201 protein-coding genes, 1 tRNA gene, 2 pseudogenes and 2 riboswitches (1 of these 206 only partly in view) are annotated in these 229,872 nt (G+C 73.0%); of the genes and pseudogenes, 83 read left to right on the top strand and 121 right to left on the bottom strand.

The genetic code is table 11. The annotated features are described in order from the left end of the window. Positions 1–191, bottom strand: the 5' end (the start) of a protein-coding gene (locus ACFZA0_RS04680; RefSeq protein WP_391011154.1) for a cytosine permease. Its footprint begins 1,282 nt before the window's first position; the window shows 191 of its 1,473 coding nt (coding positions 1–191); it begins with the start codon at positions 189–191; the stop codon falls past the left edge of the window. Between the two features lie 159 nt (positions 192–350). Here ACFZA0_RS04680 and ACFZA0_RS04675 point away from each other — a divergent pair, with 159 nt between their 5' ends. Beyond that, complete coding sequence (locus tag ACFZA0_RS04675) at positions 351–1,061, top strand: FCD domain-containing protein (RefSeq protein ID WP_391011151.1); 711 nt, start codon at positions 351–353, stop codon at positions 1,059–1,061. A gap of 44 nt (positions 1,062–1,105) precedes the next feature. Here the strand turns inward: ACFZA0_RS04675 and ACFZA0_RS04670 are convergent, their stop codons facing one another. From ACFZA0_RS04670 to ACFZA0_RS04660, 3 genes are all read right to left on the bottom strand, one after another. Continuing rightward, positions 1,106–1,858: a uracil-DNA glycosylase family protein gene (locus ACFZA0_RS04670; protein WP_391011148.1), complete on the bottom strand. Its 753-nt coding sequence runs from the start codon at positions 1,856–1,858 to the stop codon at positions 1,106–1,108. 69 nt (positions 1,859–1,927) lie between these two features. Next, complete coding sequence (locus ACFZA0_RS04665; RefSeq protein ID WP_391011145.1) at positions 1,928–3,463, bottom strand: YfcC family protein; 1,536 nt, start codon at positions 3,461–3,463, stop codon at positions 1,928–1,930. Then, entirely contained in the window at positions 3,460–4,812 is a 1,353-nt protein-coding gene (locus tag ACFZA0_RS04660; protein ID WP_391011143.1) for a M20/M25/M40 family metallo-hydrolase, read from the bottom strand. Before ACFZA0_RS04660 ends, ACFZA0_RS04665 begins: the two co-directional genes overlap by 4 nt. A gap of 147 nt (positions 4,813–4,959) precedes the next feature. Here ACFZA0_RS04660 and ACFZA0_RS04655 point away from each other — a divergent pair, with 147 nt between their 5' ends. Beyond that, complete coding sequence (locus ACFZA0_RS04655) at positions 4,960–5,556, top strand: S4 domain-containing protein (protein ID WP_391011140.1); 597 nt, start codon at positions 4,960–4,962, stop codon at positions 5,554–5,556. A 118-nt stretch (positions 5,557–5,674) separates the two neighbouring features. Further along, positions 5,675–5,941: a DUF6343 family protein gene (locus tag ACFZA0_RS04650; RefSeq protein ID WP_391011137.1), complete on the top strand. Its 267-nt coding sequence runs from the start codon at positions 5,675–5,677 to the stop codon at positions 5,939–5,941. 32 nt (positions 5,942–5,973) lie between these two features. Here the strand turns inward: ACFZA0_RS04650 and ACFZA0_RS04645 are convergent, their stop codons facing one another. From ACFZA0_RS04645 to rpsA, 5 genes are all read right to left on the bottom strand, one after another. Next, the gene (locus ACFZA0_RS04645) at positions 5,974–6,357 is read right to left on the bottom strand and encodes a tetratricopeptide repeat protein (RefSeq protein ID WP_391011134.1); all 384 of its coding nucleotides are present in this window, start codon (positions 6,355–6,357) and stop codon (positions 5,974–5,976) included. Positions 6,358–6,407: 50 nt separating this feature from the next. Next, a complete protein-coding gene (gene coaE, locus ACFZA0_RS04640; protein ID WP_391011131.1) occupies positions 6,408–7,046 on the bottom strand; it encodes a dephospho-CoA kinase in 639 nt (212 codons plus the stop codon). A gap of 132 nt (positions 7,047–7,178) precedes the next feature. Continuing rightward, on the bottom strand, positions 7,179–8,117 hold the full coding sequence (locus ACFZA0_RS04635; RefSeq protein ID WP_391011128.1) for a PAC2 family protein: 939 nt from the start codon (positions 8,115–8,117) through the stop codon (positions 7,179–7,181). A gap of 234 nt (positions 8,118–8,351) precedes the next feature. Next, positions 8,352–9,959 carry an FAD-dependent oxidoreductase gene (locus tag ACFZA0_RS04630; protein ID WP_391011125.1) on the bottom strand — a complete coding sequence of 536 codons (1,608 nt, stop codon included), beginning with the start codon at positions 9,957–9,959 and terminating at the stop codon, positions 8,352–8,354. A gap of 210 nt (positions 9,960–10,169) precedes the next feature. After that, entirely contained in the window at positions 10,170–11,678 is a 1,509-nt protein-coding gene (rpsA, locus tag ACFZA0_RS04625) for a 30S ribosomal protein S1 (protein WP_391011122.1), read from the bottom strand. A gap of 387 nt (positions 11,679–12,065) precedes the next feature. On the opposite strand from rpsA, the gene ACFZA0_RS04620 reads away from it, so the two are divergent. Both ACFZA0_RS04620 and hrpB read left to right on the top strand, forming a co-directional pair. After that, positions 12,066–12,923, top strand: a complete 858-nt coding sequence (locus ACFZA0_RS04620; RefSeq protein ID WP_391011838.1) for a methyltransferase domain-containing protein — start codon at positions 12,066–12,068, stop codon at positions 12,921–12,923. A 116-nt stretch (positions 12,924–13,039) separates the two neighbouring features. After that, positions 13,040–15,589 (top strand): ATP-dependent helicase HrpB, encoded by a 2,550-nt coding sequence (gene hrpB, locus ACFZA0_RS04615; RefSeq protein ID WP_391011119.1) that lies wholly within the window; start codon positions 13,040–13,042, stop codon positions 15,587–15,589. A gap of 190 nt (positions 15,590–15,779) precedes the next feature. Here hrpB and ACFZA0_RS04610 read toward each other — a convergent pair whose 3' ends face one another. After that, positions 15,780–17,537: a lytic murein transglycosylase gene (locus ACFZA0_RS04610; protein ID WP_391011117.1), complete on the bottom strand. Its 1,758-nt coding sequence runs from the start codon at positions 17,535–17,537 to the stop codon at positions 15,780–15,782. 345 nt (positions 17,538–17,882) lie between these two features. On the opposite strand from ACFZA0_RS04610, the gene ACFZA0_RS04605 reads away from it, so the two are divergent. Then, on the top strand, positions 17,883–18,764 hold the full coding sequence (locus ACFZA0_RS04605) for a DUF4184 family protein (protein ID WP_391011115.1): 882 nt from the start codon (positions 17,883–17,885) through the stop codon (positions 18,762–18,764). A 747-nt stretch (positions 18,765–19,511) separates the two neighbouring features. On the opposite strand, the gene ACFZA0_RS04600 is transcribed toward ACFZA0_RS04605, so the two are convergent. Together ACFZA0_RS04600 and polA are read right to left on the bottom strand one after the other, a co-directional pair. Continuing rightward, positions 19,512–20,012, bottom strand: a complete 501-nt coding sequence (locus ACFZA0_RS04600; RefSeq protein ID WP_391011112.1) for a hypothetical protein — start codon at positions 20,010–20,012, stop codon at positions 19,512–19,514. 618 nt (positions 20,013–20,630) lie between these two features. Further along, positions 20,631–23,357, bottom strand: a complete 2,727-nt coding sequence (gene polA, locus ACFZA0_RS04595) for a DNA polymerase I (RefSeq protein ID WP_391011109.1) — start codon at positions 23,355–23,357, stop codon at positions 20,631–20,633. 239 nt (positions 23,358–23,596) lie between these two features. On the opposite strand from polA, the gene ACFZA0_RS04590 reads away from it, so the two are divergent. From ACFZA0_RS04590 to ACFZA0_RS04555, 8 genes are all read left to right on the top strand, one after another. After that, positions 23,597–25,876, top strand: a complete 2,280-nt coding sequence (locus tag ACFZA0_RS04590; protein ID WP_391011106.1) for an FdhF/YdeP family oxidoreductase — start codon at positions 23,597–23,599, stop codon at positions 25,874–25,876. Between the two features lie 73 nt (positions 25,877–25,949). Further along, the gene (locus ACFZA0_RS04585; protein ID WP_391011103.1) at positions 25,950–26,453 is read left to right on the top strand and encodes a hotdog fold thioesterase; all 504 of its coding nucleotides are present in this window, start codon (positions 25,950–25,952) and stop codon (positions 26,451–26,453) included. 234 nt (positions 26,454–26,687) lie between these two features. Beyond that, complete coding sequence (locus ACFZA0_RS04580) at positions 26,688–27,371, top strand: hypothetical protein (protein ID WP_391011100.1); 684 nt, start codon at positions 26,688–26,690, stop codon at positions 27,369–27,371. 296 nt (positions 27,372–27,667) lie between these two features. Then, positions 27,668–28,873 (top strand): ABC transporter substrate-binding protein, encoded by a 1,206-nt coding sequence (locus tag ACFZA0_RS04575; protein ID WP_391011835.1) that lies wholly within the window; start codon positions 27,668–27,670, stop codon positions 28,871–28,873. Between the two features lie 142 nt (positions 28,874–29,015). Next, positions 29,016–29,945 carry a branched-chain amino acid ABC transporter permease gene (locus tag ACFZA0_RS04570; RefSeq protein ID WP_391011097.1) on the top strand — a complete coding sequence of 310 codons (930 nt, stop codon included), beginning with the start codon at positions 29,016–29,018 and terminating at the stop codon, positions 29,943–29,945. Positions 29,946–29,949: 4 nt separating this feature from the next. Then, entirely contained in the window at positions 29,950–31,749 is a 1,800-nt protein-coding gene (locus ACFZA0_RS04565; protein ID WP_391011093.1) for a branched-chain amino acid ABC transporter permease, read from the top strand. Positions 31,750–31,754: 5 nt separating this feature from the next. Continuing rightward, positions 31,755–32,789: an ATP-binding cassette domain-containing protein gene (locus ACFZA0_RS04560; RefSeq protein ID WP_391011090.1), complete on the top strand. Its 1,035-nt coding sequence runs from the start codon at positions 31,755–31,757 to the stop codon at positions 32,787–32,789. Continuing rightward, positions 32,786–33,502 (top strand): ATP-binding cassette domain-containing protein, encoded by a 717-nt coding sequence (locus tag ACFZA0_RS04555; RefSeq protein ID WP_391011087.1) that lies wholly within the window; start codon positions 32,786–32,788, stop codon positions 33,500–33,502. Before ACFZA0_RS04560 ends, ACFZA0_RS04555 begins: the two co-directional genes overlap by 4 nt. An 82-nt stretch (positions 33,503–33,584) precedes the next feature. Here the strand turns inward: ACFZA0_RS04555 and ACFZA0_RS04550 are convergent, their stop codons facing one another. Further along, entirely contained in the window at positions 33,585–34,250 is a 666-nt protein-coding gene (locus tag ACFZA0_RS04550) for a response regulator (RefSeq protein WP_391011084.1), read from the bottom strand. Between the two features lie 95 nt (positions 34,251–34,345). Here ACFZA0_RS04550 and ACFZA0_RS04545 point away from each other — a divergent pair. Together ACFZA0_RS04545 and ACFZA0_RS04540 are read left to right on the top strand one after the other, a co-directional pair. Next, a tRNA-Leu gene (locus ACFZA0_RS04545) sits at positions 34,346–34,428 on the top strand. An 83-nt stretch (positions 34,429–34,511) separates the two neighbouring features. After that, a complete protein-coding gene (locus tag ACFZA0_RS04540) occupies positions 34,512–35,294 on the top strand; it encodes a helix-turn-helix domain-containing protein (RefSeq protein ID WP_391011081.1) in 783 nt (260 codons plus the stop codon). Positions 35,295–35,420: 126 nt separating this feature from the next. Here the strand turns inward: ACFZA0_RS04540 and pyk are convergent, their stop codons facing one another. The 7 genes from pyk to ACFZA0_RS04505 form a co-directional block, all read right to left on the bottom strand. Then, positions 35,421–36,857 carry a pyruvate kinase gene (gene pyk / locus ACFZA0_RS04535; protein WP_391011078.1) on the bottom strand — a complete coding sequence of 479 codons (1,437 nt, stop codon included), beginning with the start codon at positions 36,855–36,857 and terminating at the stop codon, positions 35,421–35,423. Positions 36,858–37,079: 222 nt separating this feature from the next. Then, positions 37,080–37,799 (bottom strand): SIMPL domain-containing protein, encoded by a 720-nt coding sequence (locus ACFZA0_RS04530; protein ID WP_391011075.1) that lies wholly within the window; start codon positions 37,797–37,799, stop codon positions 37,080–37,082. A 118-nt stretch (positions 37,800–37,917) separates the two neighbouring features. Beyond that, on the bottom strand, positions 37,918–39,345 hold the full coding sequence (locus ACFZA0_RS04525; RefSeq protein ID WP_391011073.1) for a SidA/IucD/PvdA family monooxygenase: 1,428 nt from the start codon (positions 39,343–39,345) through the stop codon (positions 37,918–37,920). Further along, positions 39,342–40,718: a pyridoxal-dependent decarboxylase gene (locus ACFZA0_RS04520; protein ID WP_391011070.1), complete on the bottom strand. Its 1,377-nt coding sequence runs from the start codon at positions 40,716–40,718 to the stop codon at positions 39,342–39,344. The genes ACFZA0_RS04525 and ACFZA0_RS04520 overlap by 4 nt, the downstream gene beginning before the upstream one ends. A 198-nt stretch (positions 40,719–40,916) precedes the next feature. After that, complete coding sequence (gene pepN, locus ACFZA0_RS04515) at positions 40,917–43,412, bottom strand: aminopeptidase N (protein ID WP_391011068.1); 2,496 nt, start codon at positions 43,410–43,412, stop codon at positions 40,917–40,919. A 52-nt stretch (positions 43,413–43,464) separates the two neighbouring features. Further along, positions 43,465–44,088, bottom strand: coding sequence for a response regulator (locus tag ACFZA0_RS04510; protein ID WP_391011065.1), 624 nt, complete (start codon positions 44,086–44,088; stop codon positions 43,465–43,467). Positions 44,089–44,237: 149 nt separating this feature from the next. Then, positions 44,238–44,582: a chorismate mutase gene (locus tag ACFZA0_RS04505; RefSeq protein ID WP_391011063.1), complete on the bottom strand. Its 345-nt coding sequence runs from the start codon at positions 44,580–44,582 to the stop codon at positions 44,238–44,240. A gap of 154 nt (positions 44,583–44,736) precedes the next feature. On the opposite strand from ACFZA0_RS04505, the gene ACFZA0_RS04500 reads away from it, so the two are divergent. Further along, the gene (locus ACFZA0_RS04500) at positions 44,737–45,678 is read left to right on the top strand and encodes a hypothetical protein (protein ID WP_391011061.1); all 942 of its coding nucleotides are present in this window, start codon (positions 44,737–44,739) and stop codon (positions 45,676–45,678) included. Positions 45,679–45,729: 51 nt separating this feature from the next. Here the strand turns inward: ACFZA0_RS04500 and ACFZA0_RS04495 are convergent, their stop codons facing one another. Beyond that, positions 45,730–47,427: a cytochrome b N-terminal domain-containing protein gene (locus tag ACFZA0_RS04495; protein ID WP_391011059.1), complete on the bottom strand. Its 1,698-nt coding sequence runs from the start codon at positions 47,425–47,427 to the stop codon at positions 45,730–45,732. A gap of 213 nt (positions 47,428–47,640) precedes the next feature. On the opposite strand from ACFZA0_RS04495, the gene ACFZA0_RS04490 reads away from it, so the two are divergent. Beyond that, complete coding sequence (locus tag ACFZA0_RS04490; RefSeq protein ID WP_391011057.1) at positions 47,641–48,540, top strand: chitosanase; 900 nt, start codon at positions 47,641–47,643, stop codon at positions 48,538–48,540. Between the two features lie 157 nt (positions 48,541–48,697). On the opposite strand, the gene ACFZA0_RS04485 is transcribed toward ACFZA0_RS04490, so the two are convergent. The 3 genes from ACFZA0_RS04485 to ACFZA0_RS04475 form a co-directional block, all read right to left on the bottom strand. Next, entirely contained in the window at positions 48,698–50,158 is a 1,461-nt protein-coding gene (locus ACFZA0_RS04485; RefSeq protein WP_391011054.1) for a glutamate synthase small subunit, read from the bottom strand. Next, entirely contained in the window at positions 50,151–54,746 is a 4,596-nt protein-coding gene (gene gltB / locus ACFZA0_RS04480) for a glutamate synthase large subunit (protein WP_391011051.1), read from the bottom strand. The genes ACFZA0_RS04485 and gltB overlap by 8 nt, the downstream gene beginning before the upstream one ends. A gap of 403 nt (positions 54,747–55,149) precedes the next feature. Then, complete coding sequence (locus tag ACFZA0_RS04475) at positions 55,150–55,881, bottom strand: VIT1/CCC1 transporter family protein (RefSeq protein ID WP_391011048.1); 732 nt, start codon at positions 55,879–55,881, stop codon at positions 55,150–55,152. A 342-nt stretch (positions 55,882–56,223) separates the two neighbouring features. Between ACFZA0_RS04475 and ACFZA0_RS04470 the strand changes: the two are divergent. From ACFZA0_RS04470 to ACFZA0_RS04445, 6 genes and pseudogenes are all read left to right on the top strand, one after another. Next, positions 56,224–57,211 (top strand): annotated as a pseudogene (locus ACFZA0_RS04470) (ADP-ribosylglycohydrolase family protein); the annotation flags it as partial. A gap of 691 nt (positions 57,212–57,902) precedes the next feature. Further along, complete coding sequence (locus tag ACFZA0_RS04465) at positions 57,903–59,018, top strand: ADP-ribosylglycohydrolase family protein (RefSeq protein ID WP_391011046.1); 1,116 nt, start codon at positions 57,903–57,905, stop codon at positions 59,016–59,018. An 8-nt stretch (positions 59,019–59,026) separates the two neighbouring features. After that, positions 59,027–60,328: an ADP-ribosylglycohydrolase family protein gene (locus ACFZA0_RS04460; RefSeq protein WP_391011043.1), complete on the top strand. Its 1,302-nt coding sequence runs from the start codon at positions 59,027–59,029 to the stop codon at positions 60,326–60,328. After that, complete coding sequence (locus tag ACFZA0_RS04455; RefSeq protein WP_391011041.1) at positions 60,316–61,692, top strand: ADP-ribosylglycohydrolase family protein; 1,377 nt, start codon at positions 60,316–60,318, stop codon at positions 61,690–61,692. The genes ACFZA0_RS04460 and ACFZA0_RS04455 overlap by 13 nt, the downstream gene beginning before the upstream one ends. A 223-nt stretch (positions 61,693–61,915) precedes the next feature. After that, entirely contained in the window at positions 61,916–63,151 is a 1,236-nt protein-coding gene (locus ACFZA0_RS04450) for a CoA transferase (RefSeq protein ID WP_391011038.1), read from the top strand. Continuing rightward, positions 63,148–63,981, top strand: a complete 834-nt coding sequence (locus tag ACFZA0_RS04445; RefSeq protein WP_391011035.1) for an aldolase/citrate lyase family protein — start codon at positions 63,148–63,150, stop codon at positions 63,979–63,981. Before ACFZA0_RS04450 ends, ACFZA0_RS04445 begins: the two co-directional genes overlap by 4 nt. 91 nt (positions 63,982–64,072) lie before the next feature. Here the strand turns inward: ACFZA0_RS04445 and lgt are convergent, their stop codons facing one another. The 11 genes from lgt to hisI form a co-directional block, all read right to left on the bottom strand. Then, on the bottom strand, positions 64,073–65,188 hold the full coding sequence (gene lgt / locus ACFZA0_RS04440) for a prolipoprotein diacylglyceryl transferase (RefSeq protein ID WP_391011032.1): 1,116 nt from the start codon (positions 65,186–65,188) through the stop codon (positions 64,073–64,075). Between the two features lie 131 nt (positions 65,189–65,319). Then, positions 65,320–66,093: a thioredoxin domain-containing protein gene (locus ACFZA0_RS04435; protein WP_391011029.1), complete on the bottom strand. Its 774-nt coding sequence runs from the start codon at positions 66,091–66,093 to the stop codon at positions 65,320–65,322. Between the two features lie 121 nt (positions 66,094–66,214). Beyond that, entirely contained in the window at positions 66,215–67,030 is an 816-nt protein-coding gene (gene trpA, locus ACFZA0_RS04430; RefSeq protein ID WP_391011026.1) for a tryptophan synthase subunit alpha, read from the bottom strand. Continuing rightward, on the bottom strand, positions 67,027–68,313 hold the full coding sequence (trpB, locus tag ACFZA0_RS04425) for a tryptophan synthase subunit beta (RefSeq protein WP_391011024.1): 1,287 nt from the start codon (positions 68,311–68,313) through the stop codon (positions 67,027–67,029). The genes trpA and trpB overlap by 4 nt, the downstream gene beginning before the upstream one ends. Positions 68,314–68,436: 123 nt before the next feature. Further along, positions 68,437–68,646, bottom strand: a complete 210-nt coding sequence (gene trpM, locus ACFZA0_RS04420; RefSeq protein WP_391011021.1) for a tryptophan biosynthesis modulator TrpM — start codon at positions 68,644–68,646, stop codon at positions 68,437–68,439. 121 nt (positions 68,647–68,767) lie between these two features. After that, positions 68,768–69,577, bottom strand: coding sequence for an indole-3-glycerol phosphate synthase TrpC (trpC, locus tag ACFZA0_RS04415; protein WP_391011018.1), 810 nt, complete (start codon positions 69,575–69,577; stop codon positions 68,768–68,770). 189 nt (positions 69,578–69,766) lie between these two features. Beyond that, a complete protein-coding gene (locus ACFZA0_RS04410) occupies positions 69,767–70,234 on the bottom strand; it encodes a DUF2752 domain-containing protein (RefSeq protein WP_391011015.1) in 468 nt (155 codons plus the stop codon). A gap of 203 nt (positions 70,235–70,437) precedes the next feature. After that, entirely contained in the window at positions 70,438–70,689 is a 252-nt protein-coding gene (locus ACFZA0_RS04405; protein ID WP_391011012.1) for an HGxxPAAW family protein, read from the bottom strand. Between the two features lie 212 nt (positions 70,690–70,901). Continuing rightward, on the bottom strand, positions 70,902–71,531 hold the full coding sequence (locus tag ACFZA0_RS04400; protein ID WP_391011009.1) for a TIGR02234 family membrane protein: 630 nt from the start codon (positions 71,529–71,531) through the stop codon (positions 70,902–70,904). Between the two features lie 68 nt (positions 71,532–71,599). Next, positions 71,600–73,078 carry an anthranilate synthase component I gene (locus tag ACFZA0_RS04395; protein WP_391011006.1) on the bottom strand — a complete coding sequence of 493 codons (1,479 nt, stop codon included), beginning with the start codon at positions 73,076–73,078 and terminating at the stop codon, positions 71,600–71,602. 11 nt (positions 73,079–73,089) lie between these two features. Continuing rightward, entirely contained in the window at positions 73,090–73,521 is a 432-nt protein-coding gene (gene hisI / locus ACFZA0_RS04390) for a phosphoribosyl-AMP cyclohydrolase (RefSeq protein WP_391011003.1), read from the bottom strand. Between the two features lie 545 nt (positions 73,522–74,066). Between hisI and ACFZA0_RS04385 the strand changes: the two genes are divergently transcribed. Beyond that, positions 74,067–74,702, top strand: a complete 636-nt coding sequence (locus ACFZA0_RS04385; RefSeq protein WP_391011000.1) for a TIGR03085 family metal-binding protein — start codon at positions 74,067–74,069, stop codon at positions 74,700–74,702. 21 nt (positions 74,703–74,723) lie between these two features. Here ACFZA0_RS04385 and ACFZA0_RS04380 read toward each other — a convergent pair whose 3' ends face one another. The 10 genes from ACFZA0_RS04380 to hisD all read right to left on the bottom strand — a co-directional run bounded on the left by ACFZA0_RS04380 (position 74,724) and on the right by hisD (position 82,436). Further along, entirely contained in the window at positions 74,724–75,980 is a 1,257-nt protein-coding gene (locus ACFZA0_RS04380) for an MFS transporter (protein ID WP_391010997.1), read from the bottom strand. A gap of 13 nt (positions 75,981–75,993) precedes the next feature. Next, positions 75,994–76,584, bottom strand: coding sequence for a helix-turn-helix domain-containing protein (locus ACFZA0_RS04375; protein ID WP_391010994.1), 591 nt, complete (start codon positions 76,582–76,584; stop codon positions 75,994–75,996). Between the two features lie 140 nt (positions 76,585–76,724). Continuing rightward, positions 76,725–77,480, bottom strand: coding sequence for an imidazole glycerol phosphate synthase subunit HisF (hisF, locus tag ACFZA0_RS04370; RefSeq protein WP_391010991.1), 756 nt, complete (start codon positions 77,478–77,480; stop codon positions 76,725–76,727). Next, positions 77,477–77,881 carry a Rid family hydrolase gene (locus tag ACFZA0_RS04365; protein ID WP_391010988.1) on the bottom strand — a complete coding sequence of 135 codons (405 nt, stop codon included), beginning with the start codon at positions 77,879–77,881 and terminating at the stop codon, positions 77,477–77,479. Before ACFZA0_RS04365 ends, hisF begins: the two co-directional genes overlap by 4 nt. Then, positions 77,878–78,603: a bifunctional 1-(5-phosphoribosyl)-5-((5-phosphoribosylamino)methylideneamino)imidazole-4-carboxamide isomerase/phosphoribosylanthranilate isomerase PriA gene (gene priA / locus ACFZA0_RS04360; protein WP_391010985.1), complete on the bottom strand. Its 726-nt coding sequence runs from the start codon at positions 78,601–78,603 to the stop codon at positions 77,878–77,880. The genes ACFZA0_RS04365 and priA overlap by 4 nt, the downstream gene beginning before the upstream one ends. A 3-nt stretch (positions 78,604–78,606) precedes the next feature. Further along, on the bottom strand, positions 78,607–79,257 hold the full coding sequence (gene hisH / locus ACFZA0_RS04355) for an imidazole glycerol phosphate synthase subunit HisH (protein ID WP_391010982.1): 651 nt from the start codon (positions 79,255–79,257) through the stop codon (positions 78,607–78,609). Next, positions 79,248–79,412 (bottom strand): hypothetical protein, encoded by a 165-nt coding sequence (locus ACFZA0_RS04350; protein ID WP_391010979.1) that lies wholly within the window; start codon positions 79,410–79,412, stop codon positions 79,248–79,250. The genes hisH and ACFZA0_RS04350 overlap by 10 nt, the downstream gene beginning before the upstream one ends. Continuing rightward, positions 79,409–80,011 carry an imidazoleglycerol-phosphate dehydratase HisB gene (gene hisB / locus ACFZA0_RS04345; RefSeq protein WP_391010976.1) on the bottom strand — a complete coding sequence of 201 codons (603 nt, stop codon included), beginning with the start codon at positions 80,009–80,011 and terminating at the stop codon, positions 79,409–79,411. Before hisB ends, ACFZA0_RS04350 begins: the two co-directional genes overlap by 4 nt. Then, on the bottom strand, positions 80,008–81,114 hold the full coding sequence (locus ACFZA0_RS04340) for a histidinol-phosphate transaminase (protein WP_391010973.1): 1,107 nt from the start codon (positions 81,112–81,114) through the stop codon (positions 80,008–80,010). The genes hisB and ACFZA0_RS04340 overlap by 4 nt, the downstream gene beginning before the upstream one ends. Beyond that, positions 81,111–82,436 (bottom strand): histidinol dehydrogenase, encoded by a 1,326-nt coding sequence (hisD, locus tag ACFZA0_RS04335; RefSeq protein WP_391010970.1) that lies wholly within the window; start codon positions 82,434–82,436, stop codon positions 81,111–81,113. The genes ACFZA0_RS04340 and hisD overlap by 4 nt, the downstream gene beginning before the upstream one ends. A gap of 339 nt (positions 82,437–82,775) precedes the next feature. Here hisD and ACFZA0_RS04330 point away from each other — a divergent pair, with 339 nt between their 5' ends. From ACFZA0_RS04330 to ybaK, 3 genes are all read left to right on the top strand, one after another. Beyond that, positions 82,776–83,807, top strand: a complete 1,032-nt coding sequence (locus ACFZA0_RS04330) for a hypothetical protein (RefSeq protein WP_391010967.1) — start codon at positions 82,776–82,778, stop codon at positions 83,805–83,807. Between the two features lie 128 nt (positions 83,808–83,935). Beyond that, positions 83,936–84,676 (top strand): LON peptidase substrate-binding domain-containing protein, encoded by a 741-nt coding sequence (locus ACFZA0_RS04325; RefSeq protein ID WP_391010964.1) that lies wholly within the window; start codon positions 83,936–83,938, stop codon positions 84,674–84,676. 78 nt (positions 84,677–84,754) lie between these two features. Beyond that, positions 84,755–85,255 (top strand): Cys-tRNA(Pro) deacylase, encoded by a 501-nt coding sequence (gene ybaK / locus ACFZA0_RS04320; RefSeq protein ID WP_391010961.1) that lies wholly within the window; start codon positions 84,755–84,757, stop codon positions 85,253–85,255. A gap of 244 nt (positions 85,256–85,499) precedes the next feature. Here ybaK and ACFZA0_RS04315 read toward each other — a convergent pair whose 3' ends face one another. The 4 genes from ACFZA0_RS04315 to ACFZA0_RS04300 all read right to left on the bottom strand — a co-directional run bounded on the left by ACFZA0_RS04315 (position 85,500) and on the right by ACFZA0_RS04300 (position 89,620). Continuing rightward, positions 85,500–86,162: an AAA family ATPase gene (locus tag ACFZA0_RS04315; RefSeq protein WP_391010958.1), complete on the bottom strand. Its 663-nt coding sequence runs from the start codon at positions 86,160–86,162 to the stop codon at positions 85,500–85,502. A 34-nt stretch (positions 86,163–86,196) separates the two neighbouring features. Then, a complete protein-coding gene (locus ACFZA0_RS04310; RefSeq protein ID WP_391010955.1) occupies positions 86,197–87,018 on the bottom strand; it encodes an ABC transporter permease in 822 nt (273 codons plus the stop codon). Between the two features lie 174 nt (positions 87,019–87,192). Beyond that, complete coding sequence (locus ACFZA0_RS04305) at positions 87,193–88,164, bottom strand: ATP-binding cassette domain-containing protein (protein WP_391011831.1); 972 nt, start codon at positions 88,162–88,164, stop codon at positions 87,193–87,195. A 223-nt stretch (positions 88,165–88,387) separates the two neighbouring features. Then, positions 88,388–89,620 carry an NYN domain-containing protein gene (locus ACFZA0_RS04300; RefSeq protein WP_391010952.1) on the bottom strand — a complete coding sequence of 411 codons (1,233 nt, stop codon included), beginning with the start codon at positions 89,618–89,620 and terminating at the stop codon, positions 88,388–88,390. 150 nt (positions 89,621–89,770) lie between these two features. On the opposite strand from ACFZA0_RS04300, the gene ACFZA0_RS04295 reads away from it, so the two are divergent. Further along, positions 89,771–90,004: a hypothetical protein gene (locus tag ACFZA0_RS04295; protein ID WP_391010949.1), complete on the top strand. Its 234-nt coding sequence runs from the start codon at positions 89,771–89,773 to the stop codon at positions 90,002–90,004. A gap of 89 nt (positions 90,005–90,093) precedes the next feature. Here the strand turns inward: ACFZA0_RS04295 and dnaE are convergent, their stop codons facing one another. Further along, entirely contained in the window at positions 90,094–93,633 is a 3,540-nt protein-coding gene (gene dnaE, locus ACFZA0_RS04290) for a DNA polymerase III subunit alpha (RefSeq protein ID WP_391010946.1), read from the bottom strand. 294 nt (positions 93,634–93,927) lie between these two features. Here dnaE and ACFZA0_RS04285 point away from each other — a divergent pair, with 294 nt between their 5' ends. The 4 genes from ACFZA0_RS04285 to ACFZA0_RS04270 all read left to right on the top strand — a co-directional run bounded on the left by ACFZA0_RS04285 (position 93,928) and on the right by ACFZA0_RS04270 (position 98,805). After that, complete coding sequence (locus ACFZA0_RS04285) at positions 93,928–95,253, top strand: DUF2252 family protein (protein WP_391010943.1); 1,326 nt, start codon at positions 93,928–93,930, stop codon at positions 95,251–95,253. A 77-nt stretch (positions 95,254–95,330) separates the two neighbouring features. After that, positions 95,331–96,032, top strand: coding sequence for a hypothetical protein (locus ACFZA0_RS04280; RefSeq protein ID WP_391010941.1), 702 nt, complete (start codon positions 95,331–95,333; stop codon positions 96,030–96,032). 148 nt (positions 96,033–96,180) lie between these two features. Next, positions 96,181–96,996, top strand: a complete 816-nt coding sequence (locus ACFZA0_RS04275) for a thioredoxin domain-containing protein (protein ID WP_391010938.1) — start codon at positions 96,181–96,183, stop codon at positions 96,994–96,996. Positions 96,997–97,104: 108 nt separating this feature from the next. Next, a complete protein-coding gene (locus ACFZA0_RS04270) occupies positions 97,105–98,805 on the top strand; it encodes an alkaline phosphatase D family protein (protein ID WP_391010935.1) in 1,701 nt (566 codons plus the stop codon). Between the two features lie 23 nt (positions 98,806–98,828). Here the strand turns inward: ACFZA0_RS04270 and ACFZA0_RS04265 are convergent, their stop codons facing one another. Then, a complete protein-coding gene (locus tag ACFZA0_RS04265) occupies positions 98,829–99,413 on the bottom strand; it encodes a dienelactone hydrolase family protein (RefSeq protein ID WP_391010933.1) in 585 nt (194 codons plus the stop codon). A 127-nt stretch (positions 99,414–99,540) separates the two neighbouring features. Between ACFZA0_RS04265 and ACFZA0_RS04260 the strand changes: the two are divergent. Then, positions 99,541–100,608 (top strand): annotated as a pseudogene (locus ACFZA0_RS04260) (mechanosensitive ion channel family protein); the annotation flags it as partial. A gap of 310 nt (positions 100,609–100,918) precedes the next feature. Here ACFZA0_RS04260 and ACFZA0_RS04255 read toward each other — a convergent pair. From ACFZA0_RS04255 to ACFZA0_RS04230, 6 genes are all read right to left on the bottom strand, one after another. Then, a complete protein-coding gene (locus ACFZA0_RS04255) occupies positions 100,919–101,659 on the bottom strand; it encodes an SDR family oxidoreductase (RefSeq protein ID WP_391010930.1) in 741 nt (246 codons plus the stop codon). An 87-nt stretch (positions 101,660–101,746) separates the two neighbouring features. Beyond that, positions 101,747–103,333 carry a Na+/H+ antiporter gene (locus ACFZA0_RS04250; protein WP_391010927.1) on the bottom strand — a complete coding sequence of 529 codons (1,587 nt, stop codon included), beginning with the start codon at positions 103,331–103,333 and terminating at the stop codon, positions 101,747–101,749. A 523-nt stretch (positions 103,334–103,856) separates the two neighbouring features. After that, on the bottom strand, positions 103,857–104,366 hold the full coding sequence (locus ACFZA0_RS04245; protein ID WP_391010924.1) for a GNAT family N-acetyltransferase: 510 nt from the start codon (positions 104,364–104,366) through the stop codon (positions 103,857–103,859). Next, a complete protein-coding gene (locus ACFZA0_RS04240) occupies positions 104,363–105,331 on the bottom strand; it encodes an RluA family pseudouridine synthase (protein ID WP_391010921.1) in 969 nt (322 codons plus the stop codon). The genes ACFZA0_RS04245 and ACFZA0_RS04240 overlap by 4 nt, the downstream gene beginning before the upstream one ends. 91 nt (positions 105,332–105,422) lie before the next feature. Next, a complete protein-coding gene (lspA, locus tag ACFZA0_RS04235) occupies positions 105,423–106,100 on the bottom strand; it encodes a signal peptidase II (protein WP_391010918.1) in 678 nt (225 codons plus the stop codon). Positions 106,101–106,242: 142 nt separating this feature from the next. After that, positions 106,243–107,046 carry a TraR/DksA C4-type zinc finger protein gene (locus ACFZA0_RS04230; RefSeq protein WP_391010915.1) on the bottom strand — a complete coding sequence of 268 codons (804 nt, stop codon included), beginning with the start codon at positions 107,044–107,046 and terminating at the stop codon, positions 106,243–106,245. Between the two features lie 599 nt (positions 107,047–107,645). Between ACFZA0_RS04230 and ileS the strand changes: the two genes are divergently transcribed. Beyond that, positions 107,646–110,783 carry an isoleucine--tRNA ligase gene (gene ileS / locus ACFZA0_RS04225; protein ID WP_391010912.1) on the top strand — a complete coding sequence of 1,046 codons (3,138 nt, stop codon included), beginning with the start codon at positions 107,646–107,648 and terminating at the stop codon, positions 110,781–110,783. Positions 110,784–111,212: 429 nt separating this feature from the next. Here the strand turns inward: ileS and ACFZA0_RS04220 are convergent, their stop codons facing one another. From ACFZA0_RS04220 to rsmH, 16 genes are all read right to left on the bottom strand, one after another. Further along, positions 111,213–112,454: a DivIVA domain-containing protein gene (locus tag ACFZA0_RS04220; protein ID WP_391010909.1), complete on the bottom strand. Its 1,242-nt coding sequence runs from the start codon at positions 112,452–112,454 to the stop codon at positions 111,213–111,215. Positions 112,455–112,507: 53 nt separating this feature from the next. Then, positions 112,508–112,792: a YggT family protein gene (locus ACFZA0_RS04215; protein WP_391010907.1), complete on the bottom strand. Its 285-nt coding sequence runs from the start codon at positions 112,790–112,792 to the stop codon at positions 112,508–112,510. 49 nt (positions 112,793–112,841) lie between these two features. Continuing rightward, positions 112,842–113,483 (bottom strand): cell division protein SepF, encoded by a 642-nt coding sequence (locus tag ACFZA0_RS04210; protein WP_391010904.1) that lies wholly within the window; start codon positions 113,481–113,483, stop codon positions 112,842–112,844. A 130-nt stretch (positions 113,484–113,613) separates the two neighbouring features. Further along, complete coding sequence (locus tag ACFZA0_RS04205; RefSeq protein WP_391010901.1) at positions 113,614–114,333, bottom strand: YggS family pyridoxal phosphate-dependent enzyme; 720 nt, start codon at positions 114,331–114,333, stop codon at positions 113,614–113,616. A 6-nt stretch (positions 114,334–114,339) separates the two neighbouring features. Beyond that, positions 114,340–115,077 (bottom strand): peptidoglycan editing factor PgeF, encoded by a 738-nt coding sequence (gene pgeF, locus ACFZA0_RS04200; RefSeq protein WP_391010898.1) that lies wholly within the window; start codon positions 115,075–115,077, stop codon positions 114,340–114,342. After that, positions 115,074–116,267: a cell division protein FtsZ gene (ftsZ, locus tag ACFZA0_RS04195; RefSeq protein ID WP_391010895.1), complete on the bottom strand. Its 1,194-nt coding sequence runs from the start codon at positions 116,265–116,267 to the stop codon at positions 115,074–115,076. The genes pgeF and ftsZ overlap by 4 nt, the downstream gene beginning before the upstream one ends. Positions 116,268–116,544: 277 nt before the next feature. Then, entirely contained in the window at positions 116,545–117,351 is an 807-nt protein-coding gene (locus ACFZA0_RS04190) for an FtsQ-type POTRA domain-containing protein (protein ID WP_391010892.1), read from the bottom strand. A gap of 22 nt (positions 117,352–117,373) precedes the next feature. After that, positions 117,374–118,474 (bottom strand): undecaprenyldiphospho-muramoylpentapeptide beta-N-acetylglucosaminyltransferase, encoded by a 1,101-nt coding sequence (murG, locus tag ACFZA0_RS04185; RefSeq protein WP_391010889.1) that lies wholly within the window; start codon positions 118,472–118,474, stop codon positions 117,374–117,376. A gap of 6 nt (positions 118,475–118,480) precedes the next feature. Continuing rightward, complete coding sequence (gene ftsW, locus ACFZA0_RS04180; RefSeq protein ID WP_391010886.1) at positions 118,481–119,845, bottom strand: putative lipid II flippase FtsW; 1,365 nt, start codon at positions 119,843–119,845, stop codon at positions 118,481–118,483. A gap of 72 nt (positions 119,846–119,917) precedes the next feature. Then, positions 119,918–121,360: a UDP-N-acetylmuramoyl-L-alanine--D-glutamate ligase gene (gene murD / locus ACFZA0_RS04175; protein ID WP_391010883.1), complete on the bottom strand. Its 1,443-nt coding sequence runs from the start codon at positions 121,358–121,360 to the stop codon at positions 119,918–119,920. Then, the gene (gene mraY, locus ACFZA0_RS04170; protein WP_391011828.1) at positions 121,342–122,412 is read right to left on the bottom strand and encodes a phospho-N-acetylmuramoyl-pentapeptide-transferase; all 1,071 of its coding nucleotides are present in this window, start codon (positions 122,410–122,412) and stop codon (positions 121,342–121,344) included. Before mraY ends, murD begins: the two co-directional genes overlap by 19 nt. Further along, the gene (murF, locus tag ACFZA0_RS04165) at positions 122,412–123,827 is read right to left on the bottom strand and encodes a UDP-N-acetylmuramoyl-tripeptide--D-alanyl-D-alanine ligase (RefSeq protein WP_391010880.1); all 1,416 of its coding nucleotides are present in this window, start codon (positions 123,825–123,827) and stop codon (positions 122,412–122,414) included. The genes mraY and murF overlap by 1 nt, the downstream gene beginning before the upstream one ends. A gap of 4 nt (positions 123,828–123,831) precedes the next feature. Further along, entirely contained in the window at positions 123,832–125,352 is a 1,521-nt protein-coding gene (locus ACFZA0_RS04160) for a UDP-N-acetylmuramoyl-L-alanyl-D-glutamate--2,6-diaminopimelate ligase (protein ID WP_391010878.1), read from the bottom strand. A gap of 222 nt (positions 125,353–125,574) precedes the next feature. Beyond that, positions 125,575–127,527, bottom strand: a complete 1,953-nt coding sequence (locus ACFZA0_RS04155; RefSeq protein ID WP_391010876.1) for a penicillin-binding transpeptidase domain-containing protein — start codon at positions 127,525–127,527, stop codon at positions 125,575–125,577. Positions 127,528–127,532: 5 nt separating this feature from the next. Beyond that, positions 127,533–128,039, bottom strand: a complete 507-nt coding sequence (locus ACFZA0_RS04150) for a hypothetical protein (protein ID WP_391010873.1) — start codon at positions 128,037–128,039, stop codon at positions 127,533–127,535. Positions 128,040–128,123: 84 nt separating this feature from the next. Then, positions 128,124–129,128: a 16S rRNA (cytosine(1402)-N(4))-methyltransferase RsmH gene (gene rsmH / locus ACFZA0_RS04145; protein WP_391010870.1), complete on the bottom strand. Its 1,005-nt coding sequence runs from the start codon at positions 129,126–129,128 to the stop codon at positions 128,124–128,126. Between the two features lie 441 nt (positions 129,129–129,569). Here rsmH and ACFZA0_RS04140 point away from each other — a divergent pair, with 441 nt between their 5' ends. The 4 genes from ACFZA0_RS04140 (at position 129,570) to ACFZA0_RS04125 (ending at position 135,244) form a co-directional block, all read left to right on the top strand. Next, positions 129,570–130,118, top strand: coding sequence for a carbonic anhydrase (locus ACFZA0_RS04140; RefSeq protein ID WP_391010867.1), 549 nt, complete (start codon positions 129,570–129,572; stop codon positions 130,116–130,118). A gap of 226 nt (positions 130,119–130,344) precedes the next feature. After that, entirely contained in the window at positions 130,345–131,406 is a 1,062-nt protein-coding gene (locus tag ACFZA0_RS04135; RefSeq protein ID WP_391010864.1) for an AAA family ATPase, read from the top strand. Continuing rightward, on the top strand, positions 131,406–132,770 hold the full coding sequence (locus ACFZA0_RS04130) for a DUF58 domain-containing protein (protein WP_391010861.1): 1,365 nt from the start codon (positions 131,406–131,408) through the stop codon (positions 132,768–132,770). Before ACFZA0_RS04135 ends, ACFZA0_RS04130 begins: the two co-directional genes overlap by 1 nt. Continuing rightward, positions 132,767–135,244, top strand: coding sequence for a transglutaminaseTgpA domain-containing protein (locus ACFZA0_RS04125; RefSeq protein ID WP_391010858.1), 2,478 nt, complete (start codon positions 132,767–132,769; stop codon positions 135,242–135,244). Before ACFZA0_RS04130 ends, ACFZA0_RS04125 begins: the two co-directional genes overlap by 4 nt. A 562-nt stretch (positions 135,245–135,806) precedes the next feature. Here ACFZA0_RS04125 and ACFZA0_RS04120 read toward each other — a convergent pair. From ACFZA0_RS04120 to ACFZA0_RS04110, 3 genes are all read right to left on the bottom strand, one after another. Beyond that, positions 135,807–136,199, bottom strand: coding sequence for a DUF3040 domain-containing protein (locus tag ACFZA0_RS04120; RefSeq protein WP_391010855.1), 393 nt, complete (start codon positions 136,197–136,199; stop codon positions 135,807–135,809). Between the two features lie 275 nt (positions 136,200–136,474). Then, positions 136,475–137,245: a methyltransferase gene (locus ACFZA0_RS04115; protein ID WP_391010852.1), complete on the bottom strand. Its 771-nt coding sequence runs from the start codon at positions 137,243–137,245 to the stop codon at positions 136,475–136,477. 406 nt (positions 137,246–137,651) lie between these two features. Further along, positions 137,652–138,221 (bottom strand): SAV_6107 family HEPN domain-containing protein, encoded by a 570-nt coding sequence (locus ACFZA0_RS04110; protein WP_391010849.1) that lies wholly within the window; start codon positions 138,219–138,221, stop codon positions 137,652–137,654. A 152-nt stretch (positions 138,222–138,373) separates the two neighbouring features. On the opposite strand from ACFZA0_RS04110, the gene ACFZA0_RS04105 reads away from it, so the two are divergent. The 5 genes from ACFZA0_RS04105 to ACFZA0_RS04085 all read left to right on the top strand — a co-directional run bounded on the left by ACFZA0_RS04105 (position 138,374) and on the right by ACFZA0_RS04085 (position 144,490). Then, positions 138,374–139,240, top strand: a complete 867-nt coding sequence (locus ACFZA0_RS04105) for an ATP-binding cassette domain-containing protein (RefSeq protein WP_391010846.1) — start codon at positions 138,374–138,376, stop codon at positions 139,238–139,240. Next, a complete protein-coding gene (locus ACFZA0_RS04100; protein ID WP_391010843.1) occupies positions 139,212–141,350 on the top strand; it encodes a YhgE/Pip family protein in 2,139 nt (712 codons plus the stop codon). The genes ACFZA0_RS04105 and ACFZA0_RS04100 overlap by 29 nt, the downstream gene beginning before the upstream one ends. Positions 141,351–141,384: 34 nt before the next feature. Further along, complete coding sequence (locus tag ACFZA0_RS04095; RefSeq protein ID WP_391010840.1) at positions 141,385–142,014, top strand: TetR family transcriptional regulator; 630 nt, start codon at positions 141,385–141,387, stop codon at positions 142,012–142,014. 270 nt (positions 142,015–142,284) lie between these two features. Beyond that, complete coding sequence (locus ACFZA0_RS04090) at positions 142,285–142,908, top strand: DUF4126 family protein (protein WP_391010837.1); 624 nt, start codon at positions 142,285–142,287, stop codon at positions 142,906–142,908. A 70-nt stretch (positions 142,909–142,978) separates the two neighbouring features. Then, a complete protein-coding gene (locus ACFZA0_RS04085; RefSeq protein ID WP_391010834.1) occupies positions 142,979–144,490 on the top strand; it encodes an FAD-dependent oxidoreductase in 1,512 nt (503 codons plus the stop codon). Positions 144,491–144,575: 85 nt separating this feature from the next. Here the strand turns inward: ACFZA0_RS04085 and ACFZA0_RS04080 are convergent, their stop codons facing one another. The 5 genes from ACFZA0_RS04080 to ACFZA0_RS04060 all read right to left on the bottom strand — a co-directional run bounded on the left by ACFZA0_RS04080 (position 144,576) and on the right by ACFZA0_RS04060 (position 149,203). After that, positions 144,576–145,586, bottom strand: a complete 1,011-nt coding sequence (locus ACFZA0_RS04080; RefSeq protein WP_391010831.1) for a hypothetical protein — start codon at positions 145,584–145,586, stop codon at positions 144,576–144,578. Positions 145,587–145,642: 56 nt separating this feature from the next. Then, positions 145,643–146,575 carry a methylenetetrahydrofolate reductase [NAD(P)H] gene (gene metF / locus ACFZA0_RS04075; RefSeq protein ID WP_391010828.1) on the bottom strand — a complete coding sequence of 311 codons (933 nt, stop codon included), beginning with the start codon at positions 146,573–146,575 and terminating at the stop codon, positions 145,643–145,645. Between the two features lie 110 nt (positions 146,576–146,685). After that, the gene (thiE, locus tag ACFZA0_RS04070; RefSeq protein ID WP_391010825.1) at positions 146,686–147,342 is read right to left on the bottom strand and encodes a thiamine phosphate synthase; all 657 of its coding nucleotides are present in this window, start codon (positions 147,340–147,342) and stop codon (positions 146,686–146,688) included. Positions 147,343–147,472: 130 nt separating this feature from the next. Beyond that, the gene (locus ACFZA0_RS04065; protein WP_391010822.1) at positions 147,473–147,838 is read right to left on the bottom strand and encodes an Rv2175c family DNA-binding protein; all 366 of its coding nucleotides are present in this window, start codon (positions 147,836–147,838) and stop codon (positions 147,473–147,475) included. A gap of 123 nt (positions 147,839–147,961) precedes the next feature. After that, entirely contained in the window at positions 147,962–149,203 is a 1,242-nt protein-coding gene (locus tag ACFZA0_RS04060) for an FAD-dependent oxidoreductase (RefSeq protein ID WP_391010819.1), read from the bottom strand. Positions 149,204–149,531: 328 nt separating this feature from the next. Then, positions 149,532–149,643, top strand: a riboswitch (TPP riboswitch). On the opposite strand from ACFZA0_RS04060, the gene thiO reads away from it, so the two are divergent. The 5 genes from thiO to ACFZA0_RS04035 all read left to right on the top strand — a co-directional run bounded on the left by thiO (position 149,641) and on the right by ACFZA0_RS04035 (position 154,815). Further along, positions 149,641–150,831 (top strand): glycine oxidase ThiO, encoded by a 1,191-nt coding sequence (thiO, locus tag ACFZA0_RS04055; RefSeq protein ID WP_391010816.1) that lies wholly within the window; start codon positions 149,641–149,643, stop codon positions 150,829–150,831. It overlaps the preceding riboswitch by 3 nt. Continuing rightward, the gene (gene thiS / locus ACFZA0_RS04050) at positions 150,828–151,028 is read left to right on the top strand and encodes a sulfur carrier protein ThiS (RefSeq protein ID WP_391010813.1); all 201 of its coding nucleotides are present in this window, start codon (positions 150,828–150,830) and stop codon (positions 151,026–151,028) included. The genes thiO and thiS overlap by 4 nt, the downstream gene beginning before the upstream one ends. A gap of 2 nt (positions 151,029–151,030) precedes the next feature. After that, positions 151,031–151,825 (top strand): thiazole synthase, encoded by a 795-nt coding sequence (locus tag ACFZA0_RS04045; protein WP_391010810.1) that lies wholly within the window; start codon positions 151,031–151,033, stop codon positions 151,823–151,825. 139 nt (positions 151,826–151,964) lie between these two features. Continuing rightward, a complete protein-coding gene (pknB, locus tag ACFZA0_RS04040; protein WP_391010807.1) occupies positions 151,965–153,887 on the top strand; it encodes a Stk1 family PASTA domain-containing Ser/Thr kinase in 1,923 nt (640 codons plus the stop codon). A gap of 34 nt (positions 153,888–153,921) precedes the next feature. After that, a complete protein-coding gene (locus ACFZA0_RS04035; protein WP_391010804.1) occupies positions 153,922–154,815 on the top strand; it encodes a deoxyribonuclease IV in 894 nt (297 codons plus the stop codon). Between the two features lie 21 nt (positions 154,816–154,836). On the opposite strand, the gene ACFZA0_RS04030 is transcribed toward ACFZA0_RS04035, so the two are convergent. Then, positions 154,837–155,469: a molybdopterin-dependent oxidoreductase gene (locus tag ACFZA0_RS04030; RefSeq protein ID WP_391010801.1), complete on the bottom strand. Its 633-nt coding sequence runs from the start codon at positions 155,467–155,469 to the stop codon at positions 154,837–154,839. A gap of 197 nt (positions 155,470–155,666) precedes the next feature. Between ACFZA0_RS04030 and bfr the strand changes: the two genes are divergently transcribed. Continuing rightward, a complete protein-coding gene (gene bfr, locus ACFZA0_RS04025; RefSeq protein ID WP_391010798.1) occupies positions 155,667–156,176 on the top strand; it encodes a bacterioferritin in 510 nt (169 codons plus the stop codon). A 29-nt stretch (positions 156,177–156,205) separates the two neighbouring features. On the opposite strand, the gene ACFZA0_RS04020 is transcribed toward bfr, so the two are convergent. After that, complete coding sequence (locus ACFZA0_RS04020; protein WP_391010795.1) at positions 156,206–156,511, bottom strand: (2Fe-2S)-binding protein; 306 nt, start codon at positions 156,509–156,511, stop codon at positions 156,206–156,208. A gap of 175 nt (positions 156,512–156,686) precedes the next feature. Beyond that, on the bottom strand, positions 156,687–158,039 hold the full coding sequence (locus ACFZA0_RS04015; protein ID WP_391010792.1) for a class II 3-deoxy-7-phosphoheptulonate synthase: 1,353 nt from the start codon (positions 158,037–158,039) through the stop codon (positions 156,687–156,689). A 106-nt stretch (positions 158,040–158,145) separates the two neighbouring features. On the opposite strand from ACFZA0_RS04015, the gene ACFZA0_RS04010 reads away from it, so the two are divergent. Next, the gene (locus ACFZA0_RS04010; protein ID WP_359709449.1) at positions 158,146–158,202 is read left to right on the top strand and encodes a trp operon leader peptide; all 57 of its coding nucleotides are present in this window, start codon (positions 158,146–158,148) and stop codon (positions 158,200–158,202) included. A gap of 146 nt (positions 158,203–158,348) precedes the next feature. After that, positions 158,349–160,283, top strand: a complete 1,935-nt coding sequence (locus ACFZA0_RS04005; protein ID WP_391011824.1) for a chorismate-binding protein — start codon at positions 158,349–158,351, stop codon at positions 160,281–160,283. Here ACFZA0_RS04005 and ACFZA0_RS04000 read toward each other — a convergent pair. The 5 genes from ACFZA0_RS04000 to ACFZA0_RS03980 form a co-directional block, all read right to left on the bottom strand. Beyond that, complete coding sequence (locus ACFZA0_RS04000) at positions 160,232–161,230, bottom strand: NAD(P)-dependent oxidoreductase (protein ID WP_391010789.1); 999 nt, start codon at positions 161,228–161,230, stop codon at positions 160,232–160,234. The genes ACFZA0_RS04005 and ACFZA0_RS04000 overlap by 52 nt on opposite strands. Before the next feature lie 118 nt (positions 161,231–161,348). Further along, a complete protein-coding gene (locus ACFZA0_RS03995) occupies positions 161,349–162,377 on the bottom strand; it encodes an ATP-dependent 6-phosphofructokinase (RefSeq protein ID WP_391010786.1) in 1,029 nt (342 codons plus the stop codon). Between the two features lie 146 nt (positions 162,378–162,523). Continuing rightward, on the bottom strand, positions 162,524–163,171 hold the full coding sequence (locus ACFZA0_RS03990; RefSeq protein ID WP_391011821.1) for a response regulator: 648 nt from the start codon (positions 163,169–163,171) through the stop codon (positions 162,524–162,526). A gap of 83 nt (positions 163,172–163,254) precedes the next feature. Further along, on the bottom strand, positions 163,255–164,475 hold the full coding sequence (gene macS / locus ACFZA0_RS03985; RefSeq protein WP_391010783.1) for a MacS family sensor histidine kinase: 1,221 nt from the start codon (positions 164,473–164,475) through the stop codon (positions 163,255–163,257). Positions 164,476–164,679: 204 nt separating this feature from the next. Further along, entirely contained in the window at positions 164,680–165,441 is a 762-nt protein-coding gene (locus ACFZA0_RS03980; RefSeq protein WP_391010780.1) for a 1-acyl-sn-glycerol-3-phosphate acyltransferase, read from the bottom strand. Between the two features lie 183 nt (positions 165,442–165,624). Between ACFZA0_RS03980 and ACFZA0_RS03975 the strand changes: the two genes are divergently transcribed. Both ACFZA0_RS03975 and ACFZA0_RS03970 read left to right on the top strand, forming a co-directional pair. Further along, positions 165,625–166,404, top strand: a complete 780-nt coding sequence (locus ACFZA0_RS03975) for an alpha/beta fold hydrolase (RefSeq protein WP_391010777.1) — start codon at positions 165,625–165,627, stop codon at positions 166,402–166,404. Further along, on the top strand, positions 166,397–166,993 hold the full coding sequence (locus ACFZA0_RS03970) for a hypothetical protein (RefSeq protein WP_391010774.1): 597 nt from the start codon (positions 166,397–166,399) through the stop codon (positions 166,991–166,993). The genes ACFZA0_RS03975 and ACFZA0_RS03970 overlap by 8 nt, the downstream gene beginning before the upstream one ends. 51 nt (positions 166,994–167,044) lie before the next feature. Here the strand turns inward: ACFZA0_RS03970 and ACFZA0_RS03965 are convergent, their stop codons facing one another. The 6 genes from ACFZA0_RS03965 to ACFZA0_RS03940 form a co-directional block, all read right to left on the bottom strand. Further along, positions 167,045–167,803: an endonuclease/exonuclease/phosphatase family protein gene (locus ACFZA0_RS03965; protein WP_391010771.1), complete on the bottom strand. Its 759-nt coding sequence runs from the start codon at positions 167,801–167,803 to the stop codon at positions 167,045–167,047. A gap of 169 nt (positions 167,804–167,972) precedes the next feature. Beyond that, a complete protein-coding gene (locus tag ACFZA0_RS03960; protein WP_391010768.1) occupies positions 167,973–168,926 on the bottom strand; it encodes an ROK family glucokinase in 954 nt (317 codons plus the stop codon). A gap of 54 nt (positions 168,927–168,980) precedes the next feature. Continuing rightward, the gene (locus ACFZA0_RS03955) at positions 168,981–169,493 is read right to left on the bottom strand and encodes a DUF5304 family protein (protein WP_391010765.1); all 513 of its coding nucleotides are present in this window, start codon (positions 169,491–169,493) and stop codon (positions 168,981–168,983) included. A gap of 75 nt (positions 169,494–169,568) precedes the next feature. Continuing rightward, complete coding sequence (locus tag ACFZA0_RS03950) at positions 169,569–170,744, bottom strand: ArsA-related P-loop ATPase (RefSeq protein WP_391010762.1); 1,176 nt, start codon at positions 170,742–170,744, stop codon at positions 169,569–169,571. A gap of 109 nt (positions 170,745–170,853) precedes the next feature. Beyond that, complete coding sequence (locus ACFZA0_RS03945) at positions 170,854–171,336, bottom strand: SRPBCC family protein (RefSeq protein ID WP_391010760.1); 483 nt, start codon at positions 171,334–171,336, stop codon at positions 170,854–170,856. Between the two features lie 103 nt (positions 171,337–171,439). After that, on the bottom strand, positions 171,440–172,240 hold the full coding sequence (locus ACFZA0_RS03940) for a metallophosphoesterase (protein ID WP_391010757.1): 801 nt from the start codon (positions 172,238–172,240) through the stop codon (positions 171,440–171,442). Between the two features lie 301 nt (positions 172,241–172,541). Here ACFZA0_RS03940 and ACFZA0_RS03935 point away from each other — a divergent pair, with 301 nt between their 5' ends. Continuing rightward, positions 172,542–174,338 (top strand): AMP-binding protein, encoded by a 1,797-nt coding sequence (locus ACFZA0_RS03935; protein WP_391010754.1) that lies wholly within the window; start codon positions 172,542–172,544, stop codon positions 174,336–174,338. 93 nt (positions 174,339–174,431) lie between these two features. On the opposite strand, the gene ACFZA0_RS03930 is transcribed toward ACFZA0_RS03935, so the two are convergent. Beyond that, positions 174,432–175,574, bottom strand: coding sequence for a glycosyltransferase (locus ACFZA0_RS03930; RefSeq protein WP_391010752.1), 1,143 nt, complete (start codon positions 175,572–175,574; stop codon positions 174,432–174,434). Between the two features lie 125 nt (positions 175,575–175,699). Between ACFZA0_RS03930 and ACFZA0_RS03925 the strand changes: the two genes are divergently transcribed. Further along, positions 175,700–176,956 (top strand): glycosyltransferase 87 family protein, encoded by a 1,257-nt coding sequence (locus ACFZA0_RS03925; RefSeq protein WP_391010749.1) that lies wholly within the window; start codon positions 175,700–175,702, stop codon positions 176,954–176,956. Between the two features lie 33 nt (positions 176,957–176,989). On the opposite strand, the gene ACFZA0_RS03920 is transcribed toward ACFZA0_RS03925, so the two are convergent. The 5 genes from ACFZA0_RS03920 to ACFZA0_RS03900 all read right to left on the bottom strand — a co-directional run bounded on the left by ACFZA0_RS03920 (position 176,990) and on the right by ACFZA0_RS03900 (position 182,491). Further along, positions 176,990–178,183, bottom strand: a complete 1,194-nt coding sequence (locus tag ACFZA0_RS03920) for a hypothetical protein (protein ID WP_391010746.1) — start codon at positions 178,181–178,183, stop codon at positions 176,990–176,992. 84 nt (positions 178,184–178,267) lie between these two features. Next, positions 178,268–179,293 (bottom strand): NlpC/P60 family protein, encoded by a 1,026-nt coding sequence (locus tag ACFZA0_RS03915; RefSeq protein ID WP_391010743.1) that lies wholly within the window; start codon positions 179,291–179,293, stop codon positions 178,268–178,270. A 239-nt stretch (positions 179,294–179,532) separates the two neighbouring features. Beyond that, on the bottom strand, positions 179,533–180,567 hold the full coding sequence (locus tag ACFZA0_RS03910; protein ID WP_391010740.1) for an NlpC/P60 family protein: 1,035 nt from the start codon (positions 180,565–180,567) through the stop codon (positions 179,533–179,535). 302 nt (positions 180,568–180,869) lie between these two features. Next, complete coding sequence (locus ACFZA0_RS03905; protein ID WP_391010737.1) at positions 180,870–182,219, bottom strand: NYN domain-containing protein; 1,350 nt, start codon at positions 182,217–182,219, stop codon at positions 180,870–180,872. Positions 182,220–182,251: 32 nt separating this feature from the next. After that, complete coding sequence (locus tag ACFZA0_RS03900; RefSeq protein WP_391010734.1) at positions 182,252–182,491, bottom strand: hypothetical protein; 240 nt, start codon at positions 182,489–182,491, stop codon at positions 182,252–182,254. A gap of 156 nt (positions 182,492–182,647) precedes the next feature. Here ACFZA0_RS03900 and ACFZA0_RS03895 point away from each other — a divergent pair, with 156 nt between their 5' ends. Beyond that, positions 182,648–183,409: a rhomboid family intramembrane serine protease gene (locus ACFZA0_RS03895; protein WP_391010731.1), complete on the top strand. Its 762-nt coding sequence runs from the start codon at positions 182,648–182,650 to the stop codon at positions 183,407–183,409. Beyond that, positions 183,406–183,687, top strand: coding sequence for an Lrp/AsnC ligand binding domain-containing protein (locus ACFZA0_RS03890; protein WP_391010728.1), 282 nt, complete (start codon positions 183,406–183,408; stop codon positions 183,685–183,687). The genes ACFZA0_RS03895 and ACFZA0_RS03890 overlap by 4 nt, the downstream gene beginning before the upstream one ends. 103 nt (positions 183,688–183,790) lie before the next feature. Here the strand turns inward: ACFZA0_RS03890 and ACFZA0_RS03885 are convergent, their stop codons facing one another. From ACFZA0_RS03885 to ACFZA0_RS03860, 6 genes are all read right to left on the bottom strand, one after another. Further along, positions 183,791–185,239 (bottom strand): aminotransferase class V-fold PLP-dependent enzyme, encoded by a 1,449-nt coding sequence (locus ACFZA0_RS03885; RefSeq protein WP_391010725.1) that lies wholly within the window; start codon positions 185,237–185,239, stop codon positions 183,791–183,793. 191 nt (positions 185,240–185,430) lie between these two features. After that, a riboswitch (SAM riboswitch) is annotated at positions 185,431–185,547 on the bottom strand. Between the two features lie 133 nt (positions 185,548–185,680). Then, positions 185,681–186,745 carry an anthranilate phosphoribosyltransferase gene (trpD, locus tag ACFZA0_RS03880; RefSeq protein WP_391010722.1) on the bottom strand — a complete coding sequence of 355 codons (1,065 nt, stop codon included), beginning with the start codon at positions 186,743–186,745 and terminating at the stop codon, positions 185,681–185,683. A gap of 168 nt (positions 186,746–186,913) precedes the next feature. After that, positions 186,914–188,551: a cytochrome b N-terminal domain-containing protein gene (locus ACFZA0_RS03875; RefSeq protein WP_391010719.1), complete on the bottom strand. Its 1,638-nt coding sequence runs from the start codon at positions 188,549–188,551 to the stop codon at positions 186,914–186,916. Beyond that, positions 188,548–189,621 (bottom strand): Rieske 2Fe-2S domain-containing protein, encoded by a 1,074-nt coding sequence (locus ACFZA0_RS03870; protein ID WP_391010716.1) that lies wholly within the window; start codon positions 189,619–189,621, stop codon positions 188,548–188,550. Before ACFZA0_RS03870 ends, ACFZA0_RS03875 begins: the two co-directional genes overlap by 4 nt. Next, positions 189,618–190,427 carry a c-type cytochrome gene (locus ACFZA0_RS03865; protein WP_391010713.1) on the bottom strand — a complete coding sequence of 270 codons (810 nt, stop codon included), beginning with the start codon at positions 190,425–190,427 and terminating at the stop codon, positions 189,618–189,620. Before ACFZA0_RS03865 ends, ACFZA0_RS03870 begins: the two co-directional genes overlap by 4 nt. 124 nt (positions 190,428–190,551) lie before the next feature. Then, complete coding sequence (locus ACFZA0_RS03860; RefSeq protein ID WP_391010711.1) at positions 190,552–191,172, bottom strand: cytochrome c oxidase subunit 3; 621 nt, start codon at positions 191,170–191,172, stop codon at positions 190,552–190,554. A 193-nt stretch (positions 191,173–191,365) separates the two neighbouring features. Between ACFZA0_RS03860 and ACFZA0_RS03855 the strand changes: the two genes are divergently transcribed. Next, entirely contained in the window at positions 191,366–191,767 is a 402-nt protein-coding gene (locus tag ACFZA0_RS03855; RefSeq protein WP_391010708.1) for a hypothetical protein, read from the top strand. A 188-nt stretch (positions 191,768–191,955) separates the two neighbouring features. On the opposite strand, the gene ACFZA0_RS03850 is transcribed toward ACFZA0_RS03855, so the two are convergent. The 4 genes from ACFZA0_RS03850 to coxB all read right to left on the bottom strand — a co-directional run bounded on the left by ACFZA0_RS03850 (position 191,956) and on the right by coxB (position 196,457). Beyond that, positions 191,956–193,206: an Ig-like domain-containing protein gene (locus tag ACFZA0_RS03850; protein ID WP_391010705.1), complete on the bottom strand. Its 1,251-nt coding sequence runs from the start codon at positions 193,204–193,206 to the stop codon at positions 191,956–191,958. Positions 193,207–193,336: 130 nt separating this feature from the next. Beyond that, a complete protein-coding gene (locus ACFZA0_RS03845; RefSeq protein ID WP_391010703.1) occupies positions 193,337–193,735 on the bottom strand; it encodes a cytochrome c oxidase subunit 4 in 399 nt (132 codons plus the stop codon). Further along, complete coding sequence (ctaD, locus tag ACFZA0_RS03840) at positions 193,732–195,468, bottom strand: cytochrome c oxidase subunit I (protein WP_391010700.1); 1,737 nt, start codon at positions 195,466–195,468, stop codon at positions 193,732–193,734. Before ctaD ends, ACFZA0_RS03845 begins: the two co-directional genes overlap by 4 nt. Then, a complete protein-coding gene (coxB, locus tag ACFZA0_RS03835; RefSeq protein WP_391010697.1) occupies positions 195,465–196,457 on the bottom strand; it encodes a cytochrome c oxidase subunit II in 993 nt (330 codons plus the stop codon). The genes ctaD and coxB overlap by 4 nt, the downstream gene beginning before the upstream one ends. A 273-nt stretch (positions 196,458–196,730) precedes the next feature. On the opposite strand from coxB, the gene ACFZA0_RS03830 reads away from it, so the two are divergent. After that, complete coding sequence (locus tag ACFZA0_RS03830) at positions 196,731–198,191, top strand: aminotransferase class V-fold PLP-dependent enzyme (RefSeq protein WP_391010694.1); 1,461 nt, start codon at positions 196,731–196,733, stop codon at positions 198,189–198,191. Positions 198,192–198,271: 80 nt separating this feature from the next. Here ACFZA0_RS03830 and ACFZA0_RS03825 read toward each other — a convergent pair whose 3' ends face one another. Further along, the gene (locus tag ACFZA0_RS03825) at positions 198,272–199,246 is read right to left on the bottom strand and encodes a PfkB family carbohydrate kinase (protein ID WP_391010691.1); all 975 of its coding nucleotides are present in this window, start codon (positions 199,244–199,246) and stop codon (positions 198,272–198,274) included. 146 nt (positions 199,247–199,392) lie between these two features. Between ACFZA0_RS03825 and ACFZA0_RS03820 the strand changes: the two genes are divergently transcribed. The 3 genes from ACFZA0_RS03820 (at position 199,393) to ACFZA0_RS03810 (ending at position 201,997) form a co-directional block, all read left to right on the top strand. Further along, on the top strand, positions 199,393–199,623 hold the full coding sequence (locus ACFZA0_RS03820; protein ID WP_391010688.1) for a hypothetical protein: 231 nt from the start codon (positions 199,393–199,395) through the stop codon (positions 199,621–199,623). Between the two features lie 68 nt (positions 199,624–199,691). Continuing rightward, complete coding sequence (locus ACFZA0_RS03815) at positions 199,692–200,069, top strand: VOC family protein (RefSeq protein WP_391010685.1); 378 nt, start codon at positions 199,692–199,694, stop codon at positions 200,067–200,069. 224 nt (positions 200,070–200,293) lie between these two features. Further along, on the top strand, positions 200,294–201,997 hold the full coding sequence (locus ACFZA0_RS03810; protein ID WP_391010682.1) for a hypothetical protein: 1,704 nt from the start codon (positions 200,294–200,296) through the stop codon (positions 201,995–201,997). A gap of 143 nt (positions 201,998–202,140) precedes the next feature. Here the strand turns inward: ACFZA0_RS03810 and ACFZA0_RS03805 are convergent, their stop codons facing one another. Continuing rightward, a complete protein-coding gene (locus tag ACFZA0_RS03805) occupies positions 202,141–202,497 on the bottom strand; it encodes an iron-sulfur cluster assembly accessory protein (protein ID WP_391010679.1) in 357 nt (118 codons plus the stop codon). Between the two features lie 313 nt (positions 202,498–202,810). On the opposite strand from ACFZA0_RS03805, the gene nadA reads away from it, so the two are divergent. Both nadA and ACFZA0_RS03795 read left to right on the top strand, forming a co-directional pair. Continuing rightward, entirely contained in the window at positions 202,811–203,995 is a 1,185-nt protein-coding gene (gene nadA / locus ACFZA0_RS03800; protein ID WP_391010676.1) for a quinolinate synthase NadA, read from the top strand. 120 nt (positions 203,996–204,115) lie between these two features. Next, a complete protein-coding gene (locus ACFZA0_RS03795; protein ID WP_391010673.1) occupies positions 204,116–204,619 on the top strand; it encodes a DUF1203 domain-containing protein in 504 nt (167 codons plus the stop codon). A 21-nt stretch (positions 204,620–204,640) separates the two neighbouring features. Here the strand turns inward: ACFZA0_RS03795 and ACFZA0_RS03790 are convergent, their stop codons facing one another. Continuing rightward, a complete protein-coding gene (locus ACFZA0_RS03790; protein ID WP_391010670.1) occupies positions 204,641–205,096 on the bottom strand; it encodes a hypothetical protein in 456 nt (151 codons plus the stop codon). Between the two features lie 395 nt (positions 205,097–205,491). On the opposite strand from ACFZA0_RS03790, the gene ACFZA0_RS03785 reads away from it, so the two are divergent. From ACFZA0_RS03785 to ACFZA0_RS03770, 4 genes are all read left to right on the top strand, one after another. Next, positions 205,492–206,100: a hypothetical protein gene (locus ACFZA0_RS03785; protein WP_391010668.1), complete on the top strand. Its 609-nt coding sequence runs from the start codon at positions 205,492–205,494 to the stop codon at positions 206,098–206,100. Next, entirely contained in the window at positions 206,093–206,803 is a 711-nt protein-coding gene (locus tag ACFZA0_RS03780; protein ID WP_391010665.1) for a hypothetical protein, read from the top strand. The genes ACFZA0_RS03785 and ACFZA0_RS03780 overlap by 8 nt, the downstream gene beginning before the upstream one ends. 309 nt (positions 206,804–207,112) lie before the next feature. Beyond that, a complete protein-coding gene (locus ACFZA0_RS03775) occupies positions 207,113–207,406 on the top strand; it encodes a hypothetical protein (protein WP_391010662.1) in 294 nt (97 codons plus the stop codon). A gap of 73 nt (positions 207,407–207,479) precedes the next feature. Beyond that, entirely contained in the window at positions 207,480–207,911 is a 432-nt protein-coding gene (locus tag ACFZA0_RS03770; RefSeq protein WP_391010659.1) for a GNAT family N-acetyltransferase, read from the top strand. A gap of 57 nt (positions 207,912–207,968) precedes the next feature. Here ACFZA0_RS03770 and ACFZA0_RS03765 read toward each other — a convergent pair whose 3' ends face one another. Then, on the bottom strand, positions 207,969–208,172 hold the full coding sequence (locus ACFZA0_RS03765) for a hypothetical protein (protein ID WP_391010656.1): 204 nt from the start codon (positions 208,170–208,172) through the stop codon (positions 207,969–207,971). Between the two features lie 307 nt (positions 208,173–208,479). Here ACFZA0_RS03765 and ACFZA0_RS03760 point away from each other — a divergent pair, with 307 nt between their 5' ends. Genes ACFZA0_RS03760 through ACFZA0_RS03750 form a run of 3 tightly spaced genes read left to right on the top strand, consistent with a single transcriptional unit; the run spans position 208,480 to position 209,700 of the window. Then, on the top strand, positions 208,480–209,325 hold the full coding sequence (locus ACFZA0_RS03760; RefSeq protein ID WP_391010653.1) for a Scr1 family TA system antitoxin-like transcriptional regulator: 846 nt from the start codon (positions 208,480–208,482) through the stop codon (positions 209,323–209,325). Continuing rightward, complete coding sequence (locus ACFZA0_RS03755) at positions 209,304–209,501, top strand: DUF397 domain-containing protein (protein ID WP_391010650.1); 198 nt, start codon at positions 209,304–209,306, stop codon at positions 209,499–209,501. The genes ACFZA0_RS03760 and ACFZA0_RS03755 overlap by 22 nt, the downstream gene beginning before the upstream one ends. Before the next feature lie 16 nt (positions 209,502–209,517). Next, the gene (locus ACFZA0_RS03750) at positions 209,518–209,700 is read left to right on the top strand and encodes a DUF397 domain-containing protein (RefSeq protein ID WP_391010647.1); all 183 of its coding nucleotides are present in this window, start codon (positions 209,518–209,520) and stop codon (positions 209,698–209,700) included. A 60-nt stretch (positions 209,701–209,760) separates the two neighbouring features. On the opposite strand, the gene ACFZA0_RS03745 is transcribed toward ACFZA0_RS03750, so the two are convergent. Next, positions 209,761–210,039: a hypothetical protein gene (locus ACFZA0_RS03745; protein WP_391010644.1), complete on the bottom strand. Its 279-nt coding sequence runs from the start codon at positions 210,037–210,039 to the stop codon at positions 209,761–209,763. Between the two features lie 22 nt (positions 210,040–210,061). After that, positions 210,062–210,865: a PspA/IM30 family protein gene (locus ACFZA0_RS03740; RefSeq protein WP_391010641.1), complete on the bottom strand. Its 804-nt coding sequence runs from the start codon at positions 210,863–210,865 to the stop codon at positions 210,062–210,064. Positions 210,866–211,188: 323 nt separating this feature from the next. Here ACFZA0_RS03740 and ACFZA0_RS03735 point away from each other — a divergent pair, with 323 nt between their 5' ends. From ACFZA0_RS03735 to ACFZA0_RS03725, 3 genes are all read left to right on the top strand, one after another. Further along, a complete protein-coding gene (locus tag ACFZA0_RS03735) occupies positions 211,189–211,818 on the top strand; it encodes a DUF3043 domain-containing protein (RefSeq protein WP_391010638.1) in 630 nt (209 codons plus the stop codon). A 77-nt stretch (positions 211,819–211,895) separates the two neighbouring features. Further along, positions 211,896–212,600, top strand: a complete 705-nt coding sequence (locus ACFZA0_RS03730) for a methyltransferase domain-containing protein (protein ID WP_391011818.1) — start codon at positions 211,896–211,898, stop codon at positions 212,598–212,600. Positions 212,601–213,151: 551 nt separating this feature from the next. Beyond that, positions 213,152–214,270: a trypsin-like peptidase domain-containing protein gene (locus ACFZA0_RS03725; RefSeq protein ID WP_391010635.1), complete on the top strand. Its 1,119-nt coding sequence runs from the start codon at positions 213,152–213,154 to the stop codon at positions 214,268–214,270. Positions 214,271–214,366: 96 nt separating this feature from the next. On the opposite strand, the gene ACFZA0_RS03720 is transcribed toward ACFZA0_RS03725, so the two are convergent. Further along, positions 214,367–214,621, bottom strand: a complete 255-nt coding sequence (locus ACFZA0_RS03720) for a hypothetical protein (RefSeq protein WP_391010632.1) — start codon at positions 214,619–214,621, stop codon at positions 214,367–214,369. A 181-nt stretch (positions 214,622–214,802) separates the two neighbouring features. Between ACFZA0_RS03720 and ACFZA0_RS03715 the strand changes: the two genes are divergently transcribed. Further along, complete coding sequence (locus ACFZA0_RS03715) at positions 214,803–216,014, top strand: bifunctional adenosylcobinamide kinase/adenosylcobinamide-phosphate guanylyltransferase (RefSeq protein WP_391010629.1); 1,212 nt, start codon at positions 214,803–214,805, stop codon at positions 216,012–216,014. Positions 216,015–216,285: 271 nt separating this feature from the next. Here the strand turns inward: ACFZA0_RS03715 and ACFZA0_RS03710 are convergent, their stop codons facing one another. After that, on the bottom strand, positions 216,286–217,449 hold the full coding sequence (locus tag ACFZA0_RS03710) for a methyltransferase domain-containing protein (protein ID WP_391011816.1): 1,164 nt from the start codon (positions 217,447–217,449) through the stop codon (positions 216,286–216,288). A 230-nt stretch (positions 217,450–217,679) separates the two neighbouring features. On the opposite strand from ACFZA0_RS03710, the gene cobT reads away from it, so the two are divergent. Together cobT and ACFZA0_RS03700 are read left to right on the top strand one after the other, a co-directional pair. Continuing rightward, on the top strand, positions 217,680–218,894 hold the full coding sequence (gene cobT / locus ACFZA0_RS03705; protein WP_391010626.1) for a nicotinate-nucleotide--dimethylbenzimidazole phosphoribosyltransferase: 1,215 nt from the start codon (positions 217,680–217,682) through the stop codon (positions 218,892–218,894). A gap of 71 nt (positions 218,895–218,965) precedes the next feature. After that, on the top strand, positions 218,966–220,861 hold the full coding sequence (locus ACFZA0_RS03700) for a phosphatidylglycerol lysyltransferase domain-containing protein (RefSeq protein ID WP_391010623.1): 1,896 nt from the start codon (positions 218,966–218,968) through the stop codon (positions 220,859–220,861). Between the two features lie 16 nt (positions 220,862–220,877). Here the strand turns inward: ACFZA0_RS03700 and ACFZA0_RS03695 are convergent, their stop codons facing one another. Then, complete coding sequence (locus tag ACFZA0_RS03695) at positions 220,878–221,642, bottom strand: hypothetical protein (RefSeq protein WP_391010620.1); 765 nt, start codon at positions 221,640–221,642, stop codon at positions 220,878–220,880. 73 nt (positions 221,643–221,715) lie between these two features. On the opposite strand from ACFZA0_RS03695, the gene ACFZA0_RS03690 reads away from it, so the two are divergent. Next, positions 221,716–222,504: an adenosylcobinamide-GDP ribazoletransferase gene (locus tag ACFZA0_RS03690; RefSeq protein WP_391010617.1), complete on the top strand. Its 789-nt coding sequence runs from the start codon at positions 221,716–221,718 to the stop codon at positions 222,502–222,504. A 43-nt stretch (positions 222,505–222,547) separates the two neighbouring features. On the opposite strand, the gene ACFZA0_RS03685 is transcribed toward ACFZA0_RS03690, so the two are convergent. Next, positions 222,548–223,333, bottom strand: coding sequence for an endo alpha-1,4 polygalactosaminidase (locus ACFZA0_RS03685; RefSeq protein WP_391010614.1), 786 nt, complete (start codon positions 223,331–223,333; stop codon positions 222,548–222,550). A 418-nt stretch (positions 223,334–223,751) separates the two neighbouring features. On the opposite strand from ACFZA0_RS03685, the gene ACFZA0_RS03680 reads away from it, so the two are divergent. From ACFZA0_RS03680 to ACFZA0_RS03665, 4 genes are all read left to right on the top strand, one after another. After that, positions 223,752–225,278 (top strand): leucyl aminopeptidase, encoded by a 1,527-nt coding sequence (locus ACFZA0_RS03680; RefSeq protein WP_391010611.1) that lies wholly within the window; start codon positions 223,752–223,754, stop codon positions 225,276–225,278. A gap of 403 nt (positions 225,279–225,681) precedes the next feature. Continuing rightward, complete coding sequence (gene lpdA, locus ACFZA0_RS03675) at positions 225,682–227,070, top strand: dihydrolipoyl dehydrogenase (RefSeq protein ID WP_391010608.1); 1,389 nt, start codon at positions 225,682–225,684, stop codon at positions 227,068–227,070. Positions 227,071–227,132: 62 nt separating this feature from the next. Beyond that, the gene (gene sucB / locus ACFZA0_RS03670; protein WP_391010605.1) at positions 227,133–228,914 is read left to right on the top strand and encodes a 2-oxoglutarate dehydrogenase, E2 component, dihydrolipoamide succinyltransferase; all 1,782 of its coding nucleotides are present in this window, start codon (positions 227,133–227,135) and stop codon (positions 228,912–228,914) included. A 266-nt stretch (positions 228,915–229,180) separates the two neighbouring features. Continuing rightward, the gene (locus ACFZA0_RS03665; protein WP_391010602.1) at positions 229,181–229,804 is read left to right on the top strand and encodes an FCD domain-containing protein; all 624 of its coding nucleotides are present in this window, start codon (positions 229,181–229,183) and stop codon (positions 229,802–229,804) included. The last annotated feature ends 68 nt before the right edge of the window (positions 229,805–229,872 follow it).

Here is a 229,872-nt window from a genome sequence, read left to right as displayed (position 1 = left end):
ATGCCAAGGAACAACAGCCCTGCGGCGAAGGTGTAGTTGCCGAGGTTGTGGACGTCGGACATCCACATGGCGAAGAGGTCGAAGACCTTCCAGTTGCGCTTGTCCGCCGGTGCGAGGTCGTCGTTGGTGAGCCGGGGATCGGGGGTGAACTCTGCGGTGCCCGCGGTTTCGGCGCGGTCGGCGAGGGACACGAGGCCTCCCTGGACGAGGGGTTGAGGAGGAGCGAGGGGTGTTTGCCGAGCCGTTTGGTATACCAAACAGCCGTCATGGTCCTCCCGTCAATCGCCCCGACGGATGTCACCGCCGTTAACGCTCCGTAAATCACCGCCGGAGTCGGCGAAGATGGGCGCATGGCGAAGATCGAACCCGACGGCCCCCGCGAGCGGCCCGCGATCCGCGAGCCGCTCGGCGCGGTGCGTGAACGCGTTCTGGCGACCCTGCGCCAGGACGTCATCGCGGGCCGGCTGCGGCCGGGCGACCGACTGGTCGAGCGCGAACTCGCCGACCGCTTCGGGGTGTCGAGGGTGCCGGTGCGGGAGGCGATCCGGGCCCTGGTCGCCGAGGGGTTCGTCCTCTTCGAGACTCCGCGCCGCACCGTCGTGCGCCGCCTGACCCCGGCCGACGTGCGTGAACTCTTCGAACTGCGCGAGGCGTTGGAGGTCTACGCGACGGGGCTCGCGGCGGCGCGCGCGACCCCGCGGGCGCTGGCGGAACTGCGCGACCTGCTGGAGCAGTCGGCACGGGCCACGGAGGCGGACGACCCCGAGGCCATCACCGACGTCAACACCCGCTTCCACGACCGCGTCCTCGCCATGGCCGGCAACGGTCTGCTCGCCTCGGTCATGGAACCCGTCGACGGGCGGCTGCGCTGGCTCACCCGGCAGAACACCGAGTGGCCCCAACTCCTCTCAGAACACCGGGAGTTGTACGAGGCCATCGCCTCCGGCGACGCGGACCGCGCCCGCGCCCACGCCCTGGGCCACGTGCAGGCCAACTACCGTTCCACGGTGCGGCACTTGTTCGGGGAGGCGGCGGAGGACCTCGCGGAACCGCAGGCGTGACCGTACGGCGGAACGCCGTCCCGGGGCCCGACGCGCGGGCGCCCTCAGCCCGCGTGCGGCAGCCCCGCCGTCTCCGCCGCCGTCCGCAGTACGTCGCGCAGCATCCGCGGGGTGAGCAGCCCCGTGAACGTGTTGCGCTGGCTCACGTGGAAGCAGCCGAGGACGGTGACGTCGCCGAGGACGACCCGCGCGCCGTGCCCGAACGCCGGGCGGGGGCGGGGCACCGGCAGACCGGCCGCCGCGAAGGCCAGCATCGCGGCCTGCCAGCCGAACCCGCCGAGCACCACCACCGCCCTCAACGTCGGCCGCAGCAGCTCCAGTTCGCGTACCAGCCAGGTCCGGCAGGTGTCCCGTTCCGCGGGGGTGGGCCTGTTGGCGGGCGGGGCGCAGTGCACCGGTGAGGTGATGCGCACGCCGTACAGTTCGAGCCCGTCGTCGGCGGACACGGCGGTCGGCCGCGACGCGAGCCCCACGTCGTGCAGCGCCCGGTAGAGGACGTCGCCGGAGCGGTCGCCGGTGAACATGCGGCCGGTGCGGTTCGCCCCGTGGGCGGCCGGCGCGAGCCCGACGATCAGCAGCCGGGCGTCCGCCGGGCCGAACCCGGGGACCGGGCGGCCCCAGTACGTCTGGTCGGCGAAGGCCGCGCGTTTGGTGCGGGCGACCTCCTCCCGCCAGGCGACCAGCCGCGGACAGGCCCGGCAGTCGGCGATCCGCGCGTCGAGGGAGGCCAGGGAGTCCGACGGGGCGAGGTCCCCGGGACCGCCGGGGCCGCCGGGGCTCCCTCCGTTCACGTCCATCACTCCACCGTAGATCGCGGGACGGGCGTCCCGGACGGCCGGGCCCTGCCCGGCCGTCCGGGCGGGCCGCTACGTGAGCGCCGCCCCCAGCGCCACGAACCCGCAGATCAGCACGAACAGGATCGCCAGCAGCGGCCACACGAACCGCAGGTACTTGTCGTAGCCCACCTTCGCCAACGCGACACCGCCGATGGTGACCGCCGTCGTCGGCACCCAGAGGTTCATCCACCCGCTCGCCGCCTGCCACGCCGTGACGACGACCGCGCGCGAGACGCCCGCGAAGTCGGCGAGCGGGGCGAGGATCGGCATGGCGAGGGTGGCGTGGCCCGAGGTCGACGGGATCAGGAAGGCGAGCGGCAGGTTCACCACGAAGACGATGACCGCGAAGGCGCTGGACGAGGTGTCCTTCACCACGCCCTCGATGGCGTGCAGCACGGTGTCGGTGATCATCGAGTTGTTCATGATGACGGTGACACCGCGGGCGAGCACGATGACGAGCGCCGGCGAGATGAAGTCCGCCGCCCCCTGCACGATCGTCGCGCTGGTCTTCTGCTCCCCCATCCGCGCCACGAACCCCACCAGCACCGCCGCGCACAGGAACAGGGCGGCCAGCTGCGGGAAGGACCAGTCGGGTTCGAAGCCGTACGGGGTGGCCTCCGCGTCGCCGGTGAGGGCGCTGGACCACGGCACCACCGAGAAGATCATGAAGGCGAAGACGAGGGTCATGGTGACCAGGACCGCCTTGTGCGTCCCGGTCAGCACGGGGACCTCTCCCCCGCCCACGGTGGCGTGGTCGTGGTCGCCGGGCAGGAACCCGGTGACGGAACGGGCGGGGTCGCGGCGCACCCGGCGGGCGTACCGGACGACGTAGACGACGGTGACCGCCGTCAGCACCACCCACATCACGGACCGCAGCGCGATGCCGTCGCCGAGCGAGATGTCCGCGGCGGAGGACGCCACTCCGGTCGCGAAGGGGTTGACCGTCGAGCACAGCACGCCGACGCCCGCGCCGAGGATGATCGTGCCGACGGCCACCATCCGGTCGTAGCCGAGGGCGAGCATCAGCGGCACGATCAGCCCGTAGAAGCCCAGGGTCTCCTCCGCGAAGCCCTCCACGGTGCCCAGCACCGAGAAGACGACCATCACGCCGGTGATGAGCAGCCAGCCGCGGTCGCGCAGCCGGTGCGCGAGCCGGGCGATGCCGCGGTCCAGGGCGCCGGTCGCGAACACCACCGTGATGAACGCGCCGATCGCCAGCACGAAGAGGAACACGCCCGCGCTGCCGTACAGTTCGCCGGCCAGGTCGGGGCCGACCTTGCCGGTGTCCTGGTCCTGGATGCCGTAGAGGCCGTTGACCGGGGACAGGAAGAGGTCGTCGAGCCGGTCGACGAAGCTCTCGCCGGAGTCGACCCGGTGGTACGTGCCCTGCCTGGGCGCCCCGGCCTGGTCCCGGTCGTACACTCCCGCCGGCACGAAGAAGGCGACCACCCACACCGCGATCGTGACGATCGCCAGCACGGTGAGCGCACTGGGGAACGTGAACTTCCGTCCGCCCGGCGGCTGTTCGGAGCCGGTGTCCGGCCCGGCGTCGACGTCCGTGCTCATGCGGCGTCCCCCGCGCGGAAGGCGGCGGCGTAGTTCTCGACAAAGGCGCACATCGCCACGACGGTGCCGCGCAGTTCGGAGAACAGGACGCGTTCGTTCGGGGCGTGCAGGTTGCACATGCTGTCCTGGGCGCCGAACAGCAGCACCTCGGCGTCCGGAGCGGCTCGTGCCAGGCCGTTGACCAGGGGGATCGAGCCGCCCGTCGCCACGTAGGACGCCTCGCCGCCCCACGCCCGCGCCAGGGCGTCGCGCGCGGCCCGGTAGGCGGGTCCGCCGGTGGCCGCCTCGTAGCCGGGTCCGGTGTCGCCCGGGGTGACGGTGAGCGGGACGCCGAACGGCCTGAGCGCGCGCAGGTGGTCGACGAGTCGGCCCTGCGCCTCGTGCGGGTCCTGGAGCGGGTGGAAGCGGAGGTTGAGCTTGGCGCGGGCGTACGGCACGACCGCGGACGCGGCGTGGTCGACGCCCGGGGCGTCGACGCCGACGACGGTGATCGCGGGCCCGCTCCACAGGCGTTCGCCCAGGCTGCCGCTGCCGGTCAGCGGAACTCCCCCGACGACACCGGCCAGTTCACGGAACTCGTCCTCGGTGTACGTCGCCCCCGCCCACTCCTCGCGCCGCAGGCCGTCCACCGCCACGTCGCCGTGCACGTCGTGCAGGGTGGAGAGGGCGGTGAGGAGCGTGAGCAGCGCGTCGGGGGCGGCGCCGCCGAACTCGCCGCTGTGGCGCGGCTCCCGGAGGGTACGGACCTCCACGACGACCTCGGCCGCACCGCGCAGCCCGGTGGTGAGGGTCGGGGTGCCGGGGCGCAGGTTGCCGAGGTCGGCGACCACCATCGCGTCGCACGCGAACCGCTCGGGGTCGGTCGGCGGATACGTGTCGAAGGCGCTGCCGTACTCCTCCTGACCCTCGAACACGATCTTCACGCCGACGGGCGGCCGTCCCCCGTACGCGCGCAGCATGCCCAGGTGGGCGATGACGTTCGACTTGTCGTCCGCGATGCCGCGCGCCCGCAGTCCGCCCTCGACGGGGGTCGGTTCGAAGGGCGGGGACAGCCAGAGCCGCTCGTCGCCGGGCGGCTGGACGTCGTAGTGCGAGTAGAGCAGGACGGTGGGCGCGTCCGGGGTGGGCGGCGGGATCTCGGCGAAGATCACGGGGGCGGTGTCGGGCAGGTCGATGCGCTCGATCCGTTCGACGCCCGCGTCCCGCAGCAGCCCGGTCAGCAGGTCGTGGGCGGCGTGCACGGGTTCGGCGGGAAAGCCCGGGAACGCCACGGAGGGGATCGCCGCCAGGCGTTCCAGGTCGGCCACCAGTCCGTCCATCAGCCCGTCGACCACGGCTGCCAGCTCCACGTCGCCTCCTCGTCCTCGCGTGCTTCCGCCCCGGACAACACCCTCGGTGGCGCCCGCCCCGGTCGCACCCGGGGTGGGCCATGGGGGTGCGGGGCGGGGCGGAAAACCCGTCCGGGGAACGGGTCGGGTGGGACTAAGGTCGAGGGCATGGCTTCGCAGCGCATGAGCCGTGCGAGCGGCACGGAGGGTACGGACGGCACGGACCGCACAGACGGTACGGACCGCACCGAGGGTGCGGACGGCGCTCCCGGCGCCGAGCCGCGGCCCGACGCGGGCGGCGGCAGCGGCCCGGACCCCGACTCCGCCGCGGTGGCCGCCGCCGAGAAGGCGGGCCCGGCCGGCGGCGAGAGCGTGCGCGTGGACAGCTGGATCTGGTCGGTCCGGCTGGCGAAGACCCGTTCGTCGGGTGCCACCGCCTGCCGCGGCGGTCACGTCCGCGTCAACGGCGAGCGCGTGAAGCCCGCCCATGCCCTGCGGGTGGGAGACGAGGTGCGGCTGCGCCAGGAGAACCGCGAACGGGTCGTCGTCGTGAAGCGGCTGATCCGCAAGCGGGTCGGCGCCCCGGTCGCCGTGCAGTGCTACGTCGACAACTCGCCGCCGCCCCCGCCCAGGCAGGCCGTGGCACCGGCGGGCATCCGCGACCGCGGCGCGGGCCGCCCCACCAAGCGGGACCGCCGTGACATGGAGCGGCTGCGCGGGGACGCGGACCGCGCACGCCTCGGGGATTCCTTCCGCGAGGAGTGACCGGCCCGGCCCGGCCACCGGTCGCCGGGCCTCCGCCCGACCCCGCTGCGGGCGTACCGTGAAGTGAGGAGCGGCCCGGCGAGAACGGCCGCGACGGACACCGAGGCGGGTGACCGCGATGCGTTCGGGCAACGAACCGACAACCGCCCGCAGCGCCCTGCGCGCCAGGCTCTGGCTGAGTGTGTGGGGCCTGGCCTGGGCGACGCTGGGGACGGTGGCCTTCGCCCTGCTGGGCCGGACCGGATGGGCGGCGGTGTGCGGGGTGCTGTGGCTGATCGTCGTGACGGACCTGGTGGTGGTGCTGCGGCATCTGCGCCAGGGCGCGCACTTCCAGCCGGGCCGCGACGTCCCGCCGTACCGGCCGGTGGACCACCACCGGCGGTGAGGCGCCCCGGCGCGGGGCGCCGGGCGGGCCCCTCAGGTGTCGAAGCGGGCGGCCTTCAGGAACTCCGGGTTCGGGTCGAGGGCCGCGGCCAGCCGGAAGTGCCGCGTGGCATGCTCGGGGCGGCCCTGGCGCTCGTAGGTGCGGGCGAGCGCGAAGTGCGCGAACGCGTTGTCCGGCTCGCGCTCCAGCACGATCGTGAACTCCAGCTCCGCGGGCCGCAGTTGGGCCGCGGCGAAGAACGCGCGGGCCCGCAGCAGACGGGCCGCCGTGTTCTCGGGGTGGGCCGCGACGACAGGGTCGAGGAGCTTCACCGCGCCACGCGGGTCCCGGGCCGCGAGCAGTTGCTCGGCGGCGCGGAAGTCGATGACATGCGTCTCCGGAGTACGTCCGGTGGGCGAACCGCTGGTCTCGGGCACGGCTGAGTCCTTCCCTTGCTGCCCACGTTCAACGCCCGTGGCGCGAAAGGCTATTCCCCGCCGGGGCGGGCCGCGTCCGGTCGGCCGGTCACGGCCGCCGCCCTGCGCGTCAGTTCGGCCCACACCTCGTCCACACGGCGGCGCAGCACGTCGAGGGGCACGTCGTTGTCGACGACGATGTCGGCGATCCGCAGCCGGTCCTCGCGGCCGGCCTGGGCGGCCATGCGGGCGCGGGCGTCGTCCTCGGTCATGCCGCGCAGCCGCACCAGGCGGTCGAGCTGCGTCTCGGGGCTCACGTCGACCACGACCACGAGGTCGTAGAGCTTGGCGAGGGAGTTCTCGGTGAGGAGCGGCACGTCGTGCACCACGACGGCGTCGTCCGCCGCGGCCTCCTCCAGCGCGCGGGAGCGGGCTCCCACCAGCGGGTGGACGATGCCGTTGAGGACGGCGAGGCGCTCCGGGTCGGCGAAGACGACCGAGCCGAGCCGGGGCCGGTCCAGGCTGCCGTCCGCGGCCAGCACCTCGGTGCCGAAGGCCGCCGTGATCGCGGCGAGCCCGTCGGTGCCCGGTTCGACCACTTCGCGAGCGATGCGGTCGGCGTCCACGAGGACCGCGCCGTGCTCGACGAGCAGCCGCGACACCTCGCTCTTGCCGGCGCCGATCCCGCCGGTCAGGCCCACGGACAGCATGACCGTGCCTCCACCCTCATCGGGCCCCCGTAGCGGGGGCGCACGCCGACTGCGATACGGCCGCCCGCCACCCGCCACCTCGCCCCACGGGGGCGGTGGCCTGCGGAACCGGCCGTCGGGCAGCGTACCGGATCAGCCGTCGCCCTCCCGCTCGGCGAGGAACCGCTCGAATTCGAGGCCGATCTCGTCCGCGGAGGGGATCTCGACGGGCTCCGCCATCATGTTGCCCCGGGTCTCGGCGCCCGCGGCGGCGTCGTACTGGTGCTCCAGGCCCTCGACGAGTTCGGTCAGTTCCTCCTCGCCCTCGTCGATCTGCCGGTCGATCTCGGTCTGCGTGCGGTGCGCCTCGGTGCGCAGGGCGTGCGCGACGGACGGCAGGACCAGCCCGGTCGCGGCGGTCACCGCCTCCAGAGCGGTCAGCGCGGCGTCGGGGTAGGCGGAGCGCGCGATGTAGTGCGGCACGTGCGCGGCGACGCCGAGGACGTCGTGGCCGGACTCCATCAGGCGGTACTCGACGAGCGCCTCGGCACTGCCGGGCACCTGCGCCTCCTCGAAGGGGCTGCGGTGGCCGGGCACCAGCTCGGTGCGGTTGCCGTGCGGGGTGAGGCCGACGGGGCGGGTGTGCGGGACGCCCATGGGGATGCCGTGGAAGTTGACCGACAGGCGCACGCCGAGCCGCTCCACCACCTGGCGGACGGCGGCGGCGAAGCGCTCCCACTCGACGTCGGGCTCGGGGCCGGACAGCAGCAGGAAGGGCGCGCCGGTGGCGTCCTGGACGAGCCGCACGTCGAGCGTGGGCTCCTCGTAGTCGGTCCAGCGGTCCCGCTTGAACGTCAGCAGCGGCCGGCGCGCGCGGTAGTCCACGAGCCGGTCGTGGTCGAACCTCGCCACGACCTGGTGGGGCAGCGAGTCGAGCACTCCCTCGACGATCTGGTCGCCGGTCTCGCCCGCGTCGATGTAGCCGTCGAAGTGGTAGAGCATGACAAGGCCGGCCGACTCCTGGGCGAGCGCCATGTCGACGACAGCCAGACCCTTCGGCTCCCATGCGTACAAACCCTGCGGATCAAGCACTGTGCCGCTCCTCCTCGTGTTCCTAGAGGACAACGTGGGACGGCGCACGAGCATTCCCGACGCGCGCCCCTGCCGACCGCTCCTACCGCCTTTTCCTGCCCTTCCTGTGCCCAGTCCCGGTGGAGTCCTACCGTGCCGGGCCACATCCCTCACATCCGTGACCCGCGGCTCGACCGGCCGTGCGCGCGCGGGATGCCGGCGTCCCCACGCGCGCACGACCGGCCGGCGGGACCCCTAGGCCGCCATCACGCGCGCGTGCAGGTCGGTGACCGTCTTGCGCGCGGAGCTGATCGCGCCGTGCTGCCAGGCGTCCATGTAACTGATCCAGTCGCCGGCGAAGAAGACCCGGCCCGTGGGCTGGACCAGCGGCTTGTAGCGGACGTCGTCGGGGCCGCCGGGGGTGCTGTGCCAGGCCGCCTCCAGGTGCGGGGTCTGGCGCCAGTGGTGGGAGAACGAGGAGTCCAGCTCGGTGCGGTACTTGTCGCCGTAGATCTTCACGCCCTGCGCCACCGCGCGCTCCTCGCGCAGCTTGGGGGTGAGCGCCCCGTAGGTGTCGGCCTTGGTACCGGTGTTGTAGTAGCCGATCATCAGGCCGCGTTCGCCGTGGAAGCCGTACGACGGGTGCCAGATGTGGGTGAGGTCGAGGTCGGTCTCGGTGATGCCGCCGTAGATCTTGTGGTCGGTCTCCCACCAGCGCGACCTGTACTCCAGGCCGATCTTGCCGGCCGACGAGGGGGTGATGGCCTCCAGGGCGCTCTGCACGCCCGTGCCGAGGTTGTGCGGGACCTTGGCGAGGATGTTGGGCGGCAGGGCGGCGACGCAGTAGTCGGCGTCGATGACCTGGCTGCGTCCGCCCTGGGTGTAGGCGACCCGGACGCCGTTGCCGCGGTCGGTGATCTTCGTGACGGCGGCGCCGGTCCTGATGCGGTGCGCGCCGACGGCGCGGGTGAAGGCCTTGGGTATCTGGTCCATGCCGCCGACGGGCTGGAACATCAGCATCGCCTGGTCGAACTCGAACTCGAAGGAGAAGTAGCGGCCGACCTGCGTGGCGAAGAGGTCGGAGGCGCTGGGCACCGCGTCGCGCAGCGTGCCCGGGGTGCCGGCCGCCGCGGGCCAGGTGGTGTACCCGCCGTTGGCGCCGCCGGTGTACGACAGGTCCTTGCCGAGCTGGCCGTAGCTCTTGAGGAAGGTGACGAGCAACTCGCGGTCGGCGGCGCTCAGTTCGGCGTCCAGGGCGCCCGAGTCGCTCGCCTTGGCGAGGAGTTCGGAGACGTAGCCGTAGTAGTCGGCCTTGGCGGCGCGGTAGCGCATCGGCTTCGTCATGCCGGCGCTCTCGTTGTAGAGGTACGCGTCGGCGTTGACGTTGGTGAACACCTCGATGGGGACGCCGAGTTCGCGGCAGTAGTCGAGGGTGACCATCCACTGGGCGAGGCGTCCGGGCCCCGCGTTCATGTACTGACCCTTGGTGAAGCGCGCGGTCTGCCTGTTGCCGTTCAGGTCCGTGGTGGTGTCGCCGCCGCGGACGGTGAAGTTGCGTCCGCCGGTGCGGTCCCGGGCCTCCAGGATCGTACAGTCGTAGCCCGCCTTGCCCAGTTCGTACGCGGTGGTCAGCCCGGCGATGCCGCCGCCCACGATGACGACCTTGGCGGCGCTGCGACCCGTCAGGTGGAAGTCGCTCGCGCTGAGCGCCTTGAACGGCTGCTCCCGCTGTGCGGCCTCGGCGGTGGGCGCCAGGCCCATCGCCCCCATGGTCGCGAACATGACCCCCGCGCCGCTGGTGAGACCGACGTTGCGGAGGAAGGACCGGCGGCTCGAACCAGATCCGGACTGCAGCTCTGTCATAGGTGGAGCTCCCTCTTTCGATCTTGATCGACGCGGGAAGCGTGCCAACCGACGGTTACAGCTGTCACCCAGCTTGTGTATCGTGCACATTTCTCTGCCCGAATCCCCGGCACCGGATTCCGGACACACCGAGGGCCCGCATCCGAATCGGATGCGGGCCCTCGGGTTACCGCTCAGGCGTCAGTGAACCGACGCTCCCTGGAGGGGAGTTCAGCTCTGGCCGCCGGCCAGCTTCTCGCGGAGCGCGGCAAGAGCCTCGTCCGACGCGAGGGCGCCGGAGTTGTCCGCACCCTCGGAGGAGTAGGACGAACCGCCACCGCCACCGCTGGAGGACACCGCGGCGGCAGCCACGTCGCCACCCTCGGCGGCCGCGGCAGCGTCCGCCTCGCGCGACTTGATGACCTGCTGCTGGTGCTGCTCGAAGCGGGTCTGGGCCTCGGCGTACTGACCCTCCCACGCCTCGCGCTGGGTCTCGTAGCCCTCGAGCCAGTCGTTGGTCTCGGGGTCGAAGCCCTCGGGGTAGATGTAGTTGCCCTGGTCGTCGTACGACGCGGCCATGCCGTACAGGGTCGGGTCGAACTCGACGGCCGACGGGTCGGAGCCGAAGGCCTCGTTGGCCTGCTTCAGCGAGAGGCTGATGCGACGGCGCTCGAGGTCGATGTCGATGACCTTGACGAAGATCTCGTCGTTGACCTGGACGACCTGCTCCGGGATCTCCACGTGGCGCTCGGCCAGCTCGGAGATGTGGACCAGGCCCTCGATGCCCTCGTCCACGCGGACGAACGCACCGAACGGAACCAGCTTCGTGACCTTGCCGGGCACGACCTGACCGATCTGGTGCGTGCGGGCGAACTGCTGCCACGGGTCTTCCTGCGTCGCCTTCAGCGACAGGGAGACACGCTCGCGGTCCATGTCCACGTCGAGAACCTCGACGGTGACCTCCTGGCCGACCTCGACAACCTCGGAGGGGTGGTCGATGTGCTTCCAGGACAGCTCGGAGACGTGCACCAGACCGTCGACGCCACCCAGGTCCACGAAGGCACCGAAGTTGACGATCGAGGAGACGACGCCGGAACGGACCTGACCCTTCTGGAGGGTCGTGAGGAACGTCTGGCGGACCTCGGACTGGGTCTGCTCCAGCCAGGCACGGCGGGACAGGACCACGTTGTTGCGGTTCTTGTCCAGCTCGATGATCTTGGCCTCGAGCTCCTTGCCCACGTAGGGCTGGAGGTCGCGGACACGGCGCATCTCGACGAGGGAGGCCGGCAGGAAGCCACGGAGGCCGATGTCGAGGATGAGTCCACCCTTGACGACCTCGATGACGGTACCGGTGACGATGCCGTCCTCTTCCTTGATCTTCTCGATGGTGCCCCAGGCGCGCTCGTACTGGGCGCGCTTCTTCGAGAGGATCAGGCGGCCTTCCTTGTCCTCCTTCTGGAGAACAAGGGCTTCGATCTCGTCACCGACGGCGACGACCTCGTTGGGGTCGACGTCGTGCTTGATCGAGAGCTCGCGGCTCGGGATGACACCTTCGGTCTTGTAACCGATGTCGAGCAGGACCTCGTCCCGGTCGACCTTCACGATGACGCCGTCGACGATGTCGCCGTCGTTGAAGTACTTGATCGTCTCGTCGATCGCGGCGAGGAAGGCTTCCTCGTTACCGATGTCGTTGACCGCAACCTGCGGGGTGGTGGCGGTGGTCTCGGTGCTGCTCGTCATGTGGGAAAGGGCTCCGGTACGGACAGAGAGTCGTAGGTACTGCTTGCGCCGGGAGCCCGTTTCGCTCTGCAGAAGACCGGACAGCCAAGGAAGCACCACACACAAGGGACACCAAGTGCCCGGTGGCGCCTCGAGAACCGAGGGGACATACATACAGATGCGAGCGCGACCTGCTACGTCTGAGGTGCGCAGGCCCGCAGCGCAACTTGTAGCATACGGGGGCAGCCGGACAGGGTCAATGCGCGAAGGCGCACACCCGGGGCGGATCGCCGCATACCCGGCACAAGACGTGTCCCCGCGGGCGCGCAGGCCCGTGGAACCCCTTCCGTGACACAGCCCGGAGGGTCCGCACCGCGAAGGTGACGGAAGAGTACGACGAGGGAGCCGATCATCCAAGAGTCCGAGACCGTCGAGGATTCCGTTCCGTCCGCAGCGTCCGGGGAGACCGAACCGGAGGCCACCCGCCGTACGGCCGGTGTCACGGAGAGTTCCCGGGCCAACCGGGGCTGGTGGGACCGCAACGCGGACGAGTACCAGAACGAGCACGGCACGTTCCTCGGGGACGACCGCTTCGTGTGGGGCCCCGAGGGCCTCGACGAGGTGGAGGCCGAACTGCTCGGCCCGCCCGAGGAACTGGCCGGCCGCCGCGTCCTGGAGATCGGCGCGGGCGCGGCCCAGTGCTCACGCTGGCTGGCCGCCCAGGGCGCCCGCCCGGTCGCCCTCGACCTGTCCCACCGCCAGCTCCAGCACGCCCTGCGGATCGGCGCCCCCTTCCCCCTCGTGCAGGCCGACGCGGGCGTACTGCCGTTCGCGGACGGCTCGTTCGACCTGGCCTGCTCGGCGTACGGCGCGATGCCGTTCGTCGCGGACCCGGTGCTCGTGCTGAGCGAGGTGCGCCGGGTGCTGCGGCCGGGCGGCCGCTTCGTGTTCTCGGTGACCCACCCGGTGCGCTGGGCCTTCCCCGACGAGCCGGGCCCCGAGGGCCTGACCGTCTCGGCCTCCTACTTCGACCGCACCCCCTACGTCGAGCAGGACGACGAGGGCCGCGCGGTCTACGTCGAGCACCACCGCACGATCGGCGACCGGGTCCGGGACGTCGTGGCCGCCGGGCTGCGCCTGGTGGACCTCGTCGAGCCGGAGTGGCCGGCCTGGAACACCTCGGAGTGGGGCGGCTGGTCGCCGCTGCGCGGCAACCTCATCCCGGGCTCGGCGATCCTCGTGTGCGAGCGGGACCCCCGGGACTGAGTGGTCCCGCACGCACCCCGGCGCCCTCCACGCACGCGTGGAGGGCGCCCTCGCGTTCCGGGCAGGGCCTCCTCCCGCCGGGCGTGCGGCACCCGCGCGCGTACGACACTGGGGGCGTGATCCGTTACGACGCCGTGGACCGGCTGCCCGTGCGCAGTGCCCTGCCCGCCCTGGACGACGCCCTCGCCGGGCACGGCACCGCCGTCCTGGTCGCGCCGCCCGGCACCGGCAAGACCACGCTGGTGCCGCTGCGGCTGGCGGGACTGCTGGACGAGGGCCCCGCACGGCGGGTGGTGGTCGCCGAGCCGCGGCGGATCGCGGCCCGTGCTGCCGCCCGGCGGATGGCGTGGCTGCTGGGCGAGAGGACGGGCGACAGCGTCGGCTACACCGTGCGCGGCGAACGCGTCGTCGGGCGGCACACGCGCGTGGAGGTCGTCACGACCGGCGTGCTCCTCCAACGGCTGCAACGCGACCAGGAGTTGGCGGGCGTCGACGTGGTGATCCTCGACGAGTGCCACGAGCGGCACCTGGACGCGGACACGACGGCCGCGTTCCTGTGGGACGTGCGCCAGACGCTGCGCCCCGACCTGCGGCTGGTCGCCGCGTCCGCGACCACCGACGCGACGGGCTGGGCCGCGCTCCTCGGCGGGGCGCCGGTCGTCGAGGCCGCCGGGACCGCCCACCCGGTCGAGGTCGTGTGGGCTCCCCCGGCCCGGCCGGTGCGCCCGCCGCAGGGCATGCGGGTCGATCCCGCGCTCCTCGCGCACGTGGCGTCCGTGGTGCGCAGGGCGCTCGCCGAGCGGGACGGCGACGTGCTGTGCTTCCTGCCCGGTGTCGGCGAGATCGCGCGCGTGGCCGGGCAGTTGGGGGCGCCCGGCGGGGTGGACGTGCTCCAGGTGCACGGGCGGGCCCCGGCCGCCGTCCAGGACGCCGTGCTCACGCCGGGAGAGCGGCGCCGCGTGGTGCTGGCCACCTCCGTCGCGGAGTCGTCGCTGACCGTGCCGGGCGTGCGGGTCGTCGTGGACGCCGGTCTCGCACGGCAGCCGCGCGTCGACCACGCGCGCGGCCTGAGCGCCCTGACCACCGTGCGGGCCTCGCAGGCGTCGGGGCGCCAGCGCGCGGGACGGGCCGGGCGCGAGGCGCCGGGCACCGTCTACCGGTGCTGGACGGAGGCCGAGGACGTCCGGCTGCCGCGCTTCCCCGCGCCGGAGATCAAGGTGGCCGACCTGACGGCGTTCGCCCTGCAGACCGCGTGCTGGGGCGACCCGGACGCCACCGGGCTCGCCCTGCTCGACCCGCCGCCGGCCGGGGCGATGGCCGCCGCCCGTTCCGTCCTCACGGCGGTCGGGGCGGTCGACGGCGACGGGCGGGCCACCGCGCGCGGGGTGCGCATGTCCCGGCTCGGCGTGCACCCGCGGCTGGGCCGGGCCCTGCTGGACGCGGCCCCGTCGGTGGGCGCGGAACGGGCCGCCGAGGCGGTCGCGCTGATCGGCGAGGAGACACCGCGGGAGTACGGGGACGACCTGGCGGCGGCACTGCGCACGGCCCGGCGCGGCGGTGACGCGTACGCGGCGCGCTGGCGCACCGAGGCACGGCGGCTGCGGTCGGCTCTCACCGAGCGGGACGAGGCGGCCGGCGGCACCGGGCAGCGGGCGCGGGCGGGCGGCGGTGCGCCGGACGGCGGGGTGCGCGGGGACGACCTGCTCGTGGGGCTCGTCGCCGCCCTCGCGTTCCCCGAGCGCACGGCCCGCGCCGACGGCGGCTCGTACCTGATGGTGTCCGGCACCCGCGCCGAGGTTCCGGACGGGTCGCCGCTGCGGGGTTCGCCGTGGATCGCCGTCGCGGTCGCCGACCGGCCCGTCGGCGGCGGGCACGCGCGCGTACGGCTCGGTGCCGTGATCGACGAGGGCGTCGCCCGGCGCGCGGCCGGGTCGCTGCACGACGAGCGGGACGAGGTGCACTGGGCGGACGGGGACGTGGTGGCCCGCCGGGTCGAACGCCTCGGCGCGGTCGAGCTGTCCGTGCGCACGCCCGCGCGCACCGCCTCGGCGGACGTGCGGGCCGCGCTGCTGGAGGGCCTCGCCAAGGAGGGGTTCGGGCTGCTGCGGTGGTCGCCGGAGGCGAAGGCGCTGCGGCAGCGGCTCGCGTTCCTGCGGCAGCGGCTCGGGGAGCCGTGGCCGGACGTGGCCGACGACGCGCTGTACGCGCGCGTGGACGAGTGGCTGGAACCGGAGCTGGGGCGGGCCCGGCGCCGGGCCGACCTCGGCCGCATCCACGCCGGCCAGGCGCTCGGCAGGCTGCTGCCGTGGACGACGGGCGAGGCGGCCCGGCTCGACGAACTCGCCCCGGAGCGGATCGCCGTGCCCAGCGGCTCCCGGGTCCGGATCGACTACACCGACCCCGCGCAGCCCGTGCTGGCGGTCAAGCTCCAGGAGATGTTCGGGCTGCGGCAGACGCCGTCGGTGGCCGGAGTCCCGCTCCTGGTCCACCTGTTGTCACCGGCAGGGCGTCCCGCCGCCGTCACGGCCGACCTCGCGTCGTTCTGGCGGGACGGCTACCGCGGCGTCCGCGCCGAGCTGCGCGGCCGCTACCCGAAGCACCCGTGGCCCGAGGACCCGGCGACGGCACGGCCGACGCGGCACACGAAGGCACGGTCGGAGCGGTGAGGGGCGCGGGGGCGGGGCGGCCCTCCTGGATCGGGTGCGTCCGGCGCCGGGCAGGTGAGCCGGCGCCAACTCGTACGGCGGGGAGCCGAGTCGATGCCGCAGGACGCAGAGGGCGACCGGCCGGGGCACCCCGTGTGCGGGGGCCCCGGCCGGTCGCCGCGGTGCTCGGTGCCCGATGCCGGGCTCCGGATCAGCTCGCGTCCGTCGTCGGACTCGGCTCCGGGGACGGGCTGTCGGTGGACGTGCCGTCCGACGGGGCCGCCGTCACGGTCAGTTCGACCGTCAGGGTCGCGCCGCCGGTCGTCGTGACGCGCAGCAGGTAGGTGCCGGCGTTGCCGTCCGCGTAGAGCTGCGGCAGCTTGAGCAGGCCGTCGGCGTCCGTGGTCAGGTCCGTCAGGGTGCGCACGGCGTTGCCGTCGGCGTCCTTGAAGTAGGGGCCCTTGTCGTTGACGGTCGCGTCGTCCGCCGACGTGATCAGGGTGGCGGTCGCGGCGACCTTGTCCGCGACGGCGTCCTTGTACGTGGCCTTGAGGGTGACCGCGTCGGCGAACTCGCCGTCGGCCACGCAGGTCAGCGCGGTGTCCGTCGTGCGGGCCAGCGTGTCGGCGGCCCGTGCGGTGACGGTGGCCGTCCAGCTCGGCGCGTCCACCGTGCGGCCCACCAGGGCGGCCTTGACGGTGAAGTCGCCGGTGGTCTCGCCGGCCTGGAGCGCGGGTGCGACGGCGGTGCCGGTGCTGTCCGTGACGACGGTGGCGACGGTCTCGCCGCCGGTGAACGTCGCGTCGGTGTCCCCGCTGATGGTGAAGCGGACCCGGACCTTGGCGACCGCCTTGTCCGCGGAGGTCTCGGCACGGGCGGCGATCTTCCGCGTGAACGCGTCGCCCGCCGTCGCGGTGAGCGTCCCCGCGTCGGCGTCGACCAGGCGCGCGACCGTCTCGGTCGCGGTGGGCGGCGTCGTGGCGGGCGGGGTGGTCGGGGGCGGCGTCGTCGCGCCCCCGGACGGCGGCGTCGTCGGCGGCGACGGCTCGGAGGTGGCGGGCGGCGTGGTCGCCGGGGGGCTCTTGACCGGCGGCTTCTCCGGCTCCGCGGGAGTGGTCGGGTCGCCGCTGCGGTGGACGGGCAGCGTGCCGGTGCCGTTCGGGATCGAGTGGGTGCCCTTGCGGTAGTACTCGAACCACGACATGACCGTGTTCAGGTACGCGGTCGAGTTGTTGTAGCTGAGGACCGCGCTGTCGACGTCGGCCTGCGTGGACAGGTCCCAGCCGTTGCGGCACAGGTAGTGGCCCGCGGCGAGCGCGGCGTCGTAGACGTTGTTGGGGTCCTTGACGCCGTCGCCGTTGCCGTCGCGGCCGGCCCAGGCCCACGTCGACGGGATGAACTGCATCGGCCCGACGGCGTGGTCGTAGGCGCTGTCGCCGTCGTAGACGCCGTTGTCGGTGTCGGAGATCTTCGCGTAGGCCCCGCCGGAGAGTTCCGGGCCGACGATCTTCTTGGTGGTGGTGCCGTCGGCGTCCACCTGTCCGCCCCACGCCTGTCCGGACTCCACCTTGCCGATGGCGGCGAGGAGTTGCCAGGGCAGGTTGCAGCCGGGCTTGGACGCCTGGAGTTCGGCGGCGGCCTTGCGGTAGGCGTCGAGCACGGTCGCCGGTATGCCGGACTCGGCGTCGCCCGTGGCGGGCCCGGTGGTGGCGCTCGGAGAGGCGGAGGGGTTGGGGCTGTCCAGCGGCGGGAGGTCGGTGTAGTAGCCCTGGTCGCCGGCCGAACCGCCGTCCGCGCTGCCCGTGCCCGTGCCGGCGTCCGCGGACGGGGCACCGCTGGTGGTCTGTCTGCCCTGCGAGTCCGCCGTCACCCCCGGAGCCTGCGACGCGGACAGTGCCGCGACCACCGCCGCGGCGACGGTCGCGGTCGCCGCCCCCTTGTACAGCCGCCTGCCGAACTGCGCCGCCATAGAGCGAATCCCTCCTGTGGACGCCGTCGCGCCCCTCTCCGTCTGCCGCACGTGCACTGTGGTGCCGCCGCCCCCCGGGCGGGGCTTCCGCCGGCGCTTCGAGGACTTCCGTCCCCGTGCCCCGGCCGCGTGTTCGACGCGGAGGCCCGGCACGGCGACCCAGGTGACCCTACGACAACTTTCTTTGCGGGGGCACCCGTTCGTGCCCGGTTTTCACCGGTTGGCCACGCCTGGTTGTCCCGTGCGTCGCCCGGGTCCCCGGGCGGTCCTCCGCGCCGCTCGCGATACTGGCCACGGGTGGCGGAGGTCACCGCGGGACGCCGACAGCACGTACGGGGAGCTCAGTTGCCGTTCACCTTGAGTCACGCGGCCGCCGTGCTGCCCGCGTTGCGGGCCGACGGGACGGGGCGGGGACGGCTCGTCCCCGCGGTCCTCGTCGCGGGGTCGTTCGCACCGGACACGACCTACTACGCGGCGGGCGTCGTGCCCGGCGCGATGCGCTTCGGCCGCGTCACGCACTCGTTCCCGGGGGTGTTCACGGTGGACGTGCTCACCGCGTGGGCCCTGGTGGGGCTGTGGCTGGTGCTGCGGGAACCGCTGGTGGCGCTGCTGCCGTCGGCCGCCCGGCCGCGGGCGGCGGAGGTCCTGGGGTGCGGCCGCCCCCGGACGCCCCTCTCCGCGCGGACGGTGGCGTGGTGGTACGCGTCGGCGGCACTCGGCTCGCTGACCCACGTGGTGTGGGACGCGTTCACGCATCCGGGGCGCTGGGGCACGCGCCTCGTCCCGCGCCTGGCCGCACCGTTGGCCGGCGTGCCGCTCTACAGGCTTGTCCAGTACGGGAGTTCGGCGCTGGCGGCGGTGCTGATCGTCCTGTTCGCCGCGCGGGCGCTGCGGCGGGCGGCGCCGCGGGGCGCGGTTCCCGGTCCGTCCGCACGACGTCGCGGGTACGCCGTCGCCGTGATCGCCGGGTGCGTGACGGCGGGGGCGGCGGAGCGCGCGGTGCGGTGGCGGCACGGCGCCCCGGACGCACCGCTGTGGCAGTTCGTCCCGACGCTGTGCTTCGGCGCGGGCGCCGGCCTGCTTGCGGGACTGCTGCTGTACGCGGCGGCGACGAGACTCCGGGGCCGCTCCGCGGGGGCGCCCGCGGCGGGCGCGGACGGCGACGCTCCGGGGCGACGGGACGGGGTGGGGGCGGCTGCCCGAGGGGACGGACCGGCGCCGGGATGACGCGGGCGGCGGCACGGAGACGGGGCCGGTTCCCGGGGCGGCCGCGGCGGGGGAACCGGACGGGCACGCCTCGGCGAGGGCTCACCCGGGGGCGTCGCCGCGTGCGGCGGTCGACGCGTGCGGTGGCGGGTCGGTCCGGCGGGGTGTCGCCGCGTGCGGCGGTCGGCGCGTGCGGTGGCGGGTCGGCCCGGCGGCGGGGCGGCCGCGGCGGGGGAACCGGGCGGGCACGCCTCGGCGAGGGCTCGCCCGGGGGCGTCGCCGCGCGCGGCGGCCGACGCGGGCGGTGCCGGGTCGGTCCGGCGGGGTGTCGCCGCGTGCGGCGCCTGGGCGGTCCGGCGGCGGGCGGGATCCGTCGGGAGCGTCCAGCGCCGGCAGACGGAAGCGGACGAGCGCGGACGAGCGCACTCTGCGGCGGCGCGCCACCGCCCTGGAATCCCGTGGGCGCCGAAGTCCCGCCCCGCGCAAGTCCCGCCCCGCGCGACGCGGGCGGGCATGAGCGATCCCGCTCCCGTTTCGGCCGAAATGCCGTACCCGGCACCCGAATTGCGGGCGCACCGGTGCCGGTGCACCGACGTCGTATGCGGCGGCGGGAGCGGGGCTGCCGCGCCTCGCCGTGGCGGTTCGTTCCGTGCGAGGTGGTGGAGGAGGGTCCGGCCGGGGGCCCGGTGGGTCGCTGGGCGCGACGGCCGAAGTGCCGCGCGCGGCAACGGTGTTGGCCCCGCAGGACGGCAGTGCGCCGCGGGTTGGTCAGGCCGCCGCGTCGGGCCGCCGCGGCCACTCCGGCGGTCCCGGGCGGCCGGGCTCCGGGCCGGGCGGAAGGCAACCGGGCAGCCGGGCGGGCCCCACCGAGAACCCCGTGTCGCCCGGAAAACCGGCGCCGTCCCGCCCGGCCGGCGCACGGACGGGCGGCGCCTCGGCCGTGAAGACGGTGACGGTGTGCCGGGGGCGGGGGCGTGGCAGCCGGTCGAGCACGAGGGCGAGGTAGCCGCAGGCCAGGTCGGCCCACTGCCGCCACCGGGCCAGGTCGTCGGGCGGCGGCGCGACCGGGTCCCGGCGGCGCAGGCGGCCGCCGAAGGTCGTCATGCCGTGGCGCAGGGCGGCCACCATGTCGGCGGGCTTGCGGGCGGTGCTCGCGTCGTCGGCGACGACCCGGACCGGCGGGGGCGGCATCAGGCGCAGCACACCGGCGTCCCGCCGGGTCCGCGTCAGTGCCTGGGCCGCCCTGCGGTGGAGCATGCGTATACCCATGCCCGCATCCTCGCGGCCGGTACGGCGGGCGGCGCGACCGTGGGGGCCACGCGAGTGACGGCCCCCACGGGCAACGGGACGGCAGCGCGGCCCACGCCTCGACGACGCCGGGGCGTCCCCGAAACCGCCTCTCGGACCCGCCGCGCACCCTCGCGGAGACCCCACGCCGACCACGCGGCACCGCCATCGCCCGGTACACCGGACCCCGGCAACGCGAGACCGAGGGCAGCAGGCCCGGCCGGTACGGCGGGCGGCGCGACCGTGGGGGCCACGCGAGTAACGACCCCCGCCGGCAACGGAACGGCAGCGCGGCCCACGCCTCGACGACGCCGGGGTGTCCCCGAAACCGCCCCTCGGACCCGCCGCGCACCCTCGCGGAGACCCCACGCCGACCACGCGGCACCGCCATCGCCCGGGACACCGGACCCCGGCGCGATGGGACGCCGGGGGCAACAGGCCCGCACCCGCTCAGGCCACCCGAGCCGCAGGCCACCCGACCGAACGCGCGTCGCCCGGCGTCGGAGACACCGCGCCCGGGGCGTCCCGCAGGCACAGCACCGGCGGCGCGGGGCACGCCCGGCCGGGGCCCGCCCCGGCGCGCCCCGCGCCCGCCTCCGGTCAGTGCGCCGCCGACTCCCAGTCCTGGCCCACGCCGACCGACACGTCCAGCGGGGCCCGCAGGGTGACCGCTCCCGCCATCTCGCGGCGCACGATCTCCTCCGTGGCCTTCCGCTCGCCCGGGGCGATCTCCAGGACGATTTCGTCATGGACCTGGAGCAGCATCCGGGAGGTGAGGTCCGCCTCGCGCAGGGCCTTGTCGACGTTCAGCATCGCGATCTTGACGATGTCGGCCGCGGTGCCCTGGATCGGGGCGTTCAGGGCCATCCGCTCGGCCGTCTCGCGGCGCTGGCGGTTGTCGCTGTTGAGGTCGGGCAGGTAGCGGCGGCGGCCGAAGAGGGTCTCGGTGTAGCCCGTCGCGCGGGCCTCCTCGACCACGCGGCGCAGGTAGTCCCGTACCCCGCCGAAGCGCTCGAAGTAGGTGTCCATCAGGGCGCGGGCCTCGCCCGCCTCGATGTTCAACTGCTGGGAGAGCCCGAACGCGGAGAGCCCGTACGCCAGGCCGTACGACATGGCCTTGATCTTGCGGCGCATCTCCGCGTCGACGCCGGAGCGCTCGACGGAGAAGACCTGCGAGGCGACCGTGGTGTGCAGGTCCTCGCCGGAGGTGAACGCCTCGATGAGGCCCGCGTCCTCCGACAGGTGCGCCATGACGCGCAGTTCGATCTGGCTGTAGTCCGCGGTGAGCAGCGACTCGTACCCCTCGCCGACGACGAAGCCGCGGCGGATCGCGCGGCCCTCGTCGGTGCGGACCGGGATGTTCTGGAGGTTCGGGTCGGTCGACGAGAGGCGGCCGGTGGCGGCGACCGTCTGGTTGTACGTGGTGTGGATGCGGCCGTCCGCCGCGATCGACTTGATCAGGCCCTCGACGGTGACGCGGAGCTTGGCCTGCTCGCGGTGCCGGAGCATGATCACCGGGAGTTCGTTGTCGGTCTGCGCGGCCAGCCAGGCGAGCGCGTCGGCGTCCGTCGTGTAGCCGGTCTTGGTGCGCTTCGTCTTCGGGAGGGCCAGCTCGTTGAAGAGGACCTCCTGGAGCTGCTTGGGCGAGCCGAGGTTGAACTCGTGGCCCGCGGCGGCGTGCGCCTCCTTCACGGCCTGCTGCACGGCGCCCGCGAACATCTGCTCCATGGCCTCCAGGTGCGCCCGGTCGGCGGCGATGCCGTACCGCTCCAGGCGGGCGAGGAGGGCGGAGGTGGGCAGTTCCATGTCGCGCAGCAGTTCGGCGGAGCCGGACTCGGCGAGCCGGCTCTCGAACGCCTCGCCGAGGTCGAGGATCGCGCGGGCCTGCACCATCAGCGCCTCGGCCTCCGCGCCGTCGTCCGCGCCGAACGCGAGCTGCCCGTCGGCCGCGGCGGCAGGCGCCAGCTCCCGTCCCAGGTACTCCAGGGACAGCGCGTCCAGGTCGAAGGAGCGGCGGCCCGGCTTGACCAGGTAGGCGGCGAGCGCGGTGTCCATGCCGACGCCGGCGAGGCTCCAGCCGTGCTCGGCGAAGACGCGCATGGCAGCCTTCGCGTTGTGCAGGACCTTGGGGCGGCTCTCGTCGGCGAGCCAGGCGGCGAACGCGTTCTCGTCGGCCTGGTCGAGCTGGGAGGGGTCGAACCAGGCGGCCGCTCCCCCGTCCGCGGCGAGCGCGACCTCGGCGACCGTGCCGGTGCCCAGTGCCCAGCTCGCGACGGTGGCGACGCCCAGGGTGCGCGTGCCGTGCTCGGCGAGCCAGGGCGCGACCTCGCCGGTGCCGAGGACCGAGCCGTCCAGCTCCACCCCGGCGGTCGCGGCGGGCGACGCCGGGGTCTCGTCCTGGCCGCCGGGGTCGACGGCGAGCAGCCGCTCGCGCAGCGACGGGTTGCGGATCTCCAGGGTGTCCAGCAGGGCGGCGAGGGCCGTGCGGTCGTACGGGGCGCGCTCCAGGTCGGTGACCGCGCGGGGCAGCTCGACGTCCTTGACCATCTCGGTGAGGCGGCGGTTGAGCTTGACGGCCTCCAGGTGGTCGCGGAGGTTCTGCCCGGCCTTGCCCTTGACCTCGTCGACGCGCTCCACCAGGTCCGCGAACGAACCGAACTGGTTGATCCACTTCGCGGCGGTCTTCTCGCCGACGCCGGGGATGCCGGGCAGGTTGTCCGACGGGTCGCCGCGCAGCGCCGCGAAGTCGGGGTACTGCGCGGGCGTCAGCCCGTACTTCTCGAAAACCTTCTCCGGGGTGAACCGGGTCAGCTCCGAGACGCCCTTCGTCGGGTACAGCACCGTCGTGTGCTCGGAGACGAGCTGGAAGGAGTCGCGGTCGCCGGTGACGATCAGCACCTCGAAGCCCTCGGCCTCCGCCTGCGTGGCGAGGGTGGCGATGATGTCGTCCGCCTCGAAGCCGTCGACCGCGAAGCGGGAGGCGTTCATCGTGTCGAGGAGCTCGCCGATCAGCTCGACCTGGCCCTTGAACTCGTCCGGGGTCTTGGACCGGTTGGCCTTGTACTCGGTGAACTCCTCGGAGCGCCACGTCTTGCGGGAGACGTCGAAGGCGACCGCGAAGTGCGTGGGCGACTCGTCGCGCAGCGTGTTGGCCAGCATCGACGCGAACCCGTAGATCGCGTTGGTGGGCTGGCCCGTCGCGGTCGTGAAGTTCTCCGCGGGCAGCGCGAAGAACGCGCGGTACGCCAGCGAGTGCCCGTCCATGAGCATCAGCCGCGGGCGGTCGCCGGGGGTTTTGTCGGTCTTCTTCGCTGCTGTTTCTGCCACGCCCCCGATCCTGCCACGCCCCACCGACAGCGCGGCTCGCGCTCGGCCGGACCCGTCCCGTTCCGGACGCCGCGCACCGCTCCCCCGCGCGGGCCCGCCGGACACGCCACCGGCCGCCCGCGCAAGCGCCGCACCGCAACCAATGCTGTCGCGCCGGGCACGGCCGCCCGTACGCACGTTCCGCCGCGCGTGCGAGTATCGAGGGGTAGTTCACACATGTATGCGAAGGAGCGTGCGCGATGGCCACGAAGCCACCGAAGGCAGACCCGGTCCAGGACGCGCCGCAGGTCACCGCGCCGAAGCACTACGCGGCGGGCATGCCGGCCATCAAGCACTCCCTCCAGATGGCACAGCAGCAGATGGGCGTGCGGCGCACGGCGCTGACGCTGCTGCGCGTCAACCAGAAGGAGGGCTTCGACTGCCCAGGCTGCGCCTGGCCGGAGCCGGACCACCGGCACGCGGCGGAGTTCTGCGAGAACGGCGCGAAGGCGGTCGCCGAGGAGGCGACCCTGCGCCGGGTTACCCCCGCCTTCTTCGCCGAGCACCCGGTGAGCGACCTCTTCGGCCGCAGCGGCTACTGGCTCGGCCAGCAGGGCCGCCTGACCCACCCCATGTACCTGCCGGAGGGCGCCGACCACTACGAACCGGTCTCCTGGGAGCGGGCGTTCGACATCATCGGCGAGGAGGTCACCGCCCTCGCCTCCCCCGACGAGGCGCTCTTCTACACCTCCGGCCGCACCAGCAACGAGGCGGCGTTCCTCTACCAGTTGTTCGCCCGCGAGCTGGGCACCAACAACCTCCCCGACTGCTCCAACATGTGCCACGAGTCGTCCGGTTCGGCCCTCGTGGAGACGATAGGCATCGGCAAGGGCAGCGTCCTGCTGGAGGACCTCTACAAGGCCGACCTGATCGTGGTCGCCGGCCAGAACCCGGGCACCAACCACCCGCGCATGCTCTCCGCGCTGGAGAAGGCCAAGTCCAACGGCGCGAAGATCATCAGCGTCAACCCGCTGCCCGAGGCGGGACTCGAGCGCTTCAAGAACCCGCAGACCCCGAAGGGCATGACCACCGGCGCCGCCCTGACCGACCTGTTCCTGCAGATCCGGCTCGGCGGCGACCAGGCCCTGTTCCGGCTCCTCAACAAGCTGATCCTCCAGACCGAGGGCGCCGTCGACGAGGCGTTCGTGCGCGAACACACCCACGGCTTCGAGGAGTTCGAGAAGGCCGCGCTCGCCGCCGACTGGGACGAGACGCTCGCCGCAACCGGCCTCGCCCGCGAGGAGATCGAGCAGGCGCTCGCGATGGCGCTCGCCTCCGAACGCACCATCGTCTGCTGGGCGATGGGCCTCACCCAGCACAAGCACTCCGTGCCGACGATCCGCGAGGTCGTCAACTTCCTCCTGCTGCGCGGCAACATCGGCCGCCCCGGCGCCGGCGTGTGCCCGGTGCGCGGCCACTCCAACGTCCAGGGCGACCGCACCATGGGCGTCTTCGAACGGCCCGCGCAGTCCCTTCTCGACGCCATAGAGAAGGAGTTCGGCTTCACCCCGCCGCAGGAGCACGGCTACGACGTGGTCCGCGCCATCGAGGCGCTGCGCGACGGCGACGCCAAGGTGTTCTTCGCGATGGGCGGCAACTTCGTCGCCGCCTCCCCCGACACCGACGTCACCGAGGCGGCCATGCGGCGCGCCCGGCTGACCGTCCACGTCTCCACCAAGCTCAACCGCTCGCACGTCGTCACCGGCGCGCGCGCCCTGATCCTGCCGACGCTGGGCCGCACCGAACGCGATCTCCAGGCGTCCGGCGAGCAGTTCGTGACCGTGGAGGACTCCATGGGCATGGTGCACGCCTCCCGCGGCCGCCTGGAGCCGGCCGGCGAGAACCTGCTGTCCGAGACCGCGATCGTGTGCCGGCTGGCCCGGCGCGTCCTCGGCGACGCCAGCGTCGTGCCGTGGGAGGACTTCGAGAAGGACTACTCCGCCGTCCGCGACCGCATCGCCCGCGTCATCCCCGGCTTCGAGAACTTCAACGAACGGGTCGCGGACCCCGCCGGGTTCGCCCTGCCGCACGCCCCGCGCGACGAGCGGCGCTTCCCGACGGCCACCGGCAAGGCCAACTTCACCGCCGCGCCCGTGGAGTTCCCGCACCTGCCCGAGGGCCGGCTGCTGCTCCAGACGATGCGCTCGCACGACCAGTACAACACCACCATCTACGGCCTCGACGACCGCTACCGCGGCATCAGGAACGGGCGCCGCGTGGTGCTCGTCAGCAAGGAGGACGCCGACCGGCTCGGCGTCGCGGACGGCTCGTACGTGGACCTGGTGAGCGAGTGGAAGGACGGGGTCGAGCGGCGGGCGCCGCGCTTCCGCGTCGTGCACTACCCGACCGCCCGGGGCTGCGCCGCCGCGTACTACCCGGAGACGAACGTACTGATCCCGCTGGACGCCACGGCCGACGTCAGCAACACCCCGGCCAGCAAGTCCGTCGTGGTGCGTCTGGAACAATCGGCGACCGACTGAGCGTTTGCTCAGCCGACACCGCGCCGGGGCGGCAGGCCCGTCCCGGCGGGACCACGACGAACGGAGCCGGGCCATGGGCGAGCAGCAGCAACCGACGTTCCCGCAGGAGGTCGTCGACGAGTACGCCGCACTCGGCGTGGACCTGCCCGCCCTGTTCTCCGCGGGCCACCTCGGCACGCGGATGGGTGTGCGGATCACCGAGGCGTCCGCGGACCGCGTCGTCGGCACGATGCCCGTCGAGGGCAACACCCAGCCGTACGGGCTGCTGCACGGCGGCGCCTCCGCCGTCCTCGCGGAGACGCTGGGCTCGGTCGGCGCGATGCTGCACGGCGGCGCCGCCAAGATCGCGGTGGGCGTCGACCTCAACTGCACGCACCACCGCGGCGCCCGCTCGGGCCTGGTCACCGGCGTGGCCACCCCGGTGCACCGCGGCCGGACCACGACGACGTACGAGATCGTCATCAGCGACGAGGCCGGCAGGCGGGTGTGCAGCGCCCGGCTGACCTGCCTGCTGCGCGACGCGCGCCCGCAGGACGCGGACCTCGCGCGCGACGCCGCGGTCGCCAACGGCGGCTGACCCCGGCCCCGTTCACGCCGAAGGGCCCGCCGACACCACCGGCACCGCCGGACGTCCGCGGGCCCTCCGCCCCTCAACTCCGGCCGCCCGGCGGAAACTGACGCACCGCCACATACCCGTCCGTACGCAACCGCCGCCCCGCCACCCTCTCCCGCACGCCGCCCCGGCCCGCGCCCGCCACTGCCTTCCGTACGGACGCACCCTCACCTACGGTTTCGGCATGAGGCTGTGGCGATGAGCGGTATCGGACCGGTCGAACCCGTCAACTCCCCTGAACGGACGCCGGGTTGGCCGGACGACGCGCGGGACTCGCGCGAGCCGTACGACCCGTACGGCCCGGACGGCGCGCCCGACCCGTACGACCGGGAGCCGCGGCGGCTCGAAGAGCGGTGGCACGACCTCCCGGCCGGGATCCGCCGGACCGTCCTGGCCGCGGTGGCCGCACTGGTCGGCCTCGGGGTCCTGCTCACGGCCCACCTCTTCCCCACCACGTCCTCCGACCACGGGCAGCCGCACCCGGCGCCGCTCCCCGCGAGCGTCACCTCCCTGCACTACGCGGGCCTCACCGCCCCGGCACGGCCGGGGGTCTTCACCGCGCGGTTCCGCTTCACCGTGTCCGTCGAGCGCGGCAGCGCCGTGAGCGTGCAGGTCGTCGGGGCCGCCTCCGACGGGCTGACGGCGCGCATCGAGCCGCGGCTCCAGGTCGCCGTGCCAGCCGGGTCGTCGCGGGACATCACCGTCGACATCGCCGTCGCCGACTGCGCCGCCCTGCGCCGCCACCCGGACCCGACTTCCCTCGACGTAACGCTGCGTAACACGCACGCAATGCAGGCGCACAGCTTTCTCTTCGGTGGCACCTATGCGAGGGACCTCTCCGCACTGGTGCGCGGAGCCTGTGGGCCGACCTCCGCGCGCTGAGCACCACTTGAGCTTTATTTGAGGTAACTCCCAAGTGGCAAGGGGCAATCGTTAAATGTAAGTGACACCAATATTTTGCCAAACCGGCAGAGAACTCCCGTAGTTCAAGTCCTATGAGCGGTACGTCATAACAAGAGAGTCACAAGCCAGCCCACCGATGTACCACGTCAGCACACCGGGCTTAGAGTCACGGCCAGTCACCGCTCCAACGGGAGTTCGGTACCGGCGCGTTCCCGTCCGCCCTCAACAGGGGCGAACTGCGCCAGCGGAAAGGACTGATTGTGCGACAGCGTTCTCTGGTGATCCTTACCTCCGTCCTCACCACCGGAGCCCTGACCCTCACCGCCTGCGGCTCCCGCGACGACGACAGCAAGGGCGGCGACTCGAAGACGACCGTCGTCATCGGCGTCGACGCGCCCCTGACCGGTCAGAACTCCGCCACCGGCCTCGGCATCCAGTACGGCGTCCAGATCGCCGTCGACGACGCCAACAAGAAGAACCTGGTCCCCGGCGTCACGTTCAAGGTCAAGGCGCTCGACGACAAGGCCGTGCCCGCCACCGGCCAGCAGAACGCCACGGCGCTCGTCGCCGACGACTCCGTCCTCGGCGTGGTCGGCCCGCTCAACTCCGGTGTGGCCACGCAGATGCAGCAGGTCTTCGACACCGCCCACCTCGTCGAGATCTCGCCGTCCAACACCGCGCCCGAGCTCACCCAGGGCAAGAACTGGCAGACCTCGAAGTCGCGCCCGTACAAGTCCTACTTCCGCACCGCCACCACCGACGCCCTCCAGGGCGGCTTCGCCGCGGACTACGCGTACAACACGCTGAAGAAGAAGAAGGTCTTCGTCGTCGACGACAAGCAGACCTACGGCGCCGGCCTCGCCAAGCTCTTCTCCGCCAGCTACACCAAGTCCGGCGGCAAGATCGTGGGCACCGACCACGTCAACACCGGCGACAAGGACTTCTCCACCCTCGTCACCAAGATCAAGAACTCCGGCGCCGAACTCCTCTACTACGGCGGCCAGTACGACGAGGCCCAGATCCTCTCCAAGCAGCTCAAGGACGCCGGAGCCAAGATCCCGCTGTTCGGCGGCGACGGCATCTTCTCCGACACCTACATCCAGACCGCCGGCAAGGACTCCGAGGGCGACCTCGCCACCTCCGTCGGCGTCCCCGTCGACACCCTGCCCGCCGCCAAGGCCTTCATCTCCACCTACAAGGCCAAGAAGTACCCCGGCGACTACGGCACCTACGGCGGCTACTCCTACGACGCCGCCACCGCCATCATCAAGGCCATCGGCGAGGTCGTGAAGGACGGCGACGTCCCCGACGACGCCCGCCAGCAGATCGTCAACAAGGTCCAGGGCGTCAAGTTCGACGGCATCGCCGGACCCGTCGCCTTCGACGAGTACGGCGACACCACCAACAAGCAGCTCACCGTCTACCAGGTCACCGCCGGCAAGTGGAAGGCCGTCAAGAGCGGCACCTACGACGCCGGCTGACCGCACCGCACTACCCCGGGCCGCGCGGCAGACCACCCGTCACCGCGCGGCCCGTGCCATACCCCCACCCGCCCGGACCCGCCACCCGCCCGGCCGGGCACCCCCTCCCCGCCCCACCCGACCTGAACACGGAGGCCGCGCGGTGAACACACTGCCGCAGCAGCTGGCCAACGGGCTGTTCCTCGGCTCGATGTACGGGCTGATCGCCATCGGCTACACGATGGTGTACGGCATCGTCCAGCTCATCAACTTCGCCCACGGCGAGATCTTCATGACCGGCGGCTTCGGCGCGCTCACGGTCTACGCCTGGCTGCCCAGCGGCACCAGCATGTGGATCGCGCTCCCCCTCATCCTCGCCGGCGGCGCGATCGTCTCCGTGCTCGTCGCGGTGGGAGCCGAACGCTTCGCCTACCGACCACTGCGCGGCGCGCCACGCCTGGCACCGCTCATCACCGCCATCGGCCTCTCCCTCGCCCTCCAGCAGGCCGTCTTCAACTGGTACCCCGACGCCAAGGTCGACCGGGTCTTCCCCCAACTCCCCTTCGGGCCCTACCACCTGGGCTCCGTCCGCATCCAGAGCGGTGACATCTTCCTCGTCGTCGCCGCCGTCGTGTGCATGACGGCCCTCGCACTCTTCGTCCGCACCTCCCGCACCGGCCGCGCCATGCAGGCCACCGCCCAGGACCCGGACACCGCCCAGCTCATGGGCATCGACACCAACCGCATCATCGTCGTCGCCTTCGCCATCGGCGGCCTCTTCGCCGCCGTCGCCGGCGTCGCCTACGGCCTCAAGTACGGCTCCGTCAAATACGACATGGGCTTCCAGGCCGGCCTCAAGGCGTTCACCGCGGCCGTCCTCGGCGGCATCGGCAACATCTACGGCGCCATGCTCGGCGGCGTCGTCCTCGGCATCGCCGAAGCCATGGCCACCGCCTACATCGCCGACATCCCCGGCATGCAGCAACTCGGCGGCCAGGGCTGGGCGTCCGTCTGGGCCTTCGTCCTGCTGATCCTCGTCCTCCTGCTACGACCACAGGGGCTACTCGGCGAACGCGTAGCGGACAGGGCGTGACGCCATGACCACCAACACCTTCCAGGCCCCCGAGCCAGTCGACGACGCCGGCCCGGACCGCGGCCTCGTGCCCCTGCCCGAGTCCGCCGGCCGCGCCCTCGTCCTCGTGGGCGCCCTCGGCACCCTCGTCTCCGCGTTCATGTCCTGGACCTGGACCAGCGAGTTCCCCGGCGACCTCACCGTCTACGGCTACCCCGCCGGCCTCCAGATCCTCGCCATCGTCGCCGCCCTGCTCACCCTGCTCTTCGGCGTCGCCCGCTACCCCGTCCGCGCCCTGCGCGGCCTCAACCCCAACGGCTCACCGGCACCCCTCGCGCTCGCCGCGTTCTCCGCCTTCGCCGTCTGCTGGTTCGCCGCCGGAGCGATCACCGTCGACCTCGGCGGCATCGTCAACCTCGACCCCGGCGCCTACGTCGCCGTCGTCGCCAGCGCCCTCGCCCTCGTCGGCAGCCTCAGCGCCCCCGCCCCCGAGGCCGCCCCCGGCATCCTGCCCTACGTCGTCAAGACCGATCAGCCGCACACCCCGCCGCCCGCCGCGGCCTGGGTCCAGCGCCTCGTCATCACCGCCGGCACCGCCGTCGCCCTGATCACGTTCACCTACGGCATCGGCATCGACAGCGACGACAGCGAGACGTTCATCGGCTACGTGCTGCTGCTCGTCTTCGCCTTCCTCGCCCTCAACCGCTCCGGGCTGATGGACCGCTACACCGCCATCAGCAGCCGCCACAAGGGCTTCGCCGTCGCCCTCGCCTTCCTCGCGGCCGTGATCTTCCCGTTCACCCAGAGCAACGACCACAACGCCAACATCGGCGTCAACATCCTCACCTTCGGCACCGTCGCCCTCGGCCTGAACATCGTCGTCGGCCTCACCGGCCTCCTCGACCTCGGCTACGTCGCCTTCCTCGGCGTCGGCTCGTACACCGCCGCCCTCGTCTCCGGCAGCGAGTACAGCCGCTTCAGCGGCACCGAATTCCCCTTCTGGGCCGCCGCCCTCACCGGCATGGCCGTCACCCTCGTCTTCGGCGTCCTCATCGGCGCCCCCACCCTGCGGCTGCGCGGCGACTACCTCGCCATCGTCACCCTCGGCTTCGGAGAGATCTTCCGCATCGCCGTCAACAACCTCGACGGCAGCTCCGGACCCAACATCACCAACGGGCCCAACGGCATCAGCCGCATCCCCGACCTCGAAATCCTCGGCTTCAACCTCGGCAACGCCCACACCATCGGCGGATTCACCCTGGGGCGCTTCGCCAACTACTTCTTCCTGATGCTCATCGTGACGGCCATCGTCGTCACCGTCTTCACCCGCGCCGCCGACAGCCGCATCGGCCGCTCCTGGATCGCCATCCGCGAGGACGAGACCGCCGCCACCGCCATGGGCATCAACGGCTTCCGCGTCAAACTCGTCGCCTTCGCCCTCGGCGCCTCCCTCGCCGGCCTCGCCGGCACCGTCGGCGCCCACGTCTCCTACAGCGTCAACCCCGCGCCCTACCAGTTCGCCGGAGCGGCCCCGCCCAACAGCGCCTTCCTGCTCGCCGCCGTCGTCCTCGGCGGCATGGGCACCGTCAACGGCCCGCTCCTCGGCGCCGCGCTGCTCTACCTCATCCCCGAAAAGCTCGGCTTCCTCCAGAACTACGAGCTCTTCGCCTTCGGCATCGCCCTCATCCTGCTCATGCGGTTCCGCCCCGAGGGCATCATCGCCAACCGCCGCCGCCAGCTCGAATTCCACGAGACCGGCCAGCTCGACGTACCCCAACAGACCACCCTGACCGACGAACCGGCCGTCACCAAGGCGGGGGCGTAAGCACCATGACCACACCAGTACTCGAAGCCCGCGACGTCACCATGCGCTTCGGCGGACTCACCGCCGTCCGCTCCGTCGACTTCACCGTCAACGAAGGCGAGATCGTCGGTCTCATCGGCCCCAACGGCGCCGGCAAGACCACCTTCTTCAACTGCCTCACCGGCCTCTACGTCCCCACCGAGGGCAAGGTCACCTACAAGGGCACCGTCCTGCCGCCCAAGCCCCACCTCGTCACCAAGGCAGGCATCGCCCGCACCTTCCAGAACATCCGCCTCTTCGCCAACATGACCGTCCTGGAGAACGTCCTCGTCGGCCGCCACACCCGCACCAAGGAAGGCCTCTGGTCCGCCCTGCTGCGCGGCCCCGGCTTCAAGAAGGCCGAGCGGGCCAGCGAAGAACGCGCCATGGAACTCCTGGAGTTCATCGGCCTCGCCCACAAGCGCGACCACCTCGCCCGCAACCTCCCCTACGGCGAACAGCGCAAGCTGGAGATCGCCCGAGCCATGGCGAGCGAACCCGGCCTGCTGCTCCTCGACGAGCCCACCGCCGGCATGAACCCGCAGGAGACCCGCGCCACCGAGGAACTCGTCTTCGCGATCCGCGACCGCGGGATCTCCGTCCTCCTCATCGAGCACGACATGCGGTTCGTCTTCAACCTCTCCGACCGCGTCGCCGTCCTCGTCCAGGGCGAGAAGCTCGTCGAGGGCACCTCCGAGGTCGTCCAGGCGGACGAACGCGTCATCGCCGCGTACCTGGGCGAGCCGTTCGAGGCGGACACGGAGAAGCCGGCCGCGGAGAAGCCGGCCCCGGAAGCCACACCCACCGTCCCGGCCCCCGCCGCACCCGCCGACGACACCCCCGCCGACGGGACCCCGGCGGACGCCGCCCCGGCGACGGCACCGGAACCCACCGCCGGCACCGACACCGCCTCCACCACCGGCACGGACGCCGACGCCGCGACCGAGGCGGACGCGGACGACAACGCGGCGGCCGACGCCGACGCACAGAGCACCCCCCGCACCAAGGGAGAAACCCCGTGACCGCACTGCTGGAGGTCGAGGACCTCAGGGTCTCCTACGGCAAGATCGAAGCCGTCAAGGGCATCTCCTTCACCGTCGAGGCCGGCCAGGTCGTCACCCTCATCGGCACCAACGGCGCCGGCAAGACCACCACCCTGCGCACCCTCTCCGGCCTCCTCAAGCCCAGCGCCGGACGCATCCTCTTCGACGGCAAGCCCCTCACCGGCGTGCCCGCCCACAAGATCGTCTCCCTCGGGCTCGCCCACTCCCCCGAGGGCCGGCACATCTTCCCGCGCCTGACCATCGCCGAGAACCTCCACCTCGGCGCCTTCCTCCGCAAGGACAAGGCAGGCATAGAGAAGGACATCCAGCGCGCCTACGACCTCTTCCCCATCCTCGGGGAACGCCGCAAGCAGGCCGCCGGCACCCTCTCCGGCGGCGAACAGCAGATGCTCGCCATGGGCCGCGCCCTCATGTCCCAGCCCAAACTGCTCATGCTCGACGAACCCTCCATGGGCCTCTCGCCGATCATGATGCAGAAGATCATGGCCACGATCGTCGAGCTCAAGGCCGAGGGCACCACCATCCTGCTCGTCGAGCAGAACGCCCAGGCCGCCCTCTCCCTCGCCGACCGCGGCCACGTCATGGAGGTCGGCAGCGTCGTCCTCTCCGGCACCGGCCAGGACCTCCTGCACGACGAGTCCGTCCGCAAGGCGTACCTCGGCGAGGACTGAACCGGACACACCGACGGGCGTGGCCCGCACCCCCGACGGGGGTGCGGGCCACGCCCGTTGCCACCGCTCGCGCGGCGGGACCTCAGTCCTTGTCGGCCTTCGGCCCCTTCTTCTCCGCGTTGTCCTCGATGACCGCCTCGGCGACCTGCTGCATCGACATCCGGCGGTCCATCGACGTCTTCTGGATCCAGCGGAACGCGGCCGGCTCGGTGAGGCCGTACTCCGTCTGAAGGATCGACTTCGCGCGGTCCACCAGCTTGCGCGTCTCCAGCCGCTGGCTGAGGTCCGCGACCTCCTTCTCCAGCTCCCGCAGCTCCGTGAAGCGCGACACCGCCATCTCGATGGCCGGCACGACGTCACTCTTGCTGAACGGCTTCACCAGGTACGCCATGGCACCCGCGTCCCGGGCGCGCTCGACCAGCTCGCGCTGCGAGAACGCGGTGAGCATCAGGACGGGCGCGATGGACTCCTCGGCGATCTTCTCCGCCGCGGAGATGCCGTCGAGCTTGGGCATCTTCACGTCGAGGATGACGAGGTCGGGGCGGTGCTCGCGGGCGAGCTCGACGGCCTGCTCGCCGTCACCGGCCTCACCGACGACGGTGTAGCCCTCCTCCTCCAGCATCTCCTTGAGGTCGAGCCGGATCAGCGCCTCGTCCTCGGCGATGACGACACGAGTCGTGAGGGGAGGCACGTGCGCCTTGTCGTCGTCGGGCGCGTCTACGGGCTGGGGCGACTCGGGGGCGGTCACGGGGGGCTCCTTGTTCAGGGCAGGTGCGCTGCTGACAAGAGCCTACCTAGCTGCGGCGCAGTGCGTTGAGCCGGTACACTCCTCTCGGTCGACCGGCCGGGTTGGCGGAATGGCAGACGCTGATGTCTCAAACACATCTGTCCGAAAGGACGTGCGGGTTCGAATCCCGCACCCGGCACATTTTCACCACGGAGGTTCACTTACGAGTGAACCTCCGTTTTCCGTTGCGTGTCGCCGCCCTCACTCACGCAGCGTGTCCGTATGAGCGATCACGGCACACCCGTACGACAGAGGGCCCTCACCCTGCTCCGTGACGGCATCCGCAACGCCGACGTGGCCCGGCTCCTCTCGGTCCCGGTCGGCACCGTCGGGTACTGGAAGCACACGGACCGGGCTGCCAGGGGCGAGTGCCCCGGCCGGCACGGGCCGCCCTGCCCCCGTTGCGACGGACGGCCGCTGGACGAGGCCGCCTACTCCTACCTCCTCGGCCTCTACCTGGGTGACGGCCATGTCGTCGAAGGCCGGCGGGCCGCCGTGCTGTCCGTCACCTGTTGCGAGACCTGGCCCGGCCTGCGGGAGGAGTGTGCCGCCGCGATGCGCGCCGTTTTCCCCGCCAACCGCGTGTGGGAGCACCGCAGGACCGGCTGCAGGGACGTACGGGTCTGCTCGCGGCACGTGCTCTGTCTCTTCCCGCAGCACGGTGCGGGCCGGAAGCACGAGCGCCGGATCGAACTGGCAGGCTGGCAGAGGGAGATCACTGCCGCCAGGCCCTGGGAATTTCTGCGCGGGCTGATCCACTCGGACGGCTGCCGCATCACCAACTGGACGACGAGAACCGTCGCCGGAGAGCGGAAGCGCTACGAGTACCCGCGGTATCTCTTCACGAATGTCTCGGACGACATCCGGCAGCTCTACACGGACACGCTGGACGCGCTCGACATCCGGTGGACGCACTGCACCCGGCACGGCAGCCCCTACAACATCTCCGTCGCCCGACGTGCCTGCACCGCCCTCATGGACGCCCACATCGGCCCCAAGTACTGAGCCCCTCAAGTGCCGCGTCCCGCAGGCCCGTTGGCTTGCCCCGGGTGTGCGCGAGGCCCCCTCGGCGGTGCTGAGGGGGCCTCGCGGGTCTCGGTGCGCCGGGACCTGTCGTTTTCGGGCGGGCGGCTACTTCGGGCTGTCGTCCTCGCCCACGTGGTGGACGCGGACCAGGTTGGTGGAGCCGGCGACGCCGGGCGGGGAGCCGGCCGTGATGACGACGACGTCGCCCTTGCGGCACAGGCCGTGTTCCAGCATGAGTTCGTCGACCTGGTCGACCATCGCGTCCGTGGAGTCGACGTGCGGGCCGAGGAGGGTCTCGACGCCCCAGGTGAGGTTGAGCTGGGAGCGGGTGGCCGGGTCGGGGGTGAAGGCCACGAGCGGGATCGGCGAGCGGTAGCGGGACAGCCGGCGGACCGTGTCGCCGGACTGGGTGAAGGCGACGAGGTACTTGGCGTCGAGGAAGTCGCCGATCTCGGCGGCTGCGCGGGCGACGGCGCCGCCCTGGGTGCGGGGCTTGTTGTGGTCGGACAGCGGCGGCAGGCCCAGGGCGAGGATGTCCTCCTCGGCGGCCTCGACGATGCGGGACATGGTGCGCACGGTCTCGACGGGGTACTTGCCGACGCTGGTCTCGCCGGAGAGCATCACGGCGTCGGTGCCGTCGATGACGGCGTTGGCGACGTCGGACGCCTCCGCCCTGGTGGGGCGGGAGTTGTCGATCATCGAGTCGAGCATCTGGGTGGCGACGATGACCGGCTTGGCGTTGCGCCGGGCGAGTTTCACGGCGCGCTTCTGGACGATCGGGACCTGCTCCAGGGGCATTTCGACGCCGAGGTCGCCGCGGGCGACCATGATGCCGTCGAAGGCGGCGACGATGTCGTCGAGGTTGTCGACGGCCTGGGGCTTCTCGATCTTGGCGATGACGGGGAGCCTGGTGTGCTCCTCGTCCATGATGCGGTGGACCTCGTCGATGTCGCGTCCGCTGCGGACGAAGGAGAGGGCGACGACGTCGAAGCCGGTGCGCAGGGCCCAGCGGAGGTCGGCCTCGTCCTTGTCGGAGAGGGCGGGGACGGACACGGCGACGCCGGGGAGGTTGAGTCCCTTGTGGTCGGAGACCATGCCGCCCTCGACGACGGTGGTGTGGACGCGGGGGCCGTCGACGGAGGTGACTTCGAGGCAGACCTTGCCGTCGTCGACGAGGACGCGTTCGCCGGGGGTGACGTCGGCGGCGAGGCCCTTGTAGGTGGTGCCGCAGGTGTGGCGGTCGCCGTCGGTGCCGTCCTCGACGGTGATGGTGAAGGAATCGCCGCGTTCAAGGAGTACGGGGCCTTCGCGGAAGCTGCCGAGGCGGATCTTCGGGCCTTGAAGGTCGGCGAGGATGCCGATGCTGCGGCCGGTCTCTTCGGCGGCCTTCCGCACCCGGTGGTAGCGCTCCTCGTGTTCGGCGTAGCTGCCGTGGCTGAGGTTGAATCGGGCTACGTCCATTCCGGCGTCGACCAGTGCTTTGATCTGGTCGTACGAGTCGGTGGCGGGGCCCAGGGTACAGACGATTTTCGCTCGGCGCATAAGTCGAGCGTATGCCTTACCGGCGGGTAGCGAATTGGTCGTGCATGACTACTCAACGACCTTTGCGTGAAGGGCTATTGACAAGTGTTGAATTGTGCGGAGGGCCGCTCCGATGAGCGTTCGGCAAGGGGCGCGGGCTTTCCGCGGTCCGATTGCATCGGATTGTTCCGGTGGGTGAATTGATTCGGCCTGGTATTCGAGGAACGGAACGTGTTCACGCGTTCACAGAGCCGGCGGCAGCATGGTGAAACGGGCGTCGACCCGGGCGGAGACGTGCTGGCGCTGGGGTTCGAGGTCGAGGGCCGGGGCGGTGTCGTCGCCGGGGGCCGCTCCGGGCGCGGCGGCGGCGCGCATGCGGCCGGGCGGCGGGAGGTGCGGCTGCGGGGTGTCGGCGCCGGTGTCGGAGAGTTCGACGAGGGCGGCGAGGGTGGTGCCGAGGGCCTCGGCGTATTCGCGGGCGCGCTGGACGGCTTCGCGGACCGCTTGGCCGCGTGCCCTGCGGTGGGCGGGCGAGTCGGGGGTGAGGGCCCACCAGGGGCCGCTGACGCGGGTGAGTTCGAGGTCGGCGAGGCGGGTGGTGAGTTCGCCGAGGGCGGTGAAGTCGGTGAGTTCGGCGGTGAGGTGGACGCCGCCGGTGTAGGTGCGGACGCGTTCGCCCCGGCCGTGGCGGGCGAGTTCGGGGGTGATGGAGAACGCGCCGGTCTCCAGGCGGTGGACGGCGTCGCCGTAGGACCTGACGAGGTCGAGGGCGGCGTTGTTGCGGCGGGTGAGGTCTTGGAGTGCCGAACGCCGGTCCTTTCCGCGGGCGTTGACGGTGATGCCGATGCGGGCGATCTCGGGGTCGACTTCGAGGCGGGCCTCGCCGGTGACGGAGACGCGGGGTGCGTCGGGGGTGCCGTGGGGGGCGAAGTAGCGGTCGCTGTCCGTGGGTTGGGTCGTCATGCGGGCCACTGTGCCACTCGGTGGCGGGGCGGTGGTCGTCGTACGGGGTGTCCGTGCGGGGCCACCGCCTGCGTGGGGGCCGGTCGGCCGGTTGGACCGCGCTTGTCGGGGCGGGTGTTCAGCGGCTGTCGGCGAGCGGGGTGAGTGTGCGGGGGCGCCGGGCGGAGGGGACCGTGGGGCGGGCTTCGAGGCCGAAGGTGGTGAAGGCGGTGCGTTCGGGCAGCGGGTAGGGCTGTTCGCCGGTGACGGTGTTGAGGATGCCGGCGCTGCGCCAGGCGGCGAGGCCGAGGTCGGGGGCGCCGACGCCGTGGGTGTGCCGTTCGGCGTTCTGCACGTAGACGTTGGCGCCGGTGGCGGTGACGGAGGGGTCGAGGACGAGGCGGTGGCGGTCGTCGACGCGGGGGCGTTCGCTGTTGTCGCGGCGCAGGTAGGGGTCGAGGCCGGCGAGGAGGGTGTCGAGGGGGCGTTCGCGGTAGCCGGTGGCGAGGACGACGGCGCCGGTGGTGAGGCGGCTGCGGGTGCCCTGCTGGGTGTGTTCGAGGTGGAGTTCGACCTTGGTGGTGGCGACGCGGCCGGCGGTGCGGACGCGGACGCCGGGGGTGAGGACGGTGTCGGGCCAGCCGCCGTGCAGGGTGCGGCGGTAGAGCTCGTCGTGGATGGCGGCGAGGGTGTCGGCGTCGATGCCCTTGTGGAGCTGCCACTGGGAGTCGGCGAGCTTGTCGCGGACGGGTTCGGCGAGGGCGTGGAAGTAGCGGGTGTAGTCGGGGGTGAAGTGCTCCAGGCCGAGTTTGGAGTACTCCATGGGCGCGAAGGCCTCGGTGCGGCCGATCCAGTGGAGTCGCTCCTGGCCGGCGGGGCGGTTGCGGAGCAGGTCGAGGAAGACCTCGGCGCCGGACTGGCCGGATCCGACGACGGTGATGTGTTCGGCGGCGAGGAGGGCGGCGCGGTGGTCGAGGTAGTCGGCGGCGTGCACGACGGGGGCGCCGGGGGCGGCGACGAGGGGTTTGAGGGGTTCGGGGACGTGGGGTTCGGTGCCGATGCCGAGGACGATGTTGCGGGTGTGGGCGCGGCCGAGGGCGTCGGCCTCGCCGTCGGCGTCGAGTTGGGTGAAGTCGACCTCGAACAGGGCGCGTTCGGGGTTCCAGCGGACGGCGTCGACGTGGTGTCCGAAGTGGAGGGCGGGCAGGTTCTCGCTGACCCAGCGGCAGTAGGCGTCGTACTCGGCGCGCTGGATGTGGAAGCGCTCGGCGAAGTAGAAGGGGAAGAGGCGTTCGCGGGCCTTGAGGTAGTTGAGGAAGGACCAGGGGCTGGCGGGGTCGGCGAGGGTCACCAGGTCGGCGAGGAAGGGGACTTGGACGGTGGCGCCGTCGAGGAGGAGGCCGGGGTGCCAGTCGAAGCCGGGTCTGCGGTCGTAGAAGACGGCGTCGAGGCCGGTGAGGGGCTGGGCGAGGGCGGCGAGGGAGAGGTTGAACGGTCCGATGCCGATGCCGACCAGGTCGCGGGGTGGTTCGGGTTCGCCGTGCGGGGGGTTGGGGGTCGGGGTCATCGGGGGGTGTTTCCTTCCGCGAGGTGCAGCAGCCCGGCCAGGTCGTCGGGCCGGGTGTGGGGGTTGAGGAGGGTGGCCTTGAGCCAGAGGCGGCCGTCGGCGCGGGCGCGGCCGAGGACGCCGCGGCCCTGGTCGAGGAGGTCGCGGCGCAGGGCGGCGACGGTGTCGTCGGTGGCGCCGGCGGGCCGGAGGAGGACGGTGCTGACGACGGGGCGGGCGTGGAGTTCCAGGCCGGGGTGGGCGTCGACGAGGTCGGCGAGGTGCTGTGCGAGGTCGCAGACCCGGTCGACGAGGGCGCCGATGCCGCTGCGGCCGAGGGTGGCGAGGGTGACGGCGATCTTGAGGACGTCGGGGCGGCGGGTGGTGCGCGGGGAGCGGCCGAGGAGGTCGGGGAGTCCGGCGTCGGTGTCGTCGTCGGCGTTGAGGTAGTCGGTGTGCTGGGCGAGCGGGGCGAGGTCGGCGGGGTCGCGCACGGCGAGGAGTCCGGCGGCGACGGGCTGCCAGCCGAGTTTGTGCAGGTCGACGGTGATGGTGTCGGCGGCGTCGAGGCCGGTGAGGGTGGCGCGGCGGCGGTCGCTGAACACGAGGGGTCCGGCGTAGGCGGCGTCGACGTGCAGGCGGGCCCGGTGGGTGGCGCAGCGGGCGGCGACGGCGGGCAGCGGGTCGACGAGTCCGGCGTCGGTGGTGCCCGCGGTGGCGGCGACGAGGAGGGGGCCGTGGCCGGTGGCGGTGAGCCGGGTGAGGGTGTCGTCGAGGTCGGCGGGGTCGAGGACGCCGGTGGGGGTGGGGACGACGACGGGGCGGGGCAGGCCGAGGAGCCAGGCGGCGCGGGGCAGGGAGTGGTGGGCGTTGGCGCCGTGGACGAGGCGGAGGGGGCCGCGGGCGGCCGTGGCCTCGCGGGCGAGGAGCAGGGCGAGTTGGTTGGACTCGGTGCCGCCGGTGGTGACGAGGGCGTCGGCGGCGCCGAAGGCGTGGGCGAGCGCGTGGGTGACGAGGTCTTCGAGGGCGGAGGCGGCGGGTGCCTGGTCCCAGGAGTCGAGGGAGGGGTTGAGGACGCTCGCGGCGAGGTCGGCGGCGGCCGCGACGGCGAGCGGGGGGCAGTGCAGGTGGGCGGCGCACAGCGGGTCGGCGGGGTCGGCGGCGCCTTCGGCGAGGGTGTGCACGAGGGTGCGCAGGGCGTCGGGGTCGCCGTGTTCGGGCAGGACGTCGCCGGCGGCGGCGCGGACGCGGGCGGTGACGGCGGCGGGTCCGCCGGCGGGCAGCGGGCCGCCGCGGGCGCGGCGGCCGGTGTCGAGGGCGTCGAGGACGGTGGCGAGCAACGGCCGCAGTGCGTCCGGGCCTTGGGGGCCCGATGCGAGGGGCGGCAGGCTCATGGGGTTCTCCGGGGCGGGCGTGGTGCGCTGGGGTTCCAGCTTGTACGCCCGGGGTCCGGTGCGTCCGGGAAGCCCAACGATCGGAACCCGAATGGGGGTACTCCCGTGCGGGCGGCGGTGTGGGGCGGACGCGGGCGCGCCCGGTCCGCGGACCGGGCGCGCCTGGTGAACTGCCGTTGCCGGCGGGGGTTTTCGGGCTCAGCCTTCGCGGACGCGCAGGGCGCGGGCGAGGTCGTCGAGCTGGTCGGCGACCCGGCGGCGCAGGGCGGGCAGGAGGTGGTCGTCGGCGAGGCAGTCCTCGCCGAGGCGGCGGGTGTCGGCGTCGACGGAGTACGCGGGGAAGGCGTACCGGCCGGCGGCGTCGGCGATGGCGGGGCCGCGGCGGTCGGCGAGGGCGACGACGTCGGCGAAGTAGCGGGGGACGTAACTGGCGACGAGTTCGGCCTGTTCGGGCTGCCAGAAGCCCTGGGCGGTGGCGGTGAACAGGTAGTTGGAGAGGCTGTCGTCCTCGAAGAGGGACTGCCAGGCGGCGTGCTTGGCGTCGGGGTCGGGCAGGGCGGCGCGGCAGCGGGCGGCGCCTTCCTGGCCGGTGGCGCTGGGGTCGCGTTCGAGTTCGGCGGCGATGGTGTCCTCGTCGACGGCGCCGAGGACGGCGAGGCGGCCGAGGACGCGCCAGCGCAGTTCGGGGTCGAGTTCGGGGCCGCCGGGCACGGTGCCGTCGGTGAGCCAGCCGGCGATGGTCTCGGGCTGGGTGGCGACGGAGACGAGGTGGCGTACGGCGATGAGGCGCAGGCCGGGGTCGGTGCCGTCCTCGGTGCGGCGGACGAGGTCGCGGCACAGGTGGCCGAGGGTGGTGAGGGCGGCGGGGCGTGCCTCGGGGGCGAGGTAGCGGTCGGCGGCCTGGGTGCGGGCGAAGGTGAGGACGGCGTCGACGAGGGCGAGGTCGGTCTCGTGCGGGAGGTGGGTGCGGGCGGCCTCCAGGTAGGCGGAGGCGGGCAGTTCGCCGTCGCGGACGGCGTCGCGGAGGGCGTTCCAGACGACGGCGCGGGTGAGGGGGTCGGGCAGTCCGGACAGTGCGGTGCGCACGGTCTCGGCGGACTCGTCGTCGAAGCGGACCTTGGCGTAGGTGAGGTCGCCGTCGTTGAGGAGGACGAGGGCGGGGCGTCGGCCGAGGGTGTGGGGTTCGGTCTGGGGGACGTCGAGTTCGAGGCGTTCGCGCGGGGTGAGGACGCCGGGGTCGACGAGGTCCTGGTCGTAGAGGCCGACGGTGACGCGGTGGGGGCGGCTGCCGTCGCGGTCGACGGTGAGGGTGGTGGTGCCGTCGGTGGTGTCGAGGCGGGGGGTGAGGGTGTCGACGCCGGTGGTGCGCAGCCAGGAGTCGGCCCAGGCGTGGACGTCGCGTTCGGTGGCGGCGGCGAGGGAGTCGATGAAGTCGGCGAGGGTGGCGTTGGAGAACTTGTGCCGGGCGAAGTGGATGTTGATGCCGGCGAGGAAGTCCTTCTCGCCGAGCCAGGCGACGAGTTGGCGCAGCGCGGAGGCGCCCTTGGCGTAGGAGATGCCGTCGAAGTTGAGCATCGCGGAGGCGGTGTCGGGGACGGCCTCGGGGTCGGGGGCGACGGGGTGGGTGGAGGGCCGCTGGTCGGCGTCGTAGCCCCAGGGCTTGCGGGCGACGCCGAAGTCGGTCCAGGTGTCGGTGAAGCGGGTGGCTTCGGTGAGGGTCTGGTAGCCCATGTACTCGGCGAAGGACTCGTTGAGCCAGATGTCGTCCCACCAGCGCAGGGTGACGAGGTCGCCGAACCACATGTGGGCCATTTCGTGGGCGACGACCATGGCGCGGGTCTGGCGTTCGGTGTCGGTGACGGCGGAGCGGTAGACGAACTCGTCGCGGAAGGTGACGAGTCCGGGGTTCTCCATGGCGCCGGCGTTGAACTCGGGGACGAATGCCTGGTCGTAGGAGTCGTAGGGGTAGGGCTCCTCGAACTTCTCGTGGTAGCGGTCGTAGACCTGCTTGGTGATGTCGAGGAGTTCGTCGGCGTCGGCGTCGAGGTGGGGGGCGAGCGAGCGGCGGCAGTGCAGGCCGAAGGGCAGGCCGCGGTGTTCGGTGCGCACGGAGTGCCAGGGGCCGGCGGCGACGGCGACGAGGTAGGTGGAGATGAGGGGGGTGGCGGCGGCCTGCCAGCGGCCGTCGCCGAGGTGTTCGGTGATGCCGTTGGCGAGGACGGTCCAGCCGTCGGGGGCGGTGACGGCGAGTTCGAAGACGGCCTTGAGGTCGGGCTGGTCGAAGGCGGCGAAGACGCGCTGGACGTCCTCCATGAAGAGCTGGGTGTAGACGTAGGTCTCGCCGTCGGCGGGGTCGGTGAAGCGGTGCATGCCCTCGCCGGTGCGGGAGTACCGCATGGAGGCGTCGACGCGCAGTTCGTGCTCGCCGGCGGTGAGGGCGGTCAGGGGCAGCCGGTTCTCGTGCAGGGTGGTGATGTCGAGGGGCTGCCCGTCGAGGGTGGCGGAGCGCAGTTCGGCGGGCTTCATCTCGACGAACGTGTCCGCGTCCGCACGCGCGGTGAACCGGACGACGGTGCGGGAGTCGAAGGTGTCGTCCCCGGTCGTCAGGTCGAGGTCGATGGCGTAGTGGTGGACGTCGAGGAGCTGGGCGCGGGTCTGCGCTTCGGTGCGCGTGAGTACGGACATGCGTGCCATGCTGCCCGATGCCGCTCGCGGGGCACAGCCCGGTACGGGTTCGGGTGGCCGGTCACGGCTGTTTCGTGTCCTGGGTGCGCTGTCCCGTGTCGTGGGTCCGCTGGGTGCGCTCGGGGCGAGGGGGCCGGGCGGTGTCGTGGCGGGGGTCGCGCGCCGGGTCCCGCTGGGGGTCCCGTTGGGGTGGGACGCGGGCGTCGGGGCGGTGCGGGCCGGGTGGTTCGCCGGGCGGCGGGGGTGTGCCCGCGGCGAGGAGGGCGCGCAGTTCGCGGACCTCGCGTTCGGCGGCGAGGCAGCGCTGGTGGATGTCGAAGAGGTGGCGGACCTTGGTGCGCAGGGCCCACGGTTCGACGGGTTTCAGCAGGAGGTCGGCGACGCCGAGGTCGTAGGCGGCGGCGGTGAGTTCCTGGTCGGCGCCGAAGCCGGTGAGCAGGACGACCGGTATGTGCCGGGTCTGTTCGAGGCGGCCGAGGTAGCGGACGACGTCGAGGCCGCCGGTGCCGGGCATGCGGACGTCGAGGAGGAGGAGTCCCACACCGCCGCGCAGTACCTGCTTGAGGGCGTCGTCGCCGTTGGTGGCGCGGACGATGTCGCGGCCCAGGGGTGCGAGCGCGTTCTCCAGGGCGTAGAGCGTGTCCTCGTGGTCGTCGACGACGAGGATCTTGGCATCCGACGGCATGTCTGATGTCCCTCCCGCGTGGAGGGTCCAGCTTACGTCGGGTTTCCTGACACCGGGTGCCCGCCGGGTGACACGGAGTGCGCGTCCCGGTGCGGCGGGGCGGGTGCCGTACCGGGCGCGCCGCGCGGCGGGCGCGGTGTCCGCCGAGGTCAGTGAGCGGTGGGGGCGGTGCCGTTGCCGGTGTCCTCGGCGATGCGCTCGTGGTGGCGGATTACCTCGCCGATGATGAAATTCAGGAACTTTTCAGCGAATGCCGGATCGAGTTTGGCGTTCTCGGCGAGTGCGCGCAGGCGTTCGATCTGGCGGGCCTCGCGGTCCGGGTCGGCGGGCGGCAGGTGGTGGGCGGCCTTGAGGTGGCCGACCTGCTGGGTGCACTTGAAGCGTTCGGCGAGCATGTGCACGACGGCCGCGTCGATGTTGTCGATGCTGTCGCGGAGCCGCGCGAGTTCCTGGCGGGCGGCGGCGTCACCGGTTGCGGTGTTGCTGGTGGTCATGGTCGACCACCCTACGTGGGGTGCGGCAGGGGTGCCGGGGGCGGATCACCAGGCGGACCGGGGCGCGTGCGGCGGGGGCGGTCGCGGGGGCGCCCCGTTCGCCCAACGCTTCTACCCTGGTGGGGAGTTGCAGGTTCTGGGGGGGGTGGTGGGCGTGGCGGACGACGGGCCTGTCGTGCACGGGTTCCCGCATCTGGAGACGGTGCGGGCGTCGATCACGGCGCTGTACCGGCGGCTGTCGTACGACACCGTGCACGCCTTCGACGCGAGTGTCGCCCCGGCGGACGTGGCGTTCGCCGACGGGGACGATCTGCATCTGGGGGCGCAGCGGGTGGCGCGGGAGCTGGTGCGGCACTACCGGCTGCCGGAGGCGCGGATGATCGTGGGGTTCCGCGAGATGCGGCACGCGGCGGGTGTCGAACTCGCCGCGGGGCCGGAGTACTTCGTCGAGCTGAACGACCGTTTCCGTACGCACCGGCGGGACATCGGGGCGGCGCTCGCGCACGAGGTGATGCACGTGTACCTGCACCGCCTCGACCTGTCGTTCCCCGGGACGCACGACAACGAGATCCTCACCGACACGGCGGCGGCGTACCTGGGGGCGGGCTGGCTGCTGCTGGACGCGTTCCGGCAGGACGGGGTGTCGTCGCAGAAGCTGGGTTACCTGACGCCGGAGGAGTTCGGGTACGTACTGGCCAAACGGGCGCGGGTGTTCGGGGAGGACCCGTCGGTGTGGTTCACCAGTGCGCAGGCGTACGAGGCGTACGTGGCGGGCAGTGCGCGGGCGCGCCGCGACGAGGAGCAGCCGCCGCTGACGGGAGCGGGCCGGCCGGGCCGGCGCCGGTACGCCCGGGACCGGGGCCGGGCGCGGGCCGGCGGTGGCGGCGGCGGCGGCGGCGGCGGCGGCGGGGCCAACAGCCGGTCGGACGAGGTGCGTTACTCGTTCTCGGCGTCCGACGGGGGCGTGGCGGGCGGGGCGGGGCTGCGGGTGGCGTTCCCGTGCCCGACGTGTCATCAGCGGATCAGGGTGCCGGTGCGCGGGCGGGTGCGGGCGCGGTGCGGGCTGTGCCGCACGGTGCTGGAGTGCGACACGTGAACGGGCCGCGTTCCGGGGCGTGTTGGGCGCCCCGGGCGGCGGCCCGCGCGGTCAGTGGTGGTCGCCGGAGGTGAGTTCGCGGTACTCCTGCGGGGTGGGCTTGGGGACGGCCGCCCCGGGGCCGCCGAGGCTGCGGGAGAGCCGGGCGCGCAGCCGCTGGCCGGGGGTGACGCGCCGCCGTACGCCGTTGTCGTCGACGAGCGGGCCGATCTCGTAGGGGGGCGGCTGTTCGTGCTGGGTGAGGGTGAACAGGGCGCCCTGGGACAGGGGTTCGTGGACCTCGGTGTACTCGCCGTGCGGCATCAGCTTGATCACGCCGGTCTCGCGGCCGTGCAACACCTTGTCGCGGTCGCGGAGTTGGAGTCCGAGGCAGATGCGCCGGGTGACGACGTAGGCGAGGACGGGGACGACGAAGAAACCGATCCGTACGCACCAGGTGATCAGGTTGATGGACAGGTGCAGGTGCGTGGCGACGATGTCGTTGCCGCCGCCGATGAGCAGGACCCCGTAGAGGCTGAGCCAGGCGACGCCGAGGCCGGTGCGGGCGGGGGCGTTGCGGGGGCGGTCGAGGATGTGGTGCTCGCGCTTGTCGCCGGTGATCCACGCCTCGACGAAGGGGTAGACGCCGAGGGCGAGCAGGATCAGCGGGAACAGCAGGAACGGGATGAGCACGCCGAGGACCAGGGTGTGGCCGAAGGCGTTGATCTCCCATCCCGGCATCACGCGGATCAGCCCCTCGGAGAAGCCGAGGTACCAGTCGGGCTGCGCGCCGGTGGTGACGAGGTCGGGCCGGTAGGGGCCGAACGCCCACACGGGGTTGACGCTGGCGATGCCGCCGAGGAGGGCGAGGACGCCGAAGACGAGGAAGAAGAAGCCGCCGGCCTTGGCCATGTAGACGGGCAGGAACGGCATGCCGACCACGGACTTCTCGTCGCGGCCGGGGCCGGGGTACTGGGTGTGCTTGTGGTAGAAGACCAGGATCAGGTGGGCGACGACGAGGCCCAGCATGATCCCGGGCAGCAGCAGGACGTGCACGGGGAACAGCCGGGAGATGATGTCGTGCCCCGGGAACTCGCCGCCGAACAGGAAGAACGACAGGTACGTGCCGATGACCGGGATCGACAGGATCGCGCCGTCGGCGAAGCGGATGCCGGTGCCGGACAGCAGGTCGTCGGGGAGCGAGTAGCCGGTCAGTCCGGTCAGCAGGCCGAGCATGAGCAGGGTCCAGCCGAAGAACCAGTTGACCTCGCGGGGCTTGCGGAAGGCGCCGGTGAAGAAGACGCGCATCATGTGCACGAGCATCCCGGCGAGGAAGACCAGCGCGGCCCAGTGGTGGATCTGCCGGATGAGCAGGCCGCCGCGCACGTCGAAGCTGATGTGCAGGGTGGACTCGTACGCCTTGGTCATGATGACGCCGTTGAGCGGCCCGTACGAGCCGTGGTAGGCGACCTCGGCGCCGCTGGGTTCGAAGAAGAGGGTGAGGTAGACGCCGGTGAGGATCAGGATGATGAAGCTGTACAGGCAGATCTCGCCCAGCATGAAGGACCAGTGGTCCGGGAACACCTTGCGCATGTTGGCCTTGGCGAGGGCGTAGAGGCCGACCCTTCCGTCGGCCCAGTCCGCCAGCCGTTCGCCCTTGCCGGGTTCGGGTCCGCGTTCACGCGTGTCGCTGGGCCCCCGCCCGCGGTCGGGCCCGCGCTCCGAAACCGCCTTGCCGTCAACGCTGCTGACCGTTCGTGCGTCGTCCATGCGCCGCCTCCCCGTTCGATCGTTCCAGGGTGGCACGGGGGCCGGGGCAAGCCAACGGCGGGGTGCGGGTGGAACGCCCAACTCCCCTTGTGTGCGCGCCTGTTGGGGCTGCTGTGACTGCCGGGACCTCGTGCCGACCTCCGGCCCCTCCCCTGTCCGCGCCGCCGGCCGGGAGGGGGCCGGGCCGGCCCCGTGCGCCGTAACCTGTGTGCCATGAAGCGATCCGGTTGCCTCGCCTTCGCGGCTGTTCCCGTACTCGTCACGGCCGCGGTCTACCTCCTCACGCCCGCGCACTCCGACGAGGCCGCCGCCTCGCAGGGCACGTACCAGGCGCCCCGGTCGGGAGAGGACGCGAAGGCGCGGGCCGAGCGGTCGGAGGACGACGAGGTGATCGCGGACCTGCCCGCCGGGCTGGCGGCGCCGAGGAAGAAGGACCTCGCGCAGCAGATCGTGGCGAGCGCCGAGAACTCCACGCTGGACTGGCGCAGCGCCTACGGCTACATCGAGGACATCGGGGACGGGCAGGGCTACACGGCCGGCATCATCGGCTTCTGCACCGGCACGCACGACCTGCTGACCCTGGTGCAGCGGTACACCGACGAGCACCCCGCCAACGGTCTCGCCCGCTATCTGCCGGCGCTGCGCGAGGTCGACGGCACGGACTCCCACGCGGGCCTTGACCCGCACTTCACCGGCGCGTGGAAGGCGGAGGCGAAGGTCCCGGCGTTCCGCACGGCCCAGGACAAGGAGCGGGACCGCGTCTACTTCGACCCGGCGGTGCGCCTGGCGAAGCTGGACGGCCTGGGCACGCTGGGCCAGTTCATCTACTACGACGCGATGGTCTTCCACGGCCCCGGCACCGACCCGAACGGCTTCTACGGCCTGCGCGAGAAGGCGCTGAAGGAGGCGAACTCCCCTTCCCAGGGCGGCAAGGAGAAGCAGTTCCTTGACGTCTTCCTCGACGTCCGCCGCAATGCGATGCGCGCGAAGAACCCGCACATCGACACGTCCCGCATCGACACGGCCCAGCGGCAGTTCCTGTACGACGGCAACCTGGACCTGCGGACACCGCTGGTGTGGAAGGTGTACGGGGAGACGTACAAGGTGGCGTGACGCCGCCCCCCGCCGCCGCCGCGTCGCCGCCCGGCCGCGCACACGACAGCGCCCGCCCGTGTCCGGTCGGGGACTGGGGCAGGCGCCGTCTCGTGTTCCGTACGCCGTTGTACGGGACAGTCGTGGGGGCGGCCGATTGGAGGCCGCCCGGGGTGGGTCAGACCATCAGGGAGCGGTCCGTCGGGCGGATCGGGGCGGGCAGGGTGCTGGCGCCCGCGAGGAAGCGGTCGACGCCGCGGGCGGCCGAGCGGCCCTCCGCGATGGCCCACACGATGAGGGACTGGCCGCGGCCGGCGTCACCGGCGACGTACACGCCGGGGACGTTGGTCTGGAAGTCGGCGTCGCGGGTGATGTTGCCGCGCTCGTCGAGGTCCAGGCCGAACTGCTCGACGAGGCCGTTCTCCTTGTCGGGGCCGACGAAGCCCATGGCCAGGGTGACGAGCTGGGCGGGGATGCTGCGCTCGGTGCCCGGCTTCGGGGTCAGGCGGCCCTCGACGAACTCGACCTCGACGAGGTGCAGCGACTGGACGTTGCCCTCCTCGTCGCCCTCGAAGTGGGTGGTGTTGACGGAGTAGACCCGCTCGCCGCCCTCCTCGTGCGCGGAGGTGACCTTGTAGAGCATGGGGAAGGTCGGCCAGGGCTGGTTGTCGTTCCGCTCCTCGCCGGGGCGGGGCATGATCTCCAGCTGGGTGACGGACGCGGCGCCCTGGCGGTGGGCGGTGCCCACGCAGTCGGCGCCGGTGTCGCCGCCGCCGATGACGACGACGTGCTTGCCCTCGGCGGAGATCGGGGAGGTGACGAAGTCGCCCTCCTGGACCTTGTTCGACAGGGGCAGGTACTCCATCGCCTGGTAGACGCCCTTGAGTTCACGGCCGGGGACCGGCAGGTCGCGGGCGGTGGTGGAGCCGGCGGCGATGACCACGGCGTCGTAGCGCTTGCGCAGGTCGGTCGCCTTGATGTCGCGGCCGACCTCGACGCCGGTACGGAAGCGGGTGCCCTCGGCGCGCATCTGCTCTATGCGCCGGTTGATGTGCCGCTTCTCCATCTTGAACTCGGGGATGCCGTAGCGCAGCAGGCCGCCGATGCGGTCGGCGCGCTCGTACACGGCGACGGTGTGGCCGGCCCGGGTGAGCTGCTGGGCGGCGGCGAGTCCGGCGGGGCCGGAGCCGACGACGGCGACGGTCTTGCCGGAGAGGCGCTCGGGCACCTGCGGGGCGACGTCACCGGTCTCCCACGCCTTGTCGATGATGGAGACCTCGACGTTCTTGATGGTGACGGGCGCCTGGTTGATGCCGAGGACGCACGCCGACTCGCACGGGGCGGGGCACAGCCGGCCGGTGAACTCCGGGAAGTTGTTCGTGGCGTGCAGCCGCTCGGAGGCGGCGGCCCAGTCCTGGCGGTAGGCGTAGTCGTTCCACTCGGGGATCAGGTTTCCGAGCGGACAGCCGTTGTGGCAGAACGGGATGCCGCAGTCCATGCAGCGGCTGGCCTGCTTGCTGATGATGGGCAGCAGCGAGCCGGGAACGTAGACCTCGTTCCAGTCGCGGACGCGCTCGGGGACCGGGCGGGTCGTGGCGACCTCGCGCTCGTGGGTGAGAAAGCCCTTGGGATCAGCCATTGGTCGCCGCCTCCATCATCTTCTCGGTGATCTCGGCCTCGGTGAGGCCGGCCCGCTCGGCGGCGTCCTTGGCGGCGAGCACTGCCTTGTACGTACTGGGGATGATCTTCGTGAAGCGCTCGACGGCGGTGTCCCACTCGGCGAGCAGCTTGCCCGCGACCGTGGAGCCCGTCTCCTCCTGGTGGCGGCGCACGACGTCGTGCAGCCACTGCCGGTCGGTGTCGTCGAGGGGCTGGATCGCGGTGAGGTTGCCGGGGTTGACGTTGTCGCGGTCGAGGTCGACGACGTAGGCGACGCCGCCGGACATGCCGGCCGCGAAGTTGCGTCCGGTCTCGCCGAGGACGACCGCCTGGCCGCCGGTCATGTACTCGCAGCCGTGGTCGCCGACGCCCTCGGAGACGACGAGCGCGCCGGAGTTGCGCACGCAGAACCGTTCGCCGGTGCGTCCGCGCAGGAACAGTTCGCCGCCGGTGGCGCCGTAGGCGATGGTGTTGCCCGCGATGGTGGAGTACTCGGCGAGGTGGTCGGCGCCCCGGTCGGGACGGACGACGACCCGGCCGCCGGACAGGCCCTTGCCGACGTAGTCGTTGGCGTCGCCCTCCAGGCGCAGCGTGATGCCGCTGGGCAGGAAGGCGCCGAAGGACTGGCCGGCGGACCCGGTGAAGGTGATGTCGATGGTGCCCTCGGGCAGGCCCGCGCCGCCGAACCGCTTGGTGACCTCGTGGCCGAGCATGGTGCCGACCGTGCGGTTGATGTTGCGGATGGCGATCTGGGCGCGCACCGGCTGGGCGTCGGTGGCGCTGGACGCGGCGAGGGCGTCGGCGGCGAGCTTGATCAGCTCGTTGTCGAGTGCCTTCTCCAGGCCGTGGTCCTGCTCGGTGGTGCGGTGCAGGGCGGCGCCGTCGGGCAGGGCGGGGACGTGGAACAGGGGTTCCAGGTCGAGGCCCTGGGCCTTCCAGTGGGTGACCGCGCGGGTCACGTCGAGGGTCTCGGCGTGGCCGACGGCCTCCTCGATGCTGCGGAAGCCCAGTTCGGCGAGGATCTCGCGGACCTCTTCGGCGATGAACTTGAAGAAGTTGACGACGTACTCGGCCTTGCCGGCGAAGCGTTCGCGCAGCACCGGGTTCTGGGTGGCGATGCCGACGGGGCAGGTGTCGAGGTGGCAGACGCGCATCATGACGCAGCCGGAGACGACGAGCGGCGCGGTCGCGAAACCGAACTCCTCGGCGCCCAGCAGCGCGGCGATGACGACGTCGCGGCCGGTCTTGAGCTGGCCGTCGGTCTGCACGACGATGCGGTCGCGCAGCCCGTTGAGCAGCAGCGTCTGCTGGGTCTCGGCGAGGCCGAGCTCCCAGGGGCCGCCCGCGTGCTTCAGCGAGGTCAGCGGGGAGGCGCCGGTGCCGCCGTCGTGGCCGGAGATGAGGACGACGTCGGCGTGCGCCTTGGACACACCGGCGGCGACGGTGCCGACGCCGACCTCGGAGACCAGCTTGACGTGAATGCGCGCCCTGGGGTTGGCGTTCTTCAGGTCGTGGATGAGCTGGGCGAGGTCCTCGATGGAGTAGATGTCGTGGTGCGGGGGCGGGGAGATGAGCCCCACGCCGGGGGTGGAGTGCCGCGTCTTGGCGACCCACGGGTAGACCTTGTGGCCGGGCAGCTGGCCGCCCTCGCCGGGCTTGGCGCCCTGGGCCATCTTGATCTGGATGTCGTCGGCGTTGACGAGGTACTCGCTGGTGACGCCGAAGCGGCCGGAGGCGACCTGCTTGATGCTGGAGCGCCGCGCCGGGTCGTACAGGCGGTCGGCGTCCTCGCCGCCCTCGCCGGTGTTCGACTTGCCGCCGAGCTGGTTCATGGCGATGGCGAGGGTCTCGTGCGCCTCCTTGGAGATGGAGCCGTACGACATGGCGCCGGTGGAGAAGCGCTTGACGATCTCGCTGACCGGCTCGACCTCGTCGATGTCGATCGCGGGGCGGTCCGACGTGAAGTCGAACAGGCCGCGCAGCGTCATCAGGCGCTCGGACTGCTCGTTCACGCGGCCCGTGTACTTCTTGAAGATGTCGTAGCGGGCGGCGCGGGTGGAGTGCTGGAGGCGGAAGACCGTCTCCGGGTCGAACAGGTGCGGCTCGCCCTCGCGGCGCCACTGGTACTCGCCGCCGATCTCCAGGGCGCGGTGCGCCGGGGCGATGCCGGTGGCGGGGTACGCCTTGGCGTGCCGGGCGGCGACCTCCTTGGCGATGACGTCGAGGCCGACGCCGCCGATCTTGGTGGCGGTGCCGTTGAAGTACTTCTCCACGAAGGCGGTGTCGAGGCCGACGGCCTCGAAGACCTGGGCGCCGCGGTAGGAGGCGACGGTGGAGATGCCCATCTTGGACATGACCTTGAGGACGCCCTTGCCGAGGGCGTAGATCAGGTTGCGGATGGCCTGTTCGGGCTCCATGCCCGGCAGGAAGGTGCCCGCGTGGACGAGGTCCTCGACGGACTCCATCGCGAGGTACGGGTTGACGGCGGCGGCGCCGAACCCGATGAGCAGGGCGACGTGGTGGACCTCGCGGACGTCGCCGGCCTCGACCAGCAGGCCCACCTGGGTGCGCTGCTTGGTGCGGATGAGGTGGTGGTGGACGGCCGCGGTGAGCAGCAGCGACGGGATCGGCGCGTGCTCGGCGTCGGAGTGCCGGTCGGACAGGACGATGAGGCGGGCGCCGTTCTCTATGGCGGCGTCGGCCTCGGAGCAGATCTCGTCGATGCGGGCGGCCAGGGACTCGCCGCCGCCGCCGACCCGGTAGAGACCGGAGAGGGTGGCGGCCTTGAAGCCCGGCATGTCGCCGTCGGCGTTGATGTGGATGAGCTTGGCGAGCTCGTCGTTGTCGATGACCGGGAAGGGCAGCACGACGCTGCGACAGGAGGCCGCCGACGGGTCGAGGAGGTTGCCCTGGGGGCCCAGCGCGGAGCGCAGGGAGGTGACCAGTTCCTCGCGGATCGCGTCCAGCGGCGGGTTGGTGACCTGGGCGAAGAGCTGGGTGAAGTAGTCGAACAGCAGCCGCGGGCGCTGCGAGAGCGCGGCGATGGGCGAGTCGGTGCCCATGGAGCCGATGGGCTCGGCGGCGGCCTTCGCCATCGGCGCGAGCAGGACGCGCAGTTCCTCCTCGGTGTAGCCGAAGGTCTGCTGGCGGCGGGTGACCGAGGCGTGGGTGTGGGCGATGTGCTCGCGCTCGGGCAGGTCGCCCAGCTCGATCTCGCCGGCCTCCAGCCACTCCTGGTACGGGTTCTCGGCGGCGAGCGCGGCCTTGACCTCGTCGTCCTCGATGATGCGGTGCTCGGCGGTGTCCACGAGGAACATGCGGCCGGGCTGGAGGCGGCCCTTGCGGACGACCTTCGCGGGGTCGATGTCGAGGACGCCGACCTCGGAGCCGAGGACGACGAGGCCCTCGTCGGTGACCCAGTAGCGGCCGGGGCGCAGGCCGTTGCGGTCGAGGACCGCGCCGACCTGGGTGCCGTCGGTGAAGGTGACGCAGGCGGGGCCGTCCCAGGGCTCCATCTGCGTGGAGTGGAACTGGTAGAACGCGCGGCGGGCCGGGTCCATGGAGGCGTGGTTCTCCCAGGCCTCCGGGATCATCATCAGCACGGAGTGCGGCAGGGAGCGTCCGCCGAGGTGGAGCAGTTCCAGGACCTCGTCGAAGGACGCGGAGTCGGAGGCGTCCGGGGTGCAGACGGGGAAGATCCGCTCCAGCTTGTCCTGCGGGCCGAGCAGGTCGGAGTAGAGCTGCGACTCGCGGGCACGCATCCAGTTGCGGTTGCCCTTGACGGTGTTGATCTCACCGTTGTGGGCGACGAACCGGTAGGGGTGGGCGAGCGGCCAGCTCGGGAAGGTGTTGGTGGAGAACCGGGAGTGCACGAGCGCGATCGCGGAGGCGAAACGGCGGTCGGACAGGTCCGGGAAGAAGGGTTCGAGCTGGCCGGTGGTCAGCATGCCCTTGTAGACGATCGTGCGCGCGGACAGCGACGGGAAGTACACGCCGGCCTCGCGCTCGGCGCGCTTGCGCAGCATGAAGGCGCGGCGGTCGAGGTCGATGCCGGTGGACACGCCGTCGGTGACGAAGATCTGCCGGAAGACGGGCATCGTCGAGCGGGCGGTGGCGCCGAGCAGCTCGGGGGCGACGGGGACGTCGCGCCAGCCGAGGACGGTCAGGCCCTGGTCCGCGGCGATCGTCTCGATGCGCGAGACGGCGCCGTCGGTGTCGTCCTCGGGGAGGAAGGCGATGCCGACCGCGTAGCCGCCGGCCGCGGGGAGGTCGAATCCGGCCACCTCGCGGAAGAAGCCGTCGGGGACCTGGGAGAGGATGCCCGCGCCGTCGCCGGAGTCGGGCTCGGAGCCGGTGGCGCCGCGGTGTTCCAGGTTGCGCAGCACGGTGAGTGCCTGCTGGACCAGCGCGTGGCGCGCCTCGCCGGTGAGGGTGGCGACGAAGCCGACGCCGCAGGCGTCGTGCTCGTTGCGGGGGTCGTACATACCCTGCGCAGCAGGGCGAGCATCCATGAAGGACCAGTTTCGGCCGTTCGTGGAGTGCTGGGACGGCTGGCGCGGCGTACGCATCGGCTCTCCCGTCGTCGTCAGGTGGCTGGGGGACCCTCCCGGGCTCGGAAGGGCTCCGGGGGGTGCGGTTGCCGAGGGACGACGCTGGCCCTCATGCGAAGGTGCAAAATTTCGTGCAGGTTACATGATGGGACGATTCTCAGGAAGTGAAAATTGCGTTCCATCATGCGGACACCGCGGGGTTGCTGAGGGTGGCGCGTTCGGCGGTGGTGCGTCAAGGGGGGCGCAAGCGGACAGATCGTTGTCCGCCGGCCCGGGGGCGGGGGGAAGCGTCGCCTTTCACCCCCGCGGAGTGCCGTGGGCATCATTGCCCACAGTGCTTACGGGTCATGCCCGCTGGTTAAGCGTTCGAAACCAGCGGGTAACGGCTACTTATGCAGACCCCTGCATAAGTGCTCGGCGGCTATCCTACGGCCGTCCCGAACAGAACGCCGAGGACGTACGTCACACCCGCCGCGGCACCGCCCAGCGCGAGCTGCCGCAGCCCGCTGAACCACCAGCTCCGCGCGGTCACCCTGGCCACCACCGCACCGCAGCCGAACAGTCCGACGAGGGCGAGCAGCAGGGCCGGCCACAGCACGGACGCGCCGAGCAGGTAGGGCAGCAGCGGAAGCAGCGCGCCGAGGGCGAACGACCCGAACGACGACACCGCCGCGACCAGGGGCGACGGCAGGTCGCCGGGGTCGACGCCCAGTTCCTCGCGGGCGTGTATCTCCAGCGCCACCTCGGGGTCCCGGGAGAGCTGGGCGGCGACCTCGCGGGCGAGCGGGGCGTCGACGCCGCGGGCCTCGTAGAGCGCGGCGAGCTCGGCCTCCTCGTCCAGCGGGTGCTTGCGCAGCTCCCGGCGCTCCACCTCCAGCTCGGCCTCGACGAGTTCGCGCTGCGAGGCGACGGAGGTGTACTCGCCCGCCGCCATGGAGAACGCGCCCGCGGCCAGGCCCGCGAGCCCGGTGAGGATGATGCCGGAGCGGCCGACCGAGCCGCCGGCGACGCCGGTCATCAGGGCCAGGTTGGACACCAGGCCGTCCATGGCGCCGAACACGGCGGGGCGCAGCCAGCCCCCGGTGACGTCGCGGTGGGTGTGGTTGTCGCGGTGCGCCTCGTGGAGCGCCGCCTCGGTCTCGATGATCGCCATGCTGTCGCTTCCCCGAATTCTTAGCGTGCGGAACGGGTGCGCGCGCAGCACGCGACCGGCCGCCGGTTCCGTCCCGGAACCCCTTGTCTGGACTGGTTCTATTCTTCGACAACAAACAAGATACGTCCGCTCATTCCGCTCCGCCAGCAAGGAAAGGCTCCGCTAACCTGCACGTTTACCGGCTACCGCTCATACGAGTGCAGCCCCGCACGGATGTCGACCGGGTGACTCTGCGGCGCGGCGGGCTGCGCCGGGCGCCGTACCGGGGACAGTTCCGCAAAGGGTTTCGCGGCTCGCGGGGTTTCTGGCCCGGGGCCTCGCTCCCCGAGAGGAGAACGGCGTATGGCACCGACCGTCCGCATCCCCCGCACCCCGCCCGCCGGGAACACCGCCGACCTGCGCGAACGGGCCCGCGGCGCCCTGCTCGGCCTCGCCGTCGGCGACGCGCTCGGGGCGCCCGCGGAGAACATGAAGCCGTCCGAGATCCGCGCCCGCTGGGGCCGCATCACCGGGTACGTCGTCGAGCACCCGGCCGGCACGGACGACACCGAGTACGCCATCTTCTCGGGGCTCCTCCTCGCCCGGCACGGCTCCGCGCTCACCCCCGCCCACGTCGAGGCGGCCTGGCACGAGTGGATCGCCGACCGCGACGAGGGCCCCTTCCGCGGTGCCGGGTTCAGCGAGCGGGGCACCCTGGAGAACCTGCGCCGCGGTCTCGCCGCCCCCATCTCCGCCCAGCACCGGCACGCCTGGAGCGACGGCCTCGCGATGCGGGCCGCGCCGTTCGGCGTGTTCGCGGCGGGCCGGCCGGCGGAGGCGGCACGGCTGGTGGCCGTCGACGGCTCGGTCAGCCACGAGGGCGAGGGCATCTGGGGCGGCCAGGCGGTCGCCGCCGGGGTCGCCGCCGCGATGGCCGGAGCGCCCCCGATCGCGGTCGTGGCCGCCGCGCTCGCCGTCGTCCCCGACGACTCGTGGACGGCACGCTCGCTGCGCCGCGCGGTGGCCGCCGCCCATCGCGGCGAACGCGCGGTCCGCTCCGCGGTGGTCGTCGGCGGCTACCCCTGGACCGACCTCGCCCCTGAGGCCGTCGCCCTCGCCTTCGGCGCGTACGCGGCGGCCGAGGGCGACTTCGAGGGCGCCGTCCTGACCGCCGTGAACATGGGCCGCGACGCCGACACCACGGCGGCCGTCGCGGGCGCGCTCGCCGGGGCGACCCGGGGCGAGGCAGCCGTCCCCGAGGCATGGGCGGCGGCGATCGGCCCGGCCCGCGGCAGCTGCCTGCCGGCCATGGCGGGACATCACGTACTGGACGTGGCGGATCTGCTCGTCGCCAACTCGGCAGGTCGGGGACGGGAGTTGGAGGCGGCGGACATCACCGCCGGGGCGGACCCGGCGGCGGTGACGTGCCCGGCGCCGGGTGCCGCTACGGCTGCCGTCGCCGGCGGGGTACGGCAGCACGAGTGGCCACTGCCCGGACCGGGGGCGCCGGGCGCACCCGGCGGACCCGCGCTGCTGGAGCAGGCCGCCGCCGCAGCCACGGCTGACGACACGCTCGCCGCGACAACCGGGCCGACGGACGGGCCACACGGGCGGCAGACGCAGGCCGGGCCGGGGACACAGGCCGGACCGGGGGTGCCGGGCGCACTCGGCGGACCCACGCTCCCCGAACCGGCCGCCGCCGCAGCCACGGCTCCCGTCACGCTCGCCGCGACCACCAAGCCGGCGGACGGGCCGGGCGCTCCACCCCAGACGCAGGGCGCACCGGGCAGACCGGGAACGCAAGGCCCACCGCAACCGGCCGGTCCGGCCGGACCGGTCGGGCCGGGGACACGGGCCGCACCCGGCGCACAGGGGGTCCCGGGCGGACCCCTCACGCCGGGCGCACCCGGCGGACCCGGGCAGCCCGGCGGACCCGGGCTGCCCGCCACCGCCGCCGCGCCCGCCGCCATCGCCGCGCCCGCCGCCGTCGTCGCGCGCGCCCTCGCCGCCCGGTCGGGGCGTGGCGACGAGGAGGTGCAGGGATGACGCGCCGTGTCGAGGGGCTGCTGCTCGGGCTGGCCGCCGGGGACGCCGCCGGGTGGCCGGCCGCACGGCACCGGGCCGCGCGGATGCCCGAGTGGACCCGGCGCCTCACGCGCGAGCTGGACACCTTCGCGGAGCAGAACGCGACGACCACCCTGCCCGTGCCGATCGCCCTCAACCAGCCCCCCGAGCCGCTGCGCCTGGGGCCCTCCGACGACGCCGAGTGGGCCGTGTTCGCCGCCGAGGCCGTGCTGCGCGCCGGGGACGACGGTGTGCTCGGCGACCTGAGCCGGGCCCGCCGCACCCGGGCCGCCATCGACCTGACCTGGAACGCCGTCGCGAGCGAGGTGGCCGCCGCGACCGAGCGTGCCCCCGAGGTCGAGTCGGCGGTGCTGCCGCTGCGCGCCCGTATCTCCGTGCGGGCCGGGCTCGGCAACCTCGCCGCCGGTCTGCGTCCGCCCGCCACCGGCCACGACAACCCCCACCACTTCGACGACGCCGCCTGCGTACGGGCCTGCGTGCTCGCCGTCGCCCACCCGGGCGACCCGCACGGCGCCGCCGCGCTCGCCGAGTTCGACGCGCGCTACACCCAGGACGGCGACGGCGTGCACGGCGCCCGCGCGATGGCCGCGGCCCTCGCCCTCGCGCTGGCCGGCGACGACGTCACCGCGTGCGTCGCCGCCGCGCTCGCCGAGCTGCCCGAGGGCACCGAGATCGGACGCAACGCGCGCGAGGCGCTGCGTCTCGCGCGGGACACCGACAGTGCGTTCGCCCTCGTGCCGCTCCTCGAACACCGCATCGTCGACCACGTCTACAGCTACGGGATCGCCGCCGCCGAGACCGTGCCCGTCGCCCTCGCGCTGGCCACCGCCGCCGGCGGCCGCATCGCCGAGGCGGTGCCCGCCGCCGCCTGCCTGTCCCGGGTCGCCGACTCCGCGCCCGCGCTCGCCGGGGCGCTGACCGGCGCGCTCGGCGGCGGCGACGCGATCCCCGCGACCTGGCGCGACGCCTGCCGCACCCTGTCCGGCTGCGCCCTGCCCCGGCTCACCGGCACCGACCTCGTGGAACTCGCCGAACTCCTGGAAGCGGTGCAACCGGCCCTGCCGGGAGGATGATTCGGGGCATGACGCCCGAAGGAGCAGAAACAGCGACAATCACGGAGACGGCGGGGGCCGCGCGGACCGGGACCACCGGGTCCGCGGCGGTCCCGACCCTGGACGAGCGGTTCACCGGCGCCCTGGTGGGGGCGGCGGTCGGGGACGCGCTCGGAGGACCCGTCGAGGGCTACTCCCCCGAGCAGATCCTCGAACGGCACGGCGGCCGGGTGCACGGTGTGGTCGGCCCGTGGAGCGGCGACGACTGGCGCACCGCCCGCCCGCTCGCCCCGTACCACAAGGGCGACGGGCACGTCACCGACGACACCCTCATGACGCACGCGCTGGTCCGCGTGTACACGAAGGTGCGGGACCACCTCGACGCGTACGCCGTGGCCGGGCACCTGGTGCCGGACATGATGACCGAGACCCGCTGGATCCCCGAACTGGAGGCGGAGGCACTGCCGTTGCAGCGTGTCTTCCTCGCCGAGAAGTGGCTCGTGGCCAGGCTGCACTACGGTCACGTCGATCCGCGCGAGGCCGGCGCCGGCAACATCGTCAACTGCGGTGCGGCGATGTACATGGCCCCCGTGGGACTGGTCAACGCGGCCGATCCGCAGGGCGCCTACGCCGAGGCGCTGGACGTGGCCGGTGCCCACCAGTCGTCCTACGGGCGGGAGGCGGCCGGGGTGTTCGCGGCGGCCGTGGCGGCCGCGTGCGTGCCGGGTGCCACCCCGGAGTCGGTGGTGGCGGCGTGCCTCGCGCTCGCCAAGGACGGCACGCGTTCCGCGATCGAGGGGGTCTGCGAAGTCGCGTCCTCCCACACGGAGTTCGAGTCCGCGCTGAAGCCGCTGCGCGAGGCCGTCGCACCGTACGACACCGTGGGGCCCGACTACCGGTCCCCCTCGCTCGGCGCCCGCCGTCCGTCCCGGCTGCATTCCATCGAGGAACTCCCGGTCGCCCTGGGCATGCTGGTGGTCGCGGGCGGCGACTTCCGGCAGGCGGTGCTGGGTTCGGTGAACTACGGCCGGGACTGCGACTCGATCGCGACGATGGCCGGGGCCCTGGCCGGCGCGCTCGGCTCCCCCGTCCCCGCCGCGTGGGAGCGGACGGTGTCCGACGCCAGCCGTCTCGACCTGCGCCGGCCGGCGGTGGCGCTGGCCTCCGTCGCCCGCGAGGTCCACGAGCGGGACGTGCGCCGACGCCGTGCGCACGAGGCCGCGTTCACGGCACTCGGGGGTGCGGCGCCCGCCGCCGGCGCTCCGCGCGCGAGGGTCGTCGTCACGGGCGGCGCCGAACCCTCCGCCGGGGGTGCCGGATGCTCCGTCTGACCTGGGCGCAGCCGGAGGACCTGGTCGGCCACGAGCTGCGGGAGGCCCGGCACGACGGCCGGGACGCGGCCGCCGTCGCGGAGATCGCCGCGCACTGGCGGGCGGTCGGCGGCAGCGAGGCACCGCCCCGCGCGGGGGCCTCCCCGGATCCGGCACCCGACCACCTGCGCACCCTGGCCGGCGAACTGCTCGACCAACTGGCCCTGCTGCCCAACCGGTTGGAGGCGGACGAGCCGACCGACCTGGCCGCGGTCAGGGCCCTGTGCCCCGACTGGCCGGGGCCGTCCGGCCCCCGGGACGCCGGGGCCGGACTCGCGGACCGGCTGGAGGCCGCCTGGCTGGGGCGGGCGGCGGGCTGCCTGCTGGGCAAGCCGGTGGAGAAGCTGCCCCTCGACGGCATCCGCGCGCTGGCCCGCGCCACCGGCAACTGGCCGCTGAACACCTGGTTCACGGCACGCGGCGTACCGCCGGAGCTGCTGGCCGCGCATCCGTGGAACCGGCGCTCGGCGAGCACCTCGCTGGCGGAGAACATCGACGGCATGCCCGAGGACGACGACCTCAACTACCCGTTGTTGAACCTGCTGTTGGTGCGGCGGCACGGCAAGTCGTTCGGCACGGACGACGTGGCGCGCCTCTGGCTGGACGAGCTTCCGGCCGGGCGCGTGTTCACCGCCGAACGGGTCGCCTACCGCAACCTGCTCGCCGGGCTCGAACCCCCGGAGACCGCCCGCCGGCACAACCCGTTCCGGGAGTGGATCGGCGCCCTGATCCGGGCCGACGTGCACGGCTGGACCCATCCCGGCGACCCGGGCGGCGCCGCCGAACGGGCCCACCGCGACGCCGCGCTCACGCACACCGCGAACGGTGTGTACGCGGCGATGTTCGCGGCGGCGGTCATCGCGTGCGCGGCGGGCGGGGCCCCGGACGCGCACGTGTGCCTGCGCGCCGGACTCGCCGTCGTACCGCCCCGCTCCCGGCTGGCGGCGGCGGTCGCACAAGGCATTCAACTGGCTTCGCGCACACGGGACTTCGACGCCGTGGTGGACGCGCTGCACCGCGAGTACGCGGGTTACCACTGGGTGCACGCCGTGCCCAACACCGCGCTGATCGCCGCCGCGCTCACCCACGCCGACGGCGACTTCACCGGTTCCGTGTGCCGGGCCGTGTCCGGCGGCTGGGACACCGACTCCAACGGCGCCACCGCCGGCAGCGTGGCCGGTCTGCTCGCGGGGTCGCCCGCCGCCCTGCCCGACCGCTGGACGGCGCCGCTGAAGAACCGGCTGTCGACCTCGGTCGCGGGGTTCGACGGCGTCGGCTTCGACACCCTGGCCCACCTCACCCACCTGGAGGCATGCCGCCCATGACCGACATCGCCGTGCCCGGCGGCACGACCACGGACCTCCTCGGCCGCCCGGCCGCCGGACAGCAACAGGACGGCGGGGGGCCGGAGTTCGGGCCTCGCCGGCCCGGCGCGCGCCGGGCCGGGGGTGGTCCGCGCGCCGTACCGCCGGGCCTCCGCCGTCGCGCCCGCCCTCGCGCGGGGACCGCGGCGGCCGGCCCGTCCGCCGCCACCGCAGGGCGGGCCGCATGACCGCCCCCGGTGCCGCCCCGGCCGGAGGGCCGTCCTCCCCCGGTGCCGCCCCGCCGCTGACCGGACTGCGCGTCCTCGACCTCGCCACGCTCTTCGCCGGGCCTCTCGCCGCCACCCTGCTGGGCGACTTCGGCGCGGAGGTCGTCAAGGTCGAGCACCCGTCCAGGCCCGACCCGTCCCGCGGGCACGGTCCGTCGAAGGACGGCGTGGGCCTGTGGTGGAAGCTGCTGGGCCGCAACAAGCGCGCCATCACCCTCGACCTGTCGAAGCCCGGGGGCCGCGCGACCCTGCTGCGGCTGGCCGCGGACGCCGACGTCGTCGTGGAGAACTTCCGGCCGGGCACCCTGGAGAAATGGGACCTGGGCTGGCCCGAACTGTCCGCCGCCAACCCGAGGTTGGTGCTCGCCCGGGTCACCGGCTTCGGCCAGTTCGGCCCCTACGCGCGCCGCCCCGGGTTCGGCACCCTCGCCGAGGCCATGAGCGGTTTCGCCGCGATCACCGGGGAGCCCGACGGCCCGCCGACGCTGCCGCCGTTCGGCCTCGCGGACTCCATCGCGGGGCTGGCCACGGCGTACGCGGTGATGACGGCGCTCGCCGCGCGGGAGCACACCGGCGCGGGACAGGTCGTCGACATGGCGATCATCGAACCGATCCTGACGGTGCTGGGCCCGCAGCCCGTCTGGTACGACCAGCTCGGCCATGTCCAGCAACGCACCGGCAACCGCTCGCAGAACAACGCGCCGCGCAACACCTACCGTACGGCGGACGGGAGTTGGGTCGCCGTGTCCACGTCGGCGCAGTCGGTCGCCGAGCGGGTGATGCGGCTGGTGGGACGGCCGGAGCTGATCGCGGAGCCGTGGTTCGCGACGGGCGCGGACCGGGCCCGGCACGCGGACGTGCTGGACGCGGCGGTCGGCGACTGGATCGCGGCACGCGGGCGGGACGAGGTGATCGCCGCGTTCGAGAAGGCGGAGGCCGCGATCGCCCCCGTGCAGGACGTGCGGGACGTGATGGAGGACCCGCAGTACGCGGCGCTGGGCACGCTGGCCACCGTCGACGACCCCGAACTGGGGCTGCTGCGCATGCAGAACGTCATGTTCCGGCTCTCCGCGACGCCGGGCGCGATCCGCTGGGCGGGCCGCCCGCACGGCGCCGACACCGACGCCGTGCTCGGTGAACTGGGCCTGACCGAAGCCGAGTTGGCGGCCCTGCGCGCGGAGGGCGCCCTGTGACGGCCGCTCCCCCGCTCACCTGGCTGTACGTGCCCGGTGACCGGCCCGAGGTGGTCGCCAAGGCGCTGTCCGCCGGGGCGGACGTCGTGCTGGTCGACCTGGAGGACGCGGTCGCGCCCGGCCGCAAGGAGTACGCCCGCGCGGCCACCGCCGAGCTGCTCGCCGAGCGGCCGCCGGTCCCGGTGCACGTCCGGGTGAACGCCCTCGACGGCCCGTTCGCGGGTGCCGACCTCGACGCGCTCGCCGCCCGGCCGGGGCTCGCCGGGCTGCGGCTGCCGAAGGTGACGTCGGCCGCGTGTGTGGTGCGGGTCGCGGAACGGGCGGCGCCCGCGGAGGGCGGGGCCGTCCCGCTGTACGCGCTCCTGGAGTCCGCGCTCGGCGTCGAGCGGGCGTACGCGGTGGCGTCGTCGCACGCCTCGCTGCGCGGGATCGCGCTCGGGGAGGCGGACCTGCGGGCCGACCTCGGGGTGCGGGACGACGCGGGCCTGGACTGGTCCCGCTCGCGGGTGGTCGTGGCCGCGCGGGCGGCCGGCCTCGACCCGCCGCCGCAGTCGGTGCACCCCGACGTACGGGACCTGGCGGGACTCGCGGCGTCCTGCGCGCACGGCCGCGCGCTGGGCTTCTGGGGGCGGACCGCGATCCATCCCCGGCAGCTCCCGGTGATCGAACGGGCGTATCTGCCGACGGCGCGGGAGGTCGAGCAGGCCGAGGAGGTACTCGCCGCCGCGGACACCGACCGGGGCGCGCTGGCCCTGGCGGACGGCCGGTTCGTGGACGAGGCGGTGGTCGCCGCGGCCCGCCGCACCCTGTCCCGGACCCGGCGCGGCTGACCCGGGCCACCGGACGGGACGGGCGACGGCAGACGGAAGGGGCACCCGGATCTCTCCGGGTGCCCCTTCCGCCGTACCTTCGCGCGCGACGTCAGCCCTTCTTGGCCGACTCCGCGGTGCCCTTGGCCCCGACGCCGGTCCCGGCGTCGTCGGGCGCGGGGTCGTTGTCGGTCCCGGACGCGGGCTCGGCGTCGGGCGCGGTGCTCACGCTGTCCGCGGGTGCCGCGGGTGCGTCGTCCGCCGCGTCGGCGCCCTTCGCGTCCCCGGGCCCGGCCTCCGCGCCGTCGCCGGTGCCTGCGGCCGTCTTCTCCGTACCGGCGGCGTCCGTCGTGCCCTCGCCGTCCGCCGCGTCCGCCGTGTCCGTCGCGGCGGCGGTGCCGTCGGCCGTCGCCGCGGCCGGCTCCACCACGGTCTCGCGGCCGGGCCGCTTCTTCGCGGAGAGCACCATGTACACGACCGCCAGCACGAACACGATCATGGCGGTCCAGTCGTTCAGCCGGAGCCCCAGGATGTGGTGCGCGTCGTCGACCCGCATGTACTCGATCCAGCCGCGGCCCACGCAGTACGAGGCGACGTACAGCGCGAACGCCCGGCCGTGGCCCAGCTTGAACCGGCGGTCCGCCCAGATCACCAGGAAGCCCACGCCGATGCACCACAGCGACTCGTACAGGAACGTCGGGTGGTAGTAGCCCGGCACACGGCCGTCCGCCGAGGACGTGATGTGCAGGGCCCACGGCACGTGGGTCTCACGTCCGTACAGCTCCTGGTTGAACCAGTTGCCCCAGCGGCCCAGCGCCTGCGCGAAGGCGATGCCGGGCGCGATGGCGTCGGCGTAGGCCGGCAGCGGGATGCCCCGGCGGCGGCAGCCGATCCACGCGCCGAGCGCGCCGAGCGTGATGGCGCCCCAGATGCCGAGACCGCCCTCCCACACCTTGAACGCGTTCACCCAGTCACGGCCGTCGCCGAAGTACAGCTCGTAGTCCGTGATCACGTGGTAGAGGCGCCCGCCGACCAGGCCGAACGGGACCGCCCAGATCGCGATGTCCGCGACCGTGTGCTGTTGTCCCCCGCGGGCGAGCCAGCGCCTGTTGCCGACCCAGACGGCAAGGAAGACGCCGAGAATGATGCAGAACGCGTAGCCGCGCAGCGGAATGGGGCCGAGGTAGAGCACTCCGCGCGACGGGCTGGGAATGTAGGCAAGTTCCATGGCAGGGTCGACGCTACCGTGCCGCGCCCGAACCGGGGCGGGCGGCCCGGCTACGGGTCCATAACGGGCGGCCCCCGCGACCGCCCGCTGTCACGGGGTCGCGGGGGCCGCCCGAGGACGGGGTGGGGCGCCTACTTGTCGGCGGCCTCGACCATCTGCTTCAGCTTGGCCGGGGTCAGCGACTGGTCCCCGTAGATGCTCTTGCCGTTGAGCAGGACGGTCGGGGTGCCGGAGAAGCCGCCCTTCTGGAACGCCTCGTTCGACTTGACCACCCAACTGTCGTGGGTGCCGTCGTTCACGCAGGTGCGGAACGCCGGGGTGTCGAGGCCGTCGACCTTCCCGGCCAGCTCGACGAGCTTCTTGTCGGAGGCGTAGGCGTCGTCGGTCTCCTCGGGCTGGTTCTCGTAGAGGACGTCGTGGTAGGCGCGGAACTTCCCGGCGTCCTGCGCGCAGGCCGCCGCGTTCGCCGCGTGCCGGGAGCCGCTGCCGCCGAGGTTGCCGTCGATGATCGTCGCCAGGTGGTACTGGACCTTGAGCTGTCCGGCGTCGACCAGCTGGTTGATCGCGGGGCGGTACGTCGTCTCGAAGGCCTTGCAGGCCGGGCAGCGGAAGTCCTCCCAGACCGTGAGCGTGGACTTGGCGCTCTCCTTGCCGACCGGGATGGCGAGGCTGTCCTGCCCGTTGGCGCCCGAGGGCGCCGCGACCGGGCCGGAGCTGTCGCCGCCGCTGTCCTTGCCGGCGTTCGCGGCGACGACGCCGACCACCGCCGCGAGTCCCAGCACGACGACGACGCTCGCGCCGATGATCAGCGTGCGCCGCCGCTTGGCCGCGGCCTTCTGCTTGTCGCGCTCGTCCGCCAGCCGCTCGCGGGCGGTGCGCTTTCCGTCACGGTTCTTCTCGCTCACACCCGCAGAACGACCCGGGGCGGCCGACTGCGCCTCCCCGGCGCCAGGTCCACCCGTACGAGCGACGGACGGTCACGTTCCGCGAACGGCCGCCCGGTGGGCGGCCGTTCGCGGCTGCTCGCTACGCCCGGCCGCGCACGCCCCGGGCCAGCGCGCCCGCGAGGGTGCGGACGCCCTCGACGCCGGCGGCGTGGTCGGGGGCGTCGAGCATGGCCTTGACGAACGCCGAGCCGACGATGACACCGTCGGCGAAGCCGGCCACCTCCGCGGCCTGGGCCGGGTTGGAGACGCCGAGTCCGACGCAGACGGGCAGGTCGGTGGTGGCGCGGGTGCGCTCCACCAGCGTCTCGGCCTGCGCGCCGACCGAGGCGCGGGTGCCGGTGACACCCATCAGGGACGCCGCGTAGACGAAGCCGCTGCCCGCCGCGGTGATCTCGGCGAGGCGGGCGTCCTTGCTGCTGGGCGCCACGACGAACACGGTCGCGAGCCCGTGCTTCTCGGCGTGCTCGCGCCAGAGCGCAGACTCCTGCACCGGCAGGTCGGGCAGGATGCACCCGGCGCCACCCGCCTCGGCCAGCTCGGCGGTGAACCGCTCGACGCCGTAGCGGTCGATCGGGTTCCAGTACGTCATGACGAGGACGGGCTTGCCGCTCGCCTCGAACCCCTCGCGGACGGTGCGCAGGACGTCGGCGATACGGACGCCGCCGCGCAGGGCGATGTCGTCGGCGGTCTGGATGACGGGGCCGTCGAGCACCGGGTCGCTGTGCGGCAGGCCCACCTCGACGACGTCGGCGCCGCCGTCGAACACGGCCTTGACCGCGTCGATGCCGCCGTCGACGGTCGGGAAGCCGGCGGGCAGGTACGCGACGAGCGCGGCCCGGCCCTCCGCCTTCGCGGCGGCCAGGGTGTCCTCCAACAGCCGGATGTTGCCGCTCACTTGGCGTCCCCCTCGATCTCCGCGGTGCCCGCGCCGGCGTCGGCGTCGACGGTGGCGTCGGTGTCGTACAGCCCGAAGTACCGGGCGGCGGTGTCCATGTCCTTGTCGCCGCGGCCGGAGAGGTTGACCACGATCAGGCCCTCCGGGCCCAGTTCGCGGCCGACCTCCAGGGCGCCGGCCAGCGCGTGCGCGCTCTCGATGGCCGGGATGATGCCCTCGGTGCGCGACAGCAGCCGCAGTGCCTGCATCGCGTCGTCGTCGGTGACCGCGCGGTACTCGCCGCGGCCGGTGTCCTTGAGGTGGGCGTGCTCGGGTCCGATGCCGGGGTAGTCCAGGCCGGCCGAGATCGAGTACGGCTCGGTGATCTGGCCCTCGTCGTCCTGGAGGACGTAGGAGCGCGACCCGTGCAGGATGCCGGGCTCGCCCGCGGTCAGGGTCGCCGCGTGCTCGCCGCTGGCCAGGCCGTGGCCGGCCGGCTCGCAGCCGACGAGGCGCACGGAGGCGTCCGGGATGAACGCGTGGAACAGGCCGATGGCGTTGGAGCCGCCGCCGACGCAGGCGACGGCCGCGTCGGGCAGCCGTCCGGCGACGTCGAGGATCTGCCGGCGGGCCTCGACGCCGATGACGCGGTGGAAGTCGCGGACCATGGCGGGGAAGGGGTGCGGTCCCGCCACCGTGCCGAACAGGTAGTGCGTGCGGTCGACGTTGGCGACCCAGTCGCGGAACGCCTCGTTGATGGCGTCCTTGAGGGTGCGGCTGCCGGACTTCACGGCGACGACCTCGGCGCCGAGCATCCGCATGCGGGCGACGTTGAGCGCCTGGCGCTCGGTGTCGATCTCGCCCATGTAGACGGTGCATTCGAGGCCGAACAGCGCGCAGGCGGTGGCCGTGGCGACGCCGTGCTGGCCCGCGCCGGTCTCGGCGATGACGCGGGTCTTGCCCATGCGCCGGGTGAGCAGCGCCTGGCCGAGCACGTTGTTGATCTTGTGGGAGCCGGTGTGGTTGAGGTCCTCGCGCTTGAGGAAGACGCGGGCGCCGCCCGCGTGCTCGGCGAACCGGCGCACCTCGGTCAGGGCGCTGGGCCGGCCGGTGTAGTGGACGAGCAGGTCGTCGAGTTCGCGCGCGAACGCGGGGTCGGCCTTCGCCTTGTCGTACTCGACGGCGACCTCGTCCACGGCGGCGACGAGCGCCTCCGGGATGAACTTGCCGCCGTAGGCGCCAAAGTAGCCCTCGGCGGTGGGGACCAGACCGTCGGGGTCGGGGATGAAGTATTCGCTGGGCATGCGTGTGCACCTCGTGGGGCCGGGGCCCCGTGCTGGGTCGGGAGGTCTTCCGGACGGGTCGCGTCGTCGCGTACGCGCGTGCCGTGCCCGCGGACCCGCCCCCGGCCTTGCGGCGCGGGTCGGTCAGGTCCGGTGCGCGGGCGGGCGGTGCGCGTCCGCCCGGGGCCATCGCATGCCGTTGACCTGGCCGGGTTCGTCACCGATGACGTAGCGCACGCGCCGTCCGTGCACCCGGCGCGCGGGCGCCCGGCAGCCGCGCGGCCGGCAGCCGCGCGCGAGGCGGGCGTACGGGTCGCGGAGGGCGGGGGCGGCCGGGGCCGTGGCGGGCGTCATCGCGGGAGACTCTACCGGCGTGCGGGGCGCGCCGGTCAGGGTGTGCGGCCCGCACGCGCGCGTACCGTCCGGGCACGGGCCCGGACGGTACGCGGCGGTGACGGCGGGGCGCACGGCGCGGTCAGCTCCGGCCGTGCCGCAGCGCCGGGTGGGCGCCCGCGGCGACCAGGTCGGAGACCGCGGTGCGGGGGTCGCGGCCGGTGACGAGGGACTCGCCGACGAGAACGGCGTCGGCGCCCGCGTTGGCGTACGCGATCAGGTCGTGCGGGCCGCGCACGCCGGACTCGGCGACGCGGACGATGCCCTCGGGGATCTCCGGGACGACGCGGTCGAAGGTGCCGCGGTCGACCTTGAGGTCCTTGAGGTTGCGGGCGTTGACGCCGATGACCTTGGCGCCCGCCTCCACGGCCCGCTCCACCTCGTCCTCGTCGTGCACCTCGACGAGCGGGGTGAGCCCGATGGACTCGGCGCGCTCGATCAGGGACTCCAGGGCGGGCTGGTCCAGGGCGGCGACGATCAGCAGGGCGAGGTCCGCGCCGTACGCGCGTGCCTCCCAGAGCTGGTACGAGGTGACGATGAAGTCCTTGCGCAGGACCGGGATGTCCACCCGGGCGCGGACGGCCTCCAGGTCGGCGAGCGAACCGCCGAAGCGGCGCTGCTCGGTCAGCACGGAGATGACGGCGGCGCCGCCCGCCTCGTAGTCGGCGGCGAGGGCGGCGGGGTCGGCGATCGCGGCGAGCGCGCCCTTGGACGGGCTGGAGCGCTTGACCTCGCAGATCACCTTGACGTCCTCGCCGCGCAGCGCGGCGAGCCCGTCCTTCGGCGAGGGGGCCTTGGCGGCGCGCTCCTTGAGTTCGTCGAGGCTGACGCGCGCCTGCCGCTCCGCGAGGTCGGCACGGACTCCGTCGATGATCTCGTCGAGCACACTCACGCGAGCGGCCCCCTTTCGGGCGGTGGGCTTGTGGTGCGGTCCGCCGCGGCGTCCTCGCTGCGGCGGCCCTGCTGGGGACACCGGGGCGCCGGGCAGACGTAACCGGTGGTCACTGCGATGGTATCCGCCCCCGGGCGAACCCCTCGCATCCGCCCCGCGAGGTCCCAATAACTGGACAGGACGAGTTGATCAAGGGTGGAGCCAGCCACCGAACGGCAGGTTCCGGACAACGGTGAAGACCAGCAGCAGGGCGCCCAGGCTCCACAGGGCGGCGCGGCCGGGCGGTGCGAGCGGCGGACGGCCACGGACGGCGCGCACCACCCAGAGCGTCCACACGACGGCGAGCGCGAGGAAACCGGCCACGGCTAGCGCGTTGTCCCGGAGGGCGGCGGCGAGGTCGCCGTGCACGAGGGCGTGGGCGCACCGCAGGCCGCCGCAGCCGGGGCAGTACAGGCCGGTGAAGCGCAGCAGGGGGCACACCGGATAGTGGCCGGGGGTGTTGGGGTCGACGGCGCCGACGTACGCGAAGGCGGCGGCCACGGCGGCGAGGAGGCCGGCCGGGACGGCGAGGCGTCCGAGGGCGCTCGCGGGCTGCTGCCCGGCCGGGGGCTGCCGGTACTGCGGAACGGGGCGGCTGTCGGCGTTCACGCCTCGCATTGTGCCCCGCACGGGCCGTACGCGCGCGTGCGGGCCGGCCGCGAGCAGGGAATCGACTGTGGCACCGCGCCCCGGGCCGTACGCGCGCGTGCGGGCCGGCCGCCGTGCCGCCCGGTACGCGCGTGAGGGGCGCCCCCGGTCAGGAAACGGGTCCTGGATCCGGGTCGCCCCCGCGTGCGCCCGCCGTCCGGCGGGCGGGTGGATCAGCTCTCGGCGCCGGCCGGTTCGCGCTTGCCCGCGACTTGGTGCGCGGGGTGCGTGACCGCGGACTGGCCCATGCCCATGGCGCGCATGATGCCGCCGACCGCCGCGCCGATGAGGATGATCGCCATACCGGCCCAGAAGCCCGCCGGCTCCGCCATCACCATGAAGGCTCCCGCGACGCAGAAACCGACGAAGGCGATGATGACACCGGTCCAGGCGGCCGGGGTGTGACCGTGGCTGCTGCCCGACATGACTGTTGCTCCTCGTTGCTGTGTACGTGTGTTGCTCTGTACGGGTGTTGCTTGGTGGCTCGCGTTCCATTGTCACGCACCCGCCGCCCGGAGCGGAGCGGGGGTGGGTGATGAACCGAGTCTGATGCGCCACATCGGGACGGAGGTCCCGGGGACGAGGTCCCGGGCACCGGCCGCGCGAGGGGGCCGAAGGTCCCGCGGGGCGGGTCCGGCTACGCGCCCGTGGGGTCCTCGCCGCGGTCGAGGGCCTTCCAGATGTCCTCGGGGCGGTCGGGGTCGACGGGCCGCCGGGCACGCGGGCGCGGTGCGCCGTCCCGCTCGTAGCGGCCGGACATCGCGGGCCAGCGGCGGCCGTAGCGCAGGGCGAGCAGACCGGCCACGAGGATCAGGGCGCCGCCCACGGCGGCGACGTACGGCCAGGCCGTGTGGCTGAGCGCGTGCGCGGCGGCGGCGGTGTCGCCGGATGCCTGCGCGGCCTGCTCGTCGAGCGCGGAACTGTCGGAGGCGCCGAGCAGCGCCGCGGCGACCGTGCCGGCGCCGGAGAGCGCGAGGAGCCCGGCGACCAGGAAGCGGCCGGCCCGGCGCACGGCGAACACGGCGACGAGCGCGGCGAGGCCCACTATGGCGAGCGCGGCCGGCACGCCGGTGACGTCGCTGCCCTTGACGGTGAGCGGGAAGTCGCCGCCCGCCACCGTCGCGGTCCCCTCCGCCCAGCGTTGCCGGGTGGCCAGCAGCGCCACGGCCGCGCCGAGCGCGCCGCAGGACAGGGCCAGGGCGAGGCTGCGGCGGCCGGCCCGGACGGGTGCGGCGGCTTCGGAACGGGGGTGCGGTACGGCTGTCACCACTCCACTATCGCCTGAACCCCCCGGGTCGTGTCACCCGGGGGGCTCGTGCGGACGCGCGGCATGCCTCACACGAGGCGGTTCGCGGTGTGCACGGCACGCAGCACGGCGGCCGCCTTGTTGCGGCACTCGGTGTCCTCCGCGACCGGGTCCGAGTCCGCGACCACACCGGCGCCCGCCTGGACGTACGCGGTGCCGTCGCGCAGCAGGGCGGTGCGGATGGCGATGGCGGTGTCGGAGTCGCCCGCGAAGTCGAGGTAGCCGACGCAGCCGCCGTACAGACCGCGGCGGGAGGGCTCCAGCTCGTCGATGATCTGCATCGCGCGGGGCTTCGGGGCGCCGGACAGGGTGCCCGCGGGGAAGCAGGCGGTGAGCACGTCGAAGGCGGTGCGGCCCTCGGCGACCGTGCCGGTGACCGTCGACACGATGTGCATCACGTGCGAGTACCGCTCCACCGACATGAAGTCGACGACCTCGACGGAACCCGGCGCGCAGACCCGGCCCAGGTCGTTGCGGCCCAGGTCGACGAGCATCAGGTGCTCGGCGCGCTCCTTGGGGTCCGCGAGGAGTTCGTCCGCGAGCGCCTGGTCCTCCTGCGGGGTGGCGCCGCGGTGCCGGGTGCCGGCGATGGGGTGCAGCAGCGCCCGGCCGTCCTCGACCTTGACGAGCGCCTCCGGCGACGAGCCGACGACGTCGAACCCGTCGAACCGGAAGAGGTACATGTACGGCGACGGGTTCGTGGCCCGCAGCACCCGGTACACGTCCAGGGCGGACGCCGTGCACGGCGTCTCGAACCGCTGCGAGGGCACCACCTGGAACGCCTCCCCCGCCCTGATGCGCTCCTTGACGTCCTCGACCGCCTTCTGGAAGTCCGGGCCGCCCCACTGGGCCGTGTACGCGGGCAGCTCCGACGGGGGCAGCACGGCGGGCGGCTGCGCCACCGCGCGCGACAGGTCCGCCTCCATCGCGTCGAGCCTCGCCACGGCGTCCGCCCAGGCCTCGTCGACACCGGTGTCGAGGTCGTTGTGGTTGATCGCGTTGGCGATCAGCAGGACCTTGCCCTCCCAGTGGTCCATCACGGCGAGGTCGCTGGTGAGCAGCATCGTCAGCTCCGGCAGCCGCAGCTCGTCGCGTCCGCCGGGGCCGATCTTCTCCAGGCGCCGCACGATGTCGTAGCCGAGGTAGCCGACCATGCCGCCGGTGAAGGGCGGCAGGCCCTCCTCCTGCGGGGTGTGCAGCGCCTGGAGCGTGGCACGCAGCGCGACCAGCGGGTCGCCGTCGACGGGGACGCCGACCGGCGGGGAGCCGAGCCAGTGCGCCCGGCCGTCGCGCTCGGTGAGGGTGGCTGCGCTGCGGACGCCCACGAAGGAGTAGCGCGACCAGCGGAACGCACCGTTCTCCGCGGACTCCAGCAGGAAGGTGCCGGGGCGCTCCGCGGCGAGCTTGCGGTAGAGCGCGACCGGGGTGTCGCCGTCGGCGAGCAGTTCGCGGGTGACGGGGATGACGCGGCGGCCTGCGGCCAGTGTCCGGAACGTTGCGAGGTCCATGGCCGCCGACCTTACTGACCGGAGGGGGCCGCGCCGGAATCGGCCGCGGGGAGGAGCACGTCCGCGTCGAAGCACGTGCGGTCGCCCGTGTGGCAGGCGGCGCCCACCTGGTCGACCCGCACGAGCAGCGTGTCGCCGTCGCAGTCGAGCGCCACGGACTTGACGTGCTGCACGTGGCCCGAGGTGTCGCCCTTGACCCAGTACTCGCGGCGGCTGCGCGACCAGTAGGTGCAGCGGCCGGTGGTGAGGGTGCGGTGCAGGGCCTCGTCGTCCATCCAGCCGAGCATCAGCACCTCGCCGGTGTCGTACTGCTGGGCGATGGCGGGGACGAGGCCGTCGGCGCTGCGCTTGAGGCGCGCGGCGAGGGCGGGGTCCAGGGCCGTGGTTGCGGCGGGGGTGGGGGTGGGGGTGGGGGTGGTTGCCGGGCGGGGCGTGCTGGTCATGGGGTCCATTGTGCCGGGCGGCTGCCGCCGGGGCGGAGCGCGTCCACGAGGTGGGCGGGGGGGCGGGGGTGCGTTGGGGGCGGTGCGTGGCGGCGGGGTGTGCTGGGGCGGTGCGGGGGGCCGTTGGCGGTGCGGGGGCGGCGGGGGTGCGTCGCCTGCGGAAGGTGCGTTCGAGGGGGGACGGTGCGTTGGGGGGCGGGGCCGCGCCGGGGGTGTACGTCCTCGGACCGGTGCGGCTCGGCAGTGCCTTGCATCTTGACGGGGGCGGACGCACCGGCCGCTCCGGGCGCACACCCCCGGCACGTCCCCTCCTCGCCGTTTCCGGCTTTCCCCCGGCGCGGGCTCAGTCGCTTTCCACGTCCTCCGTCCTCCCCGGCGCGGGCTCAGTCCCCTTGCGGCCTCCTCCGTTCTCCCCGGGCCCAGTCCCCTTTCTGCGTCCTCCCCGGCGCGGCGGCTCTCGGCCGTTCTGGCGGGAATTCGGCGTCGTCGGGCTTCTGTGTCCTTCGTCGGTGGGCGGGAACCGCGGGCGGTCGTAGGGTGGCCGTATGTCGACCCATGCCAAGCGTGAACGACTTCTGCTCGCCGACCTGTTGGAGACCCAGGGTCCCGACGCCCCCACCTTGTGCGAGGGCTGGCGGACCCGTGATCTCGCGGCCCATGTCGTGGTCCGCGAGCGCCGCCCCGACGCCGCGGGCGGCATCCTCGTCAAGCAGCTCTCCTCCCGGCTCGACCGGGTGATGGCGGAGTTCGCCGCCAAGCCGTACGAGGAGCTGGTGCAGCTCGTCCGTACGGGGCCGCCCCGGTTCTCGCCGTTCAACCTGAAGCAGGTGGACGAGGCCGCCAACACCGTCGAGTTCTACGTGCACACGGAGGACGTGCGCCGGGCCGCTCCCGACTGGACGGCGCGCGAGCTGGACCCCGTGTTCCAGGACGTGCTGTGGTCGCGGCTGGAGCGGACCGCCCGCCTGACCGGCCGCAGCGCGCCGACGGGGCTGGTGCTGCGGCGTCCGGACGGCCGTACCGCCGTCGCGCACCGGGGTGTCCCGGTGGTCACCGTGACCGGGGAGCCCTCGGAGCTGCTGCTGTTCGCCTACGGGCGGCAGGCGGCGGCCAAGGTGGGTGTGGAGGGCGACGAGGACGCCATCCTGAAGCTCACCGGCTCGAAGCAGCTCGGACTGTGAACCCGCGTCGAACTGCCTTGCCTATGCGGGCAGTTCGGCGCGGCGCAGGGCAGGCACGCACAGGGCGAGGACACCGCCCGCCCCGCAGACCGCGGCGCTGACGACGAAGACGGGCCCGGCGCCCCACAGTCCGATGGCGGCGGCCGACAGCGGCATGCCGAGCGGCGCGATGCCGAGGCTGACGAGGCTCGCGACGGACGTCACGCGGCCCAGGTAGGCGGGGTCGGCGTGGGTCTGGAGCAGGGCGCCGCACAGGGCGCCACTGAGGCCGGCGAACAGTCCCACCAGCAGGGCGGTGCCGACGGCCGCGGGCAGTGCCGGGACGAAGGCGAGGGCGCCGATCGCGACGGATCCGGCGAGGATCGCGTACGCGGCGAGGTGCCCCGCGTGCGGGAGCCGGCCGCGTGCGGCCAGCAGGAACGACGCGCCGCCCGAGCCGACGCCGAACCCGGCGAGCACCAGGCCCATGCCCGAGGCGCCCCAGCCGCGCTGGTCGGCGAGCAGGGTGAGGCCCACGTTGAGCGGGCCGACGAAGCCGAGGTCGCCGAGGGCTATCGCCAGCACCAGCGGGGCGAGCACCGGGTGGTGGCGGATGTAGCGCAGACCGGCGGCCAGGTCGCGCCGGGCGGTACCGGCCGGGCGGGCGTCGCCCGCGGGGAGGTCGCGCAGGCGGACGCCGATCAGCAGCGGCACGGAGACGGCGATGAGGAGCCCGGCGATCCCGAAGGCGGCGGCTGCCCCGCCGAGGGCGACACCGAGTCCGCCGAGCGGGGCGCCCGTCACGCTCGCGAAGCGGATCGCGAGGCCGCGCATGCCCTGGACCCGGGCGAGCTGGGACCTGTCCGCCAGGCGGGCCGGCAGGGCGCCGACGGCGGGCAGGAAGACCGCGTCGACGGTGCCGAAGACGACCGCGAGGGCGGCCAGCAGCCACAGCCCGGGGCTCGCGAGCAGCAGCAGCGCGGCCACGGCGAGCACGGCGGCGCAGCGCACGGTGTCGCTGCCGATGACGACCCTGCGCGGTCCGAGCCGGTCGGCGAGCACTCCCCCGCCGAGCATCAGAACGGCGCGCGGCACGGCGCTGACGGCCATCACCGCACCGGCCTGCGCCGGCGACCCGGCCTGGACGGCGGCCCAGGACAGGGCGATGTAGTAGACGCTGTCGCCGACCATGGAGGACGTGTAGGCGCTCAGCCAGCGCAGGACGTTCGGGTCGCGGTGCGCGGGGCGTCCCGGGGCGGGCGCGGTGCGGGCGGGGCGCGCTTCGGTCGTGGCGGTCACGGTGGCGTCCTCCTCAGACACGGAACGGGAATCCTGTGACGTGCAGTGCGACGTGCTCGCGCCCCTCGGTGTCACCGGCGGCCTCGGCCGTCCGGCCCAGCTCGTCGTACTTGCGGGCGAGAGCCAGCAACTCCTCTTGCAGTGCGCCGAGTTCGCCGGCATTGAGGCGCAGCCACGACTCGCTGTCGCAGACGGCCGCGTTCCACGCGTCGCCCCAGGCGGACCTGCTGTCGAGGTAGCGGCGGTAGAGCTCGCCGCGCTGCTCCTGGAAGAGGCGGACGGCGGCGGTGTGCGCGGCGGCCTTCTCGGGGGCGTCGCGGAAGTCGGCGTTCTTGATGCTGACGCCGTCGTAGGCGGGCTGCCACCAGCGTTCGCGGCCGTCCCCGCTGCGCGGCTCGGCCGCCTCGATCAGGCCGTGGTCGGCGAGCTTGCGCAGGTGGTAGCTGACCAGCGAGACCGCCTCGTCGACCTGCTCGGCCAGCTGGGAGGCGGTCGCCACGTCGGCCAGGCACAGGGCCCGGTAGAGGTCCGCGCGCAGCGGGTGGGCGAGCGCCTTCAGCGTGCCGACGTCGCCGATCCGGTGGTTCTCCTTCTTGCTTGCCATGAGGAGGAATCTAGATGCGCAAGAAATGTTGCGCAATATGTTTTGCGCAATTTTCCTTGCGCGTTTTGGTGCGCGCACACGACAGGACGCCCCGGTCCCCGAGCGATTCGCTCGGGGACCGGGGCGTCCGTCGTGTGCGGTCAGCGCACCGGGTTGCCCGCCTCGCGCAGCGTCTGCTTGACCTCGCCGATGCGCAGGTCGCCGAAGTGGAAGACCGACGCCGCCAGGACCGCGTCCGCGCCCGCCTCCACGGCCGGCGGGAAGTCGGTCAGGCGGCCCGCGCCGCCCGACGCGATGACCGGGACCGTGACGTGCTTGCGGACGGCGGCGATCATCTCCAGGTCGTAGCCGTCCTTCGTGCCGTCCGCGTCCATCGAGTTGAGCAGGATCTCGCCCGCCCCCAACTCCGCGGCGCGATGGGCCCATTCGACCGCGTCGATGCCGGTGCCGCGGCGTCCGCCGTGCGTGGTGACCTCGAAGGAACCGGTCTCGGTGCGGCGCGCGTCCACGGAGAGCACCAGGACCTGGCGGCCGAAGCGCTCGGCGATCTCGCGGATCAGCTCGGGGCGCGCGATGGCCGCCGTGTTGACGCCGACCTTGTCCGCGCCCGCCCGCAGCAGCTTGTCGACGTCCTCGGCGGCGCGGACGCCGCCGCCCACGGTCAGCGGGATGAAGACCTGCTCGGCGGTGCGGCGCACCACGTCGTACGTCGTCTCCCGGTTGCCCGACGAGGCGGTGATGTCGAGGAAGGTCAGCTCGTCGGCGCCCTCGGCGTCGTAGACCTTGGCCATCTCGACGGGGTCGCCCGCGTCGCGCAGGTTCTGGAAGTTGACGCCCTTGACCACACGGCCGGCGTCCACGTCCAGGCAGGGGATGACTCGGACCGCCAGGGTCATGAATCCACGGCTCCTCTGAATGCTTCCAGTTCGACGCTGACCAGGATGCGGGAGTCGACGAAGCCGTCCACGATCAGCAGGGTCGCGGCCGGGCGGGCCGCGTCGAAGATCTCCTTGTGGGCCCGCCCCACCTCGTCGACGTCGCGCGCGTGCGTCAGGTACATCCTGGTCAGGATCACGGACTCGGCACCGAGCCCGAACTCGCCTATCGCCTCGATGGCCGCCTTGAACGCGGCCTTCGCCTGCTCGTAGGGGTCGCCCTCCCCGTAGAGCACGCTGTCCTTGAAGGCCGTCGTGCACGCGACGACGACGCGGTCGCCCGCCGCCACGGCCCGTGCGAACCCGAAGTCGTCCTCCCAGGGACTGGTGCTCTGCACACGCCGTACGGCTTGGGTTGTCATGACGACACAGCCTCCAGGGCCTCTTCCAGGGTGAACGCCTTCGCGTACAGGGCCTTCCCGACGATCGACCCCTCGACACCGAGCGGGACGAGGGAGGCGATGGCCCGCAGGTCGTCGAGGGAGGAAACCCCGCCCGAGGCGACGACGGGGCGGTCGGTGGCCGCGCACACGTTCTTCAGCAGCTCCAGGTTCGGGCCCTGGAGCGTGCCGTCCTTGGCGATGTCGGTGACGACGTAGCGGGAGCAGCCCTCCTTGTTCAGGCGCTCCAGCGTCTCGTAGAGGTCGCCGCCGTCGCGGGTCCAGCCGCGGCCGCGCAGGGTGGTGCCCCGCACGTCGAGGCCCACCGCGATGCGGTCGCCGTGCTCGCCGATGACCTTGGCGACCCACTCGGGGCTCTCCAGGGCGGCGGTGCCGAGGTTGACGCGGGTGCAGCCGGTGGCGAGCGCGGCGGCGAGGGTGTCGTCGTCGCGGATGCCGCCGGACAGCTCGACCTTGATGTCCATGGCGCCGGCCACCTCGGCGATCAGCGCGCGGTTGTCGCCGGTGCCGAACGCGGCGTCCAGGTCGACCAGGTGCAGCCACTCGGCGCCCGAGCGCTGCCAGGCGAGGGCGGCTTCGAGGGGCGAACCGTAGGAGGTCTCGGTCCCGGACTCGCCGTGCACGAGACGCACGGCCTGGCCGTCACGGACGTCGACGGCGGGGAGGAGTTCGAGCTTGGCCATGGTCTACAGGGTTCCGATCCAGTTGGTGAGGAGCTGGGCGCCGGCGTCGCCGGACTTCTCGGGGTGGAACTGGGTCGCCCACAGGGCACCGTTCTCGACGGCGGCGACGAACCGCTCGCCGTGCGTCGACCAGGTCACCTTCGGGGCGCGCAGGAGCGGGTTGTGCAGTTCGAGGTTCCACTCGTGCACGGCGTAGGAGTGCACGAAGTAGAAGCGGGCGTCGGCGTCGAGGCCCGCGAAGAGCTGGGAGTCCTCGGGGGCGTCCACGGTGTTCCAGCCCATGTGGGGCACCACGTCGGCCTTGAGCGGGCCGACCGTGCCGGGCCATTCGTCGAGGCCCGGGGTCTCCTCGCCGTGTTCGATGCCGCGCTCGAACAGGATCTGCATGCCGACGCAGATGCCCATCACCGGGCGTCCGCCGGCCAGGCGGCGCCCCACGATCCAGTCGCCGCGCGCCTCCTTGAGGCCCTTCATGCAGGCGGCGAAGGCACCGACACCGGGCACGAGCAGGCCGTCGGCGTTCATGGCGGTGTCGTAGTCACGGGTGATCTCGACGTCGGCGCCCGCGTGGGCGAGGGCGCGCTCGGCGCTGCGGACGTTGCCGAAGCCGTAGTCGAAGACGACGACCTTCTTCGCGCCGGAGGTCAACTCCACACCCCCAGCCGCATGACGCCCGCGACGAGGCACAGGCCCGCGCCGAGGGACAGCAGCACGATGAGCTGGCGCGGCATCTGCTGCTTGGCGAAGGAGATGATCCCGCCGACGAGGAAGAGGCCGACGAGGATGAGGACGGTGGACGTGCCGGTCACAGCGCACCCTTCGTGGAGGGGAGGATGCCGGCCGCGCGCGGGTCGTGCTCGCTGGCGTAGCGCAGCGCGCGGGCGAGGGCCTTGAACTGGCACTCGACGATGTGGTGGGCGTTGCGCCCGTAGGGCACGTGCACGTGGAGCGCGATCTGCGCCTGCGCGACGAAGGACTCCAGGATGTGCCGGGTCATGGTGGTGTCGTACTCGCCGATCATCGGCGCCATGTTCTCGGGCTCGGTGTGCACCAGGTAGGGGCGGCCGGAGAGGTCGACGGTGACCTGGGCGAGCGACTCGTCCAACGGGACGGTGCAGTTGCCGAAGCGGTAGATGCCCACCTTGTCGCCGAGCGCCTGCTTGAAGGCGGCGCCGAGCGCGAGGGCGGTGTCCTCGATGGTGTGGTGGGAGTCGATGTGCAGGTCACCCTCGGTCTTCACGGTCAGGTCGAACAGACCGTGCCGGCCGAGCTGGTCGAGCATGTGGTCCCAGAAGCCGACGCCGGTGGAGATGTCGGTGCGCCCGGTTCCGTCGAGGTCGATCTCGACGAGTACCGAGGTCTCCTTGGTGGTGCGTTCGATTCTTGCGCGGCGGCCCTGGCCAGTCATGCGCTCTGCTCCTTCTTCAGGTCACGTACCGCGTCGAGGAACGCGTCGTTCTCGGCGGGGGTGCCGGCGGAGACCCGCAGCCACCCCGGCACTCCGTTGTCCCGGACCAGGACGCCCCGGTCGAGGATCTTCCGCCATGCCTCGTGGGCGTCCGCGAAGCGCCCGAACTGCACGAAGTTGGCGTCGGACGGGGTGACTTCGTATCCCGCGCCCTTCAACTCCTCGACGATGCGGTCCCGTTCGGCCTTGAGCTGCTCGACGTACCCGAGGAGGGTGTCGGTGTGCTCCAGGGCGGCGAGCGCGGTGGCCTGCGTGACGGCGGACAAGTGGTAGGGCAGGCGCACCAGTTGGACGGCGTCGACGACCGCGGGGGCGGCGGCCAGGTAGCCCAGGCGCAGTCCGGCCGCGCCGAACGCCTTCGACATGGTGCGCGAGACGACCAGGTTCGGGCGGCCCTCGATCAGCGGGAGCAGCGAGGCTCCGTGGCTGAACTCGATGTAGGCCTCGTCCACGACCACCATCGACGGCTTCGCGGCCTGGGCGGCCTCGTACAGCGCGAGCACGGCGTCGGCCTCGACGGCGGTGCCGGTGGGGTTGTTGGGGCTGGTGACGAAGACGACGTCCGGGCGGTGCAGCGCGATCGCCTTCTCGGCCGCGGCGACGTCGATGGTGAAGTCCTGGTTGCGCGGCCCGGAGATCCAGCCGGTGCCGGTGCCGCGGGCGATGAGCCCGTGCATCGAGTACGACGGCTCGAAGCCGATCGCGGTGCGGCCGGGCCCGCCGAAGGTCTGGAGCAGCTGCTGGATGACCTCGTTGGAGCCGTTGGCCGCCCAGACGTTGGCGGTGCCGACGCGGTGGCCGCCGGTGCGGGTGAGGTAGTCGGCGAGTCCGGTGCGCAGCTCCACCGCGTCCCGGTCGGGGTAGCGGTTGAGGCCGCGGGCCGCCTCGCGCACCCGCTCGGCGATGCGCTCGACGAGCGCGTCGGGCAGCGGGTACGGGTTCTCGTTGGTGTTCAGCCGGACGGGGACGTCCAACTGGGGTGCGCCGTAAGGGGACTTGCCGCGAAGCTCGTCCCGTACGGGAAGATCGTCGATGCCGCTCACTTGCTCTCCGGTACCTTCCAGCCGAACCGTGCCTTGACCGCCGCGCCGTGCGCGGGCAGGTCCTCCGCCTCCGCGAGGGTCACCACGTGGTGGGCGACGTCGGCGAGGGCGTCGCGCGAGTAGTCGACCACGTGGATGCCGCGCAGGAACGACTGCACGGACAGGCCCGAGGAGTGGCAGGCGCAGCCGCCGGTGGGCAGCACGTGGTTGGAACCGGCCGCGTAGTCGCCGAGGGAGACCGGCGCGTACGGGCCGACGAAGACGGCGCCGGCGTTGCGGACCCGGTCGGCGATCCGGGCGGCGTCCGCGGTCTGGATCTCCAGGTGCTCGGCGCCGTACGCGTCGACGACCTTCAGGCCGTCCTCGACGCTGTCCACGAGGACGATCGCGGACTGCCGGCCGGCGAGCGCGGGGCGGATGCGGTCCTCGACGTGCTTGGTCGCGGCGACCTGCGGCTCCAGTTCCTTCGCCACGGCGTCGGCCAGGTGGACGGAGTCGGTGACGAGCACGGCGGCGGCCAGCGGGTCGTGCTCGGCCTGGCTGATCAGGTCGGCGGCGACGTGCACCGGGTCGGCGGTGTCGTCGGCGAGGACGGCGATCTCGGTGGGGCCGGCCTCCGCGTCGATGCCGATGAGGCCGGTGAAGTACCGCTTGGCGGCGGCGACCCAGATGTTGCCGGGGCCGGTGACCATGGCGGCGGGCGGGCAGGACTCGGTGCCGTACGCGAACATCGCCACGGCGGTCGCGCCGCCGGCCGCGTACACCTCGTCGATGCCGAGCAGTGCGCACGCGGCGAGGATCGTGGGGTGCGGCAGGCCGCCGAACTCGACCTGGGCCGGGGAGGCGAGGGCGATCGAGGGGACGCCGGCCTCCTGCGCGGGGACCACGTTCATGATCACGGAGGACGGGTAGACCGAGCGGCCGCCGGGCGCGTACAGGCCGACGCGGTCGACCGGCACCCACTTCTCGGTGACCGTGCCGCCGGGCACGACCTGCGTGGTGTGCGTGGTGCGGCGCTGGGCGCGGTGCACGAGGCGGGCGCGGCGGATCGACTCCTCCAGGGCGGCGCGGACCGCCGGGTCGAGCCCCCCGAGCGCCTCGGTGAGCGCCTCGGCGGGCACCTTGACGGAGGTCAGGCGCACGCCGTCGAACTTCTCGGCGAAGTCGACCAGTGCCGCGTCGCCCCGATGGTGCACGTCCTCGCAGATCGGACGCACCTTGTCGAGGGCGGCCTGCACGTCGAAGTCGGCTCGGGGCAGCAGCGCGCGCAGGGCGGCACCCTCGGGGAGGGCGTCGCCGCGCAGATCGATTCGGGAGATCACGGTCTCAATTCTCGCAGACCCGCCGGGACCGCCGTCCGCGCGTATCAATGGCTGATACAGAATCCGGGCCGGATCCGGGTCCGGCCCGGGGTCGGACGCGGCCCGGATCCGGGCCGCCGGAGGAGTAGCCGCACGGGGCGCGTCCGCGGGGCCGCCCGCCGGGCCCGGCGCATTACCCGCCCGCGCCCGCGACCTGGCGTTTCCACAGAACACCCACAGCGTCCCCACATTTGTTGAACAGTAAAGTTTGCCGTGGCTTGACCGGTGCCCGTACAACTTTCCCGGGTTACCCGAACGTGCTGGCACCCCCGCTCCCCCGGCCCTTCAATGAACCCCACCATGGCACTGCTCAGCGGCCTCGCCCGTGCACCGCGACGGCGGAGGAACACCTCTCCCGGGTCCGCCCCGCACGCGTCCGGGCTGCCCGCCGACGACGACGTCCTGCTCGACGTCCCCGAGGAACCCCTGGGCCCGGCCCTGGTCGCCGCCGCGCGGGGCGAGCACGGACCCGCGGCGGACCTGCTGGCGGACACCCGCGCGCGTGCCGCGTGGGACGAGCGCGACCGGTACACGCGGCGGCTCGCCGCGTTCGCCGGCCCGCGCCCCGCATGGTTCGAGCGCTGGCTCGCCGCCGCCCCGGCCGACCCGGACGCGCTGCTCGTCGCCGCCCAGCTCGCCGTGGACCGGGCCGGCCGCTCACCGGCGCGTGCCGAGGCGCTGCGCGCGGTCGGGCCGCCCGTCGGGGCGGCGGCGGCCGGGGGCGACGCGCGCGACCCGGTGCCGTGGCGGATCGCGCTGGACCACGCGGGCGGGACGGACGCGCCGCCGGAACGGTTCGCGCGGCTGTGGGAGCAGGCGGTGCGCCGCGCCCAGCACCACTACGGCTGCCACGTGGCCGCCCTCGGGTACCTGTCGGCCGCCTGCCGCGCGGCCGGGTCCGGGTCCGGCACCTGCGCGTGCCTCGACTTCGCGGAGCCAGCGGCCCAGGACGCCCCCGCCGACTCGCTGCTCCAGGCGCTCCCGCTGCACGCCGCCCTCGGCCGCCTGGCCGGCGGGAACCCGTACGGGCCCGGGGAGCGGCCCGGCCCGCAGGCAGGGGCGGGACCGGGGCCGGGCGCCCGGCTGGACGCGGCGGCGGACCGGGCGATCGCGCTCTCGGCCCGGTTCGCGCCGGGCGACCCCTGGCCGGCCCCGGTGCGCAACCAGCTCGCGTACGTCCTCGTCCGGCTCGGGCGGCGTGCCGACGCGCTGGAGCAGTTCCGGCTGATCGGGCCGCACGCCACCTCCGCGCCGTGGGACCTCGCGACGGACGACCCGCTGGGGCACTTCCTGCGGGTACGTCACGATGTGGGCGGCCCGGAGCAGGTCTGACGGAGCACGGCGGGACGGCCCGCGGGGGCCGTGCGGCCGGGCCCCGCGGGCGCGGCGGGACCGTCCGGGCGCGGCCGCGGCGGGAGCGCAGACCGTGCCCGCCCCCAGGGCCATTAGGCTTTCGCGTCGTGACCACCGTCCGGCTTCCGCTCTTCCCGCTGAACTCGGTGCTGTTCCCGGGACTCGTTCTTCCGCTGAACGTCTTCGAGGAGCGCTACCGCGCGATGATGCGCGCCCTCATGAAGACCCCCGAGGACGAACCGCGCCGCTTCGCCGTCGTGGCGATCCGCGACGGCCGCGAGGTCGCCCCGACCGCGTCCGGCATGCCGGACGGGTCGGCACCGCCCGACCTCGGCCCCACCGCCGGCTTCGGCCCCGACCCCGCCAAGGTGCTGCACGGCGTGGGCTGCGTGGCCGACGCCGCCACGATCCGGGAGCGGCCCGACGGCACCTTCGAGGTGCTGGCGACGGGCACGACCCGGGTGCGGCTGCTGTCCGTGGACACCTCCGGCCCTTACCTGACCGCCGAGTTCGAGGAACTGACCGAGGAACTCGGCGAGGAGGCGGGCGCGTTGGCCGAGGGCGTGCTGCGCGCCTTCCGCCGCTACCAGAAGCGGCTGGCCGGCGCGCGCGAGCGGTCGCTGACCACCGGGGCCGAGCTGCCGGACGAACCGGCCGTCGTCTCCTACCTGGTGGCCGCCGCGATGATGCTCGACGTCCCGGCCAAGCAACGCCTGCTCCAGGCACCGGACATCGCCTCGCGGCTGCGTGACGAACTGGGCCTGCTGCGCGCGGAGACCGCGATCATCCGCAGCCTGCCGTCCCTGCCCGCGGCGGAACTCACGCGCGGCCCGACAAGCCTCAACTAGCCACCCCGGGGCGCCGGTCGACGGTGCCGCGCCCCGACTCCCCATCCCCCGAGGGAAGAACGGGAAGAGCGCGCCCCCATGGTGAAGAAGTCCAAGAAGCAGCAGCCCGGCGGCACGCCCGCGACGGTGGCCCTGACGGCCGCGGGAGTGCCGTTCACGGTGCACGCGTACGAGCACGACCCGGCGCACCCCTCGTACGGGGAGGAGGCGGCCGAGGCGATGGGCGTCTCCCCGGAGCGGGTCTTCAAGACGCTGGTGGCGGACGTCGACGGGAGCCTCACGGTCGCCGTGGTCCCGGTGGCGGGGTCGCTGGACCTGAAGGCGCTGGCCTCGGCGGTCGGCGGCAAGCGCGCGGCCATGGCGGACCCGGCGCTCGCCGAACGCACCACGGGTTACGTCCGCGGCGGCATCTCCCCGCTGGGCCAGCGCAAGCGGCTGCCGACGGTGCTGGACGACTCGGCCTCGGCGCACGCCACGGTCTGCGTCTCGGCGGGGCGGCGCGGCCTGGAGGTCGAGCTGTCCCCCGCCGACCTCGCCCGCCTGACGGACGCGGTCGTGGCGCCGGTGGGCCGGGCGTAGACGGAACCCGTACGCGGGCCCTCTCGACGCGGTGCGCGTTCTCCGTTAAGCACGGAGGGCATGGCGAAGAGGACGCGCAAGCGGAAGTGGCGCACCAGGAAGGGCCGGGCGAACCACGGGAGGCGCCCCGCGTAGGCACGCGGGTCCGCGGCGCACGGACCGGGCCCGTCGCGTCGGCGCCCCCGGAACACGGCTCGGCGGCGCACCCGGGCCCCGGCGGGCGGACGGTGGCGCGGCCGGCGTCCTACTCCGCCGTCGGCAGCGTCAGCGGTTCGTCGGGGTGGAAGGGCTCCGGGTCGCGGGGCCCGAACAGTGCCGTCAGGCCGAGGTGCACCACCAGCGCGGCGATCGGCCACGCGAGCAGGGCACCCTTCGCGCCGAGCTTGAGCGGGGCGGAGAACGTCACGTTCTTGCCGACGTCCTTGGCGTGCGCGACGACGTCCGAGGTGGGGCCGAGCCACACCCCGAGCCGCCAGGCCACGACCGAGGCGAGCAGACCGCCCACGGTGAGCGCCACCACCAGCGGCACTCCCCCGCGCCTGCGCAGCAGGAACACGGCCGCCGCGGTCACCGCCCCGAAGGCCAGGGCGAGCAGAGTGAACGTTCCGTCGACGCCGACGGCCTGCTCGCCCTCGGAGTCCTTGAGGTAGACGACCCAGCTTCCCTCGGTGACGTCGCCGACCAGCGGCACGTGCGGGGCGAGCCACCACCACAGCAGGCCCAGCAGGACGCCGCAGACCGTGAGTCCGAGGGCGATCAGGACGGCGTCCCGGATCTCGGTCCTCAGCCCGGGGCCGTCCTGTTCGTGGCCGGCCGACCCGGCGCCGGAACCGGCGTGGGCCTGCCCGGTCCGGTCCTGGGAGGGCTGGTGGTGCGGCGGTGGCGGCGGAGTCAGCGGTGCGGTCACCCTGACATCGTGCCAGGCGCGTCTGTGCGGCGCGTCACCGGACAGCCGCCCGACGGTACGCCCACGTCGCGACGGCGAGCGAGACGACCCCGACGCCCGCGCACACGGCGAGGTCGCCGAGGACGAAAGCCCAGTCCGGGTGGGGTCCGAAGGTCCGCGCGAGGGCCTCTACGCCGTACGTGGACGGCAGCAGGTCGCGGGCCAGGCGCACCACCTCGGGCAGCCGGTCGGGCGGCAGCACGCCCAGGAGCAGGGCGCCGGACATGCCGAGCTGGCCAAGCAGGGTGGCCAGTTCGGGCCGGGGCGCGAGCAGCCCGAGGGCCGCCCCGAGTCCGGCCAGGGCGGCACCCGCGAGCGGGATCACCGCCACCAGCACCCACAGGTGGGCCATCGGCAGCCCGAACAGCACGCACCCGAACACCGCGGTCACCACGGTCCCGGGCACGGTGAACGAGGCGTACGCGCCCGCGGCGCCCAGGACGACGGCGGCGGGCGGCACGGGCAGCGTGGCGTAGTGGTCGAGGCCGCCGCTGGCGCGGAGCTGGCCGAAGTACTGGGCGAGCAGGTTCAGCGCGACGAACGCGACGACCAGGACGGCCGAGCCGGCCACCACGGACCGGGCCTCCTCGCCGCCGTCGACGACCCCGCGCATCAGGACCATGATCCCGACCGACTGGAACGTCGCGACGAACAGCAGCGGGATCCGGGCCACCCGGGCGCGCGAGAGCTGCGCCCGGTACACGGCGGCGAGGCAGGGCCACAGCCGGGCGCGCGGCCCGAGCTCGGCCTCCTCGCGGACGCCGCGCCCGGCCACGGCCCCGACGCCGGGCAGAACATCGACGGGTACGGCACTCACCTCGGGCTGCTCCTCATCCCTGACGGCTGACTGCGGTTCCGGGGCGCGGCCCCGGAGGTGTGGTCCCCGGGGACCTGTCGCACGGCGTCGGGCACTCCCGCGCCCGGACTCCGGCGCGGGCTCCCGTACGGACCATACGGACACGGCGGCTCCCGCGCTCACACCCGCCCGCGGTCACGCCTTCACCAGTCCCCGGGTGTCGCCGCCGAGCGCCAGGTACACGTCCTCCAGGCTCGGCGTCGCGAGGGTGAAGTCGTCGAGCGCGGCGAAGGCGGCGCCGCCGGTGACGGTGGCGACGGCCGCGCGGGCCTCGTCCGGGGCGAGCCGCAGCGTCCAGCGGCGCCCCGACTCCACGGCGCGGTCGCGCAGCGCGGCGACCGCGGGGACCTCCAGCGGGGCCCGCTCGCGCCACACCAGTTCCACGCGCACCTCGCCGGCGACGCTCTCCTTGAGGCCGGCGGGGGTGTCGCAGGCGATGACCCGGCCCCGGTCCAGGACGGCGACCCGGTCGAGGACGGTCTCCGCCTCGATGACGTTGTGGGTGACCAGCAGCACCGTCGTACCGCTCTCGGCGCGGCGCCGGTTCACGGCGGCCCACACGGCGCGGCGGGCGACGGGGTCCATGCCGGTGGTCGGCTCGTCCAGGACCAGCAGCGGGCGTTCGCCGACGAGGGCGGCCGCGAAGCAGGCGAGGCGGCGCTGGCCGCCGGAGAGCTTCTTCAGCGGGCGTCCGGCGAGCGCGGTGAGGCCCAGTTCGTCGAGGACGGCGTCCCGTTCGGCGCGGGCCTGCCGCAGTTCGAGGCCGCGCAGCCGGCCGGTGGTCTCCGCGGCGAGGGAGACGGTCAGCTCGTCGAGGGCGGTGGACTCCTGGCCCAGGTAGCCGAGGATGCGCGCGGCGCGCTCCGGGTGGCGCACGATGTCGTGGCCCAGGATCTCGACGGTGCCCCGGTCGGGCCGCATCAGCCCGGTGAGCTGGCGCACCAGCGTGGACTTGCCGGCCCCGTTGGGTCCGAGGAGGCCGAAGATCTCGCCGCGCCGGATGTCGAGGGTCACCTCGTCGGTGGCCCGGATCTCGGGGGCGGCGGGCACGCCGCGGCGGGCGCGGACGGCGGGATACGTCTTGGTCAGTCCGCGCACCGCGCACACGACAGCGTCCCCGTGTCGAAGTGCCTGTGCCGTGCGCGTACTCACAAGGGACGAGAGTACGTGGTCCGCGGGCGCCGCCCGTTCCCGGGGCGGCCCGGGGGCACGAACCCGCCACGCCCGACAAAGCTCCCGTCACGGGTCGCACAGGGGACGGCACACGGACGGTCAGGAACCGGCAAAGGGGGCCGGGGGCGGGTGGGCGGGAGGCCGGGCGCCTTCCGGGTCACTCGGCGGCGGGGGCGTGTTCCGGGGGCGCGGGGACGTCGACCACCCGCCAGAAACCGGCCCGGATGGCGTAACGGTCGTGCTCGTCGATCTGGTCGTCCTTGTGCGCGAGGAGGCCGAACCGGGCCGCGTAGCGCAGCAGCTCGCCGTCGACGCGGTGCGGGATGCGCGGGTACATCGTGGACAGCTTCTGGAGGTGGACCTGGTCGCCGAGGCGTTCCACCCAGCGCCGGGCGAAGACCTGTCCGACCTCGTAGGGGTCGCCGCCGACCGTGGTGATGTCCTCCTCGCGGTCGGCCCAGCGCTGCTCGGCGGTGGTCAGCTGCGCGAGGGTGGGCAGCGACGCGGCCTCGGGCGGTTCGAAGGACGACCCCGGGCGCTCGACCCACCCTTTGTCGGAGGACCAGCGCAGGGTCGCGTTGGCCGGGGCCTGGGCGGGCGCGGCGGCGGGGGCGGCGGTGCCGGGGGCGCGCAGCGCGGCCAGGTCCTTGGGCGTGGGCACGCCCTTGGTGGCCTGGACCCGTTCCTCCGCGGTGTCGCGGGAGACGGGCGCGGTGTGTTCCGCGCGCTCGGCGCGGCGGTCGCCGCCGCCCGCGAGGCCGGACGACTCGGGCAGCGGCGCGGAGAGGATCGCGGCGATCTCGGGGCGCGGCACGGGCTGCGGGGCGCAGATCCCGCCGACCTCCTTGGCGCGGACGGCCTGGGTGATCCACGCGCGGTCCAGGACGCGGCGTTCGTCGGCCTCGGCGACGAGGTCCTCGGACTGGTTGTAGTCGCCGTCGGCGGCCTGCACGGCCCAGAGGTGGACGGCGACCCCGTGTTCCTTGGCGGCCATCATGCCGGGCAGCAGGTCGCCGTCGCCGGTGACGAGGACGACGTCGGAACAGGCGCGGTTGCGGGCCAGTTCGGTCAGTTCGGCGTGCATCGCGGCGTCCACGCCCTTCTGGGCCCAGCGGCCGTCGCTGCGGGTCAGCGCGCCGAGCCGGACGGTGACGCGGGGCATCACGCGCAGCCTGCGGTGCTCGGGCTGCGGGACGCGGTCGGGGGCGCCGTCGAACCAGTAGATGCGCAGCAGGGGCCGCTCGGTGTCGGCCTCGGCGCGCTCGCGCAGCCCCTGGACGAGGGCGGTGTGGTCGACGGTGATGCGGGACCGCGAGGGTTCCCCGGCGAGGAGGCTCGCGGCGGCCCCCAGCAGATACCCGGCATCCACCAGGACGATGCAGCGGTCCACGCGGTCCACCCTCTTTCCGGGAGGTTTGCTTCGGGCTTGCTTCGAGTCTGCCCGACGGCGCCGGGGTTAACGGCTCGAACTCGATCTTCGGCGTGGCGTTTCGCACGCTCGTGTGCCGACATGCCCTGTCACAGACGGTGATTGTCCAAAATGCGACTCATCTCAGCCTATGTGAATCTGGTCGCGGCCCTGGCCCCTAATCCCCGCTGGAGGCAGATCCCCATGGCCAAGAACAAGAACAACCGTGATCGCAAGCAGCAGTCGGAGCGCGCGCAGCAGTCCGCGGAGCAGTCGGCCGTCGAGTCGCGCGTCAAGTCGGCCGTGGAGGCGTCGCCTTCGGACGTGGCCCGCAAGCACCGGGAGCGTCGTTTCGGCCACAACTGACAACGGCCCAAAGGCCGTTGAAGCCGGACACACGGCAACGAGGGGCGTACCCGGTGCGGGTGCGCCCCTCGTCGTGCGGGATCCGGCGTTCAGCCGGCCAGGCAGGCCGGGCCGAGCAGTACCTTCAGGTCGCCGAACAGCGCCGGGTCGGGCTTCACCCGGTGCCGGTCCAGGCGCAGGACCGTGGTCTTGGTGGGCCCCTGGAGCTTGATGCGGACCTCGCTGTCGCCGCGGTGGTGGGTGAGGATCTCGCCGAGGCGGCTGACCATCGGCGGGGTGACCCGGGTCGCCGGGATGGTGAGGATCACCGGTGCGTTGGTGCCCGCGTTGGACAGGTCGGGCACCTGGAGCTCCATGGCGACCAGGCGCGGCACGTCCTCGCGCTTGTCGAGGCGCCCCTTGACGAACACCACGGCGTCCTCGACGAGTTGGGTCGAGACGAGCTGGTAGGTCGCCGGGAAGAACATGCACTCGATGGAGCCGGCGAGGTCCTCGACGGTGGCGATCGCCCAGGCGTTGCCCTGCTTGGTCATCTTGCGCTGGAGGCCGGAGATGATGCCGCCGATGGTGACGACCGCGCCGTCCGAGTGCTCGCCGCCGGTGAGTTGGGAGATGCCGGCGTCGGCCTTGTCGGAGAGGACGTGCTCAAGTCCGAACAGGGGGTGGTCGGAGACGTAGAGGCCGAGCATCTCCCGTTCCTGCGCGAGGAGATACGTCTTGTCCCACTCGTCGGTGGTGAACTCGACGTCGAGGCCGAAGCCCGGTTCGTCCGCGCCCTCGTCGCCCATGCCGCCGAAGAGGTCGAACTGCCCCTCGGCCTCCTTGCGCTTGACCTGGACCACGTTGTCGATCATCGGCTCGTACTGCGCGGTGAGGCCCTTGCGGGTGTGCCCCATCTCGTCGAACGCGCCCGCCTTGATGAGGGACTCGGTGGTCCGCTTGTTGCAGACGACCGCCTCGACCTTGTCGAGGTAGTCGGGGAAGGAGACGTACTTCCCCTTGGCCTTGCGGCTGCGGATGATCGCCTCGACCACGTTGGTGCCGACGTTGCGGACCGCGGAGAGGCCGAAGAGGATCACGTCGTCGCCCTGGGCGGCGAAGTTGGACATGGACTCGTTGACGTTGGGCGGCAGCACCTTGATGCCCATGCGGCGGCACTCGTTGAGGTAGACGGCCGACTTGTCCTTGTCGTCCTTGACCGAGGTGAGCAGCGCCGCCATGTACTCGGCCGGGTAGTTGGCCTTGAGGTACGCGGTCCAGTAGGTGACCAGGCCGTACGCGGAGGAGTGCGCCTTGTTGAACGCGTAGCCGGCGAAGGGGACCAGGACGTCCCACAGGGCCTGGATCGCCTCGTCCGAGTAGCCGTTCTTGCGGGCGCCGGCCTGGAAGATGCCGAAGTTCTTGGCCAGTTCGTCGGGCTTCTTCTTGCCCATCACGCGGCGCAGGATGTCGGCCTCGCCGAGCGAGTACCCGGCGACGATCTGGGCGGCCTTCTGCACCTGCTCCTGGTACACGATGAGGCCGTAGGTGAGGCCCAGCGTCTCCTTCAGGGGCTCTTCGAGCTCCGGGTGGATCGGCGTGATCTCCTGGCGGGCGTTCTTGCGCTCCGCGTAGTTGGTGTGGGAGTTCATGCCCATCGGGCCCGGACGGTACAGGGCCGAGACGGCGGAGATGTCCTCGAAGTTGTCGGGCTGCATCTGGCGCAGCAGCGAACGCATCGGGCCGCCGTCGAACTGGAAGACGCCGAGCGTGTCGCCGCGGCACAGCATCTCGTAGGTCTTCGGGTCGTCGAGCGGGACCGACAGCAGCTCCAGTTTGACGCCCTTGTTGGCCTCCACCATCTTGACGGCGTCGTCCATGATCGTCAGGTTGCGCAGGCCCAGGAAGTCCATCTTCAGCAGGCCGAGCGACTCGCACTGCGGGTAGTCCCACTGCGTGATGGTGACGCCGTCGGAGTGCCGCACCCAGATCGGCGCGTGGTCGACGATCGGCTCGCTGGACATGATCACGCCGGCCGCGTGGACGCCCATCTGCCGGACCAGGCCCTCGACGCCCTTGGCGGTGTCGATGACCTTCTTCACGTCCGGTTCGTTCTCGTACATCCCGCGGATCTCGCCGGCCTCGCTGTAGCGGGGGTGCGCGGGGTCGGTAATGCCGGAGAGGTCGATGCCCTTGCCGAGGACGTCGGCGGGCATGGCCTTGGTGAGCCGGTCGCCCATCGCGTACGGGTAGCCCAGTACGCGCGCGGAGTCCTTGATGGCGTTCTTCGCCTTGATCTTGCCGTAGGTGCCGATCATGGCGACCTTGTCGGCGCCGTACTTCTCGGTCACGTACCGGATGACCTCGACGCGTCGGCGTTCGTCGAAGTCGATGTCGACGTCGGGCATGGAGACGCGCTCGGGGTTGAGGAACCGCTCGAAGATCAGGCCGTGCTCGATCGGGTCGAGGTCGGTGATGCCCATGGCGTACGCGACGATCGAGCCGGCCGCGGAACCTCGGCCGGGGCCGACCGCGATGCCGTTCTTCTTGGCCCACATGATGAAGTCGGCGACGACGAGGAAGTACCCCGGGAACCCCATCTGGATGATGACGTCCATCTCGTACTCGGCCTGCTTCTGCCGGTCGTCGGGGACGCCGCCCGGGTAGCGGCGGTCCATGCCGACCCGGACCTCCTCCTGGAACCAGGTGACCTCGGTGAAGCCCTCCGGGATGTCGAACTTCGGCATCAGGTCGCGCTTCTCGAACATCCCGGCGGTGTCGATCTGTTCGGCCACCAGGAGCGTGTTGGCGCAGCCCTGCTGCCAGGCGTCCGAGGAGTCGACGGCGTACATCTCGTCCGTGGACTTGAGGTAGTAGCCGGTGCCGTCGAAGCGGAAGCGGTCCGGGTCGGAGAGGTTCTTGCCGGTCTGGATGCACAGCAGCGCGTCGTGCGCGGTCGCCTCGTGCGCGTACGTGTAGTGCGAGTCGTTGGTGACCAGCGGCGGGATGCCGAGCTTCTTGCCGATCTCCAGCAGGCCGTCGCGGACCCGGTGTTCGATGTCGATGCCGTGGTCCATCAGTTCCAGGAAGTACCGGTCCTTGCCGAAGATGTCCTGGTACTCGGCGGCGGACTTCAGCGCCTCGTCGAACTGGCCGAGCCGGAGCCGGGTCTGGAGCTCGCCCGAGGGGCAGCCGGTGGAGGCGATGAGCCCCTCCGACCACTTGGAGATCGTCTCCTTGTCCATGCGCGGCCACTTCTGGAGCCAGCCCTCGGCGTACGCGTCCGAGGACAGCTTGAAGAGGTTGTGCAGTCCGGTGCTGTTCGCCGCCCAGATCGTCTTGTGCGTGTAACCGCCCGAACCGGACACGTCGTCGCGCTTCTGGTGCGGCTGGCCCCACTGGATCTTGCGCTTGTTGCGCCGCGACTCGGGCGCCACGTACGCCTCGATGCCGATGATCGGGGTGACGCCCGCCTTCTGCGCGGTGTGGAAGAAGTCGTACGCCCCGTGCAGGTTGCCGTGGTCGGACATCGCGATGTGCGTCATGCCCATCTCGTTGCACGCGTTGAACATGTCCTTCAGCCGCGCGGCACCGTCCAGCAGGGAGTACTGGGTGTGGACGTGCAGGTGCGTGAACGGCGGCTTCGACACGGCTGGGGCCTCCGGGGCGGGACGGGAGCGGGGTCAGCTCGGAAGTCTATGCCTCGCCACCGTCACCGCGCGGGCTCCCCCGCGAGACCCGGCGAGGTTCCCCGGCGGCTCGCGCGACGGCACTCCAACGGCTTGTCCGCGCGCGTTCGCCCGCGCGGGACGGGCACTCCCGCGTAGGTTCGTCCGTTGGAAAAAGTGGCGCGGGCGGCGCGCCGCCGGCTCCCGGCCGGCCCCGCCCCGGCAGTAACTTCCGTCACGTTCGTCCCGCACCACCGCACCAGGAGGCACCCAGCGATGTCGGTCCCGCAGCTCAGCGCCGAGCAACGCGGCGAGGAGATCCTCGCCGTCTTCGACACCGCCTTCGGCGAGCTCCTGGCCGCCGATCCGGCCGCGTTCCGGGTCAAGTTCCGCAAGATGGCCGCCTCGGCGTTCGCCTTCTACCGCGGCACGGCGGCGCTCTTCTACCACGACGTCGACCCGGAGAAGCGCGGCGGCCCGTTCCTGGACGAGCGCACCTCGCGGGTGTGGATCCACGGCGACCTGCACGCGGAGAACTTCGGCACCTACATGGACTCCAACGGGCGCCTGGTCTTCAACGTCAACGACTTCGACGAGGCGTACGTCGGCCCCTTCACCTGGGACCTCAAGCGCTTCGCCGCGTCCGTCGCGCTCCTCGGGTACGCGAAGGCGCTGAGCGACGGGCAGATCGGCGACCTGGTCACGGTGTACGCCACGGCCTACCGCGAGCGGATCCACGCGCTGGCCACCGGCGCCAAGAGCGACGAGGTACCGCCCTTCACCCTGGACACCGCGCAGGGGCCGCTGCTCGGCGCGCTGCGCGTGGCCCGTTCGCTGACCCGTTTCGAACTGCTCGACTCGATGACGGAGATCCGCGACTTCGAGCGCCGCTTCGCGCCCGGCGGCGGCTCGGTCGAGCTGGACGCCGCCACCCGCTACAAGGTGCTCGCCGCCTTCGACGGGTACCTGGAGACGCTGCCGGAGTCGTCGCTCGCCCGCCCGGACTCCTACCGGGTCAAGGACGTCGTCGGCCGCCGCGGCATCGGCATCGGCTCGGCGGGCCTGCCCTCGTACAACATCCTCCTGGAGGGCAACAGCGACGCCCTGGAGAACGACGTGGTGATCTACGTCAAGCAGGCGCAGACCCCGGCCGTCTCGCGGCACGTCACGGACGCGGCGGTCCGCGGCTACTTCGAGCACGAGGGCCACCGCACGGTCATCTCGCAGCGCGCCCTCCAGGCGCACGCGGACCCGTGGCTGGGCTGGACCGAGCTGAGCGGCGCCGGACAGCTCGTCGCGGAGGTGTCGCCGTACGCGGTGGACCTCGACTGGAGCGACATCGACGACCCGGAGGAGATCTCCGCCGTCGTCGCCGACCTGGGCCGCGCCACGGCCGCCATGCACGCGGCGGCGGACGACCAGTCCGGCGAGTCCCTGGTGCCGTTCTCCACCGAGCGGGCCATCGACGCGGCGATCGCCGCCGACGAGGAGGGTTTCGCCCCCCTGCTCGTCGATTTCGCCCACTCCTACGGGGCCCGCGCCCGTGCCGATCACCAGGTGTTCGTGGATCTCTTCCGCAACGGTCGGATTCCGGGGCTGTAACCCTTGTCTCTCTCAGCACACTTTCAGTGACCCTTTAGGGGTTGCTTACCGGGGGGCGTGACAGACTCTCCTCCGCTATGGACATATCCGGGACCCAGCTCAGAGCCGTGCGCGCGGCGCTGTTCACGGCTTTCGTCGTGACGCTCAGCTCCGCGTCGCACGTGCTGCTGTCCCGGGCCCCCCTGCCGTCGGCCACGGTGGCCGCGACCGCCGCCGCCGTGTTCGCCGTCGCCTACGCGCTGGCCGGCCGCGAGCGGGGCTTCCGCCGCATCGCCGGGCTGCTGATCCCGCTGGAGCTGGCCGCCGACACCGTCTTCACCAGCGGCCAGCACTTCTGCTACGGCAGGTCCGGCGGCCCCGTGACGGGCGCGCTGCGCTCGGTCGGCTTCGACCTGCTGTGCGGCGGCTCCACCGACGTCGGCATGCCACTGACCCGGGTCACCGACACGGTCACCGGCGCGGGCACCGGCCGGCTGCCCGCCCTGCTCGCCGACGCGAGCCCGGCCACCGCCTGGCTGCTGCTCGGCGCGCACGTGGGCGTGGGCCTGCTGGCCGCCGCCTGGCTGCACCGCGGGGAGCGCGCCCTGGAGCAACTGCTGCGCGCGGTCGCCGCCACGACGTTCCGCCCGCTGCTGCTCGCCGCCGCCGCCTTCGGCGCGCGGCTCGCCCCGGTGCGCCGCATGCCGCGCCCGGCGGCACGGTCCCTCACCCCTCGCGCCCGGCTGCTGGTGCACTCCCTGGGACGGCGCGGACCGCCGTGCTCGCCGGTTCTCGGCTGAGGATTCGCACACCCCGGAGACCTCGCGGGCCGGCGACTCCACGACACCCGTCGCCCCGCCGCGAACTCCGCGCGACACCACGAGCACCACCCGTCCCCACCCGTATCCCGCGCACCGGACGTGCGCGTCCCACAGGGAGACCTCCACCATGAGCAAGCGGAACAACCAGGCCTCGAAGACCGCCGCCCGCGAGCGGCTGCGCCTGGAGCGCGAGCGGCAGGCCAAGCGGGCCAAGGCCAAGCGGCAGGCCATCGTCGCCTCGTCGGTCGTCGCGGCACTGGTCGTCGCGGCCGGCATCGGCTACTTCATCGTGCAGGCCAACAAGCCCGACCGCTGGGAGTCCGTGAAGGGCGACAAGATCGTCGCCCCGGCCAACACCTCGGGCACCAACGGCACGGTTGTGACGATCGGCAAGGCGGACGCGCCGAAGACCCTCAAGATGTACGAGGACCCGCGCTGCCCGATATGCGCCCAGTTCGAGCAGACGGTCGGCTCGACGGTGACGAAGGACGTCGCCGCCGGCAAGTTCAAGATCCAGTACATCGGCGGCGCGTTCCTCGACGACTCGCTCGGCGGCGAGGGCTCCAAGGACACGCTGAGCGCCATGGGCGCCGCGCTGAACGTGAGCCCCGACGCGTTCGCCGCGTACAAGTCGGCCCTCTACTCGAAGAAGTGGCACCCCGAGGAGACCGACGACAAGTTCAAGGACGACTCCTACCTGATCAAGGTGGCGAACACCGTCCCGGCCCTCAAGAACAACGCGGCCTTCCAGAAGAACGTCAAGAGCGGCAAGTACGACGCCTGGGCGCTCGCCATGTCGAAGACGTTCACCAACAACAAGGACAAGGTCACCGGCACCCCGAGCCTGGTCATGGACGGCAAGATGCTCCAGACCTCGGACGGCAACCCGCCCATGACGGTGGCCGACTTCAACAGCCTGATCACCCCGGCCCTGGCCTCCTGAGCCGGCGCCGGCATCCCGCCCGGGACCGGCGACATCCGGACGAAGAGCGGGCGAACTCTGCGGAGTTCGCCCGCTCTTGGCGCGTACCGGTCAGTAATCTCGTCGCCCGTGACGAGTCGACAGAGATCCCCGCAGAGCGCCCCCGCCGCCCGGGAAGCCGCTTCCGGCACTCCCGCCGCCCCCACGCCGTCCCCGCGCCGCCGCACCGTCGTCAAGGCGGCCGCCGCCACCGCGGTGCTGGCCGCACCGCTCGCCGCCGCGCTGCCCGCCCGCGCCGCCGGGGCACCCGCCTTCCTGCACGGGGTCGCCTCCGGCGATCCGCTGCCCGACGGCGTGCTGCTGTGGACGCGCGTCACACCGGTGCCCGAGGCGGTGCCGGGGTCCGGGCTCGGCCCCGACACCGAGGTCGGCTGGGTCGTCGCCACGGACCGCGCGCTGACCGGTGTCGTCGCGCGGGGTTCCGTCACGGCGAGCGCGGCGGGCGACCACACCGTCAAGGCCGACGTACGGGGTCTGGCGCCCGCCACGGACTACTACTTCGGCTTCACCGCCGGACCGGCCGTCTCGCCGGTGGCCCGCACCCGGACCGCGCCCGCCGCCGACGCGAACGTGTCCGGACTGCGCTTCGGTGTGGTCTCCTGCGCGAACTGGGAGGCCGGGTACTTCTCCGCCTACCGCCACCTCGCCGCCCGCACCGACCTCGACGCGTGGCTGCACCTCGGCGACTACCTGTACGAGTACGCGAGCGGCGAGTACGGCACCCGTGACACGGTCGTCCGGCCGCACTCCCCCGCGCACGAGATCATCACCCTCGCCGACTACCGCACCCGGCACGGCCGTTACAAGACCGACCCCGACCTCCAGGCGCTGCACCACCGGGCACCGGTCGTCGCGATCTGGGACGACCACGAGTTCGCCGACAACGCCTGGTCCGGCGGCGCGGTCAACCACACCGAGGGCGCCGAGGGCAGCTGGACCGACCGCAGGGCGGCGGCCCGGCAGGCGTACTTCGAGTGGATGCCGGTGCGGCAGGCCGTCGAGGGCACCACCTACCGGCGGCTGCGGTTCGGCAGGCTCGCCGACCTGTCCCTGCTCGACCTGCGGTCCTTCCGCTCGCAGCAGGCGGCCTCCGGCAGCGCCGCCGTGGACGACCCGGGCCGCACGATCACCGGCCGGGCCCAGCTGGACTGGCTGAAGGCCGGCCTCGCCGCGTCCGACACGGCCTGGCGGCTGATCGGCAACTCCGTGATGATCGCGCCGTTCGCCGTCGGCGCGCTGCCGGCGAGCCTGCTGGCGCCGCTGGCCGAGCTGCTCGGGCTGCCCCGGGGCGGCCTCGCGCTCAACACCGACGAGTGGGACGGCTACACCGCCGACCGGCGCGAGCTGCTGGCCCACCTGCGCTCGCACGCGATCCGCAACACCGTGTTCCTGACCGGCGACATCCACATGGCGTGGGCCAACGACGTGCCCGTGGACGCAGGTACGTACCCGCTGACGCCCTCCGCCGCCACGGAGTTCGTGGTGACGTCGGTGACCTCCGACAACCTCGACGACACCGCGAAGCTGCCCGAGGGCACCGTCGCCGCGCTCGCGGAACCGGAGATCCGGCTCACCAACCGGCACGTCCACTGGGTCGACACCGACCGGCACGGCTACGGCGTCCTCGACGTGACCGCGGACCGGGCGCAGATGGACTTCTACGTGCTGTCCGACCGTACCGACCCGGCCGCGACCTCGTCCTGGATCCGCTCGTACCGCACCCGCAGCGGCACGCAGACCGTGGAGCGGGCGAGCGCGCCGGTGGCCTGAGCGGACGGGGCGCCGCCGGCCGCTCAGGCCACCGGCGTCCGGAGACCGTCGAGGAAGCCGAGTGCCACCCGCCAGGTGGCCTCGGCGGCCTCCTCGTCCCAGTCCGGCAGCTCCGGGTCGGTGTAGAGGTGGCCGGCGCCCGCGTACCGGTAGATCTCGACGTCCGCGCCGGCCCGGCCCATCTGGAGGTACCAGGCGCTCAGCCAGTCGTCCGTCTCGAACGGGTCGGGCTCGGCGACGTGCAGCTGTACCGGCAGCTCGTCGAGCGTGACGTTGGGCGCGAGGTCCGAGGTGCCGTGCAGGAGCAGCAGGCCGCGGGCCTTCTCGTCGCCGAGGGCGAGGGTCTGGGCGATCGAGGCGCCGAGCGAGAACCCGGCGTAGACCAGTCCCCGTTCCGAGTAGGGCGCCGCGGCGAGGACCGCGCGGCGCAGCAGCTCGTCCTTGCCGATCTCGTCCTTGCGCGCCATGCCGTCCTCGACGGTGTCGAAGAGGGCGCCCTCGAACAGGTCGGGGGTCCAGACCTCGTGCCCGGCCGCGCGCAGCCGCTCGGCGGCCTGCCGCACCGCGGGCCGCAGGCCGTAGGTCGAGTGAAAGAGCACGATGTTCATGGGGCCATCGTGCCAGCCGGGACGGACGTGCCGTATCTCACGGTCCCCGCCGCGTCGCCGGGCCCTACCCAGGAACGCGCGGAAGTCACATGTTCATCACCCCCGCGTCCCGGTTACGTTCGCAGGCATGGAGAACGTACTGCGCCCACTCGTCGTGGTGGGGGGATCGGTCGTGCTCACGCTGTTCTTCGGCTGGGCGATGGACCTTCTGCTGCGCAAGGCGGACGAGCGTCACCGGGAGACCCCGCTGTGGGGTCTGCTGCGCCGGGGACGCGTCCCGTTCCAGCTCGTGCTGTTCGTGGCACTGCTCAGAGGCTCGTTCGACCAGGCGAAGCTGCTGGTCGAACACCGGGTCGGCATCGGCCAGGCGCTGACGCTGATCCTGATCGGCGCCACCGCCTGGCTGGTGATCCGTATCGCGTCGGCTGTGGTGGAGACCTCGTACAGCCGGTACGCGCGCGTGCACCACGACGCGGCGCGGGTACGGCGGGTGCGCACCCAGGTCTCGCTGATCATGCGCGTGGTCGCGGCGGTCGTCGGAGTGGTGGCCGCCGCGTCCATGCTGCTGACGTTCCCCGCGATGCGCGCGGCCGGTGCCTCGCTGCTGGCGTCGGCGGGCATCCTGGGCATCGTCGCCGGTGTCGCCGCGCAGTCGACGCTGGGCAACCTCTTCGCGGGGCTCCAGATCGCGTTCGGCGACATGGTGCGCATCGGCGACACCGTGGTGGTGAACGGCGAGTGGGGCACGGTCGACGAGATCACGCTGACCTTCCTCACCGTGCGGACCTGGGACGAGCGCCGGATCACCATGCCGGTGTCGTACTTCACGTCGAACCCGTTCGAGAACTGGTCGCGCGGCGGTGTGCAGATGACCGGCATCGTCTACTGGTACCTCGACCACAACGCGCCCCTGGAGGCGATGCGCGGGAAGCTCAAGGACATCCTGCGTCACTGCGCCGCGTGGGACGGCCGCGCGCACGGTCTCGTCGTCACCGACTCGACGCCGAACACCATCCAGGTGCGGGCACTGGTCACGGCGAAGGACGCCGACGACATCTTCACGGTGCGGGTCACGGTCCGCGAGGAGATGATCCGCTGGCTGGCGGAGGAGCACCCCTACGCCCTGCCGCGCGTCAACACCGCCGACGCGGTCGTGCCGCCGGGTGCGGCCCGGGGGCACGAGGCGCCGGACGGCCCCGGCGGTTCCGCCGGCGTCGACGGCTCCCCCGCCGGGCACAGCCTGTCGAAGGAGAGCGGTCCGGTGGAACGGGGCCCGGTGGACGACCGCCCCGGCGAGTACCGGGACGGCTTCCGCGAGGACATCCGCGACGGGCACGAGCGGGACGGCCACAGCAGCGGGCGGCGCGGTCCGTTCCGCGAGAAGCGCCGCACCGCGGGCGACGGCGCGATGGCCGGCCGCTCCAAGGACGGCCCGCGCTGGGGCCGCGACTGATCCCGCGCCCCCCGCGTCAAGTCCCTTTGTCCGGTCAGGATCTGACGGCACGTCAATGACCGCGCTCGGCGCCCCCGTTGACCTGCACGACCTGTGAAGTGATGTGCGCGGCCCCCGCCGACGCCGGCCAGTGGAGCGTGGCACCGACGTCGCCGGGGGTCGCCGCCCGCCCGGTGGAGGTGTCCGCGATCAGCCGGGCGCGCCGCTCCCCGGTCATGCGGTCACCGAAGAACTCGGTGTCCTCGACATAGCCGGGCGCGACCACGTTCACGGTCACCGCGCGCGGCCCCAACTCCCGTGCCAGGTCGTGCGCGTAGGGGTGCAGTCCGGCCTTGGCCGCGCCGTACGCGCCGCTGCCCGAGCCCCGGTACGCGGCGATCGAGCCGACGAACAGCACCCGGCCGCCCGGTGACGCGAGCCGGTCGCGCAAGGCCTCGGTGAGCAGGGCCGCGGTCAGCGCGTTCTGCCGGAAGTTCACCGTCCAGTCGTGCGCGACGGCGTCGAGCGGGTCGGCGCCGTCCGCCGGGGGTTCGAGGTTGCCCGCACCGCCCGCAGCGTTCACCAGGACGTCGACGGTACCGAGCCGTTCGGCCACGAACCGCTCGACGCGGCGCACCTGTCGCGGGTCGGTGAGGTCCGCGGGGAGGGTGAGCGCACCGGGCACGGCGGCCTTCTCCAGGACGTCGGCCCTTCTGCCGAGCAGCAGCACTTGATCCCCGTCGGCCGCGAAGAGTCCGGCCGTCGCGAGCCCGATCCCGGTGCCACCGCCGCTGATCACCACGTCACGAGTCACGGCCCGACCCCGGCCGGGGTCCACCGCAAGGGAATTGGTGTCCCGGGCGTCCAACCCGCCGTCACGACAGGGCACTTGGCGCCCGGCTCACCGCAGGCTGCGCACGTCCAGGTGGCGCAGCACGCGGTCCACGATCTCCGGGTTCGCGCCCGGTTCGCTGCGGGCCGCGAGCACCTCGTGCCGGGCCGCGCTCAGCATCTCGCTCTGGATGCGGCGGATCCGCTTGACCCGGCGCACGCGCTGGATCTGCGCCTCGCGGCGCTCCTCGTCGCCGAGGTCCGGGCTGATGCGCAGGCCGATCTCGGCGGCGCGGCGCAGCATCTGTTCGGAGACCTCCTCGGGCAGGTCCTCGACGGCCTCGATCTCCTTGAGCCGCTGCCGGGCCGCCTTGGCCGCGCGGACGGCGAGTTCGTGTTCGAGCTGCTTCTCGACCTCCGTGTCGGACTGCACCCCGAGCCGTCGCACCAGCCACGGCAGGGTCAGCCCCTGGAGCACCAGCGTCGCCATGATCACGCCGAACGCGATGAACACGATCTCGTCGCGGTCGGGAAAGGCGTCGCCCGCGTCGGTCTCCAGCGGGATGGCGAGCGCCAGCGCCACGGAGGCCACGCCGCGCATACCGGACCACCACATGACGACGGTCTCCCGCACCGTCATCGGGATGTCCTCCTCGGTGTTGCGGCGCGCGTGCATGCGTTTGGTCAGCCAGGACGCCGGCAGCAGCCACAGCAGCCGGACCAGGACCACCACGGCGACCACGGCCCCCGCCCAGCCGAGCAGTTCGCCCCAGCGCCCGGACGCCGTGCGCAGCGCGTTGTGCAGTTCGAGTCCGATCAGGCCGAACGCGACGCCGGTGACGAGGGTGTCGACGACGTCCCAGAAGGTGTGCCCGGCCAGCCGGGTCAGCACGTCGTCCGCGTCGGTGGCGTACTCGGCGAGGAACAGCGCGGTCGTCAGCACGGCGAGCACGCCGGAGCCGTGCAGTTCCTCGGCCAGCACGTACGAGGCGTACGGCACGAGCAGGGTGAGCCCGATCTGGAGGGTGGAGTCGTCCAGCATGCTCATCAGCTTGTTGGCGCCCCAGCCGAGCGCGAACCCGATCGCCACCGCGACGACGGCGGACAGGACGAGGTCTAGCCCCGCGCGCCAGGGCGAGAAGGTACCGCTGACGGCCGCGGCGATGGCGACGTGGTAGAGCACGATGGCCGTCACGTCGTTGAACAGGCCCTCGCCCTCCAGGATGGAGACGAGCCGTCGCGGCAGCCCGAGCTGGCCGGCGACGGCGGTCGCGGCGACCGGGTCGGGCGGGGCGACCAGCGCGCCGAGCGCGACGGCGGCGGCGACGCCGAGCCCCGGCACGATGGCGTGGGCGACGAGCGCCACGCACAGGGTGGTGACGAAGACGAGCGCGACGGCCAGCAGGAAGATCGGCCGCTTGTTCGCGGTGAACTGACGCCACGACGTCCGCCGGACGGCCGCGTAGAGCAGCGGCGGCAGCAGCGCGGGGAGGATCAGCGCGGGCGGGATGTCGACGTTGGGCACGAAGTCGAGCACGGCCAGCACGATGCCGAGCAGCGTCATCAGCACCGGGGCCGGCAGCCTCAGCCGTTCCCCGACGGGCACACTGATCACGGCACCGAGCAGCAGCACGAACAGCAGGGCCAACTGGTCCACGACGAGGGCTCTCCGAGCGCTAGACGATCAAGGACATCCGGACGTCCAGCGTGCCACGCGCGTCCCTTTTCCGCCGGATGCCCAGCCGCCGCCGGGCCATGCCCTGCCACGACGGCGGCGACCCTCGGGCGGCGCCGCGTTCGGGGGGCGGTCGGGGGCGGTCGGGGGCGGTCGGGGGCGGTCGGGGGCGGTCGGGGGCGGTCGGGGGCCCTGAACGGGGCGTACCGGTCCGGAGGTTCCGGCCGGGGCCCGACCGGGCGTCCCGGTGCACCGGCGGGCCGCGACGCAAGGCCCGCGTCGGGCAACTTCGTCACAGGTATGCCCAGGCACCCGGGCGGACGCCACCGTCGCAGGGCTGCCCGATGCCCAGGTCGGACGGCGCACTCGTAAGTCCCGCCCGACGCCCGGGGCGAACACCGCTGTCGCGGTCTCCGACACCGCTCCCGGACAACCCGGACACAGCTCGCGCGGGACGCGGGACGCGGGCGCGCGGGCGCGCGGGCCTCGCCCGAGGACGCCCCGCTCAGACGTCCCGGCGCATCGCCCGGTGCGGGATGCCCGCGTCCGGGAACTCCGGTCCGTAGGCCGTGTATCCGAGCCGCTCGTAGAAGCCGAGGGCATGCGTCTGCGCGTGCAGGTCGACGGCTCTCAGGCCGTGCTCGCGGGCCGCGTCCTCGACGGCCCGGACGAGGGCGGCGCCGACGCCCAGGCCGCGCGCGGCCTTCGCCACCGCGAGCCGGCCCAGCGACCCGACGTCGGGGTCGCCGCCGTTGCGGGACGCCGCGGCCTCCCCGCGGAGCAGCCGGCCGGTGCCCAGCGGCAGCCCGTCGGCGCGGACCGCGAGGACGTGCACGGTGCCCGCGCCGGCCGCGTCGTAGGCGTCGTACTCCAGGTCCTCCGGCACGCCCTGCTCGTGGACGAAGACCTCCTTGCGGACCGCGAAGCACGCCTCGCGGTCGGCGGGTGCCTCCGCGAGGCGGACGGTGTACGCGGGGTTCTCCGCGGAGGCGCGGGGTGCGGGCGGTGTGGTCATGCGAGCGGCTCCGGCTCCTCGCGGCCGTACGTCTCCTCGCGCACCCGGTCGAGGGCCTGCTGGAGGTCGGCGGGGTACTCGCTGGCGAACTCCACCCACTCCCCGTCGCCCGGGTGCTCGAAGCCGAGCCGCACCGCGTGCAGCCACTGCCGGGTCAGGCCGAGGCGCTTGGCGAGGGTCGGGTCGGCGCCGTAGGTCAGGTCGCCGACGCAGGGGTGGCGGTGGGCCGCCATGTGGACGCGGATCTGGTGGGTGCGCCCGGTCTCCAGCTTCACGTCGAGCAGGGAGGCCGCGCGGAACGCCTCGATGAGGTCGTAGTGGGTCACCGACGGCTTGCCCTCGGCGGTGACGGCCCACTTGTAGTCGTGCTGCGGGTGCCGGCCGATGGGGGCGTCGATGGTGCCGCTGGTCGGGTCGGGGTGGCCCTGGACCAGGGCGTTGTAGCGCTTGTCGACCGTGCGTTCCTTGAACTGCCGCTTCAGCGACGTGTACGCGCGCTCGGACTTGGCGACCACCATCAGCCCGGAGGTGCCGACGTCGAGGCGGTGCACGATGCCCTGGCGCTCGGCGGCACCGGACGTGGAGATGCGGTACCCGGCCGCGGCGAGACCGCCGATGACGGTGGTGCCGGTCCAGCCGGGCGAGGGGTGGGCGGCGACGCCGACGGGCTTGACGATCACCACGATGTCGTCGTCGTCGTGCACGATCTCCATGCCCTCGACGGGCTCGGCGACGATCTGCACGGGCGCGGGCGCCTGCGGCATCTCGACCTCCAGCCAGGCGCCGCCGTGCACGCGCTCCGACTTGCCGACCACCGCGCCGTCGACCTGGACCTTGCCCGAGGCGGCCAGCTCCGCCGCCTTCGTACGGGAGAAGCCGAACATCCGGGAGATGGCGGCGTCGACGCGCTCGCCCTCCAGGCCGTCCGGCACGGGCAGGGTTCTGATCTCGGGAAGGGTACTCACCCGTCGAGTATGCCGGACGGGCGAGGCGCCCCCGTCTGCGAGGCTCCCGGCCGGAGCCCGGCGGCCGTGGGCCCGGTCACACGTGACGTGCTCAGTCCTTGTGGACGGTGCCGTCCGGGTCGAGGCCGCGGAAGGACAGCAGCACGATGAGGATGCCGCCGCAGACGATCGCCGAGTCCGCCAGGTTGAAGACGGCGAAGTGCTTGGGCGAGATGAAGTCGACGACGGCGCCCTCGAAGACGCCGGGCGAGCGGAAGATGCGGTCGGTGAGGTTGCCCAGGGCACCGCCGAGCAGCAGCCCGAGGGCGATGGCCCACGGCACGCTGTAGAGCTTGCGGGCCAGCCGGGCGATGACGACGATGACGGCCGCCGCGATCACCGTGAAGATCACGGTGAACGCCTCGCCGAACCCGAAGGCCGCGCCCGCGTTGCGGATGGCTTCGAGCTGGAGCCAGTCGCCGTTCACGAGGGAGATCGGCGCGTGGTGCTCCAGCTTGGCGACCACGATCATCTTGCTGACGAGGTCGCAGAGGTACGCGAACGCGGCGACCGCGAACAGCACCGCGACCCGCCGCTTGCCGCGGGGAAGCGGGCCGGCCCCGGGACCGGCGGAACCGCCGTCCGCCACCGTCGCCCCGGACACCCCGGCGCCGCCTGCGGGGTCCGCCGGGCCGGAGGCGTCCGCCGCCGTGCCGTCGCCGGGCACCGGGCCGGCTCCCGCCGCTTCCGGAGTCTCCGGCGTACCGATGATGCGCTCCGCCTCTGCCACGTGAGTCCCTCAACCTAGGTACCTGACTGAGGACGAGGGTACGGCACGCCTCCCGGCCCTCACAGGCGCAGGCGGCGTACCGGTGCCCGCCGTGATCAGGTCTTTACCGGCCCGGCGGACGCGCCGCGGACGCCCCGGCGCGTCAGTAGCGGCGCTCCTGCTTCTGCTTGCACTCGACGCACAGCGTCGCGCGCGGGAAGGCCTGCATCCGGGCCTTGCCGATGGGGTTGCCGCAGTTCTCGCAGAGGCCGTAGGTGCCGGCCTCCAGGCGTTCGAGGGCGCGCTCGGTCTGCTGGAGCATCTCGCGGGCGTTGGCGGTCAGCGCCATCTCGTGCTCGCGGGTGATGTTCTTCGTCCCGGTGTCGGCCTCGTCGTCGCCGGCGCCGTCGCCCGAGTCGCGCATGAGGCCGGCGAGGGACGCCTCGGAGGTGCTGATCTCCGTCCGCAGGCGCTCGCCCTCGGACGCCAGTTCCGCGCGGGCCTCGTCGGCCTCCTCGGGTGTCCAGGGGTCCTCGCCGGGGCGGACCGCGAGCTCACCGGCGTCCACCGCGCCCGCCCGCGCCTTGGGAAGGGCGGTCTTGTCCGCCGTGGCCGTGCCAGGGGTCTTCTTCGCAACCACCGTCGTGGCTCCTGTCTGCTTCGCGGCCTGCGCCGCGCCCGCCTTAGTGGCCGTGCTCTCGGGCTTGCTCTCGGGCTTGCTCTCGGGCCTGCTCCGGGACGTGCCCGGGGAGGTGCTCCGCTCCGTGGTCCGCTTCGCGGCGGCCTTCCCGGACGCGGTGCCGCTCCCGGACGCCTTCCTCGCCGCGGTCCTCCCGGCGGTGTGCTCGCGGGCGGTCCCCGCGGACGCGGAGCCCCGTCCGTCCGCGCCCTCGTCCGGGTCCGCACCCCTGCCGGGGGCCGCGCTGCCGGACGCCGACTGCTGTGCGGCGGTCTTCTTCGCCGTCATGGCCGCGGCCCCTTCACATATGTGATCTTCCTCGCGTATCGTGCTGGGACGATAAATCGACTTGAGTCCCTCGGCAACGGGGCACGCCGCCCGGTACGACCGCCCCGGAGGCCCCGCGCGGTCGGCCTGCATCCGTATTGCCCAGCCCGTCGCCGGGTAATCCGGCGAGCCGCGGGCCCGGCACGGCGGTGCCCCGGGGGTGGCCATTCGGGTCACCCGGTGCGCGCGTACGGGCCCGCTCCAGGGGCCCGGAAAACCGGTCGGGCGGGGCTCGCCGGGCGCCGTACACTGGCCGGAGCGAAAAGCTTTGATGGGGACGAGTAGCGGCGTGAGCGGCCAAGAGCGACCCGGGGACGGTGGGAGCCCGGGGGCGAGCGCGACGTGAAGATCACCCCGGAGCCGCCGGAAGAACGCCCCGAGAAGGACCGCGGGGCCGGTAGACCCGGTATCGCGACCCCAATGAGGGGGCTCGCCGGAGCACACGGAGCACCGGAGGGCCAAGGAGGGTGGTACCGCGGGAGCGCGCCGTACACGGCGCCCGGAGATGTCCGGCTCTCGTCCCTCCGACGGAAGGAAGTACGTCCGCCGGAGGAAGATCGATGACGCAGTACCGCCAGGTACCCGCCCAGGTCGACCTGCCCGCCCTCGAGCACGCCGTGCTCGACTTCTGGCGCGAGCAGAAGATCTTTGCCAAGAGCCTGGAGCGGTCCGAGGGCCGCCCTGAATGGGTCTTCTACGAGGGCCCGCCCACCGCCAACGGCATGCCCGGTGCCCACCACATCGAGGCCCGCGTCTTCAAGGACGTCTTCCCCCGGTTCCGCACCATGCGCGGCTACCACGTCGCCCGCAAGGCCGGCTGGGACTGCCACGGGCTGCCCGTCGAGCTGGCCGTCGAGAAGGAGCTGGGCTTCAGCGGCAAGCCGGACATCGAGGCGTACGGCATCGCCGAGTTCAACGCGAAGTGCCGCGAGTCGGTGACCCGGCACACCGACGCGTTCACCGAGCTGACCAACCGCATGGGGTACTGGGTCGACCTCGACGACGCGTACCGGACCATGGACCCCGAGTACGTCGAGTCCGTCTGGTGGTCCCTGAAGGAGATCTTCAACAAGGGCCTGCTGGTCCAGGACCACCGCGTCGCCCCCTGGTGCCCGCGCTGCGGCACCGGCCTCTCGGACCACGAACTGGCCCAGGGCTACGAGACGGTCGTCGACCCGTCGGTCTACGTGCGCTTCCCGCTCACCTCGGGCCCGCTGGCCGGCGAGGCCGCGCTCCTGGTGTGGACGACCACGCCGTGGACGCTGGTCTCCAACACCGCCGTCGCCGCGCACCCCGGTGTCACCTACGTCGTCGCGACCGACGGCACCGAGAAGGTCGTCGTCGCCGAGCCGCTGGTGGCCAAGGCGCTCGGCGAGGGCTGGGAGACGACCGGTGAGTCCTTCACCGGCGCCGAGATGGAGCGCTGGACCTACCAACGCCCGTTCGAGCTGATCGAGTTCCCGGCCCCCGCGCACTACGTGGTGAACGCCGAGTACGTCACGACCGAGGACGGCACGGGTCTGGTCCACCAGTCCCCCGCCTTCGGCGAGGACGACCTCAAGGTCTGCCGCGCGTACGGCCTGCCGGTCGTCAACCCGGTCCGCCCCGACGGCACGTTCGAGGAGGACGTCCCGCTCGTCGGCGGCGTCTTCTTCAAGAAGGCCGACGAGAAGCTCACCGAGGACCTCGGCGCGCGCGGCCTGCTGTTCCGTCACCTCCCGTACGAGCACAGCTATCCGCACTGCTGGCGCTGCCACACGGCGCTGCTCTACTACGCCCAGCCGTCGTGGTACATCCGCACCACCGCCGTCAAGGACCGGCTGATCGCGGAGAACGAGAAGACCAACTGGTACCCGGAGACGGTCAAGCACGGCCGCTACGGCGACTGGCTGGACAACAACATCGACTGGGCGCTCTCCCGCAACCGCTACTGGGGCACCCCGCTGCCCATCTGGCGCTGCGGCGAGGACCACCTGACCGTCGTGGGCTCGCGCGCGGAACTGGGCGAACTGACCGGCACCGACCAGTCGGCGCTCGACCCGCACCGCCCGTTCATCGACGACGTCACCTTCACGTGCCCGCAGGACGGCTGCGACGGCACGGCCGTACGCGTGCCCGAGGTCATCGACGCCTGGTACGACTCGGGTTCGATGCCGTTCGCGCAGTGGGGCTACCCGTACAAGAACAAGGAACTGTTCGAGGCCCGCTACCCGGCGCAGTTCATCAGCGAGGCCATCGACCAGACGCGCGGCTGGTTCTACACGCTGATGGCGATCGGCACGCTGGTCTTCGACAGGTCGGCGTACGAGAACGTCGTCTGCCTCGGCCACATCCTCGCCGAGGACGGCCGCAAGATGTCCAAGCACCTGGGCAACATCCTCCAGCCGATCCCGCTGATGGACCAGCACGGTGCCGACGCCGTGCGCTGGTTCATGGCGGCCGGCGGCTCCCCGTGGGCCGCGCGCCGGGTGGGCCACGGCACCATCCAGGAGGTCGTCCGCAAGACGCTCCTGACGTACTGGAACACGGTCGCCTTCCAGGCCCTGTACGCGCGTACCGCGGGCTGGGCGCCGAGCGAGGCGGACCCGGCCCCCGCCGACCGCCCCGTCCTGGACCGCTGGCTGCTGGGCGAACTGCACGCGCTCACCGACCAGGTGACCGAGGCACTGGAGGGCTACGACACCCAGCGCGCCGGCAAGCTGCTGTCCGCGTTCGTCGACGACCTCTCCAACTGGTACGTGCGCCGTTCCCGCCGCCGCTTCTGGCAGGGCGACAGGGCGGCGCTGCGCACCCTGCACGAGGTCGTCGAGACGGTCACCCGGCTGATGGCCCCGCTGACCCCGTTCATCACCGAGCGGGTGTGGCAGGACCTGGTCGTCCCGGTCACCCCCGGGGCGCCCGAGTCGGTGCACCTGTCGTCGTGGCCCGAGGCGGACACGACGGCCGTCGACACGGAGCTGTCGCGGCAGATGGCGCTGGTGCGCCGCCTGGTCGAGCTGGGCCGGGCCACGCGCGCGGAGTCCGGGGTCAAGACGCGCCAGCCGCTGTCGCGGGCGCTGGTCGCGGCGACCGGCTTCGACACGCTCGACCCCGAGCTGCACGCGCAGATCACCGAGGAGCTGAACGTCGCCTCCCTGGCCTCGCTCTCCGAGGTCGGCGGTTCGTTGGTCGACACCACGGCGAAGGCCAACTTCCGGGCGCTGGGCAAGCGTTTCGGCAAGCGCGTGCAGGACGTCGCGAAGGCCGTCGCCCAGGCCGACGCCGCCGCGCTGTCGCTCGCCCTGCGCGAGGGCACCGCGTCGGTCGAGGTCGACGGCGAGACGGTCACGCTGACCCCGGACGAGGTCATCGTCACGGAGACCCCGCGCGAGGGCTGGTCGGTGGCCTCCGACACGGGCGCCACGGTCGCCCTCGACCTGGAGATCACCGAGGACCTGCGCCGCGCCGGCCTCGCCCGTGACGCGATCAGGCTGATCCAGGAGGCCCGCAAGAACAGCGGCCTGGACGTCGCCGACCGCATCGCGCTGCGCTGGACGTCGACGGACCCGGCGGTGATCTCGGCCCTGTCCGAGCACGCCGAGCTCATCGCAGACGAGGTCCTCGCCACGGACTTCGCCCAGTCCGAGGCCGACGACACCTACGGCCGGACGTTCACGGACGAGCCGCTGTCCCTGACGTTCCGCCTCCGCAAGGCGTAACCCGGTCCGCGACACCACAACGGCCCGGTGCCGCCGAGGACTTCCTCGGCGGCACCGGGCCGTTCGCCTTCTGCCCGCGTCCGCCCCTTCGGCCCGTCCGGCGTTCGAGGACGAGGCCGTTCAAGCCGCAAAGGGACCCGCCCCTCGACCCCCGGCCGGACAAGGCCGTTCAGGCCCAACCCGGGCCCATGGCCACAGGCCGCACCCCTCAGCCCGTCCGGCGCTTGAGGACAAGGCCGTTCAGGCCGAAGGGGGGTCCGGGGGCGCAGCCCTTGGGGACGGGAAGGGGCGGCGGGGGCGGGACGACGGCCCGGACCGGGCCGCCGCACACGGCAAAGGGCCGGGCCCGGATCGAAGTCGATCCGGGCCCGGCCCTGAAGGCTGCCGACGCCTCCGGTCACCGCGCGGCGAAGTCGCCGCGCGCGCCGGTCAGTTGTCGTCCTCGTCGATGAGGAACCCACGCATCGGGGAGGGCGCCTGCCCCATCGGGGACGGCCCCTGCGGCCGTACCGGCGCCATCGGCTGGGTCATCGCCGGCGACATCTGCTGCTGGCCACCGCCGTAGGACGGGCCGCCCTGCGAGGGGCCGCCGCCCATGCCCTGGTTGCCGCCGCCGTAGGACGGGGCGCTCGCGCCGGCCGGTGCCATCGAGGGCGCCGGCGACGGCGGCAGGGACGCGGCCGCGGGGGTGCGCGGCGGGGCGAGGGAGTCGTCGGCCTGGGTCTCCAGCTGGCGCAGCTGCGACTCCAGGTAGGACTTCAGACGGGTGCGGTACTCGCGCTCGAAGCCGCGCAGGTCCTCGACCTTGCGCTCCAGCGTGGCGCGGGCGGACTCCAGGGAGCCCATCGCGACGCGGTGCTTCTCCTGCGCGTCCCGCTCCAGGGCGTCGGCCTTGGCACGGGCGTCGCGCTCCAGACCCTCGGCGCGGCTGCGGGCCTCACCGACGATCTTGTTGGCCTCGGAACGGGCCTCGGCGATCGCCTGGTCGGCGGTCTGCTGCGCGAGCGACAGGACGCGGGCCGCGCTGTCGCCGCCGGGGCCACCCTGACCGGGGCCGCCCATGGGACCGCCCATCGGGCCACCCATGGGGCCGCCCATCTGCTGCTGCATCGGGCCGGGACCCTGCATGCCGCCCTGGCCCATGTGACCGGGACCCTGGCCCATACCGCCCTGACCCATGCCGCCCTGGCCCATCGGACCCTGACCCATGCCGCCCTGCATCGGGCCCTGGCCCATCGGACCCTGACCCATGTGACCGGGACCGCCGGGACCCTGGCCCATCGGGCCGGGACCCTGCTGGCCGCCCTGGCCGCCGGGGGGCAACTGCGGTGCACCGCTCGGCAGTTGCGGCGGACCACCCATGGGGCCGCCCATCTGCTGCGGGGGACCGGATATCCCGGCGGGCACCGGGGCGCCCGGACCTCGCATGCCCTGCGGGGGCTGCTGCTGGTCCTGGCCCTCGGGCGGCTTGCGCATGTTCTGCTGGTTCTGCGCGGCCGCGCGCGTAGCGGCGGCGAGCTTGGCGCGCAGGTCCTCGTTCTCGCGCAGCAGCCTGGTCAGTTCGGCTTCGACCTCATCGAGGAAGGCATCGACCTCGTCCTCGTCATAGCCTTCTCGGAGGCGGACGGTCGTGAACTGCTTGTTCCGCACGTCCTCGGGGGTCAACGGCATCTCTTCACCTCAACGTAGTCGTCGGCATTCGGCAAGACCGTAGTTCACATCGCTCATACCCGGCTCACGATCGAGATCAGGATGTAGACGATGATCATCAGTACGAAGAAGGACAGGTCGAGCGCCACGCCCCCGAGACGTAGCGGCGGGATGAACCGCCGCAGAAGCTTGAGCGGTGGATCAGTAGCAGTGTAGGTGGCCTCCAGAACGACCACCATCGCCTTGCCGGGCTGCCATGAGCGGGCGAACTGGAAGACGTAGTCCATCACCAGCCGGAAGATGAGCACGATGAGGAAGCACATCAACGCGATGTAGATCACGTCCAGGAACACGCTCATGACCTGCTGCTTCCCTCTCCCCTGTTCCTGCGTCCACCGGTGGTGCGTCTCAGCTCTGGTTGAAGAACCCGCCCTCTGCGATACGGGCCTTGTCCTCCGCCGTGACATCGACGTTAGCAGGCGACAACAGGAACACCTTCTGCGTCACCCGCTCGATGCTGCCGTGCAGGCCGAAGACCAGACCGGCCGCGAAGTCGACAAGTCGCTTCGCGTCGGTGTCGTCCATCTCCGTCAGATTCATGATCACCGGGGTGCCCTCACGGAAGTGTTCCCCGATGGTACGGGCCTCGTTGTAGGTCCGCGGGTGAAGCGTGGTGATCCGGTACGGCTCTCGTTCCGACACGACCTTGGGCATGATCACCGGCGCGTTCTTCTCCAGGCTCTGGCGTTCTTGTGTGATGGACGACACGGGCGCGATTCGCGCCGGACGTCCGGATTCCGCGGCGAGCGAAGCGGACGGCGCCACGGGCTCACGCTGCGCCGGAGGCTGCACCACTCGCACCGATTCGTCCCTTTGGGACTGATGCGAGACATGTGACTGATGTGACGGTTCGTGCCGTCGGCGGTCCCGCTCGGGTTCCGGATCCAGTTCGGGTTCGAAGTCGTCGTCGGGGTCGAAGCCCCGGCCGTCGTACCCATCGTCCTCCACGAGGCCGAGGTAGACCGCCATCTTGCGCATCGCGCCGGCCATGCTCTGAGTCCTCCGCTCTGTGGTGGATCGGCTGACGAACTGCCAGGTGCCCGCGATCCACGAGGTCGTTCAGCCCGCCTTCCGGCGGTATTGACCATATTTTCTGCTGTGGTCCGACTTCTTGGCGACGTTACCCGAGCCTGGGGCGGACACCGAGTACCGCACTGCCGACGCGCACATGTGTCGCTCCGGCCGCCACGGCCTGCTCAAGGTCCGCACTCATTCCTGCTGACACCATGTTCGCAGCCGAATGGGCTCGGCGCAGGTGAGTCGACAAATCCATCAACCGCTCGAAGGCGGCCTGTTGGCGCCCGGCGTACTCGCCGGTCAGGGGTGCCACCGTCATCAGCCCGTCGAGCCGGAGACCGGGAGCCGCAGCGACCAGATCGCCCAACTCCCCGACGCCGCCCGGCGCGACGCCCCCGCGCTCGCCCCGCCCGTTCTCGCCGGCGTCGAGCGCGACCTGGATCAGGCAGCCGATCTCGCGGCCGGTCCGCGCGGCCTCCTTCGACAGCGCCGTCACCAGTCTCGCGCGGTCCACGGACTGGACGAAATCGGCGTAACCGGCAACAGAACGGACCTTGTTGGTCTGCAACTGGCCCACGAAGTGCCACGTGAGCGGCAGGTCCGCGCACTCGGCGGCCTTGGGCGCCGCGTCCTGGTCGCGGTTCTCCGCGACGTGCCGCACGCCGAGTTCGGCGAGGAGGCGCACGTCGCTCGCCGGATAGGTCTTGGTGACGACGATCAGCGTCACGTCCTCGGGCCGGCGCCCCGCCGCCGCGCACGCGCCCTCGATGCGTTCGCGCACCTTCGCCAGGTTCGCGGCGAGTTCGTCCTTACGGTCCGTCATGCCCCATCAGTCCAGCCAGACATAGCCGGCGAGCCGGCCGGTGGCGCGGTCGCGCCGGTACGAGAAGTGGTCGTGCGATTCGAGGGTGCACACCGGCGACCGCTCCCGGTCGCGCACCCCCAGCCGTTCGAGCTGCGCGTGCACTCCGGCGGTCACGTCGACCGCCGGCGTCCCCCAGCTCGTCTCGGCGTGTGCCGCCGGTTCGACGGCGGCCACCTCGGCGCGCATCGCCTCCGGCACCTCGTAGCAACGGCCGCACACGGCGGGGCCGGTGCGCGCGACGATGCGGGCGGGGTCGGCGCCGAAGGAGACCATGGCCCCGACGGCGGCGGGGACGACACCGGCGACCATGCCGGGCCGTCCGGCGTGCGCCGCGGCCGCGACCCCGGCGACCGGGTCGGCCAGCAGGACGGGGGTGCAGTCCGCGGTGAGCACGGCGAGGGCGAGCCCGCGCCGCGCGGTGACCAGGGCGTCGACGGACGGAACGGGGGCGTCGCCCCAGGGTTCCTCGACGACGGCGACGCCGGCGCCGTGCACCTGGTTCATCCAGACGACCGAACTCGCGTCCAGACCCAGGGACTTGGCCGCGAGCTCACGGTTGGCGAGCACGGCGCCGGGGTCGTCGCCGACCGCGCCGCCGAGGTTGAGCTCCTCGTACGGAACGGCGCTCACCCCGCCCCACCTGTCGGTGAAGGCGAAGTGCGCGCCGTTCGGCGTGCTCGTTGCGGAGCGGTGTCCTATCACTTCAGGAAGTCCGGCACGTCCAGTTCCTCGGCGGCGCTGTCCGAGTAGGACCGCGACGGCGGGACCGGCGGGGCGACCGGGAGGTCGCTCACCGGCTCCGGCGCGGGCTCGTGGTGCTCCTCCTTGGGCGTGACGCTGCCGAGGGACCCGAACGAGGGCCGGCTCTCGGGCTGCTGCCGCACCGGAGGCTCCTCGCGCTTGACCGAGGACGAGCCGAGGATGTTGTCGCGCTTGGCCGGGGGCTGTCCGCCGTCGAAGCCGGCCGCGATCACGGTGACCCGCACCTCGTCGCCGAGGGCATCGTCGATGACCGCGCCGAAGATGATGTTGGCCTCGGGGTGCGCGGCCTCGCTGACCAGCTGGGCGGCCTCGTTGATCTCGAACAGGCCGAGGTCGGAGCCGCCGGAGATGGAGAGCAGGACGCCGCGGGCGCCGTCGATGGACGCTTCCAGGAGCGGGGAGGAGATCGCCATCTCGGCGGCGGCCACCGCGCGGTCGTCGCCGCGGGCCGAGCCGATGCCCATGAGGGCCGAACCGGCCTCGGACATGACCGACTTGACGTCGGCGAAGTCGAGGTTGATCAGGCCGGGCGTGGTGATGAGGTCGGTGATGCCCTGAACACCGGAGAGCAGGACCTGGTCCGCCGACTTGAACGCGTCGAGGACCGAGACCTGGCGGTCCGAGATGGACAGCAGCCGGTCGTTCGGGATGACGATGAGGGTGTCGACCTCTTCGCGGAGTTCGGCGATGCCGTCCTCCGCCTGGTTCGCGCGGCGCCGTCCCTCGAAGGTGAACGGGCGCGTGACCACGCCGATGGTCAGGGCGCCGAGGGAGCGTGCGATGTTGGCGACGACGGGGGCGCCGCCGGTACCGGTGCCGCCACCCTCGCCGGCCGTCACGAAGACCATGTCGGCCCCCTTGAGGACCTCCTCGATCTCCTCGCGGTGGTCCTCGGCGGCCTTGCGGCCGACTGCCGGGTTGGCTCCGGCGCCGAGTCCACGGGTGAGTTCGCGGCCGACGTCGAGCTTGACGTCGGCGTCGCTCATCAACAGTGCTTGTGCGTCCGTGTTGATGGCGATGAACTCGACACCCTTGAGACCGACCTCGATCATCCGGTTGATGGCATTGACACCACCGCCGCCGACACCGATGACTTTGATGACTGCGAGGTAGTTCTGCGGTGCTGCCACGTCGAAGGCCTCTCGCCTCGAGTTACGTGTCGCCGTGCCGCGGTGCTCCGCGTTCCGACGACTGATGCCGAATGGGACGGTCCGTAGCGCCGACCCGAACCCTAACGCTGAAGTTTAGGGTTACCAGTGTGTCTGTTCCCTGGTTCTTCTGAACAGGACACTAAGTCGACAAGTGGCGCACGTTCAACGAACACGCCGAACCTCCCGTTTTTCTTTTCACCCTATGTGATCAGCCGTAGCGCACCACAACCAGGGTGCTGGCCTGCGCGTATGTGCGTCAACTCCCCGCTGACGAGGGGGCGGTGGGAACACTGACGTCGAAGTGCCCCGCCCCGGAAGCTGCTTTCATGAGAGCGGTGAGAGCCCGCGCCTTCTCGGCGCCCTTCTCCGCGCTCCCCCACTCGACGGTCCTGCCGCGGGTCAACTCCAGCGAGATGTCGTCGTAGGAACGGACCTTGACGGTTCGGGTGTCGCGGGCCACGGCCGCCGGAATCGCGCCGGCCACGTGGACCGCCTCGCGCACGAGACGGTTCTCGTCGAAGCGCCGCAGGCTCGCGGCCGCCGGGCCGGTGCTGGACAGCGAGAGATCGAGCAGCGGAACTCCCTTGGGCGCGTGGGAGATTGAGGCGAACCGCACACCCTCGTCGTCGACTTCTGTGTATTTACCCTTATTTTCAGGGTTTTGGACAATCAGAACGGGCGAACGCTCGGTCACCTTCAGGCTGATCCCGTGCGGCCAGGACCGCGTCGCCTCCACGGAGTCGATGCGCGGCAGGGCCCGGCGCAGCCGGCTCTCGATCGCCCCGGTGTCGACGGAGGCCAGCGGCCGCCCGGCCGGCACGTCCGCAGCGGCGCGCACCTGGGCGGGTGTCAGGACTCGGGTGCCGGAGACCGACACCCGTTCCACGCGCAGCCATTGGGACCCGTAGAGCAGCCACACGGCCCCGGCGCCCACCACGGCGCAGCCGGCGGCGAGCGCGACGGCCGCGCGGAACCTGGGGCGTTTCCACGGCGGCCGCCGCACGGGCGGGCCGGACGACTCCTGCTGGCGTTCTCCGCGCTCGGCGGTCGTCGGTCCGGCCACGCTCCCTGCCTTCCGTCGTGCGTCAGTGGCGCTGCGCGCGCTTGGCGGCGATCGCCTCGTACACCATGCCGACGAGCAGCTCGTCGGCGTCCCGGCGGCCGAACTCCCCGGCCGCGCGCGACATCTCGTACAGCCGGTGCGGGTCGGCGAGGACGGGCAGGACGTTCTGCTGGAGCCACTCCGGCGTCAGTTCCGCGTCGTCGACCAGCAGTCCGCCGCCCGCCTTCACCAGCGGCTGGGCGTTGAGCCGCTGTTCGCCGTTGCCGATGGGCAGTGGGACGTAGGCGGCCGGGAGCCCGACGGCGGAGAGTTCGGCGACGGTCATCGCGCCCGCGCGGCAGAGCATCATGTCGGCCGCGGCGTACGCGAGGTCCATCCGGTCCAGGTAACTTACCGGGATGTAGGGGGGCATGCCCGGCATCTGGTGCACGCGCGGCAGTTCGTTCTTCGGGCCGACCGCGTGCAGGATCTGGATGCCCGCCTGCTGGAGCCAGGGCGCGACCTGCTGGACGACCTCGTTGAGGCGCCGGGCGCCCTGCGAGCCGCCGGAGACCAGCAGGGTGGGCAGGTTGGGGTCGAGGCCGAACGCCGCGCGGGCCTCGGGGCGCGCGGCGGCGCGGTCCAGGGTGGCCACGGAGCGCCGCAGCGGGATGCCGATGTACTTGGCGCCGCGCAGCTTGCTGTCGGGGGTGGAGACGGCGACCTGCGCCGCGTAGCGCGAGCCGATCTTGTTGGCGAGGCCGGGACGGGCGTTGGCCTCGTGGACGACGATCGGCACTCCCAGCCGCTTGGCGGCCAAGTAGGCGGGCAGCGCCACGTAACCGCCGAAGCCGGCCACGGCGTCCGCCTTGGTGCGCTCCAGGATCTGCTCGGCCGCCTTGATGGTGCCGCGCAGCCGGCCCGGAACGGTGATCAGTTCGGGGGTGGGCCTGCGGGGCAGCGGCACCGCCGGGATGAGCGCGAGGTCGTAACCCCGCTCCGGGACGAGCCGGGTCTCCAGACCGCGCTCCGTGCCCAGGGCCGTGATGCCCGTGGTCGGGTCCTGCCTGCGCAGGGCGTCCGCGAGGGCGAGCGCGGGCTCGATGTGGCCGGCGGTCCCCCCACCGGCGAGTACGACATGCACCGAAATTCACCGCTCTCCGGACGAACGCGCCGCCGAGGCACGCCGTCTCATCGTGTTCCATCTCCGAGGCCCCCGGTCGGACGCTGAGCCTCCAGCCCGCTTTCTACCAAAGCGGGTCTGCCGCATCGCAAGCGCCGCCCGCGCAGCGGGATCGTCGCGTGCGAAGGCGATCAGCAGCCCGATGGCGAACATGGTCGGAAGCAGGGCGGAACCCCCGTAGGAGAACAACGGGAGGGGAACTCCGGCGATCGGCAGCAGGCCGAGCACCGCTCCGACATTGATCACCGCCTGCGCGGTGATCCAGGTCGTCACACCTCCCGCGGCGTACCTCACGAAGGGGTCCTCCGTGCGTCCGGCCACGCGGATACCCGCATAGCCTAGAGCGGCGAACAGGGCGAGGACGGACAGCGTCCCCGCCAGACCCAGTTCCTCGCCGGTGACGGCGAAGATGAAGTCGGTGTGGGCCTCGGGGAGTTGACCCCATTTCTCCACACTCGCGCCGAGTCCGGAGCCGAACAGGCCGCCCGAGGCGAGGGCGTAGATGCCGTGCACCGCCTGCCAGCAGGAGTCGTTCTTGCCCGGGTCGGTCGCGCCGATGCAGGCGAGCCGGGACATCCGGTTGGGGCTGGTCTTGATGAGGATCGCGCCGAGCACGAGGGCCACCGAGAGCACGCCGACGAACAGCCGGGTGGGGGCGCCCGCGAGCCAGAGCAGGCCGAACAGGATCGCGGTCAGGATGATCGCGGTGCCCATGTCGCCGCCGAGCATGATCAGTCCGAGCAGCATGAACGCGGCGGGCACCAGCGGGACCAGCATGTGCTTCCACTGCGTGAGCAGCTTGCGGTCCTGCTTGCGGGCGAGCAGGTCCGCGCCCCACAGCACGAGGGCGAGCTTGCCGAACTCGCTGGGCTGGATCTGGAAGGAGCCGCCGAGCGAGATCCAGTTCTGGTTGCCGTTGACCGACATCCCTATCCCCGGCACCTGGACCAGGGCCATCAGGAAGACCGCGCCGGCCAGGATCGGGTAGGCGAGCGCCCGGTGCAGCCGTACCGGCATCCGGGCGGCGGCGAACATCAGGGCGCCGCCGATGACCGCGGCGAGGAACTGCTTGCGGAAGAAGTACGAGCCGGGCAGCGAGAGCTGGAGCGCGGTGATCTGGGAGGCGGAGTAGACCATCACCAGGCCGAGCACGGTGATCAGCAGGCTGCCGCCGAGGATCAGGTAGTACGCGGTGAGCGGCCGGTCCCAGGCGCGGCGGGCCCGCGTGTACAGGGTGGCCACGGGGTTCTCCCGGGTCTGCCGCTGCCGGGCGGGTGCGGGGCGCCGGGGGGCCCGCTGGACGGGCGGGCGGCCGGTACGGCTAGTGGGCATCAGCGCCTCCGCTTGAGGTCGGCCACGAGCGTCTCACGCGTCCCTCCCAGGGTCGCCCGGCGGGCGGCCGGGTCAGGCGCCGAGCTCGCGGACCGCCTCCGCGAACGCGTCACCGCGCTTGTTGTAGTTGGCGAACATGTCCATCGACGCGCAGGCCGGGGCGAGCAGTACGGTGTCGCCGGGCCGGGCGAGCCGGCTGGCCTCCAGGACCGCCGCGGACATCGCCCCAGTGTCGGTCCGGTCGAGGTCGACGACGGGTACCTGCGGCGCGTGTCGCGCCAGGGCTTCGCGGATCAGCGCGCGGTCGGCGCCGATCAGGACGACGCCGCGCAGCCGGGGTGCGGCACCGGCCACGAGTTCGTCGAACGTGGCGCCCTTGGCGAGGCCGCCGGCGATCCAGACGATCGGCTCGTAGGCCGCCAACGAGGCTTGTGCGGCATGGGTGTTGGTGGCCTTGGAGTCGTTCACGTAGGCGACGCCGTCGACGTCGGCGACGTGCGCGATGCGGTGCGCGTCCGGGGTGAACGCCCGCAGTCCGTCGCGCACGGCGGTGGCCGGGACGCCGAAGGAGCGCGCGAGGGCCGCCGCGGCAAGGGCGTTGGCGATGTTGTGCGGGGCCGGCGGGTTCACGTCCGAGACCTCGGCGAGCTCCTGTGCGGTGCTGTGCCGGTTCTCGACGAAGGCGCGGTCGACCAGGATGCCGTCCACGACGCCGAGTTGGGACGGCCCGGGGGCGCCGAGGGTGAAGCCGACGGCCCGGCAGCCCTCCTCTACGTCGGCCTCGCGCACCAAGTCCTCGGTGGCCTTGTCGGCGAGGTTGTAGACGCAGGCGACCCGATTGCCCTCGTAGACACGGCCCTTGTCCGCGGCGTACGCCTCCATGGAGCCGTGCCAGTCGAGGTGGTCGGGCGCCAGGTTGAGCACGGCGGCCGACTCGGCGCGCAGCGAGGGCGCCCAGTGCAGCTGGTAGCTGGAGAGTTCGACGGCGAGGACGTCGTACGGCTCGTCGGCGAGGACGGCGTCGAGCAGCGAGACGCCGATGTTGCCGACCGCGGCCGTGCGCAGGCCCGCCGCCGCGAGGACCGAGGCGAGCATCTGCACGGTGGTGGTCTTGCCGTTGGTGCCGGTCACGGCGAGCCAGGGGGCGGGGGTGCGGCCGTCCAGGGTCCGCAGCCGCCAGGCGAGTTCGACGTCGCCCCAGACCGGCACACCGGCCGCGGCGGCCGCGGTGAACAGCGGCTTGTCGGGCCGCCAGCCGGGGGCGGTCACCACGAGGTCGGTGCCGTCGGGCAGGGTCGCGCCGTCGCCGAGGCGCACGGTGACGCCCAGGGACGTCAGTTCGGCGGCCTGCGCGCGGGTCCGTTCGTCGTCGCCGTCGTTGACGACGGTGACGCGCGCGCCGAGGCCGTGCAGCACCTTCGCCGCCGGGACGCCGGAGACGCCGAGTCCGGCGACGGTGACGTGCTTGCCCGCCAGGTCGCTCCCCTGCCAGTCGGTCACTTGTCTGCTGCCCATCCCGCGTAGAAGAGACCCAGGCCGACGATCACGCAGATGCCCTGGATGATCCAGAAGCGGACCACCACAAGGACTTCGGACCAGCCCTTGAGTTCGAAGTGATGCTGGAGTGGCGCCATGCGGAAGACGCGCTTGCCCGTCATGCGGAACGAGCCGACCTGGATGACGACCGACATCGTGATGAGGACGAACAGGCCGCCCAGCAGCGCGAGAAGCAGTTCGGTGCGCGAGCAGATCGCGAGGCCGGCGAGCACACCGCCGAGCGCGAGCGAACCGGTGTCGCCCATGAAGATCTTGGCCGGCGAGGTGTTCCACCACAGGAAGCCGAGGCACGCGCCCATCAACGCCGAGGAGACGACGGCGAGATCGAGCGGATCTCGCACTTCGAAGCAGGCGTTGGGGTTGGTGAGCGTCGTGGCGTTGGCGCACGACTCCTGGAACTGCCAGACGCCGATGAAGGTGTAGGCACCGAAGACGAGGACCGAGGCGCCGGTGGCGAGACCGTCCAGACCGTCCGTCAGGTTCACGCCGTTCGACATGGCGAGGATCATGAACAGCGCCCAGACCACGAACAGCACCGGGCCGATGGTCCAGCCGAAGTCGGTGATGAACGAAAGCTTCGTGGACGCCGGGGTGTTGCCGCGGTTGTCGCTGAACTGGAGCGACAGGACCGCGAAGGCGATGCCGACGGTGAGCTGGCCGGCCATCTTCGCCTTGGCCCGCAGGCCGAGCGAACGCCGCTTGACGATCTTGATGTAGTCGTCGAGGAAGCCGACCAGACCCATGCCCGCCATCAGTCCGAGCACCAACAGGCCTGAGAACGTGGGCGTGTAACCGGTGATCAGCTTGGACAGGAAGTACGCGGCGATCGTCGCGAGGATGAACGCGATACCGCCCATCGTCGGCGTACCGCGCTTGGCGTGGTGCTCGCGCGGGCCGTCGTCGCGGATGTACTGGCCGTACCCCTTGCGCGCCAGGAGCTTGATCAGCAGCGGCGTGCCGATCAGCGTCAGGAAGAGGCCGATCACTCCCGCGAACAGGATCTGCTTCATCATCGGGCGGAAACCTCACCCTCGGCACCGGTCTCCAGGATGGCCTGCGCCACGCTCTCCAGACCGACCGAACGGGACGCCTTCACGAGCACGACGTCTCCCGGGCGCAATTCGCTGCGCAGCAGGTCGACCGCCGCCTGTGCGTCGGACACGTGCACCGACTCCTCACCCCACGAACCCTCGTTATATGCGCCCAGTTGGAGCCAGGACGCTTCCCTGCCCCCGACCGCGACGAGCTTGCTGACGTTGAGTCGGACGGCGAGCCGCCCCACCGCGTCGTGCTCGGCGAGCGCCTCGTCCCCCAGCTCGGCCATCTGACCGAGCACCGCCCAGGTCCGCCGCCCCTTGCCCATCGCGGCCAGCGCCCGCAGGGCGGCCTTCATGGACTCGGGATTGGCGTTGTAGGCGTCGTTGACGACCGTCACGCCGTCCGGGCGCTCGGTGACCTCCATCCGCCAGCGGGAGAGGGAACCCGCCTCCGAGAGTGCGGTGGCGATCTCTTCCGCGGACATGCCCAGCTCATGGGCGACGGCGGCCGCGGCGAGCGCGTTCGACACGTGGTGCTCACCGTACAGGCGCATGGTCACGTCACTGCACCCGGAGGGTGTGAGAAGGCTGAACGCGGGCTGTCCGCTGTCCGTGAGTCTCACGTTCTCGGCGCGAACGTCCGCTTCGCCGGACTCTCCGAAAAGGATCACCTTCGCCTTCGTACGGGAGCTCATGGCCCGTACGAGCGGATCGTCCGCGTTGAGGACCGCGACGCCGCCCTCCTCCGCCGACGGGAGGCTCTCGACGAGTTCACCCTTCGCCTGTGCAATCTGCGCACGGCCGCCGAACTCCCCGATGTGGGCGCTGCCGACGTTGAGGACGACGCCGACGCGGGGCGGGGTCAGCCCCGTGAGGTAGCGGATGTGGCCGATGCCGCGGGCGCCCATCTCCAGTACCAGGAAACGGGTTTCGGCGGTCGCGCTGAGCGCGGTGAGCGGCAGCCCGATCTCGTTGTTGAGGGAGCCCGGGGTGAAGACCGTGGGCGCCTTCGCGGTCAGCACCTGGGCGATCAGGTCCTTGGTGCTGGTCTTGCCGGCCGAGCCCGTGAGCGCGACGAGGGTCGCGCCGAGGCGGCCGACGACGTGCCGGGCGAGGGCGCCGAGCGCGGACTGGACGTCGTCGACGACGATCGCGGGCACGCCGACGGGACGCGACGCCAGGACGGCGACCGCGCCCGCGGCGACCACCTCCCGCGCGAAGTCGTGGCCGTCGACGCGTTCACCGACGAAGGCGACGAAGAGGGTGCCGGGCGCCACGTCGCGGGAGTCGCGCACGACGTCCCCGGTGACGAGGACCGACGGATCCGGTATGTCGTGCGTCTGCCCGCCGACGACGCTGGCGATCTCGGCGAGAGAGAGGGCGATCACAAATTCATCCCTGGGTTTTCTGGATAGCTTCGCGAAGCACCTGGCGGTCGTCGAAGGGACGGACCACCCCGGCGATGTCCTGGCCCTGCTCGTGGCCCTTGCCCGCGACGAGGACGGTGTCCCCGGGTTCGGCGCGGGCGACCGCCGCGGCGACGGCCGCCGCGCGGTCCTCGAAGACCTGCACCTCGCCGCGCTCGTGCGCGGGTACGGAGGCCGCGCCTTCGAGCATCGCGGCGAGGATCGCGAGGGGGTCCTCGGAGCGGGGGTTGTCGGAGGTCAGTACGGCGGTGTCGGCGAGCCGTGCCACCGCGGCACCCATCGGGCCCCGCTTGCTGCGGTCGCGGTCGCCGCCGCAGCCGAGGACGACGTGCAGGCGGCCCTCGGTGATGCGGCGCAGGGCGCGCAGCACCGACTCGACGGCGTCGGTCTTGTGGGCGTAGTCGACGACCGCGAGGTAGGGCTGGCCGGCGTCCACGCGCTCCAGCCGGCCGGGCACGCCGGGGACGGCGCCGACGCCCTCGGCGGCCTTCTGCGGTTCCAGGCCGGCGGCGGCCAGGGCGACGATCGCGGCGAGGGTGTTGGCCACGTTGAACGAGCCGGGCAGCGGGGCACGGGCGGCGATCCGCTCGCCGCCGGGGCCGGCCGCGGTGAACGTCGAGTCCATCGGGCCCACCCGCACGTCCTCCGCGCGCCAGTCGGCGTCGGGGTGCCCCTCGGCGGAGTAGGTGACGACGGGGACGGTCGCCTCCTTGGCGAGCCTGCGCCCGTACTCGTCGTCGGCGTTGACCACGCCGAGCCTGCTGCGCGCGGGGGTGAACAGCTGCGCCTTGGCCCGGAAGTAGTCCTCCATGTCGGAGTGGAACTCCATGTGTTCCGGGCTGAGGTTGGTGAAGACCGCGACGTCGAAGACGCAGCCGTCGACCCGGCCGAGGACCAGGGCGTGGCTGGAGACCTCCATGGCGACGGCCTCGACGCCGCGCTCGCGCATGACGGCGAACAGCGCCTGGAGGTCGGTGGCCTCGGGGGTGGTGCGCTCGGACTTGATGCGCTCGTCGCCGATGCGCATCTCCACGGTGCCGATGAGCCCGGTGGCGCGGACCGTGCGCAGGCCGCCCTCGACGAGGTAGGCGGTGGTGGTCTTGCCGGAGGTCCCGGTGATGCCGATCTGGAGCAGGTCCCGGCCGGGGTGACCGTAGAGGGTGGCGGCGAGTTCGCCCATCCGTCCCCGCGGGTCGTCGACGACGAGGACCGGCAGGCCGGTCGCGGCGGCGCGTTCGGCGCCGCCCGGGTCGGTCAGCACGGCGGCGGCGCCGAGGCCGGCGGCCTGCGCCGCGAAGTCGGCGCCGTGGGCGCGGGCCCCGGGCAGGGCCGCGTAGAGGTCGCCGGGGCGCACGGCCCGCGAGTCGTGGGTGATTCCGGTGACGCCGGCGGTGGTGTCCGGCCGGGCGACGCCGAGCTGATCGGCGAGTTCCGCGAGGGGGGTAGCGGTGACGCGCACCGGTCGCGGCGGTCCCGGGTGGTTCACAGGAACGCCCTTCTGGGTGGTTTGGTTCTGATCAGCGTGTGGCACGGCGGTGAGCGTACCGGGCCTGCCGGGTGCGTCGCGAAGTGAGGACGCGGGGGGCGTCCGGTTCCCGGGATCGGGGGTGATCGTTGTCACGGGCTGGTTCCTGGTGGTGTGTCCGGTGATGCCGAGCGGGTTCCGGGCAATGCGGTTCGGGGACGGTGCCGTGCGGGCCGGGGCGGGTCAGGGGCTGTAACTGACGGGCAGGTTCGCGGCCTTCGCCCCGGTGGGCGGGACCTGGAGGGACTTCAGGGCGAACTCCATCACCTTCTTGTAGACGGGTCCGCAGATCTGGCCGCCGAAGTAACTGCCCTTGGTGGCGTTCTGGATGGCGCAGTAGACGGTGACACGTGGCTTGTCGGCGGGGGCGAACCCGGCGAACGACGAGGTGTAGCCGCTGTACTTGCCGGTCGCGGGATCCACACGGTTGGCCGTACCGGTCTTGCCCGCGACCCGGTAGCCGGGGATGCGGGCGAGGGCGCCGGTGCCCTGCTCGTCGTCGACCACGGACTCCAGCATCTGCGAGACCTCCTTGGCCGTCTTCGCGCTGACGACCCGTGTCTTCTTCGGTTCGGCGGCCGGGGTGAACTGCCCGTCGGCTCCCTTCGTGCCGCGCACCAGGGTCGGTTCGACGCGGACGCCGCCGTTGGCGATCGTCGAGTACACGGAGGCGGCCTGGAGGGCGTTGATGGAGACGCCCTGCCCGAACGGGATCGTGTACTGCTGCGACGTGGACCACTTGTCGGGGGGCGCGAGGATGCCCTTGGTCTCGCCGGGGAAGTCGAGGCCGGTGTAGCTGCCGATGCCGAACTTGCGCAGGTACTTGTAGAGGACGTCGTCCGCCTTGCGCTGGGTCGTGCCGAGCTGGCCGGTGGCCAGGATCGTGCCGATGTTGCTGGACTTGGCGAGCACGCCGTTGAGCGTGAGGTACCAGGTGGCGTGGTCGACGTCGTCCTGGAAGAGGCGGTCGCCGCGGTGCAGCCGGTTGGGCACGACCACGTGGGTCAGCGGGGTGGCGGCGTTCTCCTCCAGCACCGCGGCCATCGACATGACCTTGGCGGTCGAGCCGGGCTCGTAGGCGTCCTGGAGCGCGGCGTTGCCGAGGGCGGAGGAGCTGGCCGTGGAGAGGTCGTTGGGGTCGAAGCCGGGCGAGTTGGCCATCGCGAGGATCTGCCCGGTCTGCGTGTCCTGCACTATCACGTAGCCGCGGTCCGCCTTGGACTTGGCGACCTGGTCGCTGATGGCGTTCTGCGCGGCCCACTGGATGTCGCGGTCGATGGTCAGCTCGACGTCGGAGCCGGGCACCGCGGGCGTCTCGGTGGACCCGGCGGTCGGCACCTCGCGGCCGCCGGACTGGGCGTAGCGGATCTTGCCGTCCTTGCCGGACAGCTCCTTGTCCAGCTGCTGTTCGACGCCGCCCGCGCCCTTGCCGTCGGCGTTGACGAAGCCCAGTATCCCGGCGGCGAGGTCGCCGTTGGGGTACACGCGTTTGCTGCTGGGGTCGGAGAAGACGCCGGCGAGGACGTTGACGGTCGAACTGTCCGTCTCCGCCTTCTTGTTGAGCGCCGACTTCAGGTCGCTGATCTGGTTCCAGACCTGCGGGGTCTGCCGGCGGGCGAGCAGCACGTACCGGGTGTTCTTGGTGGCCAGCTTCTTGGCGAGGGTGTCCTGGTCCTGCCCGAGGATGGGCGCGAGGAGGGCGGCGGCCTGCTGGGGACCGTCACCGATCTTGAGCTGCTTGCGGGTGAACATGGTCGGGTCGGCCGTGATGTCGTCGGCGTCCACGCTGGCGGCGAGGGCCACGCCGTTGCGGTCGGTGATGCCGCCGCGCTCGGCGGCCAGCGTGTGGACGACGTACCGGTTCTGCTCGGCCTTCGCGGCGTACGCGCTGGACTCGACGGCCTGCACCTGGAGCAGCCGGACCACGAACACGGCGAGCACCATGCCGAGCGCGACGCCGACCAGCCGCAGCCGCGGGCGCGGACTGCCGAGCCGGATGACGCGCGGAGCGGCCGGGCGGGGGCCGCCGGGGCGCCGGACCGGACGCGCTCCGGGGCCGGGGCGGCGCCGCGCGTCGGGACGGGCGGGCCGGGCGGGGGCGGGCACGCGGCGGCGCGGCGGTTCCCTGTCGGACACTTCCGTCACCTGCCGGTATTCGTTGCGGACGGGACTGCGGACGGGGCCGCGGACGGGAGGGAGGCAGCCTGCGACGGGACCGGCGTCGTCACCGACGCGACGGTCTCGGGCGGGCGGAGCGCCACGGGAACGGCGGCCGAGGACCGCAGGGCCGCGCTGGAGGGGACGCCCTTCACGGTGCCGTCGGGTGTGAGGAAGGCCGGGTCGCCGCCGGGCACCATGCCGAGCTCCCGGGCGCGGCGCACCAGGGCGTCGGGCGCGGAGTAGGCGTCGACGTCGCGCTGGAGTGCCTGTTCCTCGTCGGTGAGGTTCTTGGTGTCGCTCTGGAGGTCGTTCAGCTTGAACGATCCCTCACTGAGCGCGGAGTTGAGCACGAGCAGACAGATCAGGCCGCCGCCGAGGAGCAGCACGACGAGGAGGACGAAGGGGGTCCGCGCGGCGTGCGCGGAGCCGGCCGGCAGCAGCCGGGCCAGTCGCGCGGCGCGGCCCCGGAGCGCCGGTTTCCTAGGCACGCGGCCCCCCGTGGGCGCGGGTCCGCGGCGGGTGCTCCCCGCGGGCGGGGGCCGCGCTGCCGCGTGCCCGCCTCGTCGCCAGCCTCACTCGACGTCCTCCCTGATCCGTTCGGCGCCGCGCAGCCGGGCCGGCGCCGCCCGCCGGTTCTCGGCGATCTCTTCCTCGGTGGGAAGTTCGGCACCACGGGTGAGCAGCTTGAGCCGCGGCTGGTAGCGCTCGGGCACGACCGGCAGTCCGGGCGGGGCGGTGTTGGCCGCTCCGGCCGCGAACACCTGTTTGACCAGGCGGTCTTCGAGGGACTGGTACGCCAGCACCGCGATCCGTCCGCCGACCGCCAGGGCGGCGACGGCGGCGGGCACCGCCCTTTCCAGCACGGTGAGTTCACCGTTGACCTCGATGCGCAGCGCCTGGAAGGTGCGCTTGGCCGGGTTGCCGCCGGTCCGCTTGGCGGCCTGCGGCAGCGCGTCGCGGATCAGTTCCACCAGCCGGGCGCTGTTCGTGAACGGCTCCCGCGCCCGCTCCCGCACCACGGCGCCGACGATCCGCTTCGCCTGCTTCTCCTCGCCGTACGCGCGCAGGATGCGCACCAGTTCGCCGGGCGCGTAGGTGTTGAGCACCTCGGCGGCGCTGATGCCGGTCGTCTGGTCCATCCGCATGTCGAGCGGGGCGTCCTGCGCGTAGGCGAACCCCCGGTCGGCCTCGTCGAGCTGCATGGACGAGACACCGAGGTCGAACAGCACGCCCTGCACCCGGGGGACGTCCAACCGGTCCAGCACGTCCGGGAGTTCGTCGTACACGGCGTGCACCAGGGTGGCGCGTGCGCCGAAGCGGGCCAGGCGCTCGCCGGACAGCCGCAGTGCCTCCTTGTCGCGGTCGAGGGCGACGAGCCGGGCCTCGGGGAAGCGGGTGAGCAGTGCCTCGCTGTGACCGCCGAGCCCGAGCGTGCAGTCGACGACGACCGCGCCGGGGCGCTCCAGAGCGGGCGCCAGCAGGTCGAGACAACGGTTCAGCATGACCGGGACGTGCCGGTCGTGGCCCGTCCGTCGCCCGTCGCCGCCGTCGTCCGGAAGCGCTTCGCGCCCTGTCACTTGGGGCCCTCTCAGGTCCGGCGCGGACACACGCACCGCCGGGGCCCCGCCCGCTCGTGAAGGGGAAGGGCGGCCGGCACCCGAGGCGCCGGCCGGCCGGGAGCGGGAGGAGGCCGAGCCGTACGTACGCGCCGCGCACGTGGGGAGATCTCCGCACAACCACCGGGGTCCACCGGGGTCTTCGGGAGTTTGATCAGCAGCGGGAGCCTCGCCTCCCGCTTCGCGTCACTTTAGTCCACGGTGTCTCCCGGTCAATCTCCCGGCCTGCGCGTCGCCGGGCCCTGTCCGGCCGAACCCGTGACGCGGTGAGGATCACCCGTTCGGATGCGGGGCCGTCCTGCGGTCGGCTCAGTGTGGGTCGCCTCACAACAAGTCACGATGGCGTTCTTTGTCCCTCCTCACAGCAGGCCCGGACCACGCGTGACCAGTACCGTCGTCCTCATGACGACTTCTGCAGCAGCTCCCACCGGCCCCGAGGGCGCCATAACCCGCGGCGACGCCGTGACGGACCGCCTCGTGGAGGCCAACCAGCGGTACGCCGCCGCCTTCGACGACCCCGGCATGGACGCCCGCCCCGTTCTGCGCGTCGCGGTCGTGGCGTGCATGGACGCCCGCCTCGACCTGCACGCCGCGCTCGGCCTGGAACTCGGCGACTGCCACACCATCCGCAACGCGGGCGGTGTGGTGACCGACGACGTGATCCGCTCGCTGACCATCAGCCAGCGGGCGCTGGGCACCCGCAGCGTGGCGCTCATCCACCACACCGGCTGCGGCCTGGAGTCCCTCACCGAGGAGTTCCGGCACGACCTGGAGATGGAGGTCGGCCAGCGCCCGGCGTGGGCGGTGGAGGCCTTCCGGGACGTCGACCAGGACGTGCGGCAGTCGATGCAGCGCGTGCGGACCTCCCCGTTCCTGCTGCACACCGACGACGTGCGCGGCTTCGTCTTCGACGTGACGACGGGCCTGCTGCGCGAGATCGACCCGGCCTGACCCCCTCCCGAAAACCGCCGAACCTGTCGTTTCCGGGGCGTACCGCGCGCCCCGGGCACGACAGAGTGCGGTCAGTTGTCCACAGGCGAGTGACACGAATCGGTAACGGCAGCAAGAATGCGGGGGTGACGTCGCGCGGGACCGCTCCGCGGGGTGTCCGTCTTTCGGGGTGGGCCGGTCCGCCATGGCGTGCCGGCCCGGAACAGTACGGGCCGAGGAGGGCCGGGTGACGACCTATGACGCTCGATCGGAGCACGGGGGTGCCCCCGCGCGAGGGCATTCGGGCGTGGGGCTGAGTCTGACCGCGACCGCGGAGCGCATCCGCGGTTCGGTCGAAGAGGTGATCGAGGGCAAGCCGGAGGTCGTGCGCCTGTCGCTGACCGTGCTGCTCGCCGAGGGGCACCTCCTGATCGAGGACGTCCCCGGCGTCGGCAAGACCATGCTGGCCAAGGCGCTGGCCCGGTCCATCGACTGCTCGGTGCGGCGCATCCAGTTCACGCCCGACCTGCTGCCGTCCGACATCACCGGCGTGTCCATCTGGGACCAGCAGCGCCGCGACTTCGAGTTCAAGCCGGGCGCCGTCTTCGCGCAGATCGTGATCGGCGACGAGATCAACCGCGCCTCGCCGAAGACGCAGTCCGCGCTGCTGGAGTCGATGGAGGAGCGCCAGGTCACCATCGACGGGCAGACGTACGAACTGCCCAGCCCCTTCATGGTGGTCGCCACGCAGAACCCGGTCGAGATGGAGGGCACCTACCCGCTGCCCGAGGCGCAGCGCGACCGCTTCATGGCCCGGGTCTCCATCGGCTATCCCAGCGCCGAGGCCGAGCTCCGGATGCTCGACGTGCACGGCGGCGTGAACCCATTGGACGACCTCCAGCCGGTGGCCCACGCCCACGACATCCTCAAGCTCGTCGAGGCGGTGCGCGGCGTGCATGTCGCCGACCCGGTGCGCCGGTACGCGGTCGACCTGGTCGCCGCCACGCGCACGCACCCCGATCTGAGACTCGGCGCGTCACCGCGCGCCACCCTGCACCTGCTGCGCGCGGCGAAGGCGTCGGCCGCGCTGGACGGCCGCGAGTACGCGCTGCCGGACGACGTCCAGGCGCTCGCCGTGGCGGTGCTGTCCCACCGGCTGCTGCCCACCGCGCAGGCCCAGCTCAACCGGCGCACCTCGGAACAGGTCGTCCAGGAGATCCTCCAGCGCACCCCGGTGCCGACCGCGCCCGTGCAGGGCGGCGCCCTTCCGGGCCGGTCGTACGGCCAGCAGCCGCCGCGGAGGATGTGATGAGCGCCGGGGGGACGGCGCAGGTCGCGGAGGGCGACCGGGGCGGTGAGGGCGGCCTGCGCACGGCGCTGGCCGGTCTGACCACTCGCGGCCGCTCGTTCCTCGCCGCCGGTCTCGCGGCCTCGGTGTGCGCGTACGTCCTGGGCCAGGGCGACCTGCTGCGCGTCGGGCTGCTGCTCGCCGTGCTGCCGCTGGTGTGCGCGGGGATGCTGTACCGCACCCGCTACCGGGTCGCCGGCAGCCGCCGGCTCTCCCCCGCGCGGGTGCCCGCGGCCTCCGAGGCCCGCGTCCACCTCCGGGTCGACAACGTCTCGCGGCTGTCCACCGGGTTGCTGATGCTCCAGGACCGGGTGCCCTACGTCCTCGGGCCGCGGCCCCGGTTCGTGCTCGACCGGGTCGAGCCGGGCGGGCGGCGCGAGGTGTCCTACCGGGTCCGTTCCGACCTGCGCGGGCGCTATCCGCTCGGGCCGCTGCAACTGCGGCTCACGGACCCGTTCGGGATGTGCGAACTGACGCGCTCCTTCTCGGCGTTCGACACCCTGACGGTGATACCGCGCGTCGAGCCGCTGCCCACGGTGCGGCTGAGCGGCGAGGCCAAGGGGTACGGCGACGGGCGGCAGCGCTCGCTGGCGCTGGCCGGCGAGGACGACGTGATCCCGCGCGGCTACCGCTACGGCGACGACCTGCGCCGCGTCCACTGGCGCTCCACCGCCCGCTACGGCGAGCTGATGGTGCGCCGCGAGGAGCAGCCGCAGCGCGCCCGCTGCACGGTGCTGCTGGACACGCGGGGCGGCGCCTACGCCGGGCAGGGGCCCGACTCCGCCTTCGAGTGGGCCGTCTCCGGCGCCGCGTCGGTGCTCGTGCACATGCTGGAGCAGGGCTTCTCCGTACGGCTGCTGACCGACACCGGCATGTCCGTGCCGGGCGAAGGCGCCGACGGTTTCGCCGGCGCCAGCCAGCAGTCCGCGGACGCCGCCGGGCTGATGATGGACACCCTCGCGGTGATCGACCACTCCGACGGCGCGGGCCTGTCCCGCGCGTACGACCTGCTGCGCGGCGGCAACGAGGGGCTGCTGGTGGCGTTCTTCGGCGAGCTCGACGAGGAGCAGACGGCCGTCGCCGTACGGATGCGGCAGCGCGGCGGGGCGGCCCTCGCGTTCGTCCTGGACCCCGAGGACTGGAGCCGCGAACCGAGCCCCCAGCAGGCGGCGGCCGCCCGCGCCGCGGACCGGCGGCGGACGCTGCGGGACGCGGGCTGGACAGTGGTCCCGGTGCCACCGGGGGCCCCGTTCGCCGAGCTGTGGCGGCACGCGGACCGCGAACGCGCGGGGCTCGCGACGGCGGGCGGAGAGGGACGGTCATGAGCGGGCGCGCCCGGATCACGGTGTTCTCGGCGGCGGCGACGCTGATGACGGCGACGGCCCTGCTGCCGCTGGTCTCCCCCGTCGTGTGGGTCTTCCAGGCGACGCTGCTGCTGACCGTGCAGAGCGCCGTCGGCGCCGCGACCCGGCGGGTGCCGCTGGCGCGGCCGCTGACCGTGGCCGTGCAGGCGCTGACGGCACTCGCCCTGCTGACCCTCTCGTTCGCCCACCGGCAGGCGCTGTTCGGCGTGGTGCCGGGCCCCGACGCCTTCCGGCACTTCGCGGACCTGTTCCAGCAGGGCACGACCGACGTCGGCCGCTACTCGATACCGGCCCCGGCGTCCGACGGCATACGGCTCATGCTGGTCGGTGGTGTGCTCGTGATCGGCCTGGCGGTGGACACCCTCGCGGTGACCTTCCGCAACGCCGCGCCCGCCGGCCTCCCGCTCCTCGCGCTGTACTCGGTGGCCGCCGGGCTGTCCGACGGTCCCTCCGACTGGCTGTGGTTCCTGCTGGCGGCGGTCGGCTACCTGATGCTGCTGCTCGCCGAGGGCCGCGACCGGCTCACCCGCTGGGGCCGCGTCTTCGGCGGCAGCTCGCGGGGTTCCGCACGGTCCGCCGAGGCGGGCGGTCCACTGGCGCCGGCCCGCGCCGGACGCCGGATCGGCGTCGTCACGCTGGGGCTCGCCCTGATCGTCCCGCTCGCGCTGCCCGCGGCCCAGGGCGGACTGCTGGGGGGCCTGGGCAAGGGAACCGGGAGCGGCACGGGCGGCGACGGCACCGCGACCGGGGTCAACCTGCTGGTGTCCCTGCGCGACAGCCTCAACTCGGTCGACGACCGCCAGGTGCTGTCCGAGCGCACCGACGGCACCAGCTCCGGCACGTATCTGCGGATCGTGTCCCTCGACGACTTCGACGGCATCACCTGGAAGCCCTCCGACCGGCGCCACGAGGCGCTCCCCGACAGCCTGCCCGACCCGACGGGCCTCGGGCAGGACGTCAGGCGCACCGAGGTGACCACCCGGATCGCGGCGGCCGACTGGTACGCCCAGAGCTGGCTGCCGATGCCGTACCCGCCCAGCGGTGTGCGGGTCGAGGGCGACTGGCGCTACGAGCCCGTGGACATGGCCGTCGTCGGCGACCACGGCCAGGACACGCACGGCCTGACGTACGAGGTCTCCAGCCTGGAGGTCCAGCCCACCGCGCAGCAGCTCGCCGCCGCCCCGGCGCCGCCGGACGACCTGGAGCGCGAGTACACGGCCCTCCCGAAGTCGCTGCCGTCGGTGGTCGCGAAGACCGCGCGCGAGGTGACCGCCGGTTCGGCCAGCCACTACCAGGAGGCGGTGGCGCTCCAGAACTACTTCACCCAGACCGGCGGCTTCACGTACGACACGACGGTGCAGGTCGGCAGCGGCTTCGAGGCGATCGCCCGGTTCCTGAGGGACAAGCGCGGCTTCTGCGTCCACTTCTCCTTCGCGATGGCGGCGATGGCCCGCTCGCTGGGCATTCCGGCGCGGGTCGCGGTGGGCTTCGCACCCGGGACGCAGCAGGCGGACGGCTCGGTGTCGGTGGGCCTGAAGGACGCGCACGCGTGGCCCGAGCTGTACTTCCAGGGCGTGGGCTGGACGAGGTTCGAGCCGACCCCGACCCGCGGTTCGGTACCGGCGTACACACTGCCCGACTCGTCCGGCAACAGCGTTCCCGACCCGGCGCTGCCGTCCCGGTCCACCAGCGCCGGGCCCTCCACGGCGCCGTCGGCGAGCGAGAGCTGCTCGGCCGTCGACCGGAAGAACGGGGGCTGCGCGAGCGAGTCCCCGGAGGCCGCCGTCACGCCGGGCGGGGGCGGCCCCGGGACGTCCGACGTGCTGGCCTGGACGCTGGGCGGGCTGGCCGCGATCGGCCTGGTCCTCTCGCCCCTGCTGTGGCGGGTCCGCAGACGAGCCGTACGGCTCGGCGGCGCGCGGGGGCACGCCCTGCCGGCGGGCGCCCGCGAACACGCGGAGGGGACCGACCCGCGGACCGGCGCACCACCGGGTGCGCGGGGCGGCCCGGCGGTCCGGCACACCCTGGCCGTCTGGGACGAACTCACGTGCACGGCATGGGACTTCGGGATCCTCCCGGACGACTCCCTGACCCCGCGCGGCGCGGCGGCCCGGATCGTCCGCCGGGGCGGTCTCACCGGGGAACCGGCGGCGTCGGTGCACCGGGTGGCGAACGCCGTGGAGCAGGTGCTGTACGCGCCGCACCCCTACCCGGCGGCGGGCCTCGCCGCGGACGCCCGGCTGGTGACGGCGGCCCTGCGCGCCTCGGCGAACCGCCGGGCACGACTGCGGGCCACGTTCGCCCCGCGTTCGGCCGTACGGGTGCTGTGGGCGGCCTCGGCCCGCTGGACCGAGACGAAGACCCGCCTCTCGACAGCGAAGACCCGCATCCACCCACGCCGCGGAACGGGCCACCCCCGGGGGCAGGAAGGCTGAGGCGGAACACCCGGGGCAGCCGGGGAGCAAGGTGTTGCCCCCCGGGCCGGGGATCGCCGAGCGGGGAAGTGCACCGACGGCCGGGCGGCAGGGGCTGCGCGGCGCCAGTGGCTGTCGGCCTGCGGCTCCCTCGACCCACCATCCGGGGCGGAGCACCCACCGCGGCCAAGCGGCCGGCAGCAGCAGCCGCGCGGCCGCAGGCCCGGGGTCTGCCCGGGACCCGGGCGCGGCCGTGCCCACGGAAGCGGCGCACCCCGCGGCGGCCACAGCGACGCCGCGACCACTCGCGCCCCGCCTGCGCGGCCACCCGGCGGCTCCCCCCGACCGGCGGCCGCTGAGCCTCTCCAGGCCGGGCCGGGCCGGGTCAGTGAGCCGCGAGCCGGAGCCGTCCCGCCGCGCATGCCCCGGCCCTGCGCGGAGCGTCCCGTGCCCCGCCCGGAAATGTTTCGTACCGGCTGGTCCGACCGGGCGCCGGGGCATGCGTGAGGGGTGGACACCTGACCGGTGTCCACCCCTCGGCACGTGAGACGGAGAGCCGCGCCGCGCGGCGTGCGTACTGCTGTCAGTGGCCCTGTTCGTCGCGGCGGCGCTGCCAGCGCTGTTCGATCCGGTCCATCATGGAGCGGCGCTGCCGGACCTGACGGGGCGCGGCCTGCGCACCGCCGACCGGCTGCTCACCCGGCTTGGGCGCCTTGCGCCAGCTGGTGACGGCGAGGACGGCACATCCCAGCATGACGAGGAAGCCGACAACGCTGACCCAGATCTGCTTGGCGACCATTCCGGCCATGAGGAGCGCGATACCAACGAGGAAGCCCACGACCGCCTGGTAGACCCGTCGCCGGGTGTACGTGCGCAGCCCGCTTCCCTCAAGCGCTGTCGCGAACTTGGGATCTTCGGCGTACAGCGCTCGCTCCATCTGCTCGAGCATGCGCTGCTCGTGCTCCGAGAGCGGCACGGAGTCCTCCTCATCGTGCAGTCGCCGGGGCGACCCGGGGGGTCCCTTCAGGATAGGCAGGGAATCGCCCCCGTGAAACCCGCCCCTCTGCGCCAATTGGCCAACCGCGATCCGTCGTGCCCGTCTCGGCCCGCTGAGGCTTCCATTCCCCGGGGGCCGACCCGTCATGCGGGGCGGTCACCCCCGATCATACGGCGGCGGAGCCGCTCCCGGGGGGCCTGTGGCCCAGTCCGTGCGCAGCCAATGGCCTGATCAACGGCGCACCACGGGACGGCTCAGGCCTCTTCGGTCCCGCGCACCTCGCCGAGCACGTGGAGCTGCGTGGCCACGGAGTGGAAGGCCGGCAGTTCGGCCGCCGCCGCCTCCAGCTTGAGCAGGGCGTCCAGCGCCCCGGGCTCGGTGTCGACGAGGACGCCGGGCACCAGGTCGGCGAAGACCCGCACGCCGTGCACCGCGCCGACGCGCAGGCCGGCGCCCTCGACGAGCGCGGTGAGCTGGTCGGCGGTGAAGCGGCGCGGTACCGGGTCGGCGTCGCCCCAGCGTCCGTCCGGGTCGCCGAGCGCCTGCCGGGCCTCCGTGAAGTGGCCGGCGAGGGCGCGGGCGAGGACGGCACCGCCGGTCCCCGCGGCGAGCAGGCTGAGGACGCCGCCGGGGCGCAGGGCGGCCACCACGTTGCTGACGCCGACGGCGGGTTCGTCCACGTACTCCAGGACGCCGTGGCACAGCACCGCGTCGTACCCGCCGCGCTCGGCGACGTCGAAGAGACCGTGGGCGTCGCCCTGGATGCCGCGCACGCGGTCGGCGACACCGGCCTCGCCCGCCCGGCGCTCCAGCGCGAAGAGCGCGTTGGGGCTGGGGTCGACGACGGTGACGCGGTGGCCGAGGCGGGCGACCGGCACGGCGAAGTTGCCGCTGCCGCCGCCGGTGTCGAGGACGTCCAGCGACTCCCGGCCCGCGGCCTTGACCCTGCGGTCGAGGGCCTCCTGGAGGACCTCCCAGACCACGGCGGTACGGAGGGAGGCGCGGGGGCGCATCGGGTCCGGCACGGCAGTTGACTCCTCGGCGCGGCACCGCCGCTTGCGCGACGGGCGATCGGGCGGCCGCCCGGACCGGGACGACGGTACGGGGGCTGGGACCTGGGCCGGGGCGGCTGCGCGCTCCGGCGCTGCCCACCCTATGGCCTCCGGCCGCGGACCCGGCCGACCGTCTCGCGCGCCGGACCGGGGCCGCCGGGCGGCGCGTGACCGCCCGGTGCGTCCGACGCCTCGGCCGGGGGCCGTGCCGGAACCTCCCGACCGTCCGCGCCGCGGACCGGCCGCCCCGGTCGCCGGCTCCGGCCCGCCTGCGAGAGGCGGGCGGGCGAACGCCGGGCCACGCCGGACGCGGCCCGGCGCATCGCCCCGCCCCGCCCCGCCGCGTCCGAGGAGGCCGCCGCCCGGCGGGGCCATGCGCTCACCCCGCCTCCGGCACCCCCCGGTCGCGGTGCCCGCGGCGGGGGCCCGCGGTGTCCTCGTCCTGGCGGGGCTGCGGGAGGACCGGCTGCGGGGCCAGCATGCGTTCGACGATGCGCAGGAACATCGCCACGTCCCGTACGAGGTCGTCGGCCTCGCGGCGGCCGACCGCGCCCCGGATGCCTGCCTCGGCACGGGCCCGGCGCTGGGCGCCCGAGGCGAACAGGGCGCTCCACTCGGTCAGTTCGGGGGCGATCTCCGGCAGCACCTCCCACGCGGGCCTGATGCGGGCCCTGCGCTTCGCGGTGGACTCGGGGCGTCCGCGCACCGCGAGGACGGCGGCGGCGGTGCGCAGGGCGGCGAGGTGGGCCGCGGCGTAGCGCTCGTTCGGTGTTTCCAGGACGGCGGCCTCGTCGAGTCCGGCGCGGGCCTGGGCGAGCAGGTCGAGGGCGGCGGGCGGCGCGGTGGCCCGGCGCAGTACGGGGTGGACGTCGCTCGCCGGGCCGGTCAGTGAGGGGGCAGGGCCGGGGACGCGGCGCCGGTGTGCGGCTGCTGCGGGGTGGTTGGCCATGACGAACCTCCTGTCGTCTGGGTGACGGCACTGTGGCCGTATGTGCCCATCGTGCGGTATGGCACTGACAATCCGTTCTGACCTGGACTTTTGCTTCGCGCGCTTGTTCGGTCTACTTTTGCACTGACCAGTCAGTTCAAATTCTGTCGCGGATGCGGAATACGGGAGGGAGCGCCGTGGGCGAGCCGTGGGGGGCCGGGATCTCCGCCCGGGGGTTGGGGGTCAGGGGCCCGCGCGGGTGGGCGTTCCGCGCGGTCTCGTTCGATGCGGAACCCGGTTCGCTGCTCGCCGTTGACGGATTGTCAGGTTCCGGCCGGACCTGTCTTCTGCTCGCGATCACCGGACGTATGCGTCCCGCCGAGGGAACCGCGGTCGTCGGCGGCCTCCCGCTGCCCCGGCGCATGGCGGCCGTGCGGCGGTTCTCGGCGCCCGCGCACATGGCCGGCGTGACCGATCTCGAACCCGCGCTGACCGTCGGCGAGCACCTGCGTGAACGCGCCCTGCTGCAACGGCGGTTCGGCGACGCGCCGGGCGGTGTGCTGCGCGGTCTGCTGCGGTCCCCCGCCGAGCGCGCGCGTGCCGCGCGGGAGCGGACCGCGGCAGCGCTGGACGCCGCCGGCCTCGACGTCGCGGCCCTGCCCAAGGGGCCCCGCACCGCCGTGCGCGACCTGGAGCGGCTGGAGGCGCTGCGGCTCTCGGTGGCGCTGGCGCTGGTGGGACGGCCGCGGTTGCTCGCCGTGGACGACGTCGGGCTGAAGCTCTCCGACGAGGACCGCGACCGGGCGTGGGCGCTGCTCGCGGACCTGGCCCTGGAGGGCACGACCGTCGTGGCGGCGGGCGAGGGCGCGCCCGAGGGCACCCCCGCCGTCCGCCTCGGGGAGGCCGGAAGCACCACCGACGGCGACTCCCGCGACTCCGACGACTCCGACGACTCCGACGACTCCGACGACTCCGACGACTCCGACGACTCCGACGAGAAGGGACCCGCCCGTGCGTCTGCCGAGGCTCGCCGCGCTTGAACTGCGGCGTTTCACCCGCGGCCGGCTGCCGCGCGCCGCGCTCGTGGCGCTCATGGTGCTGCCGCTGCTGTACGGCGGGCTCTACCTGTGGTCGTTCTGGGACCCGTACGGGCGCCTGGACCGCATCCCGGTGGCGCTCGTGGACGACGACAGGGGGGCGACGGCGGACGGGAAGCGGATCACCGCCGGTGACGACATCACCGAGGAGCTGCTGAAGAGCGACACCTTCGCGTGGCACCGGGTGAGCGCCGCCGAGGCCCGGCGCGGTGTCGAGGACGGCACCTACTACCTGTCGCTGACCATGCCGGCCGACTTCAGCGCGCGCGTGGCGTCCAGTTCGGGGGACTCGCCGGAGACGGGCGCGCTCCAGGTGCGCACCAACGACGCGAACAACTACATCGTCGGGCAGATCTCCAAGACCGTGTTCGGCGAGGTGCGTTCGGCGGCGTCCGCGAAGACGTCGCGGGGTTTCCTCGACCGGATCTTCGTCTCGTTCTCCGACATCCACGGGCAGACGGTGAAGGCGGCCCACGGCGCCGACCGGCTCGAAGCGGGGATCGACAAGGCGGAGAAGGGCTCCAAGGACCTCGCGGACGGCCTCACCGAGGCGAAGAAGGGCAGCTCGAAGCTGGCGAAGGGGCTCAAGAAGCTCAACAGCGGGGCCGGCGACCTGGAGACCGGTTCGCGGCAGGTCGCCGACGGCACGCAGACCCTCGCCGACTCGGTCGACGGGGCGGCGGCACAGGTGCGGCCGTTCCTGAAGGCCAACCGGAAGACCATCGGCGACACGGCCCGTCTGGTGGCCGACTCGGCGGGTGCCGTGCGCGACAACCTGGACACGCTCGCGAAGACGGCCCCGGCGGCGGCCAAGGGCGCGCGCGCCGCGTCGCGGACCCTGGACGACGTGTACACGGCGCGGTGCGGGAAGGCCGGGACGGCCGTCGGCACGGACGGCACGACCACCACGAGCGGCACGGACGGCGCGGACGACCCCGACGCCGCGTGCGCCGACCTGAAGCGGGCGAAGGACGCCGCCGCGGACGTCTCGGCGGTCGCGGACGACCTGAACACCCTCGTCGCCGACCAGGACGGCGACCTGAGCACGCTCAGCAGCGGCCTCGGCACGCTCCAGCGGCAGGCCGACGCCCTCGCGGACCGGGCGCCGCACCTCACGGACGACCTGGACGACGCCGTCAAGAAGATCGACGCGCTGAACGCGGGCGCCGCCGAGGTCGCCGCCGGCGCGAAGACCCTGCACACGGGGCTCGGCACCGCGCGTACCGGCGCCACCGACCTGAACACCGGGCTCGGCACCCTCAAGTCGGGCGCCGGAGAACTGCACGGCGGCCTCTACAAGCTGGCCGACGGCTCCGCGACGCTGGCCGACGGACTGCACGACGGCGCCGGGAAGATCCCCGACTACGACACCGCGGACCGCGACAGGCGCACCGGCGTGATGTCCGACCCGGTGCGCCTCGCCTCGCAGGACCTGCACGCGGCGCCCAACTACGGGACCGGGTTCGCCCCTTACTTCATCCCGCTGTCGCTGTGGGTCGGCGCGATGGTGGCGTACATGCTGATCGCCCCGCTCAACCGGCGGGCCCTCGCGGCGGGGGCGCCCGCCTGGCGGACCACGCTCGCCGGATGGCTGCCGGTGGCCGCGCTCGGGGTGCTCCAGACGGCGGCTCTGATGGCGGTGCTGCACTGGGCGGTGGGTCTGGAGATGGCGCGGGCGGCGGCGACCGTGGGCTTCCTGTTCCTGACGGCGGCCTGCTTCGCGGCGGTCGTGCAGTGGCTGAACGCCCGCTTCGGCGCCGCGGGCCGCATCCTCGTACTCGCCCTGCTGATGCTCCAGTTGACCTCCGCGGGCGGCACCTACCCGGTGGAGACCAGCCCCCGTTTCTTCGGCGCGCTGCACCCGTACCTGCCCATGAGCCACGTCGTCGAGGCACTGCGGCGGCTGATCACCGGCGGCGGCACGGGCCCGGTGTGGCGGGCCTGCGCGGTGCTCGTGGCGTTCACCGCGGGCGCCCTCGTGCTGACCGCGCTCACGGCCCGGCGCCGGCAGGTGTGGACGCCCGCCCGGCTGCACCCCGAGCTGAGCCTGTGAGTACGGGGGCGGCGGGGCTGTGACAATCGGGCCCATGGAAAGCAGCAGCGTCACGCCGGGCGCCAGCCCGCGCCGCGAGGCCACCCGGCAGAAGCTCTACGAGGCGGCCGTCACGCTCATCGCCGAACAGGGCTTCTCCGCCACCACGGTGGACGAGATCGCCGAGCGGGCGGGCGTCGCGAAGGGCACCGTCTACTACAACTTCGCGAGCAAGTCGGTCCTGTTCGAGGAACTGCTGCGGCACGGCGTCGGTCTGCTCACCGCGTCCCTGCGGGAGGCGTCCGGGGAGGTCGCGCGGGCGGGCGGCAGCAAGGTGGACGCGCTGGACGCGATGATCCGCGCGGGTCTCGGCTTCATCGCCCGCTACCCCGCCTTCACCCAGCTCTACGTGGCCGAGCTGTGGCGCACCAACCGCACCTGGCAGTCGACGTTGATGGTGGTGCGCGGGCAGGTCGTCGCGGCCATCGAGGACGTCCTGCGGGAGGGCGTGGCGGGCGGCGAGTTCAGCGAGGAGATCGACGTGCCGCTGACGGCCGCCGCGCTGGTCGGCATGGTGCTGGTGGCCGCCCTGGACTGGCAGGCGTTCCAGCCCGAGCGCTCCCTGGACGACGTGCACGCGTCGTTGTCCCGGCTGCTCCAGGGCCGGGTCAGCGGAGGCCGCTGAGCGCGGTCCGCCGACCCGGCCGGAGTCCGGCCGGGCAGCTCCCGCGCGTCCGTCAGGATCACGCCGGGAGCACGGTCCGGGGGCGCGCCGTTCCGCAGCCCCGTGCCGGCGGTGCCGGCGCCGCGCCCCTTCCCGTGCCCCCCACTGTCCCGTCCGCGCGGGTCCCGTCCCATCCGCGCACGTACTCAACCCGCCCCCTGAGTACACCTACGCGAATCCGAGTGCCCAACCCCTGGGACGTGTGTGCGAGTACTGGCTACGATCTCCCGCATGTCCGTACTCCCCCTGGTCTTCACCAGCGGCTGGGCCAGCGGCATCAACGCGTACGCGGCGGTGCTGCTCCTCGGCCTGTTCGGCGCGACCGGGCTCAGCGACGACGTGCCCGCGGCGATGCAGCGCCCCGAGGTGCTGATCGTCGCCGGTGTGCTGTTCCTGTGCGAGGCGGTCGCCGACAAGATCCCGTACGTCGACTCGGTGTGGGACTCGGTGCACACCGTGATCCGGCCGGTCGCCGGGGCCTGGGTCGGCGCGCTGCTCGCCGGCCAGAGCGGCTCGCTGTCGGAGGTCGCGGCCGGCGTGATCGGCGGCTCGACGGCGCTGGCCAGCCACACCGTCAAGGCCGGTACGCGCATGGCGGTCAACACCTCGCCCGAGCCGTTCAGCAACGTGGTGGTGAGCCTCGCCGAGGACCTCGGCGTGGGCGGCATCGTCACGTTCTCGATGTTCCATCCGGTGGCGGCGGCGATCGTCGCGGGCGTGCTGCTCGCCACCGGGCTGGTGGTGGTCTGCTTCCTGGTCTCGCGGATCAGGCGGTTCCGGCGGCGCCGCGCCGAGCGGCGCGAACGCAAACGGGCCCTCGCCGAGTGGCCGCCGCAGGAGCCCCCGCCGGCCTGACCCGGCGCCCGCGGACCCGCGCGCGGTGGCCGCCGGAGGCCGCGGCCGGCGCGGCCGATAAGGTCCCCGCATGGCACGGATTGCGGTGATCGGCGCCGGGACGGGCGCCATGGGGGCTGCCGCCCGGCTGGCCGTCGCGGGCCACCGGGTGACGGTGTACGAGCGCACACAGACGTACGGGGGCGCCCTGCGGCGTCTCGAACGCGACGGTTTCGCCTTCGACACCGGGCCGGGGCTGCTCCCGCTGCCGGCGGTCTACCGCGACCTGTTCGTCAAGACCGGCAAGGAGTCCATGGAGGGCTCCGTCGACCTCGTGCAGGTCGACCCGTCCGCCCGGCACGTGTTCGCGGACGGTACGCGCGCGGACCTCCCCAACGCCTCGCGCGCGGGGGTCGTCTCCGCCCTCGACGACGCCCTCGGCGGCGGTGCGGGCCGGCGGTGGGGCGACTTCCTGGTACGGGCCCGCGAGGCCTGGGACCGCACGCGCCGGCCGCTCCTCGAAGAGCCCCTGTGGCCCAACTGGCAGGTGCTGGCCGAGCGCGAGCCCTATCCGGCGGTCCCGCGCAAGCGGCTGCTGCGCACCCGCCTGGCCGCCACGCTCACCGAGGTCGGCGACCTGGAGCTGCGGGACGCACGGCTCACCGCCCTGCTGGAGAGCTACGCGGTCACCTACGGCCTCGACCCGCGCACCGCGCCCGCGTCGGCCGCCGTACTGCCGTACATGGACCACGCGTTCGGCACCTGGTACGTCCGCGGCGGGCTGCGCGAGCTGGCCCGCGCGATGTACGAGCGGTGCGCGGCCCGGCGGGTGGAGTTCGTGTTCGGCGCGGACGTCGTGCGCGTCCTGGAGAAGGACGGCCGGGCGGCCGGTGTGGAGCTGGCCGACGGCACGGTGGCCGGGGCGGACCACGTGATCGGCGGCGCCCCGGCCCGCCTCGCCGCGATGGTCCCGGGGCGGGCCCTGTTCCCGGACGGCGTCCCCTCGCCCGGCGCCGAGGACACCGTGCCGGGCCGGGTCGTGGTGTGCCTGGCGCTGCGCGGCGCCCGCGACCGGGACGCCGTGCACCGCACCGTCGTGCACACCCGGGACCGGGAGGACGAACTGGGCGCCCTCGCGGCGGGCAGGCCCGCGGCGGACCCGACGGTCGTCGTGTACCGGCCGGACGATCCGGCGCTGCGGCCCGACACGGCGCACGAGTCGGTGGTGCTGACCGCGACGGTGCCGTCCCTGGCCCGTCACGACTGGGCCGCGCCCGGCGCCGCCGACGCGTTCGCCGACCGGATGGTGGCCGCCGCGGCGCGCGCGGTGCCGGACCTCGCCGGTCGCGTCCTGTGGCGCGAGGTGCGCACGCCCGTGCACACCCGCGAGGAGACGGGCGCGGAGGCCGGCGGAGTGCCCGCGCCCGCACTGGCCGCCGCGGCGGGCTCCCTGCTGCGCCCGCCCAACTCCACTGCTCTGCCAGGGCTGTTCACGGCCGGCGGCTGGGCGCACCCCGGGGGCGGGCTGGCGCACGCGGGGATGTCGGGCGCGCTGGTGGCCGGACTGGTCGTGGAGGGCCCGGACTTCCGCGGCTCGCAGTGACACGCCTCCGCCCCCGGACCGACGGTCCGGGGGCGGAGGGCCCGGCGGGAGCGGACCGCCGGGGCCGACTCCCCTGCGGGGAGGCTCAGTAGCGGTACTGCTCGTCGTAACCGGTGTTCTGCGCCTGCCCGTTGTGCTGGTTCTGGCTCTGATCGTGGTTCTGGTACGGGTAGTTCTGCTGCTCGGGCGGCAGGTCGCCGTCGGCGTAGCTGCCGTCGGCGTTGCGCTGCTGCGGGACCCAGACCCCGCCGGCCGGGGTGTCCCCGTAGTTGCCGTACTGGTCCTGGTTGTACTGCTGCTGCTCGTACGGCTGTTGCGGAGCGTAACCGCCGTTGCCGTACTGCTGCTGGCCGTCGTACGCCTGGGTGCCGATGTACGGGTCGGAGTAGGCCGCGTACTGCTGCTGGGCGCCCGTGTCGTAGCCGTACTGCTGCTGGTCGTAGCCGGAGTAGTTGTCGTACCCGTAGTTCTGGTCGCCGCCCTGGCCCGCCGCGGCGTACGCCTGGTCCTGCTGCTGGCCGGCCGCCGCGTAGGAGGTGTCGGCGGCGCCCGCGAAGGTGCCGTCGCGGTAGACCCCGTAGGAGCCGGTGTCGTCCGGCAGCGGCTGCGGCTCGTACACGGAGTTCGCGCCGGTGTCGCCGGGGTGGGTGCCCGCGTAGGCGTTCTCGTGGTGGTAGCCGTCGCCCTGGCCGTAGGCGTCGTCCCCGGCCGGGCCGGGTGCCTCGGCGCGGTGGTCGTCGTCCTCCGGCACGGGGCCGCGGCCGTCGGGGCCCGGCCCGTCGTGGTCGTGGTCGGGGTCGTGCTCGTGTTCGCGCTCCCGCTTCTGGGCGTCGGCCTCGCGGCGGCCGGGCAGCGCCCAGCCCTCGTCGAAGCCCCGGCGGAAGGACAGCGTGACGTAGGTCTGGCCGACGGCGAACGCGACCGCGCCGAGCGCGATGACGAGGACCGACGGGATCAGTACGCCGAGGACGACGAGGACGAAGCCGCCGAAGGCGAGCAGCCGCCAGCGCAGCCGTGCCTTGTACTGCAGCAGCACCTCGCCGAGCAGCCAGAGCGCGACGACGCCGAATGCGATGTAGAGGACCGTCCAGCCCATGTACGCCCCTCTCCCAGTGGCCGCTACGCAGTGTGGCGCATTCAGGTGCGGCCGGTCTAGGCCTGTGGTCGGTGGTGCGGATCGTGCAGACCCAGGTTCTCGTGGATCTCCAGCGTCGCGGTGGAGTTGTTCAGCGTGATGAAGTGCAGCCCCGGCACTCCCTCGGCCAGCAGCCGCGCGCAGAACTCCGTTGCGACGTCGATGCCAATGGAGCGTACCGCCGCCGGATCGTCCTTCGCTGTGTGGATCCGGTCCGCGAGGGCGGACGGGATGGCCGCGTTGCTCAGCTGGGGCAGCCGTTCCAGCATCCGCACGCTGGTGACCGGCATCACTTCGGGGATGACGGGGGTGTCACAGCCTGCGGCGGCGAGGCGGTCGCGCAGCCGGAGGTAGGACTCCGGCTGGAAGAACATCTGTGTGATCGCGTAGTCGGCGCCCGCCCGGCACTTGGCCACGAAGTGGGCGACATCACTGTCCCAGTCGGCGGAACGGGGGTGCATCTCGGGGAACGCGGCGACGCCGACGCAGAAGTCACCGGCCTCCTTGATGAGGCGCACCAGGTCGGCCGCGTACTCCAGACCGGTCGGGTGGGCGGTCCACTCGCCCATCGGATCGCCGGGCGGATCGCCACGCAGAGCGAGCATGTTGCGGATGCCCGCGTCGGCGAACTGGCCGACGATGTTGCGCAGTTCGGTCACGGAGTGGTCGATCGCGGTGAGGTGGGCGACCGGCGTCAGCGTGGTGTCCGACACGATCTGCTCGGTCTCCCGGACCGTGCCGGCCCGGGTGGAACCGCCGGCCCCGTAGGTCACCGAGACGAAGTCCGGGGCGACGGCCTCGACGCGGCGCAGCGCGCTCCACAGGTTCCGCTCCCCCTTGGGGGTCTTCGGCGCCGAGAACTCGAACGAGATCGTCGTCTTGCCGGAGGCGAGCATGTCACGCACGGTAGGTGCGTGATCCGTCCGGGTGGATGCGGTTCCGAGGGCCATACCCGCAGGTTAGCCAGGGGACGTCGGTCGCCCAACCGGATGAGGGTTTTTCACCCGGTTCGTCGCCTTGTTGTCCACCCCTCGGACAGCCGTGGACACCGCGGCGCGGCTCAGCGCTCCCGCAGCCGCTTCGCGAAGGCGGCGGCGGCCGCGCCCGGGTCGTCGGCGCCGGTGATCGCGCGGACGACCACGACCCGGCGGGCGCCCGCGTCGAGCACCTCGTCGAGGTTGCCGAGGTCGATGCCGCCGATGGCGAACCACGGGCGGGCGGTGCCGAGGCCCGCGGTGTACCGGACGAGCCCGAGGCCGGGGGCGGTGCGGCCGGGCTTGGTGGGGGTCGGCCAGCAGGGGCCGGTGCAGAAGTAGTCCACGCCGTCCTGGACGGCCGCGGCGGCGGCCTCGGACTCGGCGTGCGTGGAGCGGCCGATCAGGACGTCGTCGCCGAGCAGCGCGCGGGCCGCGGGGACCGGCAGGTCGCCCTGCCCGAGGTGCAGCACGTCGGAGGCGGCGGCGTGGGCGACGTCGGCCCGGTCGTTCACGGCGAGGAGCGCGCCGTGCCGGGCGCAGGCCTCGGCGAACACGGCGAGGTGCGCCAGCTCCTCGGCGGCCTCCATGCCCTTGTCGCGCAGCTGCACGACGTCGACCCCGCCGGCCAGGACCGCGTCCAGGAACTCGGGCAGGTCGCCCTGCCGGGTGCGGGCGTCGGTGCACAGGTACAGGCGGGCGTCCGCCAGCCGGGCGCGGGCGGTGGTGGCGGTGTCGGACATGCTCAGGTCCCCCCGGGGACGGCGCCCCGGGCGCCGTGATGGTCGTGGCGTGCTGGTGTCGCGCGGGCCCGGCCCGCGGGGCGCGGCCCTGGCGGGCGCGCCCCGGGGGCGGGGCGGTCGGGCGCGGTCGTCAGAGGGCGAGCGCCTGGGCGCGGCGCTTCACCTCCGTGCCGCGGTTCTCGCTGAGGGCCTCGGCGGGGGTGCCGGGGAGGCTGGGGTCGGCCGTGAACAGCCACTCCAGCATCTCTTCGTCGGAGTAGCCGTCGTCCCGCAGGAGCGTCAGGGTCCCGGTCAGGCCCTTGACGATCACATCCCCGTCGATGAAGGCGGCGGGGACGTGCAGCGCGCGGTTCTCCCCGCGGCGCACGGCGATGAGCTGGCCCTCCTTGACGAGCTGGCGGACACGCGTCACCTCGACGCCGAACTTCTCGGCGATGTCGGGGAGGGTGAGCCAGGCGGGGACGAGAGCATCGATCTTGGTGTCAATCTCGGTCACCCCTCAAGCCTGCCATCCCGCACCGACAGCCGGAAGCCGACCCCGTCCGACCGGGCGGCGGCGGACACCGTCACGCGGTCGCCGCTCCTCCGGCGTCGCCGCCCGGTCGCCCGCCCCCGCGCCCTACGCCGTCGCCGTCTTCAGTGGCATGGAGGGGTCAGCGAGGCGTTCCGCGTCCATCACCGCGCCCGCCTCGATCAGCTTGCGGCCCTGCGCCAGGTCGCGCGGACGGCCCACCGCGAGGAGGGCGACGAGCCGCCCCTCGCGCAGCCAGCACACGGTCCACGCCGGTCCGGCGGGGTCGCCGCGCCACACGGTGGTGTCGCCGTAGGGGTGGTGGCCCGCGTACTGGACGAAGCGGCCGAACTGCTCGGACCAGAAGTACGGGACCGGGTCGTAGGCCGCCGGGGCGTCGCCGAGGATGTCGGCGGCGACCGTGCGCGGCCCCTGGAGGGCGTTGTCCCAGTGGTGCACGAGCAGGCGCTCCGCGTACCGCTCCGAGGGGAAGGACGCGCAGTCGCCCACGGCGTGCACGTCCGGGACGGAGGTGCGCAGGCGGGCGTCGGCGAGGACCTCGCCGTGCGCGCCGAGCGCGACGCCCGAGCCGGCCAGCCACTCGGTGACGGGCCGGGCGCCGATGCCGACGACGACGGCGTCCGCGGCCAGCCGGGTGCCGTCGTCGAGCACCACCGCGCCGTCCTCGACGAGGGCCACGCGCGCGTGGGTGCGCAGGTCCGTGCCGCTGTCGGCGTACCAGTGCGCCATCGGGGCGGCGACCTCGGCGGGCAGCGCGCCGGCCAGCGGCCGGTCGGCGGCCTCGACGACGGTGACGGCGCAGCCCGCCTCGCGGGCGGCGGTGGCGAACTCGGCGCCGATCCAGCCGGCGCCGACGACCACGATGTCGCGCTGGGCGGCGAGCACCGGCCGCAGCCGTTCGGCGTCGTCCAGGGTGCGCAGCACGTGCACGCCGGAGGCGCCCTCGGTGCCGGGCAGCCGGACGGGCCGGGCGCCGGTGGCGACGACCAGGGCGTCGTACGGGACGGGCCCGGCGGACGTGTCCAGTTCGTGGTCGCCGGGGCGCACGCCCAGGGCCTCGGTCCCGAGCCGCAGTTCGATGCCGAGGGCGGCGAAGTCGATGTCGAAGGCGGAGCCGTCGGCCTTGCCGAGCAGGACGGCCTTCGACAGCGGCGGCCGGTCGTAGGGCGGGTGGGTCTCGGCGCCGATCAGGGTGACGGTGCCGTCGAAGCCCTGTTCGCGCAGGGCGACCGCGGTCTGCACCCCCGCCATGCCCGCGCCCGCCACGACCACGCGCCGCGGGTGGGGGGCGCCCCCCGACGTGCGCCGTTGCTGCGTCTGCTCGCTCACGTGATCACCATAGACAACTGACATCGCGTCAGTCACCGGCGGTGACCGGTGCTCCGACGCGCCGTACCCGTCCCGCCGCCCGTCCACGACTGCCACTGCCGTCTCCTTCGCCCGTACCCGGCCGCCGGGGACTCCCCGCGGCCCACGCCGACGAGCGCCCGTACGCCGTGGTCCGCCGGTGGTCGGCCGCGCGTGACGGAGATCGGGCGGTCGCTGTCCGCCTACCCGGTGAACGTTCCCGTACGGCACCACAGGGCCGCCGGAGCGCGGAGCGCGCGCCGGGGGCGGCTCCCCGGGGCGCCGGGCGGCGGGGCTAGGGTGGTTTCCGAAGAGCACACGCGGGAGTCCGGGCGCACCGGGCTGAGAGGGAGGCTGGCGGCCTCCGACCGTACGAACCTGATCCGGGTCATGCCGGCGAAGGGAGGGGCTGGACACCCATGTCGACATCCGTATCCGTCGCACCATCCGCTGTTCCGTCGTCCGACGTCCTGGTCGTGGGCGGTGGCGTCATCGGCCTGGTCACGGCCTGGCGGGCGGCCCAACGCGGCCTGTCCACCGCCGTGCTGGACCCCGGGCCGGGCGGCGGCGCCGCGCAGGTGGCCGCCGGGATGCTCGCGGCCGTCACCGAACTGCACCACGGCGAGCAGACGTTGCTCGGTCTCAACCTCGAATCGGCGCGCCGCTACCCGGAGTTCGCCGCCGAGCTGACGGACTGCACGGGGCACGACCTCGGGCACCGCCGGTGCGGCACGCTGGCCGTGGCGCTGGACGCCGACGACCGCGCGCACCTGCGCGAACTGCACGTCCTGCACAACGCGTCGGGGCTCGGCTCCGAGTGGCTGTCCGGACGGGAGTGCCGCCGCCTGGAGCCGATGCTGGCGCCGGGCGTGCGCGGCGGGCTGCGGGTGGACGACGACCACCAGATCGACCCGCGGCGGCTCGCGGCGGCGCTGGTCGTGGCGTGCGAACGGGCGGGGGTGGTGTTCCACCGGGTGTGGGCCGAGCGGCTCACCGTGGCGCGGGGCCGGGCGACCGGCGTGCTCGGCGCGGACGGCACGGCGTTCGCCGCCGGCCAGGTCGTGCTCGCGGCGGGTTCCCTGAGCGGGCGGCTCGCGGGGGTGCCCGCCGAGGCGCTGCCGCCGGTACGGCCGGTGAAGGGGCAGGTGCTGCGGCTGTCCGTGCCCGCGCGGTACGCGCCGTTCCTGAGCCGGACGGTACGGGCGGTGGTGCGCGGCAGCCAGGTGTACCTGGTGCCCCGGGAGAACGGCGAACTGGTGGTCGGGGCGACCAGCGAGGAGTTGGGCTGGGACACGACGGTGACCGCGGGCGGCGTGTACGCGCTGCTGCGCGACGCGCACGAACTGATCCCCGGCATCACGGAGTTGCCGCTGACCGAGACCCGGGCGGGACTGCGCCCCGCCTCCCCCGACAACGCGCCGCTGCTCGGCCCCACCGCGCTGCCCGGCCTGCTGCTGGCCACCGGGCACCACCGCAACGGCGTGCTGCTCACCCCGGTCACCGGCGACGTCCTCGCCCACGTCCTGACCACGGGCGAACTCCCGGAGCTGGCACGGCCGTTCACCCCGCGAAGGTTCCGGACCGCGGACCGGGCGGTGCAGCCCGCGTGAACGTCACCGTGAACGGGGAGCCCCGCGAGGTCGCGCCCGGCACCGCCCTCGACACCGTCGTGCGGTCCCTCACCCCGGCGCCCTCGGGCGTGGCCGCCGCCCTCAACGAGACCGTCGTCCCGCGCACCCGGTGGGCCGCCACCGCGCTGCGCGAGGGCGACCGCGTCGAAGTCCTGACCGCAGTCCAGGGAGGCTGACCGTGGCTGACGATCCCTTCGTCCTCGGCGGTACGACGTACTCGTCCCGCCTGATCATGGGCACGGGCGGGGCACCCAGCCTCGACGTGCTGGAACGCGCCCTGGCGGCGTCCGGGACCGAGCTGACGACGGTCGCGATGCGGCGCGTCGACCCCTCGGTGAACGGCTCGGTGCTCTCCGTCCTGGAGCGGCTGGGCGTGCGGGTGCTGCCGAACACCGCCGGCTGCTTCACGGCCGGCGAGGCGGTGCTGACCGCCCGCCTCGCGCGCGAGGCGCTCGGCACGGACCTGGTCAAGCTGGAGGTCGTCGCCGACGAACGCACCCTGCTGCCGGACCCGGTGGAGACCCTGGAGGCGGCGGAGACGCTGGTCGACGACGGCTTCACGGTCCTGCCGTACACGAACGACGACCCGGTGCTCGCGCGGCGGCTGGAGGACGTGGGGTGCGCGGCGGTGATGCCGCTCGGCTCCCCCATCGGTTCCGGGCTCGGCATCCGCAACCCGCACAACTTCCGGCTCATCGTCGAGCACGCGCGCGTCCCGGTGATCCTGGACGCCGGGGCGGGCACCGCGTCGGACGTGGCGCTGGCGATGGAGCTGGGGTGCGCGGGTGTGATGCTCGCCTCGGCGGTGACCCGCGCGCGGGAGCCGGTCTTGATGGCGGAGGGCATGCGGCACGCGGTCCTGGCGGGCCGGCTGGCCCGGCGGGCGGGCCGCATCCCGCCCCGCCACTTCGCCGAGGCGTCGTCCCCCGCCGAGGGCCTGGCACGGCTCGACCCGGAGCGCCCCGCCTTCTGACCGGACGCCCCCGGGGCCGGCGCCGGTGCCCGCCCGGGAGCGGCGGCCGTGTGCGGTCCGCGTCACAGGACGGCTTCAAGAAGGGTCCCGAAACGGGCGAAGGGGCGGCCAAACGGGCGACGGATCGTACACTCCCTGGGTGGACACGACCCTGGAAGACCCTCTCGTCGGCCGCGTGCTGGACGGCCGGTACCGCGTCGACGCGCGGATCGCCGTCGGCGGCATGGCCACGGTCTACCGGGCCGTGGACCTGCGCCTCGACCGCGTCCTCGCGCTCAAGGTGATGCATCCGGCGCTCGCCGCCGACGGGTCGTTCGTCGACCGGTTCATCCGCGAGGCGAAGTCGGTCGCCCGGCTCGCGCACCCGAACGTCGTCCAGGTCTTCGACCAGGGCACCGACGGCGGTTACGTGTACCTCGCCATGGAGTACGTCGCCGGCTGCACCCTGCGCGACGTGCTGCGCGAGCGCGGGGCGCTGGCGCCGCGCGCCGCCCTGGACATCCTGGAGCCGGTGCTCGCGGCGCTGGGGGCCGCGCACCGGGCGGGGTTCGTGCACCGCGACATGAAGCCGGAGAACGTCCTGATCGGGGACGACGGCCGGGTCAAGGTCGCCGACTTCGGCCTGGTGCGGGCCGTGAACACCGTCACCGACACCACCGGCACGGTCCTCGGCAGCGTCTCGTACCTCGCGCCCGAGCAGATCGAGCACGGCTCCGCCGATCCCCGCGTCGACGTGTACGCGTGCGGTGTCGTCCTCTACGAGATGCTGACCGGCACCAAGCCGCGCCGCGGCGACTCCCCCGCGCAGATCCTCTACCAGCACCTCAACGAGGACGTGCCGCCCCCGTCGGCGGCCGTCCCGGGGCTGCCCGCGGAGCTGGACCGGCTGGTCGCCGAGGCCACCGCGCGCACCGCCGCCGTTCGTCCGCGCGACGCGGCGGCACTGCTCGCCCGGGTCCGCGAGACGCGGATCGTGCTCGGCATGGGCGACTCGGACGAGCCGGCACCGCCCGCCGCGGTGGCCGGCCGCGACATCGCCGGGGACCGCACGAGCGTGCTCCCGATGCCGCCGCCCGCCGCGCACCCCACACCCGCGTACGGCACCGGCGGCCCCGACGACGTGAACCGGACCAGCGTGCTCGGTTCCGTGGCCCCGCTGCCGCCGCGCCACTCGCGGTCCCGGCGCGGGTTCGTGGCGCTGGTGACCGCGGTGCTGCTGGTGCTCGGGCTGGGCGCGGGCGTCTGGTACATCAACTCGGGCCAGTTCACGAAGGTCCCGCCGCTGCTGGCCAAGACCGAGGCGCAGGCCCGGGACCGGCTGTCCGACGACGGCCTCGACGTCAAGCGCGTGCGGCACGAGTACAGCGACACCGTGCGGCGCGGCCAGGTCGTCGGCACCGACCCGGCCGCCGGCGCCCGCATCCGCCGCAACGACGGCGTGGTGCTGACCGTCTCGGACGGCCCGGAGACGGTGAAGGTCCCCGACCTCGCCGGTACCGGTCTGGCCGCCGCGCGCGCGGAGCTGAAGGAGAAGGGGCTCGCGCCGGGCATGGTCACCCGGGAGTTCAGCGACGACGTGCCCCGGGGTTCCGTGGTGCGCACCGACCCGGACGCGGGCACCACCCGGCACGCGGGTTCCGCGATCGCGCTGACCGTCAGCAAGGGCAGCCCGGTGGACGTGCCCGACGTCACGGGCGAGGACCTCGACGACGCGAAGGCGGACCTCGCGGACGCGGGCCTGAAGGTCGAGGTCGCCACCGCCGAGGTCACCTCCGAGTACGACAAGGGCCAGGTCGCGCGGCAGTCCCCGGACAGCGGTGCCGAGGCGGCCGAGGGCGACACCGTGACCCTGACCGTGTCCAAGGGGCCCGAGATGGTCGAGGTGCCGGACGTGGTCGGGGACAGCGTCGACGAGGCGACCGAGACCCTCCAGAACGCGGGCTTCGACGTGGACGAGGACCGCGGGCTGCTCGGCCTGTTCGGCGACACCGTCAAGGCCCAGTCCGTCGACGGCGGCGACACCGCGCCCAAGGGGTCCACGATCAAGATCACGATCCGCTGACCTGCGTGCCGCGCGGGCGTGGCACCCTTGACCGGTGACCAGTCCGCACTCCCCCGCCCTCGCGCCCGGCGCCCCGCGCAACCCCGTCGGGGGCCACGTCCCGGTGGCCGGCGGCCTCAGCTCGGTCGGCCTCGCCTACGCCCGCGACCTGGGCGCCGAGGCCGTACAGGTCTTCGTGGCGAATCCGCGTGGGTGGGCCACACCGGCCGGGAACCCGCGCCAGGACGAGGCGTTCCGCGCGGCCTGCGAGGCCGGGTCGATCCCCGCGTACGTGCACGCCCCGTACCTGATCAACTTCGGGTCGCACACGGAGGCGACCGTGGAGAGGTCGGTGGAGTCGCTGCGGCACTCGCTGCGCCGGGGCCGTGAGATCGGCGCGCTCGGCGTGGTCGTGCACACCGGCAGCGCCACCGGGGGCCGCCCCCGCGAGGTGGCGCTGGCCCAGGTCCGCGCGCACCTGCTGCCGCTTCTGGACGAGCTGACCCACGACGACGACCCGTACCTGCTGCTGGAGTCCACCGCGGGGCAGGGCTCGTCGCTGTGCTCCCGCACCTGGGACTTCGGCCCGTACTTCGACGCGCTGGACGCCCACCCGAAGCTGGGCGTCTGCCTGGACACCTGCCACATCTACGCGGCCGGGCACGACCTGGCCGGGCCGGACGGGGCGCACAAGACCCTGGACATGCTGGTGGACACCGTGGGCGAGGGGCGGCTGCGGCTGATCCACGCCAACGACTCCAAGGACGTGACGGGCGCGCACAAGGACCGGCACGAGAACATCGGCGCCGGGCACATCGGCGAGGACCCGTTCCGCGAGCTGATGCGGCACCCGGCGACCGCGGGCGTCCCGCTGGTCATCGAGACCCCGGGCGGCAAGGAGGGGCACGCGGCGGACGTGGCCCGGCTGAAGCGGCTCCGGGACGGCTGACCGTCCGGCGGCACGGCCGGGTCAGAGACCGGGGCCGTCGCCCGCCTCCTCCTGGTACGAGTAGCGCTGCTCCCGCCAGGGGTCGCCGATGTTGTGGTAGCCGCGCTCCTCCCAGAAGCCGCGGCGGTCGGCGGTCATGTACTCGATGCCGCGGACCCACTTGGGGCCCTTCCACGCGTACAGGTGCGGGACGACGAGGCGGAGCGGGAAGCCGTGCTCGGCGGTCAGCAGTTCGCCGTCCTTGTGGGTGGCGAACACCGTGCGCCCGTCCTCGAAGTCGGCCAGGCGCAGGTTGGCGCTGTAGCCGTACTCGGCCCACACCATCACGTGGGTGACGGCCGCGGCGGGCGGCGCGGTCCTGAGGATGGTCCGGGCGGCGACCCCGCCCCACTCCGAGCCGATCATGCTGAACTTCGTCACGCAGTGCAGGTCGGCGACGACCGTCTCGTACGGGAGGGCGGTGAACTCGTCGTGGTTCCAGCTGCGCTTGTCACCGTCGGCGGTGGCGCCGAAGACCCGGAAGTCCCAGCGCTCGGGACGGAACTTGGGCACCGGCCCGTAGTGCGTGACCGGCCAGCCGCGTTGCAGGCGCTGGCCCGGCGGCAGCTCGGGCCCCACCCCCTGCCCTGACGCACGCTCCTCCGGTCGAACCATGACTCCATCCTGACAGACCGGGGAAGGCGCACAGAATCGGGCGCCGGGGCGCCTCCCCATCACCTCAACCACTACTAAGCATGCGTTTACTTACTAAGTATGCACTTACTGGACGATCTTCCCGGCCGGTGCAATAGTGCGGCCTCGGCACTGCCTGACGACCCCCGACTCCACCCCCGCTGGAAGGAGCCTCTGCGATGCAGGGCGACCCCGAGGTCATCGAATTCCTGAACGAGCAGCTGACCGCCGAGCTCACGGCGATCAACCAGTACTTCCTGCACGCCAAGCTGCAGGACCACAAGGGCTGGACGAAGCTCGCGAAGTACACCCGCTCCGAGTCCTTCGACGAGATGCGGCACGCGGAGATCCTCACCGACCGCATCCTGCTCCTGGACGGCCTGCCGAACTACCAGCGGCTCTTCCACGTCCGCGTGGGCCAGACCGTCACCGAGATGTTCAAGGCGGACCGCGAGGTCGAGGTCGAGGCGATCGACAGGCTGCGGCGCGGCATCAAGGTCATGCGCGAGAAGAACGACATCACGTCGGCGAACATCTTCGAGGCGATCCTGGCCGACGAGGAGCACCACATCGACTACCTGGAGACGCAGCTCGACCTCGTCGAGCAGCTCGGCGAGTCGCTGTACCTGTCGACGCTCATCGAGCAGACCCAGCCGGACGCCTCGGGTCCGGGCACCGGCAGCCTCTAGGTTCCGCGGGCCCCGGGCGGGGCGGCCGGCTACGCCGCTTCGGGATACGCGGCGGGGCGGGGCCCGGCGGGCAGGACCGGCGTCTGCGGCAGTGACGGCGCCTGCGGCTGTACGGGTGACGGCGGCAGCTCGGTGAAGGCCGGGCGGCCCTCCTCGACGAGCTCGCGGCGCGGGCAGGCGTCCCGGCCCAGCAGGGCCTGGATGCGGCGCACGCAACGGCCGCAGTCGGTACCGGCCTTGCAGGCCGACGCGACCTGGCGGGGCGTGCAGGCACCGTTGTCCGCGTGCTGCTTGACCTGTTCCTCGGTCACACCGAAGCAGTTGCAGACGTACACGCGGGCTCACCTCCCGTCGGGACCTGTGGTTCGCCGTCCCGAAGCTCGGTGAGGCTAACCTAACCTTACCCGGGGCACAGATCGCGCAAAAGCGGGGTGGGGTGCGGATCGCATGTGATCCGCACCCCACTTCGCGTTCCGGCCGCCCGGCCCGGCGTCCGCCGGGCCACGGCGGCTACTGGTCGCGGTACATCTCGGCGACGAGGAAGGCCAGGTCGAGCGACTGGCTGCGGTTCAGCCGCGGGTCGCAGGCCGTCTCGTAGCGCTGGTGCAGGTCGTCGACGAAGATCTCGTCGCCGCCGCCCACGCACTCGGTGACGTCGTCGCCGGTGAGCTCGACGTGGATGCCGCCCGGGTGGGTGCCGAGGCTCTTGTGCACCTCGAAGAAGCCCTTGACCTCGTCGAGCACGTCGTCGAAGCGGCGCGTCTTGTGCCCGGAGGCCGCCTCGTAGGTGTTGCCGTGCATCGGGTCGGTGACCCACGCGACGACCGCGCCGGACGCGGTGACCTTCTCCACCAGCTCGGGCAGCCGATCGCGGACCTTGTCCGCGCCCATGCGCACGATGAAGGTGAGCCGGCCCGGCTCGCGCTCCGGGTCCAGGCGCTCGACGTACTGGAGCGCCTCCTCGGCCGTGGTCGTCGGGCCGAGCTTGATGCCGATCGGGTTGCGGATGCGGGAGGCGAACTCCACGTGCGCGTGGTCGAGTTGGCGGGTGCGCTCACCGATCCACACCATGTGGCCCGAGACGTCGTACAGCTCGCCCGTGCGGGAGTCGACCCGGGTCAGGGCCGACTCGTAGTCGAGCAGCAGCGCCTCGTGCGAGGAGTAGAACTCGACGGTCTTGAACTCCTCCGGGTCGGTGCCGCAGGCCCGCATGAAGTTCAGCGCGCTGTCGATCTCCCGGGCGAGCTGCTCGTAGCGCTGGCCGGAGGGGGACGACTTCACGAAGTCCTGGTTCCAGGCGTGCACCTGGCGCAGGTCGGCGTAGCCGCCGGTGGTGAAGGCGCGCACCAGGTTGAGCGTGGAGGCGGACGCGTTGTACATCCGCTTCAGGCGCTCGGGGTCCGGGATCCGCTCGGCCTCGGTGAAGGCGAAGCCGTTGACGGAGTCGCCGCGGTAGGTGGGCAGCGTCACACCGTCGCGGGTCTCGTCCGGCTTCGAGCGGGGCTTGGAGTACTGGCCGGCGATACGGCCGACCTTCACGACCGGCACCGACGCGGCGTACGTGAGGACGGCACCCATCTGGAGCAGCGTCTTGAGCTTCGCCCTGATGTGCTCGGCGGACACCGCGTCGAAGGACTCGGCGCAGTCGCCGCCCTGGAGCAGGAACGCCTCGCCGCGCGCGACGGCGGCCATCCGGGCACGGAGCTGGTCGCACTCGCCGGCGAACACCAGCGGCGGATAGGTCTCCAGCTCGGCGATCACATCGCGCAGAGCCTCGGCGTCCGGGTACTCGGGCTGCTGCGCCGCGGGCAGGTCTCGCCAGGTGTTCCCGGCGCTGGCGCTGGTCTTCACGTTCACGGTCACCCCGCAAACATTACGGGGTCGTGTCGGTGGTTCTGTCCGCCGCTCGACTGGTGAGACACGCGGCACAGCCCGCGGAACGCACGCAGCGTGTTGTAGGGTGCACCGCATGTTCGCGCACTCGACCCGCTCCTGGTGGTGGACCGCTCATCCGGCGGCCCGCTGACTGCGCGTACTCGAACGCTTCGCGAAGGCCGCCCCGAGGGGCGGCCTTCGGTGTTTCCGCGGCCGTTCCTCCCCGCTCCGTACGTCACGTGGTGAACCACGGACCCGCACGGAATCCGCACGGAAGAGGAACCGCCGATGACACCCGTGGACCTGCCCCGCCTCCTGGCGGGCGACGACCGCCCGTTCGCCCTGCTGCACCGCCGCGCCCCCGGCCACGACCCGGACACGGTCGAACTGCTGATCGGCCCGGTCACCACCCGCGAGCGGCTCGCCGACCTGCCGGACACCGGTCTCGCGCTCGTCCCGTTCCGGCAGATCCGCGAGCGGGGCTTCGACGTCCGGGACGACGGGACGCCGCTGGCCGTGCTCGAACCGGAGGAGACGTACACGTTCGCGCTCGCCGACGTGCTCGGCGCCCTGCCGGGGCACCGGGTGCGGGTCGAGGACGGCGGGTTCGACGTCGCCGACGAGGAGTACGCGGAGATCGTCGGCCGGGTGCTGCGCGACGAGATCGGGCGCGGCGAGGGCGCGAACTTCGTGATCCGGCGCACCTACGGCGGCCGGATCGCGGACTTCTCGCGGGCCGACGCGCTCGCCCTGTTCCGGCGGCTGCTGGCGGGCGAACGGGGAGCGTACTGGACGTTCGTGGTGCACACCGGCGAGCGGACGCTGGTGGGCGCGAGCCCCGAGGTGCACGTGCGGATGTCCGGCGGCACGGTCGTCATGAACCCGATCAGCGGGACCTACCGCTACCCGGCCGAGGGCCCGACGCCCGAGCACCTGCTGGAATTCCTCGCCGACGGCAAGGAGGTGGAGGAGCTGTCGATGGTCGTCGACGAGGAGCTGAAGATGATGTGCACCGTCGGCGACCGGGGCGGTGTCGTCGTCGGGCCGCGGCTGAAGGAGATGGCGCACCTCGCGCACACCGAGTACGAACTGCGCGGCCGGTCCTCGCTGGACGTGCGGGAGGTGCTGCGCGAGACGATGTTCGCGGCGACGGTGACCGGGTCGCCGGTGCGCAACGCCTGCCGGGTCGTCGAGCGGTACGAGCCCGCCGGGCCGGACGGCGCGGGCCGCGGCTACTACGCCGGCGCGCTGGCGCTGCTGGGCCGGGACGCGGGCGGGGCGCAGACCCTGGACTCGCCGATCCTGATCCGTACGGCGGACATCGCGGCCGACGGACGGCTGCGGGTGTCGGTGGGCGCGACGCTGGTGCGCGGCTCGGACCCGGCGGCCGAGGTCGCCGAGACGCACGCGAAGGCGGCGGGCGTCCTCGCCGCCCTCGGAGTGGTCCCCGCCCGCCCGCGTCCGGCGCGGGCCCCGGCCCGGCTGGCGGACGACCCGCGCGTACGGGCCGCGCTGGACGGACGCCGGGCGGCCCTCGCCCCGTTCTGGCTGCGGATGCGGGGCGCGGCGGCCGAGGCCGCCCCGGCCGTCGCCGCCGAGCCCGCCGCGCACGCACTGGTGGTCGACGCGGAGGACACGTTCACCGCGATGCTCGCCCACATGCTGCGCTCCTGCGGGCTGGCCGTGACCGTGCGCGCGTTCGACGAACCCGGGCTGCGGGCGGCCGTGCTCGCGCACGACGGCCCGGTCGTGCTGGGCCCCGGCCCCGGCGACCCGTCCGACACGGCCGACCCCCGGATGCGGTTCCTGCGGGCGCTGACCGCGGAGGTGATCGCGGGCGGCCGGCACGGGGTGCTCGGCGTCTGCCTGGGGCACGAGCTGATCGCGGCCGAGCTGGGGCTGCCCGTCGTCCGCAAGGCGGTGCCCTTCCAGGGCGCGCAGGTGGAGGTCGACCTGTTCGGGCGCCGCGAGACCGTCGGCTTCTACAACAGCTTCGTGGCCCGGTGCGACGACGAGGCCGCCGCCGAACTCGCCGCGCACGGCGTCGAGGTGAGCCGCGACGCGAACGGCGAGGTGCACGCGCTGCGCGGGCCGGGCTTCGCCGGGGTGCAGTTCCACCCCGAGTCGGTGCTCACCCTCGACGGGGTGACGCTGGTGCGGGACCTGACGGAGCGGCTCGGTCAGCTCTCGCGCGGCACCAGGACGTTCGCCGAGCGGCGGCCCGCCAGGTAGTCGAGGACGTTGTCGACCGTGGTCGCGACGATCTGCGAGACCGCCTCCACCGTGTAGTAGGCCTGGTGCGAGGTGACCAGGACGTTGGGGAAGGTGACGAGGCGGGCCAGGGTGTCGTCGTCGACGGCGTCCAGGGACCGGTCGACGAAGAACAGGCCCGCCTCCGCCTCGTAGACGTCGAGACCGACGCCGGTGAACCGGCCCTCGCGCAGTTCGGCGACCAGGGCCTGCGAGTCGACGAGGCCGCCGCGGCTGGAGTTGACGAGGATCGCGTCGTCCTTCATCGACTTCAGCGCGGCGGCGTCGATCAGGCGCTCCGTGGCCGGCATCAGCGGCACGTGCAGGCTGATCAGGTCGGACTCGGCGAGCAGGTGCTCCTTGGACACGTACCGCATGCCCAGCTCCATGCACGCCGGGTTCTCGGCGACGTCCCAGCCCAGCAGCTTCATGCCGAAGCCGTGCGCGATGCGGGCGAAGGCCTCGCCGATCTTGCCGGTGCCGAGGACACCGGCGGTGCGGCCGTGCATGTCGCGGCCGAGCAGTCCGTCGAGGCGGAAGTCGAAGTCGCGGGTGCGGGTGGAGGCCCGCACCACGCGGCGGTTGACGGCCATCGCCAGGGTCCAGGCGAACTCGGCGACCGAGTACGGCGAGTAGGACGAGACCCGGGCGACCGTGATGCCGAGGTGCTCGGCGACCGGCAGGTCGATGTTGTTGAACCCGGTGGAGCGCTGGGCGATCATCCGCGTCCCGCCGGCCGCGAGGGTCTTCAGGACGGGCGCGCCCAGGTCCGCGTTGACACTGGTGGAGACGACCTCGTGGCCGCTGGCGATGGGCGCGGTGTCCTCGTTGAGGAACACGTCGAGGCAGCGGACCTCGTGGTGGTCCTGGAACGCCGCCTCGATCAGGGGTTTCTCGTCCGCCTGCACGCCGAAGGCGAGGATCTCCACGTCGACTCCCGTTCCGCTGCCGCACCGTATCCGGTAGGAATACGCCGAATATACGACTTCGGGGGCGAGTCCGCCGTCGACCGGTGACCGCTGGCCCTTGACCGTTGACCGTTGACCGTCAGCCGAAGAAGACGCCGACCTCCTCGTACAGCTTCGCGTCGACCGTCTTCAGTTCGGAGATCGCGTCCACGATGGGGACGCGGACGATGTCGGTGCCGCGCAGCGAGACCATCCTGCCGAAGTCGCCGTCGCGCACGCAGTCGATGGCGTGCAGCCCGAAGCGGGTGGCGAGCCACCGGTCGAACGCGCTGGGCGTGCCGCCGCGCTGCACGTGCCCGAGGACCGTGGTGCGGGCCTCCTTGCCGGTGCGCTTCTCGATCTCCTCGGCCAGCCACTCCCCCACGCCGGACAGCCGGACGTGCCCGTACGAGTCGAGCGCCTGGTGCTTGAGCACCAGGTCGCCGTCCCGCGGCACGGCGCCCTCCGCGACGACCACGATCGGCGCGTACGAGGCCCGGAACCGGGAGGTGACCCAGGCGCACACCTGGTCGACGTCGAAGGGCCGCTCGGGGATGAGGATGACGTTCGCGCCGCCCGCCAGCCCCGAGTGGAGGGCGATCCAGCCGGTGTGCCGGCCCATCACCTCGACGACCAGGACGCGCATGTGGGACTCGGCGGTGGTGTGCAGCCGGTCGATGGCCTCGGTGGCGATGCCGACGGCGGTGTCGAAGCCGAAGGTGTAGTCGGTGGCGGAGAGGTCGTTGTCGATCGTCTTCGGGACCCCGACGCACGGCACCCCGTACTCGGTGTACAGCCGCGCCGCGACGCCCAGCGTGTCCTCGCCGCCGATCGCTATGAGCGCGTCGACCTCCATGCCGGCGAGGGTGTCCTTGATCCGGCGCGCCCCGTCGGCCTCGGTGAACGGGTTGGTGCGGGAGGAGCCGAGGATGGTGCCGCCGCGCGGCAGGATGCCGCGCACGGAGGGGATGCCGAGCGGTACCGCGATCCCTTCGAGGGGGCCGCGCCAGCCGTCGCGGAACCCGGTGAACGCGTATCCGTACTCCTGGACGCCCTTGCGGACGACGGCCCGGATGACGGCGTTGAGTCCGGGGCAGTCGCCGCCACCGGTCAGTACTCCCACGCGCATTGGAACGTCCCTTCGCCGCGGATGCCTGGTGAAGGTCACGCTAATGGTGACCCACGTCACATGGGCATGCCCGGGACGGTCAATTCCTCCGCAATGTCCGAGAGTTGATCTACGTGACGGTCAACCGCCTTTTGTCGGACGGCTGTTCACGCCTCGTCGAGGCCGCGCTCGATGGCGTACCGGACCAGCTCCACCCTGTTGTGCAACTGCAGCTTGCCCAGGGTGTTCTGGACGTGGTTCTGCACCGTGCGGTGCGAGATCACCAGGCGCTCCGCGATCTGCTTGTAGCTCAGGCCCTTGGCGACCAGGCGCAGCACCTCGGTCTCGCGGTCGGTCAGCCGGGGCGCCCCGGGCTCGTTCGTGTCGGGCGCGGGGGCGGGTTCGGCGGCGAGCCGCCGGTACTCGCCGAGCACCAGCCCGGCCAGGCCCGGGGTGAAGACGGGGTCCCCGACCGCCGTACGGCGCACGGCGTCGATGAGTTCCGCGGTGGACGCGGACTTCACCAGGTAGCCGGTGGCGCCCGACTTGACCGCCTCCAGCACATCGGCGTGCTCGCCGCTCGCGGAGAGCACCAGGACGCGCAACGACGGGTCGGCGGCCACGAGTTGGCGGCAGACGCGGACGCCCGGCAGCAGCGGCAGGTTCAGGTCGAGGACGAGCACGTCGGGCTTGGCGGCACCGGCCCGGCGCACCGCCTGCTCCCCGTCGCCCGCCGTGGCCACGACGTCGAGGCCGGCCTCGGCCAGGTCGCGGGCGACGGCGTCGCGCCACATGGGGTGGTCGTCGACCACCATCACCCTGACCGGGCCGCGCCGCCCGGTCTCCTCGCCCTGGTCGCCCTGGTCGCCCTGGTCGCGCTGTTCGCGCCCGTCCGTCGTCATCGCCGTTCCGCCTTCCCCCGGGGGGCCTTCGGTAGTTTCAGTTCGACCTCGGTGCCCTGGCCCGGCACCGACACCAGTTCGGCACTGCCGCCGAGGTCGCGCAGCCGCCCCCGGATCGACAGGGCCACGCCGAGCCGGCCCTCGCCCTCGGCCTGCGCGAGCCGGCCGTCGGGGATGCCGGGGCCGTCGTCGCGCACGGTGACGACGATCTCGCCGGGCTCGTCCTCGACCAGGATCCACGACCGGGCGCCCGTTCCGGCGTGCCGGCGGACGTTGTCCAGGGCGGCCGCGACGGCCGCCGCGAGTTCCGCCGCCGCGGGCGGTGCCAGCAGCACCGGGGCACCGGGTTCGGCCAGGCTGACGTCCGTGGTGACGTGCCGGGCCAGCAGGGCGCGCAGGTCGACGGGTTCGCCGTCGTCGGCGGGGGGCCGGCCGGACGCGGTGCGCCCGGAGGGGTCCGCGACGGCGCCCGCCCCGCGGGGCACCGGGACCATCGCCCCGGACACCAACGTCCGCAGCGCCGCCTCCTGTTCGCCCGCCATGCGGCCCAGCTCGGCGGCCTCCCCGCCGATGACCGCGCCCCGGCGCTGCACCATCGCCAGCACCTGGAGGACGCCGTCGTGGATGTCGCGCGCGAGGCGCTCCCGCTCGCGGGTGGCGGCCTGGATCTCCAGGGCGCGGGCGAGGGTGCGCTCGGAGGCGCGGGCCACCTCGACGACGTAGCCGATGGCGATGGACGCGACCCACACGAGGAGCACGTTGTGCAGGGTGTCGCGGGCCGGGGCGCCGCGCTCCACGAGGTTGGCCAGCGCGACCGCGGTCGACGCGAACGCCGCCCACCGCCAGCCGCCCTTGACCGCGAACGCGAGCACCGAACCGGCGGTCCATATCGACGGCAGGGTCGGGCCGCCGGCCACGATGTGCTCGTGGGAGTAGGCGTACCTGGTGAGCAGGATGCCGGCCACGGCCAGCCCCAGGTCGGCGGCGAGGAACCACCTGGCGCACGCCGCCGCGTTCGCGACCCGGGGCAGCGTCGCCAGGGTCCACACGAACAGCACGGCGAAGTAGCCCGCCGCCGTCCAGGGGTGCGGGTAGTCCTCGGTGGCGGTGGCGAACAGACCGATGGCGTACAGCATGGTCAGCACGCGGTAGCCGGCGAGCGCGCGCCACAGCGGCTGCTCCACCGACATCCTGATGACTCTGTCCTGCTCGGGCATGTCCCCCACCCCGTCGCGTCCCCCGTGCCGGCCTGTCCCGGCCCCGGCGGGCCCGTCCTCGTGGGACAGAGCACCCACGGTGCCCCCTGATGCACCGGCGCCCCACCGCCCGCCGCGCACCGCTCACCGCCGGATGACGTCAACCATCGTACGAGGCAGGGAAGTTGCTCCCGGAGGCGGCAGGGCCGGGGCGGCCACGGAAGGTCAGGCCGCCTGCCCGGGGCCGGCGTCCTTCGCGTCCTTCTCCGCCCTCTCGGCCTTCTCCGCCTTCTCGGCCTTCGCCGCCTCCGCGATCCGGCGCTTGGCGGCCGTCGCGTAGATGTCGACGTACTCCTGGCCGGACAGCCGCATGATCTCGTACATCACCTCGTCGGTCAGCGCGCGCAGCACGAACCGGTCGTGCTCCATGCCCTCGTACCGGCTGAAGTCGAGGGGCCTGCCGATCCGGATGCCGGGCCGCATCACCTTGGGCAGCACCTTGCCGGGCGGCTGGATCTTCTCCGTGTCGATCATCGCCACCGGCACGACGGGCGCGCCGGACGCGAGCGCCACGCGCGCGAGGCCGCCGGGCTTGCCCCGGTAGAGCCGGCCGTCCGGCGAACGGGTGCCCTCCGGGTAGATGCCGAACAGCTCGCCGCGCTCCAGGACCTCCACCCCGCTGCGGATCGCGGCCTCACCCGCGCCGCGTCCGCCCGAACGGTCCACCGGGAGCTGTCCGACCCCCTTGAAGAAGGCGGCGGTCAGCCGTCCCTTGACTCCCGGGGTGGTGAAGTACTCGGCCTTCGCGATGAAGGTCACCTTGCGGTCGAGGACCGCGGGCAGGAAGAACGAGTCGGAGAACGAGAGGTGATTGCTCGCCAGGATCGCGGGCCCCTCCGCGGGCACGTTCTCCAGGCCTTCCACCCAGGGCCTGAAGGTGACCTTCAGCGCTCCTCCGACGGATACCTTCATCGCGCCGTACAACACCCGCGTGCCTCCTGTGTCGGTAGCTCAGACCTTAACCCGCCTGCCCCCGAAGAGCCGGACGACCCTGGTCGGTGTCAGTGCGGTCGCGTACGGTGAAGTACCTGCATTTCGACCTGCCGCCGTTCCCCGTCCGATTTCCCGCGCCCGCCGCGCGCGCGTCCTCCAACGAACAGGAGACCGAAGGTGCCGGTCCTTCCTGGAGCCGAGCCGTTCCGCCACGAGGGCGGGGAGGTCGGTGTCCTGCTCTGCCACGGTTTCACCGGTTCCCCGCAGTCGCTGCGCCCCTGGGCGCGGTACCTGGCCGGCCACGGCCTCACCGTCTCGCTGCCGCTGCTGCCCGGTCACGGCACGCGCTGGGAGGACATGCAGCTCACCGGCTGGCCCGACTGGTACGCGGAGGTCGACCGCGAGCTGCGCCGGCTGACCGACCGCTGCGCCCGGGTGTTCGTGGCGGGCCTGTCCATGGGCGGCGCGCTGGCGCTGCGGCTGGCCGCCCGGCACGGGGACGCCGTGGCCGGCGTGGTCGTCGTCAACCCGGCGAACAAGCTGCACGGCCTGTCCGCGTACGCCCTTCCGGTGGCCCGGCACCTCGTCCCCTCGACGAAGGGCATCGCGAGCGACATCGCCAAGGAGGGTTCGCAGGAGCTCGGGTACGACCGGGTGCCGCTGCACGCGGCCCACTCGCTGCGTGCCTTCCTGCGCACCGTCGACCGTGAACTGCCGCAGGTCACCCAGCCGCTGCTGCTGCTGCACAGCCCCCGGGACCACGTGGTTCCGCCCGCCGACTCCGCCCGCGTCCTCGGCCGCGTCTCGTCCACCGACGTGACGGAGATCCTGCTGGAACAGAGCTACCACGTCGCGACGTTGGACCACGACGCGGACCGGATCTTCGAGGAGAGCCTCGCGTTCATCGGCCGGCTCGCGCCCAGCGTCGGCAAGGAAGGGACGGCCGCAGGTGGCTGAGCAGAACTCGGACCGTGAGGACCGCGAAGACCGCGAGGACCGCGACAAGCACGAGCCCGCGGCCGAGGAGAAGGCGGTCCCGTTCGACGAGGAGGCGGCGTGGGCCGCGATCGTCGCCGGGTACGGCCAGGAGCCGCCGGACCCGCCGGGTGCCCGGCCCTACGCGTCCGTCGAGGACCTCGCGGCCCGGGAGACGGGCAAGGCCGACAAGGCCGGCAAGGCCGACGACGAGGAGGCCGGGCCGAAGCCCGCGCTGGGCGGTTCGGTCGCCTTCGCGCCCGGGGTCGGCCCGCGCGACCACTCCCCGGCGGAACCCTCCGACGACGACGCGCACGACGACGACAGTCACTTCGTACCGCCGGAGCCCCCGCCGCTGCCCGCCGCCGACACCACCGCCAAGTTCGCCTGGCTCGCGGTGCTCGGCGGGCCCGTGCTGCTCCTGCTCGCCGTGCTGCTGCGCTGGGACATGACGTGGTGGCTGGCCACGCTCGGCGTCGGCGGCTTCCTCGGCGGCTTCAGCACCCTGGTGACCCGGATGCGCACGGACGACGAGGACGGCGACGACCCCGGCCGCGGCGCGGTGGTCTGACCCTCCGGCAGGACCGCGGGCGCGGCGGCCGGGGCGCGCGCCCGCCCCCGCTCAGTTCGCCGGGACGCGGAGCGCCGCCAGCACCGGGAGGTGGTCGGTGGCCGCCGCGAGGTCCGCGCGCGTCACACCGGGCAGGCCGGTCGGCACCCCGCAGCCCAGCACCTCGACGCCCGGCGAGGCGAAGACCGCGTCGATGCGCTGCCGGGGCGCGGCCGGCGTCGACGTGTACTCGCCGCCCCAGGGCGTGGTGGCCCAGCCGTCCTGGAGGGAGTCGGCGAGGCGCCGGAAGGTGGCCCCGTCGGGGCGTTCGTTGAGGTCGCCGCCGGCCACCACGTGGTCGACGCCCATGCCGGCGAGCCGGTCGAGCAGCATCCCGCCCTGCGCGTACCGCTCGTCCTTCCGCAGGCTCAGGTGACAGCTCAGCACGCCGATCCGGGCGCCCCCGAACCGGACCACGGCCGTGGCGAACCCGCGGCGGTGCTGGCCCGGGGTGAGCGGCAGCAGGACGTCCTCGGTGCGCTCGACGGTGGCCCGCAGCGAGCAGAGCAGCGCGGGCCCGGCGGCCGTGCCGCCGCCGGAGAGGATCACCTGTCCGGAGGCCGCGGCGAGGCGGGCCAGCTTCTTGCGCCAGCGGAAGAAGCGGGGGGCCTCCTGGACGAGCACCAGGTCGGGGGCGCAGGCACCGATCACGCGGGCGAGCGCGGCGGTGTCGTCCCGCATCGAGCGGACGTTGTAGCTGAGTACCCGGACGACGGCGGAACCGTCGGACTCGGTGCGGGACTCGGGAAGCAGCGTGGTGGTCGTCGCCATGGCGATCAAGATACGCGGTGCCCGTGCCCGTCCCGCCGCTCGGTCCCGCCTCCCGCGCGCGGCCCCGCCGCCGGGCTCCCGTACCGCCGTACGGCCGCGCCCGCCACCCCGTGCGGGGTGGCGGGCGCGGCCGTACGGTGCCGGGGACGCGCGTGCGTCCCCCGCCGGGTCACATGACCGGGTCGGGCTCCCGGGCCAGGTCCGCGGCGCCGACCATGCCGGCCTTGTTGCCGAGCTTGGCGGCGATCACGTCGGCCACGGGGCGCCAGTTGCCGCCCACCAGCCAGCGCTTGTACGACTTGCGGATCGGGTCGAGCACCAGCTCGCCCTCGTCGGAGAGGCCGCCGCCGACGATGAACGCGGAGGGGTCGAACAGCGAGGCGAGGTCCGCGAGGCCGGCCCCGGCCCAGCGGGCCAGCTCGCGGTAGGAGTCGACCGCGACCGGGTCGCCCTGCCGGGCCGCCATGGAGATGTGCTTGCCCTCGATGCCGTCCGGGTCGCCGTCGCCCAGGGACAGCAGCAGCTCGGCGTTCTCCGGGGTGGCGTTGGCGCGCTGCTTGGCGTACCGGACGAGCGCGCGCCCGGAGGCGTACTGCTCCCAGCAGCCCTGCGAGCCGCAGCCGCACAGCAGACCGTCCGGCACCATGCGGATGTGGCCGAACTCGGCGGCGACGCCGAAGTGGCCGCGGCGCAGCTTGTTGCCGATGATGATGCCGCCGCCGAGGCCGGTGCCGAGGGTGATGCAGATGACGTTGCGGTGCCCCTTGCCGGCGCCGAACTTGTACTCGCCCCAGGCCGCGGCGTTGGCGTCGTTCTCCACGACGACCGGAAGGCCCACGCGGCCCTCGACCTTCTCCTTCAGCGGCTCCTGGCGCCAGTCGATGTTCGGCGCGAAGTAGACGGTGGAGCGCTGCCGGTTGACGTAACCGGCCGCACCGATGCCCACGCCGACGATGTCGTGCCCCGCGCGTGCGCCCTCCACCGCCGAGGCGATGGCGTCCACGATCGCCTCGGGCGTGGTGGGGGTAGGCACCTTGAAGGTCGAAAGGATGTTGCCTTCCTCGTCGACCACGCCGGCCGCGATCTTGGTGCCGCCGATGTCGACGCCGATGGTGAGTCCCATGAATCCCTCAGTTCCGGTCGAGCCCCGCTACGGCCAACCGTACCCGAGGGGGGCTCAGTCCAAGTCGATGCGCTCCCCCGGACCGGCGTCGTCGCCGTCGTCGCGGCGGGACTCCGGCGGGGCGGTGGGCCGCGGGCCGGAGGCACCGGTGTCGGCGGCGCGGGCCGTCCAGCGCTCCTCCTGCTTCTGGACGGCCGAGCGGTAGGCGGCGAGGATCTCGTTGCCCGCGGCGGCCAGGTGGTCGAAGACGTCCGGGTTGCGCTCGATGACGGGCTCGACCGCCGCCTTCGCCTGCTGGACGACCTGCCGGACCATCTGCTGGGCGGCGCCCTGTGTCGCGGCGCCGAGCAGCGGCGAGCCGGCGGAGGAGAGCGACGTGAGTCTGTCGGCGACCGTGTCGACGAGCCGGCGCAGTTCCTCGGCGGCCGAGCCGGGCGGCGGCCCGTGCTGCCCGCGGCGGCGGGCCTTCTCCTGCGCGAGGTCCTCGGCGCACGCGGTCGACCACGCGTCCGCGTCGAAGGCCGCGCCGTCGTCCGGCGTGGGGCGCTCTTCGCGCTCTTCGCTCATGAGGGGCTCCTGACGGCTCCTGACTGGTCCTGCAACGGATGCCCCTTCGACGTTACCCGAACGGCGGCCGGCGGTTCACCGTGTCTTCGGCCAGAGATCCGGGTCCGGGGCGAACCGCACACGCAGGGTGCCGTCGCGCAGCCCCGCGCCGTCCACCGCGCACCGGCGCAGGGCCGACGGCAGGGCGAGGACGCGGCGGAACTGCCCGGCGGTGACGACGAGTTCGTCGCCGCGCCGGACCAGGTCGAGGTCCTCGCGGGTGACGCCGGGCAGCGGGAGGTGCCACACGAGCATCCGCTCGGCGCCGGTGCCGTCGCCGTCGGTGACGGGCCACTCGACCGGGGCGGTGTCCGGGTTGACGGCGGGCACCGCGAGCGCCGCGAGGTCGTCGGTGCCGCGGGGGTCGCGGCCCAGGTGAGCGACGCGGTGCACGGGGTGCGTCTCATGCCATTCGTCCAGGGTCTTGCGCTGCTGGGCGGCGAGGCAGGCGGCCCAGGTGTCCGCCGTCGCCTCGGGCAGGACGCGGTTGGCGGCCACCGACTCGACCGGCAGGCGGCGCAGGGCGAAGCCAAGGGCGGCCTCGCGGACCGCGTCCGCACCGGCCGGGCCGGGCTCGGCGACCAGCCGGACGGCGGTGCCCGGGTCGGCGACGACGGCCTCGACGGCGGCCAGTTCGACGTCCCAGCGGGCGACGGCCTCGTACAGCCCCTCGGTCGGCATGGGCACCCCGGCGAGGCGGCCGAGCACCGGGCGCAGGGCGCGGGCGGCCTGCCGTTCGGGCGGCAGCAGCCGGCGCAGGTAGCGGCGCAGTTCCTCGGGCAGGGCGAGCAGGGCGAGGGCCTGCGGGGCCGGCGGCAGGTCGACGACGAGGAGGTCGAAGGTGTCGGAGAGGGCGGCGTCGCGCAGGGCGCGCAGCAGGGCGAGTTCCTCGGCGCCGGGCAGCGGCGTGAGTTCGTCGGCGTCGAGACGGGAGGCGCCGAGCAGGCCGAGCGCGGAGGCGGCGCGGTCCTGGAGCGCGGTGAGGTCCTCGCGGAAACGAGCGGCGGCGTCCGGGCGCCAGGCCGACAGCGTGGGCGTCACGGCGACGGGGTCGCCGCCGGTTCCGACGCCGAGCACCGCGCCCAGGGTGTCCGTGCGGTCGGCGCTCAGGACGAGGGTCCGGGTGCCTTCGCCGGCCGCCGCCAGGGCGACGGCCGCGGCGATGGTCGTACGGCCCGAGCCGCCGGGCCCGGTGATCAGGAGGGTGCGCATGGGGGTGACGCTATCGAAGGCGCCGGGGGCGTCCCCGACCCCGGCCCGGCCCCGGGGGCGTCCGGGGCCGGTCGCGGCCGGCCGGGGAGACCGCCGGGGCCGACGCCCCCTACTTCTCGCCCGGTTCCGCCGAGGCCGCCGGGGCGTCGCCCCGGCCGCCCGACTCGACCCGCTTCTTCAGGCCGGCCAGCGCGCGGTCGATGATGACCTTCTCCGCCTTGCGCTTGATCATCCCGAGCATCGGGATCTTGACGTCGACGGTGAGGCGGTACGTGACCTCGGTGGCACCCGCGCCCGCGGCCCGCAGCAGGTAGGAGCCGTCGAGGGAGCGCAGCATCTGGGACTTGACCAGGGTCCAGGACACCTCGTCGGGCCCGGTCCAGGTGTACGCGAGGGTCTGGTCGTCCTTGATGGCGCCGGCGTCCATGACGAGGCGCACCTGTTCGGCGCGGCCCTGTTCGTCGGTCCTGAGGACCTCCGCCTCCTTCACCTCGCCGGTCCAGTCCGGGTAGCGCGCGAAGTCGGCGATCACCCCCATCACGTCGGCCGGTGCCGCCTCGATCGTGATGCTCGAACTGGTGTGTTCCGCCATCGGTGTGGCTCCTCCGGATGCGGGCGGTGCGACGTGAATGCGCACGTGTGTGCAGCGTGAAGGCTACCGCGCAGGGCGGCGGCCGACGTCACCCCGTCCGCGCTCACCATTCCATGACCCACGGCCTTCCCGACCGGGCGAAGTGGCCGACGTTGACGCACTCGGTGGAGCCGACCCGCATGCGGCGGACCAGCGGCTGGTGGACGTGGCCGAAGAGCGAGTAGCGGGGGCGGGTGCGGCGGATGGCGTCGAGCAGGGCCCGGCTGCCGCGCTCGAAGCGGCGGGCGACGGTGTCGTACACCAGCTCGGGCACCTCCGGCGGGATGTGCGTGCACAGCACGTCGACCTCGCCGACCGCCTCGATCTTCGCCGCGTACTCCTCGTCGCCGATCTCGTACGGGGTGTTCATCGGGGTGCGCAGGCCGCCGCCGACGAAGCCGAAGACGCGGCCGCCGATCTCCACCCGCTCCCCGTCGAGGACGGTGGTGCCGGGCCGGGCGAACTCGGGCCACAGCGGCGGCACGTCGACGTTCCCGTAGGTGGCGTAGGTCGGGGTGGGGAAGGCGGCGAACAGTTCGGCGTACTGGCGGCGGATCGCGCCCTCCATGGCGGTGGCGCGGTCCACCTCCAGCCCGGCCCACAGCCCGGCGCCGAACTCGCGGGCCTCCGCGAAGCGGCGGGCGGTGCGCAGCTCGACGATGCGGTCCGCGTTGGCCTCGCCGAAGAGGTCGGGGAAGATGCCGCGCGAGTGGTCGGCGTAGTCGAGGAAGAGGATGAGGTCGCCGAGGCAGACCAGGGCGTCCGCGCCCTCCCCCGCCCTGGCCAGGTCGGTCGCGTTTCCGTGCACGTCGCTGACCACGTGGACGCGGGTCCCCGCGCGGTCGCGGGCGGGTGTGGGAGACATGGCGATCAAGAGTAGGCGCGTGCGGCATTTGTGAACAGGGGCGGCCGGACCTGCGATTACTGGCTCGCCCGAAAGGCCGTCGACTACTGTGCGCGCTGGAGAACCCGTCCGTGTGACGCAGCGAACATCTCGCCGGGACCCCCTGTCGCGGTGGCCATACCGACCGGTAACGTCCAGGCAGTCCAGTCGTGCTCAGTCGTCGTCCGGTTCCTCGGACCCCCGGAGCACCTGCCCGAGCCTTGGACCGCACCGTCGCATCACACAACGTCGTGGCGCCGGCGCACTATGAGGAGCAGCAGTCTTGCGCGAGTTCAGCCTTCCCGCTTTGTACGAGGTCCCCGCGGACGGCAACCTGACCGACATCGTCCGCCGCAACGCCGCGCAGCATCCCGAGGCTGCCGTCATCGCCCGCAAGGTGGACGGTGTGTGGCGGGACGTGAACGCCGCCGACTTCCTCACCGAGGTGCGCACCGCCGCCAAGGGGCTCATCGCCTCCGGTGTGCAGCCGGGCGACCGGGTCGGTCTGATGTCGCGCACCCGGTACGAGTGGACCCTGCTGGACTTCGCGATCTGGAGCGCGGGCGCGATCACCGTGCCCGTGTACGAGACCAGTTCGCCGGAGCAGGTCGAGTGGATCCTCTCCGACTCGGGCGCGACCGCGTGCGTGGTGGAGCTGGACGGCCACGCGGCCACCGTCGAGTCGGTGCGCGAGAGCCTGCCCGTCCTCAAGCACGTGTTGCAGATCGAGGCCGGCGGTGTCGAGGAACTGGGGCGCCTCGGCGCGGACATCACCGACGCGGCCGTCGAGGAACGCAGTTCGATCGCGAAGGCGGACGACCCGGCCACCATCGTCTACACCTCCGGCACCACGGGCCGCCCGAAGGGCTGCGTGCTGACCCACCGCAGCTTCTTCGCCGAGTGCGGCAACATCGTGGAGCGGCTGCGCCCGCTGTTCCGCATGGGCGAGTGTTCGGTGCTCCTCTTCCTCCCGCTGGCGCACGTCTTCGGACGCCTGGTGCAGATCGCGCCGATGATGGCGCCGATCAAGCTGGGCTGCGTCCCGGACATCAAGAACCTCACCGACGAACTGGCGTCCTTCCGGCCGACGTTGATCCTCGGTGTGCCGCGCGTCTTCGAGAAGGTCTACAACTCGGCGCGCGCCAAGGCGCAGGCGGACGGCAAGGGGAAGATCTTCGACCGCGCGGCGGACACCGCGATCGCGTACAGCCGCGCGCTCGACACCCCCTCCGGCCCGTCCCTCGGCCTGCGCGTCAAGCACGCGGTCTTCGACCGGCTCGTCTACAGCAAGCTGCGCGCGGTCCTCGGCGGCCGGGGCGAGTACGCGATCTCCGGCGGCGCCCCGCTCGGCGAGCGGCTCGGCCACTTCTTCCGCGGCATCGGCTTCTCGGTCCTGGAGGGCTACGGGCTGACCGAGTCCTGCGCGGCCACCGCCTTCAACCCGTGGGACCGCCAGAAGATCGGCACGGTCGGCCAGCCGCTGCCCGGTTCGGTGGTGCGCATCGCGGACGACGGCGAGGTGCTGCTGCACGGGGAACACCTGTTCAAGGAGTACTGGAACAACCCGGCGGCGACCGCGGAGGCGCTGGCCGACGGCTGGTTCCACACCGGGGACGTCGGCACCCTCGACGAGGACGGCTACCTGCGGATCACCGGCCGCAAGAAGGAGATCATCGTCACGGCGGGCGGCAAGAACGTCGCCCCCGCGGTGATCGAGGACCGCATCCGGGCGCACGCGCTGGTCGCGGAGTGCATGGTGGTCGGCGACGGACGGCCGTTCGTGGGCGCGCTGGTCACGATCGACGAGGAGTTCCTCCCGCGCTGGGCCGCCGAGCACGGCAAGCCGGCCGGGTCCACGGCCGCGTCGCTGCGCGAGGACCCCGATCTGGTCGCGGCGGTCCAGTCGGCGGTGGACGACGGCAACTCCGCCGTCTCCAAGGCCGAGTCGGTGCGCAAGTTCCGGGTGCTGGGCTCGCAGTTCACCGAGGAGTCGGGCCACCTGACACCGTCGCTGAAGCTCAAGCGCAATGTCGCGGCGAAGGACTTCGCGGACGAGATCGAGGCGATCTACCGCAAGTAGCCCCGCGCGAGCGGGACATGACGGCCCGTCAACCACCGCACGGGGACGGGCCGTCGGCGTTCCGCGGCCCGGGACGCCCGTCGGCGGCGCCGCTCAGAGCAGGTCGCGCAGCTTCTGGGCCAGCAGGTCCCAGCGCCACTTCTCCTCGACCCAGGCGCGCCCGCGTTCGCCCATCCTGCGCCGCAGTTCGGGGTCCTGGAGCAGGGCGGTGATCCGGTCGGCCGCGTCCTCCGGGGAGTCGCCGCGCACCACCCAGCCGGTCTCGCCGTCGAGCACCGCGTCGGGGGCCCCGCCGGAGTCGCCCGCGACCACCGGCAGCCCGGTCGCGGACGCCTCCAGGTAGACGATGCCGAGCCCCTCGACGTCGAGTCCGCCGCGCCGGGTGCGGCACGGCATCGCGAACACGTCGCCGGCGCCGTAGTGCGCGGGCAGTTCGGCCCACGGCACGCTGCCGGTGAAGCGGACCGAGGCGGCGACCCCGGTCTCGTCCGCCAGCCGCCTCAACTGCCGTTCGTACGGGCCGCCTCCGACGATCAGGAGGACCGTGTCGGGCTCGCGGGCGAGGATCCGGGGCAGCGCGAGGATCAGGGTGTCCTGGCCCTTGCGCGGCACCAGCCGGGACACGCACACGACCACGGGCCGGTCGGTGAGGCCGAGCCGGGCCCGCACCTCGGCGCCGCCGGACCCGGGGTGGAAGGTCTTCTCGTCGACGCCGGGCGGCAGTTGGACCATGCGGGCCGCCGCGTCGGGGGTGAGCGCGCGGGCGATCCGGGACCGGGTGTACTCGCCGAGGTAGGTGATCGTGTCCGTCGACCCGCCGATCCTGCGCAGGAGTTGGCGGGCGGCCGGGAGCTGGGCCCAGCCCGCCTCGTGGCCGTGCGTGGTGGCGACCAGGCGCTCGGCGCCGGCCCTGCGCAGGGCCGGCGCCATCAGGCCGAGGGGCGCCGCCGCGCCGAACCACACGGAGGTGCAGCCGTGGGCGCGCAGCAGGGCCGCCGCCTGCCGGGTCGCGTCCGGCGTCGGGAGCAGCATCGTCGTGCGGTCGCGGACGACGGTGAAGGGCTGCTCGGCGTCGAACGCCGCGGTCGCCTCCAGTCCCTCGCGGCTGCGCTTCCAGGTGGAGGCGTAGACGAGGAACCGTTCGGGGTCCAGGCGCAGTGCCATGTTGTGCAGGAACGACTGGATGCCGCCCGGCCGGGGCGGGAAGTCGTTGGTGACGATGAGGGTCTTGTGCATCGCCGCCGACCCTATCCAAGATGCGACGGGGGTTCCGTGACGGCCGCGCTTCATGGCTCTCGCACAGTGCTTCGGGGGATCATGGCCCCTTCAAGTCGACGGCGTCCGGACGAACAGGGGTTGTGGTGGAGACGGTGAACACGAGGCGATCGGCGGCAGGGCTGCTCGCCACCTGGAGCGTGACGCGGCTGGTGCTGCTGCTCCTGGTGCTCAAGGTGTTCGTGTTCCCCGGCCCGGACGTCACGAGCGACGTCTCCGTGATCTACCGGGGCTGGTTCGAGGTGCTGCGGCACGGGACCTTCCCGATGGACGACGTCACCTGGCAGTACCCGCCTGCCGCCGCGCTCGCGATCCTCTCGCCCGCCCTGCTGCCGTTCCTCGACTACGCGACGGCGTTCTTCGTCCTCGCCTTCCTCGCCGACCTGGCCGTCCTCGGCCTGCTGCTGCACGCGGGCCGACGGCCCGGCCGCACCCGGCGCGGCGCCTGGGTGTGGGTGGCGGGCGTGCCGCTGCTCGGCCCGACCGTGTACGCGCGCTACGACGTGATGGTGACCGCGGTCGCCGTGGCCGCCCTGCTGGCCGGGGCACGGCGCCCGAAGCTGATGGGGGCGCTGACCGGGTTCGCCGCGATGCTGAAGGTGTGGCCGGTGCTGCTGCTGGTGGGCGCGGTGCGGCGGCGGGCGTGGGCCGCCGCGGCGGTGAGCGTGGGCGTGCTGGGGGTCGTGTTCGCGGCGGCGATGCCCGGGGCGTTCGCGTTCCTGACGTTCCAGAGCGAGCGCGGCACCGAGGTGGAGTCGCTGGGCTCGCTCGTCTTCCACGTGGCCCGGCAGTACGGCTGGAGCGGCGAGGTGCTGCTCAACTACGGCTCGGTGGAGTTCCTCGGCCCGTACGTGAACGTGGTCAGCACGGTCGCCCTCGTGCTGAGCGCCCTGGCGTTCGGCTGGCTGCTGCTGTGGCGGCTGTCGGCGACCCGGTTCCTGCCGCGCACCCTCGCGGAGGCCGCGTTCGTGGCGGTGCTGATGTTCACGACGACGAGCCGGGTGATCAGCCCCCAGTACATGGTGTGGCTGGTGGGGCTCGCGGCGGTGTGCCAGTGCTTCCGCGGCGGCCGCACGGGGCTGCCGACCGCCCTGGTGCTGGTCGCGTCGTTCGTGACGCTGCTGGAGTTCCCGCTGTGGTTCGCGCACGTGGTGGCGAGCGACGCGCTGGGGGTGACGCTGCTGTTCGTCCGCAACGGCCTGCTGGTGGCGGCGACCCTGGTGGCCGCCCGCCGGCTGTGGCGCTCCACGGTGTCCGTCCCGGCGGTCGTGGCGGTCCCGGCGGACTCCGGCCCGGACCCGGACCCGGCGGACCGTCCGAGGGAGCCGTCGGCCTCCTCGTGACCTGGCGGGGCGCCGGGCTCCGGGTCTCACGGCTCAGCCCAGCACCTCGCCCACGTACGCGCGCCAGCGCTCGGTGAACTCGTCCGGCGTCGTGTGCAGGACGTCCTTCAGGGCCGCCTCCACCGCGCCCGCGCGCCTGTCGTGGGTGCCGACCGAGCGGTAGAACGCGCCGAGGTCGGCCTCGCCCCACTCGTCGGCGATCAGCCGGCAGGCCAGCCAGCCGCCCTCGTACGCCTGGGCGAGTTCGGTGGAGTCCGAGGTGAAGCCGAAGTCCTTGTCGGTGGGCAGCGTCGTGGGAGCGTCGCCCCCGGCCACCGCGTTGGCGAGTTCCGGGGCGATCTCCCGGGGGGTGCGGTCGGCGGAGCGGTAGCCGATCCAGTCCGCGTAGCCCTCGGAGAGCCACAGCGGGGTCGCCGCGCCGGTGTGCGCCCGGGTGGCCACGTGGGTCGTCTCGTGGGTGAGCACGACCTGCCTGCCGAGCGCGCCGAGGATGCCGTACGCGTCGGGGTTGACGATGACCCGGTCCGCGGGGGCGCTCGTGGTGCCGCCCGCCTCGCCGGTGGTGACGGCGGCGATCCCCCGGTACGAGGAGGCGGTGGAGGCCAGGAGGCCCGCCATGGCGTCCAGGGAGCCGGGGACGAGCACGACCACGTGCCGGCTCCAGTCGGTCCCCCACGCCCGCGTCACGGCCGGTACGGCCTCGTCCGCCAGGTCCGCGTAGCCGCGCAGCGCGGTGCCGGACTGCCCGACGCCCAGGACGAGGCTGTGCGCGCCCCGGACGGCGGTGACCTTCCCCTGGTCCCAGAGCTGCTGCGGGGCCTTCCTCGCGGGCCGGTCGGTGAGCACGGTCCAGCGTCCGCCCGCGGCGCGGGCCAGGGTCAGGGTGCGGCCGACGGTGACCGGCGACCTGTCGTAGCCGGTCAGCCGGTAGCTGAGGTCGGCGGCGGCCGTCGCGCGGTCCCCGGTGCGGTGCAGCGAGGTGAGGCGGTACGACCAGGCGGTGAGGGGCACCGCCGCGATGTTCGCGAAGGGGGTGCCGGTGCCGGTGCGGGCGTACGCGCCGGCGTCGTGGGCGAGCACGGCCGCGGCCCGCCGGTCGAGGACCCGGCGCACGTCGGCACGGGTCCCGTCGCCCGTCGCGGCACCGTCGCAGCCGCCGACCAGCGCCACCAGGGCGAGGGCGAGCGCCGCCGCCCCGGATCTCCATGCCCGCCTTCTACCAGCCACGTCGCCGATCGTACGGGCACGGCGTGCGCGCGGCCCGCGGCCGCGGGCACCCGGTGCGGGGCGCCCGGGGGCGCGGGGCGGCGCTCAGACGCGGGTGACCGAGGAGACGGGCATCATGCCGACGGGGTCGTACCGCACGGGCGCCCCGGGGTAGGGGGCGTGCACGACCTGGCCGTTGCCGACGTACATGGCGACGTGGCTCGCGTCGGCCCGGTAGACGACCAGGTCGCCGGGGCGGGCCTGGGAGAGCGGGATCTGCCGGCCCGCGTACCGCTGTTCCTGCGAGGTGCGCGGGAGATGGACCCCGGCCTGCGCGTACGACCACTGCATGAGGCCCGAACAGTCGAAGCCCGTGGGCCCGTTGGCGCCCCAGACGTAGGGGCGGCCGAGGGCCGAGCGGACGGCGGCGACGGCGGACGCGGAGCGGCCGGAGGCGGCCTCGCCGCCCCCGCCGGGGACGGGCAGGTCGGCCCGCTCGGAGCGGTCGGCCCGGCCGAAGGCGGCGCGCTCGGCGGACGGCAGGGAGTTGAGCAGCCGCCGGGCGCGGGCGAGTTTCTGCTCGACGGTCCGCTTGTGGGCGGCGACGGCCTTGCGGCTCTTGTCGAGTTCGGTGAGTTCGCGGGCCGCCTCGGCCCGGTTCTGCGTGAGTTCGCGCATGGCTTCCTGCACGTCCCTGAGCTGGCCCGCCTGGTGGGCGGTGATCCGGTCGAGCACGGAGGCGCGGTCGAGGTAGTCGGCCGGGTCGTCGGAGAACAGCAGGGCCAGCGAGGGGTCGATGCCGCCCGCGCGGTACTGCGCGCCGGCCAGTGAACCCAGTTCCCTGCGCATGTCGTTGACGCGTGCCTGCTGCCGGGCGACGAGGTCCTGGGAGTCGCCGAGCCGGCGGCGCAGGGCGTCGGCGCGCTCGTCGGCCTTGTTGTAGGCCTCGGTCGCCTTCTCGGCCTGTGCGTAGAGACGGTCCACCTCGGCACGCGTGCCCTCGTGCGGCGCGGCCGCGGCCGGCGCGGCGGGCAGGGCGCCGAGGACAGCGGTGGCGGCGGACAGCAGGCAGGCTGCTGCGCCGGCGCCCCGGTCGAACCCGGACGGTGCAAGGCGGCGATGGAACCCCACGGGAAACCGCACTCCTTCCGCTGGCGGACAGTGACCGTCCCCCGTGCCGCCGACGGCAGGAGATCCGGGCGCTGGGGGAAACCCGGCAGACAGTAGCCGCGTGAGGGGGCACCGGCCAAAGACCGGCGCGGGCACGCACGGTGACGCCCCGCCTATGACGCAGGTCATGGGCGGGGCGTGGGGTCAGCGCGGCTTGTCGGGATTCGCCCGTTCGGGCGGCACGTGTCCCGGTTCGGACGTCAGATGCGGACGCCGAATTGGAAGGGCATGTCGCTCATCGCCTCGTAGCGGACGACCGCGCCGGTGTGCGGGGCGTGCAGCACCTGGCCGCCGCCGGCGTAGATGCCGACGTGGTGGAAGTCGCCGTAGAAGATCACCAGGTCGCCGACCTTGAGGTCGCTCTGGGAGTAGATCCGCGTACCGGCGTTGGCCTGCGCCTCGGACGTGCGCGGGATGGCGATGCCGGCCTGGGCGTAGGCCCAGGAGGTGAGGCCGGAGCAGTCGAACGAGGACGGGCCCGAGGCGCCGTAGACGTAGGGCGACCCGATCACGGACTGGGCGGCGGCGTAGGCGGAGGCGACCCGGCCGGAGGAGGCGGAGCCGGCGTTGAGCACCGCGCGGGAGCTGCTGCGGCTGGCGGCGGCCGCCTGCTCGGCGTCGAGGTCCGCCTTCTCCTTGGCGGTGAGGGTGTTGAGCAGCTTCTGCGCGGAGGCGAGCTTGCTCTTCACCTCGTTCTTCTTCTTCGACAGCTCGGCGCGGGTGGTGGAGAGGTCCTTGAGCTTCTCACTGGCCTCGGAGCGCTCCTGGGCCAGTTCGCGCTGCTTCTCCTGGATCTTCTTCAGCGCCTCGACCTGCTGACTGCTCAACTGGTCCATCGTGGACGCCTTGTCGAGGAAGTCGTCGGGGTCCGAGGAGAGGAAGAGCTGCACGGAGGGGTCGATGCCGCCCGAGCGGTACTGCGAGCTGGCGAGCGAACCGAGCGTGTCGCGAAGGGTGTTGAGGTCTTCCTGGCCGTGCGCGACGTTGTCCTGGATGGTGGAGATCTCCTTCTGGAGCTTCCCCTCCTTCTCCTTGGCGCCGTCGAGCTTCTCGGTGGCCTGCTCCGCCTGTTCGTAGAGCTTGTCGACCTTGGCCTTGACCTCGTCCTTGGACAACTTCTCGCTGGGCGCGGCGTTGGCCGCCTGCGAGCTCAGGACGACGGCAGCGGCGGCTGCGGTGGTCAGCACGGTCACACGTGCGCGGCTCGGCTGCTTGGGTCGACGGTGGGACGCCACGAAGGCGAGCTCCTTCTTCCTTCAGCCGCCTACCGACACGCCGGTGGGCGGTGCCCCTTCACCGTCACTCCCATGAGTGATCAACCGAGCGAAGGTTCGAGCTGACCTTAGTGACCTCATCGTGATCAGTTCAAATCCCCAGGCGAAAAATCACGGTCACGCAATGCATTCTTTGCACTCAACTCACATGCAGTGATGCCACTTTGACGCTACGTTGCGTAAGCATTACATCAATTCGGGCATTCCACTTGTATGTTGCGTTCGAGCTTTTGGTTGCCGAAGGGGTGTTCGGGGTAAGGCCGTCAGCCCCGGGTGAGGCGCTTCAGGAGCACCACCGACGCCACCGGGCGGGCACCCGCCTTCGCGATCCCGTCGGCCACCTCGCGGTCCGTGGAGGCGACGATGACGGGCCGCCCCGGCGGCTCCGCGCGGACCAGCTGGCGGATCAACTCGTCGGCGGTGACGCCCGGTTTGGAGAACAGCACCCGCACCCCGCGCGGCGGCGCGAGCAGCACGGGAGCGGCCAGCTCGGCACCGTCGAAGACGCACGTGACCTCGGCGCCGGTCTGCGCGGCGAGCTGCGAGAGCTGCCCGAGCAGCCGCAGCCGCTGCTTCTCCAACGGCATCTGCGGATAACCGGTCTTGGTCACGTTGTAGCCGTCGACGACGAGGTGCGCCTGCGGCAGCGCGAGCAACTGGTCGAGGATCGCGGGGTCGTGCTCGGACAGCGCCCGCGCCGCGATGTCCTTCGGGGTCATCCGGCCCGGCTCCACCGCGTCCACGGTCTCCGCGGGCCGCACCGACACGGGCGGCAGGGCCAGTTCGCGGCGCAGCCCCTGCGCCGCGTCCAGCACCGTGTCGAGCAGCAGCCGCAGCCGCACGTCCTCGACGCTGCGTCCCTCGCGGGCCGCGCGCCGGGTGGCCTCCAGGGTGGCCTCGACCTCCCCCAGACGGGACTTGAGGCGGCGGCTCTCGCTCTCGGCGGCGGACACCCGGCCCTGGCCCTCGGCGCGCTGCGTCTCGGCCTCGGCGCGCAGCTTGCGCAGCGCGGCCTCGCCGCGCTTGACGTCACTGAGCGCGGCACGCAGCTTGCGCTGAAGCGATTCGGCTTCCCGCCGGGAGACGTCCAGTTCCGCGCGCAGCCGCTCCGTCTCGGCGCGCACCGCGTCCCGGGCGGCGGCCAGTTCCTCCTGGAGACGCCGCACCTCGGCCCGGGTCTCCTCCTCGACGCGCTCCGCGTCCGCCCGCTGCGCCTCCTCGCCGGCGGCGGTCACGAGCTTCACCCAGCCCGTGGGCCGCAGCACGTAGGCCGCGGCCGCCACGTCCAGCGGGTCCGCGGCCGGGGGCGGCGAACCGGCGTCGAGGGCGCCGCACAGCTCCGGCTGCGCCTCTCTGAGACGCTCGCCGATGCGCTGGCGGAACAGCGGTTCGGTCTCCAGGGCCGCGGCCATGGCGTTACCGGCGAACCTGGCCCGCCGGTTCGGCGCGAACCGCGCGTACTGCCGCAGCTGGGACGGCAGTTCGGCGACCGTCAGGCCGCCGAAGCCGTCGGAGACGATCTGCACCACCCGGCGCCGCACGCCGTCGGGCAGCGGACGGTCGAGCATCTCGGCGGGGCCGTCCTCCGGCCCCCCGCCAGCGCTCTCCACCATCCGTCACCCCAATGTTCGCGGGGCCCGCTCCGTCAGGAGCCGGCGCCCGGCCTGTCCACGAGTTCCACCTTGTCCACCGCGTTGCACCAACGGCAGCGCACAGAGTCGATGGTCTCACTGACCACCTCGCGCTCCTCGACGTTCGGCTCGCCCGCGAGGTCGAGGTGGACGTACTCCACGACCTTCGAGGAGCGCGTCACGTCGAAACGGGTGAGATTTCCGCAGAGCGTGCAGCGCCACCGCGTCGCGGCGGTCGGCAGGGGAACCGTCATCGTGGCTGTTCGCTTCCTTCTGGTGTCCGTGACACGCCGGTCTCTCCCGCGTGTGTGGCTCGTAACCCTACGGCCTGGCGGGTACTCGCCGCTCGGCCGTCCGCGGCGGCGAGGCGGTCCGTCCGCACGCGTCCCGTTACGTCATGCTCTGTAGGCATGATCGGCATCGGTAAGTGGAGCGGGTGGACCGGGCGGGGCCCGTGGGCGGGCCGGTTCGCGGCGGCGCCCGTGACGTACGGGCTGATCGCCCTGTGCTGCCTGGTGTTCGCGGTCGGCCCGTCGTCGGGACTCGACCCGGCGTACGGCACGGGGGACGCGCTGGCGGCCGCGCAGCAGGCCTGCTTCCGCCGCTGGGGCGTGATTCCCGCCGAACTGTTCGAGGGGTCGCCCGGCTCGCTGGTGACACCGCTGACCGCCCTGTTCGTACACGGGAGCTGGGTGCACCTGCTCGGCAACATGCTCTTCCTCTACGTCTTCGGCGTGCTGACCGAGGAGCGGATGGGCCGGGTCGAGTACACGCTGTTCTACCTGGTCTGCGGGGGCCTGGCGCTGCTCGGCTACGCGATCGCCAACGCCTCCTCCGAGCAGACCCTGGTGGGGGCGTCCGGTGCGATCTCGGCGGTCCTCGGCGCCTTCCTCGCGCTGTTCCCCCGGGCCCGGGTGACGAGCCTGCTGCCGTTCCTGCTCTTCCTGCCGCTGCGCTTCCCGGCGTGGGTGGTGCTGCCGTTCTGGCTCGCCCTCCAGTGGACGGCCGCCCGGCAGGCACCGCAGGGTCCCGGGGTGGCGTACCTGGCGCACGTGGTGGGCTTCGCGCTGGGGTTCGGCTACGCGTGGGTGCGATTCGGCCGTACGACTAGAGTGAAAGCCGCCCTGCACAACGTCGCAGCGCCCGCCCCCGAGGGAGAGAACCTGCCGTGATCACCGCGATCGTCCTCATCAAGACCAGCGTGGATCGGATCCCCGAGATCGCCGAGGCGATCGCGGCGCTGGAGAGCGTCAGCGAGGTCTTCTCCGTCACCGGCACCTACGACCTGATCGCCATGGTCCGGGTGCGGGAGCACGAGGAGCTCGCGGACGTCATCCCCGGCCGGATCAGCAAGATCCCCGGCGTCGAGGGGACGGACACCCACGTGGCGTTCCGCACGTACTCGCAGCACGACCTGGAGGCGGCGTTCGCGATCGGCCTCGACGCCTGAGCGCGGGGCGCGGGAGCGTTCGAACGGCGGCGGCGCGGAACGGTGCGGGCGGTGGTCCGCCCCCGTTCCGCGCCGCCGCCGTTCACGCGGTCCGCGAGGGTGCTCAGACCGCCGGCACGCAGCGGCCCTCCTCGGTCCGGTACTGCCACTTGGCACCGTCCCGGACCAGCTCGGTCACCGCGGTGACGAAGCGCTCGACGTGCTCGTCGGGGGTGCCGGCGCCGAAGCTGACACGGATGGCGTTGAGCGACTTCTCGCCGGGCGCGGCCTCGGGGGCACCGCACTCGCCCTGGGTCTGCGGGTCGCTGCCGAGCAGGGTGCGCACCAGCGGGTGGGCGCAGAACAGGCCGTCGCGCACCCCGATGCCGTACTCGGCGGACAGCGCGGCGGCGAAGTGCGAGCTGTTCCAGCCCTCGACGACGAACGAGATGACGCCGACGCGGGGCGCGTCGTCCCCGAACAGCGACAGCACACGGACCTCGGGCACCCCGGCCAGCCCGGCGCGCACCGTGTCGATCAGGTGCTGCTCACGGGCGACGAGCGAGTCGAAGCCGGCCTCGGTGAGCGCCTTGCAGGCGGAGGCGATCGAGTAGGCGCCGATCACGTTGGGCGAGCCGGCCTCGTGGCGGGCGGCGCTGTCGTGCCACTCGACGTCCACTCCGCCGTCGGTGCGGCGGCTCACCCGGCGGCTCGCGCCACCGCCGGCGAGGTACGGCTCCGCCTCGCGCAGCCAGTCGGCGCGGCCGGCCAGCACGCCGGAGCCGAAGGGCGCGTACAGCTTGTGTCCGGAGAAGGCGACCCAGTCGACGTCGAGGTCCCGCACCGACACCGGGTGGTGCGGGGCGAGCTGCGCGGCGTCCAGGACGATGCGGGCGCCGTGGGCGTGCGCGGCGGCGGCGAGTTCGCGCACCGGCCACAGCTCACCGGTGACGTTGGAGGCGCCGGTGACGCAGACCAGGGCCGGGCCGTGCGGGTCGCGGGCGGCGAGGGCGCGCTCCAGGGTGGCGACGGCCTCGCCGGGGGTGCGCGGCGCGTTGAGGTAGGTGACGCGGGCGTCGCGCCACGGCAGCAGCGAGGCGTGGTGCTCGGTCTCGAAGACGAAGACCTGGCAGCCGGCGGGGACGGCCGCCGCGAGCAGGTTCAGGGAGTCGGTCGTGGACCGGGTGAAGATCAGCTGATCGTCCTCGCGGCAGTCGAGGAACTCGGCGACGGTGCGCCGCGCGTTCTCGAACAGGTCCGTGGAGAGCTGCGACAGGTAGCCGGCGCCGCGGTGCACGCTGCCGTAGTACGGCGCGTAGGCGGCCACGTCGTCCCACACGCGCTGGAGGGCCGGGGCGCTCGCCGCGTAGTCGAGCGCGGCGTAGGTGGTCTCGCCGCCCGTGACGAGCGGGACGGTGACGTCCCGGCCCAGCACCGGCAGCGGCGCACAGGCGGCCGGGTCGGCGGCGGCGGGCAGCTCGGCGGAGGCCGTGGCGGCGGCGACGGGGAGCTCGGCGGAGGCCGTGGAGGCGGTGGAGGCGGTGGAGGCGGTGGCAGAAGCGGTGACGGACATGGCTGAACTCCCGGAGACGGCAAGGCGAAGCCCGCCGTGCGGCCCGCGCACCCGGACAGGGTGGGGCACGGCACGGAGGAAGGGAAAAGGGTGTGCGGAAAGGGGGCTCGACGCCCTAACGCATTCGCTTGCTCACGAGAGACTCCCTCGGTGACCAGGACCCCTGGCCCCGCACTGGGGAGTGCGCGAGGGGTCCGCGCTTGCCGTGGACCTTGCTGTCCACCGCCTGGTCTTCACCCGGGGCACCCCGCCACGGACGGAGGGTTGCCGGACAGTCGGCCGGGGCCTCATGACTGTCACTCATGACCTGCCGAAAAACGTACGTGAGGCGTCCGCCGCCGCGCAACCCGCGTCCGGATGCCGGGACGGCCCCCTCGAACGGTGGACGTCCGAGGGGGCCGCGGGGTGCCGAGGGGGCGGGTACGAGGCGGGTACGCCGGTTCAGCGGTTGCTGGCCGCCGCCCAGCGCTGCAGCGTCTGCCCGGCCGCCCCCGAGTCGATCGACTCGGCGGCCCGCTCGATGCCCGTGCGGATGCGGTCCACGAGGGGCGCGTCGCCGCCGTCCAGGGCGGCCAGCGCCGCCGCGGTGTTCAGCAGCACGGCGTCGCGCACCGCGCCCTTCTCGCCGGCCAGCACGCGCCGCGCAACGTCGGCGTTGTACGCGGGGTCGCCGCCGCGCAGCGCGTCGACGGCCACCAGTTCGAGGCCGACGTCCCGCGGGTCGAAGGGCTCCTCGGTGACCTTGCCGTCCCGGACCACCCACACGCGGGAGGTCGCGGTCGTCGTCAGTTCGTCGAGTCCGTCGTCGCCGCGGAAGACGAGCGAGGTGTTGCCGCGCTCGGCGAACACCCCCGCGACGATCGGCGCGACCCGGGCGTCGGCGACTCCGACGGCCTGCGCCCTCACCCGGGCCGGGTTGGTCAGCGGGCCGAGGAAGTTGAAGGTGGTGCGGATGCCCAACTGGCCGCGGGCGGCGGCCACATGACGCAGCGCCGGGTGGAACTTCACCGCGAAGCAGAAGGTGATCCCGGCCTCCTCCGCGACCTCGACAACCCGCTTCGGGGTGAGCTGGAGGTTGACGCCGAGCCGCTCCAGGACGTCCGAGGCGCCGGACGCCGAGGACGCGGCGCGGTTGCCGTGCTTGACGACCTTCGCCCCCGCGCCGGCCGCCACGATCGCCGACATGGTGGAGATGTTCACCGTCTTCGCGCCGTCGCCGCCGGTGCCGACGATGTCGACGGTGGCGCCGGGGATCTCGATGACGTTCGCGTGCTCGTACATCGCCCGGACCAGACCGGTGATCTCCTCGACGGTCTCGCCCTTGGCGCGCAGCGCCACCGCGAACCCGGCGATCTGCGCGTCGGTCGCCTCGCCGCGCATGATGCGGTCCATCGCCCAGGCCGTGTCGTCGGCGCTCTGGTCGCGGCCCTCCAGCAGCCCGTCGAGCACGCGGGGCCAGGAACGGCCCGCCGCGGTAGTGCCTCCAGCGGGGGTCACAGCGCTCATTTCGCCGCTCCTGGGTTCCGTCCCCCTCGGGGGACACATGTCGGGGCACCCGTCGTCCCGACGGGCACGGGTCCACCCTATCCAGCCCCGGGCACGGCGAAGGGCCCCGCCCGGACAACCGGACGGGGCCCTTCGCCGTGGCGTGGCGACGCCTCGACGATCGGACGATCAGTGGTGGCCGTGGCCGCTCGTGATCTCCTTGTACTCCTCCGAGGTGGGCTTCGCGATCTGCCCGTCCTCGCCGTAGTACGACTTGCTCAGCTTGGCCCGGAGCTTCTCCGGCGCCCGCACCTTGCGCTCGACGCCGTTCTCGTCCGTGGTGGCACCGATCTCGGCGGGCGCGTACTGGTTGTGCGCGGTGAGCGTGTGCAGCTGCTCCTGGCTGAGCGGCTCGTGGATCTCGATGAACTCACCGTGCGGCAGGCGCTTGATGACGCCCGACTCGCGGCCGTGCAGCACCTTGTCGCGGTCCCGGCGCTGGAGGCCCAGGCACATCCGCTTGGTGGCGACGAAGACCAGCACCGGCACGACGAAGAACGCGATCCGGACGAACCAGGTGATCGAGTTGATCGACAGGTGGAAGTGCGTGGCCCACAGGTCGTTGCCACCGCCGACGAGCAGGACGAAGTACCAGCTGATCCACGCGGCGCCGAACGCGGTCCGCGTCGGGGCGTTGCGCGGGCGGTCCAGGATGTGGTGCTCGCGCTTGTCGCCGGTGACCCAGGACTCGATGAACGGGTAGACCGCGATCGCGACCAGGACCATCGGGAAGATCAGCAGCGGGACGAACACACCCAGGACGAGCGTGTGGCCCCAGAAGTTGATCTCCCAGCCGGGCATGACGCGGATCAGGCCCTCGGAGAAGCCCATGTACCAGTCGGGCTGGGCGCCGGTGGACACCATGTCCGGCCGGTAGGGGCCCATCTCCCAGATCGGGTTGATCGTGGCGATCGCCGCGATGAACGCGATGACACCGAAGACCAGGAAGAAGAAGCCTCCGGCCTTGGCCATGTAGACCGGCAGCAGGGGCATGCCGACGACGTTCTCGTTGGTCCGGCCGGGACCCGCGAACTGGGTGTGCTTGTGGTAGAAGACCAGGATCAGGTGGCCGACCACGAGCCCGAGCATGATGCCCGGCAGCAGCAGGATGTGGACCGAGTAGAACCGGGCCACGAAGTCCCCGCCCGGGAACTGTCCGCCGAAGAGGAAGAACGACAGGTACGTGCCGACGATCGGCACGGACAGGATCGCACCCTCCATGAAGCGCACACCGGTGCCGGAGAGCAGGTCGTCCGGGAGCGAGTAACCGGTGAAGCCGGTGAACATGCCGAGGACGAACAGCAGGAAGCCGAACAGCCAGTTGACCTCACGCGGCTTGCGGAAGGCACCCGTGAAGAACACGCGCATCATGTGCACGAACATGGCGGCCAGGAAGACCAGCGCCGCCCAGTGGTGGATCTGACGGATCAGCAGACCGCCGCGCACATCGAAGGAGATGTGCATCGTCGAGTTGAACGCCTCCGACATCTGCTGCCCCTGGAGCGGGACATAAGTGCCGTGGTACGTCACCTCGTTCATCGACGGGTGGAAGAACAGCGTCAGGTACACACCCGTGAGGATGATGATGATGAAGCTGTAGAGGCAGACCTCGCCCAACATGAACGACCAGTGGTCGGGGAAGATCTTGCGCATGTTGGCCTTGGCCAGGGAGTAGATCCCGAGCCGGCCGTCGGCCCAGTCGGCGATCTTCTCGCCGGCCGGAGCCTTCTCGCGCGACCGCGCGTCCGTGGTGGCTTGAGTACTCATCCGCGCTCCCAGAAAGCAGGACCGACGGGCTCCTCGAAGTCGCCGAGCGCCTGGAGGTAACCCTCGTCGTTCACACCGATGCGCAGCTGCGGCAGGGCGTGACCGGCGGGGCCGAAGATCACTCGGGCACCGTCGGAGAGGTCGAAGGTGGACTGGTGGCACGGGCACAGCACGTGGTGCGTCTGCTGCTCGTACAGGGAGATCGGGCAACCGACGTGGGTGCAGATCTTGGAGAAGACCACGATGCCCTCGTGTCCCCACTCCAGCTCGCGCTTGTCCTTGATGTTCTCCGGCTGGAGCCGGACGATCATCACGGCGGACTTGGCGATCTCGGTCTGGAAGTCCTCTTCCTTCTCCTCGAGCCCGTCGGGCTTGGCGAAGGTGAGCGAACCCACCGCGACGTCCGAGGGACGCAGCGGCTCGTTCGTGTTCATGTTGACGAGGAGCTTGCCCTTGGCCCACAGGGTGTGGCGGAGCTTGGTGCCCGGCAGGGTGCCGAGGTCGCGCAGCAGCATCACGCCGGACAGCGGCACCAGGGCCACCGCGCCGAACAGGGTGTTGCGGATCAGCTTGCGACGGCCGAACTGCGACTCCTTGGCGCCCTGCTTGAAGTCCGCGTGCACCTGCGCGCGGTCCTCGGGGGACGCCTCGATGGGGTGCCGCTCGGCGGGCATCTCGACGTCCGACATCAGGGTGCGCGCCCAGTGGACGGCACCCGCGCCGATCGCGAACAGCGCGACCGCGAGGGTCAGGCCGAGCGCGAAGTTCATCGCGCTGACGTGGCCGATCGGGAAGACGTAGATCGACTTGTCGTCCGGGATCGTCACGTACGAGGCGATGAAGCCGAGGGTGGCCAGCATCGAGATCACGAAGAGGAGGGCGACGTGGCGCTCGGAGCGCCGTGCCGCGGCCTCGTCGATGTCCTGGACACGGTGCTCGTGGGGCGGCAGGCCCGGGTCGGCGAACGGGTCCGCCTCGTTGGCCTGCGCCACGGTGCCGCCGTGGCCGTGCGCGTGCGCGCCGTCCTGCGCTGCCGGCAGGTGCTCTTCTGGAATGTCTTGGCTACTCATGACTTCTTGGCCTTTGCGGTCCGAGCGGCGACCCAGACGGCGACCGCGATCAGCAGGCCCATCCCGAAGATCCAGGCGAACAGACCCTCGCTGACCGGGCCGAGACCGCCGAGCGACAGACCGCCGGGGCTCTCGGCGTTGGTGCCGTTGACCTCGTCCAGGTACGCGATGATGTCCTTCTTGTTCTGCTCCGACAGGGTGGTGTCGGGGAAGGAGGGCATGTTCTGCGGACCCGTGAGCATGGCCTCGTAGATGTGCTTCGGCGTGCTGCCCTCAAGGCTCGGTGCGAACTTGCCCTCGGTCAGGGCGCCGCCCTTGCCGGTGAAGTTGTGGCACTGGGAGCAGTTGGTGCGGAACAGCTCGCCACCCCTGGCGATGTCCGAACCCTCGGGGCTGGTCTGGTTCTTCGTCGGCACGGCGGGGCCCGCACCGAGCGAAGCGATGTACGCGGCGAGCTGGTCGATCTCGGCCTGCGTGTAGATGTTCTTCTTCTTCTGGATCTGCACGCCCGGCTGCTGGGCAGGCATCCGGCCGGTGCCGACCTGGAAGTCGACGGCCGCGGCGCCCACGCCGACCAGGCTGGGCCCGTCGGACGAGCCCTGACCACCGGTGCCGTGGCAGCTGGCGCAGCCCACCGAGTAGAGCTTCTTGCCCTCCTCGATGGTGAGGGACTGGGCGGAATCGTCGGCCTGCGCCTTGGTCGCGGGCGCGAACGCGGCGAACAGCCCCCCGGTGGCCGCCAGCGCGAGGAGTAGGACGACGACCGCCGCCAGCGGATGGCGTCGTCGTGCGGAGAGCTTTTTCACGGATTACTCCGGTGTCAGGATCTTCTGTCGATGCTTCTGGAGATGTACTCGGTGGTCGTGGGCCGCCCGGAACCCCCGTCGAGATGCCTCGTCGGGGTGACCGGCCGCCTCTGCCGACGACCGACTACTTGATCAAGTAGATCGTGGCGAAAAGGCCGATCCAGACGACGTCGACGAAGTGCCAGTAGTAGGACACGACGATCGCGGCCGTCGCCTGCTCGTGCGTGAACCTCTTCGCCGCGTAGGTGCGGCCGAGGACAAGCAGGAAGGCGATGAGGCCGCCCGTCACGTGCAGGCCGTGGAAGCCGGTGGTCAGGTAGAACACCGAACCGTAGGGGTCGGAGGACAGCGAGAGGCCGTCCTCCTTCACCAGGTTCGTGTACTCGTAGATCTGACCGCCGATGAAGATCGCACCCATGATGAAGGTGACGATGAACCAGCCCCGGAGCTTCTTCACGTCCCCGCGCTCGGCGGCGAAGACGCCGAGCTGGCAGGTCAGCGAGGAGAGCACCAGGATCGTGGTGTTGGTCGCGGAGAACGGAAGATTGAGATGGCCCGCCATCTCCTTCCAGTGATCCGGTCCTGTCACCGATCGCAGGGTGAAGTACATCGCGAAGAGGGCCGCGAAGAACATCAGCTCGGAACTCAGCCAGATGATGGTTCCGACGCTGGTGAGGTTCGGCCGGTTGACCGACGGGTGCGCGTGCCCGGTTTCTACTGTCGTTGCTGTCGCCACGACCGACATTATGTCGGTCGCTTATCCCGCCCTCACTCCCGGGGGTGCCGTTCGGAGTGTCTGTGGGCTGTGTCCAGCCCGTATGGCCCATCGAAGGGCCCTGCGAACCGGTGTTGACGCGGTGTCGGAAGCGGTAGCATCCGCGCCACCGGTAGCCCGGGTTCACGACCGATCGGTGTCTTTCGAAACACGTGGAGGAACGATGCAGGCGACCGTCACGGTGCTGGTCTACAGCGACGATGCCAACACCCGGGAGCAGGTCCGCCTCGCCACCGGCAGACGGCCGGCGGCGGACGTGCCCCCCGTCGAGTTCGTCGAGTGCGCGACGCCCGAGGCCGTGCTGAAGGAGCTGGACCACGGCGGCATCGACGTCGCCGTGCTGGACGGCGAGTCGGTGCCGATGGGCGGCATGGGGGTGTGCCGCCAGATCAAGGACGAGATCTTCCGGTGCCCGCCGGTGCTGCTGCTGATCGGGCGCCCCCAGGACGCCTGGCTGGCCACCTGGAGCCGTGCGGACGCCGCGGTGACCCTTCCGGTGGACCCGGTGGAGTTCGCCTCCGCACTGGCCGCCCTGCTGCGCGGCAGGCGGGCGCTGAGCGCCTGAGGGACGGCGGGGGCGGCTGGGGCGGCCGTGTGCCGCCGTACGCCGCCCGGGAACGTCCGAGGGCCCGTCTGCGGGCCGCAGTCGGTACTGCGGCCCGCAGACGGGCCTCACGCGTCCCCTGCCGCTCCGTCTGCCGCTCCCCCGGGGCGTGTTGACGCTCCGGGCGGCGGCGGGTGCGGGACGCACGCTCAGGCGCTCTCCGGGCGCAGCCGGGCCTGATCCTCCGAGGTGGGCGCGTTGGGGTCGCCGACCAGGGCGCTGCCCTTGCGCCAGTCCTTCCAGCTGAGGTTCCAGTCGCCGAAGCCGTTGCCGAACGGCTCCATCTCGTCGCCGTAGGAGTTCTCGACCTTGACGATGTCGCCCTCCTCCACGGTGTCGAAGAACCACTCGGCGTTGCTGGTGCTCATGCCGGTGCAGCCGTGGCTGACGTTGGCGGAGCCCTGCGAGCCGACCGACCAGGGCGCCGCGTGCACGTACTCGCCGCTCCAGGTCACCCGGGTCGCCCAGTAGACGGGCAGGTCGTAGGAGTCCGAACTGCCCTCCGCGATGCCGACGGTGGTGCCGCGCATCCGTACGAAGGACTCCTTGCCGAGGACGACCTTGACGCCGTTGCGGGTCTCGAAGCCGGGCTTGCCGGTGGTGACGGGGATCGTGTTGATCTCCTCACCGTTCTTCCAGACCGTCATCTCGTGTTCCTCGGCGTCCGTCACCGCGATGACGCGGTCGCCCGTCTTCAGCTTCAGCGGCTTGACCTTGCCGCCCCACAGCCGGTCGGCGACCTTGATGCCCTCCAGGTTGCTGTGCACCTGGATGGAGGCGTGGGCCGGCCAGTACTCCCTGGGCCGGTAGTGGAGTTCCTTGTCGTCCACCCAGTGCCAGGCGCCCGCCACGGCGGGCGTGGAGTCCACCTTGAGGGCCCGCTCGACGATGGCGCGCTGCGCCTTGTCCTTGACGGGCTGGCTGAGCTCGGCGGTGATGGGCTGCCCGACGCCGTAGGTGCCGGCGTCCGGGCCGAACGTGACCCCCAGGTGCTTCTTGGTGGTGGGGGTGGAGGTGTCGAAGGCGAGGACCTTGCGGCCGGGGGCTCCGTCCTCGTCCTCCGTGCTGACCCGCACCGTGTAGTGCGCGCCGGCGGCCAGCGGTGAGGTGCTGTGCCAGCGGCTGCCGTCGGCGGCGAGTTCACCCGCGACGTGCCGGCCCGAGGCGTCCTGGGCGGTCACGTCCGTGATGCGTCCGTCGCCCTCGGCGGTCACTTCGAGGGGCTTGTCCGGGTCGGTCTTCTTCCCGTCGCCCGCGAGGCCGTTGAAGGAGATCTGTCCCGCCGCGTCGTGGGGCGCCGACATCGGGTTGCCGTCGGACCCGCAGGCGGTGACGCCCGCGCCGAGGGCGATCACCAGCAGGGTGCAGCCGACGGTACGGGTGCGCGGAGAGTGGCTCATGGCCTCACGCTAGGGAGCTTCGTCAGCGGGGGCGCGTTGGGTAACCCGTATGAGGGACAGACACTCCGGCATACGCAGGAGCCCGGACTCTCCTGACGGAGTGTCCGGGCTCCCGGCCGTGCGATGCGTGCTACTGGGTGCGGTTCTCACCGCGGTAGTACTCGAAGACCCAGCCGAACAGGCCGACGAGCAGCAGGGGCGCCGAGAAGTACAGCAGCCACCAGCCGAGTGCCACGCCCAGGAAGGCGAGCGCGCCGCCGATGCCGAGGGAGAGCGGCTGCCAGCTGTGCGGGCTGAAGAACCCGACCTCGCCGGCCTCGTCCGCGACGTCGGCCTCCTTGTTGTCCTGTGCGCCCGCGTCGGCCCGCCGGGCGGTGAAGCCCAGGTAGAAGCCGATCATGATGCACAGGGCGAAGGCCATGAAGAGGGCCGTGGTGCCCGCCGGCTCCTTCGACCACATGCCGTAGACGATCGCCATGACGAGCACGAAGACGCTCAGCCAGACGAACATCTTGCCCTGGATCTTCACTTGCCGGCCTCCTTGCCACCAGCGATGGCCTTGTCGCCGTGACCGGCGTTCTCCAGGTGGTCGAGCGCGGCGATCTCCGGGTGGTGCAGGTCGAACGCCGGGGACTCACTGCGGATGCGCGGCAGCGTGAGGAAGTTGTGCCGCGGCGGCGGGCAGGACGTGGCCCATTCGAGCGAACGGCCGTAGCCCCACGGGTCGTCGACCTCGACCTTCTTGCCGTACTTCGCCGTCTTCCACACGTTGTAGAGGAACGGGAGGATCGACAGGCCGAGCACGAAGGAGCTGATCGTCGAGATCGTGTTCAGGGCGGTGAAGCCGTCCGCCGCGAGGTAGTCCGCGTAGCGGCGCGGCATGCCCTCGGCGCCCAGCCAGTGCTGGACCAGGAAGGTGCCGTGGAAGCCGATGAACAGCGTCCAGAAGGTGATCTTGCCGAGGCGCTCGTCGAGCATCTTGCCGGTGAACTTCGGCCACCAGAAGTGGAATCCGGCGAACATCGCGAAGACGACGGTGCCGAAGACCACGTAGTGGAAGTGCGCCACCACGAAGTACGAGTCGGACACGTGGAAGTCCATCGGCGGCGCGGCCAGGATGACACCGGTCAGACCACCGAAGAGGAAGGTGATCAGGAAGCCGGTGGCCCACAGCATCGGTGTCTCGAAGGACAGGCTGCCCTTCCACATCGTGCCGATCCAGTTGAAGAACTTGACGCCGGTCGGCACCGCGATGAGGAACGTCATGAACGAGAAGAACGGCAGCAGCACACCGCCGGTGACGTACATGTGGTGCGCCCACACCGTCACGGACAGACCCGCGATGGCGATGGTGGCGCCGATCAGGCCCATGTAGCCGAAGATCGGCTTGCGGGAGAAGACCGGGATGACCTCGGAGATGATGCCGAAGAACGGCAGCGCGATGATGTACACCTCTGGATGGCCGAAGAACCAGAAGAGGTGTTGCCAGAGTAGGGCGCCGCCGTTGGCGGCGTCGAACACGTGGGCACCGAACTTGCGGTCCGCCTCCAGGGCGAACAGCGCGGCGGCCAGCACCGGGAAGGCCAGCAGGACCAGGACACCGGTGAGCAGCACGTTCCACGTGAAGATCGGCATCCGGAACATCGTCATGCCGGGCGCGCGCATGCAGATGATCGTGGTGATGAAGTTGACCGAGCCGAGGATCGTGCCGAAGCCGGAGAAGGCCAGACCCATGATCCACATGTCGCCGCCCACACCGGGCGAGTTGACCGCGCTGGAGAGCGGCGAGTACGCGAACCAGCCGAAGTCGGCCGCGCCCTGGGGGGTGATGAAGCCGCCCACCGCGATCAGCGAGCCGAACAGGTAGAGCCAGTAGGCGAACATGTTCAGCCGCGGGAACGCCACGTCGGGCGCGCCGATCTGCAGCGGCATGATCCAGTTCGAGAAGCCGGCGAACAGCGGCGTCGCGAACATCAGCAGCATGATCGTGCCGTGCATCGTGAACGCCTGGTTGAACTGCTCGGGCGACAGGATCTGCAGACCCGGCCGGGCGAGCTCGGCGCGCATGATGAGCGCGAGGATGCCGCCGATGCAGAAGAAGGCGAACGAGGTCGCGAGGTACAGCGTGCCGATGGTCTTGTGGTCGGTGGTGGTGAGCCACTTGATCACGGAGTTACCGGGCTGCTTGCGCCGGACCGGCAGTTCGTTCTCGTAAGAGTCCTCGGCTGCCGCGGCACCCTGGGGTTCGTTGAGGATGCTCACAGGTTGTTCGTCTCCCGGTTCTTCTCGTGGCTCGTCTGCGCGATGCCGGCGGGAATGTAACCGGTCTGCCCCTTCTTGGCGAGGTCCTTGAGGTGCTTCTGGTAGGCCTCGGGGGAGACGACCTTCACGTTGAACAGCATCCGGGAGTGGTCGACGCCGCAGAGCTCGGCGCACTTGCCCAGGAAGGTGCCCTCCTTGTTGGGGGTCACCTGGAAGGAGTTGGTGTGGCCCGGGATGACGTCCTGCTTCATGAGGAACGGCACCACCCAGAACGAGTGGATGACGTCACGCGAGGTGAGGACGAAGCGGACCGTCTCACCCTTGGGAAGCCACAGGGTCGGACCGGGGTTGTTGGTCTGGGGGTTGCGGGTGGCGGGCGTACCGACGTCGTAGACACCGCCGGCGTTCGCCGGGAAGTCGTTCTTGAACCGGTCCGGAATGGCCGCCAGGTTCTCGTCGGTCTTGGCGTCACCCGAGACACCGTCGACGTTCTCGACGTAGTTGAAGCCCCAGCTCCACTGGAAGCCGACGACGTTGATGGTGACGTCGGGCTTCTTGGATTCGTCGAGGAGCTTCGACTCGTCGCGCGCCGTGAAGTAGAAGAGGACCGAGACGATGATCAGCGGGACCACCGTGTACAGCGCCTCGATAGGCATGTTGTACCGGGTCTGCGGAGGAACCTCGACCTTGCTGCGGCTGCGCCGGTGGAAAAAGGCGCTCCACAGGATCAGGCCCCAGACCAGCACGCCGACGGCGAGCGCGGCAGCCCAGGAACCCTGCCAGAGGGAGAGGATCCGGGGAGCCTCTTCCGTGGTGGGGGTGGGCATACCAAGCCGGGGAAAGTCCTTGTAGGAGCAACCGGTCGCGGTTGCCAGGACCAGGCCCGCAGTCAGTGCCTGCAGCAGCTTGCGCCGCAACGGGCGCCGCGGCGTGGGGGTACCGCCCGCGCCCCCCAGGGCGTGGGGGAGGTCGGAGCCGTTGGGACTCACGTAGCGCCTTCCCGAGAGTCTCGCCCGCGCGGCTGCGGCCTTCTCGCTGGTCGGTCGCCGCCCTGCGTCGGGCAGGGGTTTGGATGTTTATGCGGACCAAACCCTACTGGACGCTATTTGAGGTCGCGCGGGGAGGGTGCCCAACGCGCCGCCCGACTCCCCGAAGGGAGGGAGGCAGGGGGGAAGAGTGCGATTGTGAACACCCGACTGGCCCCGTTCGGGCACGTTCTGACGGGGCTTCGAGGCCCGCGCCGGACACGTTAGCGTGACGGCGTGTCCTACTTCGACGCCGCCTCCGCGGCACCGCTGCATCCCGTCGCCCGTCAGGCCCTGCACGCCTCCCTGGACGAGGGATGGGCCGACCCCGCGCGCCTGTACCGGGAGGGCAGGCGGGCCCGGCTGCTGCTCGACGCGGCGCGCGAGGCGGCGGCGGACGCGGTGGGGTGCCGGCCGGACGAACTGGCCTTCACCTCCTCCGGCACACGGGCCGTGCACACGGGGATCGCCGGTGCGCTCGCGGGGCGCCGCCGCACCGGAGGTCACCTGATCGTGTCAGCGGTCGAACACTCGTCGGTGCTGCATTCGGCGGAGTTGCACGCCGGAAACGGCGGAACCGTCACCCAGGTGGCCGTGGACAGGGGCGGCGCGGTGTCCCCCGAGGCCTTCGCGGAGGCCCTGCGCGCGGACACCGCGCTGGCGTGTCTCCAGTCCGCCAACCACGAGGTCGGCACGGTCCAGCCGGTCGCCGAGACCGCCGAGGTCTGTGCGGCAGCGGGGGTCCCGCTGCTCGTGGACGCGGCCCAGTCGCTCGGCTGGGGCCCGGTCGGGGGCGGCTGGTCGCTGCTGGCGGCGAGCGCCCACAAGTGGGGCGGACCGCCCGGGGTGGGACTGCTCGCCGTGCGCAAGGGCACCCGGTTCGCACCGCAAGGCCCCGCGGACGAGCGCGAGTCGGGCCGCGCCCCCGGCTTCGAGAACATCCCGGCGATCGTGGCCGCCGCCGCGTCGCTGCGGGCGGTGCGGGCCGAGGCGGCCGACGAGGCGGTACGGCTGCGGGAACTGACGGACCGCATCCGGACGCGGGTGCCGCTGACGGTGCCGGACGTGGAGGTGGCCGGCGACCCGGTGCGCCGGCTGCCGGGCATCGTCACGTTCTCCTGCCTCTACGCCGACGGGGAGACCCTGCTGCACGAGCTGGACCGGGCCGGGTTCTCCGTGTCGTCCGGATCGTCGTGCACCAGCAGCACCCTGACGCCGAGCCACGTGCTGCGGGCGATGGGCGTGCTGAGCGAGGGCAACGTGCGCGTGTCGCTGGCCCCGGGCACGGCGGCGGCGGACGTCGACCGGTTCCTGGAGGTGCTGCCGGGCGCGGTCGCGGCGGTGCGGGCGCGGCTGGGGGCGCCGGGCGGTGCGGACCCGCGGCCGGCGGAGACGGAGACTGCCGAGACGCCGGAGACGGCGACAACGGGGACGAAGTCGGCGGGGGCGGACCGGGACGGCGCCGCCACCGCAGGCCCGCTGGTGCTCGACGCGCTGGGCAAGCTCTGCCCGTTGCCGGTCATCGAGCTGGCAAAGGTGTTCGGCGGGGTACCGGTGGGCGGCACGGTCCGGGTCCTCGCGGACGACGAGGCGGCCCGGCTGGACATCCCGGCGTGGTGCGCGATGCGCGGCCAGGAGTACGTGGGCGAGGAGCCGGCGGAGCGCGGGTCCGCGTACGTGGTGCGGCGGCTGTCCTGACGGGCGGCCGGGCCCGGCGGTGGAAGAGAGGAGGGGGCGCCCCGGGCGGGGCGCCCCCTCCTCGCGCTCGCGTGCGGTGCTCAGCCCAGGTGGGCGCTGACCTCGGCGGCGGCGTCGTGGCCGTACGCCTTCGTGAAGCGGTCCATGAAGTTGGTGCGGCTGAGCTGGTACTCCTGCGTGCCGACGGTCTCGATGACCAGGGTGGCGAGCATGCAGCCGACCTGCGCGGCGCGCTCGTGGCCGACGCCCCACACGAGGCCGGACAGGAACCCGGCGCGGAACGCGTCGCCGACACCGGTCGGGTCCGCCTTGCGGTCCTCCTCGGCGCAGCCGACCTCGATCGGCTCCTCGCCCGCCCGCTCCACGCGCACGCCGCGCGCGCCGAGGGTGGTGACGCGGTGGCCGACCTTGCCGAGGATCTCCTCGTCGGTCCAGCCGGTCTTGGACTCGATGAGCCCCTTCTCGTACTCGTTGGAGAAGAGGTACGTCGCGCCGTCGAGGAGCACACGGATCTCCTCGCCGTTCATGCGGGCGATCTGCTGCGAGAAGTCGGCGGCGAACGGGATGGAGCGCGAGCGGCACTCCTCCGTGTGGCGGAGCATCGCCTCGGGGTCGTCGGCGCCGATGAGGACCAGGTCGAGGCCGCCGATCCGGTCGGCGACGGTCTTCAGCTCGATGAGCCGGGCCTCGCTCATCGCGCCCGTGTAGAAGGAGCCGATCTGGTTGTGGTCGGCGTCCGTGGTGCACACGAAGCGGGCGGTGTGCAGCGTCTCGGAGATACGGACCGAGTCGGTGTCGACGCCGTGGCGCTGGAGCCACGCCCGGTACTCGTCGAAGTCGGAGCCCGCGGCGCCGACCAGGACCGGCCGGGTGCCGAGCTGGCCCATGCCGAACGCGATGTTCGCGCCGACGCCGCCCCGGCGCACGTCCAGGTTGTCGACCAGGAACGACAGCGAGACCGTGTGGAGCTGGTCGGCGACGAGCTGGTCGGCGAACCGACCGGGGAAGGTCATGAGGTGGTCGGTGGCGATGGAGCCGGAGACTGCGATGCGCACGGCGTGACTCTCCTGCGGCGGCGGGAAGGGCATGGACTCTTCACGCTACCCGGTCGCCACCCGTCGCGTGCCGCGGCGCCGAAGACGGGAAAATTACCCGATAGTAGCGGTTTCTTCGCGGGACGACTCGTGCTTACGGTGCCCCCATGACGAACCTTCAGGCTCCTCCCCCGGCCCTCGCCGACCTTGAGGGCGGCCTCGCGTCGCTGCGCGGCGACTGCGCGCGGATGGCACCCCACTGGACCGCGACGGCCGCCGTGTCCGGTCCGGGCGCCGCTCCGGTGACGGCCGCCGCACCCCTCACCGGCGTGACGGTCCCGTCCTCCTCGGCCCGGCTGCTGGAGGCGATGTCCGACTACGGGAACCACGGGAGCTGAGCGGGGCGACCGCCGCCCTCCTCTCAATTCCCTGGAACGCACGGCCAGTTCATGATCGGGTGACCGTCATGACTTCTCTCGTGCACCACATCACCGTCGACTGCGCCGACCCCTACCTCCTGGCGGGCTTCTGGGCGCAGGCACTGGACGGCTCGCTCGCCGACGACGACTTCCCGGGCGACCCGGAGGCGCAGGTCGTCGCCGGCTCGACCGCCCTGCTGTTCATCAGGGTCGACGACCCGAAGACCGTGAAGAACCGCGTCCACCTCGACCTCCGCCCCGAGGACCGCACCCGCGACGAGGAGTACGAGCGGCTGCTCGCCCTCGGCGCCACGCTCCACGAGGACCACCGCCGCCCCGACGGCACCGGCTGGGTGACGCTGCTGGACCCCGAGGGCAACGAGTTCTGCGTGGTGCGCAGCGCGGCCGAACGCGCCGACGACTGACTCCGTCGTGCCGCCCCGCTCCCCCGGGTGGCCGAAACCGGCGCGTCCGGTGGAACCGCGCGCTCCCCCGCCACGTCCCATCGCCGTCCCCCGCACGGGGGAACGGATGCGTACCCGTTCACGGCCCGTTTTGTCAGGGTCGGGTCATAACGGGTCGTCCGGGGCACCCGCCCCGGCATCCGGAACGCCCGGACAGCGAACCGGACTGGCGAAGGAGCGAAGCGGTGGACACCGAGCGAGCCGACAATGCCGAGGAGCCCGAGAACCCGCGGGGCGGTACGGGCGACGGCGGGGCACATGCCGAGTCCGGCGCCGCGGCGCGCGACGAGCCCCCCGTCCGGGCGCGCGACGACACCGGCGACCCCGATGCCCGTCCGGCCCGGCGCTTCTCGCCGGTGATCGTCGCGTCGGTGGCGGCGGCGGTGCTGGCCGTCGGGGCGGGCGGCGTCTACCTCGCGACGGCAGGTTCGCAGGGGCACCGGGACATCGACCACGCGGACCCGGCGGGCACCGGCACTCCCCCGCCCCTGGCCCTCGACGACGCGGCCGGCGGTGCGGCCGGCGCGGGGTCGGGTTCCGCCAACGGCATCGCGCCGGGCGAGCCCAACCCGTACGGGGTGACGTACCGCGCGACCGGCGACCTGCCCGGCGGCCCGGACACGGCGCCCGTCTACCTGGCCCGCGCCGGGGCGACCCGCGCGCAGGTGGTGCGGCTCGCCGCCGCCCTCGGCGTGACGGGCGCGCCGGTGGACGAGGGCGGGGCCTGGCGGGTGGGCACCGTCGCGGACGGTACGGGGACGACGCTGACCGTGGACAAGCAGGCCCCCGGCACCTGGACCTTCAACCGGTACACGCAGGGCGGCGACAACTGCAAGGGGACGACCTGCAAGCCGGGGTCGCCCGCGTCGTCCGGCCGCGCCCCGAGCGAGGCCGAGGCGAAGAAGGCCGCGGCGCCCGTGCTGAAGGCGGAGGGCCAGGACGACGCGAAGACGGACGCCGGCCAGGTGGTGGACAACCGCCGTGTGGTGAACGCGGATCCGGTCGTCGGCGGCCTGCCCACGTACGGCTGGACGACCGACCTGTCGGTCGCGGCCGGGGGCCAAGTGGTCAGCGGCAGCGGCCGGTTGACGCCGCTCACGAAGAGCGCCACCTACCCCGTGCTGGACGCGGACCGGACCCTCGACCTGCTCAACGGCACGGCGGCGGACACCGGCCGCCGGATGGGCCCCGGCGGGTGCGCGACGCCGGTGCCGCTGGGCGAACGACTGGAAACGCCCTGCGGACAGGGGAGTTCGGGGACGGGCACGCCGGGGCCGGGCGGAGCGCCGTCCGCGTCCGCCTCCACCGGGGAGACGGTCCCGGTGAAGGGCGCGGAGTTCGGACTGGCCACGCGTTCGGTGGCCGGGCAACCGGCGCTGGTTCCCGCGTGGTTGTTCCAGGTCACCGACCCGGACGGCACCAACTCCTCGCTGGGGTCGGACGGTTCGACGGTGGCGTACCCGGCGGTCGACCCGCAGTACCTGGTGCCGGCGGCCCCGTCGGGCACCGCGTCCGGGAAGCCCTCGGCGCAGGGGGACGGAAGCGGCACGACGGCCACGGTCCCGGCGGACGGCTACACGGCGTCCGCCTCCGGCGACAGGCTGACGCTGAGCTTCACGGGCGGGGTGTGCTCGACGTACACGGCGGCGGCGAAGGAGAGCGGCGGCAGGGTGACCGTCACGGTGACGTCGCACGGCCACCGGGGCAGGGTCTGCGTCACGCTGGCGCGGTTCTACGAGCGCACCGTGCGGCTGAGCGCACCGCTGGACGGCCGGAGCGTGGTCAACGCCGACGGCACCCCGGTCCCGGAGGGCACCGGGCAGCCGGCGCCCACGGAGGGGGCCGGCGGCGCGGGCCAGGAGACCATGCACCCGATGCAGCCCCGGTGAGGGCGGTGTCCCCGGCGCCGGGCAACGCGAAGGCGGCGGTCCCACCGTGGTGGGGCCGCCGCCTTCGGGTGTGGCCGTGATCGCGTGGCCGGTGCGCCCCGGCGGGCGGAACGGGCGATGCCCGCCGCCTCCGGGTACGGGTCCTAGCTGAAGGAGTCGCCGCAGGCGCAGGAGCCGGTCGCGTTCGGGTTGTCGATCGTGAAGCCCTGCTTCTCGATGGTGTCCACGAAGTCGACGGTGGCGCCGCCCAGGTACGGGGCGCTCATGCGGTCGGTGACGACCTTGACGCCGCCGAAGTCCTTCACGACGTCGCCGTCGAGCGAACGCTCGTCGAAGAAGAGCTGGTAACGGAGGCCGGAGCAGCCGCCGGGCTGGACGGCGACGCGGAGCGCGAGGTCGTCGCGGCCTTCCTGGTCGAGCAGGGCCTTGACCTTCGACGCGGCGCCGTCGGTCAGGATGATGCCGTCGCTGACGGTGGTGGTCTCGTCCGATACGGACATCTACATCTCTCCCGGGTTGTACGGAGACTGCTTGCCGACGAGTGCAACCGGCGGCGGCCCGGAATCATTCCGGTCCGGACACCGGCTTCTTCTCTTGTTCTTCATGCTCGTCTCCCTTTCATGCTCGCACATGCCCGGCGAAGCACGGGAGGGCCGGGATTCACGTCACATCGACGTTATCGGCGTCGTCAAACTGACGCGATGCGGTTATCATAGATAACGTCAATTCGACGAAAAGTCGAAACGGTGTCCCGAAAGTCCCGCCGGTCCGGTCTCCGTCCCGGCGAGCCGCAGAACAGAAAGGGTGCGTGTCGTGACCACCGCCCAGACCCAGGAGCTCGACGTCCAGCCGACGCCCCTCGCCCTGCTGCTGCTCGGCCGCGAGGCCGACCCGCGCAGTGAGCGCGGCGTCGAGTGCCCCGGCGACCTGCCCTCGCCCTCCGACCCGGACCTGGTCGAACGTGCCCGCGCGGCCAAGGAGAAGCTCGGGAGCAAGGTCTTCGTCCTCGGCCACCACTACCAGCGCGACGAGGTCATCCAGTTCGCCGACGTCACGGGCGACTCGTTCAAGCTGGCCCGCGACGCCGCCGCCCGCCCGGAGGCCGAGTACATCGTCTTCTGCGGTGTGCACTTCATGGCGGAGTCCGCCGACATCCTCACGACGAGCGACCAGAAGGTCGTCCTGCCCGACCTCGCCGCAGGCTGCTCGATGGCCGACATGGCGACGGCCGAGCAGGTCGCCGAGTGCTGGGACGTCCTGACGGACGCGGGCGTGGCCGACCGGGTCGTACCCGTCTCCTACATGAACTCGTCGGCGGACATCAAGGCGTTCACCGGCCGCCACGGCGGCACGATCTGCACGTCGTCCAACGCCGAGCGGGCCCTTGAGTGGGCGTTCCAGCAGGGCGAGAAGGTGCTGTTCCTGCCGGACCAGCACCTCGGCCGGAACACCGCGGTCCGCGACATGGGCATGTCCCTGGACGACTGCGTCGTCTACAACCCGCACAAGCCCAACGGCGGCCTCACCGTCGAGCAGCTCCGCGACGCGAAGATGATCCTGTGGCGCGGCCACTGCTCGGTGCACGGCCGCTTCAGCCAGGAGTCGGTCGAGGACGTCCGCGCCCGCGTCCCCGGCGTGAACGTCCTGGTGCACCCGGAGTGCCGGCACGAGGTCGTCGCCGCGGCGGACTACGTCGGCTCGACGGAGTACATCATCAAGGCGCTGGAGGCGGCCCCGGCCGGCTCGAAGTGGGCCATCGGCACGGAGCTGAACCTCGTACGGCGCCTGGCGAACCGTTTCGCGCCCGAGGGCAAGGAGATCGTCTTCCTCGACCGCTCGGTCTGCTTCTGCTCGACGATGAACCGCATCGACCTCCCCCACCTGGTGTGGACCCTGGAGTCCCTGGCCGAGGGCACCCTGGTCAACCGCATCGAGGTCGACCAGGAGACCGAGCACTACGCGAAGCTGGCGCTGGAGCAGATGCTGGCGCTGCCGTAGCTCCACGCCGGTCGGCGCACGACGCCGGAGTCCGCCGCCGGTCGCGGCGGCGGACTCCGGCGGAACCTCGCGTCGGTTTCCCGCCAGCACCTCGCGAGCGGTACCGCCACGCTGGTCGGCATGACCAGCGACTACCGGCCCCGGCCCATCCCCGCCACCGCCCTCAAGGAACTCCGGCTGCTCGACGACGCCGGGCGCCCCGCGCTCCCGTACCCGGACGACGAGGGCGGCGCCCCGCTCCGCTGCTGTCTGCGGCGCAGCCGCGTCGGCGAGCGGATCGCGCTCGTCTCGTACGCGCCGCTGCGCCGCTGGGCGGCGGAGACCGGGGCCGACCCGGGCGCCTACGACGAGCAGGGCCCGGTCTTCGTCCACGCGGAGGACTGCGCGGGCCCCGACCCGCACGCGACCGGCCACGCGTTCGCCAACTCCGGTGCCCTGCGCGTCTTCCGGCGCTACGACAGCCGGGGGCACATCGTCGGAGGGCGCCTGCTGAAGGTGCCCGAGGACGGCGACGCCGCCTTCGACCGCGCCCTCACCGAGGCCTTCGCCGACCCGGGGACCGCCCTGGTCCACGTACGGGCCGTGGAGCACGGCTGCTACCTCTACCGCGTCGACCGGCCCTGAACTCCCTTGCCGGACAAGGAACTACCGCACACGGAACCTGCGCGCCACCGCCCGGTCGGCGATCTGCCCGGCCCCGGCTCCGAGCGCGAGCAGGAGAAGGACGAGGCCGGCGTCGACGACGGGGTTCACCCAGCCCGGCACCAACTCCGTTCCCTCGCCCGCCTCCGTGACGCACCGGGCACTGACCGGCAGCGTCATCCGCGTCACGACGCGGTCGCCCGCGACCCCCTTGGCCGCGCACATCTGGTCGGGGTCGAGGATGTAGAAGCCGGACATCACGCCCCACGCGTACGCCCCGAGGGCGGCGGCCCCCGCCAGCACCGCGACCACCACCCATGCCCGGACGTACGGCACGTGCCACGGGGCGCCGGGCCCGCGGCGGCGGATCCTCCCGACGAGGGCCACGACGGCGCCGAGAACCACGAAGGGCGCGACGAACGGCGCGAGCATCAGCACGAGGACGACGAAGGTGGCCACGTCACACCAGATGACCGGCGGGGTCGATTGGTTGCGTGTCAACTACCGCCCCGAGTCCGGGAGTTCCGCTCGGCCGTCGCGCCGGGCATTCCCGGCGCGACGCCCCCCCCCGGCCGCCGCGTGGCGTCAGTAGCCTGATCCCCTGCGCGCGGCGGGAACGCGGTGCGGCACGGACGACGCATGTACACGGGGGTGTGCACGATGGCGGGGCGCGACACGGTGGACGACCTGGTGGTGGTCGTTCCCGGGATTCTGGGAAGCCGGCTGGCGGACGCGGACGGCAGGGAGGTCTGGGGACTGGTGACGGGACTGCCCGGCGTGGACGCGAAGTTGCGGCGGACGCCGTCGACTTCCGCCAGGAGCTGGCCTCTTCGGAGGCGGGACGACGGTACGACGTGGAGTACCTGCCGGTGAGCGGGGTGCTCCAGCCGACGCCGACCACCGCGGTGTGGGCCGAACGGCCCGGCCGCAAGGGCGGTTGGCGGCTGGAGGAGCTGCTGACGATCGACGGCGTCGACGAGGGCGGCGACGGCCGTGTCCCGCGCCTGTCCAGCGCCCATCTGCCCGGCCTGAGGCGCCCCGCCGCCACGCCCTGGAAGCAGCACGGCTCGTTGCAGAACAGCGACGCGGTGCGGTGGGAGCTGTGGGGCTGGCTGGCGCCCGTTCCGCCCACGCACCGGGGGCCGGACGACGGCGCGGTCCCGCTCGGCGTGCGGGCACCCGACCTGCTGCTGGCGGGCGAGCCGTGCGAGGCGGAGGTGACGGTGCCCGCGACCTCGCCGGACCACGACCAACTCGCCCTCACGGTACGGGTGGACGGCGAGCCGACGCCGCGCCCCGTGCGCAACCTCGGCGGCGGCCGGTACCGGACCGTCCTGCGGGACCTCGAACCCGGCCCGCACCGCCTGGAGTTCGCCGCGCGGCACACCCCGGGGTCGACGGTGACGGCACTGGTCCTGGTGGCGGAGGGCGAGCCCGGGGCCGACACCGGCGCCGGTGAGTGAACCGACGGCGACCGGGAGCGGGCCGGTCGGCCCTCCGCAGCACCCTGGCGCCGAACTCCCGTATCGGGCGACGGCGTTGTGCGTGGTCTGCGAGTCGTACGACGACGTCGCGACCTTCCCCCGGCTCAAGGGAGCGCGCGGGCAGATGCTCGGCATCGCGGCGCGGCTGCGGGAGTTGGGCTTCCACGTCCGGGTGGTCGGGGAGACCGAGGACCCGGACCTGGCGACGTTCAGGGCGGCCCGCGACTCCTGGCGCGCGCACTGGAACCGGGAGGGCGGCAACGGCCCGGCGCTGATCCTCTGGTCCGGGCACGGTGTGCTGGACGGCGGCCAACTGCGCCTCGCCCTGCGCGACCTCGTCCTGTCCGGGGCGGTGCTGCTGCTGGCCCGCCAGAGCCTGCGGGCGTTCGCCTCGGGGAACGTCGGCGGGCGGGGCGGGAGCGGTGCCCGCGCGGAGGGCGGCGAGGACCGCCGGGGCGAGCTGGAGGATCTCTGGCGGCGGGCCACGGACCACCCCCTCCCGCCCTGGCTGGACCTGTCCGAGGAGACGCTGAGCACGGTGTCGGGGTGGCTGGCGATCACGTCCTGGGAGGACAGCCGCGCGTACTGGGAGGACAACGCCGAGGTGCTCACGTCCGAGGACGCGGCGACGGCCCTGGCCGAAATGTCCCTCGTCGCCCCCCCCTCGCCACCGACCACCTGACGATTCGCGACCAGGTCCTCGCCCAGGGCCCCGGCACCGTCTTCCGCCTGCTCCACCTGAACCAGTTGCTGAACGGCTGGCTGGGCTGCAAGGACCGGGCCGCCTCCCGCGCGTTCCTGGAGACCCACTTCGACGCGCTCGCCCTGTCGGACGGGACGGCCCGCGCGATTCTGGCGGCCGTGTCCGCCCCGGACGCCGAAGTCAGGCTCCACGTCGCGCTGCTGGACGTGGCACGGGAGGAGGGCGTCGCCGCCGCGTACTCGTTACCTGACGGACCGGGACGCGCTGAACGCGCGCGTCGCCCGTGCCGTGGCGGAGGCCGACGCCGACGGGCTGGCCTCCATGGGCGCCATCGAGTACGCGGCCCACGGCGACGGCCTCTCCGCGAGCACCCACGTCCAGGCCGCGCTGCTGCTCACCGGGCGGGGCGGGGACCTGGTCCCGGAGAGCCTGGCGGCAGCGGCGGCCCAGGCGCGCCCGGAGACGAGGACCCGGCTGGTGACCGAACTCGCGCGGCTGAGCGCCCGGTCGGCCACGGCCGAGCACACGGAACTGTGGATGTCGCTGATCTGCGCGCTGAGCGGGCCGGCGTCGGCGGCGTAGACGTCACGTCCCGTCCTCGGGCTGGCGTCGAAAATGCCGTGGCTCCGGGACCTCGTTCTGCTTGTATGCGCCCATGATCACTGAACTCCCCGTCGGTTACGAGATATCCACCGACCCGGCCCGCCTCGACCGCGCGGCCGTCCACAAGTGGCTCTCCGAGGACGCGTACTGGGCCCTGGGACGCCCCCGGGACAAGCAGGACAAGGCCATCGACAACTCCCTCAACTTCGGTGTCTACAGCAGCAGTTCGGGCGCCCAGGTGGGTTACGCCCGCGTGATCACGGACAGCGCGACCTTCGCGTGGCTGTGCGACGTCTACATCGCCCGGGACAGCAGGGGCAAGCGCCTGGGGCACGCCCTGGTCGCGGCGGTACGCGAACACCTCGCCCCCTACGGCCTGCGCCGCATCCTGCTGGCCACGGCGGACGCGCACGGGGTGTACGCCGCGGAGGGCTTCGCGCCGCTTGAGCACCCAGAGAAGTGGATGACGCTCGGCGCCCAATAGGCGGCGCTGGGTCTGCACTTGGGCCACTCCCGCGCCCCCAGACCGTCGTCCCGCCCCTCACTCCCGCTCCAGCGCCAGCCGTCCCCCTCTGCTGCGGGCGATGAGCAGGGTGTCCTGCAACGCCTCGGCCAGGCGCAGGCCCGCGAAGCGCAACTCGCGCTCCCTGGACGCCCTTTCGCCCAACAGCGGGCGGGCCAGGTCCAGGACCGCTGCCGCCGAGTCCAGCAGGTCGGCCTCCACCTCGTCGGCCAGGCGGGCCACACGTCCACGGCCCGAGGTGTCCGAACTGAGGTAGCAGGGCCTTCCGTCGGGAGTCGTCCACGGCAGTAGCCGTAAGGGAGTTCCCGATCCGTCGTACGCCGTCATCGACCCGTGCCGCCCTTCCGTTGGAACCAAAGGGCCACAAATGCGTGCGAATTGTGAACCTCTGGATGAATGCACCGCCGTCCGGCTACTTTGTGCACCGTCATCATCGCGCTGCGCGCATGCCCTCAACAGGCATGCCGCGTCCCGACGTTGAACCCGGGACGCCGGTACGACCAGACCACCGGACACAGAAGGCGACACCATGGCGTTCACTCCACGGGCCCTCACGCCCTACCTCTCCGCCCGGCACTACTTCGGCTCCGAACTCCGGCGGCACCGCGAGACCGCCGGCCTCTCCCTCGTCCAGCTCGCCGGCATCGTCAACTCCTCCAAGAGCACCCTCGCCCGCATCGAGACCGCCGAGTTGATGCCGCCCCCGGACCTCCCCGACCGGCTCGACGCCGCCTTCGGCACGGACAAGCTGTTCCACGGCCTCTACCAACTCGCCAAACGGGAGGCCCATCCGGACCAATACCGGCGGTTCATGGACTTCGAGGCGGAGGCGGAGGTGGTGGAGAACTACGGCTCACAGGTCCTACCGGGCATCCTTCAGACGCGTGAGTACGCGGCCGAGTGGCTCGGGCTCCAAGAGCAGTTGCCGCGCGACACGGTGAAGTCACTGGTCGACGCTCGTATGTCACGTCAGGAACGCCTGCGTGCGGCCGACGCTCCACTGCGGTGGGCGATCATCGACGAGTCAGTCCTGCGCCGTCCCGTGGGCAGCCCTGACTGCATGCTCAATCAACTGGCCTCCCTGCTTGCACAGGTGGATACTCCGGACAGCAAGGTCCAAGTGATGCCGTTCAGTTCAGGCGCCTATTACCTGATGGGCGGCGCGCTGTCCTTGTTGACCCTTCCCAACGGCTCCACCGCAGCGTACGAAGAAGGCATCGAGGTCGGTCACCTCTACGAGGATCCGGACTCGGTGAAAAAGTGGCGTCGGCAGTACGAAGTGCTTCGTGCCAAAGCTCTGCCGCCCACAGCTTCGGGAAAGCTGATCCAACAGGTGATGGAGGACTACCAGCGATGCGAAACACCCCCGAGCTGAACACGGCCCGCTGGCGTCGAAGCACGTACAGCAACGCCAACGGAGGTGAGTGCGTCGAGATCACCGAGGACTTCCCCGGCGTCGTCCCCGTCCGCGACAGCAAGCGCCCCCACGGACCCGTCCTCGTCGTCCCAACCGCCGCGTGGGACACGTTCGTCAACTCCCTCAAGGCGTAACCGGAGGAGGACCGCTGTGCTCACCAACGCCCGCTGGCGCCGGAGCAGTTACAGCAACGCCAACGGCGGCGAGTGCGTCGAGATCACCGAGGACTTCCCCGGCGTCGTCCCCGTCCGCGACAGCAAGCGCCCCCAGGGACCCGTTCTCCTCGTCCCAACCGCCGCGTGGGACACGTTCGTCAAGTCCCTCGGGCGCTGAGCAGACGGCCGGGGCGGCACCCACCGTGTGGGTGCCGCCCCGGCCGTCGTGGGACGAGGGTCATCCCGGGATCAGCCCGCCGTCGCTGAGCAGTTCCCGGACCTCCTCCAGCGTCGCGTCCGGGGACGGGAGGATCAGTTCGGACGGCTCCAGGGAGTCGTCCGGGAGGGGTTCGCCGAGGTCGCGGACCCGGGACAGGAGTTCCCGGAGGGTGCGGCGGAAGCCGGGGCCGTCGCCCTTGTCCATCTCGGCGAGAAGTTCGTCGTCCAGTGCGTTCAGCTCGGCGAGGTGGCCGTTGTCCAGCCTCACCTGGCCCTCCCCCATGATCCGTACGATCATGTCGCCCTCCTCGGCGTGAGCCCTACTGCTTGTCGAACCGCGGGGTGTCCTGCGGCTGCTGCTGCGACTGGGGCTGCGCCTGGCCGGTGCCGCCCTCGATGGCCTGCTGGTCCGCGGACGAGCCGCCGGCCAGTTCGGCCTTCATGCGCTGGAGCTCCAGCTCTACATCCGTACCACCGGAGAGCCGGTCCAGCTCGGCCTGGATGTCGTCCCGGCTCGTGCCGGACTGGTCGTCCAGGGCGCCGGAGGCGAGCAGTTCGTCGATGGCGCCGGCACGGGCCTGGAGCTGCTGGGTCTTGTCCTCGGCACGCTGGATCGCCAGGCCGACGTCGCCCATCTCCTCGGAGATGCCGCTGAAGGCCTCGCCGATCCGGGTCTGCGCCTGGGCGGCCGTGTACGTGGCCTTGATGGTCTCCTTCTTGGTGCGGAAGGCGTCCACCTTGGCCTGGAGGCGCTGCGCCGCGAGGGTGAGCTTCTCCTCCTCGCCCTGGAGCGTCTGGTGCTGCGTCTCCAGGTCCGTCACCTGCTGCTGGAGCGCGGCACGGCGCGACAGCGCCTCGCGGGCCAGGTCCTCGCGGCCGAGCGCCAGCGCCTTGCGGCCCTGGTCCTCCAGCTTCGAGGACTGCGACTGGAGCTGGTTGAGCTGAAGCTCCAGGCGCTTGCGGCTGGTCGCCACGTCGGCGACGCCGCGGCGCACCTTCTGGAGCAGTTCGAGCTGCTTCTGGTACGAGTAATCGAGGGTCTCGCGCGGGTCCTCGGCCCGGTCAAGGGCCTTGTTCGCCTTCGCGCGGAAGATCATCCCCATACGCTTCATGACACCGCTCATGGGCTTCGCGCGCCCCCTTCTGACGGACTTCCCACTCCAGCACTGCGACAGAACCCACAGTACGGGCCCTGCATCCATTACCGCACTGTTCGAGGACGGATGCGGTCATCCCCAGGGACGACTGCGGGCGGTCCCGCTCAGGCCCAGGGAGTAGGCCGGACCCTTGGAAGGGCCCCGGCCGACCCCCGTGAAGGGTCCGGGACGCCCGGAGTCCGTCAGGAGACCCCGGAGCGCCCGTCGGGCGGAAAGCGCACGCAACGTCCGCTCTGTCCCTCCTCAGGACGCGTGGCGTTGCCGGATCGTTCCCCACCTGGCTGGGGTCCATGCCCCCGCACCCCGTACCCTTGGGTTTTGTGTTCCGTAGCCGCGCCAAGGATGAGAAGGCCCCGACCGCCGACAAGGCGACGGTGACCGACTCCAAGCAGACCCGTGACCCGCAGGCCCCCAAGGGCAGGCCGACCCCCAAGCGCAGTGCGGCCCAGTCGCAGCGCAGGAGCGTCGCCAGCACGCCCACGAACCGCAAGGACGCCTCCCGGCAGCAGCGCGAGCAGCGCCGTGCCGCGATGGAGCGCCAGCGCGAGGCGCTGGCGAACGGCGACGAGCGTTACCTGCCCGCCCGCGACAAGGGGCCGGTGCGCCGCTTCGCGCGCGACTTCGTCGACTCGCGCTTCAGCATCGCCGAGTTCTTCCTGCCGATGGCCGTGATCATCCTGGTCATGACCGTGGTGCAGGTGCCGGCGCTCCAGAACATCGGCCTGTGGCTGTGGCTCGTCGTGATCGTCATGATCGTCGTCGACTTCGTCCTCACCTCGTTCCGCCTGCGCAAGCGGATCGCCGAGCGCTTCCCGAACGAGAACCGGCGCGGCGTCGTGGCCTACGCGCTGATGCGCTCGCTTCAGATGCGCCGGCTGCGTCTGCCGAAGCCGCAGGTCAAGCGCGGAGAGCGGCCCTGAGCGCCGACTCCTTCTCCGGGGGCGCGCAGCAGTGGCTCGGCGGCCTGGGCGGTCTGCGCAACGCCGTACGCCAGGAACTGGTCGCCCGGCAGCTCGACGAGCAGATAGCCGGGCGGTTCCCGGTCGGGCAGCGGCTGCGCGTGCTCGACGTGGGCATGGGCCAGGGCACACAGGCGTTGCGGCTGGCCCGCGCCGGGCACCAGGTCACCGGACTTGAGCGCGACCGGAACATGATCGCCGCGGCACGCACCGCGCTCGCCGCCGAGCCCGAGGGCATCCAGGAGCGGATGCGGATCGTGGAGGGCGACGGCCGGGACACCGGCGTGCACTTCCTGCCCGGCAGCTTCGACGTGGTGCTCTGCCACGGCGTACTGATGTACGTCGAGGAGCCCGACCCGCTGATCGCCGGCCTCGCGCGGATGCTCGCCCCCGGCGGTCTGCTCTCGCTGCTGGTGCGCAACGCGGACGCGCTCGCGCTGCGGCCGGGCCTGGCGGGCGACTGGCAGTCCGCGCTCGCCGCGTTCGACTCGACCGCGTACCGCAACCGGCTCGGTCTGGACGTGCGCGCGGACCGGCTGTCCACGCTGACGGCGACCCTCGCCGGGATCGGCGCCCCGCTGCACGCCTGGTACGGCGTCCGCGTCTTCACCGACCAGGCCCCCGACGGCAGTCTGCTGTCCCACGACGCCGAGCTGCTGCTCGCGGCGGAGGAACGGGCGGGTCGCACCGACCCGTACCGCGCGGTGGCCGCGCTGCTGCACCTCTGCGGCGTCCGCGGCTGAGCGGCGTCCGCCGCCGCGACCCACCCGCCTCCCGGCGCCGTCCCGTGCCCGCGTACGGCCGGGGAGCCGTCCCGCCCGGGGCGGACGCGGGCACCGCGACAGCCGACTCCCGCACCGCGACCGGGGGCCGGGCCGCAGCGCGACGCCGCCGCACCCGGCCGCCGTGCTGAGCGGCGCCCGCCGCCGTCCCGTGCCCGCGTACGGCCGGGGAGCCGTCCCGCCCGGGGCGGACGCCGACACCGCGACGGCCGACTCCCGCACCGCGACCGGGGCCCGGGACCGCAGCGCGACGCCGCCGCACCGGGCCGCCGTACCGCCCTGGCGCACGCGAGCCCCACGCCGACTGCTCCCGCAGGGCGACCGATGTGCCTCCGCACCCGGCCGCGGCCCCACCGAGGCGCACCCACCGCGCGGCACGCGTTCGTCGCGAGCGAGCCGCCTCCCCGAAGCACGCGCCGCCCCGTCTCCCCCGCGCCCCCGCGCCTCCCGCGTCCCCTCGTTCGGGTGAGTACCGGGGGACGTGGTGACGCCCCCGCCGGGAGACTCGGGGCATGAACGCTTCCCGTGCGCGTACCAGCCACAGCCGCAGCAGCCGCGCTCTCCGGGCAGCCGTCCCCGCCGTGGCGCTCACGTGTCTGCTGGCGCTCGTCGGCGGCTGTTCCGGCGCGGACTCCGACGCCGCCGGTGCCGCGAAGAAGACGGCGAAGCCGGGGGCGACCACGGAACAGGCCGCCGTGCCGATGGCCGCCGACGACCTGCAGAGCGACTACATGAAGGTGATCAAGGACGTCCTGCCGTCGGTGGTCCAGATCCAGGCCAGCAACGACCTCGGGTCGGGCGTCGTCTTCGACGACGCGGGCCACATCGTCACCAACGCGCACGTGGTGGGCGACGAGAAGACCTTCCAGGTGACCACCGCCAACAGCGAGGACACCCTCACCGCCAGCCTCGTCTACTCGTACCCGGCGCAGGACCTCGCGGTGATCAAGCTGAACAAGGTGCCGGACGGGCTCAAGGCCGCGAAGTTCGCGGACTCCTCGAAGGTGGAGGTCGGGCAGATCGTCCTGGCGATGGGCTCGCCGCTCGGGCTGTCGTCCAGCGTCACGCAGGGCATCGTCTCGGCCACCGGGCGCACGGTGAGCGAGAGCAGCGACGGCGGCGGTACGGGCGCGACGATCGGCAACATGGTGCAGACGTCCGCCGCGATCAACCCGGGCAACAGCGGCGGGGCGCTGGTCAACCTGGACGGGCAGGTGATCGGCATCCCCACGCTCGCCGCGACCGACCCCGACCTCGGCGGCAGCGCGGCCCCGGGCATCGGGTTCGCGATCCCCTCGTCCCTCGTGTCCAAGGTCGCCGACCAGATCGTGAAGGACGGCAAGGTCACCGACTCGGGGCGGGCGGCCCTCGGCATCACCGGCCGGACCGTCGTCGACAACAGCTACCGGAGCTCCGGGGTCGCCGTCGTCAGCGTGACCGGCGGCGGGGCGGCCGACAAGGCCGGCATCAAGGCCGGCGACATCATCACGAAGCTGGGCGACTCCGACATCACCACGATCACGTCCCTGACGGAGGCCCTGGCGGGCGACGAGCCCGGACAGCGCACCACGGTGACGTACTCGCGCGGCGGCGACTCCAAGACCGTGAACGTGACGCTGGGCGAGCAGTAGCGCGGGCGGCGCGGGCCGGGAGCACCGCGAGGGCCCCGGTACGGGTGTGGTGCACGCCCGTACCGGGGCCCTCGCGGTGTCGTGCGCGGGTCGCGCCTACGCCTCGGCCTCCGCGGCCTCCGCGCTCTCGGCGGTGTCGCCCGGCTCGCCCGCGTGCAGGCTCATCGGGCCGTAGATCTCGGTGGTGTCCTCGAACAGACGGACCTGGTCGGCACCCCCGCTGAGCAGGTCCTTCCAGTACTCGCCGATCCAGGACTCGGCGTCCCCCTGCGTGGTGAACTCCTCCGGTTCCACCGAGGGCTGCACTTCCGCCCCGTCGGTCTTCTCGAACCGCCACGTCCAAGCCGCCATGTACGCCTCCAAGGTGTGAGCGCCCGTCCACGCGGGAGCCGGATCTTGGTCCCGCTCCTGCCCCCGAGCCTAGGGCCTGCCCGCCGATCGGCCGCTTCTTGGCCGGTTCTGTCCGGCCCGAGTGCCGCATCGGGCCCCCTCCGGGCGCGCAGGACCGGTGTCCGCGCGGGAAAATCGGTCCGTGGAACTGACTCTGCTCGGCACCGGCGCTCCCGCGGGCCTTCCCCGCCCCCACTGCCCCTGCGCGGCCTGCGCGACCGCGCACGGCGCGGACGCGCGCGCCGCGACCTCACTGCTGGTCGACGGTTCGGTGCTGCTGGACCTGACCCCGGGCGCGGCGTTCGCCGCCGCGCGGGCCGGGCGGTCCCTCACCGGCGTGCGGCAGGTACTGCTGTCGCACCCGCACGACGGCCCGCCGGTCGAGGTGCCCGCCGGGCTGCCCCGGCCGGGGCGGGTGCCGGACGGGCGGGAACTGGCGCTGCTGACCGGCCACCGGGTGCGGGCGGTGGCGCTGGACGCGCCGGGCACCGGGTACGCGGTGACCGGCCCGGACGGCAAGCGGCTGCTGTACCTGCCGCCGGGCGGCGCGCCCGCGGGTCTGGAGGCGAACGGCACCGGCGCGGCTGAGGCGTACGACATGGTCGTCGCGGACGTCCTCGGGCGCCCCGACGGGCTGGCTCGGCTGCGGGCGGTGGGCGCGGTGAACCCGGCCACGGACGTGATCGCCGTGCACCTCGACCACGACGTGCCGTCGGGCCCCGAGACGAGGCGCCGGCTCGCGGCGGCGGGCGCCCGCGCGGTGCCGGACGGGACGACGCTGGTGGTCGGGGTCTACGAGGACGTGCCGGACGTGCCGCGCCGCACCCTCGTGCTGGGCGGGGCCCGGTCGGGGAAGTCGGCCGAGGCGGAACGGCGGCTGGAGTCGTTCCCGGACGTGCTGTACGTGGCGACGGGCGGTACGCGCGGTGGCGACACCGAGTGGGCGGCCCGGGTGCACGCGCACCGGGAGCGGCGGCCGGGGTCTTGGCGCACGACCGAGACGTGCGACCTGGTGCCGCTGCTGGCCGAGGACGGACCGCCGCTGCTCGTGGACTGCCTGTCGCTGTGGCTGACGGACGCGATGGACGCCGTCGGCGCGTGGGACGACGCGCAGTGGGCGGACGGCGGCGAGAAGGCGCTGCGGGTGCGGACGCGGGAGCTGACGGAGGCGGTGCGCGCCACGCGGCGGACGCTGGTGGCCGTGACGAACGAGGTCGGCTCGGGCATCGTCCCGGCCACCGCGTCCGGCCGCCGCTACCGCGACGAACTGGGCCGCCTGAACGCGGAGTTCGCCCGCGAGTGCGAGCAGGTCGTGCTGGTCGTGGCCGGCCAGGCGCTGACACTGCGGGGGTGAGGACGCCTCCGGCGGACCGTCAGGGCGCCGTCGGGCGGCGTCGCCGGTCCCGGCGTCCGGCGCCCAACACGGTTGCCCCGCGCGCAAGTTCGGGACGTGCCCGGTCAGCAGGCCGGGCCCCTGCGCGCCACCACCCGGTACGTGTTGGCGAAGCGGGTGCGGCCGGCCAAGGGGCCAGGGCGAGGTCCAGGGCGCCGTCGGGCGGTGACGCCGGTCCCGGCGTCCGGTGCCCAACACGGTTGCCCCGCGCGCGAGTTCGGGCCGTGCCCGGTCAGCCGGCCGGGCCCCTGCGCGCCACCACCCGGTACGTGTTGGCGAAGCGGGTGCGGCCGGCCAGGGGGGCGAGGGCGTGGTCCAGGGCGCCGGCGGTCGCCACGATCGGGGCGCCCGCCCGGGTCACCGCCGTGCGCAGGCCGCGGCGCAGGCCGGTCGGCGGAGCCGGGCGCCACGGCGCGTCCGGCTCCGGGACCAGGCTGCCCAGGGCGAGCGCCGCCGCCGCGGCCAGGTCGTACGGCGTGTGGACGCCCGCGCTGCCCACGCTGAGCACGTCGCAGCCCTGGTCCTCCAGTTCCGCGCGGAGGTTGGCGCGCGGCGTCAGGTGCAGGTGGCCCGGCTGGCCGTGCGGTGCCCACCATCTGCCGAGCAACACCCCGAAGGCGCACCGGGGGTCGAAGACGTCGATCATCAAGTGGCCGCCGGGGCGCAGTACTCGGAGGGCGGCGCGCAGTTCGGCGCGGGGGTCGGGGACGCGTTCCAGGTGGTGGAACATGCTGACCACGTCGTAGCGCCCCCGCAGCCGCGCGAGGACGTCCGGGTCGGTGAGGGCGCCGATGTGCGCCTCCTCGACGTGCCCCGCCGCGCGGGCCCGCTGGACGGCGGACGTCGTGTCCAGGCCGTCGAAGGACGTGTACGGGAACACCGTCCGGGCTGCCCGCGGGAAGTGGCCCCGGCCGGTGCCGACGTCCAGCCAGCTCTCGGGCTCGGGGCGGTGCGCCAGCATCGCGCGGGCGGCGGCCCGGTGCCTGCGGTGCGAGGCGGGGGCGGCGGCCGGGAGGGACGACGCGGCGGCGGCCTCCGGTTCGTGGCCGCCGGTCCGCTGCCGCCGTGCCGCGGCGGCGGTGCGGGCGGCGGGCGGCGGCACCGCCGGGAGGCCCTGCGCGTAGAACGCCCGGCCCTCGGGGGTGAGCCGGGGGTTCTGGAACAGGTGGGCGCAGTCGCGGCACTCGTCGACGACGAACGTGCCCGGCTTGTGCTGGCGCAGGTCCGCCGTGCGCAGCCGGGTGCGCAGCCGCACCGAGCCGCACCAGGGGCAGTCGGCGCGGCGCGGCTCGTGGAACCGGCCGGTGCCGCGCGCGAGTTCGGCCGCGTAGGCGGCACGGCGGCGGTCGGCGGAGAGGGCCGGTACGGGCGCGGGTGCCGGTTCGGGCGACGGCATGGACGGCGGCGTGGACGACGGCACGGACGGCTCCCGGTGGGGCGGTGGGACTCGGGGCGGGCGGGGGCGGCACGGCGAACACCGCGATCCGTTCGATCACTTGGCCTACTTCGGACAATTCGCCGTAAACTGGAACGTAGGGGATCGCGATCTTGGGCGCAACGACGTCACGGGCGCGTGGTGCCCCTGTGGCGCGACCGTGTTCGAGTGCTGCCGGTACTGTTCGGCGAATGAGCACGCTGAATCTCGACGACTTCACCGACCTGATCGAGCGCCCCGACGGCGGTGTGCGCCGTGACGCCGAAGCGCGCAGGGAGCGTCAGATCGTGCCGCCCGGTTCGCTGGGCCGCCTCGACGAACTCGGCGAGTGGCTGGCCGCCGCGCAGGGCTCCGTACCGGTACGCGCGGTGGAACGCCCGCGGGTCGTGCTGTTCGCCGGCGACCACGGCGTCGCCTCGCTCGACGTCTCGGCCCGCCCGGCCGGCGGCACCGACCGGCTGGTGCGCGAGGTGCTGGAGGGCGGCAGCCCCGTGGCGGTGCTGGCCCGGCGGATCGGCGTCCCCGTGCGGGTGGTGGACATGGCCCTGGACTGCGACCCGGAGACGCTGCCCGCCGACGTCGTGCGGCACCGGGTGCGGCGCGGCAGCGGGCGCATCGACATCGAGGACGCGCTGACCCCGGAGGAGGCCGAGACGGCCTTCCGCACGGGCATGGCGATCGCCGACGAGGAGGCCGACTCGGGCACCGACCTGGTGGTCCTCGGCGACCTCAGCGTCGGCGGCACCACCGCCGCCGCCGTCCTGGTCGCCGCGCTGTGCGGCACCGACGCGTCCGTGGTGACCGGGCGGGGCGGCCTGGCCATCGACGACCTGACCTGGATGCGCAAGTGCGCGGCCGTGCGGGACGCGCTGCGCCGTGCCCGGCCCGTGCTCGGCGACCAGTTGCAGCTCCTCGCGACCGTCGGCGGCGCCGACCTGGCCGCGACGACCGGGTTCCTGCTCCAGTGCGCAGTACGCAAGCTGCCGGTGATCCTCGACGGTGTCGTGTCGGCGGCATGCGCGCTGGTCGGGCAGCGGGTCGCGTTCCGCGCGCCCGACTGGTGGCTCGCCGGGCACGACAGCGGGGAGCCGGGCCAGTCGAAGGCGCTGGACCGGATGGCGCTGGAACCGCTGCTCGCCCACGGCGTGACGGTCGGCGAGGGCGCGGGCGCGCTGCTGGCGCTGCCGCTGGTGCAGGCGTCCGCGGCGCTCATGGCACAGCTTCCCGAACGGCTGCCCGAGCCGGAGCCGGAGGAGGCGCCCGACGCCGCACCCGAGGCCGGGACCGCGCCGGAGGCCGGGACCGCGCCCGAGGCCAACGCCGCGCCCGAGGCCGGGACCGGCGGGTCCGCGGCGGCCGACGGGACGGACACCACCGCCTCCGCCGCCGCCTCCACCGAGGAGTAGCCCGGCGGGTCGCGCCGTGACCCGCGGGAAAAGGGCGGTTCGCCGGACCGGCACCCATATGATCCTCCGTCATGGGAGATGCCCGCATTGCCGTGACGCCGGACCGGGTGCCGGGTCCGGCGCCGGACCCGCTGCCGGCCGCGACGTCCGGTCCGGCCCCCGGCGGGGACCGTGCCGCCGACGGCCGGGCGCCCCGGCCGTCGCGCACGGCCCGCCCGTCGACCGCCCCGACGCGGCGGGCCGCCTCGTTCGCCGTCTGGTACCTGCGCCTCGTCGCGTTCGTCAACTTCCTCAGCGCGGTCTGGGTCTCCCTCGGACAGGACGTGCGGCGGCACAACCAGGCGAACCTCTTCACCCCGTACCTGCTCACCGCCGGTTTCGCGTCGGGCGTGTTCACGATGTTCCTGGCGGTCACGATGCGGCGCCGCAAACGGGCCGCGTGGATCCTCAACCTCGCGCTGAGCGGGGCGTTCCTGGCGCTGTTCGTGTTCGCCATGGCGTTCCCGGAGATCCGGCGCTACCCGCAGAACTGGGTGTCGCTGGCGCTCACCGCCGGTTTCGTGGGCACGCTGCTCGTGGGGCGGCGCGAGTTCTACGCCAAGGGCGACCGGTCCAACCCGAAGCTCGCGGGGGTCGTCGCGGCCGGCGGTCTGCTCGTCTGCTCGCTGCTCGCCGCACTGCTCGTCACCGTCACCAACCAGGCGGCGGACGCCGGGAGTTCGACGTTCGCGGAACGCTGGCGCTACGGCGTCCTGCGGCTGGTGTCCGTCGCCGCCGACCGGTCGAGCTTCCCCGGCATCGCCACGCCGAACTGGGCCGACGTCGCCGTCAACGTGCTCAGCACGGCGCTCGTGCTCGCCGTGTTCTACGCGGCGTTCCGCTCCCGCCGGGCCGTCGACCCGCTCACGGCGGACGACGAGCGGCGGCTGCGGGAACTGCTCGCCCGGCACGGCGAGCGCGACTCGCTCGGCTACTTCGCGCTGCGCCGCGAGAAGAGCGTCGTGTGGTCGCCGACCGGCAAGGCGGCCGTCGCGTACCGGGTCCTCGGGGGTGTCTCACTGGCGTCCGGCGACCCGCTGGGCGACCCCGAGGCATGGCCGGGCGCGATCGCGCCGTGGCTGGCCGAGGCCCGCGCGCACGGCTGGATCCCGGCGGTGATGGGCGCGGGCGAGGAGGCCGGGACGGTGTACGCGCGACACGGTCTGGACGCCCTCGAACTGGGCGACGAGGCGATCGTCGAGGTCGCCGACTTCACGCTGGAGGGGCGGGCCATGCGGACCGTCCGCCAGGCGCACAACCGGGTGCGGCGGGCCGGTTACACGGTGCGGGTGCGGCGGCACGCGGACGTGCCCGCCGCCGAGATGGCGCACCTGGTGCGGCGCGCCGACGACTGGCGGGACGGGGCCACCGAGCGCGGTTTCAGCATGGCGCTGGGCCGGCTCGGCGACCGGGCGGACGGGCAGTGCGTGATGCTGGAGTGCCGGTACCACGGCGGCGAGGGGCACGACCCCTCGGGCGAGGGCGAGTTGCGTGCCCTGCTGTCGTTCGTGCCGTGGGGACCGGCCGGGCTCTCCCTCGACCTGATGCGCCGCGAACGCGACGGCGACAACGGGCTGATGGAGTTCATGATCATTGAACTCCTGCGGTGCGCGGGCGAGTTGGGGGTCACGCAGGTCTCCCTGAACTTCGCCATGTTCCGCTCCGTCTTCGAGCGCGGTGCGCGGCTGGGCGCCGGGCCGGTGCTGCGGCTGTGGCGTTCACTGCTGGGGTTCTTCTCGCGGTGGTGGCAGATCGAGTCGCTCTACCGCGCGAACGCCAAGTACCGGCCCATCTGGGAGCCGCGGTTCGTGCTGTTCGAGAAGAGCGCGGACCTGCCCCGCATCGGCCTCGCGTCGGCCCGCGCCGAGGGCTTCCTCCAGGCACCGCGGCTGCCGCGGCTGCGGCGCGGCGGCGGCCCCGGGGCGTGACCGGCGCCCGCGCCCGTCAGTGGCCGCCGGGCAGCCGTGCCCGGACCGGGTCGGGCTTGCCGCCGATCCAGTCCTGGAGCGCGCGGCTCGGCCCCGCCCACCGGCGGTCGTGCCGGTACGCGCGCACGGTGGACCGGGCCCGCGCCCGCGGCCTGCGCCGGTAGAAGCGGCGGGCCCAGAGCGAACCCGGGCGGGCCAGGCGCAGCGCGCCGACGAGCGCGACGACCGGCACGATCACGCCGAACACCGCCGTACGGGCCTTGCCCTTGCCGAGGGCGATCAGGGAGAGGACGAAGTTGGCGGCCACCGTGGCGATCGCCTCGCCCCGGTCGTGGAGTTCGCCCCCGGTCATGTCGTTGACGCCGAACGGCAGGAACCCGGCGAGCATCAGGCCCACCAGGGCGGCGGTCACCACGACGACCTCGACGCTCTTGCGGCCCTCCTCGGTCCAGTAGACGTCGTCGAGGTGCAGGATCAGCGCGAACTCGTCCAGGACCAGGCCCGCGCCCATCCCGAAGACGACCGCGCTCGCCCCCGAGCCGAAGCCGTGCCGTCCGCTCGCGACCGCGCCGAAGCCGCCGACGACGGTCAGGAGGATGCCGGGGACCACGTGGTGGATGTGCAGGCCGCCGGTGCTGACGTTGCCGAAGGGGCCCTTGCCCGCGCGGATCATGCGGGTGACGACGCGGGTGAGGAGGAACGTCACGATGAACGCGGCGAGGGCCAGCAGCAGCGGCAGTTTGCCCGGTTCGACGATGTTCCGTTCCAGCCACTGTCCCATGTGCGAACTTTATCCCCGTGTCCCGTTCCCGGCCGCCGCGAGCGGCCCGGGGACCGCCCGGTAACCTGCGCCGATGTCCACGACCCCCTGGCCGGACGGCCTCCGCTTCGCCTTCGGCACTCTCACCGCGCTGCCCGTACGGGTGACCCGGTGGGACCGGGAGGCCGCGCGGGCCGGGATGCTGTGCGCGCCGGTGGCCGGTCTCGTCGTCGGCGTCTGCGCCGCGCTGCTCGCCTGGGTGCTGCTGCTGCTCGGCGCGGGCGCGCTGCTCGCGGCCGTCGCGGCGACCGCGGTGCCCGCCGTGCTCACCCGGGGGCTGCACCTCGACGGGCTCGCCGACACGGCGGACGGCCTGGGCAGCGGCAGGCCCGCCGAGGACGCGCTGCGGATCATGAAGCAGTCGGACATCGGCCCGTTCGGGGTGATCACCCTCGTCCTGGTGCTGCTCGCGCAGGTCGCCGCCTCGGCCCAGGCGTACGGCACGTCCTGGGGGCACGGCGCGCTCGCCACCGTCGTCGCGGCCTGCGCGGCCCGGCTCGCGCTCACCCTGGCCGCCCGCGCCGGGGTGCCGGCCGCCCGGCCCGAGGGGCTGGGCGCCGCGGTCGCCGGGGTGGTCCCGGCGGCGGGCGCGGCCGGGGCCGGACTGACCGTGGCGGTGCTGGCCGGGCTCGCGGGGGCACTGGTCGGGCCGGGCGACGTGATCCGCGCGATGCTCGCGGTCGTGCTCTCCACCTTCGCCGCCCAGTTCCTGCTGCGGCACTGCGTGCGCCGCTTCGGCGGGGTCACCGGGGACGTCTTCGGCGGCGTCGCCGAGACGGCGGCGACGGCCGCGCTGGTGGTGTTCTCGCTCTCCCCGGGCTGACCCCCGCCGGCCCGCCGACGCGGCTTCCCGGCACGGGAGTTGGTCAGCAGGCCCGGCGCCAGGCACCCAGGTCGTACTTCTTCAGCATCGAACTCAGGCCCAGCCTGCGGGAGTCGGCGCAGAAACGGGCCGTGGGCAGTTCGTACTCCACGTGGAAGACGGCCTTGTCCTCCGCGACGAACGGCTCGAGGTCGTCGCACTCCCCGTACTGGGCGCACTGCTCGTTGACCGCGAAGTCGAAGTCGCCGACGAGCGCCGGGATCTGGTCCAGGTCGTTCTTCAGGCCCACCGCCATGCCCCGCTCGTGGGCCAGCCGGGCCAGCAGGCGGTTGTAGCGGAGCTGGTCGGCGGCGGTGAGGGGGAAGCCGGTCCGGTTGCGGTAGCCGTCCATGTTGTCGGGCTCCACGGCGTCGAAGCCCTTGGCGCGGCACATGTCGAGGCGGGCCGCCATCAGCGGTTCCAGGACGTCGGTGCGGCGGATGTCGAGCCAGCGCTCCCCCTCCCAGCCGTTGCCCCGCCCGAGCACCGACCGGGGGAAGTCGTCCGCGTCGGGGCGGAAGTCCTCCCAGGCGCCGGTGGAGACGTAGCAGATCACCTTGCGTCCGTCGCGGTGCAGTGCCCGCACGGTGGCCCGGGTGTGGTCGAAGCCGTCGATGTCGTAGACCGGCACGTCGACGGACGTGTCGAGGTGTCCGCCGAGCTGCCACTGCCACGCGGTGCCGGGGCGCGGCTGCCAGCGGGCGTCCCGCGCCGCGTCGTCGCCGGGGCCGTCGGCGCACCCCGCGAGCAGGGTCAGCAGGGCGGCGACGAGCAGGGCAGGGCGTCTCACCGGTGGTCTCCAGGGGTGGGGAAGGGTGCCCGCACGATCATCCCCGAGCCCCGCGCCCGCCCGCGGGGCGCCCCCGCGCGGGGCGCCGGGGGCGGGTCCGCCGGGACCGCAAGGGGGAACGGATTCGCGGTAGTTCACACTTCCGTTCACATCCGCGCGGTCCCGGACACCCCGTCCCGGGACCGGCCGGCGGGCCTCCGCGGGGTGCTCCGGGAGCGCCCGGCGACGCGGTGGCCGCCGGGCGGTGAACACACCGGGACGAGCGGACGCGGCCCACGCGCGTAGGCTCGGCACGGGTGTGTTCGCCGCCCCCGGTGAGGACCGCCCCGCCAGGCCGGAATTAGGGTCGGTTCCCGGGCCCGGCCGACCCACACCGTTCGGCCTCAGCAACTTCACATCGGAAGCGAGATTCACCACCGTGACTGCTCTCACTCTCAGCACCGCCGCGGCGCCCGGCCTCCGGGCCGACGCGATCGTCGTCGGTGTCGCCAAGGGCGCCAAGGGCCCGGTCGTCGCATCGGGCGCCGAAGCCGTGGACAAGGCGTACGACGGCAAGCTCGCCGGCGTCCTGGAGACCCTCGGCGCCTCGGGTGCCGAGGGCGAGGTGACGAAGGTCCCCGCCCCGGCCGGCTTCAAGGCGCCGCTCGTGATCGCGGTGGGCCTGGGCGAGGAGCCGGGCGACGACGAGGTCTACGACACGGAGACCCTGCGCCGCGCCGCCGGTGTGGCCGCGCGCACCCTGGCCGGTGCGAAGAAGGCCGCCTTCGCGCTCCCCCTGACCGACGCCGAGGACGCCGGCGCGGTCGCCGAGGGCGCCGTGCTCGGCGGGTACTCGTTCGACGCGTACAAGGAGAGCGGCAAGGACCCCCGCGCCAAGGGCGGCAAGGCCCCGCTGGCCGAGGTCGCCCTGCTCGGCGGCAAGCCCCGCGACAAGGAGTACAAGGCGGCCGTCGAGCGCGCCGTCGCGCTGGGCGAGGAGCTCAACCGCGCCCGCGACCTGGTCAACACCCCGCCCAACGACCTGAACCCGGCGGCCTTCGCGGCCATCGCGCAGGCCGCGGGCAAGGAGCACGGCGTCAAGGTGCAGGTGCTCGACGAGAAGGCGCTCGCCAAGGGCGGCTACGGCGGCATCCTCGGCGTCGGCGTCGGTTCCTCCGCGCCGCCGCGTCTGGTGAAGGTGTCGTACACCAGCTCCAAGGCGAAGAAGCACCTGGCCTTCGTCGGCAAGGGCATCACCTACGACTCGGGCGGCATCTCCCTGAAGCCGGCCGGCCACAACGAGACGATGAAGTGCGACATGGCCGGCGCCGCCGCCGTGTTCGCCGCCGTCGTCACCGCCGCCCGGCTCGGCCTGGACGTCAACGTCACCGGCTGGCTGGCGCTCGCCGAGAACATGCCGTCCGGTTCCGCCACCCGTCCCGGTGACGTGCTGCGCATGTACAGCGGCAAGACCGTCGAGGTGCTGAACACCGACGCCGAGGGCCGCCTCGTCCTCGCCGACGCGCTGTGGGCGGCCTCCGAGGAGACCCCCGACGCGATCGTGGACGTCGCGACGCTGACCGGCGCCATGATGGTCGCGCTCGGCAGCCGCACGTTCGGCATCATGTCGAACGACGACGCCTTCCGCACCACCCTCCACGAGATCGCCGAGGAGGCGGGCGAGCCGGCGTGGCCGATGCCGCTGCCGGAGCACCTGCGCAAGGCCGGGGACTCCTCGGTCGCCGACATCTCCAACATGGGCGAGCGGATGGGCGGCGGCCTGTTCGCCGGCCTGTTCCTGCGGGAGTTCGTCGGCGAGGGCATCGCGTGGGCCCACCTCGACATCGCGGGCCCGGCGTTCAACGAGGGCGCGCCCTTCGGCTACACCCCCAAGGGCGGCACCGGCACCGCCGTGCGCACCCTGGTGGCGCTGGCCGAGGCGACCGCCGCGGGCGACCTGGGCTGACCCCCGCCGCACCTCCCCGACGGACGGCCGCCGCGCGAACACCCGCGCGGCGGCCGTCCGTCGGGCGTTCTCCCGGCGGCACGCGCGTCGCCGTACGCGCGTACCCGTCATGTCCGGTACGCGCGTACGGCGATGCGTTCCGCACCGGCAAAGCTTTCGCCTCCCGCGTACAAAGGTTTCACCGCCGCCGAAATCCGCGGGTTCGCGCGGGCCCCGCGCGACGCGACGTGACGGATCCGACGTCACGCACCCAGGGCCCGGCGTCTCGGACGCCGTCGACAAGTGCGAAGATGGGTTCTCGGCAGGACAGGGCCCCCTAGAGGGCCGAAGCAACAGCGGCCGGACACCAGCCGCCGGCCGGTCACCGCAGACCGGCACGGCGCACATGCATGGAGGACGTGACGTGGCGAACGACGCCAGCACCGTTTTCGACCTAGTGATCCTCGGCGGTGGCAGTGGCGGTTACGCCGCGGCGCTGCGCGGGGCTCAGCTGGGCCTGGACGTCGCCCTGATCGAGAAGGACAAGGTCGGCGGTACCTGCCTGCACCGCGGATGCATCCCCACCAAGGCCCTGCTGCACGCGGGCGAGATCGCCGACCAGGCCCGCGAGAGCGAGCAGTTCGGCGTCAAGGCCACGTTCGAGGGCATCGACGTCCCGGCCGTCCACAAGTACAAGGACGAGGTCATCTCGGGCCTGTACAAGGGCCTCCAGGGTCTGGTCGCCTCGCGCAAGGTCACGTACATCGAGGGTGAGGGGCGTCTGTCCTCCCCCACCTCGGTGGACGTCGACGGGCAGCGCATACAGGGCCGGCACGTGCTGCTCGCGACCGGCTCCGTGCCGAAGTCGCTGCCGGGCCTGGAGATCGACGGCAACCGGATCATCTCCTCCGACCACGCCCTCGTCCTGGACCGCGTGCCCAAGTCCGCGATCATCCTCGGCGGCGGCGTCATCGGTGTCGAGTTCGCCTCCGCCTGGAAGTCCTTCGGCGCGGACGTCACGATCATCGAGGGCCTCAAGCACCTCGCGCCGCTGGAGGACGAGAACTCCTCCAAGCTGCTGGAGCGCGCGTTCCGCAAGCGCGGCATCAAGTTCAACCTCGGCACGTTCTTCCAGACCGCCGAGTACACCCAGGACGGCGTGAAGGTCACCCTGGCGGACGGCAAGGTCTTCGAGGCCGAGGTGCTGCTCGTCGCCGTGGGCCGCGGCCCCGTCTCGCAGGGCCTGGGCTACGAGGAGGCCGGCGTCGCGACCGACCGCGGCTACGTCCTCGTCGACGAGTACATGCGCACGAACGTCCCGACGGTCTCCGCCGTCGGCGACCTCGTCCCCACTCTTCAGCTCGCGCACGTCGGCTTCGCCGAGGGCATCCTGGTCGCGGAGCGGCTGGCCGGTCTCAACCCCGTGCCGATCGACTACGACGGTGTGCCGCGGGTGACGTACTGCCACCCGGAGGTCGCCTCCGTCGGCATCACCGAGGCCAGGGCCAAGGAGATCTACGGCGCGGACAAGGTCGTCGCGCTGAAGTACAGCCTTGCGGGCAACGGAAAGAGCAAGATCCTCAAGACCGCGGGCGAGATCAAGCTCGTCCAGGTCAAGGACGGAGCCGTGGTCGGCGTCCACATGGTCGGCGACCGCATGGGCGAGCAGGTCGGCGAAGCCCAGCTGATCTACAACTGGGAGGCGCTGCCGGCCGAGGTGGCCCAGCTCATCCACGCCCACCCCACGCAGAACGAGGCGCTCGGCGAGGCGCACCTGGCCCTGGCCGGGAAGCCTCTCCACTCCCACGACTGACGCCTTCAGTCATCAGGCGCGACGACACAGACTTCCGCGATTCGTAAGGAGCAACCGAAACCATGGCGGTTTCCGTAACCCTTCCGGCGCTCGGTGAGAGCGTCACCGAGGGCACTGTCACCCGCTGGCTGAAGGCCGAGGGAGAGCGCGTCGAGGCCGACGAGCCCCTGCTCGAGGTCTCGACCGACAAGGTTGACACCGAGATCCCCTCGCCCGCCGCCGGCGTGCTGGCGTCCATCAAGGTCGCCGAGGACGAGACGGTGGAGGTCGGCGCAGAGCTGGCCGTCATCGACGACGGCTCCGGCGCCCCCGCCGCCGAGTCCGCCCCGGCCGCCGAGCCGGCGCCCGCCGAGGAGCCGGCCCAGGCCGCGCCCTCCACCGAGCAGGCCGCCCCGGCGCCCGCTCCCACCGCCGACGCCACCTCCGGCGGCGGCTCCGCCGAGGGCACGGACGTCGTCCTGCCCGCGCTCGGCGAGTCCGTCACCGAGGGCACCGTCACCCGCTGGCTGAAGTCGGTCGGCGACTCGGTCGACGCCGACGAGCCCCTGCTGGAGGTGTCGACGGACAAGGTCGACACCGAGATCCCGGCGCCCACCTCGGGTGTGCTCCTGGAGATCGTCGTGGGCGAGGACGAGACCGCCGAGGTCGGCGCCAAGCTCGCCGTCATCGGTGCCGCCGGTGCCGCTCCGGCCGCCGCCCCGGCGCCCGCCGCCCCGGCCCCGGCCCCGGCCCCGGCCGCCGAGCCCGAGCCCGCCCCGGCTCCGGAGCCCACCCCCGCCCCGGCGGCTCCGGCCCCGAAGCAGGAGGCCCCGAAGCAGGAGGCGCCGAAGCAGGAGGCTCCCGCCCCGGCTCCGCAGGCCGCCGCCCCGGCCCCCGCGGCTCCCGCCGCCAAGGCCCCGGCCGCGACCGCCGGTGACGACGGCGCCTACGTGACCCCGCTGGTGCGCAAGCTCGCCGCCGAGAACGGTGTCGAGCTGGGCTCCGTCAAGGGCACCGGCGTCGGTGGCCGCATCCGCAAGCAGGACGTGCTGGCCGCCGCCGAGGCGGCCAAGGCGCCGGCTCCGGCCGCCGCGGCCCCGGCCGCGCCCGCCGCGAAGAAGACCCCCGTCCTGGAGGCCTCCCCGCTGCGCGGCCAGACCGTCAAGATGACCCGCATCCGCAAGGTCATCGGCGACAACATGGTCAAGGCGCTCACCGAGCAGGCGCAGCTCTCCTCGGTCGTCGAGGTCGACGTCACGCGGCTGATGAAGCTGCGCGGCCGGGCGAAGGACTCCTTCGCCGCGCGCGAGGGCGTCAAGCTCTCCCCGATGCCGTTCTTCGTGAAGGCCGCCGCCCAGGCGCTGAAGGCCCACCCGGTCATCAACGCCCGTATCAACGAGGGCGAAGGCACGATCACCTACTTCGACACCGAGAACGTCGGTATCGCGGTGGACTCGGAGAAGGGCCTGATGACCCCGGTCATCAAGGGCGCGGGCGACCTCAACATCGCCGGCATCGCCAAGGCCACCGCGGACCTCGCGGGCAAGGTCCGGGCGAACAAGATCACGCCGGACGAGCTGTCCGGCGGGACCTTCACCATCAGCAACACCGGTTCGCGCGGCGCCCTGTTCGACACGATCATCGTGCCCCCGAACCAGGTCGCGATCCTCGGCATCGGTGCCACGGTCAAGCGCCCGGCGGTCATCGAGACCGAGGAGGGCACGGTCATCGGCGTGCGCGACATGACCTACCTGACCCTCTCCTACGACCACCGTCTGGTGGACGGCGCCGACGCGGCCCGTTACCTCTCGGCGGTCAAGGCGATCCTGGAGGCCGGGGAGTTCGAGGTCGAGCTCGGCCTGTAGTCCACCGCCCCGCGCCGGTCACCGGCGCGGCAGGTACGCACGGCGCCCCCGTCCGGAGTCCGACTCCGGGCGGGGGCGCCGTCGTGCGGGGCGGCACGGTGCGGTGCCGTGCGGTCCGGGCGCGGGTGCGCCGCAGGGCGGCGTGTAAGTCTCGTCTCACCTGCGTCAAAGCCCCGTCAGCACCTCTGACGACGGCCCCGGCGGCCGTATTGTCTAATCGTCAAACGCCCGCGGGGGCCATGAGCCCCTCCCTGAAGGAGCCCCTCATGACCGCGCCCGTCGTCCACTCGTTGCGCGAGCAGATCCGCGAGCACATCGTCGAGGGCATCGTCAGCGGGCGCTGGAAGCCGGGCGAGCGGATCGTGGAGCGGCGCATCGCGACCGAGCTGGAGGTCAGCCAGACACCGGTGCGCGAGGCACTGCGCGAGCTGGAGTCGCTGCGGCTGATCGAGTCGGCGCCCAACAAGGGCGTCCGGGTGCGGAACCTGACGGCGGCCGACCTGGAGGAGAGCTACCCGGTCAGGGCGGGCCTGGAGGCCATCGCGGCCGAACTCGCCGCCGCCCGGCTGGCCGAGGACTGCTCGGCGCTCGAACCCCACGTCGCGGCCCTGTACGAGGCGGACCGGGACGCGGACGGCACCGGCCAGGTGCGGCACACGGTGGCGTTCCACCGGGAGCTGGTGCGCGCGGCCGGCAACTCCGTGCTGCTGCACACCTGGGAGGGCCTGGGCATCGAGGTGTTCACGGCACTGTCGATCCGCTGGCTGGGCACCGTGCAGCAGTCGTACGCCGAGGAGCACGAGGAACTCGTCGCGGCGTTCCGCCGCCGGGACCCGCGCATCCCCGAGCTGGTCAAGGCGCACGTGCTGGGCTGCGCACCGCGCCCCTGACCCGTGCCCGCCCCTGCCCGCCCGCCGGGTCCGACAGCGGAGCGCGGTCGCGCTCATACGTCGGCCGA

The sequence above is a fragment of the Streptomyces sp. NPDC008150 genome (assembly GCF_042956945.1).
In the GTDB taxonomy this organism is placed as follows: Bacteria; Actinomycetota; Actinomycetes; order Streptomycetales; family Streptomycetaceae; genus Streptomyces.
This window is presented reverse-complemented; position numbering and strand designations above follow the sequence as displayed.

Bases quoted from the DNA above. Each gene is read 5' to 3' on its own strand.
- ACFZA0_RS04285 (WP_391010943.1), top strand. From the start codon at position 93,928: ATGTCGGTCCCGCAGCTCAGCGCCGAGCAACGCGGCGAGGAGATCCTC.
- ACFZA0_RS04140 (WP_391010867.1), top strand. From the start codon at position 129,570: ATGACGACTTCTGCAGCAGCTCCCACCGGCCCCGAGGGCGCCATAACC.
- ACFZA0_RS04455 (WP_391011041.1), top strand. From the start codon at position 60,316: ATGCTCCGTCTGACCTGGGCGCAGCCGGAGGACCTGGTCGGCCACGAG.
- macS (WP_391010783.1), bottom strand. From the start codon at position 164,475: ATGCCCGAGCAGGACAGAGTCATCAGGATGTCGGTGGAGCAGCCGCTG.
- ACFZA0_RS04655 (WP_391011140.1), top strand. From the start codon at position 4,960: ATGGCTTCGCAGCGCATGAGCCGTGCGAGCGGCACGGAGGGTACGGAC.
- ACFZA0_RS04030 (WP_391010801.1), bottom strand. From the start codon at position 155,469: ATGGTTCGACCGGAGGAGCGTGCGTCAGGGCAGGGGGTGGGGCCCGAG.
- murD (WP_391010883.1), bottom strand. From the start codon at position 121,360: ATGGGCAGCAGACAAGTGACCGACTGGCAGGGGAGCGACCTGGCGGGC.
- mraY (WP_391011828.1), bottom strand. From the start codon at position 122,412: ATGAAGCAGATCCTGTTCGCGGGAGTGATCGGCCTCTTCCTGACGCTG.
- ACFZA0_RS03885 (WP_391010725.1), bottom strand. From the start codon at position 185,239: ATGTCCGTCACCGCTTCTGCCACCGCCTCCACCGCCTCCACCGCCTCC.
- ACFZA0_RS03960 (WP_391010768.1), bottom strand. From the start codon at position 168,926: ATGGGACTCACCATCGGCGTCGACATCGGCGGCACCAAGATCGCGGCC.
- ACFZA0_RS04375 (WP_391010994.1), bottom strand. From the start codon at position 76,584: ATGGCAAGCAAGAAGGAGAACCACCGGATCGGCGACGTCGGCACGCTG.
- ACFZA0_RS04410 (WP_391011015.1), bottom strand. From the start codon at position 70,234: ATGCGAGGCGTGAACGCCGACAGCCGCCCCGTTCCGCAGTACCGGCAG.
- ACFZA0_RS03760 (WP_391010653.1), top strand. From the start codon at position 208,480: ATGGCGTTCACTCCACGGGCCCTCACGCCCTACCTCTCCGCCCGGCAC.
- ACFZA0_RS04495 (WP_391011059.1), bottom strand. From the start codon at position 47,427: ATGGACGACGCACGAACGGTCAGCAGCGTTGACGGCAAGGCGGTTTCG.
- ACFZA0_RS04540 (WP_391011081.1), top strand. From the start codon at position 34,512: ATGAGCGATCACGGCACACCCGTACGACAGAGGGCCCTCACCCTGCTC.
- ACFZA0_RS03850 (WP_391010705.1), bottom strand. From the start codon at position 193,206: ATGAGCCACTCTCCGCGCACCCGTACCGTCGGCTGCACCCTGCTGGTG.
- metF (WP_391010828.1), bottom strand. From the start codon at position 146,575: ATGGCCCTCGGAACCGCATCCACCCGGACGGATCACGCACCTACCGTG.
- ybaK (WP_391010961.1), top strand. From the start codon at position 84,755: ATGGTGAAGAAGTCCAAGAAGCAGCAGCCCGGCGGCACGCCCGCGACG.
- ACFZA0_RS04210 (WP_391010904.1), bottom strand. From the start codon at position 113,483: ATGGCCGGCGCGATGCGCAAGATGGCGGTCTACCTCGGCCTCGTGGAG.
- ACFZA0_RS04560 (WP_391011090.1), top strand. From the start codon at position 31,755: ATGACCACACCAGTACTCGAAGCCCGCGACGTCACCATGCGCTTCGGC.
- ACFZA0_RS04675 (WP_391011151.1), top strand. From the start codon at position 351: ATGGCGAAGATCGAACCCGACGGCCCCCGCGAGCGGCCCGCGATCCGC.
- ACFZA0_RS03855 (WP_391010708.1), top strand. From the start codon at position 191,366: ATGCAGGCGACCGTCACGGTGCTGGTCTACAGCGACGATGCCAACACC.
- ACFZA0_RS03990 (WP_391011821.1), bottom strand. From the start codon at position 163,171: ATGGTGGTCGACGACCACCCCATGTGGCGCGACGCCGTCGCCCGCGAC.
- ACFZA0_RS04580 (WP_391011100.1), top strand. From the start codon at position 26,688: ATGAGCGGTATCGGACCGGTCGAACCCGTCAACTCCCCTGAACGGACG.
- ACFZA0_RS03870 (WP_391010716.1), bottom strand. From the start codon at position 189,621: ATGAGTAGCCAAGACATTCCAGAAGAGCACCTGCCGGCAGCGCAGGAC.
- ACFZA0_RS03930 (WP_391010752.1), bottom strand. From the start codon at position 175,574: ATGCACAAGACCCTCATCGTCACCAACGACTTCCCGCCCCGGCCGGGC.
- ACFZA0_RS04630 (WP_391011125.1), bottom strand. From the start codon at position 9,959: ATGACAGAGCTGCAGTCCGGATCTGGTTCGAGCCGCCGGTCCTTCCTC.
- ACFZA0_RS03735 (WP_391010638.1), top strand. From the start codon at position 211,189: ATGCCCCCGCACCCCGTACCCTTGGGTTTTGTGTTCCGTAGCCGCGCC.
- ACFZA0_RS04215 (WP_391010907.1), bottom strand. From the start codon at position 112,792: ATGAGCGTGTTCCTGGACGTGATCTACATCGCGTTGATGTGCTTCCTC.
- ACFZA0_RS04585 (WP_391011103.1), top strand. From the start codon at position 25,950: ATGGGCGAGCAGCAGCAACCGACGTTCCCGCAGGAGGTCGTCGACGAG.
- ACFZA0_RS03720 (WP_391010632.1), bottom strand. From the start codon at position 214,621: ATGGCGGCTTGGACGTGGCGGTTCGAGAAGACCGACGGGGCGGAAGTG.
- ACFZA0_RS04465 (WP_391011046.1), top strand. From the start codon at position 57,903: ATGACGCGCCGTGTCGAGGGGCTGCTGCTCGGGCTGGCCGCCGGGGAC.
- ACFZA0_RS04385 (WP_391011000.1), top strand. From the start codon at position 74,067: ATGTCGACCCATGCCAAGCGTGAACGACTTCTGCTCGCCGACCTGTTG.
- ACFZA0_RS04505 (WP_391011063.1), bottom strand. From the start codon at position 44,582: ATGACCACCAGCAACACCGCAACCGGTGACGCCGCCGCCCGCCAGGAA.
- hisB (WP_391010976.1), bottom strand. From the start codon at position 80,011: ATGACTGGCCAGGGCCGCCGCGCAAGAATCGAACGCACCACCAAGGAG.
- ACFZA0_RS03860 (WP_391010711.1), bottom strand. From the start codon at position 191,172: ATGTCGGTCGTGGCGACAGCAACGACAGTAGAAACCGGGCACGCGCAC.
- ACFZA0_RS04565 (WP_391011093.1), top strand. From the start codon at position 29,950: ATGACCACCAACACCTTCCAGGCCCCCGAGCCAGTCGACGACGCCGGC.
- ACFZA0_RS03815 (WP_391010685.1), top strand. From the start codon at position 199,692: ATGACTTCTCTCGTGCACCACATCACCGTCGACTGCGCCGACCCCTAC.
- ACFZA0_RS03945 (WP_391010760.1), bottom strand. From the start codon at position 171,336: ATGGCGGAACACACCAGTTCGAGCATCACGATCGAGGCGGCACCGGCC.
- sucB (WP_391010605.1), top strand. From the start codon at position 227,133: ATGGCGGTTTCCGTAACCCTTCCGGCGCTCGGTGAGAGCGTCACCGAG.
- pyk (WP_391011078.1), bottom strand. From the start codon at position 36,857: ATGCGCCGAGCGAAAATCGTCTGTACCCTGGGCCCCGCCACCGACTCG.
- ACFZA0_RS04475 (WP_391011048.1), bottom strand. From the start codon at position 55,881: ATGGCGATCATCGAGACCGAGGCGGCGCTCCACGAGGCGCACCGCGAC.
- ACFZA0_RS04610 (WP_391011117.1), bottom strand. From the start codon at position 17,537: ATGGCGGCGCAGTTCGGCAGGCGGCTGTACAAGGGGGCGGCGACCGCG.
- ACFZA0_RS03695 (WP_391010620.1), bottom strand. From the start codon at position 221,642: ATGGGACAGTGGCTGGAACGGAACATCGTCGAACCGGGCAAACTGCCG.
- ACFZA0_RS04485 (WP_391011054.1), bottom strand. From the start codon at position 50,158: ATGGCTGATCCCAAGGGCTTTCTCACCCACGAGCGCGAGGTCGCCACG.
- ileS (WP_391010912.1), top strand. From the start codon at position 107,646: ATGACGCAGTACCGCCAGGTACCCGCCCAGGTCGACCTGCCCGCCCTC.
- trpD (WP_391010722.1), bottom strand. From the start codon at position 186,745: ATGAGCGCTGTGACCCCCGCTGGAGGCACTACCGCGGCGGGCCGTTCC.
- ACFZA0_RS04490 (WP_391011057.1), top strand. From the start codon at position 47,641: ATGAAGCGATCCGGTTGCCTCGCCTTCGCGGCTGTTCCCGTACTCGTC.
- ftsW (WP_391010886.1), bottom strand. From the start codon at position 119,845: ATGCCCACTAGCCGTACCGGCCGCCCGCCCGTCCAGCGGGCCCCCCGG.
- ACFZA0_RS03795 (WP_391010673.1), top strand. From the start codon at position 204,116: ATGACCAGCGACTACCGGCCCCGGCCCATCCCCGCCACCGCCCTCAAG.
- ACFZA0_RS04665 (WP_391011145.1), bottom strand. From the start codon at position 3,463: ATGAGCACGGACGTCGACGCCGGGCCGGACACCGGCTCCGAACAGCCG.
- hisI (WP_391011003.1), bottom strand. From the start codon at position 73,521: ATGACCAGCACGCCCCGCCCGGCAACCACCCCCACCCCCACCCCCACC.
- ACFZA0_RS04330 (WP_391010967.1), top strand. From the start codon at position 82,776: ATGGCACTGCTCAGCGGCCTCGCCCGTGCACCGCGACGGCGGAGGAAC.
- ACFZA0_RS04265 (WP_391010933.1), bottom strand. From the start codon at position 99,413: ATGAACATCGTGCTCTTTCACTCGACCTACGGCCTGCGGCCCGCGGTG.
- ACFZA0_RS04510 (WP_391011065.1), bottom strand. From the start codon at position 44,088: ATGCCGTCGGATGCCAAGATCCTCGTCGTCGACGACCACGAGGACACG.
- ACFZA0_RS03755 (WP_391010650.1), top strand. From the start codon at position 209,304: ATGCGAAACACCCCCGAGCTGAACACGGCCCGCTGGCGTCGAAGCACG.
- ACFZA0_RS03690 (WP_391010617.1), top strand. From the start codon at position 221,716: ATGTCCACGACCCCCTGGCCGGACGGCCTCCGCTTCGCCTTCGGCACT.
- bfr (WP_391010798.1), top strand. From the start codon at position 155,667: ATGCAGGGCGACCCCGAGGTCATCGAATTCCTGAACGAGCAGCTGACC.
- ACFZA0_RS04525 (WP_391011073.1), bottom strand. From the start codon at position 39,345: ATGACCCCGACCCCCAACCCCCCGCACGGCGAACCCGAACCACCCCGC.
- ACFZA0_RS04230 (WP_391010915.1), bottom strand. From the start codon at position 107,046: ATGACGGCGAAGAAGACCGCCGCACAGCAGTCGGCGTCCGGCAGCGCG.
- ACFZA0_RS04095 (WP_391010840.1), top strand. From the start codon at position 141,385: ATGGAAAGCAGCAGCGTCACGCCGGGCGCCAGCCCGCGCCGCGAGGCC.
- ACFZA0_RS03665 (WP_391010602.1), top strand. From the start codon at position 229,181: ATGACCGCGCCCGTCGTCCACTCGTTGCGCGAGCAGATCCGCGAGCAC.
- ACFZA0_RS04365 (WP_391010988.1), bottom strand. From the start codon at position 77,881: ATGACAACCCAAGCCGTACGGCGTGTGCAGAGCACCAGTCCCTGGGAG.
- ACFZA0_RS04245 (WP_391010924.1), bottom strand. From the start codon at position 104,366: ATGACCACACCGCCCGCACCCCGCGCCTCCGCGGAGAACCCCGCGTAC.
- ACFZA0_RS04460 (WP_391011043.1), top strand. From the start codon at position 59,027: ATGACGCCCGAAGGAGCAGAAACAGCGACAATCACGGAGACGGCGGGG.
- ACFZA0_RS03965 (WP_391010771.1), bottom strand. From the start codon at position 167,803: ATGGCGACGACCACCACGCTGCTTCCCGAGTCCCGCACCGAGTCCGAC.
- ACFZA0_RS03725 (WP_391010635.1), top strand. From the start codon at position 213,152: ATGAACGCTTCCCGTGCGCGTACCAGCCACAGCCGCAGCAGCCGCGCT.
- rpsA (WP_391011122.1), bottom strand. From the start codon at position 11,678: ATGACGAGCAGCACCGAGACCACCGCCACCACCCCGCAGGTTGCGGTC.
- ACFZA0_RS03710 (WP_391011816.1), bottom strand. From the start codon at position 217,449: ATGCCGTCGCCCGAACCGGCACCCGCGCCCGTACCGGCCCTCTCCGCC.
- ACFZA0_RS04080 (WP_391010831.1), bottom strand. From the start codon at position 145,586: ATGGGCTGGACGGTCCTCTACATCGCATTCGGCGTCGTCGCGCTCTGG.
- ACFZA0_RS04220 (WP_391010909.1), bottom strand. From the start codon at position 112,454: ATGCCGTTGACCCCCGAGGACGTGCGGAACAAGCAGTTCACGACCGTC.
- pepN (WP_391011068.1), bottom strand. From the start codon at position 43,412: ATGGCACGCATGTCCGTACTCACGCGCACCGAAGCGCAGACCCGCGCC.
- ACFZA0_RS04600 (WP_391011112.1), bottom strand. From the start codon at position 20,012: ATGGGTATACGCATGCTCCACCGCAGGGCGGCCCAGGCACTGACGCGG.
- trpM (WP_391011021.1), bottom strand. From the start codon at position 68,646: ATGACGCCCGCCACGGCCCCGGCCGCCCCCGCCCTCCGCGACCCGTAC.
- ACFZA0_RS04520 (WP_391011070.1), bottom strand. From the start codon at position 40,718: ATGAGCCTGCCGCCCCTCGCATCGGGCCCCCAAGGCCCGGACGCACTG.
- ACFZA0_RS03950 (WP_391010762.1), bottom strand. From the start codon at position 170,744: ATGCGCACCCTCCTGATCACCGGGCCCGGCGGCTCGGGCCGTACGACC.
- ACFZA0_RS04450 (WP_391011038.1), top strand. From the start codon at position 61,916: ATGACCGCCCCCGGTGCCGCCCCGGCCGGAGGGCCGTCCTCCCCCGGT.
- ACFZA0_RS04295 (WP_391010949.1), top strand. From the start codon at position 89,771: ATGCGACTCATCTCAGCCTATGTGAATCTGGTCGCGGCCCTGGCCCCT.
- trpB (WP_391011024.1), bottom strand. From the start codon at position 68,313: ATGCCCAGCGAATACTTCATCCCCGACCCCGACGGTCTGGTCCCCACC.
- ACFZA0_RS04530 (WP_391011075.1), bottom strand. From the start codon at position 37,799: ATGACGACCCAACCCACGGACAGCGACCGCTACTTCGCCCCCCACGGC.
- ACFZA0_RS03820 (WP_391010688.1), top strand. From the start codon at position 199,393: ATGACGAACCTTCAGGCTCCTCCCCCGGCCCTCGCCGACCTTGAGGGC.
- ACFZA0_RS03770 (WP_391010659.1), top strand. From the start codon at position 207,480: ATGATCACTGAACTCCCCGTCGGTTACGAGATATCCACCGACCCGGCC.
- thiE (WP_391010825.1), bottom strand. From the start codon at position 147,342: ATGTCCGACACCGCCACCACCGCCCGCGCCCGGCTGGCGGACGCCCGC.
- ACFZA0_RS04110 (WP_391010849.1), bottom strand. From the start codon at position 138,221: ATGGCCAACCACCCCGCAGCAGCCGCACACCGGCGCCGCGTCCCCGGC.
- cobT (WP_391010626.1), top strand. From the start codon at position 217,680: ATGAGCACGCTGAATCTCGACGACTTCACCGACCTGATCGAGCGCCCC.
- ACFZA0_RS04650 (WP_391011137.1), top strand. From the start codon at position 5,675: ATGCGTTCGGGCAACGAACCGACAACCGCCCGCAGCGCCCTGCGCGCC.
- ACFZA0_RS04085 (WP_391010834.1), top strand. From the start codon at position 142,979: ATGGCACGGATTGCGGTGATCGGCGCCGGGACGGGCGCCATGGGGGCT.
- ACFZA0_RS03995 (WP_391010786.1), bottom strand. From the start codon at position 162,377: ATGCGCGTGGGAGTACTGACCGGTGGCGGCGACTGCCCCGGACTCAAC.
- priA (WP_391010985.1), bottom strand. From the start codon at position 78,603: ATGGCCAAGCTCGAACTCCTCCCCGCCGTCGACGTCCGTGACGGCCAG.
- hisF (WP_391010991.1), bottom strand. From the start codon at position 77,480: ATGACCCTGGCGGTCCGAGTCATCCCCTGCCTGGACGTGGACGCCGGC.
- ACFZA0_RS03895 (WP_391010731.1), top strand. From the start codon at position 182,648: ATGATCGGCATCGGTAAGTGGAGCGGGTGGACCGGGCGGGGCCCGTGG.
- ACFZA0_RS03905 (WP_391010737.1), bottom strand. From the start codon at position 182,219: ATGGTGGAGAGCGCTGGCGGGGGGCCGGAGGACGGCCCCGCCGAGATG.
- ACFZA0_RS04590 (WP_391011106.1), top strand. From the start codon at position 23,597: ATGGCCACGAAGCCACCGAAGGCAGACCCGGTCCAGGACGCGCCGCAG.
- lgt (WP_391011032.1), bottom strand. From the start codon at position 65,188: ATGGAACTTGCCTACATTCCCAGCCCGTCGCGCGGAGTGCTCTACCTC.
- ACFZA0_RS04395 (WP_391011006.1), bottom strand. From the start codon at position 73,078: ATGGACCTCGCAACGTTCCGGACACTGGCCGCAGGCCGCCGCGTCATC.
- coaE (WP_391011131.1), bottom strand. From the start codon at position 7,046: ATGCTGTCCGTGGGCCTGACCGGCGGGATCGGCGCCGGCAAGAGCGAG.
- ACFZA0_RS04670 (WP_391011148.1), bottom strand. From the start codon at position 1,858: ATGGACGTGAACGGAGGGAGCCCCGGCGGCCCCGGCGGTCCCGGGGAC.
- ACFZA0_RS04275 (WP_391010938.1), top strand. From the start codon at position 96,181: ATGAGCAAGCGGAACAACCAGGCCTCGAAGACCGCCGCCCGCGAGCGG.
- ACFZA0_RS03875 (WP_391010719.1), bottom strand. From the start codon at position 188,551: ATGAGTACTCAAGCCACCACGGACGCGCGGTCGCGCGAGAAGGCTCCG.
- gltB (WP_391011051.1), bottom strand. From the start codon at position 54,746: ATGCGTACGCCGCGCCAGCCGTCCCAGCACTCCACGAACGGCCGAAAC.
- ACFZA0_RS04130 (WP_391010861.1), top strand. From the start codon at position 131,406: ATGAGCGCCGGGGGGACGGCGCAGGTCGCGGAGGGCGACCGGGGCGGT.
- ACFZA0_RS03955 (WP_391010765.1), bottom strand. From the start codon at position 169,493: ATGAGCGAAGAGCGCGAAGAGCGCCCCACGCCGGACGACGGCGCGGCC.
- ACFZA0_RS03805 (WP_391010679.1), bottom strand. From the start codon at position 202,497: ATGTCCGTATCGGACGAGACCACCACCGTCAGCGACGGCATCATCCTG.
- ACFZA0_RS03740 (WP_391010641.1), bottom strand. From the start codon at position 210,865: ATGAGCGGTGTCATGAAGCGTATGGGGATGATCTTCCGCGCGAAGGCG.
- ACFZA0_RS03940 (WP_391010757.1), bottom strand. From the start codon at position 172,240: ATGTCTCCCACACCCGCCCGCGACCGCGCGGGGACCCGCGTCCACGTG.
- ACFZA0_RS04280 (WP_391010941.1), top strand. From the start codon at position 95,331: ATGGACATATCCGGGACCCAGCTCAGAGCCGTGCGCGCGGCGCTGTTC.
- ACFZA0_RS03745 (WP_391010644.1), bottom strand. From the start codon at position 210,039: ATGATCGTACGGATCATGGGGGAGGGCCAGGTGAGGCTGGACAACGGC.
- ACFZA0_RS03900 (WP_391010734.1), bottom strand. From the start codon at position 182,491: ATGACGGTTCCCCTGCCGACCGCCGCGACGCGGTGGCGCTGCACGCTC.
- ACFZA0_RS04125 (WP_391010858.1), top strand. From the start codon at position 132,767: ATGAGCGGGCGCGCCCGGATCACGGTGTTCTCGGCGGCGGCGACGCTG.
- ACFZA0_RS03700 (WP_391010623.1), top strand. From the start codon at position 218,966: ATGGGAGATGCCCGCATTGCCGTGACGCCGGACCGGGTGCCGGGTCCG.
- thiO (WP_391010816.1), top strand. From the start codon at position 149,641: ATGTCGACATCCGTATCCGTCGCACCATCCGCTGTTCCGTCGTCCGAC.
- ACFZA0_RS04105 (WP_391010846.1), top strand. From the start codon at position 138,374: ATGCGGAATACGGGAGGGAGCGCCGTGGGCGAGCCGTGGGGGGCCGGG.
- ACFZA0_RS04405 (WP_391011012.1), bottom strand. From the start codon at position 70,689: ATGTCGGGCAGCAGCCACGGTCACACCCCGGCCGCCTGGACCGGTGTC.
- ACFZA0_RS04205 (WP_391010901.1), bottom strand. From the start codon at position 114,333: ATGACGGACCGTAAGGACGAACTCGCCGCGAACCTGGCGAAGGTGCGC.
- ACFZA0_RS04090 (WP_391010837.1), top strand. From the start codon at position 142,285: ATGTCCGTACTCCCCCTGGTCTTCACCAGCGGCTGGGCCAGCGGCATC.